The 224,368-nt window shown below is 65.1% G+C and carries 229 protein-coding genes, 1 tRNA gene and 1 pseudogene (2 of these 231 only partly in view); 148 read left to right on the forward strand and 83 right to left on the reverse strand.

Going from position 1 to position 224,368, the window contains the following annotated elements; translation table 11 throughout:
- From ccoG to KHO22_RS00775, 3 genes are all read left to right on the forward strand, one after another.
- Positions 1-1,005 carry the 3' portion of a cytochrome c oxidase accessory protein CcoG gene (gene ccoG / locus KHO22_RS00765; RefSeq protein WP_211945184.1) on the forward strand. Its footprint begins 468 nt before the window's first position, so 1,005 of the gene's 1,473 nt are visible here — the last part of the coding sequence; its start codon lies off the left edge, out of view; it ends in the stop codon at positions 1,003-1,005.
- Positions 1,006-1,088: 83 nt separating this feature from the next.
- Positions 1,089-1,304 (forward strand): FixH family protein, encoded by a 216-nt coding sequence (locus tag KHO22_RS00770; protein WP_211945185.1) that lies wholly within the window; start codon positions 1,089-1,091, stop codon positions 1,302-1,304.
- The gene (locus KHO22_RS00775; RefSeq protein ID WP_011298197.1) at positions 1,301-1,546 is read left to right on the forward strand and encodes a hypothetical protein; all 246 of its coding nucleotides are present in this window, start codon (positions 1,301-1,303) and stop codon (positions 1,544-1,546) included. The genes KHO22_RS00770 and KHO22_RS00775 overlap by 4 nt, the downstream gene beginning before the upstream one ends.
- Positions 1,547-1,592: 46 nt before the next feature.
- Here the strand turns inward: KHO22_RS00775 and fnr are convergent, their stop codons facing one another.
- Complete coding sequence (fnr, locus tag KHO22_RS00780) at positions 1,593-2,318, reverse strand: fumarate/nitrate reduction transcriptional regulator Fnr (RefSeq protein ID WP_211945186.1); 726 nt, start codon at positions 2,316-2,318, stop codon at positions 1,593-1,595.
- Between the two features lie 79 nt (positions 2,319-2,397).
- On the opposite strand from fnr, the gene KHO22_RS00785 reads away from it, so the two are divergent.
- The 8 genes from KHO22_RS00785 to truB all read left to right on the forward strand — a co-directional run bounded on the left by KHO22_RS00785 (position 2,398) and on the right by truB (position 13,079).
- On the forward strand, positions 2,398-3,153 hold the full coding sequence (locus KHO22_RS00785; RefSeq protein ID WP_211945187.1) for a sulfite exporter TauE/SafE family protein: 756 nt from the start codon (positions 2,398-2,400) through the stop codon (positions 3,151-3,153).
- Positions 3,154-3,689: 536 nt separating this feature from the next.
- Positions 3,690-4,574: an SMC-Scp complex subunit ScpB gene (scpB, locus tag KHO22_RS00790; protein WP_211945463.1), complete on the forward strand. Its 885-nt coding sequence runs from the start codon at positions 3,690-3,692 to the stop codon at positions 4,572-4,574.
- Positions 4,575-4,579: 5 nt separating this feature from the next.
- Positions 4,580-6,412 carry a 23S rRNA pseudouridine(2605) synthase RluB gene (gene rluB / locus KHO22_RS00795; RefSeq protein WP_211945188.1) on the forward strand — a complete coding sequence of 611 codons (1,833 nt, stop codon included), beginning with the start codon at positions 4,580-4,582 and terminating at the stop codon, positions 6,410-6,412.
- Positions 6,413-6,691: 279 nt separating this feature from the next.
- Complete coding sequence (gene rimP / locus KHO22_RS00800; RefSeq protein ID WP_211945189.1) at positions 6,692-7,180, forward strand: ribosome maturation factor RimP; 489 nt, start codon at positions 6,692-6,694, stop codon at positions 7,178-7,180.
- Positions 7,177-8,652 (forward strand): transcription termination factor NusA, encoded by a 1,476-nt coding sequence (gene nusA / locus KHO22_RS00805; protein WP_211945190.1) that lies wholly within the window; start codon positions 7,177-7,179, stop codon positions 8,650-8,652. The genes rimP and nusA overlap by 4 nt, the downstream gene beginning before the upstream one ends.
- Positions 8,653-8,743: 91 nt before the next feature.
- Entirely contained in the window at positions 8,744-11,632 is a 2,889-nt protein-coding gene (gene infB, locus KHO22_RS00810; protein WP_211945191.1) for a translation initiation factor IF-2, read from the forward strand.
- Positions 11,633-11,691: 59 nt separating this feature from the next.
- The gene (gene rbfA / locus KHO22_RS00815) at positions 11,692-12,060 is read left to right on the forward strand and encodes a 30S ribosome-binding factor RbfA (RefSeq protein ID WP_211945192.1); all 369 of its coding nucleotides are present in this window, start codon (positions 11,692-11,694) and stop codon (positions 12,058-12,060) included.
- A 71-nt stretch (positions 12,061-12,131) separates the two neighbouring features.
- On the forward strand, positions 12,132-13,079 hold the full coding sequence (gene truB, locus KHO22_RS00820) for a tRNA pseudouridine(55) synthase TruB (protein ID WP_211945193.1): 948 nt from the start codon (positions 12,132-12,134) through the stop codon (positions 13,077-13,079).
- Between the two features lie 263 nt (positions 13,080-13,342).
- On the opposite strand, the gene KHO22_RS00830 is transcribed toward truB, so the two are convergent.
- From KHO22_RS00830 to KHO22_RS00840, 3 genes are read right to left on the reverse strand one after another with little or no spacing between them, the layout of a single operon-like run.
- Positions 13,343-14,266: a DUF1177 domain-containing protein gene (locus tag KHO22_RS00830; protein ID WP_211945195.1), complete on the reverse strand. Its 924-nt coding sequence runs from the start codon at positions 14,264-14,266 to the stop codon at positions 13,343-13,345.
- 26 nt (positions 14,267-14,292) lie between these two features.
- Positions 14,293-14,997, reverse strand: coding sequence for a dipeptidase PepE (gene pepE, locus KHO22_RS00835; RefSeq protein ID WP_211945196.1), 705 nt, complete (start codon positions 14,995-14,997; stop codon positions 14,293-14,295).
- Positions 14,998-15,015: 18 nt separating this feature from the next.
- Positions 15,016-15,804: an IclR family transcriptional regulator gene (locus KHO22_RS00840; RefSeq protein ID WP_211945197.1), complete on the reverse strand. Its 789-nt coding sequence runs from the start codon at positions 15,802-15,804 to the stop codon at positions 15,016-15,018.
- Positions 15,805-15,976: 172 nt separating this feature from the next.
- Here KHO22_RS00840 and KHO22_RS00845 point away from each other — a divergent pair, with 172 nt between their 5' ends.
- Positions 15,977-16,171 carry a DUF3606 domain-containing protein gene (locus KHO22_RS00845; protein ID WP_211945198.1) on the forward strand — a complete coding sequence of 65 codons (195 nt, stop codon included), beginning with the start codon at positions 15,977-15,979 and terminating at the stop codon, positions 16,169-16,171.
- Between the two features lie 122 nt (positions 16,172-16,293).
- Here KHO22_RS00845 and KHO22_RS00850 read toward each other — a convergent pair whose 3' ends face one another.
- From KHO22_RS00850 to KHO22_RS00865, 4 genes are all read right to left on the reverse strand, one after another.
- Entirely contained in the window at positions 16,294-17,895 is a 1,602-nt protein-coding gene (locus KHO22_RS00850) for a DHA2 family efflux MFS transporter permease subunit (RefSeq protein ID WP_230426690.1), read from the reverse strand.
- A gap of 2 nt (positions 17,896-17,897) precedes the next feature.
- Positions 17,898-19,190: an HlyD/EmrA/EmrK family protein gene (locus KHO22_RS00855; RefSeq protein ID WP_211945199.1), complete on the reverse strand. Its 1,293-nt coding sequence runs from the start codon at positions 19,188-19,190 to the stop codon at positions 17,898-17,900.
- Between the two features lie 43 nt (positions 19,191-19,233).
- Positions 19,234-20,781 (reverse strand): efflux transporter outer membrane subunit, encoded by a 1,548-nt coding sequence (locus KHO22_RS00860; protein ID WP_211945200.1) that lies wholly within the window; start codon positions 20,779-20,781, stop codon positions 19,234-19,236.
- A gap of 105 nt (positions 20,782-20,886) precedes the next feature.
- Positions 20,887-21,372, reverse strand: a complete 486-nt coding sequence (locus tag KHO22_RS00865) for a MarR family winged helix-turn-helix transcriptional regulator (protein ID WP_211945465.1) — start codon at positions 21,370-21,372, stop codon at positions 20,887-20,889.
- Positions 21,373-21,562: 190 nt separating this feature from the next.
- Here KHO22_RS00865 and typA point away from each other — a divergent pair, with 190 nt between their 5' ends.
- Positions 21,563-23,383 (forward strand): translational GTPase TypA, encoded by a 1,821-nt coding sequence (gene typA, locus KHO22_RS00870; protein WP_211945201.1) that lies wholly within the window; start codon positions 21,563-21,565, stop codon positions 23,381-23,383.
- A gap of 66 nt (positions 23,384-23,449) precedes the next feature.
- Here the strand turns inward: typA and KHO22_RS00875 are convergent, their stop codons facing one another.
- Entirely contained in the window at positions 23,450-24,295 is an 846-nt protein-coding gene (locus KHO22_RS00875) for a sterol desaturase family protein (protein WP_211945202.1), read from the reverse strand.
- 185 nt (positions 24,296-24,480) lie between these two features.
- Here KHO22_RS00875 and KHO22_RS00880 point away from each other — a divergent pair, with 185 nt between their 5' ends.
- The 4 genes from KHO22_RS00880 to dusA all read left to right on the forward strand — a co-directional run bounded on the left by KHO22_RS00880 (position 24,481) and on the right by dusA (position 30,836).
- Positions 24,481-26,046 carry a methyl-accepting chemotaxis protein gene (locus tag KHO22_RS00880; protein ID WP_211945203.1) on the forward strand — a complete coding sequence of 522 codons (1,566 nt, stop codon included), beginning with the start codon at positions 24,481-24,483 and terminating at the stop codon, positions 26,044-26,046.
- Positions 26,047-26,164: 118 nt separating this feature from the next.
- Positions 26,165-27,247, forward strand: a complete 1,083-nt coding sequence (locus KHO22_RS00885; protein ID WP_211945204.1) for an enoyl-CoA hydratase/isomerase family protein — start codon at positions 26,165-26,167, stop codon at positions 27,245-27,247.
- 131 nt (positions 27,248-27,378) lie between these two features.
- A complete protein-coding gene (locus KHO22_RS00890; protein WP_211945205.1) occupies positions 27,379-27,942 on the forward strand; it encodes an NADPH-dependent FMN reductase in 564 nt (187 codons plus the stop codon).
- A 1,817-nt stretch (positions 27,943-29,759) separates the two neighbouring features.
- A complete protein-coding gene (gene dusA / locus KHO22_RS00895; RefSeq protein ID WP_211945206.1) occupies positions 29,760-30,836 on the forward strand; it encodes a tRNA dihydrouridine(20/20a) synthase DusA in 1,077 nt (358 codons plus the stop codon).
- A gap of 442 nt (positions 30,837-31,278) precedes the next feature.
- Here the strand turns inward: dusA and KHO22_RS00900 are convergent, their stop codons facing one another.
- On the reverse strand, positions 31,279-31,422 hold the full coding sequence (locus KHO22_RS00900) for a hypothetical protein (RefSeq protein ID WP_211945493.1): 144 nt from the start codon (positions 31,420-31,422) through the stop codon (positions 31,279-31,281).
- 291 nt (positions 31,423-31,713) lie between these two features.
- Between KHO22_RS00900 and KHO22_RS00905 the strand changes: the two genes are divergently transcribed.
- Together KHO22_RS00905 and KHO22_RS00910 are read left to right on the forward strand one after the other, a co-directional pair.
- Positions 31,714-32,037 carry a hypothetical protein gene (locus tag KHO22_RS00905; RefSeq protein ID WP_420839565.1) on the forward strand — a complete coding sequence of 108 codons (324 nt, stop codon included), beginning with the start codon at positions 31,714-31,716 and terminating at the stop codon, positions 32,035-32,037.
- A 106-nt stretch (positions 32,038-32,143) separates the two neighbouring features.
- Positions 32,144-32,219 (forward strand) — tRNA-His (locus tag KHO22_RS00910).
- Between the two features lie 119 nt (positions 32,220-32,338).
- On the opposite strand, the gene KHO22_RS00915 is transcribed toward KHO22_RS00910, so the two are convergent.
- The 3 genes from KHO22_RS00915 to KHO22_RS00925 form a co-directional block, all read right to left on the reverse strand.
- The gene (locus KHO22_RS00915; protein WP_211945207.1) at positions 32,339-33,556 is read right to left on the reverse strand and encodes a site-specific integrase; all 1,218 of its coding nucleotides are present in this window, start codon (positions 33,554-33,556) and stop codon (positions 32,339-32,341) included.
- Entirely contained in the window at positions 33,522-33,749 is a 228-nt protein-coding gene (locus tag KHO22_RS00920) for a DUF4224 domain-containing protein (RefSeq protein WP_211945208.1), read from the reverse strand. Before KHO22_RS00920 ends, KHO22_RS00915 begins: the two co-directional genes overlap by 35 nt.
- A gap of 127 nt (positions 33,750-33,876) precedes the next feature.
- Positions 33,877-34,443: a DUF1643 domain-containing protein gene (locus tag KHO22_RS00925; protein WP_211945209.1), complete on the reverse strand. Its 567-nt coding sequence runs from the start codon at positions 34,441-34,443 to the stop codon at positions 33,877-33,879.
- Positions 34,444-34,472: 29 nt separating this feature from the next.
- On the opposite strand from KHO22_RS00925, the gene KHO22_RS00930 reads away from it, so the two are divergent.
- Entirely contained in the window at positions 34,473-34,676 is a 204-nt protein-coding gene (locus KHO22_RS00930) for a hypothetical protein (protein WP_211945210.1), read from the forward strand.
- Here KHO22_RS00930 and KHO22_RS00935 read toward each other — a convergent pair.
- A complete protein-coding gene (locus tag KHO22_RS00935; protein WP_211945211.1) occupies positions 34,667-35,287 on the reverse strand; it encodes an ASCH domain-containing protein in 621 nt (206 codons plus the stop codon). The genes KHO22_RS00930 and KHO22_RS00935 overlap by 10 nt on opposite strands.
- 32 nt (positions 35,288-35,319) lie before the next feature.
- Here KHO22_RS00935 and KHO22_RS00940 point away from each other — a divergent pair, with 32 nt between their 5' ends.
- The 3 genes from KHO22_RS00940 (at position 35,320) to KHO22_RS00950 (ending at position 36,299) form a co-directional block, all read left to right on the forward strand.
- A complete protein-coding gene (locus tag KHO22_RS00940; RefSeq protein WP_211945212.1) occupies positions 35,320-35,652 on the forward strand; it encodes a hypothetical protein in 333 nt (110 codons plus the stop codon).
- 137 nt (positions 35,653-35,789) lie between these two features.
- The gene (locus tag KHO22_RS00945) at positions 35,790-36,026 is read left to right on the forward strand and encodes a hypothetical protein (RefSeq protein ID WP_211945213.1); all 237 of its coding nucleotides are present in this window, start codon (positions 35,790-35,792) and stop codon (positions 36,024-36,026) included.
- Positions 36,027-36,053: 27 nt separating this feature from the next.
- On the forward strand, positions 36,054-36,299 hold the full coding sequence (locus tag KHO22_RS00950) for a hypothetical protein (protein ID WP_211945214.1): 246 nt from the start codon (positions 36,054-36,056) through the stop codon (positions 36,297-36,299).
- Between the two features lie 167 nt (positions 36,300-36,466).
- On the opposite strand, the gene KHO22_RS00955 is transcribed toward KHO22_RS00950, so the two are convergent.
- The 15 genes and pseudogenes from KHO22_RS00955 to KHO22_RS01020 form a co-directional block, all read right to left on the reverse strand.
- A complete protein-coding gene (locus KHO22_RS00955; RefSeq protein ID WP_211945215.1) occupies positions 36,467-37,057 on the reverse strand; it encodes a hypothetical protein in 591 nt (196 codons plus the stop codon).
- A complete protein-coding gene (locus tag KHO22_RS32405) occupies positions 37,054-37,338 on the reverse strand; it encodes a DNA translocase FtsK (RefSeq protein ID WP_230426717.1) in 285 nt (94 codons plus the stop codon). Before KHO22_RS32405 ends, KHO22_RS00955 begins: the two co-directional genes overlap by 4 nt.
- Positions 37,315-38,202 (reverse strand): annotated as a pseudogene (locus KHO22_RS00960) (recombination-associated protein RdgC); the annotation flags it as partial. The gene KHO22_RS32405 and the pseudogene KHO22_RS00960, both read right to left, overlap by 24 nt.
- Positions 38,203-38,220: 18 nt before the next feature.
- Complete coding sequence (locus tag KHO22_RS00965) at positions 38,221-38,853, reverse strand: lambda exonuclease family protein (protein ID WP_230426691.1); 633 nt, start codon at positions 38,851-38,853, stop codon at positions 38,221-38,223.
- Positions 38,850-39,518 (reverse strand): hypothetical protein, encoded by a 669-nt coding sequence (locus KHO22_RS00970; protein WP_211945217.1) that lies wholly within the window; start codon positions 39,516-39,518, stop codon positions 38,850-38,852. The genes KHO22_RS00965 and KHO22_RS00970 overlap by 4 nt, the downstream gene beginning before the upstream one ends.
- On the reverse strand, positions 39,515-40,159 hold the full coding sequence (locus KHO22_RS00975) for an ERF family protein (protein WP_211945218.1): 645 nt from the start codon (positions 40,157-40,159) through the stop codon (positions 39,515-39,517). The genes KHO22_RS00970 and KHO22_RS00975 overlap by 4 nt, the downstream gene beginning before the upstream one ends.
- Positions 40,156-41,463 carry a hypothetical protein gene (locus KHO22_RS00980; protein ID WP_211945219.1) on the reverse strand — a complete coding sequence of 436 codons (1,308 nt, stop codon included), beginning with the start codon at positions 41,461-41,463 and terminating at the stop codon, positions 40,156-40,158. The genes KHO22_RS00975 and KHO22_RS00980 overlap by 4 nt, the downstream gene beginning before the upstream one ends.
- Positions 41,464-41,488: 25 nt before the next feature.
- A complete protein-coding gene (locus KHO22_RS00985; RefSeq protein WP_211945220.1) occupies positions 41,489-41,716 on the reverse strand; it encodes a hypothetical protein in 228 nt (75 codons plus the stop codon).
- Positions 41,717-41,834: 118 nt separating this feature from the next.
- Positions 41,835-42,071: a hypothetical protein gene (locus tag KHO22_RS00990; protein WP_211945221.1), complete on the reverse strand. Its 237-nt coding sequence runs from the start codon at positions 42,069-42,071 to the stop codon at positions 41,835-41,837.
- The gene (locus KHO22_RS00995) at positions 42,068-42,346 is read right to left on the reverse strand and encodes a hypothetical protein (RefSeq protein ID WP_211945222.1); all 279 of its coding nucleotides are present in this window, start codon (positions 42,344-42,346) and stop codon (positions 42,068-42,070) included. The genes KHO22_RS00990 and KHO22_RS00995 overlap by 4 nt, the downstream gene beginning before the upstream one ends.
- The gene (locus KHO22_RS01000) at positions 42,343-42,801 is read right to left on the reverse strand and encodes a hypothetical protein (protein WP_211945223.1); all 459 of its coding nucleotides are present in this window, start codon (positions 42,799-42,801) and stop codon (positions 42,343-42,345) included. The genes KHO22_RS00995 and KHO22_RS01000 overlap by 4 nt, the downstream gene beginning before the upstream one ends.
- A gap of 8 nt (positions 42,802-42,809) precedes the next feature.
- Positions 42,810-43,016 (reverse strand): hypothetical protein, encoded by a 207-nt coding sequence (locus KHO22_RS01005; protein WP_211945224.1) that lies wholly within the window; start codon positions 43,014-43,016, stop codon positions 42,810-42,812.
- Between the two features lie 466 nt (positions 43,017-43,482).
- A complete protein-coding gene (locus tag KHO22_RS01010) occupies positions 43,483-43,992 on the reverse strand; it encodes a hypothetical protein (RefSeq protein ID WP_211945225.1) in 510 nt (169 codons plus the stop codon).
- Between the two features lie 205 nt (positions 43,993-44,197).
- Positions 44,198-44,614: a PH domain-containing protein gene (locus KHO22_RS01015; RefSeq protein ID WP_211945226.1), complete on the reverse strand. Its 417-nt coding sequence runs from the start codon at positions 44,612-44,614 to the stop codon at positions 44,198-44,200.
- Positions 44,615-44,654: 40 nt separating this feature from the next.
- On the reverse strand, positions 44,655-45,701 hold the full coding sequence (locus KHO22_RS01020) for a S24 family peptidase (RefSeq protein ID WP_211945227.1): 1,047 nt from the start codon (positions 45,699-45,701) through the stop codon (positions 44,655-44,657).
- On the opposite strand from KHO22_RS01020, the gene KHO22_RS01025 reads away from it, so the two are divergent.
- From KHO22_RS01025 to KHO22_RS01040, 4 genes are all read left to right on the forward strand, one after another.
- On the forward strand, positions 45,700-46,101 hold the full coding sequence (locus KHO22_RS01025) for a transcriptional regulator (RefSeq protein WP_230426692.1): 402 nt from the start codon (positions 45,700-45,702) through the stop codon (positions 46,099-46,101). The genes KHO22_RS01020 and KHO22_RS01025 overlap by 2 nt on opposite strands.
- A 117-nt stretch (positions 46,102-46,218) precedes the next feature.
- Positions 46,219-46,584 (forward strand): hypothetical protein, encoded by a 366-nt coding sequence (locus KHO22_RS01030; RefSeq protein WP_211945228.1) that lies wholly within the window; start codon positions 46,219-46,221, stop codon positions 46,582-46,584.
- 62 nt (positions 46,585-46,646) lie between these two features.
- Positions 46,647-46,820 carry a hypothetical protein gene (locus tag KHO22_RS01035; RefSeq protein WP_211945229.1) on the forward strand — a complete coding sequence of 58 codons (174 nt, stop codon included), beginning with the start codon at positions 46,647-46,649 and terminating at the stop codon, positions 46,818-46,820.
- Positions 46,817-47,731 carry a DNA cytosine methyltransferase gene (locus KHO22_RS01040; protein WP_211945230.1) on the forward strand — a complete coding sequence of 305 codons (915 nt, stop codon included), beginning with the start codon at positions 46,817-46,819 and terminating at the stop codon, positions 47,729-47,731. The genes KHO22_RS01035 and KHO22_RS01040 overlap by 4 nt, the downstream gene beginning before the upstream one ends.
- Here the strand turns inward: KHO22_RS01040 and KHO22_RS01045 are convergent.
- Positions 47,716-48,303 carry a DUF6680 family protein gene (locus KHO22_RS01045; RefSeq protein WP_211945231.1) on the reverse strand — a complete coding sequence of 196 codons (588 nt, stop codon included), beginning with the start codon at positions 48,301-48,303 and terminating at the stop codon, positions 47,716-47,718. The genes KHO22_RS01040 and KHO22_RS01045 overlap by 16 nt on opposite strands.
- 34 nt (positions 48,304-48,337) lie before the next feature.
- Between KHO22_RS01045 and KHO22_RS01050 the strand changes: the two genes are divergently transcribed.
- The 9 genes from KHO22_RS01050 (at position 48,338) to KHO22_RS01090 (ending at position 52,838) form a co-directional block, all read left to right on the forward strand.
- Positions 48,338-48,802 (forward strand): nuclease domain-containing protein, encoded by a 465-nt coding sequence (locus KHO22_RS01050; RefSeq protein WP_230426693.1) that lies wholly within the window; start codon positions 48,338-48,340, stop codon positions 48,800-48,802.
- Entirely contained in the window at positions 48,802-49,752 is a 951-nt protein-coding gene (locus KHO22_RS01055) for a hypothetical protein (RefSeq protein ID WP_211945232.1), read from the forward strand. Before KHO22_RS01050 ends, KHO22_RS01055 begins: the two co-directional genes overlap by 1 nt.
- Positions 49,749-49,982 (forward strand): hypothetical protein, encoded by a 234-nt coding sequence (locus tag KHO22_RS01060; RefSeq protein WP_211945233.1) that lies wholly within the window; start codon positions 49,749-49,751, stop codon positions 49,980-49,982. The genes KHO22_RS01055 and KHO22_RS01060 overlap by 4 nt, the downstream gene beginning before the upstream one ends.
- Complete coding sequence (locus KHO22_RS01065) at positions 49,979-50,434, forward strand: DUF1064 domain-containing protein (RefSeq protein ID WP_230426694.1); 456 nt, start codon at positions 49,979-49,981, stop codon at positions 50,432-50,434. The genes KHO22_RS01060 and KHO22_RS01065 overlap by 4 nt, the downstream gene beginning before the upstream one ends.
- Position 50,435: 1 nt before the next feature.
- Positions 50,436-50,942: a hypothetical protein gene (locus tag KHO22_RS01070; RefSeq protein ID WP_211945234.1), complete on the forward strand. Its 507-nt coding sequence runs from the start codon at positions 50,436-50,438 to the stop codon at positions 50,940-50,942.
- Between the two features lie 118 nt (positions 50,943-51,060).
- A complete protein-coding gene (locus tag KHO22_RS01075; RefSeq protein WP_211945235.1) occupies positions 51,061-51,237 on the forward strand; it encodes a hypothetical protein in 177 nt (58 codons plus the stop codon).
- The gene (locus KHO22_RS01080) at positions 51,234-51,947 is read left to right on the forward strand and encodes a phage antirepressor KilAC domain-containing protein (protein ID WP_211945236.1); all 714 of its coding nucleotides are present in this window, start codon (positions 51,234-51,236) and stop codon (positions 51,945-51,947) included. Before KHO22_RS01075 ends, KHO22_RS01080 begins: the two co-directional genes overlap by 4 nt.
- Entirely contained in the window at positions 51,944-52,360 is a 417-nt protein-coding gene (locus tag KHO22_RS01085) for a recombinase (protein WP_211945237.1), read from the forward strand. Before KHO22_RS01080 ends, KHO22_RS01085 begins: the two co-directional genes overlap by 4 nt.
- Positions 52,361-52,367: 7 nt before the next feature.
- Positions 52,368-52,838 (forward strand): hypothetical protein, encoded by a 471-nt coding sequence (locus tag KHO22_RS01090; RefSeq protein WP_211945238.1) that lies wholly within the window; start codon positions 52,368-52,370, stop codon positions 52,836-52,838.
- Between the two features lie 171 nt (positions 52,839-53,009).
- Here KHO22_RS01090 and KHO22_RS01095 read toward each other — a convergent pair whose 3' ends face one another.
- A complete protein-coding gene (locus tag KHO22_RS01095; RefSeq protein ID WP_211945239.1) occupies positions 53,010-53,798 on the reverse strand; it encodes a class I SAM-dependent methyltransferase in 789 nt (262 codons plus the stop codon).
- A 788-nt stretch (positions 53,799-54,586) separates the two neighbouring features.
- Here KHO22_RS01095 and KHO22_RS01100 point away from each other — a divergent pair.
- The 3 genes from KHO22_RS01100 (at position 54,587) to KHO22_RS01110 (ending at position 56,767) form a co-directional block, all read left to right on the forward strand.
- Positions 54,587-55,666 carry a GNAT family N-acetyltransferase gene (locus KHO22_RS01100; protein ID WP_211945240.1) on the forward strand — a complete coding sequence of 360 codons (1,080 nt, stop codon included), beginning with the start codon at positions 54,587-54,589 and terminating at the stop codon, positions 55,664-55,666.
- Between the two features lie 88 nt (positions 55,667-55,754).
- Positions 55,755-56,210, forward strand: a complete 456-nt coding sequence (locus KHO22_RS01105; protein WP_268914521.1) for an NAD(P)-dependent oxidoreductase — start codon at positions 55,755-55,757, stop codon at positions 56,208-56,210.
- 278 nt (positions 56,211-56,488) lie between these two features.
- Positions 56,489-56,767 carry a hypothetical protein gene (locus tag KHO22_RS01110; protein ID WP_211945241.1) on the forward strand — a complete coding sequence of 93 codons (279 nt, stop codon included), beginning with the start codon at positions 56,489-56,491 and terminating at the stop codon, positions 56,765-56,767.
- 68 nt (positions 56,768-56,835) lie between these two features.
- Here KHO22_RS01110 and KHO22_RS01115 read toward each other — a convergent pair whose 3' ends face one another.
- Positions 56,836-57,555: a Crp/Fnr family transcriptional regulator gene (locus KHO22_RS01115; RefSeq protein WP_211945242.1), complete on the reverse strand. Its 720-nt coding sequence runs from the start codon at positions 57,553-57,555 to the stop codon at positions 56,836-56,838.
- Positions 57,556-58,230: 675 nt separating this feature from the next.
- On the opposite strand from KHO22_RS01115, the gene KHO22_RS01120 reads away from it, so the two are divergent.
- From KHO22_RS01120 to KHO22_RS01245, 26 genes are all read left to right on the forward strand, one after another.
- On the forward strand, positions 58,231-58,476 hold the full coding sequence (locus KHO22_RS01120) for a hypothetical protein (RefSeq protein WP_211945243.1): 246 nt from the start codon (positions 58,231-58,233) through the stop codon (positions 58,474-58,476).
- A 5-nt stretch (positions 58,477-58,481) separates the two neighbouring features.
- The gene (locus KHO22_RS01125; protein WP_211945244.1) at positions 58,482-58,874 is read left to right on the forward strand and encodes a DUF1441 family protein; all 393 of its coding nucleotides are present in this window, start codon (positions 58,482-58,484) and stop codon (positions 58,872-58,874) included.
- Positions 58,864-60,996: a terminase gpA endonuclease subunit gene (locus KHO22_RS01130; protein WP_211945245.1), complete on the forward strand. Its 2,133-nt coding sequence runs from the start codon at positions 58,864-58,866 to the stop codon at positions 60,994-60,996. Before KHO22_RS01125 ends, KHO22_RS01130 begins: the two co-directional genes overlap by 11 nt.
- Positions 60,997-61,068: 72 nt before the next feature.
- Positions 61,069-61,281 (forward strand): phage head-tail joining protein, encoded by a 213-nt coding sequence (locus KHO22_RS01135; protein WP_211945246.1) that lies wholly within the window; start codon positions 61,069-61,071, stop codon positions 61,279-61,281.
- Entirely contained in the window at positions 61,281-62,780 is a 1,500-nt protein-coding gene (locus KHO22_RS01140) for a phage portal protein (protein WP_211945247.1), read from the forward strand. Before KHO22_RS01135 ends, KHO22_RS01140 begins: the two co-directional genes overlap by 1 nt.
- Complete coding sequence (locus tag KHO22_RS01145) at positions 62,777-62,974, forward strand: hypothetical protein (RefSeq protein WP_211945248.1); 198 nt, start codon at positions 62,777-62,779, stop codon at positions 62,972-62,974. Before KHO22_RS01140 ends, KHO22_RS01145 begins: the two co-directional genes overlap by 4 nt.
- 69 nt (positions 62,975-63,043) lie before the next feature.
- On the forward strand, positions 63,044-64,108 hold the full coding sequence (locus KHO22_RS01150; protein WP_211945249.1) for a head maturation protease, ClpP-related: 1,065 nt from the start codon (positions 63,044-63,046) through the stop codon (positions 64,106-64,108).
- 12 nt (positions 64,109-64,120) lie between these two features.
- Entirely contained in the window at positions 64,121-64,471 is a 351-nt protein-coding gene (locus KHO22_RS01155) for a head decoration protein (protein WP_211945250.1), read from the forward strand.
- Between the two features lie 36 nt (positions 64,472-64,507).
- Complete coding sequence (locus KHO22_RS01160) at positions 64,508-65,503, forward strand: major capsid protein (RefSeq protein ID WP_211945251.1); 996 nt, start codon at positions 64,508-64,510, stop codon at positions 65,501-65,503.
- Positions 65,504-65,506: 3 nt separating this feature from the next.
- Positions 65,507-65,818 (forward strand): hypothetical protein, encoded by a 312-nt coding sequence (locus KHO22_RS01165; protein WP_211945252.1) that lies wholly within the window; start codon positions 65,507-65,509, stop codon positions 65,816-65,818.
- The gene (locus KHO22_RS01170; RefSeq protein ID WP_211945253.1) at positions 65,819-66,547 is read left to right on the forward strand and encodes a phage tail protein; all 729 of its coding nucleotides are present in this window, start codon (positions 65,819-65,821) and stop codon (positions 66,545-66,547) included.
- Positions 66,540-66,992 (forward strand): hypothetical protein, encoded by a 453-nt coding sequence (locus KHO22_RS01175; protein WP_211945254.1) that lies wholly within the window; start codon positions 66,540-66,542, stop codon positions 66,990-66,992. The genes KHO22_RS01170 and KHO22_RS01175 overlap by 8 nt, the downstream gene beginning before the upstream one ends.
- A gap of 82 nt (positions 66,993-67,074) precedes the next feature.
- Positions 67,075-67,842 carry a phage tail tube protein gene (locus KHO22_RS01180; protein ID WP_211945255.1) on the forward strand — a complete coding sequence of 256 codons (768 nt, stop codon included), beginning with the start codon at positions 67,075-67,077 and terminating at the stop codon, positions 67,840-67,842.
- A gap of 98 nt (positions 67,843-67,940) precedes the next feature.
- Positions 67,941-71,750, forward strand: coding sequence for a tape measure protein (locus KHO22_RS01185; RefSeq protein WP_211945256.1), 3,810 nt, complete (start codon positions 67,941-67,943; stop codon positions 71,748-71,750).
- Positions 71,747-72,145 carry a hypothetical protein gene (locus KHO22_RS01190; protein ID WP_211945257.1) on the forward strand — a complete coding sequence of 133 codons (399 nt, stop codon included), beginning with the start codon at positions 71,747-71,749 and terminating at the stop codon, positions 72,143-72,145. The genes KHO22_RS01185 and KHO22_RS01190 overlap by 4 nt, the downstream gene beginning before the upstream one ends.
- A 3-nt stretch (positions 72,146-72,148) precedes the next feature.
- Positions 72,149-75,811 carry a hypothetical protein gene (locus KHO22_RS01195; RefSeq protein ID WP_211945258.1) on the forward strand — a complete coding sequence of 1,221 codons (3,663 nt, stop codon included), beginning with the start codon at positions 72,149-72,151 and terminating at the stop codon, positions 75,809-75,811.
- 9 nt (positions 75,812-75,820) lie between these two features.
- Positions 75,821-77,044, forward strand: coding sequence for a hypothetical protein (locus KHO22_RS01200; RefSeq protein ID WP_211945259.1), 1,224 nt, complete (start codon positions 75,821-75,823; stop codon positions 77,042-77,044).
- 8 nt (positions 77,045-77,052) lie between these two features.
- A complete protein-coding gene (locus KHO22_RS01205) occupies positions 77,053-78,234 on the forward strand; it encodes a hypothetical protein (protein ID WP_211945260.1) in 1,182 nt (393 codons plus the stop codon).
- A gap of 12 nt (positions 78,235-78,246) precedes the next feature.
- Positions 78,247-80,982: a DUF2341 domain-containing protein gene (locus tag KHO22_RS01210; protein ID WP_211945261.1), complete on the forward strand. Its 2,736-nt coding sequence runs from the start codon at positions 78,247-78,249 to the stop codon at positions 80,980-80,982.
- Positions 80,979-81,401 (forward strand): hypothetical protein, encoded by a 423-nt coding sequence (locus KHO22_RS01215; RefSeq protein ID WP_211945262.1) that lies wholly within the window; start codon positions 80,979-80,981, stop codon positions 81,399-81,401. Before KHO22_RS01210 ends, KHO22_RS01215 begins: the two co-directional genes overlap by 4 nt.
- A complete protein-coding gene (locus KHO22_RS01220; protein ID WP_211945263.1) occupies positions 81,398-83,305 on the forward strand; it encodes a hypothetical protein in 1,908 nt (635 codons plus the stop codon). The genes KHO22_RS01215 and KHO22_RS01220 overlap by 4 nt, the downstream gene beginning before the upstream one ends.
- On the forward strand, positions 83,295-83,516 hold the full coding sequence (locus KHO22_RS01225) for a hypothetical protein (RefSeq protein ID WP_420839566.1): 222 nt from the start codon (positions 83,295-83,297) through the stop codon (positions 83,514-83,516). Before KHO22_RS01220 ends, KHO22_RS01225 begins: the two co-directional genes overlap by 11 nt.
- 72 nt (positions 83,517-83,588) lie before the next feature.
- A complete protein-coding gene (locus tag KHO22_RS01230; RefSeq protein ID WP_211945264.1) occupies positions 83,589-84,059 on the forward strand; it encodes a hypothetical protein in 471 nt (156 codons plus the stop codon).
- A complete protein-coding gene (locus KHO22_RS01235) occupies positions 84,056-84,619 on the forward strand; it encodes a lysozyme (protein WP_211945265.1) in 564 nt (187 codons plus the stop codon). The genes KHO22_RS01230 and KHO22_RS01235 overlap by 4 nt, the downstream gene beginning before the upstream one ends.
- 236 nt (positions 84,620-84,855) lie before the next feature.
- Positions 84,856-85,314 carry a pilin gene (locus KHO22_RS32415; protein WP_275950833.1) on the forward strand — a complete coding sequence of 153 codons (459 nt, stop codon included), beginning with the start codon at positions 84,856-84,858 and terminating at the stop codon, positions 85,312-85,314.
- 66 nt (positions 85,315-85,380) lie between these two features.
- On the forward strand, positions 85,381-85,605 hold the full coding sequence (locus tag KHO22_RS01245) for a hypothetical protein (protein ID WP_211945266.1): 225 nt from the start codon (positions 85,381-85,383) through the stop codon (positions 85,603-85,605).
- A gap of 120 nt (positions 85,606-85,725) precedes the next feature.
- Here the strand turns inward: KHO22_RS01245 and KHO22_RS01250 are convergent, their stop codons facing one another.
- The 6 genes from KHO22_RS01250 to KHO22_RS32420 all read right to left on the reverse strand — a co-directional run bounded on the left by KHO22_RS01250 (position 85,726) and on the right by KHO22_RS32420 (position 89,971).
- Positions 85,726-86,142, reverse strand: a complete 417-nt coding sequence (locus tag KHO22_RS01250) for a type II toxin-antitoxin system HicB family antitoxin (protein WP_211945267.1) — start codon at positions 86,140-86,142, stop codon at positions 85,726-85,728.
- Positions 86,143-86,203: 61 nt separating this feature from the next.
- A complete protein-coding gene (locus tag KHO22_RS01255; protein WP_211945268.1) occupies positions 86,204-86,380 on the reverse strand; it encodes a type II toxin-antitoxin system HicA family toxin in 177 nt (58 codons plus the stop codon).
- 339 nt (positions 86,381-86,719) lie between these two features.
- Positions 86,720-87,883 (reverse strand): TIR domain-containing protein, encoded by a 1,164-nt coding sequence (locus KHO22_RS01260; protein ID WP_211945269.1) that lies wholly within the window; start codon positions 87,881-87,883, stop codon positions 86,720-86,722.
- Between the two features lie 343 nt (positions 87,884-88,226).
- Positions 88,227-88,583: a hypothetical protein gene (locus KHO22_RS01265; protein WP_211945270.1), complete on the reverse strand. Its 357-nt coding sequence runs from the start codon at positions 88,581-88,583 to the stop codon at positions 88,227-88,229.
- Positions 88,584-89,426: 843 nt separating this feature from the next.
- Positions 89,427-89,669 carry a DUF2188 domain-containing protein gene (locus KHO22_RS01270; protein ID WP_211945271.1) on the reverse strand — a complete coding sequence of 81 codons (243 nt, stop codon included), beginning with the start codon at positions 89,667-89,669 and terminating at the stop codon, positions 89,427-89,429.
- Between the two features lie 62 nt (positions 89,670-89,731).
- Positions 89,732-89,971: a GDCCVxC domain-containing (seleno)protein gene (locus tag KHO22_RS32420; protein ID WP_420839567.1), complete on the reverse strand. Its 240-nt coding sequence runs from the start codon at positions 89,969-89,971 to the stop codon at positions 89,732-89,734.
- 100 nt (positions 89,972-90,071) lie between these two features.
- Between KHO22_RS32420 and KHO22_RS01275 the strand changes: the two genes are divergently transcribed.
- Positions 90,072-90,491, forward strand: a complete 420-nt coding sequence (locus KHO22_RS01275) for a MerR family transcriptional regulator (protein ID WP_211945272.1) — start codon at positions 90,072-90,074, stop codon at positions 90,489-90,491.
- A 616-nt stretch (positions 90,492-91,107) separates the two neighbouring features.
- Here KHO22_RS01275 and KHO22_RS01280 read toward each other — a convergent pair.
- The 3 genes from KHO22_RS01280 to KHO22_RS01290 all read right to left on the reverse strand — a co-directional run bounded on the left by KHO22_RS01280 (position 91,108) and on the right by KHO22_RS01290 (position 92,472).
- Entirely contained in the window at positions 91,108-91,470 is a 363-nt protein-coding gene (locus KHO22_RS01280) for a hypothetical protein (RefSeq protein WP_211945273.1), read from the reverse strand.
- Positions 91,471-91,728: 258 nt separating this feature from the next.
- Positions 91,729-91,953 (reverse strand): DUF2188 domain-containing protein, encoded by a 225-nt coding sequence (locus KHO22_RS01285; protein ID WP_211945274.1) that lies wholly within the window; start codon positions 91,951-91,953, stop codon positions 91,729-91,731.
- Between the two features lie 177 nt (positions 91,954-92,130).
- Positions 92,131-92,472 carry a hypothetical protein gene (locus KHO22_RS01290; protein ID WP_211945275.1) on the reverse strand — a complete coding sequence of 114 codons (342 nt, stop codon included), beginning with the start codon at positions 92,470-92,472 and terminating at the stop codon, positions 92,131-92,133.
- 31 nt (positions 92,473-92,503) lie between these two features.
- Here KHO22_RS01290 and KHO22_RS01295 point away from each other — a divergent pair, with 31 nt between their 5' ends.
- Positions 92,504-92,710 (forward strand): hypothetical protein, encoded by a 207-nt coding sequence (locus tag KHO22_RS01295; RefSeq protein ID WP_230426696.1) that lies wholly within the window; start codon positions 92,504-92,506, stop codon positions 92,708-92,710.
- 17 nt (positions 92,711-92,727) lie between these two features.
- Here KHO22_RS01295 and KHO22_RS01300 read toward each other — a convergent pair whose 3' ends face one another.
- From KHO22_RS01300 to lexA, 7 genes are all read right to left on the reverse strand, one after another.
- A complete protein-coding gene (locus tag KHO22_RS01300) occupies positions 92,728-94,161 on the reverse strand; it encodes a C25 family cysteine peptidase (protein ID WP_211945277.1) in 1,434 nt (477 codons plus the stop codon).
- Positions 94,158-95,504 (reverse strand): hypothetical protein, encoded by a 1,347-nt coding sequence (locus KHO22_RS01305; RefSeq protein ID WP_211945278.1) that lies wholly within the window; start codon positions 95,502-95,504, stop codon positions 94,158-94,160. Before KHO22_RS01305 ends, KHO22_RS01300 begins: the two co-directional genes overlap by 4 nt.
- Before the next feature lie 27 nt (positions 95,505-95,531).
- Complete coding sequence (locus tag KHO22_RS01310; protein WP_211945279.1) at positions 95,532-99,245, reverse strand: nSTAND1 domain-containing NTPase; 3,714 nt, start codon at positions 99,243-99,245, stop codon at positions 95,532-95,534.
- Position 99,246: 1 nt separating this feature from the next.
- A complete protein-coding gene (locus KHO22_RS01315) occupies positions 99,247-101,301 on the reverse strand; it encodes a CHAT domain-containing protein (protein WP_211945280.1) in 2,055 nt (684 codons plus the stop codon).
- A 43-nt stretch (positions 101,302-101,344) separates the two neighbouring features.
- Positions 101,345-102,157 (reverse strand): hypothetical protein, encoded by an 813-nt coding sequence (locus KHO22_RS01320; protein WP_211945281.1) that lies wholly within the window; start codon positions 102,155-102,157, stop codon positions 101,345-101,347.
- A 325-nt stretch (positions 102,158-102,482) separates the two neighbouring features.
- A complete protein-coding gene (locus KHO22_RS01325; protein ID WP_211945282.1) occupies positions 102,483-102,656 on the reverse strand; it encodes a hypothetical protein in 174 nt (57 codons plus the stop codon).
- Between the two features lie 105 nt (positions 102,657-102,761).
- The gene (gene lexA / locus KHO22_RS01330) at positions 102,762-103,418 is read right to left on the reverse strand and encodes a transcriptional repressor LexA (RefSeq protein ID WP_211945283.1); all 657 of its coding nucleotides are present in this window, start codon (positions 103,416-103,418) and stop codon (positions 102,762-102,764) included.
- A 196-nt stretch (positions 103,419-103,614) separates the two neighbouring features.
- On the opposite strand from lexA, the gene KHO22_RS01335 reads away from it, so the two are divergent.
- The 8 genes from KHO22_RS01335 to KHO22_RS01370 all read left to right on the forward strand — a co-directional run bounded on the left by KHO22_RS01335 (position 103,615) and on the right by KHO22_RS01370 (position 109,659).
- On the forward strand, positions 103,615-104,613 hold the full coding sequence (locus KHO22_RS01335) for an asparaginase (protein WP_211945284.1): 999 nt from the start codon (positions 103,615-103,617) through the stop codon (positions 104,611-104,613).
- Positions 104,614-104,715: 102 nt separating this feature from the next.
- Positions 104,716-105,090 carry a 30S ribosomal protein S6 gene (gene rpsF, locus KHO22_RS01340; protein WP_211945285.1) on the forward strand — a complete coding sequence of 125 codons (375 nt, stop codon included), beginning with the start codon at positions 104,716-104,718 and terminating at the stop codon, positions 105,088-105,090.
- A 77-nt stretch (positions 105,091-105,167) separates the two neighbouring features.
- Positions 105,168-105,467, forward strand: a complete 300-nt coding sequence (priB, locus tag KHO22_RS01345) for a primosomal replication protein N (protein ID WP_211945286.1) — start codon at positions 105,168-105,170, stop codon at positions 105,465-105,467.
- Between the two features lie 3 nt (positions 105,468-105,470).
- The gene (gene rpsR, locus KHO22_RS01350; protein WP_011298166.1) at positions 105,471-105,749 is read left to right on the forward strand and encodes a 30S ribosomal protein S18; all 279 of its coding nucleotides are present in this window, start codon (positions 105,471-105,473) and stop codon (positions 105,747-105,749) included.
- Between the two features lie 36 nt (positions 105,750-105,785).
- A complete protein-coding gene (rplI, locus tag KHO22_RS01355; protein WP_211945287.1) occupies positions 105,786-106,238 on the forward strand; it encodes a 50S ribosomal protein L9 in 453 nt (150 codons plus the stop codon).
- Between the two features lie 200 nt (positions 106,239-106,438).
- Positions 106,439-107,830: a replicative DNA helicase gene (locus KHO22_RS01360; protein WP_211945288.1), complete on the forward strand. Its 1,392-nt coding sequence runs from the start codon at positions 106,439-106,441 to the stop codon at positions 107,828-107,830.
- A 181-nt stretch (positions 107,831-108,011) separates the two neighbouring features.
- The gene (locus tag KHO22_RS01365) at positions 108,012-108,638 is read left to right on the forward strand and encodes a DUF47 domain-containing protein (protein WP_011298163.1); all 627 of its coding nucleotides are present in this window, start codon (positions 108,012-108,014) and stop codon (positions 108,636-108,638) included.
- 13 nt (positions 108,639-108,651) lie between these two features.
- The gene (locus KHO22_RS01370; RefSeq protein ID WP_211945289.1) at positions 108,652-109,659 is read left to right on the forward strand and encodes an inorganic phosphate transporter; all 1,008 of its coding nucleotides are present in this window, start codon (positions 108,652-108,654) and stop codon (positions 109,657-109,659) included.
- 69 nt (positions 109,660-109,728) lie between these two features.
- Here KHO22_RS01370 and KHO22_RS01375 read toward each other — a convergent pair whose 3' ends face one another.
- The 5 genes from KHO22_RS01375 to KHO22_RS01395 form a co-directional block, all read right to left on the reverse strand.
- Positions 109,729-110,427, reverse strand: coding sequence for a C40 family peptidase (locus tag KHO22_RS01375; RefSeq protein WP_211945290.1), 699 nt, complete (start codon positions 110,425-110,427; stop codon positions 109,729-109,731).
- Between the two features lie 41 nt (positions 110,428-110,468).
- Positions 110,469-110,948, reverse strand: coding sequence for a hypothetical protein (locus KHO22_RS01380; RefSeq protein WP_211945291.1), 480 nt, complete (start codon positions 110,946-110,948; stop codon positions 110,469-110,471).
- A gap of 114 nt (positions 110,949-111,062) precedes the next feature.
- Positions 111,063-112,760, reverse strand: coding sequence for a PhoH family protein (locus KHO22_RS01385; protein ID WP_211945292.1), 1,698 nt, complete (start codon positions 112,758-112,760; stop codon positions 111,063-111,065).
- Positions 112,761-113,149: 389 nt separating this feature from the next.
- A complete protein-coding gene (locus KHO22_RS01390) occupies positions 113,150-113,617 on the reverse strand; it encodes a peroxiredoxin (protein WP_211945293.1) in 468 nt (155 codons plus the stop codon).
- Between the two features lie 161 nt (positions 113,618-113,778).
- Positions 113,779-114,177 (reverse strand): Mth938-like domain-containing protein, encoded by a 399-nt coding sequence (locus KHO22_RS01395; RefSeq protein ID WP_211945294.1) that lies wholly within the window; start codon positions 114,175-114,177, stop codon positions 113,779-113,781.
- Positions 114,178-114,490: 313 nt separating this feature from the next.
- Here KHO22_RS01395 and KHO22_RS01400 point away from each other — a divergent pair, with 313 nt between their 5' ends.
- The 39 genes from KHO22_RS01400 (at position 114,491) to aceA (ending at position 155,034) form a co-directional block, all read left to right on the forward strand.
- Positions 114,491-115,726, forward strand: coding sequence for a pyridoxal phosphate-dependent aminotransferase (locus KHO22_RS01400; RefSeq protein ID WP_211945295.1), 1,236 nt, complete (start codon positions 114,491-114,493; stop codon positions 115,724-115,726).
- Between the two features lie 49 nt (positions 115,727-115,775).
- Positions 115,776-117,086: a homoserine dehydrogenase gene (locus tag KHO22_RS01405; RefSeq protein WP_211945296.1), complete on the forward strand. Its 1,311-nt coding sequence runs from the start codon at positions 115,776-115,778 to the stop codon at positions 117,084-117,086.
- A gap of 21 nt (positions 117,087-117,107) precedes the next feature.
- Complete coding sequence (gene thrC / locus KHO22_RS01410; RefSeq protein ID WP_211945297.1) at positions 117,108-118,556, forward strand: threonine synthase; 1,449 nt, start codon at positions 117,108-117,110, stop codon at positions 118,554-118,556.
- 169 nt (positions 118,557-118,725) lie between these two features.
- Positions 118,726-119,967, forward strand: a complete 1,242-nt coding sequence (locus KHO22_RS01415; protein ID WP_211945298.1) for a molybdopterin molybdotransferase MoeA — start codon at positions 118,726-118,728, stop codon at positions 119,965-119,967.
- A 30-nt stretch (positions 119,968-119,997) separates the two neighbouring features.
- Complete coding sequence (moaD, locus tag KHO22_RS01420) at positions 119,998-120,255, forward strand: molybdopterin converting factor subunit 1 (RefSeq protein ID WP_211945299.1); 258 nt, start codon at positions 119,998-120,000, stop codon at positions 120,253-120,255.
- A gap of 1 nt (position 120,256) precedes the next feature.
- On the forward strand, positions 120,257-120,757 hold the full coding sequence (gene moaE / locus KHO22_RS01425; RefSeq protein WP_211945300.1) for a molybdopterin synthase catalytic subunit MoaE: 501 nt from the start codon (positions 120,257-120,259) through the stop codon (positions 120,755-120,757).
- A complete protein-coding gene (gene crcB, locus KHO22_RS01430) occupies positions 120,757-121,137 on the forward strand; it encodes a fluoride efflux transporter CrcB (RefSeq protein ID WP_211945301.1) in 381 nt (126 codons plus the stop codon). Before moaE ends, crcB begins: the two co-directional genes overlap by 1 nt.
- A 252-nt stretch (positions 121,138-121,389) precedes the next feature.
- Entirely contained in the window at positions 121,390-122,010 is a 621-nt protein-coding gene (locus tag KHO22_RS01435) for a TetR/AcrR family transcriptional regulator (RefSeq protein ID WP_211945302.1), read from the forward strand.
- A gap of 103 nt (positions 122,011-122,113) precedes the next feature.
- The gene (locus tag KHO22_RS01440; protein WP_211945303.1) at positions 122,114-123,301 is read left to right on the forward strand and encodes a substrate-binding domain-containing protein; all 1,188 of its coding nucleotides are present in this window, start codon (positions 122,114-122,116) and stop codon (positions 123,299-123,301) included.
- A gap of 32 nt (positions 123,302-123,333) precedes the next feature.
- Positions 123,334-124,107 (forward strand): ABC transporter ATP-binding protein, encoded by a 774-nt coding sequence (locus KHO22_RS01445; protein WP_211945474.1) that lies wholly within the window; start codon positions 123,334-123,336, stop codon positions 124,105-124,107.
- On the forward strand, positions 124,100-124,840 hold the full coding sequence (locus KHO22_RS01450) for an ABC transporter ATP-binding protein (protein ID WP_211945304.1): 741 nt from the start codon (positions 124,100-124,102) through the stop codon (positions 124,838-124,840). The genes KHO22_RS01445 and KHO22_RS01450 overlap by 8 nt, the downstream gene beginning before the upstream one ends.
- A 102-nt stretch (positions 124,841-124,942) precedes the next feature.
- Positions 124,943-125,968 carry a branched-chain amino acid ABC transporter permease gene (locus KHO22_RS01455; protein ID WP_211945305.1) on the forward strand — a complete coding sequence of 342 codons (1,026 nt, stop codon included), beginning with the start codon at positions 124,943-124,945 and terminating at the stop codon, positions 125,966-125,968.
- Between the two features lie 15 nt (positions 125,969-125,983).
- Positions 125,984-127,060 carry a branched-chain amino acid ABC transporter permease gene (locus KHO22_RS01460; RefSeq protein WP_211945306.1) on the forward strand — a complete coding sequence of 359 codons (1,077 nt, stop codon included), beginning with the start codon at positions 125,984-125,986 and terminating at the stop codon, positions 127,058-127,060.
- 25 nt (positions 127,061-127,085) lie between these two features.
- Complete coding sequence (locus KHO22_RS01465) at positions 127,086-128,636, forward strand: acyl-CoA synthetase (protein ID WP_211945307.1); 1,551 nt, start codon at positions 127,086-127,088, stop codon at positions 128,634-128,636.
- A gap of 76 nt (positions 128,637-128,712) precedes the next feature.
- On the forward strand, positions 128,713-130,836 hold the full coding sequence (locus KHO22_RS01470; RefSeq protein WP_211945308.1) for a D-(-)-3-hydroxybutyrate oligomer hydrolase: 2,124 nt from the start codon (positions 128,713-128,715) through the stop codon (positions 130,834-130,836).
- A gap of 291 nt (positions 130,837-131,127) precedes the next feature.
- Positions 131,128-133,716, forward strand: a complete 2,589-nt coding sequence (gene clpB, locus KHO22_RS01475; protein ID WP_211945309.1) for an ATP-dependent chaperone ClpB — start codon at positions 131,128-131,130, stop codon at positions 133,714-133,716.
- 562 nt (positions 133,717-134,278) lie between these two features.
- Positions 134,279-135,283 (forward strand): sulfate ABC transporter substrate-binding protein, encoded by a 1,005-nt coding sequence (locus tag KHO22_RS01480; RefSeq protein ID WP_211945310.1) that lies wholly within the window; start codon positions 134,279-134,281, stop codon positions 135,281-135,283.
- A 70-nt stretch (positions 135,284-135,353) separates the two neighbouring features.
- Positions 135,354-135,977 carry an NADPH-dependent FMN reductase gene (gene ssuE, locus KHO22_RS01485; RefSeq protein WP_211945311.1) on the forward strand — a complete coding sequence of 208 codons (624 nt, stop codon included), beginning with the start codon at positions 135,354-135,356 and terminating at the stop codon, positions 135,975-135,977.
- Between the two features lie 183 nt (positions 135,978-136,160).
- Positions 136,161-137,219, forward strand: coding sequence for a sulfonate ABC transporter substrate-binding protein (locus KHO22_RS01490; RefSeq protein WP_230426697.1), 1,059 nt, complete (start codon positions 136,161-136,163; stop codon positions 137,217-137,219).
- Positions 137,220-137,253: 34 nt separating this feature from the next.
- Positions 137,254-138,417: an FMNH2-dependent alkanesulfonate monooxygenase gene (ssuD, locus tag KHO22_RS01495; protein WP_211945312.1), complete on the forward strand. Its 1,164-nt coding sequence runs from the start codon at positions 137,254-137,256 to the stop codon at positions 138,415-138,417.
- Between the two features lie 10 nt (positions 138,418-138,427).
- On the forward strand, positions 138,428-139,228 hold the full coding sequence (gene ssuC, locus KHO22_RS01500) for an aliphatic sulfonate ABC transporter permease SsuC (RefSeq protein WP_211945313.1): 801 nt from the start codon (positions 138,428-138,430) through the stop codon (positions 139,226-139,228).
- A 12-nt stretch (positions 139,229-139,240) separates the two neighbouring features.
- Positions 139,241-140,140, forward strand: coding sequence for an ATP-binding cassette domain-containing protein (locus tag KHO22_RS01505; RefSeq protein WP_211945314.1), 900 nt, complete (start codon positions 139,241-139,243; stop codon positions 140,138-140,140).
- A gap of 92 nt (positions 140,141-140,232) precedes the next feature.
- Entirely contained in the window at positions 140,233-140,448 is a 216-nt protein-coding gene (locus KHO22_RS01510) for a TOBE domain-containing protein (RefSeq protein WP_011298135.1), read from the forward strand.
- Positions 140,449-140,534: 86 nt separating this feature from the next.
- Positions 140,535-141,398, forward strand: a complete 864-nt coding sequence (locus KHO22_RS01515) for an EAL domain-containing protein (protein WP_211945315.1) — start codon at positions 140,535-140,537, stop codon at positions 141,396-141,398.
- Complete coding sequence (locus KHO22_RS01520) at positions 141,395-142,054, forward strand: RBBP9/YdeN family alpha/beta hydrolase (protein WP_211945316.1); 660 nt, start codon at positions 141,395-141,397, stop codon at positions 142,052-142,054. Before KHO22_RS01515 ends, KHO22_RS01520 begins: the two co-directional genes overlap by 4 nt.
- A gap of 145 nt (positions 142,055-142,199) precedes the next feature.
- Complete coding sequence (gene cysT, locus KHO22_RS01525) at positions 142,200-143,156, forward strand: sulfate ABC transporter permease subunit CysT (RefSeq protein ID WP_211945317.1); 957 nt, start codon at positions 142,200-142,202, stop codon at positions 143,154-143,156.
- Between the two features lies 1 nt (position 143,157).
- Positions 143,158-144,081 carry a sulfate ABC transporter permease subunit CysW gene (gene cysW / locus KHO22_RS01530; RefSeq protein ID WP_211945318.1) on the forward strand — a complete coding sequence of 308 codons (924 nt, stop codon included), beginning with the start codon at positions 143,158-143,160 and terminating at the stop codon, positions 144,079-144,081.
- Positions 144,078-145,214, forward strand: a complete 1,137-nt coding sequence (locus tag KHO22_RS01535) for a sulfate/molybdate ABC transporter ATP-binding protein (protein ID WP_211945319.1) — start codon at positions 144,078-144,080, stop codon at positions 145,212-145,214. The genes cysW and KHO22_RS01535 overlap by 4 nt, the downstream gene beginning before the upstream one ends.
- Positions 145,211-146,158, forward strand: coding sequence for a CysB family HTH-type transcriptional regulator (locus tag KHO22_RS01540; protein WP_211945320.1), 948 nt, complete (start codon positions 145,211-145,213; stop codon positions 146,156-146,158). The genes KHO22_RS01535 and KHO22_RS01540 overlap by 4 nt, the downstream gene beginning before the upstream one ends.
- 255 nt (positions 146,159-146,413) lie before the next feature.
- Positions 146,414-146,596 (forward strand): LiaI-LiaF-like domain-containing protein, encoded by a 183-nt coding sequence (locus KHO22_RS01545; RefSeq protein ID WP_211945321.1) that lies wholly within the window; start codon positions 146,414-146,416, stop codon positions 146,594-146,596.
- Between the two features lie 25 nt (positions 146,597-146,621).
- On the forward strand, positions 146,622-146,990 hold the full coding sequence (locus KHO22_RS01550) for a DUF962 domain-containing protein (protein ID WP_211945322.1): 369 nt from the start codon (positions 146,622-146,624) through the stop codon (positions 146,988-146,990).
- A 65-nt stretch (positions 146,991-147,055) separates the two neighbouring features.
- Positions 147,056-148,222, forward strand: a complete 1,167-nt coding sequence (locus KHO22_RS01555) for a sensor histidine kinase (protein WP_211945323.1) — start codon at positions 147,056-147,058, stop codon at positions 148,220-148,222.
- A gap of 73 nt (positions 148,223-148,295) precedes the next feature.
- Positions 148,296-149,120 (forward strand): LytR/AlgR family response regulator transcription factor, encoded by an 825-nt coding sequence (locus KHO22_RS01560; protein WP_211945324.1) that lies wholly within the window; start codon positions 148,296-148,298, stop codon positions 149,118-149,120.
- A gap of 156 nt (positions 149,121-149,276) precedes the next feature.
- Positions 149,277-150,539 carry an MFS transporter gene (locus KHO22_RS01565; RefSeq protein ID WP_211945325.1) on the forward strand — a complete coding sequence of 421 codons (1,263 nt, stop codon included), beginning with the start codon at positions 149,277-149,279 and terminating at the stop codon, positions 150,537-150,539.
- Positions 150,540-150,611: 72 nt separating this feature from the next.
- Positions 150,612-152,342 (forward strand): thiamine pyrophosphate-binding protein, encoded by a 1,731-nt coding sequence (locus KHO22_RS01570; RefSeq protein WP_211945326.1) that lies wholly within the window; start codon positions 150,612-150,614, stop codon positions 152,340-152,342.
- 48 nt (positions 152,343-152,390) lie between these two features.
- Positions 152,391-152,888 (forward strand): ribonuclease E activity regulator RraA, encoded by a 498-nt coding sequence (gene rraA / locus KHO22_RS01575; RefSeq protein WP_211945327.1) that lies wholly within the window; start codon positions 152,391-152,393, stop codon positions 152,886-152,888.
- 1 nt (position 152,889) lies between these two features.
- On the forward strand, positions 152,890-153,306 hold the full coding sequence (locus KHO22_RS01580; RefSeq protein ID WP_211945328.1) for a gamma-glutamylcyclotransferase family protein: 417 nt from the start codon (positions 152,890-152,892) through the stop codon (positions 153,304-153,306).
- Between the two features lie 31 nt (positions 153,307-153,337).
- Positions 153,338-153,547 carry a hypothetical protein gene (locus KHO22_RS01585; RefSeq protein WP_211945329.1) on the forward strand — a complete coding sequence of 70 codons (210 nt, stop codon included), beginning with the start codon at positions 153,338-153,340 and terminating at the stop codon, positions 153,545-153,547.
- A gap of 191 nt (positions 153,548-153,738) precedes the next feature.
- A complete protein-coding gene (aceA, locus tag KHO22_RS01590; RefSeq protein WP_211945330.1) occupies positions 153,739-155,034 on the forward strand; it encodes an isocitrate lyase in 1,296 nt (431 codons plus the stop codon).
- A gap of 219 nt (positions 155,035-155,253) precedes the next feature.
- Here the strand turns inward: aceA and KHO22_RS01595 are convergent, their stop codons facing one another.
- On the reverse strand, positions 155,254-155,688 hold the full coding sequence (locus KHO22_RS01595) for a universal stress protein (protein ID WP_211945331.1): 435 nt from the start codon (positions 155,686-155,688) through the stop codon (positions 155,254-155,256).
- A 186-nt stretch (positions 155,689-155,874) separates the two neighbouring features.
- The gene (locus tag KHO22_RS01600; protein WP_211945332.1) at positions 155,875-156,825 is read right to left on the reverse strand and encodes a LysR family transcriptional regulator; all 951 of its coding nucleotides are present in this window, start codon (positions 156,823-156,825) and stop codon (positions 155,875-155,877) included.
- A gap of 251 nt (positions 156,826-157,076) precedes the next feature.
- Between KHO22_RS01600 and KHO22_RS01605 the strand changes: the two genes are divergently transcribed.
- From KHO22_RS01605 to KHO22_RS01620, 4 genes are all read left to right on the forward strand, one after another.
- Positions 157,077-157,778, forward strand: a complete 702-nt coding sequence (locus KHO22_RS01605; RefSeq protein WP_211945333.1) for a haloacid dehalogenase type II — start codon at positions 157,077-157,079, stop codon at positions 157,776-157,778.
- 54 nt (positions 157,779-157,832) lie between these two features.
- The gene (gene aceB, locus KHO22_RS01610) at positions 157,833-159,419 is read left to right on the forward strand and encodes a malate synthase A (protein ID WP_211945334.1); all 1,587 of its coding nucleotides are present in this window, start codon (positions 157,833-157,835) and stop codon (positions 159,417-159,419) included.
- A 169-nt stretch (positions 159,420-159,588) separates the two neighbouring features.
- Positions 159,589-160,242, forward strand: a complete 654-nt coding sequence (locus KHO22_RS01615; RefSeq protein ID WP_211945335.1) for a DsbA family oxidoreductase — start codon at positions 159,589-159,591, stop codon at positions 160,240-160,242.
- A gap of 256 nt (positions 160,243-160,498) precedes the next feature.
- Positions 160,499-160,945 (forward strand): PaaI family thioesterase, encoded by a 447-nt coding sequence (locus tag KHO22_RS01620; protein ID WP_211945336.1) that lies wholly within the window; start codon positions 160,499-160,501, stop codon positions 160,943-160,945.
- Positions 160,946-160,972: 27 nt separating this feature from the next.
- Here KHO22_RS01620 and KHO22_RS01625 read toward each other — a convergent pair whose 3' ends face one another.
- The 4 genes from KHO22_RS01625 to KHO22_RS01640 all read right to left on the reverse strand — a co-directional run bounded on the left by KHO22_RS01625 (position 160,973) and on the right by KHO22_RS01640 (position 164,517).
- Positions 160,973-161,839: a lysophospholipid acyltransferase family protein gene (locus KHO22_RS01625; RefSeq protein WP_211945476.1), complete on the reverse strand. Its 867-nt coding sequence runs from the start codon at positions 161,837-161,839 to the stop codon at positions 160,973-160,975.
- 507 nt (positions 161,840-162,346) lie between these two features.
- Positions 162,347-163,162: a MetQ/NlpA family ABC transporter substrate-binding protein gene (locus KHO22_RS01630; RefSeq protein WP_211945337.1), complete on the reverse strand. Its 816-nt coding sequence runs from the start codon at positions 163,160-163,162 to the stop codon at positions 162,347-162,349.
- A gap of 184 nt (positions 163,163-163,346) precedes the next feature.
- Entirely contained in the window at positions 163,347-163,754 is a 408-nt protein-coding gene (locus KHO22_RS01635) for a VOC family protein (RefSeq protein ID WP_211945338.1), read from the reverse strand.
- Positions 163,755-163,833: 79 nt separating this feature from the next.
- The gene (locus KHO22_RS01640) at positions 163,834-164,517 is read right to left on the reverse strand and encodes an SGNH/GDSL hydrolase family protein (protein WP_230426698.1); all 684 of its coding nucleotides are present in this window, start codon (positions 164,515-164,517) and stop codon (positions 163,834-163,836) included.
- A 106-nt stretch (positions 164,518-164,623) separates the two neighbouring features.
- On the opposite strand from KHO22_RS01640, the gene KHO22_RS01645 reads away from it, so the two are divergent.
- On the forward strand, positions 164,624-165,100 hold the full coding sequence (locus KHO22_RS01645; RefSeq protein WP_211945339.1) for an SRPBCC family protein: 477 nt from the start codon (positions 164,624-164,626) through the stop codon (positions 165,098-165,100).
- The gene (locus KHO22_RS01650; protein WP_211945340.1) at positions 165,097-166,578 is read left to right on the forward strand and encodes a DHA2 family efflux MFS transporter permease subunit; all 1,482 of its coding nucleotides are present in this window, start codon (positions 165,097-165,099) and stop codon (positions 166,576-166,578) included. Before KHO22_RS01645 ends, KHO22_RS01650 begins: the two co-directional genes overlap by 4 nt.
- Positions 166,579-166,599: 21 nt before the next feature.
- On the opposite strand, the gene KHO22_RS01655 is transcribed toward KHO22_RS01650, so the two are convergent.
- Positions 166,600-166,869, reverse strand: coding sequence for an acyl-CoA-binding protein (locus tag KHO22_RS01655; RefSeq protein WP_211945341.1), 270 nt, complete (start codon positions 166,867-166,869; stop codon positions 166,600-166,602).
- Positions 166,870-166,990: 121 nt separating this feature from the next.
- Between KHO22_RS01655 and tsaB the strand changes: the two genes are divergently transcribed.
- The 5 genes from tsaB (at position 166,991) to KHO22_RS01680 (ending at position 171,287) form a co-directional block, all read left to right on the forward strand.
- Complete coding sequence (gene tsaB, locus KHO22_RS01660) at positions 166,991-167,755, forward strand: tRNA (adenosine(37)-N6)-threonylcarbamoyltransferase complex dimerization subunit type 1 TsaB (protein WP_211945342.1); 765 nt, start codon at positions 166,991-166,993, stop codon at positions 167,753-167,755.
- Between the two features lie 56 nt (positions 167,756-167,811).
- Positions 167,812-168,297, forward strand: a complete 486-nt coding sequence (gene rimI / locus KHO22_RS01665) for a ribosomal protein S18-alanine N-acetyltransferase (protein WP_211945478.1) — start codon at positions 167,812-167,814, stop codon at positions 168,295-168,297.
- Entirely contained in the window at positions 168,294-169,157 is an 864-nt protein-coding gene (locus tag KHO22_RS01670) for a uracil-DNA glycosylase (RefSeq protein ID WP_211945343.1), read from the forward strand. The genes rimI and KHO22_RS01670 overlap by 4 nt, the downstream gene beginning before the upstream one ends.
- A complete protein-coding gene (locus KHO22_RS01675) occupies positions 169,138-170,253 on the forward strand; it encodes a DUF1853 family protein (protein WP_211945344.1) in 1,116 nt (371 codons plus the stop codon). Before KHO22_RS01670 ends, KHO22_RS01675 begins: the two co-directional genes overlap by 20 nt.
- 356 nt (positions 170,254-170,609) lie before the next feature.
- Complete coding sequence (locus tag KHO22_RS01680; protein ID WP_230426699.1) at positions 170,610-171,287, forward strand: MarR family winged helix-turn-helix transcriptional regulator; 678 nt, start codon at positions 170,610-170,612, stop codon at positions 171,285-171,287.
- Positions 171,288-171,326: 39 nt separating this feature from the next.
- Here the strand turns inward: KHO22_RS01680 and KHO22_RS01685 are convergent, their stop codons facing one another.
- From KHO22_RS01685 to KHO22_RS01715, 7 genes are all read right to left on the reverse strand, one after another.
- Positions 171,327-172,202 (reverse strand): intradiol ring-cleavage dioxygenase, encoded by an 876-nt coding sequence (locus KHO22_RS01685; RefSeq protein WP_211945345.1) that lies wholly within the window; start codon positions 172,200-172,202, stop codon positions 171,327-171,329.
- 83 nt (positions 172,203-172,285) lie between these two features.
- Positions 172,286-174,043, reverse strand: a complete 1,758-nt coding sequence (locus KHO22_RS01690; protein ID WP_230426700.1) for an FAD-dependent oxidoreductase — start codon at positions 174,041-174,043, stop codon at positions 172,286-172,288.
- 246 nt (positions 174,044-174,289) lie between these two features.
- The gene (locus tag KHO22_RS01695) at positions 174,290-175,078 is read right to left on the reverse strand and encodes an enoyl-CoA hydratase/isomerase family protein (RefSeq protein WP_211945347.1); all 789 of its coding nucleotides are present in this window, start codon (positions 175,076-175,078) and stop codon (positions 174,290-174,292) included.
- A gap of 18 nt (positions 175,079-175,096) precedes the next feature.
- Entirely contained in the window at positions 175,097-176,857 is a 1,761-nt protein-coding gene (locus KHO22_RS01700; protein WP_211945348.1) for a CocE/NonD family hydrolase, read from the reverse strand.
- Between the two features lie 329 nt (positions 176,858-177,186).
- On the reverse strand, positions 177,187-178,344 hold the full coding sequence (locus KHO22_RS01705; RefSeq protein ID WP_211945349.1) for a porin: 1,158 nt from the start codon (positions 178,342-178,344) through the stop codon (positions 177,187-177,189).
- A 146-nt stretch (positions 178,345-178,490) separates the two neighbouring features.
- A complete protein-coding gene (locus KHO22_RS01710) occupies positions 178,491-179,414 on the reverse strand; it encodes an amidohydrolase family protein (protein ID WP_211945350.1) in 924 nt (307 codons plus the stop codon).
- A gap of 39 nt (positions 179,415-179,453) precedes the next feature.
- The gene (locus tag KHO22_RS01715; RefSeq protein WP_211945351.1) at positions 179,454-180,836 is read right to left on the reverse strand and encodes an MFS transporter; all 1,383 of its coding nucleotides are present in this window, start codon (positions 180,834-180,836) and stop codon (positions 179,454-179,456) included.
- Between the two features lie 343 nt (positions 180,837-181,179).
- Between KHO22_RS01715 and KHO22_RS01720 the strand changes: the two genes are divergently transcribed.
- The gene (locus KHO22_RS01720; RefSeq protein WP_211945352.1) at positions 181,180-181,965 is read left to right on the forward strand and encodes a TetR/AcrR family transcriptional regulator; all 786 of its coding nucleotides are present in this window, start codon (positions 181,180-181,182) and stop codon (positions 181,963-181,965) included.
- 36 nt (positions 181,966-182,001) lie between these two features.
- Here the strand turns inward: KHO22_RS01720 and KHO22_RS01725 are convergent, their stop codons facing one another.
- Entirely contained in the window at positions 182,002-182,940 is a 939-nt protein-coding gene (locus KHO22_RS01725) for an AraC family transcriptional regulator (protein WP_211945353.1), read from the reverse strand.
- 167 nt (positions 182,941-183,107) lie between these two features.
- Between KHO22_RS01725 and KHO22_RS01730 the strand changes: the two genes are divergently transcribed.
- From KHO22_RS01730 to KHO22_RS01750, 5 genes are all read left to right on the forward strand, one after another.
- The gene (locus KHO22_RS01730) at positions 183,108-183,629 is read left to right on the forward strand and encodes a Dps family protein (RefSeq protein WP_211945354.1); all 522 of its coding nucleotides are present in this window, start codon (positions 183,108-183,110) and stop codon (positions 183,627-183,629) included.
- Positions 183,630-183,782: 153 nt separating this feature from the next.
- Positions 183,783-184,559: an alpha/beta hydrolase gene (locus KHO22_RS01735; protein WP_230426701.1), complete on the forward strand. Its 777-nt coding sequence runs from the start codon at positions 183,783-183,785 to the stop codon at positions 184,557-184,559.
- Between the two features lie 313 nt (positions 184,560-184,872).
- A complete protein-coding gene (locus KHO22_RS01740) occupies positions 184,873-185,760 on the forward strand; it encodes an alpha/beta hydrolase (protein WP_211945355.1) in 888 nt (295 codons plus the stop codon).
- Positions 185,757-186,803 (forward strand): Ldh family oxidoreductase, encoded by a 1,047-nt coding sequence (locus KHO22_RS01745; protein ID WP_211945356.1) that lies wholly within the window; start codon positions 185,757-185,759, stop codon positions 186,801-186,803. The genes KHO22_RS01740 and KHO22_RS01745 overlap by 4 nt, the downstream gene beginning before the upstream one ends.
- A gap of 380 nt (positions 186,804-187,183) precedes the next feature.
- Positions 187,184-188,047, forward strand: a complete 864-nt coding sequence (locus tag KHO22_RS01750; protein WP_211945357.1) for a helix-turn-helix transcriptional regulator — start codon at positions 187,184-187,186, stop codon at positions 188,045-188,047.
- A 29-nt stretch (positions 188,048-188,076) separates the two neighbouring features.
- Here KHO22_RS01750 and KHO22_RS01755 read toward each other — a convergent pair whose 3' ends face one another.
- The 3 genes from KHO22_RS01755 to KHO22_RS01765 form a co-directional block, all read right to left on the reverse strand.
- Positions 188,077-189,213, reverse strand: a complete 1,137-nt coding sequence (locus tag KHO22_RS01755) for an acetamidase/formamidase family protein (RefSeq protein ID WP_211945358.1) — start codon at positions 189,211-189,213, stop codon at positions 188,077-188,079.
- A gap of 71 nt (positions 189,214-189,284) precedes the next feature.
- Entirely contained in the window at positions 189,285-189,950 is a 666-nt protein-coding gene (locus KHO22_RS01760; protein ID WP_230426702.1) for a c-type cytochrome, read from the reverse strand.
- 30 nt (positions 189,951-189,980) lie between these two features.
- A complete protein-coding gene (locus KHO22_RS01765; protein WP_211945359.1) occupies positions 189,981-191,024 on the reverse strand; it encodes a Bug family tripartite tricarboxylate transporter substrate binding protein in 1,044 nt (347 codons plus the stop codon).
- A 271-nt stretch (positions 191,025-191,295) separates the two neighbouring features.
- Here KHO22_RS01765 and KHO22_RS01770 point away from each other — a divergent pair, with 271 nt between their 5' ends.
- The gene (locus tag KHO22_RS01770) at positions 191,296-192,084 is read left to right on the forward strand and encodes an alpha/beta fold hydrolase (protein ID WP_211945360.1); all 789 of its coding nucleotides are present in this window, start codon (positions 191,296-191,298) and stop codon (positions 192,082-192,084) included.
- 104 nt (positions 192,085-192,188) lie between these two features.
- On the opposite strand, the gene KHO22_RS01775 is transcribed toward KHO22_RS01770, so the two are convergent.
- From KHO22_RS01775 to KHO22_RS01785, 3 genes are all read right to left on the reverse strand, one after another.
- A complete protein-coding gene (locus tag KHO22_RS01775) occupies positions 192,189-192,698 on the reverse strand; it encodes a GlcG/HbpS family heme-binding protein (protein ID WP_211945361.1) in 510 nt (169 codons plus the stop codon).
- Positions 192,699-192,779: 81 nt separating this feature from the next.
- A complete protein-coding gene (locus KHO22_RS01780) occupies positions 192,780-193,832 on the reverse strand; it encodes a porin (protein ID WP_211945362.1) in 1,053 nt (350 codons plus the stop codon).
- Positions 193,833-194,188: 356 nt separating this feature from the next.
- Complete coding sequence (locus KHO22_RS01785; protein WP_211945363.1) at positions 194,189-194,329, reverse strand: hypothetical protein; 141 nt, start codon at positions 194,327-194,329, stop codon at positions 194,189-194,191.
- A 366-nt stretch (positions 194,330-194,695) separates the two neighbouring features.
- Here KHO22_RS01785 and KHO22_RS01790 point away from each other — a divergent pair, with 366 nt between their 5' ends.
- From KHO22_RS01790 to KHO22_RS01825, 8 genes are all read left to right on the forward strand, one after another.
- Positions 194,696-197,596, forward strand: coding sequence for a winged helix-turn-helix domain-containing protein (locus tag KHO22_RS01790; protein ID WP_230426703.1), 2,901 nt, complete (start codon positions 194,696-194,698; stop codon positions 197,594-197,596).
- A gap of 194 nt (positions 197,597-197,790) precedes the next feature.
- Positions 197,791-199,443 carry a fatty acid--CoA ligase gene (locus KHO22_RS01795; RefSeq protein WP_211945364.1) on the forward strand — a complete coding sequence of 551 codons (1,653 nt, stop codon included), beginning with the start codon at positions 197,791-197,793 and terminating at the stop codon, positions 199,441-199,443.
- A gap of 85 nt (positions 199,444-199,528) precedes the next feature.
- Positions 199,529-201,181 (forward strand): alpha/beta fold hydrolase, encoded by a 1,653-nt coding sequence (locus tag KHO22_RS01800; RefSeq protein WP_230426720.1) that lies wholly within the window; start codon positions 199,529-199,531, stop codon positions 201,179-201,181.
- Between the two features lie 141 nt (positions 201,182-201,322).
- A complete protein-coding gene (gene phaZ, locus KHO22_RS01805) occupies positions 201,323-202,165 on the forward strand; it encodes a poly(3-hydroxyalkanoate) depolymerase (RefSeq protein WP_211945366.1) in 843 nt (280 codons plus the stop codon).
- Positions 202,162-203,463, forward strand: a complete 1,302-nt coding sequence (locus tag KHO22_RS01810; RefSeq protein ID WP_230426704.1) for a DUF445 domain-containing protein — start codon at positions 202,162-202,164, stop codon at positions 203,461-203,463. Before phaZ ends, KHO22_RS01810 begins: the two co-directional genes overlap by 4 nt.
- A 213-nt stretch (positions 203,464-203,676) precedes the next feature.
- Positions 203,677-204,510: a polyphosphate kinase 2 gene (gene ppk2 / locus KHO22_RS01815; protein ID WP_211945367.1), complete on the forward strand. Its 834-nt coding sequence runs from the start codon at positions 203,677-203,679 to the stop codon at positions 204,508-204,510.
- Between the two features lie 200 nt (positions 204,511-204,710).
- The gene (locus tag KHO22_RS01820; protein WP_211945368.1) at positions 204,711-206,543 is read left to right on the forward strand and encodes a SulP family inorganic anion transporter; all 1,833 of its coding nucleotides are present in this window, start codon (positions 204,711-204,713) and stop codon (positions 206,541-206,543) included.
- Positions 206,494-206,748, forward strand: coding sequence for an RNA-binding protein (locus tag KHO22_RS01825; protein WP_211945369.1), 255 nt, complete (start codon positions 206,494-206,496; stop codon positions 206,746-206,748). Before KHO22_RS01820 ends, KHO22_RS01825 begins: the two co-directional genes overlap by 50 nt.
- A 25-nt stretch (positions 206,749-206,773) precedes the next feature.
- Here KHO22_RS01825 and KHO22_RS01830 read toward each other — a convergent pair whose 3' ends face one another.
- Positions 206,774-207,748 (reverse strand): LysR family transcriptional regulator, encoded by a 975-nt coding sequence (locus tag KHO22_RS01830; RefSeq protein ID WP_211945370.1) that lies wholly within the window; start codon positions 207,746-207,748, stop codon positions 206,774-206,776.
- A 150-nt stretch (positions 207,749-207,898) separates the two neighbouring features.
- Here KHO22_RS01830 and KHO22_RS01835 point away from each other — a divergent pair, with 150 nt between their 5' ends.
- The 4 genes from KHO22_RS01835 to KHO22_RS01850 all read left to right on the forward strand — a co-directional run bounded on the left by KHO22_RS01835 (position 207,899) and on the right by KHO22_RS01850 (position 212,309).
- Positions 207,899-209,443 (forward strand): acetolactate synthase large subunit, encoded by a 1,545-nt coding sequence (locus tag KHO22_RS01835; RefSeq protein ID WP_211945371.1) that lies wholly within the window; start codon positions 207,899-207,901, stop codon positions 209,441-209,443.
- Between the two features lie 169 nt (positions 209,444-209,612).
- Positions 209,613-211,052 carry a coniferyl aldehyde dehydrogenase gene (locus KHO22_RS01840; protein WP_211945372.1) on the forward strand — a complete coding sequence of 480 codons (1,440 nt, stop codon included), beginning with the start codon at positions 209,613-209,615 and terminating at the stop codon, positions 211,050-211,052.
- A gap of 29 nt (positions 211,053-211,081) precedes the next feature.
- Positions 211,082-211,477, forward strand: coding sequence for a tautomerase family protein (locus tag KHO22_RS01845; protein ID WP_211945373.1), 396 nt, complete (start codon positions 211,082-211,084; stop codon positions 211,475-211,477).
- Between the two features lie 40 nt (positions 211,478-211,517).
- Positions 211,518-212,309, forward strand: a complete 792-nt coding sequence (locus tag KHO22_RS01850; RefSeq protein ID WP_211945374.1) for an acetoacetate decarboxylase family protein — start codon at positions 211,518-211,520, stop codon at positions 212,307-212,309.
- Positions 212,310-212,435: 126 nt separating this feature from the next.
- Here the strand turns inward: KHO22_RS01850 and KHO22_RS01855 are convergent, their stop codons facing one another.
- A complete protein-coding gene (locus KHO22_RS01855; RefSeq protein WP_211945484.1) occupies positions 212,436-213,350 on the reverse strand; it encodes a LysR family transcriptional regulator in 915 nt (304 codons plus the stop codon).
- A gap of 148 nt (positions 213,351-213,498) precedes the next feature.
- Between KHO22_RS01855 and KHO22_RS01860 the strand changes: the two genes are divergently transcribed.
- Both KHO22_RS01860 and KHO22_RS01865 read left to right on the forward strand, forming a co-directional pair.
- Positions 213,499-213,867: a nuclear transport factor 2 family protein gene (locus tag KHO22_RS01860; RefSeq protein ID WP_230426705.1), complete on the forward strand. Its 369-nt coding sequence runs from the start codon at positions 213,499-213,501 to the stop codon at positions 213,865-213,867.
- A 265-nt stretch (positions 213,868-214,132) separates the two neighbouring features.
- Entirely contained in the window at positions 214,133-214,765 is a 633-nt protein-coding gene (locus tag KHO22_RS01865; protein ID WP_211945375.1) for a malonic semialdehyde reductase, read from the forward strand.
- A gap of 261 nt (positions 214,766-215,026) precedes the next feature.
- Here the strand turns inward: KHO22_RS01865 and KHO22_RS01870 are convergent, their stop codons facing one another.
- Positions 215,027-215,491, reverse strand: a complete 465-nt coding sequence (locus KHO22_RS01870; RefSeq protein ID WP_211945376.1) for a PaaI family thioesterase — start codon at positions 215,489-215,491, stop codon at positions 215,027-215,029.
- A gap of 199 nt (positions 215,492-215,690) precedes the next feature.
- Between KHO22_RS01870 and KHO22_RS01875 the strand changes: the two genes are divergently transcribed.
- The gene (locus KHO22_RS01875; RefSeq protein ID WP_211945377.1) at positions 215,691-215,933 is read left to right on the forward strand and encodes a DUF1289 domain-containing protein; all 243 of its coding nucleotides are present in this window, start codon (positions 215,691-215,693) and stop codon (positions 215,931-215,933) included.
- Positions 215,934-215,948: 15 nt separating this feature from the next.
- Here KHO22_RS01875 and KHO22_RS01880 read toward each other — a convergent pair whose 3' ends face one another.
- The 4 genes from KHO22_RS01880 to KHO22_RS01895 all read right to left on the reverse strand — a co-directional run bounded on the left by KHO22_RS01880 (position 215,949) and on the right by KHO22_RS01895 (position 221,497).
- On the reverse strand, positions 215,949-216,674 hold the full coding sequence (locus tag KHO22_RS01880) for an MOSC domain-containing protein (RefSeq protein WP_230426706.1): 726 nt from the start codon (positions 216,672-216,674) through the stop codon (positions 215,949-215,951).
- Positions 216,671-217,390: a glutamine amidotransferase gene (locus KHO22_RS01885; RefSeq protein ID WP_211945378.1), complete on the reverse strand. Its 720-nt coding sequence runs from the start codon at positions 217,388-217,390 to the stop codon at positions 216,671-216,673. The genes KHO22_RS01880 and KHO22_RS01885 overlap by 4 nt, the downstream gene beginning before the upstream one ends.
- Positions 217,391-217,459: 69 nt before the next feature.
- Complete coding sequence (locus tag KHO22_RS01890; RefSeq protein WP_211945379.1) at positions 217,460-219,949, reverse strand: penicillin acylase family protein; 2,490 nt, start codon at positions 219,947-219,949, stop codon at positions 217,460-217,462.
- 117 nt (positions 219,950-220,066) lie between these two features.
- Positions 220,067-221,497, reverse strand: coding sequence for an aldehyde dehydrogenase family protein (locus KHO22_RS01895; RefSeq protein WP_211945380.1), 1,431 nt, complete (start codon positions 221,495-221,497; stop codon positions 220,067-220,069).
- A 188-nt stretch (positions 221,498-221,685) separates the two neighbouring features.
- On the opposite strand from KHO22_RS01895, the gene KHO22_RS01900 reads away from it, so the two are divergent.
- Positions 221,686-222,303 carry a hypothetical protein gene (locus KHO22_RS01900; protein WP_211945381.1) on the forward strand — a complete coding sequence of 206 codons (618 nt, stop codon included), beginning with the start codon at positions 221,686-221,688 and terminating at the stop codon, positions 222,301-222,303.
- A gap of 69 nt (positions 222,304-222,372) precedes the next feature.
- On the opposite strand, the gene KHO22_RS01905 is transcribed toward KHO22_RS01900, so the two are convergent.
- On the reverse strand, positions 222,373-223,995 hold the full coding sequence (locus KHO22_RS01905) for an ABC-F family ATPase (RefSeq protein WP_211945382.1): 1,623 nt from the start codon (positions 223,993-223,995) through the stop codon (positions 222,373-222,375).
- Between the two features lie 181 nt (positions 223,996-224,176).
- Positions 224,177-224,368: the 3' end of a muramoyltetrapeptide carboxypeptidase gene (ldcA, locus tag KHO22_RS01910; protein ID WP_211945383.1), read on the reverse strand. 765 nt of this gene lie beyond the right edge of the window; only the last 192 of its 957 coding nucleotides appear in the window; the start codon falls outside the window, past its right edge — the gene reads right to left on this strand; its stop codon occupies positions 224,177-224,179.

The following is a 224,368-nucleotide window of genomic DNA, read 5'->3' on the forward strand; positions in this document are numbered from 1 at the left end:
TGGAGCCTACGAAAGTTCCGCCTGAAGGCCACCAAGCACTCGCTGTGGGTATTGGTCGCGCTGTGGACGGGCTTCACATTCATTGGATACTTCGCGCCGATCCGTGAGCTTGGCGGCCAGGTGCTGAGCTTCTCGCTGGGGCCGTGGCAGGCGTTCTGGATGCTCTTCTACGCCTTCGCGACATGGGGCAATGCAGGGTTCATGCGCGAGCAGGTCTGCAAGTACATGTGCCCGTATGCGCGGTTCCAGAGCGTGATGGTCGATCGCGACACCTATGTAGTGACCTATGACATCGGGCGCGGCGAGCCGCGCGGCAGCCGGTCGCGCAAGGTGGATCATCATCAGGCCGGGCTTGGCGACTGCGTCAACTGCAGCATCTGCGTGCAGGTGTGTCCGACCGGCATTGATATCCGTGAAGGGCTGCAGTACGAGTGCATCGGTTGCGGCGCCTGCATCGATGCCTGCAACCAGGTCATGGACAAGATGGACTACCCGCGCGGGCTGATCCGCTACACGTCCGAGAACGCCATGCGCAAGGCGCTGTCGGCCGCGGTGGCGCGCAAGCGGCTGGTGCGCCCACGGACCATCATCTACTCGGTCATCTGGCTGGTGTTGGTTGCGGGTTTTGTGGCTTCACTAGCGCTGCGCACGCCGTTGAAGGTGGATATCATCCGCGACCGTGGGGCGCTTGGGCGCGAGGTGGATGGGCGCTGGATCGAGAACGTCTATCGACTGCAACTCATCAACACCACCGAGGCGCCCATGCGCATCAGCGTGCGGGCCGAAAGCGACGAACTGAAGAATCTGACGGTCGAGTACGATCCGGACGCGAAGGCCCTGGCGCCGACGTCGAACAAGCTGGTGCCGATCCGGATTCGCGTGCCGATCGACGATGCCGCGCAAGGTACCCACAAGATCAGTGTGACTGTGACCAGCGAAGGTACGGGGCAAGGTAGTGCGCAAATCAGGCAATCTACCAGTTTCATCGTGCCGCGCAATTTGTGATGCTAAGGGCGGTGCAGTGCATCGGCGCTGCGCCGTACCAACCGCGAGCGACTCGACGAGGCGCCGACGAAGGGGGCAAGACGATGCAAGAAAGCAATCCGTGGTGGAAGGAGCCGTGGCCGTGGCTGCTGATGAGCGGCCCGTTGCTGGCCATGGTGGCTTGCGGCGTAACCATCTGGCTGGCTTCCACCCATCCTGACCGGCCGGTGGTCGAAGGCGTGGCCAGGCATGGCTTGGTTGTTGAGAAGGCGGAAGGGGCTCCGGGCAGCGCCAAGGCACCGCAAGCGAGGCAGCCATGAGGCTGCGCTGGCTGATGTGGGTGCTGTGGCCGGCGTTCCTGATGGCCGGAGTTGCCACGGCAACGGTGTTTTCCGTGGTGGACCCGGGAGACCTGAATTTCTTCGGGCAGCCGATCGAGGCCTCGCGCGAGGCAGTCTATACGATCGGGTTCTTGCTGGCGTGGGTATTCTGCGCGCTGTCCAGCGGCCTGACGCTGTACACCATGCCGACGAAGCTCAGCGAAACGGACGAACTGGAGTGAAAAGGCCGCAGCTGACCGCCTTGCCTGGCAAGGCGGTCAGACGGCTTCAGCAGGAGCGGCTGTAGACTTGCTTGATGCCTGCCATGTCGACGAGCTTGACGTGGCGTTGACGGATCTGGATTAGGCCTGCCTCGGCGAATCGCGAGAACAGGCGGCTGACCGTTTCGAGCTTCAGCCCGAGATAGCTGCCGATTTCTTCCCGGCTCATGCGCATGACGAACTCGGTCGACGAATACCCGCGCGCGGACAGGCGTTCCGACAGATTGATCAGGAACGCAGCAAGGCGCTCTTCCGCACGCATGGAACCCAGCGTGACGAGCATGAGTTGGTCATGCGATATTTCCTTGCCCATCAAGCGCAGGAACTGTTGCTGCAACGATGGCAGATCGATGGACAGTGCCTGAAGATCGGCCATGCGTACTACGCATACTTCCGTGTCTTCGAGCGCGGTGGCATCCGAGGCGTGCTGCATTTCACCCAGGCCGTCGAGGCCGACCACTTCGCCTGGCAAATGGAAACCAGTGATTTGCGAGCGGCCGTCTTCCGTGGTGACATGCGTCTTCAGGGTACCGAAGCGAATGGCATAGACCGCGGTCAGGGGGTCGCCCATGCGATACAGGGTTTCGCCCTTGTGGACGCGGACGCGCTCTTGCACCAGGGTGTCCATCTTCTGCAGATCCTGCTGGCTCATGCCCACCGGCAGGCACAGTTGCCCCATGCCGCAAGTGGAGCAACGGGGCGACATCTCAGTGACGGGGATGGATGTTAACAATTGGAACCTGCAAGTAATGGGCGGCGAGGGCGCAATACATGCATTTTAACGCGCGGTGTGACGCGGTAGGGAGTTGCAATTGACATTTGGTGTGCTTCTCAGTGTTTTCATGCTTGCCTTGCTGGGGGGCTTCCACTGCGCTGCCATGTGCGGTGGCGTTGCGCTGGCAATCGAGCAACGCGCTGCTGGCGTACCCATTGCCGTGGTGCGGCGCCCACACGACTGGCTCGTGGAGTTGCTTGTCATGCATGTGGGGCGGATTTCTTCCTACATGCTGCTTGGCGCGCTGCTTGGCGCGGTGGGGGCGACGGCCTGGCGCCAGGATTACCTCCCCGTCCAGCGCTGGCTGTTCGGCGCGGGAAGCGCCATGCTGCTGGTGTCTGGCTGGCGCCTGATACGTGGCGAAGCGTTTTCCATCTTGTGGCTGGAGCGGCTAGCGGCACGTGCGGGCGGCGCTATTGCCGGCGGCCTGGCTCGTCTTGGCCGTAAGACGCCGGCGGTCATAGGACGGCGAGGAGGTCTGGCGCGTCGCTACGGGATGGGATTGGCTTGGGGGCTCGTACCCTGTGGCATGGTCTATGGTGCACTGGCCCTCGCACTTCTGGCCGGCAACGCGCCTTCGGGGGCACTCGTCATGGGAGCATTTGGTCTCGGCACCTTACCGAATTTGCTGGCGCTATCCAGCTTGCTGGGGCTGCTGCGCACTTGGTCGCGCCGCCGTTGGGTGAGGATGGGGGCCGGATTGGCTGTCATGGCGTTCGGCGGCCTGGGGATCGGTAGAGCGGTGTTGTTGCCACATTCGCTGGCAGAGCATGGGTTCTGCCTGGTGTTTTGAAGCCATCGTGGACGCGCGGCACTGTGCGGTGGTTGCAGGCGCATGCGGGAATGCCATACAATCGCCTACATTGCGGTATCGCGCGGCGTGTTTCCGAGCGGCGCCTGGCGGCCCTTCCAAAAAAGGGGCGAGTCCAGGGTTTCGGGCAATGAGCCGACATTTCGGCGCCGAACCCTTCCGCAGTCCATCCGGTTCATAATATCTGTTCAAAGTCCGGCTGGCTCTGCGACCGTGGTGCTGGCCCTGCTCCCGATATTCGTTTTTCTTGCGGCCGAGGCGGACGTTCGCCAGAAGCCATGTCCGCCCATGTGGGCGCATGCAAGAGGTTCGTGCACTGGTAGTTGCCGGTGCCGGGCAATCTCCTGCCGGAACACACCCGGCAAATCGATGCAAAAGAAGGTGCACGGCCTCGAAGCGAAGAGCTTTCGGGTTTGCTGCGCGATGAGATGGCGGTGGCAATCGCACCGCTGAATCCACAATGTCCAGGGCTCCGGGTTCGTCCGGGAGCAGGTGCAAAGACAGGCTGCACACCCAACATGAATACCCAAGAGGCGAAAATCGTCCTCGAGACTGCGCTGATCTGTGCGCAGGAGCCCTTGCGCATAGGTGACCTGCGTCGGCTGTTTGCCGACGATGTCGGCGCGGACACTGTCCGGGTCCTGCTCGATGAACTGCGCCAGGACTGGCGCCAGCGCGGGGTCGAGTTGGTGGCGCTGGCCAGTGGCTGGCGTTTCCAGAGCCGGCCGGAGATGCGGGAATACCTTGATCGCCTCAATCCTGAGAAGCCGCCCAAGTACTCCCGGGCCGTCATGGAGACGCTGGCGATTATTGCCTACCGTCAGCCGGTGACGCGTGGCGACATCGAGGAAATCCGAGGTGTGACGGTCAGCACTGAGGTGGTCAAGAAGCTGGAAGACCGCGGCTGGATCGAGGTCATCGGCCACCGCGATGTGCCAGGCCGGCCGGCGCTCTATGCGACCACCAAGGCATTCCTCGACGACCTTGGTCTGCGCACGCTCGATGAGCTGCCTCCGCTCGAGGACGCCCAGGCGCAGGCGCAGGTCACGCTGCTGGACCAGCAGGCGATTGATTTTGAAGAGATGGCAGCGGCGCAGCCGGTGGCTGGCGACGAGGAGGCCTTCCCTGAACCGAAGGCCGTTTCGCCGGCCGGCGAAGCGACCGATGTTGCCGAGGGCACCGGAGTGCCTCCGGTTGCTGGCGAGGAGCCGGCTGACGAAGCCGGGGCCGTAGAGCAGGCCAGCGCCGACGCCATGCAAGTGGCGGATCTCGCGTCGGCCGTGACCGAGGCAAATGGCTTCCATGCCGAAAGCGCGCCGGGCAACCACGACGGCGGCAATTCATCCGGCGACGATACTGCGCCGCCGCACGCGAGCGAGCACGATGAGCGCGTGCCCAACTGAACAATATGCAACATCCGATAGTGAATACTTTGTCTGATTCCGTTGAACAAGACTCCCGGGCAACCGGGACACCGGCTGCCGATGGCGCAGCAGAACCCGGGTCAGGCACCGATACGGCGCCGCGCCGGAAGGGGCTGAGGCGCGGCTTGCGCAACCTCGTGGCTTCGCGCCGGCAGGGCGGGCAGGATCGAGACGGCAATCGTGCCGAGGGAGCCGAGTCTGGCGCCCAGGGCGATGCGGGCGAGAGCAAGGCTGCCGGCGAACCCGGCGGGCGTGCCGCTCCGCGTGGCCGCGGCAAGCGCAAGCCGGCCAAGGCGGAAAATGCACCGGCCCGGGAAGCCGGTCAGGCCGGACAGGAGCGCGGCGAGAAGGCAGAGCCGGCGGGGCGCAAGCGCAAGCCGCAGGGCCAGCGTACTGCCAGGGCCACACCGGAAGGCGAGGTCCAGTCCGCAGGCCGGCAGCAGGGCCCGCGCAAGGGTGGTCAGCCGCAACGGAAGGGACCGGCCGGCGTCGACAAGGCGGCCGCGGGCAGCGAAGACCTGTTCCGCTTCGTTATCTCGGATCAGTACGACGACGAAGACACCGTCATCCCCCGCACCAAGGCCAAGCCGGTGCGCGAACTGTCGGCGGACGACGATGCGCCGAAGCTGCACAAGGTCCTGGCCGAAGGTGGCCTGGGCTCGCGCCGGGAAATGGAAGAGCTGATCCTGCAGGGCCGTGTTTCCGTCAACGGATTGCCCGCGCATATCGGCCAGCGGATCCTGCCGGCCGATCAGGTACGGGTGAACGGCAAGCTGATCCATCGCAGGATTTCTTCCAAGCCTCCGCGTGTGCTGCTGTATCACAAGCCGGCCGGAGAGATCGTCAGCCAGTCGGATCCCGAAGGCCGTCCGACCGTGTTCGACAACCTGCCGCGCATGAAGACCGGCAAGTGGGTCGCGGTAGGCCGCCTGGATTTCAATACCGAAGGCCTGCTGATCTTTACGACTTCGGGCGACATTGCCAATCGTTTCATGCATCCGCGCTATGGCGTGGAGCGCGAGTACGCGGTGCGTACGCTGGGCGAACTGGCCGAGGCCGATCGCCAGCGCCTGCTCCATGGCATCAAGCTCGATGACGGCGAGGCCAACTTCCTGCGCATTGCGGATGGCGGTGGCGAAGGCGTGAACCAGTGGTATCACGTGGCGCTGACCGAGGGGCGTAACCGTGAGGTGCGTCGCATGTTCGAGGCGGTCGGCCTGACGGTGTCGCGCCTGATCCGCACCCGTTACGGACAGTTCCTGCTGCCGCGCGGACTGAAGCGCGGCCGTTGGCAGGAGCTGGAGGCAACGGAAGTCAGGACCATGATGGCTGCCGTCGGCCTGAAGGTGCCGGGCAAGGGCGAGCAGGGTGGCAAGGGCGTGACCAAGGTCGGTGGACGCAAGGCGCGCACCGAGGCGGCGATCGCGGGCATGCCCATGCATACCGGCATGGACGGCCTGCCGCGTGTCGACAAGGGCGGCGCGGGCCGCGGCCAGCCTGATCCGATGCGGACGTCAATGGGCTACATCACCCATGGCCCGACGGTGCTGACGTCGCACGCAGCGAATCTGGGTGGCGCACGCGGACAGGGTGGCGGACGCGCCGGAGGTGCGGGACGCGGCGGTGCGGCCGCAGGTGCCGGTGGTCAAGGCCGGCCGCAACGTCGCGGTGGTGAAGTCAACGGCAATGTGATGCCGGGGGCTGGAAAGGGCGGCGGTGGTAATCGCCCGGGCCGAGGGAAGGGCGGCGGCACAGGGGGCGCTGGCGGTGGCAACCGCGGCGGGAACCGAGGCGGAAACCGAGGGGGAAACCGCTAAGCGGAAACCCCGGCGGCCACCAGTTGCCGGGGCTTAGTGAGGCGTCGATACATGCCCTTTTGCCTTTTGGACATAATCTGCGTATAATTAAAGTCTATTCAAAAAGTCATCCTCCTGGAGGGTGGGCGAATGATGGGCATTGTGCCCATTTTTTTTTGGTTCGCCCGTTTGACGCATGTGCGCCGGAGGCTGACTGGCAGGTGGCTGTGCCCATGTCGTCCCAGGCGGGGCAGGCAAGCCAGCCTGCCCTGAAGTCGATGGCCATTACTTGGGAATACAGTGCATCTGGCAGATTTGATCGAAACCACCCTTAACGGCATGGGATATGAGCTGGTTGAGCTCGAACGTGCTCCGGCCGGACTGTTGCGTGTCTATATCGATCAGCCTGAAACCGGCATCGTCATCGAGGATTGCGAGAAGGTGAGCCGGCAGTTGACGCACGTGTTGACCGTCGAAAACGTCGATTACGAACGGCTAGAAGTCTCCTCGCCGGGGTTGGACCGGCCGCTGAAGAAGCTGGCCGACTATGCCCGCTTCGCCGGGGCGGAAGCGCGCGTGACGCTGCGCCTGCCTGTCAATGGGCAAAAGAACTTCACGGGCATTCTGCGCGCACCGACTGGTGATGACGGCGCAGAGAAGGTTGGCCTGGAGTTCGAGGGCAAGGACGGTCCGGCGCTGCTGGAGTTCACTGTATCTGATGTCGACAAGGCACGTCTGGTGCCGGTGATCGACTTCAAAGGAAATCAAAGAAAAGGGAACAAGCAATGAGCCGCGAAGTTCTGTTGCTCGTCGATGCGCTTGCGCGTGAAAAGAACGTCGACAAGGATGTGGTATTCGGCGCGCTGGAGGCTGCACTGGCCTCGGCGACCAAGAAGCGTTTCGAGGAAGACGTGGATATCCGTGTCGCGATCGACCGCGAAACGGGCGAGCATGAGACATTCCGCCGCTGGCTTGTCGTCCCTGACGATCAGGGCCTGCAGGAGCCGGACAAGGAGATCCTGCTGTTCGAGGCGCGCGATGACAACCCGAGCGTCGAGCTGGACGACTACGTCGAGCAGCAGATCGAATCGGTCGAATTCGGCCGCATCGGCGCGCAGGCAGCAAAGCAGGTGATCCTGCAGCGCATCCGCGACGCCGAGCGCGAGCAGATCCTGAACGATTATCTCGATCGCGGCGAGAAGATCATGACCGGCACGGTCAAGCGTGCCGACAAGAAGGGCCTGATCGTCGAATCCGGTCGCGTGGAGGCGCTGCTGGCACGTGACCAGATCATCCCGAAGGAAAATCTGCGCACCGGCGACCGTGTCCGTGCGTATATCCTGAACGTGGATCGCGCGGCGCGTGGCCCGCAGATCGAGCTGTCGCGCACCGCGCCCGAGTTCCTGATCAAGCTCTTCGAGAACGAAGTGCCCGAAATGGAAGAAGGCCTGCTAGAGATCAAGGCGGCAGCCCGCGACCCGGGTGTGCGTGCCAAGATCGCCGTAGTGGCGCATGACAAGCGTATCGATCCGATCGGTACCTGCGTGGGCGTGCGCGGCACGCGCGTGACGGCCGTTCGCAACGAGATCGGCGGCGAAGCCGTGGACATCGTGCTGTGGTCGGAAGATCCGGCGCAGTTCGTGATCGGCGCGCTGGCGCCGGCGCAGGTGCAGTCGATCGTCGTGGATGAGGAAAAGCACAGCATGGATGTGGTCGTCGACGAGGAAAATCTCGCCGTGGCCATTGGTCGCAGTGGTCAGAACGTGCGCCTGGCGTCCGAACTGACCGGCTGGCAGATCAACATCATGACGCAGGAAGAGTCGGCGGCCAAGCAGGCTGAGGAAAGCGATGTCGTGCGCAAGCTGTTCATGGCCAAGCTGGACGTGGACGAGGAAGTGGCGGACATCCTGATTGACGAAGGATTCTCCACGCTGGAAGAAGTGGCCTACGTTCCCATCAGTGAAATGATGGAAATCGAGGCGTTTGATGAAGACACCGTCAACGAGCTGCGCAACCGCGCACGTGATGCGCTCCTGACGATGGAACTGGCCCGGGAAGAAAAGGTGGAAGAGGTGTCGCAAGACCTGCGCTCGCTCGACGGCCTCAACCCGGAACTGATCGGCAAACTGGCCGAAGGCGATATCCATACGCGTGACGACCTGGCAGAACTGGCCGTCGACGAACTGGTCGAGATGACAGGCGTCAGCGAGGAAGAAGCCAAGGCGCTGATCATGAAGGCACGGGAACATTGGTTTAACTGAGGGACACGTCCGGGCATGTGACTACATTACCGGACGCGCTTTCCACATACGATTTGTCCCGACGAAGAAACCAAGCATTGAAAGGGTTTGAATGGCAAGCACAACAGTTGCCCAACTGGCCGCAGAACTGAGTCGCAGCGCAGCTGCCCTGCTGGAACAATTGCAGGCGGCTGGGGTGGCCAAGGCGACGCCAGAAGATATTGTTACGGAATCGGATAAGACCAGCCTGCTGGACTATCTGAAGCGCTCGCACGGCCAGGCCGATGACAGCGCGCGCAAGAAGATCACGCTGACCAAGCGCGAAACTTCCGAAATCCGTCAGGCCGACTCCACCGGCAAGACGCGCACCGTCCAGGTCGAGGTGCGCAAGAAGCGCGTGCTGGTCAAGCGCGACGAAGCGGCGCCCGACCATCACGACGAGACGGAGCCGCAATCTGCGGTGGCCGACGCCGCCGAACAGGCGCGCCGCGAGGAAGAGGCGCGCCATCAGGCCGAACTTCTGGCACGCCAGGAAGCCGAAGCGAAGGCGGCCCGCGAGGCGGCCGAGCGCGAGGAAGCCGAGCGCCGTGCGAAGCAGGAGGCACTGGAAGCCGAACAGCAGCGCCAGAATGATCTGCTCGCCAAAAAGGCCGAGGAGGAAGCTGCTGCCGCGCGTGCCGTGAACGAGGCCGCCGAAGACGCTTCACGCAAGAAGGCCGAGGGCGAGCAGGCACGCGTTGCCGCCGAGCGCGCGGTCGCGCAGAAGGCTGCCGACGATGCGAAGGCTGCCGCCGACAAGGCGCGGGTGGAACAGCAGGACGCCGCACGCAAGCGCCGTGAGGCTGCTGAAGCCGAAGCCCGTGCCATCCAGCAGATGCTGAATGCACCGGCGCGTGTGCTCAAGGCACCGTCCGAGCGCAAGGCCGAGGAGAAGAAGGCCGAGCAGACCGGTACGCTGCACAAGCCGGTCAAGCCGGCGGGCGCCCCGGCCGAAGCCAAGAAGGACGACAAGAAACCAGTCACCGCTGCAGCACCCAGCACGACGGTCGACAAGAAGACCGGCAAGCCTGGTGCTCCAGGATGGAAGGATGAAGGCGCGCGCGGCAAGAAGGGCGGCCTGAAGACACGCGGCGATTCGTCGGGTGGCGTGGGCGGCTGGCGCGGTGGTCCGCGTGGCCGCGGTGGTCGTCATCAGCGTGACGATGACGGTCGCAGTAACTTCCAGGCGCCGACCGAACCCGTGGTGCGCGAAGTGCACGTGCCGGAAACCGTCTCGGTGGCGGATCTCGCCCACAAGATGGCCGTGAAGGCATCCGAGGTCATCAAGCAGATGATGAAGCTCGGCCAGATGGTGACGATCAACCAGGTGCTGGACCAGGAAACCGCCATGATCGTGGTGGAAGAAATGGGCCACAAGGCGTTCGCCGCCAAGCTGGACGATCCGGAAGCGCTGCTGGTGGTGGACGGTGAAGAACACACGGATGCCGAGCAATTGCCGCGTCCGCCGGTGGTGACCGTAATGGGTCACGTCGACCACGGCAAGACCTCGCTGCTGGATTACATCCGCCGCACCAAGGTTGCCGCGGGCGAAGCCGGCGGCATTACGCAGCACATCGGTGCCTACCATGTGGAAACCGACCGTGGCGTGATTACGTTCCTGGATACCCCGGGTCACGAGGCCTTCACGGCCATGCGTGCCCGCGGTGCCAAGGCCACCGACATCGTGATCCTGGTGGTCGCGGCCGACGACGGCGTGATGCCGCAGACCAAGGAAGCCATTGCGCATGCCAAGGCTGCCGGGGTGCCGATCGTCGTGGCGATCAACAAGATGGACAAGCCGGATGCCAACCCCGACCGTGTCAAGCAGGAGTTGGTGGCCGAGCAGGTGTTGCCAGAAGAGTACGGTGGTGATTCGCCGTTCGTGCCGGTGTCGGCCAAGACCGGTGCCGGCATCGACGACCTGCTGGAGCAGGTGTCGCTGCAGGCCGAAGTCCTGGAGCTGAAGGCACCGGTCGACGCGCCGGCCAAGGGTCTGGTGGTGGAAGCCCAGCTCGACAAGGGCAAGGGCCCGATCGCGACGATCCTGGTAAGCAGCGGCACGCTCAAGCGTGGCGATGTGGTGCTGGCCGGTAGTGCTTATGGCCGCGTGCGTGCCATGCTGGACGAAAACGGCAAGCCGACCAAGGAAGCCGGCCCGTCGATCCCGGTGGAAATCCAGGGTCTGTCGGAAGTCCCGGCTGCCGGTGAAGAAGTGCTGGTGCTGCCGGACGAGCGCAAGGCGCGCGAAATCGCGCTGTTCCGCCAGGGCAAGTTCCGCGACGTGAAGCTGGCCAAGCAGCAGGCGGCCAAGCTGGAAACGATGCTGGAGCAGATGAGCGAAGGCGACGTCCAGATGCTGCCGTTGATCGTGAAGGCCGACGTGCAGGGTTCGCAGGAAGCGCTGGTGCAGTCGCTGCTCAAGCTGTCGACCGAGGAAGTACGCGTGCAGATGGTGCATGCCGGCGTGGGTGGCATCTCGGAATCGGACGTCAACCTGGCGACTGCTTCCAAGGCTGTCATCATCGGCTTCAACGTGCGTGCCGACGCTGGTGCGCGCAAGCTGGCCGAGAACCATGGTATCGACATCCGTTACTACAACATCATTTACGATGCGGTAGACGAGATCAAGGCGGCCATGTCGGGCATGCTGGCACCGGAGAAGCGCGAGACCACGATCGGCCAGGTCGAGGTGCGCCAGGTGTTCCGCGTGCCGAAGATTGGCGCAGTGGCTGGCTGTATGGTCACCGACGGTCTGGTCAAGCGGACCTCGCTGGTGCGCGTGCTGCGCAACAACGTGGTCATCCACAGCGGCGAACTCGACTCGCTCAAGCGATTCAAGGACGACGTCAAGGAAGTCAAGCAAGGCTTCGAGTGCGGTCTGTCGATCAAGAACTTCAACGATGTTCAGGAAGGCGACCAGCTCGAAGTGTACGAAATCACCGAGGTGGCGCGCACGCTGTAAGGCGGCGCAACAGCGGCGGGCTTCGGCCCGCCGCTGTCGTCTCGATAAGACGGTATTGAATGGCCAAGAAAGGCAGTATTTCCTCCCGTAACCTGCGCATCTCCGACCAGATCCAGAAGGACCTGGCCGAGATGATCCAGCGCGAGCTGCGCGATCCGCGCCTCGGACTGATCACGCTGCAGTCCGTGACGCTCACGCCGGACTATGCGCACGCCAAGGTCTACTTCACGGTGCTCGGCGCCGATGCCGTTGAAGCGGCCGCGATCCTGAACGAGAAGGCGGGCTACCTGCACTCGTTGCTCTACAAGCGCCTGCATATCCATACCGTGCCGACGCTGCGGTTCTATCACGACACATCGGTCGAACATGCGATCGAGATGTCCAAGCTGATCAACGAAGCGAACGCCACGCGTTCCAACGACGACTGATACTGATTCCGGCCGCGCCGGAAAGCACAGTCCCGGCGCGGGCAACACGCCCGCCGCCCTGCATTGTTCCCATGACCGATTCCGCCAATAACCGTCCGCCCCGGCTGCCGCGCCGCGAGGTGCACGGCGTGCTGCTGCTCGACAAGCCGCTCGGGCTGTCCTCAAACGATGCGCTGGTGCGCGCCAAGCGGCTGCTGCGAGCGCTCAAGGCCGGCCACACCGGCACGCTCGACCCGCTCGCCACCGGCCTGCTTCCGCTTTGCTTCGGCGAGGCGACCAAGTTCTCGCAGGACCTGCTGGAGGCCGACAAGACCTACGAGGCGGTCGTCCGGCTCGGGCAGAAGACGACGACGGGCGACGCCGAAGGCGAGGTACTGGCGGAACGTCCGGTCACTTGCGACCGCGCCGCGCTCGATGCAGCGATCGCCCGCTTCATGGGCGAGATTGACCAGATTCCCCCGATGCATTCGGCGCTCAAGAAGGACGGGCGTCCGCTGTACGAATACGCGCGCGCCGGACAGACAGTGGAGCGCCCGGCCCGGCGCGTCACGATTCATGCGATCGACATCCTCGACTGCGCGTTGCCGCAGGCGCCGGCCTTCACGATGCGCGTGAAATGCAGCAAGGGCACATACATCCGTACCCTCGCCGAGGACATTGGCGAGGCACTGGGATGCGGCGCGCACCTGACCGGCCTGCGCCGCATCGCGGTCGGTGACCTGACGCTGGATGGCGCCGTGACCCTGGAACAGATCGACGCACAGCCGGACGAGGCGCGACCGACTATGCTCGCGCCCGTCGACGCCCTGCTGCAACGTTGCCCGTCCGTCACGCTTGATGCCGAAGCGAGCGCACGGTTCCTGCAGGGCCAGCGCATTGCGCAGCGGGACCTGCCGGCAGGCAGCGCGCCGCAAGAGGGCACGCTGGCCCGCGTCTATGGCGGCGAGCCGTCGCGCCTGCTGGGCGTGGCGCGCATGCGCGAAGGTGCCTTGCGGCCCGAGCGGCTGGTGCGCCTCTGAGCGCCTTGCCGCAACCTCACTCCAGTGTGATCCTGGCCGACTGGATGACGTCGGCCCACATCTTCCGGTCCTGCACGAGGAAGCTCGTGAAATGCTCGGGCGCCTCGCCGACGGGCTCCGATCCGAACTCGGCCATCTTCCTCCTTACCTCCGGATTGGCCAGCGCCCTTACCAGGGCCTGGTTATAGCGGGCCACAACCGGCTTGGGCAGGTTCCGATGGTGACGAACGCTACGCGAGGCAAAAAAAGGGCGGCCGATGTATTCATGGCGCGTGTCCCACGGTCTGCAGGTGGGCCAGCGAACCGTAGCGCCGCTGCAGTTCGGCCCATTCGGCATCGTCGTAGAAGGCGCATTGCCCGGAGCCGAACAGCTTGGCTACCTCGATGCAGAAGCGCGTGGCCACGTCGAGGTCGAAGGCATTGGTCGCACCCGTGGCACAGCCAGGCACCGTCGTCTGCGCCGTCAGGGCCACCCCGACCACCGGCGCAGAGGTGGCGATGGCGGGCTGCATGATGGAGTTGATGTGCCACAGGCCGTTTTCATACGGCGTGATGTCCTGCGTAGTCAGTGGCAGCACCAGCGGCAGTTCGCCGCTGACCCAGCCCATCAGGTCCAGCATCCGCTCGGGCAGCCGCAGCAGCCAGCCTTGCTTCGCGACCGGTGTCAACGCGACACCACGCCGGTTGACGAGACGGTTACCGCGCGTGGCGTCGACCGACAGGATCGCCGCCATGCGTGGATGCACTTCGTGCGACATCATCGTGCGCATGGCGAACGGCGATTTCATCATCGGCACCGGCTGGTGCGGCCGCGTGGCGGCGTGCGGGCAGATATGCGTGTGGATGCGCACGGGCCCGGGCAGAATATCGCCGGTGGCCGCCATGTCGGCCAGCTTCAGCGCGCAGGCCACGGCGACGATGGCGCCATCGGCATCCGACACGAGTCCGGTCACGGCCGGGCGCGCGCCCACGCCACCTAGCCGGCCCACCACGCCAAGCGCGGGCAGGTCGGGGTCGAGACCCGGCAGCGTGCACGCAAGGAAGTCGGTGTACAGGCCGTTTTCCTCGACCCGTGTCACGGTAACGTCGCCAACGCCGCGCGCGCGCAGCAGCGCGGCCACGCGCTCGCCGTCGACGTTGCCCGCCGACAGCAGTTCGATCGACTCAATCACCTGCTTGATGGACATTCGGGATTCCGTTTCCGCGAGGGGTTTCAGAGCGGCAGTGACAAGGGGCCAGGTTGCACGTCCTGGATCCGGGCGCCCAGGAACCAGCGCGACGTATGCGCTCCTCCCAGGTCCATGCGCGCGCTGCGAACGCGGATCCAGTTGCCTTCCGGCAGGCCCAGTACGGGCACCTTGGGATGCAGCGTGGTGAACTCGGCCAGCCGCTGATCGCGCGTTTCGCCGCAAAAGCCAGGTAGCACCACGTTGAAGTAGTGCGGGTTGATCTGGAATTCCACTAATCCAAGCGCATCGAGTCCGCCCGGATTGGCGACCGGCATATCGTTGGTCGTGCAGATCGTGGGGCAGGCAAGGTTGGCGCCGGCGCTCCAGCCGACATAGCGTGCACCGCCCGAGCGAATCCTTGCGGCGATAGGGGCAAGCAGGTCGCGCTCGCGCAGGCATTGCAGTAGCCGGAAGGTATTGCCGCCGCCGACAACGATCAGCTTCGCCATGTCGATGACCTGGCGCGCCGCTTCCGCATCGGCTGCGTGATGCAGTGACCGTACTTGGATGCCCATGGGTGACAAGGCATCCCTGACCAGCGCTTCATAGGTATCCCAGTCGCGCGTCACGCCGGCGAACGGCACGAAACATGCGGTCTTGCAGCCCACGGCCAGTTCGGTGATGGCATCGCGAGCGTGCGCGAGGTAGCCGGCGTCGCCGGTGGAGTTGCTCAGCAGGAGGAGGTCCATGAGTATCGATGCGGTGCGTTATCGCGAGATCGCGTTGCCGGCGGCCCGCCAGAGTGGATCGCCGATGCGCTGCCCGACCGATGCCACGGCGCGCACGAGTGTGTCGCGCAGTGTCGCGGCCTGCGCCTGGCTGACCTGCATGGCGGTGAACGACAGGCACAGGCCGCGCACGTCGCCGGAGACGGGGTCCGCCAGCGTCGTGGCCACGGCGCCAATGCCCGGCATGCCTTCGTTGATGGCCACGGCGCTGCGCTCGTGGAGCGCCGTCGCCACGCGTTCGCGCAACTCGCCGACCGTGGCGGGGCAGCCTGCGGGGGCTTGCGGCAGGCTGGTGTCGCCCGCGACACCATAGCGCGCGTGGAACTCCGCTTCCGTCAGGCGAGACAGGAGCACGCGGCCCATTGCGGTGGTGAAGGCAGGGCGGCGCGCGCCGGGCGGTGACAGTACCTGCACCGGGTTGCTCCCGTTCAGGCGCTGCAGCACCACGGTGTCCGTACCATCGAGCATCGACAGGTAGGCGGTGAACCCGGTCGAGTCGGACAGCGTGGCCAGGATCTCGCGGCATTGTTGGTCGAGCGGATGTGCTTGCGTGGCCGCCTGGGCCGCGCGAATCAGCAGCATGCCGGGCCGGTAGCGACGCGTGGCGGGATGCAGGTCCAGCAGCCGGTAGCGGACCATCTGCGCGAGCAGCCGCGAGGCCGAACTCTTGGCCAGGCCGAACTCGTCCATGACGTCGTTGAAACTGATTTCGTGGCGGCCTTCGCCGAACATGCCAAGCACGCTTTCCACGCCTTCCAGAATGCTCACTGCAGCGCTCCCAAACTTTTGGGTTCCATTTTGTGGAACCATGGTTCCACAAACGGTTCTGAAATGGTAGTCCGATGGGAGTGCGAATTCAAGCGGGCAGATTCCCGGCGGCGGGCGATCGCTCGCCTACAATGCAAGAGCCGTGTGAAGGCCAGAGGTAACAGGAGGCAGCATGAGCGAACAGATTAACCAGTTCCGGCCCCTGGATCCGGGCCGCATCAACCTGATGGACCCGATTGAGGTGCAGTACTGGTGCCGTGAGTTGGGGTGTACCGAGAGCGCCCTGGAGGAGGCCGTGGACGTGGCGGGAGAGCATATCGCCGCAGTCCGGGCCCGGCTGGAGGCCGGGCAGACCGGGGCAAGTTAGCGGCGACGAGCAGGGGCCGGCCCGAGGCGGGGCAGGCCCTGAGAAAAAAGGCCACGCGCTTCCGGGTCTGACCGGGGCACGTGGCCTTTTTGCATGGAGCGCACTGTCGGTGACCGTTTCCGTTAATGTGCGCCGGCTGCTGCATCAGCCCCGGCACCGCCCTTGGCCGGCTTGGTGAGCCAGACAAAGCCGATCAGCACGAAGAACAGGACGCCCGAGATCCAGAAGATGTCATTGGCGCCAAGCATCGCCGCCTGCTGGCTGATGTTGCGCTCCATTACGCCTACCGCCTGGGCCTGGCTCATGCCCATCTGCATCAGGTGATGAAGCTGGTCCGAGTAGGCCGGATTGTAGGGATTGACCTTCTCCACCAGTTGGGCGTGGTGCAGGGCGGTGCGATTTTCCCACACGGTGGTGGAGATCGACGCGCCGATGCCGCCAAACGTGATCCGCACGAAATTCGACAAGCCCGATGCGGCGGGGATCTTCTCCGGCGGCTGGCCGGACAGGATGATCGAGGTAAGCGGGATGAAGAACATCGCCATGGCCGCACCCTGGATCAGCGTGGGGATCATCAGCGTGCGGGTATCTACCTGCGTGGTGAAGCCCGCCCGCATCAGGCTCACGATACCGAACGTGACGAATGCGGCCGTGGCGACCCAGCGGGCATCCATCCTGGGCAGGTTGCGCCCGATCAACGGCGACAGCAGGATCGCGAAGATTCCGACCGGCGCCATCACGATGCCGGCATCCGTGGCCGTGTAGCCCACGATGGTCTGCAGCCACAGCGGCAGGATCACCAGGTTGCCGAAGAACAGCCCGTAAGCCACCGAGATCGCCACCACGCCCGAGCTGAAGTTCCGGCCCTTGAACAGCGTGATGTCGACGATCGGATGCTTCTCGTAGGTCTCCCACACCAGGAAGAACAGGAAGCCGAGCACGGCCACCAGCGCGAGCACCACGATCTCGGGCGAGTGGAACCAGTCGAGCTCCTTGCCCTTGTCGAGCATGAGCTGCATCGAGCCCACCCAGATCACCAGCAGCGACAGCCCGATGCGGTCGATCGGCAGCACCTTGGTCGGGGTTTCGCGGTCCTTGTAGATGGCCCACGTGGCGTACGCGGTGAGCAGGCCTACCGGCACGTTGATGTAGAAGATCCACGGCCATGTCATGTTGTCCGAGATCCAGCCACCGAGCAGCGGGCCCATGATGGGCGCCACCAGCGTGGTCATGCCCCACAGCGCGAGCGCCATCGTGCTCTTCTGCGGCGGGTAGCTCGACAACAGCAGGGACTGCGACAGCGGGATCATCGGTCCGGCCACCGCGCCCTGCAGGACACGCGCTGCCAGCAGCGTTTCCAGGTTGGGCGCCACGCCGCACAGCCAGGACGACAGCACGAACAGCAGGATCGACGTGATGAACAGGCGCACCGCGCCGAAGCGCGTGGTGAGCCAGCCCGTCAGCGGCACGGAAATGGCGTTGGCCACCGCGAACGACGTGATGACCCAGGTGCCCTGGTTCGGCGCTACGCCAAGGTCGCCGGAGATGGCTGGAATCGATACGTTGGCGATCGACGAATCCAGCACGTTCATGAACGTGGCCAGCGACAGCGCGATGGTGCCGACCACCAGCTTGCCGCCGCTGAGCGGCTGCGGCTGCACCGGGCGTGCCGGCGGCTTTGGTGCGGCGCCGGCGCGTTCACCCACGGCCAGTGTGTCTGCCATGGTCAGCCGCGGTTGGAGGGCCGTGCCACGGCGGCGCTGGCCGCCGCGTCGTCGGCCGGAACATTGTTGACCGGTGCACCCTTGGCCGGTACACCGATTGCCGGCGCCACCTGGCGGCCGCCGTTGTTCGCGGCGATGATGCGCGCGATCAGCTGGTCGGCGTCCTGCGCGACCTTGTCATAGACGTCCGTCTGCATCGGCTTGGCAGCAGTGGCGCTGACCAGGGCGGCGCCTTCTTCCTTGCGTACGTCGACCGTCACGTTCATCGACAGGCCGACGCGCAGCGGGTGGTCCTTGAGCTGCTGCGGGTCAAGCGCAATGCGCACCGGCAGGCGCTGCACCACCTTGATCCAGTTGCCGGTGGCGTTCTGCGCCGGCAGCAGCGAGAACGCGGAGCCGGTACCGGCCGAGAAGCCCTCTACCTTGCCGGTGTACTTGACCTTCGAGCCATAGACGTCGGCTTCAAGCGTCACGGGCTGGCCGATACGCATATGCGTGATCTGCACTTCCTTGAAGTTGGCGTCGACCCAGACCTGGTCCAGCGGCACGACGGCCATCAGCGGCGCACCGGCGGCCACGCGCTGGCCGACCTGCACCGAACGCTTGGCCACGTAACCCGTCACCGGCGCCGGCATCGTCGAGCGCACGAACGACAGGTAGGCCGAGCGCAGGTTGGCCGCGGCGCGCTGTACGCTCGGGTGCTTTTCAACGGTGGTCTGGTCGGTCAGCACCTTGTTCGAGGCGAGCTGCTCGCGTGCCGCGAGCAGGGACGACTGCGCGCCCTGGAGCGCGGCCTGAGCGTGGGAGATTTCTTCGCTCGACACCGCGCCCGAGCCCGCGATGGCCTGGCGGCGGCGCAGGTCATCGCGCGCCTTGGCGACGTCGGCCTCGCGCAGCGCCACATTGGCCGCGAGCGAACCGTTGTTGACGTAGAGCGTGCGCACTTCGCGCACCGCCTGGGCCAACTGGGCCTCGGCCTGTTCAAGTGCCACCTGCGTATCGGCGCGGTCGAGCTGGATCAGCGGCTGGCCGGCCGTGACGAGTTGCGTGTCGTCGGCGGCGATGGAGACCACCGTGCCGCCCACGAGCGGCGTCACCTGCACGACGTTGCCCGCGACATAGGCATCGTCGGTGCTTTCGAAGTGGCGCGCATAGAGGCCCCAGTACACGCCATAGCCGACGCCTGCCACCACGATGGCCGCGGTCAGGGAAAGCAGCAGGCGCTTGCGCTTGCCATTGTTGTTGACGGATGCCGCCGGAGTGCTGGGGGTGCCGGCTTGCTGGTTGTCGCTCATTTTGGTCTCTCGTGAATCTGTTCTGCGATGACAGGCGCGCGGATCAGCCGCGTGCGCCGGCCTGGCTGGTTGTCTGGTTGGTTGCTGCCGCGGCGGGGGCGTGGCCTTCGCCGCCTTCCTGCGGTTCTTCATAGCCGCCGCCGAGGGCCTTCATGAGGGCCATCTGCAGGTCCAGCCGGCGGGCCTGCAGATCGGTCGCCAGGCGGCGTTGCTGGAGCACGTTGCTCTCGGCGTTCAGCACGGTCAGCTGCGTGCCGAGGCCGGCCTTGTAGCGCATCGTGGCGAGCGAGTAGGCGTGTTCGGCCAGGTCCAGCGCTTCGCGCTGCGTGTTGATCTGGTTGTCCACGCTGTGGATGCTCGTCATCGTGTCGGCGGTTTCCTTGAGCGCGTCGACGAGGGTCTGGTTGTAGCTTGCGACGGCAATGTCATAGCGCGCGTACTGGCCCTTCAGGTTGGCGCGCAGCTTGCCGCCCTCGAAGATCGGCAGGTGCAGCGCCGGACCGAAGCCCATGGTGCGGCTGATGCCCATGAACAGGTCTTCCGGACGCAGCGACGCCAGGCCGGCAAAGCCGCTCAGCGTGATATTCGGCAGGAACTCCGCCTTGGCGACCTTGATTTCCTTGCCGCTGGCTTCCACGCGCCAGCGCGCGGCCACCAGGTCAGGGCGGCGGCCCAGCAGGCCGATGGTCAGGTCGTCCGGCAGCTTTGGCGTGGCGTGCGCGAGCAGGACCGGCTTCTGGATCGACAGGCCGCGATCCGGACCCTTGCCAAGCAGGGCGGCGATCTGGTTGCGCGACAGCGCGATGTCTTCGTCGATGCGCTGCAGGTCGGTGCGGGCGGCGGCCACTGTGCCGCGCGCCTGGGTGGTTTCCACCTGGGTGTCGAGGCCCGCGGCCAGGCGCTGCTGCGACAGCCCGGTCAGGTCCTGCCGCTGCGTAATGGCACGCTCGGCCACGTCGCGCTGCGCATAGAGCGCGGCCAGGCGGGCGTAGGCCCTGGCGACCGACGTGGTCAGGATCAGGCGCGAGGCCTGGCTTTCGGCCTCCACGGCACGGTCGTCGGACAGCGCTGCTTCGAGTGCCGAGCGGTTCTTGCCCCAGAAGTCGAACTCGTACGACAGGTTGGCCTGCAGGTGCGACTGGTTCCACCAGCGGCCAGCCAGTGGCGTGCCGGCGAACAGGTCGGTTTCCGAGAAGATCTCGCGCGTGATGTCCGCGTTGAAGCCGATGGTGGGATACAGCGCGCTGCGGGTGACGTCGGCCATGGCGCGCGACGCTTCCACGCGCGCAAACGCGACCTGCAGGTTCGGGTTGTCCTTGACCGCTTCGTCGACGAGCGCGTGCAGTTGCGGATCCTGGAATTGGTCGATCCAGTCCATGCCGGGCCATTGACCATGTTCGGCCGGCAGGGTCTGGTTGGTGGCCAGGGCGCTGGCTTCCGTCATGGTCTGCGTGCTGTGCGAATCGCCGAAGGCGGCGCAGCCGGCGAGCACGGCTGCGGCCACGACCGTCAATGCCAGTGTGCCGGCGCGGCGGCCCAGGGCGCGCATGCGCGACGGGCTATAAGGAAGGATTGAGAGCGCTTGGTTCATGGTTGATGCACTGGGCGGCGAAGGCTGTGCTTGGTATCTGGGTCGATAACGGTTCGAAATGGGTGGCGCAAGCGGGGTGGCGCAAGCGGAAAATGTGCCGGTGCGCTAGCCGGAGTTGTTGCAGATCACCCGGCGCAGCATGCCGCGCAGCGTTTCGATCTCTTCCGCGGAGAATCCGCGGAAATGCCCGGCCATAACCTTGCAGAAGGCCTCGGGCAGTTGCGCGGCGAGTGCATGGCCCGCCGGCGTAAGCGACAGGTCGAGCACGCGACGATCGTCGTCGCGCCGCGTGCGCTGGATCAGCCCGCGCTTTTCCATGCGGCTCAGCAGTCGCGTGATGGAGCCCATGTCGGTGCTCAGTTCGCGGCCCAGGTCGGTGACCGTACTGGCACGCCCGGAGGAAATCATGATCAGGCAACTCGCCTGCGCATGCGTAATGTCCAGGTTGCTCACCTCTTGCTCGATGCTGTGGGCGAGCGTGTTCTTGGCGCGGGATATCAGGTAGCCCACGCTGTCGGCCATGACGTAGCGCTGAGGGTCGAACAGTTCGTTGAGTTCGCTGGAAGAAGTGGCGGACGAGTCCGGTGACATCATTTGCCTCTGCAATCTTTGCTGTGACAAATATATGTGTGCGTTCAACTATCCGCAAGGATGGAAATTCGCCATTTCTGTTTTGGAAATAATAAAGACATAGCGTGGGCGGAATTGAAGCAAGGCATGACGCGCCGCAGCATGCTATAATATTGGGTTACCTCAGAATTCCGCACAGCGAGACGCTGCAATGACCCGCGCCATCCGTAATATCGCCATCATCGCCCACGTTGATCATGGCAAGACCACTCTGGTCGATCAGCTCCTGCGCCAGGCAGGCACCTTCCGCGACAACCAACAGGTTGCCGAGCGGGTGATGGACTCGAACGACCTGGAAAAGGAACGCGGGATCACCATTCTCGCGAAGAACTGTGCTGTTGAGTACAACGGCACGCACATCAACATCGTTGATACCCCGGGGCACGCCGACTTCGGCGGCGAAGTGGAGCGCGTACTGTCGATGGTTGACGGCGTGCTGCTGCTGGTGGACGCCGTCGAAGGCCCGATGCCGCAGACCCGCTTCGTGACCCGCAAGGCACTGGCGCTGGGCCTGAAGCCGATCGTGGTGGTCAACAAGATCGACCGCCCGGGCGCGCGCCCGGACTGGGTGATCAACCAGACCTTCGACCTGTTCGACAAGCTGGGCGCCACCGACGAGCAGCTCGACTTCCCGGTGATCTACGCCTCGGGCCTGAACGGCTTTGCCGGCCTGACCGAAGACGTGCGCGACGGCGACATGAAGCCGCTGTTTGAAACCGTGCTGGACAAGGTGCCGGTGCGTGACGACGATCGCGACGGCCCCCTGCAACTGCAGATCATCTCGCTGGACTACTCCAGCTACGTCGGCAAGATCGGCGTGGGCCGTATCTCGCGTGGCCGCGCCCGGCCGCTGCAGGACGTGGTGGTCAAGTTCGGTCCGGAAGGCAACCCGATCAAGGGCCGCATCAACCAGGTGCTGAAGTTCCAGGGCCTGGAGCGCGAGATCGTGTCCGAGGCCGAAGCCGGCGACATCGTACTGATCAACGGCATCGAAGAACTGGGTATCGGCTGCACGGTGTGCGCGCCGGAGGCCCAGGACGCGCTGCCGATGCTGAAGGTCGATGAGCCGACGCTGACCATGAACTTCTGCGTCAACACCTCGCCGCTGGCCGGCCGTGAAGGCAAGTTCGTGACCAGCCGCCAGCTGCGCGAGCGCCTGGACCGCGAACTGAAGTCCAACGTGGCGCTGCGCGTGGCCGATACCGGCGACGACACCATCTTCGAAGTGTCCGGCCGCGGCGAACTGCACCTGACCATCCTGCTGGAAAACATGCGTCGCGAAGGCTACGAGCTGGCCGTGTCGCGTCCGCGCGTGGTGTTCAAGGAAATCGACGGCGTCAAGAACGAGCCGTACGAACTGCTGACCGTGGACGTCGAAGACAGCCACCAGGGCGGCGTGATGGAAGAGCTGGGCCGCCGCAAGGGCGAACTGCTCGACATGGCGTCGGACGGCAAGGGCCGTACCCGCCTCGAGTACCGCATCCCGGCCCGCGGCCTGATCGGCTTCCAGGGCGAGTTCCTGACGCTGACGCGCGGCACCGGCCTGATCAGCCATATCTTCGACGACTACGCACCGGTGCGCGAAGGCGGCCTGGGCGAGCGCCACAACGGCGTGCTGATCTCGCAGGACGACGGCGATGCCGTGGCCTACGCGCTGTGGAAGCTGCAGGACCGCGGCCGCATGTTCGTCAAGCCGGGCGACGCGCTGTATGAAGGCATGATCATCGGCATCCACAGCCGCGACAACGATCTGGTGGTCAACCCGATCAAGGGCAAGCAGCTGACCAACGTGCGTGCTTCGGGTACCGACGAAGCCGTGCGCCTGGTGCCGCCGATCCAGATGTCGCTCGAATACGCGGTGGAATTCATCGCCGACGACGAACTGGTCGAACTCACGCCCAAGAGCATCCGCCTGCGCAAGCGCCACCTGAAGGAGCACGAGCGCAAGCGTGCCTCGCGCGAAGGCGTGTAAGGCCGAGCGTCATTGCTGCTTGAAAGAACCGCGCCTTGTGCGCGGTTTTTTCTTTGTCGGCCTTTATCAGGACCTGGCCCGTGCTCGCGGGCTGCGCCATTCGGGCGGCTTCCAAAGGTAGCGCAGGTCACGGTCGCGCCAGGTATCGGCGAACATGTCGCGCCATTCATGGAAGGTCAGCGTCAGCGGATTGTGTGTGCGCACCTGGCGCGTAATGCCAAACACCGGCGCTTCCCGCTCCGGCACGAACGTCCCGAACATCCGGTCCCAGATGGTCAGCACGCCTGCGTAATTACGATCGATGTATCCGTCGTTCTTTGCATGGTGCACGCGATGCACGGACGGCGTGTTGAGTGCGGCTTCGATCCACGGCCAGCGCCGGCCGAGCCGCGTGTGCACGAAGAACTGGAAGGCGAGGTTGAGCCCGACAGCCAGGATCACCCAGTCCGGCGTGAAGCCGATCCACGCCAGCGGTATCCAGAACAACCACATGCCCGATAGCGGATACGTGAGGCTCTGCCGGAATGCCGTGGAGAAGTTCATGCCTTCGGACGAATGGTGCGTCACGTGCGACGCCCACATCCAGCGGATGCGGTGGCTGGCCCGGTGGAACCAGTAGTAGAGAAAGTCCTGCAGCAGCAGGAGCAGTGCGAATGACCACGCCGTCTCGGGCATCGTCCTGAGGCCGTGCTGGTAGCACCAGGTATAGACGGTGCGGACCATCAGCCAGAGAAAGAAGGCATCCGATGCCTGGTGCATCAGCGCCAGCGCCGCGTTGGACGCTGTGTCGCGCAGCCCGTAGATGCCGCGGTCCCGGCGCGACCAGTACCACGCCTCGCAGCCGATAGTCAGCAGGAAAGCCGGCGCGAACGCCAGCAGGATCAATCCGGGATCAAGCGACTCGGTGTGCATGCGGCTAGTGTGCACGGGCCGCGAAAAATTGCCAGGAGGGATTCCTCCAGGTGCCGGAGCCGTGTTGCGGATGATGACAGGAAAGTCAGTTCTGTCTGTCGCGACGGGAGGGTCAAGGAACGATCTGCCACGCCGTAGACCAGCAGGACGGCCGGCTGGGCCGTCCCTTTACCCCCGGAGAGCCCATGTTTCGCAACACTACTATCGGAGCCAGGTTGTGGTTCCTGATTGTCGTCACCAATATCCTGCTGCTGCTCGTTGGCGCAGTCGGCATGATCGGCATGTCGCGCAGCAATGACGCCACGCGCGAAATCTACGAGCATCAGCTGACCGCGGCCATGCACCTGGCCGAAGCACGGTCCAACCAGTTGCTGGTACGCGTGCTGCTGGACCAGGCAACCCTTGCCAAGGATCCTGCCGACGCGCGAGCGCGTGCCGAGACCGCGCAGGGCTTTGCGAAGAGTTCGGATGCTGCGTGGCAGGCGTACCTCGCATTGCCGCGTGCGCCAGAGGAAGCGAACCTGACGCAGGACGTGTCGGCCAAGCGCGGTGCACTGTTTTCGCAGGGCGTCGCGCCGATGGTTGCGGCGCTGAACGCGGGTGACCGCGAGGCGATGATGACGGCTGTGCTCGAAACCATCCCGAAGCTCGATATCGCCTTCACCGCGGCCAGTGCCGAACTCAATCGCGCACAGGTAGCCGGCGCGCGTCGGGTCTATGAGGCATCGCAGCAGCGCTACGGCATGCTTCTGGCCTGGTCGGCCGTGGTGCTGGTTGCGGGGCTGGCGTTCAGCACGGTGGTGGCATGGCGCCTGCGACAGTCCATCGTCAGGCCGCTGGATTCTGCCATTGCGCGCTTCGAACGCATGGCCGGTGGCGACCTGAGCGGCAAGGGGAGTGACGATGGCGTCATGGCCGACGAGCGTGCACGCAGCGAAACCAGTCGCATGCTGGGCATGCTGGGACGTATGCAGTCGAGCCTCGTCGCGATGGTGGGTCAGGTGAGCGGCGGCGCGGATTCGATCGCGGCAGCCAGCCGGCAGATCGCCAGTGGCAATGCGGACCTGTCGCAGCGCACCGAGCAGCAGGCGGCGTCGCTGGAGGAAACCGCGTCGAGCATGGAAGAACTGACCGGCACGGTGCGCCAGAACGCCGACAGCGCGCGCGAGGCGGCTACCCTGGCCAACGACGCCACCACGCTTGCCGAACGTGGCAGCGAAGCGGTGGCGCGCGTCGTGCATACGATGCAGTCCATCGACGCGAGTTCGGGCAAGATCGTCGACATCATCGACGTGATCGAGAAGATCGCCTTCCAGACCAATATCCTGGCCCTGAACGCAGCGGTGGAAGCCGCGCGTGCGGGAGAACACGGGCGCGGCTTCGCGGTGGTGGCTGGCGATGTGCGAGACCTCGCGCAGCGCTGCGCGGGAGCATCCAAGGAGATCCGCGGGCTGATCGGCAAATCGGTGGCCAATGTGCGCGAGGGGACCGGCATGGTGGATGACGCGGGCCGCGCCATGCAAGACATTGTCGACGCCGTGCGGCGGGTCGGTGCGATCATCCGCGACATCAGCGCGGCGTCCGACGAGCAGTCCAATGGCATCGAGCAGGTGAACCTGGCGGTGTCCCACATGGACGGCATGACGCAGCAGAACGCAGCGCTGGTGGAGCAGGCCGCGGCGGCCGCCGCATCGCTGCAGGACCAGGCGCAACGGCTGATGGCGCTGATGTCGACGTTCAGGCTTGCATGATGGAGGGCCGCAGTGATGTCGTAGCGGCATGAAGGCGTGTGCGGATGCCGCACACGCGCGCGTGCCTGCGCGGGTGATCGGCGTAAAATCGCGGCTTGCATTCGCGTAGGAGAGCATCATGACTGACTTCGTCACTACGGAAGTCCAGGGTGGCATCGGCTACCTGACGCTGAACCGGCCGCAGGCGCTCAACGCGCTGTCGCTGGAAATGATCCGCGCCATGACCCGGGCACTGCAGGCATGGGCCAACGCACCAGAGGTCGTGGCCGTCGTGGTGGCCGGAGCCGGCGGCAAGGCCTTCTGCGCTGGCGGCGACATCCGCTATTTCCACAAGGCCTCGCATGAGGGCGATCCGCTGCTCGACCAGTTCTTTGTCGAGGAATATGCCCTCAACTTCCTGATCCACCGCTACGCCAAGCCGTATATCGCGCTGATGGATGGCGTGGTCATGGGCGGCGGCATGGGCATTTCGCAAGGCGCGCGTCTGCGCATCGTCACCGACCGCACCAAGATGGCCATGCCCGAGACCAACATCGGGCTGTTCCCGGACGTGGGTGGCGGCTGGTTCCTGGCGCGTACGCCGGGCAGCATCGGCGAATACCTGGGCCTGACCGGCACGGTGATTCACGCGGCCGACGCCCTGTATGCCGGACTGGCCGATGCCTACCTGCCGGGCAAGGTGCTCGCCGAGGTGGCGAGCGATCTGCGTGCGCGGACGTTCGACCACGGCCAGGCCGTGCTCGACCATATCGCCACGTTCACGCAGCAGCATCGCGAAGCCTGCGTGCCGGCGCAAAGCCAGCTTGCCGGCCTGTCGGCGCAGATCGATCGCATCTTTGGCGGCGACACGATGGTGGACATCCTGGCCGCGATCAGCGACGCGCCGGGCGACTGGGCCGCCCACACGGCCGCGATGCTGCGCAGCCGCTCGCCCTTGATGCTTCATGTGTCGCTGGAGCAGATCCGGCGCGCGCGCACGATGTCGCTGGACGACGAATTGCGCATGGAGCTCGACATGATGCATTACGTGTTCCGCAAGGGCGACGGCGTGGAAGGCATTCGTGCCCTGGCGATCGACAAGGACCACCGGCCGCGCTGGCAGGATGCGCGCATCGACGAGGTGAGCCGCGACAAGGTGCTGTCGTTCTTCGACAGCCCGTGGCGCGCGGAGGATCATCCTCTGGCAGGCCTCGGCAAGTAAGAAGGGGTGCGCCGCGCGGCGCTCCGGACTCGGGTAGAGTGAAGGCTGGATCAGCGCCAGGTTAGGCCATGTGATCCATGGCGGCCAGAGCTGTTCCGCTTCACTCGAACCACACAGTTGAAGGAGCCGTGATGAGCAATCCTCGAGATGTCGCTGTATTGGTGGGAAGCCTGCGCAAGGAGTCGTTCAACCGAAAGCTGGCCAAGGCGCTGATCGCGCTGGCGCCGCAGTCGCTGAAGCCGGAGATCGTCGAGATCGGCAACCTGCAGTTGTACAACCAGGACCTCGACGCCAGCCCGCCCCCCGAGTGGACCGCTTTCCGCGACCGCATCCGCCGTGCCGATGCAGTGCTCTTCATCACGCCCGAGTACAACCGTTCGGTTCCGGCGCCGATGAAAAATGCCATTGACGTCGGATCCCGCCCATATGGCAGCAGTGCGTGGGACGGCAAGCCCGGCGGCGTCATCAGCGTTTCGCCCGGGGCCATTGGCGGCTTTGGCGCCAATCATCACCTGCGGCAGTCGCTGGTGTTCCTGAACGTGCCGGTCCTGCAGCAGCCGGAAGCCTATATCGGCGGAGCGGACAAGCTGTTCGACGAGCAGGGCGGTCTCGCGAACGAATCGGTGAGCGGATTCCTCGGCAAATACCTGACGGCTTACGCCGCCTGGATCGAACGCAACGCAGCCCCTCGCTGAGGCGGCAGCCGCGTCGCGGGCACCGGTCGCAGCGCAAACGCGCTGTGGCTATGCGCTTGTCCTTTTCCGTGTAGACCCGATGCCGGTGCGTGCAGAACTGCCTGGGCCGGCACAACGCCGCATCTCGGTTGCACCGGCATGACCGAATTCCGCGAACGCTCCAGCGAGGTGGAGAAGTTGGTGAATGCGTGTTGATACCAGTGAGCCATCAAAGCAACAGTGAGACGCAAGGCTTTTTGGTGGCTTTGCCGCAGGGCGGTGCTCGCCTATATTTCCGGAACGACAGTCCTAACAGGGTCTTCAGGATCGTCGGATAAACGTCGTTAAAGCAGTCAGGCACAACACCGGTACCGCCGCAATGGCGGTGCCATGATGAGGGGCTGACATGAATCGACTTAGCGCTTATCCGTATCGCCTGGCCGCATTGGCGTTGCTGTCTGCCTGTGTGGCCCCCACGGTCTGCCATGCCGACGGCGGAACCATTTACTTCTCGGGAATGATTGTCGCGCCCCCGTACGAGATGCGCGTCGTGCCTGGCGCAGCGCGCCATGGTCCGGGTAGTCGAGTCGCCAGGGCCGACATCGGCTTTCTGAGCCAGCCAGCCAACCGGCCGAGTGCGAGCGTGCGTGTCGATGGTCTGGGCAGCGTACCTCTGGCTCTTCAATACACCGATGCACGCGGGCGCCGGTCAAGTGTCCCTTCCACAGGCTCGTATCATCTTGGGCGAGATGGCGGCACGCTTTCCATTGCGTCGTCTTCCGGCGGCCCTGTAGGTGCGACAGTGACCGTGGCTTACGACTGAGCAACACTGCCGCCGGCGTGGCAAAGACACCCCGCCGCTCAGCCTCTGACGCGGCGGGGTGAAATGCACGGCGGATACCGGGGAGGACAATTCCCGCCGTGCCCTTCCAGCGTAGAAGGCTAGTCAGGAGGGCAATGTGGGCTACCGCACACGGCAAGTGCGATTGGCGCGAATTCGAAAGAATGGCCCGCGTCCGGGGCTGGACAGGCTCCTGCCGCATTCTCGGCGGTAGAAAAAACCCCCGCCCAGCGTTCATGAGGCCCGGGCGGGGAACGGGGCCGCCCCTTCGGGGAGCCGGGGCGAGCGCTGCGCAAGGAGATTGCGTTGCCGCGCAGCGCCAAGGTATCCAAACCATCCTTTCATTTTGCTTTCGATCTCGTTACATTGCTGTCATCGCGAGGGACTTGGCTGCGTTCGATTGCCGGACTGCCTTCAGTTCGCCTGGACGCACGCGCCGGCGACACATTGATATGTGGCCCGACCCGGTGCAGTCAGCGTGCATGCCGCATCAGTGCAAGAGGTCGATGGCTGGCCGCCGAGAAGGCTATACACCTCTTCGATTGTCACGATCGCAGGTGAGGCTGTATGCGAATGGACAGTGGTGGGCAACGACAACGGAGGCGAAACGGTCGCGCATCCTGTCAGCAGCAAAGCGGGGACTAACAGGGCCATAATCGAGCGTGCCTGGTACATGCGGATCCTCGGGGGACGGGTTGTCCAAGTCTATTCGGCCTTCCCTGATGAAGTTGCCGGCTAGGTCAAACCGATACAGGCTAGGTCAGTTCGCGCTACTCCAGCCAGGAAGCGGCGGCCGGTCAGAGGTCAAACACCCTGGCCTCGGTGAACACGACGGCACCGCCTTGCTTCAGGCGGATCCGCGCCGTGTACCCTATACTTCCGACCTTTCGCACGCGTTGCGTGATCGTTCCCATGGCGGTGCTACACGAGTAGTGATGGTGCTACATCGTTGCACTTTGGTCCGAAAATGGGACGAAATAGGCAGAATCAGCAGGAAATGGAACAGACCCGTAGCACCCCGCAAACCAAGTCCACAGGCGGCAATCAAGGAAAAATAAGGCCTCGCCGGATTTCTGTGGCCCCGATGATGGACTGGACCGATCGCAATTGTCGGATGTTCCATCGCCAACTCAGCCGCCACGCCTGGCTGTACACGGAGATGGTGACGACTGGCGCGCTGCTGCACGGCGACGTGCCCAGGCATCTGGACTTCGACGCCGCGGAGCATCCCGTGGCCCTGCAGTTGGGCGGTAGCGAGCCGGCCGACCTCGCTGTGGCAGCGCGCCTTGGTCAACAGTGGGGATACGCCGAGGTCAACCTCAATTGCGGCTGCCCGTCCGAGCGCGTGCAACGGGGTGCATTCGGCGCTTGCCTGATGGCAGAGCCGCAACTCGTGGCCGACTGTGTAAAAGCCATGCGCGACGCCGTGTCTATCCCGGTGACCGTCAAGCACCGCATTGGTATCGACAAGGTCGAGCACTATGATTTTGTCCGTGATTTTGTCGGCACGGTGGCGCGGGCTGGCTGCGAGACATTCATCGTGCATGCGCGCAACGCGATCCTGAAAGGCCTGAGCCCGAAGGAGAACCGTGAAATTCCGCCGCTGCGCTATGAAGTCGCTTACCAGTTGAAAAAGGATTTCCCGCAACTGGAAATCCTGATCAACGGCGGCATCGTCGGCTATGACGAAATGGCTGCCCATCTGGAGCACGTCGACGGGGTGATGATCGGGCGGGAAGCCTATCACCAGCCCTATGTGCTCGCTGAAATGGATGGCCGTTTCTACGGCGATGCAGAGGCGCCGGTCCGGTCGCGGCTGGAGGTGGAGCTTGCCATGCAGGGCTATATCGGCGACCTCGTGGAACGCGGCGGCTATATGGGTGCGGTGACTCGTCACATGCTGGGTCTGTACCGGGGCGTCGCGGGTGGTCGTGGCTGGCGGCGCGTGCTGTCCGACGCCAAGCGGATGTCGGCAGCCCGTGCGCGTGCCGATGTGGATGCGATCTTCGAAGAGGCGCGTTCCCATCTGCATGCCACGGACCCGATCGAGCCCGCGCATCGCGTGGCCGCATAGGCGATTACCGTGGATGACGCCAGGAAAGTCGTGGAGTAAACACTCTAATTCCGAACGGAGAAATTATGCATGGGGCAATGCAGGTAACGCGTGCGGCACATACTGCAAGTCGTCGCCCGGAAGCCCACGCCAGGAAAGGGATTCCCCTAATTAGCCGAGGGCAGGCGCTTTCTTACACTGTGCCTGCCCTCGAATACAGGGCTTTCTTCAACTGATTATTCAGCCCGCCTTGCGGGCTGCTTTTTTTGAGTTGCCCCGCTGCGACGTTTCGGTTAACCCGAATGGCGCGAGGCCTGACTGCCGGTTACAGTGCAACGGCCTTCAGGGCATTTGAGATCGCAAAAGTTAAGAGTCCGCGCTGCGGGCTCTTTTTTTTTGATCCCCATCGTACCGAGCGAGCAGTTGGACGGAACTGTGACGATAGAGTTCCTCGGGGCAGCAACTACTTGCTCGTGTGGTTGATGCCGACATCGATCGTGCCATACGTGGTGATGCCTGAGCCGCTACCTTCAGCCCCGCCACTGGCGCATGCTGCGAGCATCACCGCCAGCAGGGCTGTCACCGCCATCCCGAATATCTGCTTCACTACCGCGCTCCTCAAAACTGTACGGCAGGTTTGGCAGAGGATCAGGCCCCCGGGTTCCGTGCCAGGAAGCTGATCAATCGAAAAAAATGCAGGCGCCCCTTCCAGAAACCGCCTGACGGGAAGGTCGAGGGGTCAATGTCCCTCGCGTCAAAGTATCGTTGCGCCGGATTGCCCATTGAACCCTGCATCAGTAGGGGCCGTGTAAAGCATATCTGCGCCCGGCGCTCGGGATCGGATGTCGGCCCCCGGGCGGCATGGCCGCGTCTCATTGTGCGGGGTGACCGTGATACGATGATCCGCGACACGGCGCCGCCGTGTTTTTGTCAGATCAATCGCTGGGATGAGGTGGCTGTGGTGGATGACCAGACGCCGTTCGGGGTTGTGTTCGAGGACTTCCGCTTGATATGGGTGGCCGAGCGCCTGCAGGACGGCAAATGGACGGCCCGCTACTGCTGGCACCCAGGCACGACCGAGGCAGCGGGTAGGGCGCTCCAGGAAGACGCGCTCAATGGAAAATCGCGCCGGCTTCTGGGGCAGTACGACACCGAGGCCGAGACGATCGAAGCCATCAAGCAGGCGGTGCTGCTGGAGGCCCGCTGGTCGCCTCGCAAGTGACGATGACGGGCCTGGAAAAAATTTTGTGCGTGATACTAGCCATGTCGGAAAGATGTTTGTATAATCTTGTTTTTCGTCGATCAGCGCTTCGCTGATGACCTCTACGGTGGCTGTAGCTCAGTTGGTAGAGTCCAGGATTGTGATTCCTGTCGTCGTGGGTTCGAGTCCCATCAGCCACCCCAAAATTCTCTTTCGCATCAAGCTCTTACGGTTTTCCTAACCGTTTCGTGATGCGGAATTTCCCACGGAAATGGGAATTTTCCCACGGCGCCAATGGCGCCGTTTCTGTTTTCTGCTCCCGTTATTCTGTTGCTGACGCCCGTTTGACCTTGCGCCGGTCATAGTGGCGGTGCGTTGTCGACGGGTTCGCGTGCGCCGCGAAATCGTAGGCGTCCGCTGAACGCTGCTCGAGCTTTGTCGTGATCGCAGCCGGCCGGATGTCGAGCGTGGAGAAATACGCCTCGTGCTCGGCAATCGAATATCCGGACGTCCAGCTGCCCTGGCTCCTGTCCTTCCGAGTCGCGGCGGACTGGGCACGCTCGGCGCGCAGCGCCTCTGCTGCCTCGGTGTCGAACGTCGAGATCCATTCCCACATGGCGTCCTGCCAGACCGACCCCCAGCCGCTCTTGCTGTAGGGCTGCCCTTTGCGGTTCGGGAACAGGTAGAGGCTCTGCACCACGAACTTCTTCGTGGTGGTCTCGGCGGCCGTGCGCTTCGCGCGCTCGACAACGACGCGCAGGCGAGGGGACCAGTCACGAACCTTGACGACCTCGGCCTCTCCCTTCTTGCGCTTGGCGCCGACGACGCGCACGCCGTCATCCGATAGCCCGGACAGGTGGAATGGGCGGACCTCGGCGGCGCGGAAGCCGGTCAGGTAGGTGAACATCGCGGCGCATCCCATGGTCCGGTAGGCGTGGCCTTGCCGTAAGGACCATAGGTAGAACCGCACCACCTGGCTTCGGCTGACCGTCCGGACGTCTTTGTCGGCCTTGTTCAGCATCATGCCGACGAAGGGGTTTGCCTCCATCAGGCCCCAGCGGACGCCGTAGTTGCAGATCGTCGACATCTGGGACAGTTCCTTGTTGGCCTTGATGGGTGCACCGGTCTTTGCCCGCGCATCGAGGTACTGGTAGCCGTGCACGGTCTTCAGCGCTGCCGGCGCCATCTTGCCGAAGAACTTCGTCAGGTTCTCGAATGCGCTTTCCCTGACCGCCTTGCCTTCCTTGGACTGGTCACGGTAGTGCGTATGGGCGACCTCAGTCCTGAAGCGATCAATCAGGTCCGCCACCGACCCGGCGATGATCTGGCCGGCCTGAATGTCCAAGGCCTTCCGTTTAGCGATGCGCTCCGCCTCGGCGATAGCCTTGCGATCGCCAAGCGGGGCGGAAGCCAGGGTCTCGCTCTTCCCGTCAGGGTGCTTGTAGTAGAACGAGACCTTCTTGGCACCGATGTACTTGACCAGACGATCGATGCCAGTGGCTTCTTTACGCGAACGCTGCGAGGTTCGGCGCGTCGTCATACTTCGCTGGCCCCTTGGATTCTTCGATCCCGAGTTTTCGGTTGTAGTACGCCCTGGCGACCTTGGGTAGGCCGTTCTTGTCCATGACGTAGCGCCAACGCTCCCGGTCCAGCCATTTGACCATTTCGTAACGTTGGTTCTTCTTGCAACCGACCAGGTCGGCCAGTTGCGCCGTTGATAGGAAGTCGCTCACCCCTTACTCCAATCCGCCAGGTATGGCGGGTCAATTCGATGATTCGTTCTGTTGCTTGCTGCATTGATGGTGATGCTGAATTATCGTTTCCGGATAATTGGGGATAAATCGCAATTCGACTGCTGCATTACCTGTGTAGCGCGTATTTTTGTTTTACCTGTGTGGCAGGTATCGCGGTGAATGGCTCCGGCCGCTTCGTTTTCGCGATATAGAGCGGATGCTTGGGGCTGCCGTCCTGGTTCAATCCAAGGTGGTAGAGCAGGTTGCCACGGCCACACATGCGCACGATCCGCAGCACCTCTTCCGCCTGCACTGGCGCAGCCTTGTGCGCGCCCCAAGCGCATATCACCATCGCGCAACGGTCGATCGCATCCATGATCGCGCCAGCGTTTCGGTCCGGCCGATCGCCGAGAGGCGCAGCATGCGTGAGCAAGCCGTCCGGGTCGGTCGACCGTAGCGGGAACAGGTTCACCACTTCGAGTCGGCCGTATCTACCGGCCATGGCCCGCTGCAGGCAGCGGGTGATCGTCGGGTCGTTGACTTGGTGGTCGGCGGTCGACGGATTGAGCATGATGAAGCCCAGCGCCGGTCGGCTGGCATCCCACTCGCGCCAGAGGCGATAGCGGTACTGCTCGCAGTCGGAAAGGATGGCGCCGGCCTCTCCGTCGAGTGTCTTGGTGGTCAGGTGCTTCATGCTACGATCCTCCAAAACAGGGGGCCACCATGGGCATTGAGAGCTACAAGGACTACACAGTGCGTGGCTTTGCGAAGCAACTGGCTGATGGATCGTTCGAAGCCTTTGGCACCGTGCAAAAGGACCATCTCGTTCTGGAGGCGTCTGAGCCTCTGGGGTCCTTTGCAACGTTCGAATTTGCCGTCGCGGCAGGCATCGCATGGGCGAAAGCGTGGATTGAGGATCAACGCTGAACCCTCCGGAACTCCACCACCCACACCCACGGATTTTCCTCCCACGCGCTGGCGCCGTTGATGCTGTCCCACAGCGATGCGTAGCTGGTAGTCGGAAAGGCAACGCAACTGCCGCCGGCGTAGGACTTCCAGCCGTCACCATCGCGCTCGATGCCTTCAGCGATCGCATCCGCCTCGCTGCATTCGTTCAGCCGCTCGACGCGGACGCCGGTCACTTCCAGCGCCAGGCGGCAAAGAGCGCGCGGCATGTGGATGCTCGGCTTCCAAGTAATCTCGTCGGCCTTGGGAATTCGTTCGTAGCCTGGCGGCACGCACGCAGGGTAATCAGCGCGGTAGACCGTGGGGCCCGGGTCCAGCGGGACCGGCTGTGCCCACGTCTCGCGCACCCATAGACGGTCGCCCCGCTGGCCGTAGGGGCAGTGGATCGTGATGTCCTGTAGCTTGGGCAGCAGCAGGCCGTCGAGAGGCTTGGCGAGCCAGTCGCCCATCAGGTTGCCTTGCTCGCTAACTTCTGGCTGCGGCTTCACCACTCGTCGCGTTTGAGTCTTCCGGCCGTCCAGGATGGCGCGCACCATGGCGCCGCTGAAGAGGATGGGGCGTTCTTTGGTCATGCTACGATCTTCCGAAACGATGGGAGAGGACCATGGGTCGTGCCGCAGAGTGGCTTGAGAATGCTCTTGAAGGAACGGATGTCTTTCCGAGGGGCGCAAAATTTGATGAGTCGGGAGCCGAGGGACATGTCCGGGTTAGCTGGACAATTGAGGAACGTGGGGAGCGCAGGCGGAATGCACCCATCGTTGTCTTGATCGATGCAGCACTTGTCGAGCGCTGGGAGAATGCAAGCGAACACGAGCAGGAGCGCATCTTCAATAGGGCAGTGGAGATACTCGATGCGAGGCTTGCCACTTACGATCCAAATGGACGAGTAGATGTACCCGATGCATTTCTGATCGATTTGGATGAGGGTAGCTTCTAGCCCCACGCCGCCATTCCTATCCGCATCGCTTCCTTCGCTGACCAGTGCCATCTCTGATGCATTGGCGCGCACCATGGCACCTAGGATGGGGAGTTCTTTCGTCATGCTAGGATGCATTGAAAGGGTTGGAGACCGCCATGGAACGCGTGATCGAGTACCGTGGATTCAACATCCAGGTCGATGTCCAAAAGGTGTCCAAGGACATGTTCAACGTCTGGTTCGAGATTGAAGGACCAATGAGTCCGCCTGGAGTCGCGGCCATTGGAAAGCGCATCAAGGTCTTCGGCGGGCCATACTCGGAGCGGTGGGCATACCTGGTCGCCGAACTGGCCGGCAGGGCCGCAGTGGACGTAATTCTGGGTACCGAGGAATAGCCGGCGTCCAGCATGACGGAGACAGCCATGGAAAGACGTGTCACGATCGGCGAATACGAGGTTTCGATTCAGGCCGACCAGAGCGACGACCCAAGTAGGCCAGGCTACGTAGTTCGCTACTCGATCATTCGCATCGATGGCCGACCTGTCAGAGGCGACCTTCCCAAGGTTCAGTCTTACGATCTCATCGAAGGTACCGACTACTTCTCGAGCATCGATGCCGCCCTCGACTACGGCGAGGAGAAGGCGCGCCAAGACGTTGCGACGTTCTAGCGCATCGTCGCCGCGGAAGTCGTCCTTCAGCGCTTTGTTGTTCTGTTCGGTCATTGCTTGAATTCCTTCTCAATGGTGCGGATCCATTCCGCCTGGCGGATTACCGCCTAGATGCCGACTGCAGCGAAGATCGCCCCGGCAGCGGCCACGATGATCAATGTGGTGGCTCATGGTGTGGAACCTATCCACGCGGCTGCAGGGTCGCGGCGGATCAGTTTTCCGGCCTTCTCGGCATGTTTGAGCCGGTACCTGGCGTTGCGCGTCTCGATGTAATCGGGCCGCTCTTCCTTCAGCATGCGCCAGCGCTTGCGCGCTCGCTCTGCTGAGGTCATCGGCTTTGGTCGCGGCGAATCCTTGCCTGGGCCTAGTTTCCAGAGCCTCGGTCGATAGCCATGCCCGCTGATACGCAAGCCATACCCACCGACGTGCACGCTCGCCGGATAGTGCATACGCAGTTCCGCCAGCACGTAGTTTTGGCTCAGACCAGTGAGCCGGCCGATCTCGGCGGCGTCGCGAGCAATACCATCGGACAGCACGCGCTCAATGGCACGCCAGGTCATCGAGTTGCCCGAAGTACGGCCATTCCCGCGCGCTGGTAGTCCGAGTTCGGCGCTGCCATATGTACTGATGGCTCGCTCGGTACGGTTTGGAAGCAGGTGCGCCCACGTCTTGATCGGTTGTCCGCTTTCCCATTGGAGGCGAAGGATCTCGATCTCCTCGTCGGTCCAGCCACGCGGATGCTTACGCTTCGTGGTCATGCCGACGCTCCCACCAGAACCCTGCGACTACCGTCGGACCCCATCGCTGATACGATACGACCACCCTCCATCTGCTCGAGCAGACGGGCCGCCCGGTTGTAGCCGATGCGCAGATGCCGCTGGACAAGCGAGATGCTGGCCCGCTTTCTCTTCTGGACAACCTCCACGGCCTGAGGGTAGAGCGGGTCAGCCTCGTCGCCGGCTGGCGATTCAGCATCCTCCGCGGCGGACACCAGGTCGTCGGGTGCTTCGGGCACCTGCTCGCCGCCCAGCGCGTACACGAGATCCGACAGCAGGCGGGCGAGTTCGCCGGCCATCAGTAGAAAGTCGCCGTCGAAGGCCTCGTCTGCGGTCTGCTCAACGGGGCCCGCCGATTCCTTCAGGACGTCCAGCGCTGCAACGCGCTTGAGCGTGAGCCCTTCAGTCAGCACGAACGAGACGCGGTCGTTCCACGTCATGGCCAACTGGGTGCAGCGCTTGCCGGCGGCAATATGGCGGCTTACGTCTGCAGGCTCCAGCGTGTGCTGAACGTATCGAACGGTTGCGCGGCCTTCGCCGGTGGCGCGCAGTTCGGCGTCCTGGTCGATGGTGAAGCCTGCCGGCGCCGAATCCGTGGCAAGCCATTCCGTCATGGCAGCTACGGGAGCGTCCTTCACTCGCAGGCTGACCAGTTCGAGGCCGTCGACGGACTTGAACAGGTAGCCGGTGAGGGCGTCGGCCTTCGTGCTGCTCGGCGCATCTATCGCCAGCCATCCATTGGCAGGGTCGATCCATGCGGCAATCTTGGAGCGGATGCTGAAGGCCTGCGGCAGGAGCTCGTCGGTGACGGCTTCCTTGATCTCGCGCAGTTGCTTGCGGCCGGGTTTGAAGCCTTGCTGCTCTTCGGCCTCGGCGGCGCGAGCGGCGGCGGCTTCCTTGACCACGGCGGCCGGCAACAGCTTCTTCTCGATGCACAAGGTAATGAGCATCTGGCCGTTGACGCTGTGCACCAGGTCGCCGCCGTCGCGCGGGGCGATCCAGCCTTGCGAGGACATTTCCAGATCCGTGCACGCAGTGTAGGCGTGCTTCGCCATTGCCTCGGCCAGTTCTTCGGCGCTCAGTTGGAAGTCAGCGAGGCGGTAAAGGGTGAGGTTGCGAAACCACATATTCGGTCTCCGTGTCGGTCAGGCGGCCAGCTTGCGCAGCTCGGCCACGTTGTCTTGCACCAGGCTGTCGAACTCCAGGAGGTCGGCAACCATCGCTTCGATGTATTCCTCGTCCCGCTGAATGCGCCAGCGGAAGAATTCCTTGCCGATGGCCTTCAGGGCAGGGCAGTACAAAGCGAAGTCCCACCAGCGGCGGCCGGACAGCCACAGATTCCCGTACACCTGGTCATCGAACTTCTTCAGGTCGTGCTCGATCAGCACCGTGCGCAACTCGTCCGGCGCGATGAGGCACTTGTACTCGGCGCCTCCATCGTTGCGGATCCAGCCGTCCGCACTCGCGCCGAAGTTGCCGTCGTCGGACAGGACCATGCCGACCGGCTCCACGAACTCGCCAATGTCGGCCTGGTGCGCGATGCGGGCATCGGCCTCCAACTCTTGGCCGCGGCGCATCTGCCACGTCTCGAAGCCGCCATCCAGTGGCGAGCCGCTGATACGCTCGATAGCCAGGCGGAAGGCGTAGTTGAGGGCGTCGTCAGTGCGCTCGCCGTTCTTCTTTCGCGACCGGGCGACACGGAACATGCTGGCGGTGATCACACCGCTTCTGGCGGCGTGCCACTCAGGCGAGCCTTGGGCGCAGGTGACGATCCTCACGCTGCCTCCGCTTCTGCTGGAGCCTTCGCTTCGTCGTACTGGCGGATCGCCCAGGCGATGGCGTAGCAGCACCACGTGAAGCGAAAGGTATAGTCGCTGAAGTCGTGCTCCCACAGATCTGCAAAGTGATAGTGGTGGGTGTCACAGCCGACAGACCAGGAAAAGTCGTTAGCTTTCTGGTAGACGGAATGCTCGCCTTCGTAGAGGTGGCGCAGCACGTCATCGTCCACGGCTTCCCACAACTCGCGGCGTTGGTCCTTGGTGAGGCTGTCGCGCCCCTCACGGATCCAGTTGACCCGGTACTCGTTGATGACCCGGGTAAATTTCTCTTCACAGAACTCGGTGGCGCTGCCGTTGCGGCGCGAGCCGTCTACGGCCTGCAGCTTCTCGGACCAGTAGCCGCGATTGATGTACAGCTTGCTCGGGTCTTTCCTGTGGAGCCGGTCGGTGCGGAAGAACTCGAACATATCCGTCAGGCGCGAGAACACGTAGCAGCCCATATCCCCTGAGTAGACCAGATAGCCTGGGTAGGTGATTAAGTCGAAATGCATACTCGAGGAGTCGGGCCTGCGGAAGCGGATGTGGCGGTACACGCCGTCCTCGTGGAGCACAGTCATCTTGTGCTCGTCGACGTCGCGCTCGAAGCGTTGCTGGGAGCAGGTCATGCTGCCTCCCGCAGTTCCTGCATGCGCTGGTTGAAGTAGTCGGAGTAGCGGCCCTTGTCCGCCTTATCCAGCCCGCCCATGATCTTGCTCAGCTCGCCGATGGTCGTGGCATCACGCATGCCGGTGTGCACGTCGGCGGCCACCGGCGACAGGCCGGCGCCTGCGTCCGGGTCACTGCTGTCGTCCAGATCCGCTTCCCCTGCGACGTTCAGCATGGCGGTCACGATGTAGCGGCGCAGGATGGTGATCGAGGCCCCGAAGCTCTTGATGTCGGCATCGCCGCGAACGAGACTCAGCGACGACTCGATGCGGGCGGCAGACTTGTGAGCGATGATCGTGCGGATGTGCGTGCCCCCGTTGGGCTTGTCCGAAACGATCTGAATGAGCGCGAGCGCGTGCCTCGACAGGGCTGGGGTGGTCTTGTCCCGTATTTCCTGCATGTCGGCATATTCGAAGGTGTACGGCCTCTCGCCCATATCCTTGGGAATGACGTACGCGGTGCGGTTCTTCGCTATGGGCATGAACTCGCCCTGCGCGGTGGCCAGCGCCTCGAACAGTTGCCCGAGGCTTTCCGGTGCCGGGCCGGGGATCAGGTTCACGTCGACGGTCGGCAGGTCTGCGATTCTTTCCGGCGCGTTCATTGCTGGGCTCCGGTGGTGGCTTGGGCAACGGCGGCACGTGCGGCGGAAACTTCTTCGAACTCAGCCCATGCGGCAACCTGGTCGTTGAGGTGGTAGCCCGCAACGCCGTCGCTGTCGTCCACGATGGAGAGCATGCCCGTCAGGGCGGACAGCAGCACCTGCGCGGCGGCACGGGCCCGCTCTTCAGCGGCGGCCAGTGCTTCCTGCTCGCGGCGGCGAGCCGCAGCTTCCTCGCGCTGGCGCTTTTCCTCGGCGGCACGGGCTTCTGCCTGGCGGCGCGCTTCGGCCTCGCGCTCGGCACGTTCGGCTGCTGCCTTGGCTTCCTGCTCTTCGCGCACCTTGCGGGCAGCGGCATCCCTCTCTGCCTGCTCGCGGCGGGCCTTGTCGGCGCGCAGCTGGGCCAGTTCCTCGGCGTCGCGCGCGGCTTCCAGCATGGTGTTCAGGTTGCCCAGCGCGGCTTCGATCGCGGCGCCGGCCTCGGCCTGAAATTCGGCGAAGTCGTCGGCGGCTTCGGCGGCGAGCGACGCAATGCGCTGCTGGATCTGCTTCACACCCAGACCGATGCAGGTCGACGGGGCTGTCTCGATCGCGTGGATGCGTTCCTTGATGCGGGCCACGCGCTTCCGGTCGGCCTCGGCCTTGGCTTCCTCCGCACGGCGGGCGGCGGCTTCGGCTTCCTGCCGCGCCTTCATCGCGGCCAGTTCCTCGCGGTTCTGGGCGCTCTGCAGGTACACGCGCAGGGTGGAGAGGGCGGTATCGACTGCTTCCTTGGCCTGCTCGGCGTATTCGTCCCAGCTGCGCTGGCCCAGGTATTCCGGGGATTCCAGATCGCGGATAGCAGCTGCCACGTCGGCGACGGAAGCGCTCAGGTAGTCCTTCGGCAGGGTAGCGATCGCGTTCAGGCAGGCTTGGTGTGCGCCGATCCGCGCGCTCTCAGCACGGGCCCTGGCAATGCGTTCCTCGTCCTTGCGCTTCTGCTCGGCGTCGATCTGATCTTTGACCGGCTGTTCGATCGCCTTCACTGAAGCTAGGATCTCGTCGCGCTTCTCGCGTACCCGTTTCTGCGCGGCCAGCATCGGCCGATTCCAGTTCGTGTAGGCCTCATCAGTGGCGGTACGCGCGGCAACGCAGCGCTGCACGAACTCGCGGGCAGCCTTGTTCCCGGCCGTGCTCTTCACGTCGAAGGCCTCAGCGCCGGCCGTGCGCAGTTCGGCAAGGCCTGCCTCGATGACGTCATATACCGCAATGGCGAATACCGGATCGGCCTGAGCCGGATCCAGAACTTCGATTTCGGGTGCTCCCATGGATTCCTCTTTGAATGGTGGGGAGTTAGGCGACTTTGATGTAGGCGAAGGCCTTAGCCACGGCGGCAGGCACGTGCGCGCTGCCGATGGCGACACGCGGAGTGATGCCGCGGCGTGCGTTCTCAGCCTTGCGTTGCTTGTGCTGGGCGTGGTTCGACGCAACCATGTGACGCAGCTGCGCTTCCATGCGCTCGATACGGGAGAGCTTCACGCCGGTGACGACGTGGCGGAGATCCATGTTTTTGCTGATCATGTTCAGCCTCCGAGATAGAGAGTGATTTCGTGCGCTGCGGCGACGACCGCGAACAATCCGAGCACGTAGAAGAGGAGGGCGCGGTTCCGAGCCTGGATCTCGCGCAGATTTTTCTGGTTCACATTTCGCTCCCAAAGGCCTTGGCGATGACGGCCTCGCGCTCATGGGCGCGAGTGGTGCTTTCGCTGTCGCTTCCGCTCAGGATGTTCCTGGCCGCCCACTCCGACTTCTGCTCGGGCGTCATGACTGCGAGCGCGTTGCGGATGATCCGGTGCGCTAGTTGGAGTTCGCGCAACAGTTCGCGCTGCAGGTTTTCGCGCGCGGCTTGGCGTGCGATCGCTTCGCCTTGCGTCATACGGTCACCCCGAAGGCAAAGCGACGCTCTTCGCTCTGACGGTCGGTGGCATCGCATTCTTCGTAGGCCTGAAGGTCGTGGTATGCCTCCAGTGCCAGGCCAGCGATTTCGTCCAGGTCGTGTAGGTGCATTACGTCGACGCCGCTGTCGGTGACGTTCGACAGTTCGAAGCATTCGTCTGCGCCAGGCTGCTCGAGCGTGGCGTCGTGCCCGCGGCGGTAGGTGCCGGAAACCTGCAGGGTGGTGTCGTTGTGGGTGATCGTGAACGTGGTCATGCTGCGGCCTCGCTGACGTTGGCCGCGGGCGCTGGCGCTTGCGCAGATGCTGCAGCGATCGCCTGCTCGGCTTGCTCCAGACTCTGGGCAGACATGAACACCTGGACGGTCAGCCGGCCCTTCTTGAACTGGACAACGCGGAGGTCGCCCTTGTCGCGCTCGACGATCGTGAACCCGGCAATCAGCAATGCCTTGGTCAGGGTGGGCTCGGCATAAGCGCTATAGGTGCTGATCCGCAACGTCTGCCGCTTGCCGAATACCGGTGAGACGTTGTCCGCATAGATGGTGTAGCCGGCCGCCTTGATGTTGGCGTGCTCGCCCTCGAGCAGAGCAAGCGATGCGCCCATTTGCTTGATCTCTTGTAGGCGCGCACGGTGCCGGTACTCTTCCGCGGCCATGACCTGCTTGACCAGCGGCATGGCCATGATGTCTTTGTGAGTGGGGTTCTTAACCATGGCGCGCCTCACACCCCGTAGTAGCGAACTTCGACGATGTGGTCGCCAGTGGCGCCGTCCTTGCGCGGCAAGCCGATCGAAGGGCTGCGCATCGCGTCAATCGCGCTGCAGCGCTCGCGGGCGCGTTGCTCGACAGCCTGCAGGCTCTTGCCGCGCAAGCTGTAGATACCGCCGGAGCCGTTAGGGCGGTGGCGCTCTCGTACCTCTGAAACCATGGCGATCTCCATCTGGTGAGACGCACCAGAGGTGGTGCGTTGATGGCCTAATACTAGCAACGCTAGTAAATCGATTCAATAGCACAGCTAGTCGGTTTCGATTGGAATTTTTAATAGCACGGCTAGTTGGAATAGCTGCGCCGCTGAGAAAGCCTCTCAAGGCGCTTCAAGCGCCGGGCGCTGGATGAGGACGTGATCTGGAGATCGATGACGTGATCGCCGCCTTCGAGCGCATGGCGCTTTGGGATGAGGAATTTCCCCGTGGGCGATGTGGTAGCCGGGCTGGCGGGCATCATGGCCGACGAGCGGATGCCGGAGGATGTCTGGCTAGCGCTACTGACAGTGGGAGCTACGCTCTACCGGGTGGGCTCGATGAACGGGTGAGGGCGGCGCTGCGGACGTAGAAAAGCCCACCGAGGTGGGCTGGCATTTCCGTTTGTCATCGCAGCCATTGCCGCAGACGGTCCTACGGGATTGCGATGATGGGCTTTAGTCTGGATAACCATCCAGAAACAACGGATGGCTGCGCGCCAATTGCCGCGCACGCACGCTCGTAGGATCGCTGCAGCAAGAGGGCATTGGCTGCAGGCTCGCCGGCCTCGATCTCGTTGCAACGTGCGGCCCAAGTGTTGACCTGTTCCGCGGTGAATTCCGTTGGGCCAACCGCATGAATATCGCGGTCCAGCATTGCCCACTCCGTCGCGCGCTTGGCAGCGTCGCGCGCTTTAGATCCGAATCCGAACACCAGTGATAGCGTTGTTCCGAGCACGACAACAGCTCCAGCCCATGACAAGACCATTGGATCGGCGATCCTGGCGATAGCAGCCGAGCCGGCGATCAGGGACGTTGCCTTAATCGCACCCTCGCGCCACTCCATGATTCGCTGGCGCTCTTGCTGATACAGCCGGTTCGTCAACGCCCGAACCATGACCTCATTCCGGCGTGCCCACTGGTAGGTGTGCTCGGACTCTTCCATTTTTACTGCCTCCGCGGCGGTGGCGATGGTGGGTTCGACGGCGGGGGAACATGGTCGCGTTGCTCCCTCTGCCATCCGATGTTGATGGATTCTAACGCGGGCATATCGAATTCTTGGTTATCGTCGCGGAGGTGGTGGTGCTGGCGGCCTGGATGGTGGGAGGACATGGCCGTCTACAGGAATGGTTGGGCGTACCATCTCGGTCCTAGGCTGCCTGACTCTCGACGAGTTCGTTGACGGCCCGCCGGAATTCCAGCGGCCGCGCAATGTTACGGATCGGGGCTTGAGGGTTGCCGGCGCCCGAGATAATGATCGTGCCGTAGTTGAACATGCGCCCGAACAGGGATTGCTTGACCTGGACGCTTTCAACCTTACCAAGGCGCATTTCGATCGTGTCGCGGCGGATGAAGCCCACCTTCGCAACCACCTTGCGGTTGGTGACCGCCAGCTCCGTCGACCAGATCGTAAGCCAAATGGCAATGATGATCAGGAGGCCGAGGCCAAAGACCGGTAGGGTGATGATGCCCAACACGACAGCAGGCAGGTAGGGTATCCATGAGGTCTTCGCCTCCCTGACAACCGACTCGCCTGCGCCCAGATTCTTGTTGACGTACGACCCCATTTTTCTTCTCCCCTTCCGGGTTGTTTGAAATTCTTTTGGTTTAATCCGGCCGCCAGGCCGACCGTTTGACGATGCCACCCACGAAGTGCAGGCGCTCGATCTGATCTTGTGGGATTCGCAGCATGCCGTGCTTTTCATTGACCGATGTCAGCGCCACGATGCCGTCGCGCACATACGCCAGCTCCTTGACCATGACGCGACCGTCCGACGACTTGACCAGGACCTCGTCGCCGTTCTGAACCTGCGTATTCGGCTCGACCACTACGAATTCGTTGTGCTTCACACGCGGGCGCATCGATTCGCCGTTGCATCGCAGCGCGTATGCGTCCGGATCCTTGGTGGGGAAAAACACGTAGCCGTCGCCGTGGCCCACGGGGTACTCGACGTCCACGAAGTGTCCGTTGTCGCCTAACTGCGCCATGCCTGTTACTGGAATCTTGCGGAACGCGTCCTGTGGGATCTGGACGATGTCGAACGGTAGGCTGGGCTCGTCCAGCTCGGGCTCAACTGCGCCGCTGAGTTTGGGGTCGCCCTTCCCATTGATCAGCCACTTCGGGCTGTAGCCATAGGCCTCCTGCAGCTTCACAGCATGGTGAAGGCCGAGCTTTGGGGCACCCGGCTCGAGCCATGCTCGGACAACCGGCTGCTCAACACCTAATAGCTGCGCGAAGGCGGGAACGTCCAAGTGCTGCTCCGCCATCACTAACTGCAGCCGATCGCATGGGCGAGCGCCGTTCTCGCTTCCCTGTGTCACCACAGGAACCGACTCGGTGATCGTGCTTGACGCTCGGCGTATTTCCGCTGCTAGCCGCGGGCTGAATGCGTCAACTTCGACGCCGAGGCCTCGAGCAAAGCCGCTAGCTGCCCTGATATTCAACGGCCGCCTGGCGTTCAGGTACTGCCAAACCATCGCCTGGCTCCCGATCTCGAATCGGTTGCCAAACTCTTCCTGGCTCATCTTGCCTTTGCGCTGTTCATAGAGCCCTTTCAGGCGCTCAGCGTCCTCGACTTGCCAGGTTTCGAGGGTTTTGATCGGTCGCGACATGCGCGCGAGTGTAGCAATGCTATTAAATTGAGCAACAAGCATGGCTATTGATTTTATAACTAGCTATGCTAGTATTTTGCGAATGACACTCGCTGAATACCTCATCTCCACCAAGACCAGCCAGGCGGCGTTCGCCAAGAAGTTGGGCGTATCGCAGGGCCTTGTCTATCAATGGATCTCCGGAAAGAGGCCGGTGTCGGCCGAGCAGTGTCCAGCAATTGAGCGCCTCACCAACGGCGCGGTCACCTGCGAAGAGCTGAACGACAAGGTCGATTGGGCATACGTCAGGCGTGGCACCCGAAAGGAGGGGCGAGCAATACACGCGCTTGATCCTTCGTCCTCCAGCCATGTTGCCGCCTGCGAATCCGACCATGACGCCCAACGAATGGGCAGAGCTACCGACGACACCCAGCCACCAGTCGGCACTTCGAGCAGGACATAGAAAAAGTAGGCCGTTCACCGTTTTCATAAAGGCGTCCGAAGAGGCGCCTCTATTTGACGCCAATCGGTACGTGGAACGCCACGGAGAACAAGTGGAACTTGTGTGGGAGAGAGAACGATGCAACGAGAAATGCCGTTTTTCGAAGTCGTCGGAGAGCCGGAGATGGTTGCTCAACTTCTGATCGCACGCCTGCGTCACGAGGCAGATGCAACGGTCCTCTGCTGGGCGAAACGTCGCGTCCGCTATTCGATCTCGGACGCCGCGGCGATTTTGGGCATGCCCAAGTCGCACCTCTCCAACATCCTCAGCGGCAAGAAATATCTGCCGTTCGATTTCCGTATCCGCTTCCAGGCTCTCTGCGGCAACTGGGCTATTCGCCAGTACGAAGACAGCGTTTGCGGATTCGTATCGATGCGCGAGACGGCCGAGCAGCGCCGCATCCGCGAACTGGAATCGCAAATCGAGGCGCTGAAAGCAGCCTGACGGTAGCGCCGATACAGGCGCGCCACTGCCTAACCCATTTACCGATCAGCCGGGGAAATAGATTGGAACAAGTTCGATCGCGCGAAGCCATTCGCGCTGAGGGCAAGCGTGCCGCTCGCGAAGGTAAGAAGGGCAGTCACAACCCGTATCCGCAGAACACTGAGGCTCGCAAGGAATGGAGCCAGGGTTTTGTACTGGAACGCCGTGCGCTGCAACCGAAGCAGGTGGCGGCGTGAGGGCGATCGACCTGTTCGCCGGTGCCGGCGGCTTTTCTACCGGTGCGCGCATGGCTGGCGTCAACGTCGTGTGGGCAGCAAACCACTGGCCGGTGGCCGTGGAGACGCACGCTGCCAACCATCCCGAGACGGCGCACGCGTGCCAAGACCTGCACCAAGCTGACTGGTCGCGCGTTCCTGCGCACGACATTCTGCTGGCGTCGCCTTGCTGCCAAGGCCATAGCAAGGCCCCCGGAAAGGCCGCAAATAACCCGCAGCACGACGCGTCGCGCTCGACGGCATGGGCCGTGGTCTCGGCGCTTGAGTACCACCGCCCGTCCTTTGGCGTGGTCGAGAACGTCCGCGAGTTCATGGACTGGAATTTATTCCCCGCGTGGCGGCTGGCGCTGCAGGCGCTGGGGTATCAGATCTCTCCGCACGTGGTCGACGCGGCCGACTTTGGTGTGCCACAGCACCGCGAGCGCCTGTTCATCGTATTGAGCCGCAGCGATCGCCCGCTGATGCTGAACCTGCCGCGGCGCCAATACGTGACAGCCGCCAGCGTTATCGATTTCTCTGCCGGAAACTGGACGCCGATTGAGAAGCCTGGCCGGGCCGCTGCGACTCTGTCACGCATTGCGAACGGACGGCGTGCTCACGGTGACCGGTTCCCGACTGCGTACTACGGCAACGAAGCCGGCGGCCGGTCGATTGATCGCCCCATCGGCACCATCACCACGCGCGACCGTTGGGCCGTTGTAGATGGCGATCGTATGCGCATGCTGCGCGCCGATGAGTGCCGCGCAGCGATGGGCTTCCCAGCCGAATATCAATTGCCGAAGCAGCATCGCACTGCCGTGCACTTGCTTGGCAATGCCGTCTGCCCGCCAGTGGCGCGCGACATCATCACCGCGATTCAGGGGGCGGCATGAGCTCCGCTGCCCGAGTTTGCGGCGTGATCGGCAGGGGCGAACTTCAGAGCCCTATTGCCTTGGAAGATATCCGTCGCAGCAACAACGAGGTTTTGCACCCGCTCTTCGTACTGCCCGTGGGCCATAGGCGAGTAACCGCCCTTTTTGAGCTGTACTCGATCGAACTCATAGCCCAGCGACTTACCCATCGTAAAGAGAAGGTTCACAAACAGCTCGTCGCGTTGAGCGAATACCGCTTCGGGATTGTTCGGATCGATGTGAGCTGGATCTGCCAGATGATCAAGATACTCCTTCCAGGAATCGAGGACAGCTTGATCGCGTTTCGATCGCCAAGCTCGGCCCAATCGCACCGGACCATAGAACGTCAGGTCGATCATGTTCAGTGCCCGGACATGGTCGGCATGAAGGCGGGCGCCTCTGGTGGCCATCAACGAGTGAAAGACCCAGAGTTTTCGAGCGCGAGTCTCCCTCGCGCGTTCGACCCACTTTTGGGCCTGTACGGCAAGGATTGGTCCCAGCAATGTGGCGCTGGCAATTACCCAATCCGTGACTGTCAATTTCGAAAAGTCCATGACCCGTCCTCCCGTTCTTTGGAGGAATCGTAGCATGCTGACCCACCGCACCCCAATGAAGCGTGGCGGCCCGCTCCAACGCCGCACGCCGCTGCGCGCTACCGCCTGGCTGAGACAAACGGCCGGCTTGGTGCCCAGCCCCTTCAAGAAGAAGGGGCCGAAGCGCCGACCGATGGCCCAGCGCAGGTACGCGCTGGCCTGCCGCGGCGAGCCCTGCTACCTGCTGATCCCGGGCGCGCCGTCGCATGACCGCCGCACGGTGGTGGATTGCCACTCCAACCAGCAGGCCCACGGCAAAGGCATGGGCATCAAGGCCGATGACGAGAAGACTGTACCGGGCTGCGCTTGGTGTCATCGGGAGCTTGACCAGGGCAGCCGCCTGACGAAGGAAGAGCGCCGCACCTACTGGGACGATGCATACCGCCGCTGGGCGCCTGTGCGCGCGCTCAAGCTGGCAGGGCAGGGCGACTGCGCCGTGGCGACCGAAGGGGCTGTTTGATGGCCAACCCGTGGTTCCGGATGTACTCCGAGTTCGCAACCGATGCGAAGGTGCAGAGCATGTCGGAGGCAATGCAGCGCCGCCTCATGATGCTGTTCTGTCTCCGTTGCAGCAACGCTCTTGCAACGTTGCAAGAAGATGAACTGGCGTTCGCCCTCCGTCTCAGCGACGAAGATCTGGCGGAAACCAAGGCGCTTTTCACGCGGAAAGGCTTTGTCGACGCCGAATGGAACATCCGCAACTGGGACAAGCGCCAATTCGCCTCCGACTCGAGCACAGAGCGGTCTCGCAAGCACCGGCAGGGGAAAAAGAACGCTGCGCAACAGGGATGCAACGTTGCAGCAACGGCACCAGATACAGATTCAGAGGCAGATACAGAAGCAGATAACTCAAAGGTTCACAAAGGTCAGAGCGGGTCGGCTTCGCCACCCGCCGCCAGCGGAAAGGCGACTCGCCTCCCGAAAGAGTGGGTATTGCCGAAGGGCTGGGGCGAGTGGGCGCTGAAGGAGCAGCCCAGCTGGACGGCGGAGCACACCCGCCATGTTGCTGACATGTTCCGCGACCACTGGCACGCCAAGGGCGGCGCCGACGCTCGCAAAGCCGACTGGGAAGCCACCTGGCGCAACTGGGTGCGCCGTGAAGGCCCGATGGCCGGCGGCTCGGTGGCTGGCGCCAACACTGGGGCGACGACCTGGTGGACGGGTACGGACGCGATCAAGGCCAAGGCTGCGGAGCACAACGTGGTATGGCGCGAGGACCGCGGCGAGTTGTTCCGCAACTTCCGTGTCCGCGTGTTCAAGGCGGCCGGCGAGGGTCCGTGGCGCGAGATGGCGCTGACCGAGGCGGCCCGTGAGAACCCGGAAGAGCACGCCCGCATCTTCGAATTTTTTTACGGCCAGCCGCCGGCAAATGCCGCGCAGCTCGCTGATCGCGCCAAGGAGGCTGCATGAGTACCTGCATTACCTGCCAGCACTTCACCTTAAAGCCGCGCGCAGGGGCGCAATCGCACCTGACTGCTTCTGACGTTGCACATGCACGTGTGGGTATGGGGAGGTGCCTGAAGGAAACGCTGGCGCTGCGCTGGATCGGCGCAGAGTCGTCGGCCTGCGACAAGCACGCACCAGTATCGGACAAGCAGGCGGCCCAGCGCCGCGAGTGGATCAAGGGACGGAAGGTATGACCAAGATGCTCCGCTGGTCGCCCGAGCAGTTGGCCGCGCACCAGGCGCGCCAGCCCAAGCCGGCGCCGGCCGTCCAGTCGAAAGCTGACCGCGCCGCGGCGGTGCTTAAGCGCAACCAGGCGAAGGGCCGGTTGCCGCGCGGGACCATGAACAAGACCGAGACCCGGTATTCCGTCTACCTGGACCAGCAAAAGCTGGCCGGCGGCGTGCTGTGGTGGAGCTTCGAGGGCATCAAGCTGATGCTCGCCAAGAACACCTCCATCACGATTGACTTTGCGGTGATGTCCGCTTCCGGCGTGCTCGAGATGCATGACGTGAAGGGCGCCAAGGCAATGATCGAGGATGACGCGCGGGCAAAGACAAAGATCGCTGCAGCCCTTTACCCATTCGTCTTCAAGTTCGTCTACCCGGCAGAGAAGGGCAGTGACGTATGGACTGAAGAGGAAGTCTGAGATGGCAACGACTAAGAAGAAGCGCAACAAGGCCTACCGGCCGCGCCCGACGCTGCTCGATCAGCTGCACGCGACCGAGCGCCTTTACGTAGAGAGCCTGCCGGTGCGCGCAGAAGAGGCGGACCGCTTCCGCCTTGCCGTGCTGACCTCATTGGATGGGATCACGCGCGGCACGGGTGGGGCGAGAGAGTGGAACACGATTGTCAGCGCGCTCCGTCACGCCCACACCTTGGCACATCAGGGAACGGGCGAAGAAATCATGCCGGCGCTGATCGCCGCCAATGGCGGGATGATCCGGGCCCGAGAACGCTTCGAGCGCACGGGCAGGATGGGCTTCGACGGCGATGCGCTGCGTGACATCCGCCTGGCGCTGGACCTCTGGTTTGAGCAGATCCAGCTTTGCAAGATCGGCGAAGTCGATGCGGCCACTCGCGCCGTAATAGCGGAATACGACGGGCACTCGCGACTGCCGGTGCCTGACCTGGCCGACGTGCGGGAGGCTGTCTGACTATGCGAATCAAGTTCCGCGGGTTCAACCCGCTCCGCTGGGGCTTCGGGTACTGGCGCGCGCCTCGCGGCCGCGCCGTGCTCGAGCTCGGTCCGATCGATGTCTACCTGCAGCCGAGATGAAAGCAGACCGAAATCGCGCCATCCACCAGATGCTGGTCATTGATGGCAAATCCTTGGCAGTCGCGGCCGCGGCTTACGGAATCAGCCGGATGCGGTGCCAGCAGATCGCGTGCGCCGTGGCAAAGACGCGCACGCTGACTGAGGCGCGCAACAAACAACGGGAGGTGGCATGAGCCAAGTTGCAATCCATGAGCGCGATCCGGCAGCGGCGACCCTGACCATGAGCAGCCGCGAAATCGCCGAGCTGGTCGAGTCGCGGCATGACAGCGTGAAACGCACCATCGAGCGCCTGGCCGAGAAGGGCGTCATCGGTATTCCACCAACGGTGGAATACAAAGACGGGCTGGGTCGCCCCGCCGCGGAGTACCAGGTGGGCAAGCGCGACAGCTACGTCATCGTCGCCCAGCTATCGCCTGAGTTCACGGCCCGCCTGGTGGATCGCTGGCAGGAACTGGAGTCCGCCGCAGTCACTGCTGCGCCAGCCATCCCGCCAAACTATGCCGCCGCTCTTCGTCTGGCCGCCGATATGGCCGAGCAGAAGGATAGGGCTGAGGCGGAGTTGGCCATCGCCGCACCCAAGGTCGCCGCACTGGACCGGATCGCCACGGCCGACGGCCTGCTGAACCTGACCGGCGCCGCGAAGGCGCTGCAGCAACAGCCCGTCAAGTTCTGCGAGAGCCTGCGGCGACTGGGCTGGATCTACCGCCGAGCCGGTGGCAAGAGCAACGTCGCCTATCAGGACAAGATCCAGGCTGGCTATTTGACGCACAAGACCACGACCGTCATGCGGGGCGATGGCACCGAGAAGATCTGCGAGCAGGTGCTGGTGACGACGAAAGGGCTGACGAAGTTGGCAGTGCTCTTGGTTGGGCAGGCCGCGTGACCGAGGTCTACCGAGAATTCACCCTGCGCGGCCGCGCGGACTGGGCTGAGGTGGTGTCCACCGTCCGGGCGGCAGCGCCAATCATGGCACGCGACGGCCGGCCTATGCGGGTAATCCTGGTGGACGAGGGCGCAGACCGCTCAGATGAGCAGGTTCGCTTCTACTGGGTCGCAGTCATTACGCCAATTGCCGAGCAAGCGGTAGTCGCGGGCCACCGCTTCAGCAAGGCGGCGTGGCACAAGAACATGAAGGAACGGTTTCTGCCCCCGAAGGAACTACGCCGGCCGGATGGGCAGATAGTCCTGGCCGAGCCATCGATTGCACGGGGCGAGATCACGGTAGGTGCGATGGCTGAATACACGAGGCAGGTCGAGGCGCTTGCCGCCTGCACGTACGGGGTTGTCTTTGATTGACGGGGACATGATGGACAGAACCAAGGCAAACGGAGTGCTGGAGGATGTGAGCGCTGAGATCGGCTACACGGCCACCTCGCTTCTGGTGGCCTGGTTCGGTGGGGCAAACCTATACATCCCCGCCACGGCCGACAAGAGTCACCCGGTCGCCCGTCTGATCGGGCATGCCGCCTTTCGGCACCTGGTTGCTGCATATGGTAGCGAGACGCTGTGGATTCCCCGCGGACACCTGGAAGCGATTGACCGACGCGACCGCTTGATCGCTGAACGCTTGGCACTCGGCGCCGGCACTCGGGAGATCGCTGCCGAGTTCGGTATCACGGAGCGCAGGGTGCAGCAACTGCGCACTCACGTCGAAAGAAAAGGGCTAATCCCACTGATCCTGCGAGTTCGTGCACGCAGCCAGCGGCAAACGGCCAAAGCCCAGCACCTCGACCAAGCCAGCCACCCTGTACAACTGGCTCTCCGACTTTCATAAGGGGAGGCTGATGAGCCGGCGGCCGAGTTCGGCCAGAAACGGCCGCTATAACATCGCCGATTCGACGGCTGTAATCGGTGCAATCATATGCATGAACTCGATACCGACCAGCAGGATGTTAGGCTTTAAACACGAGCATCGGTCGATGTTGTTCACGTCCTGCGGCAGCGCTCAGCGTCCCGACAATTCGTAGGCGATGGTGCGAATGACACCCCCGCTATCCGGGACTTCACAAAGTATCCGCGCGGATAGCACCTTCAGGTTGAACGGCGGCGCCGTCAGTACGAGCCCGCTGGGTACCGGCCCGAACAATCGCAGGTGCGAGCCGATCGCCTTGTCGAGATTGGGCGTGAAGTTCGTGTTCAGGGGCTGGTACTCGGTCAGGATCAGTACCTTGTACGGTGCCAGCTTCGACAGCACGGTGACAATGCGTGCGTTGTCCAGGTGATCCAGTACCTGGCGCAGGATCACGATGTCGCCCGGTGGCAGCGGGTCGGTCGTAATGTCCACGCAGCGGAAGTCGACGTTGAGATCGGCGAACCTGGTGCGGTTCGATTGGACCGCCGCGTCCACCACGTCGCAGCCGATATAGGGTCCACAGACGGGGCGGATGCGTTTGCCGACATTGAAATCGCCGCAGCCGAGGTCGACGACGGCCGGCCGCTCCGGCATTGCCCCGAGGTATGCCGTCACTGCCTTGACATAGGGGTCGACGATCTTCGGGTCATGGGAACTGCTTCCGCTGTAGAACCCCGACTCGTCCGCCGCCAGACCCCAGCCGCCGGTCTGGTACACGTGGGTGAAGACCTCCCCAAGTGATTTGCCTTCATACAGTGAGCCTTCCCTGCGTATGGCCCGGTTGCGGTGGAACTTCAGCACCCACGCGGGCATGAAGGGCTTCAGCCGTTGTTTGAATCGTTGAGCCAGTACAGAACGCGTGGATGTGGCTGCAGTAGTCATATTGCCTCCTGCCAGGGGACAGATATGGAAGATGATCTGGATCGACAAGACTGCCGTTCGAGCGTAGGAGCAATTCCGGGTCTCACTACCACCCGAACGGGTGCATTTTGTGAGGAAGGTATCGTCTATGCAGACTGTCCAACGTCTGTTTCCTCACATTCATGGGGTCTGGTATGCACTCGCGCGGCATGGTGCGCGTGCACGCCGTATTTTTAGTAATGTGGTCTATCTCTCACAACATACGTCCGGCGTCATGCAGGATCCCATAGAGTTCGACGAATCCATCCTAGTTTCTCACGTGCCCGCAATCAGGAGCCTTCTTCTCACAAGACTCGCGTTCCGGCCCTTGCCGGGGTGGCAGCGAGTCGATCGTGCACGCCCAAGCGGAAGTCAAATTTGCCGAGGCAACCGAATAGGCGACGCCGGTCGTCGCTGCCGGAGCCTTGCGCGACCAACTATTGCCGACCGCGCCGCTGTGCCTGGGGGCCTCGGCCGGACGTGGCGGCTCCTAGTCTTATTCCGGCGCCGCGCCGCCGCCTCTCGACCTTCCCCGCTGCCGCGCCTTCTGCGCGTCTGGTGGCTGCTCTGCGCGGCCATGCTCCACGCAACAGTAAGCACGTGCACGCGACGGGATGCTGGCGGCAAGTCGTGACTGGCGCCGTTTTCCGTTCCCTCAATCGAGCAACGCATTACCGCGCTGCAGTTCGAGCGCAGACAGGCCGGCGGGTCGATGCACCGCATTTCCGGGCCACCCGCTCGGCGCGGCGGCGATGTGAATGGAGGCCTCAATGTATTCGAGCCTGCTGGAACCGGCTAGTCCCGCGTGGCGCACAACGCTGGCGCGCTGTCACCATGACTGCCACCACACGCCCGGCTGGTACGCCGCTGCGGAGTGCATCGACCACGGCAGCGCCGCTGCCGTGCGCGTCACCGACGGCACCCATGTACTGCTGATTCCCTTGGTACGCCGCGCGATTTCCGGCGGCACCTGGGACGCCACCACGGCCTATGGCTACGGTGGCCCGGTGCTGAGCGCCGGGGCATCGGCGCAATTTGCCGACGAAGCACTGGCTACGGCCACCGCGCTGCTGCGCGAGCATGGCTGCATCTCCTGGTTTATCCGCCTGCATCCGCTGCTCAATGTAGGTTGGCACAGCACTCAGGGAAGCGTGGTCAACCATGGCGCGACCGTTTCGATCGACCTGTCCAAAAGCGCCGATCGACTGTGGCAGGAAACGCAGAGGCGCCACAAGGAAGGCATTATCCGCGCCCGGCGCGCGGGCGTGACTGCGCGGCTGGACCGGGACTTCGCTACGCTGCCGCGCTTCATCGAGTTGTACAACTGGACCATGACACAGCTGGGTGCCGCGCCCTACTACTTCTTCGACTCGCTGTACTATCGCATGCTGGTGCGCGCGCTCGGCGGCGATTTGGTGTTGTTCGTCGTCGAGGAAGGCAGCACAGTGATCGGCGCGGCGTTGTTCACCGTGGCGCGCGGCACCGGCATCATGCAGTACCACTTGGCCGGATGGGACCGGGCGTACCACCATTACCAGCCCACCAAGACCGTGATCCACTGCGCGCGCGAGTGGGGCCGCGGTAACGGCCTACGCTACCTGCACTTGGGCGGCGGCCTAGGCGGCTCGGTGAGCGACTCGCTGCACGAGTTCAAGCGTGGCTTTTCGCCCGACACCCATGTGTACCGGACCCAGCGCCTGGTGATCGATCCCGAGGTCTACGTGGGGTTGTGCGGCGGCGACAAATCAGTGCTGGAGGATCTCGACAGCTACTTCCCGGCCTACCGCCGCCCGGGGGCACGTCTCGGGCCACCGCACAGCACCGGTACATGTTCCGGCGGTCCAAGATGAAATTGTCGTTGGCGGACCAGGCCTACCACTGAAAAGCAGATGCCCGGCGTCGAGTCGTTTGCCGGGGACGTAGCTTCCCCGCCTGCGGGTGCAGTCGGGCATCCTGGTCTGCACTTTGCCGCTGACTCTGGATACGCCTGGCCTGCTTGACCGGGCGCGCCTGTCGCTGCTGTCCCGCAACGCCTACCTGGTCAACGTCGGCCGTGGAGAACATGTCGTCGAGCCGGACCCGCTCGATCTACTCGACGCCGGCCACTTGTCAGGCGCTACGCTCGATGTGTTTAAGGTGGAGCCTGCACCTCCCGAACACCCGCTCTGGAACCACTCGCGTGTCCTGGCAGCACCGCATATCGCCGCACGCCCATCCTTTGATGTCATCGCACACCAGTGCGTGGAAAATGTTATCAGCCAAGCAGGACATCGATCGCCTTCCCCCAGCCTTGCAGGCCACCTGAGAGATGACCGCGGCGCCCCCAGTTTTGTTGGACAAGCGTGCTGGTGGAGGGCGCTGGCCATCTACGGACGTTGCATTGCGCTGTCCTGAGTACATCCGAACGTCGGGGCTAGCCAAACAGCGGCCTTTCGCACATTGACCACAAATCAGACCTGCCAATTGTAGTTTCAGCGCTGCCTCGACCACTCCCGCCCTTCGTGGGCCCGGGGGCTGATCGGATTCTTCCGATAAGGAAAATTGGTAAAACTTGCACGATAGCGTACCGACAATTCCCAACCCATCTCCTACTGTGACTGCGGAATTCGTCCTGCGAATGTGAGTGGGTGAGCACCGACACCATGTGATGCGCAGGGAATAGGGAGTGCTACATGAAGGTCCAAGACACACGCCACAGCGTAATTCTCTTTCCGGCTTCGGCTTGCGGTTGGTGCTTTGCCGAGGTGGATGGCGCATCGGTCTATCGCTTCGGCCCCTTCGATTCTCGCCAAATCGTCGAAGAGCTCGTTTCGATCTTGTTTCCTGATGTTCCCAGAGTGGAGCTCACCGATTCGTCCGACTTGCTCGACGACAGCGCACTGATGACCCGCGGGAATGCGGAACTGATGCCAACGAGCTGCGTTAATGGGATGGACGCCCCGTCCCCGTAACGCGCGGATCGTCTGGGCGCTGCTGACACAGAGCCGGGACTTCTGTTCCTGATTTCCACCGCTTGCTCTCAGGGCGAGGCCAGGTCCGGCAACAGACGTTCGAACTCCCGCTTCACGACCGCGTAGCACTCGCACACGCGCTCTTCCAGCCCCGCCCGGTCGAGTACCGCAATATGCCCGTGGCTGTAGCGAATCAGGCCCGCGGCCTGAAGCTTTAAGGCGGCTTCCGTTACGCCCGAGCGTCGCACCCCGAGCATGTTGGCGATGAGCTCCTGCGTCATCGTCAGGTCGTTGGAGGGCAGCCGGTCGATGCTCAGTAGCAGCCATCGGCACAGTTGCTGGTCGATGGAGTGATGGCGGTTGCAGACGGCGGTCTGCGCCATCTGGGTAATGAGCGCCTGTGTATAGCGGAGCAACAGATGCTGCATCGCCCCGCCTCGCACGAACTCCTGCTTCAGGATGGCAGCGCTCAGGCGGTAACCGTACCCGGCGCTCTGCACGATGGCGCGACTCGGCGTTGTTTCTCCGCCCATGAAAATCGCGATCCCGACCATCCCCTCATTGCCTACGATGGCGATCTCGGCGGACGCGCCGTCTTCCATCACGTACAACAGTGAAATGATCGAATCGGCGGGAAAGTAGACGTAACCGAGCTGATCCCCCGACTCGTACACCACGTGGCCCAAGGGCAGTTCCACTGGCGTAAGGTGCGGCGCAAGCCGCTCCCAGTCGGCTGACGGCATCGCAGCGAGCAGGTGGTTGGATTTCGGATCATGCGTCGCGTTCATGATTGATACTCCCCAGACCCAAGCAGGACGAAATCAATAACGTGGACGTCAAATTCGAGGTTGATCCGGCGGCTGACAAAGGATTACTTCAGATCCACACCACGGGACGGTAGTGAATCCCTTACCATTTTATGTAAGGGACGGCGGATTTGCCAGGCAACGAGGATCTGGTGCGCATCTTCGTGTGGCGTGAGGGTGTAAGGTGGTTCACCCATCATTAGCCCAGCGCTTGCCTGGGCTGCTCTCCGGCCGTCGCCATCGCTTGCCCCTGCTCAGCAGGGCGCCTCTATATAGATAGGGCGGCGATGCAGTGCCTCATCCTCGAATTGACCCAAGGCGCCACCCCGCCTGCCAAGGCGCCAGCGCCGGGCCAGTACTCACACTGGACAGGCGATGGCTGGCCGCGCCGCCAGCCCATCTGTGGCTCAGACGTGTGCCAGCCAAGACGGAGCCAGCGGCAAGGTCCACGAGGGAGGAGGGGCCCCGACGGGGTCAGGCTACGTGCGGGGCCAAAGAGCCGCGGCCTTCGGGAGTTTTTCGGGTTTTCAATCTTGATTACGGCAGGCATTCCCATGGGCCAGCCGTGAAACGGACGCTCCGGCCCCGAAACGTTCTCGCCAGCCCCCGAAATTCAGCCGCAGGACGCTCCAGCACCGGAAATCGCACCATGCGGGCATGGAAATTAATCAAGTTGCGCCGTCCGCGCCGCCTGGGCTCTACCGGATCGCCGCTGCCGCCGCCGTGGTCGGCATTTCCGTCGACCTGCTGGAGGCGTCGATCAAGCGGGGAGACATTCCCATCAACCTGGTCAAGCTTGGCGAACGCGGCCTTGTCTTTGTGCGCGCGGCCGAGTTGCATGCCTGGCTGACTGGGCCGGTGGCCAACGCATCCGCGGCTGGCGGCGCCGGCGCAGGGGGTTGACGCTGATGAGCGAGACGATCCAGCCCCGCCCGACGAAGGGTAATGGCCACGGGGGCTCCCGCCCAGGCGCTGGCCGGAAGCCTAAGGATTACGAGAAGCCCGAGGCGGTCGTAGATTTCGAGGAAGCCCGTGCGCGCAATGAATCGGCGAAGGCCGACCTGAATGAGTTGGAGTTCAAGATCAAGAGCGGCGAGTATGTCGCTCGCGCGGCGGTGGTCCAGGCTACGGCGACCGCGTACGCCGCTATTGCCCAGGCGCTACGCTCGTTGCCGGACAACCTCGAGCGGCGCCTAGCGCTCGATCCCGAAGTCGCTGAAGAGATTGGTAGGCAGATCGACGAGGCTCTCGGTGAACTGGCCGGCGTCCTTGAAAAGATGAGGGGCGACCATGCTGGATGAAGCCGCCCACTACGAAATTGCGCTGGCTGATGTTCTGAGCCCCTACAGTGCATTTCGCCCGCCTAAGCGTGTGACGGTCAGCCAAGGTGCGGCCGATAACCTCATCATCAAACAGACCGGCAGCCCGGCTACCCCTTGGTCAGCGGCCGAAACGCCGTACATGGTCGAGCCGATGAACATGCTCGCCAGTCGGCGGCACGAGGCGGTGGTGTTCGTCGGCCCCGCACGCGCGGGCAAGACAGCCGCACTGCTTCTCGCGTGGGTGGCGCACATCGTGGTGAACGACCCAGGCGACATGATTGTCATCCAGATGTCGCAGGACAAGGCGCGCGAGTTCTCCAAGACGGACATCGACCGCGCGCTGCGTCACTCGCCGAATCTCGCAGCCATGAAGTCTACGGCGAGCCAAGACGATACCGTGCACGACAAGCAGTTCAAGCACGGCATGTGGCTGCGCATTGCCTGGCCGACCGTGTCCAACGTGTCGGGCTCGACGTACCGCTACGGCGCGGTGACTGATTACGACCGCATTGCCGACGACATCGGGGGCGAGGGTGCGCTGTTCCCATTCGTTGTCAAGCGAACGACGACATTCATGTCCCGCGGCATGGCGATGGCCGAGTCCTCTCCGGGCAGGGATCTTACCGACCCCAATTGGGAACCAGCTACGCCGCACGAGGCGCCCCCGACGAAGGGCCTCCTCGGCATATACAACGGCACTGACCGCCGCCGGTGGTACTGGAAGTGCCCCGACTGCCGCGAATGGTTCGAGGCCGCGCCAGGCCTGAGCTTGTTCGGTCTGCCGCCGGACGATCAACTCGGGCAGATGGTGCGCGAGGGCGACATAAACGCTCTGGCGGACCAGTACAACCGGATCATCTGCCCGCACTGCGGTGCGTTGCACGGGCCCGAGAAGAAGCCAGCTTTCAATAAGGGCGGAAGGTGGCTGTCCGAGGGGCAGCACCTCACTGCTGATGACGAACTGATAGGGGAGGGGCCGATCACCCCGGTCGTCGGCTATTGGATGGGCGGTGTAGCTGCGGCATACCAGTCGTGGAAGTCGCTTCTACTGCGCTACTTCACCGCGCTGCGCCAGTATGAGCTCAGCGGCGACGAGGAACAGATCAAGAACACGGTCAACGTCGATCAGGGCATGCCTTACATGTCTCGACTGCTGGCCGAAGCAGCTCGCAACAACGCGGATCCGTCCAAGCGCAAGGAAGATGACCTGCAGCGGTACATCATCCCCGACGAGGCGCGTTGCGTGATGACGTCGGTCGATGTGCAGGGCGGCGGAAATGCCCGATTCGTTGTGCAGTCGCACGCTATTGGCCCCCACATGGAGCAGTGGCTGATCGACCGCTACTCAATCACGGAATCGCAGCGCAAGGGCATGGGCGAGGAATTTGCGCCAATCGACCCCGCGTCCTATGCCGAAGACTGGGACATTCTCACAGAGAAGGTCGTGCGCGCGACGTACCGCACGAGCATCGAGGGCAAGGAACTACAGGTCAAGCTCGCCATCGTTGACTCCGGCGGCGAGGACGGCGTTACGGACAAGGCCTACGACTGGTACCGCCGCCTCCGAATTCAGGGATACGCCTCGCGCGTCATGCTCGTAAAGGGTGCGTCTACCAAGAAAGCGCCAATCATCCGTGAGTCGCTGGTCGGTGGCAAGAAGGGGAAAGAGGGCGATATTCCGCTCTACATGCTGAACCCGAACCTGCTGAAAGACGCGGTTTCCACTGGTTTGAAGCGGCAGAAGCCGGGGCCGGGATACATCCACTTGCCGAGCTGGCTGTCGCCGGCATTCTTCGATGAGATGTTCCGGTCTGAAGTGCGTCTGCCGAATGGGGTTTGGAAACAGATACGCAAGCGGAATGAGGCGTTCGACTTGGCCGGCTACATCCGCGCCGGCTGCCTTCGCCTGTCGCTCGACAAGCTACTGGATTGGGACAAGGCCCCGCCGTGGGCACGGCCATTGGCCGAAAACAGCGATCTTATCACCCGGGAAGTTCGTCGGGAGATGCAGGAGAACACCCCTATCGCGTCGGCCGCCGCTCCAGCGCCGACCCAGCAGCCCCGGCGTCGCCGCGTCTCACGCTCGCCGTACATGGGGTGATACGAAATCTGACCGCAGGCGCTTGGATGGCGTGCCGCCGAGAATCGGCGTGCATCCATCTAAGGGCACTCCATGCCGGTCACTCAATCCGACATTGACGCGCTGAACTCGGCCATCGCTTCGGGCGAGCGCCGGGTGACGCTAGGCAGTCAGAGCATCACTTACGCCTCGATCGCCGAGCTGATCCAGGCGCGTGATGACATGCGTCGGCAGATCACCGAGCAGTCCATCACTGCGCCGCGCCGGCGGACGCTGCTGTACTACGGCGGGCGGGGGTACCAGTGATGTTCGATCGTATCCGCAACACCTTTGCACGCGCAATCTCCAGCGCTGTCACGTCGGTCGTCGCCCAATACGATGCCGGCGGAACAGGGCGCCGCATGCGCGGTTGGCGTCCGCCATCGTCGGGTCCGAACCGCGCCACCTCGCAGGCGCCGAAGGTCCGCGACCGTGCGCGCGACGCTGCTCGCAACGACTGGGCCGCTTCTGCCGGCGGTCAGCGCTGGGTCACGAACTTGGTTGGTACCGGCATCGTGCCGCGCGCCAAGCGCATCACGAACAAGGCGCAGAAGCAGAAGGCCACGGATCTGTGGGATCGCTGGACGAAACAGTCCGACGCCGACTGCGTGCTGAATTTCTATGCGCAGGAGGCACTGGTCACGCGCTCGTGGATTGAGTCGGGCGAGGTGTTTGCGCGTCTGCGCTGGCGCCGCAAGGGCTCGATGGAGGTGCCGATTCAAGTGCAGGTCATCGAAGCGGACTACGTGCCGCAACTCGACGCCGACACGTGGCCGGGCCTGCCGGTGGGTAACAAGATTCGCCAGGGCATCGAGCTCGACCGCTTCGGCGCCCGCGTCGCCTACTGGATTTTCAAGGCGCATCCGACCGACTTTGCCTCGGGCAATATCGACAAGTCGCAGTTGATCCGTGTGCCGGCCGACGAGATCCTGCACATCTTCGAGCCAAAGCGCGCAGGCCAACTTCGCGGCGTGTCGGAATTCTCCTCCGTACTGGTCCGCCTGCGCAACGCTGAAGACGTCGACGACGCAGTACGGGAGAGGCAGAGGATCGCGAACCTATTCGCGATGTTCATCGAGAAGCAGTATCCGACGAGCCCCGACGGCATCGATCCGATGACCGGGCAGGCCATCGATTACGGATCGGACGGCACTCCTGTTGCGGCCATGCAACCCGGCATTTCGCAGGAGCTCTTGCCGGGCGAGAAGGTCGTGTTCTCGAATCCGCCCGGGGCCAGCGCGACCTACGCCGAATACATGCGTACGCAACACCTGGCGACCGCGGCAGGGCAGGGGCTGCCCTACGAGATCTTGTCGGGCGACATCGTCAACGTGTCCGACCGCACTCTGCGCGTGATCATTCAAGAGTTCCGCCGCTTCGTCGAGCAGCGCCAGTGGCACGTCGTCATCCCGATGTTCTGCCAGAAGGTGCGCGAGGCGTGGGTCGATCAAGCCGTGCTCGTCGGCGCGCTACCCATGTCGCTCGCCGATGACGCGAAAGCGGTCGAATGGGCGCCACACGGCTGGGAATACATCCATCCCGTACAAGACGTGCAGGGCAAGCAGTTGGAAGTCAACGCTGGCTTCCGCTCGCGCGACAGCGTGATCGCCGGGAAGGGGGACGACCCTGAACAGGTTGACGAAGAGCGCGCCGCCTCAAAGAAGCGCGAGGAAGAACTAGGCCTGCAGTCCGCGCCTACATCTGGTGCCGCCGGTCCCGCCGATGGCACTCGTTCGAACCCCGACTCCAATAAGCCGACGAAATGACCCTGAACGAGCTGATCACCGAATTGGGTAAAGCCGCGCCGGCCGCTGTCATCGGCGTGCTGCAGTGGATCACCGAGGCGCTGCCTACAGCGCTGCTGTGGCTCACGTTCATCTACACGTCACTCCAGTTCTACGTCTTCGTGCGCGACAAGCTGCGGCGCAAGGTGAAGGCTACCGAAGAATCCGAAGCCTGACCCGAAATCTATCCGCAGGCGCCGCCGCTTGCGGACGCAGACAATCCGCATCATCAAAAAAGGACCGCCATGAAAGACTGGTACAAGATCGTCGCAAGAACCAACGGCCAGGCCGCCCAAATCTCGGTGTTCGACGAGATCGGCGCGTGGGGTGTTTCCGCCAAGATGTTCATCGCCGACCTGAAGGCGCTCGGTGACGTGAAGAAGATCGCCATGGACATCAACTCGCCGGGCGGGTCGGTGTTCGACGCCCTGGCGATGTACAACGCGCTGCGCGCCTCCGGTGCGGAAATCACTGTGAAGGTGCTTGGCGTAGCCGCGAGCGCCGCGAGCCTGCTGGCGATGGCTGGTGACAAGATCATCATGCCCGAGAACGCCTTCATGATGGTTCACAACCCCATCAACGGCGTGTACGGCAATTCCGAAGACATGCGCGACATGGCCGACGTGCTCGACAAGATCGGCGCTTCGCTCGTGAGTACCTACGTCGCTCGCACCGGACGCACTGAAGAAGAGGTGAAGGCGCTGCTGGCCGCAGAAACGTTGATGAGCGCAGCTGATGCCGTAGCGCAGGGCTTTGCCGACGAGGTGGCGCCGGCACTGAACGTGCAGGCTGTGTTCGATTATGACCGCCTTCCTACTAACGTCCAGGCGCTGTTCAAGACCGCAGCGAACGCCGACGACGCATCTGCTGCCGCTGCTAAGGCCGCTGCTGAAGCCGCCGCCGCTAAAGCCGCTGCTGAGGCTGCCGCCGCTGCGGCTACTGCTTCCGCTGCCACCCCCCTTGCGGACCAGGTGCTCGCGCTGGCGACCGAAGCCGGCCTGGCTGACTTCGCTGCGCATTGGGCGCTGACGGTCGCTTCGATCGAGGCGGTGAAGCCGCTCATCGCTGCCGCAGGCGAGATCCGCGCGCTGTGCGTCCTCGCCAAATGTCCTGACGACGCCGCGGCGTTCATCAAGGCGAATGCCTCGATCGAGAAGGTGCGCGACGCGCTGTGCGCCCGGCTGGCGGCAAAGAGCGAATCGTCGCACATCGACACTACGTCCAAGAGTTCCAATTCGACCGCCGGTGCTGCGCAGCCCACTGCGGTTTCGACCTCCAGTATCTGGGCGGCGCGCAACAAAGCCAAATAAGGAGTCTGAGCCATGACGATTTATACCGAGGGCTTCCACACGGCGGAATTCCTGCTGTCGGAAGCCGAGGGCATGTACAGCCGCGAGCAGGTAACCCTGGCCGCTGGTAGCCCGGCCCTGCCTGCCGGCCAACTGCTCGGCAAAGTCACCGCAACGAGCAAGTACGTTGCCTATGACAACAGTGCGACCGACGGTTCGCAGACGGCCGTTGCGATTCTGTACGCACCGGCGCCCGACCTGACCGCCGACCAGAAGATCACGATCATCGCCCGTCAAGCCGAGGTCGCAGCCTACGCGCTCACCGGACTGGATACCCCGGCTCGCGCTGACATGGTGGCGGCCGGCATCGTCGTCCGCGACTAAGCAGACTCGAATTCAACATACTTAGGAGATCCGTAAATGCCGGCACTCGATATTTTCAACAATGATGCATTCGGCCTTGTGTCGCTGACCAAGGCCATCAACGATGCGCCTTACCAGCCCAATCGCATCGGCGAATTGGGTTGGTTCGCGGAGGATGGCGTCAGCACCACTAGCATGATGGTCGAGCGTCAGGGCACGACCATTAGCCTGGTGCCTGCAGGTTCCCGCGGCTCCCCGGCCTCGCCGACCGGGGCTGACAAGCGCAAGACTGTGCCGGTGCCGTCGATTCATTTGCCGCAGCGCGCAACCATCAATGCCGACGAGGTGCAGAACGTGCGCGCGTTTGGCAGCGAGACGGATGAAGAGCTGGTGCAGACCATCGTCAACAAGCGCTTGGTGAAGCTACGCCGCAACATCGACACCACGCTCGAGTATCAGCGCGTGGGCGCGGTCAGAGGCCAAGTGCTCGATTCGGATGGCTCGGTGTTGATCGACCTGTTCAACACCTTCGGTCTTACCAAGACTACGCAGGCAGTGGGACTGGACAACACGAACACCAAGGTTCGCTCGAAGGTCGTTGGCTACAAGCGTCTCATCGAACAGAAGCTTGGAGCCCTGATGTACCGCAATATTCGCGTTCTGTGCTCGGCCAGCTTTTTCGACGCCTTCGTCGAGCACCCGGCCGTTCAGCGCGCGTGGGACAACTTCCAAGACCGTGCCAAGCTGGCAGACGACTTGCGCGCCGGCTTCCCCTTCTCGCAGGTGCTATGGGAGGAGTACCGCGGCAAGGTCGGTGACGTTGACTTCATCCCCGATGGCAAGGCGCTTATGGTCCCGGAAGGTGTTCCTGAGCTGTTCAGCACTACCTTCGTGCCGGCCGATTATATGGAGACGGTCAATACGCTCGGGCTGCCGTACTACGCCAAGCAGGAGATCAAGGACTTCAGTAAGGGTGTGGACATCGAGGCTCAGTCGAACCCCATCCACCTCTGCACCCGTCCGGACGCGATCATCGAACTGTCGATCTCGTAAGCCATGGCGCTGAGCGCATTCCAGCGCCTCTCGGACCGCATCCTCGCTCGATTGGGTGAGGATGCGGTTCTGCGTAACACCGTCCCGTGCCGCGTCAATATTGAGTTCAATGTCGAGGTGGTCGGTACGGACGGGCAGATGTCGTTCGCCCGTGCCGTGGCGACCTGCCAGCGTTCCCTGCGCCCTCAACGCAACGAATCACTGGCCCTGGTCGACGCTGCCGGCGTGCCAATCCCCGACCAGGCCTACCTCATCGACTCCCCTGCTTTCGAGGACAACGGCTACACCGCTCGCTACGTACTGCGGAGGGCGTAAATGGCTGGCTCCCTATCTGCCTTCTCCGTCACGGTCGATACCGTCAAGCTGGAAGAAGTCGCCAACTCGCTCGACAAGTTGGACGACGCTGCGCTGGGACGCGCTGCGGTCACTGCGGTGAACCAGGTCGCGCAGAAGGCGTTCGCCGACGCCAAAGCGAAGATGAACACCGGCATCAACCTGCCGGATAGCTATCTCGATGAGCGCATGGCACTCGAGCTGGCCACCGACCCGGCGAAGCCGACAGCGCGGATTCTGGCGCGCGGTCGCCTGACGACGCTGACGCAGTACGGCGCGCAGCAGATGACGCGGCCGGTGAAGTACCCGAACGACTCGTTCACGCCGGGAAAGATGGGCAAGAACCCGCGCAAGCCTGGTGCGCTGCTGCCGTGGAAGCTGCGGACCGGCAACCCGGCGCTCGGCATCCCGGTCGGGATGAAGCAGGACGGGCTCTCGGTCGAGGTCACGCGGGGTGGGCGCAAGCCGATCACAAGTGTGCAGGCGTTCTTCGTGCGCGGGCGCAACGGCAACCTGCTCGTGATGACGCGCCAGTCAGGCACCAGCGGGAAGAAGCGGGGCGACCTCAAGGCGCTGTATGGCCCGTCGGTCTACCAACTGTTCCGCGCTGCCCTGGACGAAGCGTTCCTGAACGACGTGGCTGACCGCCTGGGCAAGACGGTTGTGACGCTCACTGCGGACGAACTGAAAAAGGCTCTCGGAAATGAGTAAAGCAAGCGACATCGCGCTCGAACTGAGCACCCGCGCCGCCAAGATCACCAAGGCGAACGGCTACAACACCGACATCGGCCTGCGGTTGTTCCGCGGCAAGCGCGCGTTCAGCGAGGACGATCTGCCGTGCCTGGTGCTGGTCGAGGGTAACGACACGCCGCAGGACGACGCGCTGACGGCCGTGAGCATCAGCCAGCGGTACGTGTTCGAGGCGCATACCGAATGCGACCCGGATCACCCGAATGACGCCGCGCACCTGGTCATTGCGGATCTGAAGCGCGCGATCTTCGAAGGCGAGCCGAAGCACGGCATGCGCCTGAACGGCAAGGCAAAGGGCATGACTTACAAGGGTCGTGTGATCGGTGCCCGCGAGGACGGGGCACCAACCGTATTCGCAGGCATCCACCTCGACGTGCTCTACGTCGAGGATCTGACGAGCCCCTGACGAAATTCATCCGCAGGCGCAGCACGCTGCGGATCGACATAGTTCTGACGTGCCAGTGCTGGCTTAATTCTGGAGAAAACCCATGACCGCTGCTCGCGGATTTATCGGTGCTGGCGACCTCTACATCGCCCGCTACAACCCCGCAAACGCCAACTTCGACCCGTTCAAGGGTCCGTACGAGGCCAGCAAATTCGAGATCAAGCCGTCGACCGACCTGAAGGACAACACGTCCCGCGGCCGGAACACCTACGGTCAGATCATCGAAACCGTCGCATTGCCGAAGCCGACGGAATTCACGCTAGAACTGGCCGAAGTCAACCGCGAATCGCTGGCGACTGCGCTGCTCGGTACCGACGTTGACGTGAACCGCGCCGCCGGCACGATCGTCGACCAGCCGATCACCGCCAAGCTGAACGGCTGGGCAGAACTGACGGCAAGCAACTTCGCGGCGACCGGCTTCGCCGTGAAGAACACGGCCGGCGACGTGACCTATGTGCTCGACACCGACTATGAAGTGAACTGGCGCATGGGCTGGATTCGCGCCAAGGTGGGCGGTGCCATCACCGACGGCCAGGCGCTCAAGGTGTCCGGCTCCTTCAACGCGGTGACTGGTTCGCTGATCCGCGGCGTGACGAACCCGATGGTGCGTGCGCGCTTGCGCTTGGACGGCATCAACTTCGCCGACAACCTGCCGGTGATCGTCGACGTGTACGAAGCCGTGATCGCGTCCAACAGCGCGTTCGACTTCCTGCAGAACGACTTCGCCAAGGTCACCATGCCGGGCCGTCTGAAGACCCCGGTGGGCAAGACCGAGCCGTTCACGGTCGAACTGCGCGACACCGCTTCGTAATGCGCGGCGCGCTCGCCCCGGCACCTTCTCTGCCGGGGTGATCAGGGGAGGGCGCTGACGCTCCCCTGTCACCACTCCACATCTCGCGTAGGGCTGACATGGCAGACAATAACCGCGACGTTTCCCTCCAGGTTACTGCCACAACAGTCGGTGGCGAAGCAATCCGTAAGCTGGCAAGCGACGTTCACGACCTGGCAAAGCAGGGCGGGGATGCTGCACCAGAATTCCAGCGTCTCGCGGAGGAGCTCGACAAGCTCGCCGGCCAGCAGGCCGCGATCGAGTCGTTCACGGAACTGAAGAGCGCCGTTGGCGAACTGGCGACGGATCAGCAGAGGGCGAAAGACGCCGCAGGTGCGCTCGGCAAGGAACTGTCGGACCTGGCTGGAACGACCGCCAATTTCAAGGAAGCCGAGCAGCAGGCCACGGTAGAAGTGCGTGCGGCTCAGCAGGATCTCGCTGCCAAGCGCGACGCGCTGGCCCGGCTCAAGGTTACGACCGACGACGCTGCCAAGATCGAAACCGAGTACAAGCTGGCGGTGAAGGACGCGCAACTGGCCGTGCTCGATGCACGCGCGGCGCTGAACGAGAAGCGGGATGCGCTCCAAGCAGCGAAACAGGCAACGAAGGACGCGGGGGAAGCCGAAAGCGAATTGGCTTCGCAGGCAAAGCTCGCCAACGCAGAAGTCGCCGCAGCCTCCAAGGAACTCACGCGCCGCACCGCCGCGTTGAATGAGTCGCGCGATGCGCTGCAGGCCACCGGCGTCGCCACCGAAGACATGGCGCAGGCACAGGGTGCGCTCGGGCGCGCGTTTGCAGAGACGGTAGCTGCGGTTGAGCAGCAACAGGCCGCCGTTGTCGCGTTGCGCCAGGCTGAAGCAGACGCCGCAGAGCGCAAGCGTGTCGCCCTGGCGGAAGAGGATCACCTCACCACCCTGCAGCTCAATAACCGCTACAAGCTGGAAGCTGCTGCGCGCGAGCAACTGGATGCCGAGCGGCGCCAGTACGCCGAGTCGCAAGCCCTGGCGAAGCAGGCCGCCGACGCCAAGATTGCCGCCGAGCAGCGGTACCAACAGTTTGTTCAGGGCTCCGCGCAGGCGCGCAAGGCCTTGGACGACGCTTTCGCGCAGACAGGCGTGCGTTCGGCTCAGTCGGTGCGTGTCGAGATCGACCGGATCAACGCTGCCCTGCACACGCTGGCAAACGACGCCTCAGTGAGCGGGGCGGAATTCGATCGTGCATTCGCATCGGGACAGCGCCGCATCGAGGCACTGAAGTCCTCGCTGAACGACACGGCCGAGGCCGTGGGGAAGACCTCGACGGCGAGCCAATTGGTATCCGGCGCGTTCGGGCAATTGGCCGCAGCCTACGGCGGCATCGAACTGGCGAAGAAGTTCCTGGACGCGAACATCCAGTTGGAATCGATGCGCCGCTCGCTCGCGATCACCACCGGCAGCACGGCGGAGGCGGCCCGACAGATCGAGTTTCTGCGCGAGACGGCCAACCGCTCCGGCATCGCCGTGGGCGAGATCAGCGAGTCCTACAAGCGGTTCGCTGTCTCGATGTCGCAGGCGGGCATCTCGGCGCAGACCACTGAGTCGGTGTTCGCTGCGGTCACCCGTGCAACCGGCCTGATGGGGCAAGGTAGTGAGCGCGCCTCGCAGGCCTTGGAAGCCCTATCGCAGATGGCGGGCAAGGGCATCGTGTCGATGGAGGAACTGCGGCAGCAGCTCGGCGATAGCTTGCCTGGCGCGCTGAAGGTGGTAGCCGACGGCATGGGCTTGTCGGTCAAGCAACTCACGAAGATGACCGAAGCGGGCCAGATCATGGCCGCTGACTTGCTGCCCGCCCTGGCGGACCAGCTCACCAAGACCATCGCAAAGGGTACTGAGCAGGTCGACGGTTTCCAGGCTACGTGGGCGCGGCTGAAGAACGTCATGTCGGAGGCGTCGACGACCATCGGCGATGCCGGCGCGCTGACCGCATTGACAACAGCCCTGCGCGCAGCGGGGGTGGTTGCCGGCACCGTGCTGATGGGCGTGTCGGTGACTCTCGATGGGCTATTCACGGCAGTCAAGCAAGCTGCGACTTTGACCGCGGGCGTGGTGCATGGCGACCTGAAGGGCGCCGTGGCCGAGTCAGGTGTCCTGTTCGATCAGATGATCGAGCGACAGGCGAAGCTCGGCCGATCGCTCGACGACTTCGCGCAGGGCGGCAGCAAGGCCACCGAGGCGCAGAACAGTGTCGGATCTGCCGCGCGCCGGGCCGGTGAACAGGCTGCAGGCGCCACGACGAGCGTTGCGGCCAACGCAAAGGCGCACGATGGTGCTGCTGCCGCAGCTAACGGAAACGCACAGGCGCAAGCTGCCGCGGGTGCTGCCGCTTCCGCCGCCGGGAATCAGGCTGGCGGTGCTGCCGCCGGCTGGTATGCCATCCAGGCGGCGTACATCGACGTGAACAAGCAGGCAGAGCAGAACACGCTGATTGCGGAGAAGCTGGCGCAGGCGAAGAAGCACGAAGGTGAGGCGACCGTCACCTTGGCGCACGTCGCCGGCAACGAGATCGAGATGCGCCAAGCCGCCGTGCGCGCCGCGCAAGGCGACGAACAGGCGCTGCGCACGCTCGCCCTGGCGCGCGAGCAGGAGGTGATCTACCTGAAGGCGCAAGCCGAATCACTGATCCTCGCCGCCGGCGGGTCGGAGAAGCTGCGGGACGACCAGAAGGAACAGCTCAAAACGCTGACCGACCTGATCGACAAGAAGACCGCCGAGGCTGAGCGGTCCAAGGTTGCAGCCGACCAAGCGCAGGTCGAGACGGTCGCGCGACGCGCCGCCGCGGAGACGTACAAGGACAACGCCGATCGGCTGGCCGAGTTGAGGGCGAACGCCGAGGCGGCATCTGCGGAATTGACCCGCCTGAACGCGCAGCACGCCGCAACGGCAGAGCAGCAGGCACAGGTAGCTCGCGCTCAGCAGGAGGCGGCATTCGCCGAGGGGCTGTACCGGGACGCGCTGCGGGACACCGCCGCCGCGGCCGAGCGCAAGATCGCCGTCATCCGTGAGAACGCCTTCGAGACGGACGTAGCCACGCGCGCCAGCCTCGCCTACTACAAGACGCAGGAGCAGGAGGCGCAGATGTACGGGCGCACCCTGGAGGTGCAGAGCGCGCAGATCCGTCAGAAGCAGATCCAGATCGAGGCGGTACGGAGCCATATCGCCGCGGTCGAGCAAGAGACGAAGGCTGCCATCGCTGCGGCCGAAGCCGATCGCGCTGCCCTGGAGGCGTCCGGTCAACTGAACCCGGCCAAGCAGCAAGAGATCGAGCTGCGTATCCGCAATGCGCAGGCCAAGCTGCAGGAAGCGCAGGCAGGCGAGCAGCAGGTCCGCCAGTTGCAGAACGAGATTGACGCCATCCGCATGCGCAACGACGCGTCGCAGGAGAGCGTGCGCGCCAGCCAGGCGGGGGGCACGGGAGGCGCCGCCGGCGGGGGAGGGAAGCGCGCACTCGACGCTTCGCAGAACGACGGTCTGATGTCGTTGGTCGATAAGCAGCGCCGCGGCACGCTCGGCGCCGACGACCTGAAGACTGCGCAGGCTGCGTTCGACGCTGCCAACTTCAACCGCAACGTCATGCAGCAGTACAGCGGCAAGGCCGCGTACAGCTTTGACGGCATCCGCAGCATCGAGACGGCATACCGTCAGGCTCAGAACGTCCTCGAATCCGTCCAGAAGCTGCAGGCGAAGACTGGCCCGGCCGGCAACACGCAGCCGAAAGTGGCTGGCGTCAAGACGGTCAACATCAACCTGAACGGGAAGTCGACCCCGGTCAACGTCGCGTCCGATGCTGATGCCGAGAACCTGACCGGCGTGATGCGGCAACTCGAATCCTTCTCGGGGAGGTCCAACACATGAGCATCACCCTCGCGGTCGGCACGACAGTCGTCGCACTGAGCCCCGATCTGTACTGGTCGGACGAGAACAACTGGGCGCCGGTTGAGCAGACGGCGCAGCGAACCATCACCGGGGCGCTCATCGTCAGTGCAGCGACGCGCCAGGGCGGGCGTCCGATCACCCTCGAACCGTCAGACGACGAGAGCGGCTGGATGACCCGGGCGGTTATCGACCAACTGCGAAATTGGGCCGCAGTCGCCGGACAGCAGATGGTACTTACACTTCGCGGGCAAGACCGTACGGTGATTTTCCGACACCACGACGGCGCCGGCATCGAGGCGCACCCGGTCGTGCATTACAGCGATGTGGTCGACGGGGACTTCTACCTCGCCACTGTGCGGCTCATGGAGATTTGACGAATGACCAGTTCCATCACCTCGAACAGCATCAAGCTCATGAAAGGCGAAGTGCTGCTCGACACCGACAACGGGGGCGGCAAGATCACCGCAAACGAGGTGGTCGACGGTGTTTCCAACAACCTGTTCCCCGACGTTTCGGAGCTGGATCGCACCTACGGTCGCATCGGCCTGCGCAAGAGCTTCGCGTCCGTCAACACGACGACCACGGACTCGTACCTCGGCGCTCACGCCATCGTGCTGAAGCAGCCTGACGACCCCAACGTGTCGATCACGATGTTCACCACGAAGTCCTGGACGGACCAGCGCGTCGCCGCGGCGAACAACATTCAGTCGTACCTGGCGAAGTCGGTGAAGTGGCCCGGCCAGGTGCTCGGCGTCCAGCTCGCCGGCCAGCGGTCAGTGCAGTTGCTGCTCCGCGTTGGCGACTCGCTGCCGAAGGTCGGCCAGTCGCTCGTGCTCATCCAGAACGAAGGGCTCGGTTCCGAGTTCTCGCAGTTCGTCCGCGTGCAGAACGTTGCAACGCAGACGCGCCAGTTCACGGTCCTGGTGGGCGGACAGTCGGTGACGTTCACAGGCGTCATGGTGACGCTGACGATCTCGGCGCAACTGCAGTACACGTTCACCGGCCCGGACCCGTCGCCGCTCGATCTCGGGTCGTCCGCGGGGGCTATCTGCCGCGACACGCAGGTGGCGAACGCCGCCAACTACTACGGCGTGGCCGACCTGATCGCCAATGTGGCGCCGGGCGACATCGCAGTGCAGGCCAAGAGCATCTATTCGCAGCTCGTGCCGAGCGCACAGTCGCAGACCCCGCTGACGAACCTGTCGGCCGCTGGCACGACGAACCCGGCAGTGCAGTCGGGTCAGGCGAATCAGACCCTGACCCTGGTGCTCTCCGGCCCGAGCTACGTCTACGTGCCGACATCCGTTATGCCGGGCACCTGGACCCTCGGCCCGTACTCGGACGACAAGCAGGGCAACGTGATCGTCACGTCGTCCGGCACGGTGGTGGGCACAATCAGCTACGCCACCAACACTGTCCAGTTTACGCAGACCCCGAGCACCGGCACGCTCACGATGTCATGGATGCCCGCCGGTGTCCCCATCCTGCCGCAGAACACCGCCTCCATCGACATCAATCAGACGAACCGCGTCAACGTGTTCGTGATGACGCTGATCCCGAGCCCGTCCCCGCGTCGGCTCCAGGTCAGCTATATGTCGCAGGGCAACTGGTACACGATGCAGGACCAGGGGGGCAGCAGCACGGGCTCGATCAAGGCGGCAGACCCGAGCATCGGCGCCGGCACCATCGTGTACGCCACCGGCACGGTGACGATCACGCTCGGCAGCCTGCCGGACGACGCCAGCTCGATCCTGTTCACCTGGGCGAGCCCGGCCAACGTCTTCAACCGTTCGAACACCGCGCCGCCGGCACCGTACGTCGAGTTCACTATCACTCCGCCGGCAGGCCAGCAGCTCGTGCAGTCGGGCCTGACGATCACCTGGCCGAAGCTGCCGAGTGGCACGAACACCGCCGCACTGGACCCGGCCACGCAAACGTTCTCCGGCGATGGCACGGGCTACGCGCGATGGGCAAACGGGCAATACCTGCTGCGCATGGCCCCGAACACCATCACCGCGACGGGCACGGTCTTCACGGCAAATTACAACCTTGGTACGAAGAAGACCGCGCACTTCAACGCACCGCTGCGCGATGGCTCGGGCAATCTGAGTGTGTCGCTGCCGGACACGAACGTCGTCGCCGGTACGGTGAAGGTCACCTGGAACGTCCTGATCAATGACTATTCGCTGATCTCGAATATCCCGGCGCAGATGCAGTATTTCCGCACCGATCCGTACATCACCGCGCAGGACAACGGCAGCGGAGTGCTGAAGCGTTACAACGGCGACGGCACGAGCACGACCGTCACCAATGGCGCGGTGAACTACGTCGCCGGCACCGTCACGTTTAAGCCGGACGTGATCGTGAAAATTGCGCAGCCGCTGTTCCAGTCGAACCTAATCGGCTACATGAAGAACGCCAACGGTATCGGCATTGACCGTAGCGATCCGGTGTACCAGAACACGCTGCAAGGCATCCAGTATTACGACGCCGCAGCGACCTATCCGAACGACACGACGGGTTCGGTCGACGTGGAGTACATGACCACCTCGGGCTCGGCCACGCAGCAGACGGCGACAATGAGCCAGTGGGGCATCAACCTCATGTATCAATACGCCGAGACGATGGTACCGGGCTCGACGATGTTCACCTGGGCAGGCGCGACCTATTACGACGACCTGGTGGGCAACCTGTACAGCGGCTTCAATCCGCTGACGAACGCCGGTACGCTGTCCGGCTCGATCAACTACAGCACCGGGCTGGCGACGATCACGCAGTGGACTTCCGGCGGCGCAAATTCGCTATCGCTGAAGTCGATGCTGACCACGCAGGGCAACGTGCCGGTGGACTTCGCGTCGTTCCGCATCCCGGCCGCACCGGTGGTGCCCGGCTCGCTGCAGATCCAGTTCTCCCCGGTGACGGGCGGCTCGGTGTCGGTCACGGCCAATGCTGACGGCTCGATCAGCGGCACGAACGTGCTCGGCCTGGTCAACTATCAGACGGGCGTGGTCAACCTGCGCTTCGGCAAGCTGGTGACCGCCGCGGGCAACGAGTCACAGGTGTGGTACAACGCCGCCGCGGTGACGGCTGACGGCAAAATCTTCAAGCCGTATCCGGCGTTCGCTTCGACCATTGTGTTCAACGCAGTCGCGTATAGCTACCTGCCGCTCGATGCCTCGATCCTCGGCCTGGACCCGGTGCGCCTACCGACCGACGGCCGAGTCCCCATTTTCCAGAAGGGCTACGTCGTCGTCGTCCACCACACCGCGAAGCAGGTAGTTACGCCGGCGAACGGCACCGTGGTCGACGTGGGCCGCGTGCGCGTCGCTGCGATGCGCGTTGTCGACTCGTCGAACCCGCCCGTGGTAATGGACCCGTCGATGTACACCACGAACCTGGACGCCGGCACGCTGACGTTCGGCCCAACGGTGAGCACGTCCGGCATGACGGGAACGATCTACGTCGAGAACCGAGTCGAGGACATGGCGATGGCGTCTGACGTGCAGATCACCGGCCGCATTGCACTGACGAAGCAACTGACGCACACGTATCCCGCAGGGGAGGCGAAGGTCAGCTCTGCGCTCATCATGGGCGACCTGCAGGCGCGCATGTCGCTGTCGTTCGCGCAGACGACTTGGGCGAGCGTGTTTTCCGACACGGTGTCAGGTGGCAGCCCATCGAGCAACTACAACTTCGCCAGCTACCCGCTCGTGGTGACGGATCAGTCCGCGATACAAGAGCGTTGGGCACTGGTGTTCACCAGCTCGTCGAGCTTCAATATCATCGGCGAGGCGGTCGGCAACATTGGCACCGGGACGATCAACGCCGATACCTTCCCAACCAATCCGGCGACCGGCCAGCCGTACTTCACGCTGAAGTCGAACGGGTGGGGCGGTGGGTGGGCCATCGGCAATGTGCTGCGATTCAACACGGCTGGTGCCAACTATCCGCTGTGGCTCGCGCGCACGGTACTGCAATCGACCGCGACCGGGCAGAGCGATTCGTTCCGTCTGCAGATCCGCGGCGACATCGACGCATAAGAGGACAACATGCCCGCTGTTTATCCGAAGCTGCTCACCTCGCAGGACTACGGCGCCCCGACGCTCCCGGCCACGGCCGGATCGTTGATCGGGGTGCTCGACGCGTGTCTGAAGGACGGCTACGGCAGCCGCCCGATTGGCGCCGTCACGGTGTCCGGGACGACCGCGCAGGCCAATGTCGGCACCGGCCACGGCCTGCTGGCAGGACAGGTGATCCTGATCGCCGGCGCCAACGAAAGTCAGCACAATGGCGAGTTCAAGATCGCGGCGATCGGGCAGAACACGGTGACCTACACGGTGCCCGCCGGCACGCCGTCGCCGGCCACCGGCACGATCACGTTCAAGATGGCCCCGCTCGGCTGGAACAAGGTGTTTTCCGGCACGAACAAGGCGGTGTACCGCACGGCAGCGACTAGCAACACGGTGGGTCTGTACCTGCGCGTCGACGACAACCCGACCGCGCTGGGCTTCGCCAACCGCGTCGCGCAGGTTACCGCCTACGAGCTGATGACCGACGTGGACACCGGCTTCTACGCGGTGCCACGCCCGACGCAGAACACACTCAACTGGCCCAAGTCGGACAACAACACTGGTACCAACGGGGGCGTCCGCAACTGGGCGATCTACGGCGACGACCGGTTCTTCTATTTCTGGGTCAACCCGAGCCAGCAGCAGTCCGTCTCGATGAATGGCCTCACGGTGGGATTTGGGGACCTGGACGCCCCTCAGTCGATTGACGCCTACGGCGCCATGTTGACGGGGTACAACTACGATTCGACGCAGAGCGCATCGGTTGGCGGGGGCGACCTGGCGTACTCGATTGCCTCCCCCATGACGGCGTATTGCCCTCGGCCCCCGAACGGGATTGGCACTCCGCAGGCCCTGTACCACCTCGCGCCGGGGGTGGTATCCGGTTCGGTCTCCGGGAATATCGCCGGCCTGGGTATCGCTTGGCCGGATGCGACGACCGGTGGGTTCTTCCTCAACAACGTACTTTGTACCGACGGTAAGGGGTTTCGGGGGTGGCTGCCTGGCATGCACCACATTATCCAGGCTCTACCCCTCGGCAACGCCACCACTGCGGTGATCCAGCACCTGGGTCAGATCGACGGTATGCGCAACCTACTCGGCCGGAAGTTGGGGTTCATGTCATCGGGCGCCCCGCAGGTGGCGACCTATATCGGGAGCGGCTATTTCTTCGACCTGACCGGTCCGATCCGTAACTACAACTGAGTGGCGCTATGTCCAACGTCGTTAAATTCATGCACTCCGACATGGTCAACGCCCCGACCGTGTTCGGCAATGCTGGCGGCACGATCCCGATGCTCGACGCCTGCCTCAAGGATGGATGGGGCTCGCAGACGCTGTCGTCCCTGGTAGTCGCCGGCGGCGTGGCCACGGCTACCTTCGGTACAGCTTTCCCGTATGAGATCCAAACGGTGGTGCTGATTGCCGGCGCCACGCCGTCCGGGCTGAACGGGGAGAAGAAGGTGCTGTCTCTGACCAGCAGCACGATCACCTTTGACGCGACCGGCATCTCCGACCAGACCGCGACCGGCACGATCACCGCCAGGATGGCACCACTGGGATGGGCGAAGTCGTTTTCCGGAACGAACAAGGCGGTGTACACGTCGCCGGCCGCCGCCTACTCGGGCGGTTACCTGCGCGTCGACGACACCAGCACGCTGAACGCGCGCGTGGTCGCCTACGAGGGCATGTACGACGTGGACAACGGCGTGAACCCGTACCCCACGGCGGCCCTGGTGGGTGGGGGTCTGTATTGGGGTCGGTCGAACGTGGCCGATGCCACGACGCGGAAGTGGTTCCTGGCGGGAGATGATCGCGGATTCTATCTGTGGCTGGCGCCGCAGACGGCAGTGGGTGGGGTGAATGGCATTTCCCAGTACTTCGGCGATCTGATTGCCAAGAACACGACCGACAAGTTTATGTCGACGATTGCGGGAGGCGTTGCCTCCAACGTCGCCAACGCGGCCGCCGTCCTGTCCGACCTGGGGTATTGCAACACGGTGTCGCCCACCTCGGCGAGCGGGGTTTTTCTGCCGCGCGCCACGACGGGGGCCGTCGGAGCCATCACCACGACGAAATACTGCGCGCTGGCGGCCGCCAACCAGAGTTACTCGGGGCTCAACATCAACACCGCGCTGACGTATCCGAACGGGGGCGACAACGGGCTGCTGCTGAGTCCTACCGTGGTGACCGGGGCTCAGGCGCTGCGCGGCGTGTTGCCCGGCTGGTATATGACGCCGCAAAACGTTGGTCCGTATTTCTCGCACCGAGATCCGGTGCCCGGCACCGACGATTACCCGGGTAAGAGATTCCTGGCACTGCGCCATGCCCCGCCGGGGGATAGCGGCTCGCAGTACGGCTATGCGTTTATCGACGTAAGCGGCCCCTGGCGCTAAGGAGCAGGCCGAATGGACTTGAATCAGGATAGCATTGCCGCGCTGCTGCACTTCGACGGCACCAACGGCTCCACCACGATTACCGACCTGTCCCGAGGCGGGTTGGGCGGACTCTGCATGGGCACGGCAGCGATCAGCACTGTGCAGTCGAAGTTCGGGGGCTCGTCACTGAAGACCGGTAGCGCCAACGGCAACTACCTGAAGATCGGTGCCGGCAAAGGCCTCGACTTCGGTAGTGGCGATCTCACGGTCGAATCGTGGGTATGGCCGGTGTCGCAGGGCACCGACTACGGCGCGATCTTCGGGAGATGGGACGACGCCACGCCGGCGAACCAGGACTGGCTGGTCTGGCGCGCGGCCAACGGGGCGGTCAACGTGTCGGTCAACGGTGCTCAGGTGCTGACGGGCGCGGCCGGAGATCTACCGACCGGAGCGTTCGTGCACGTCGCCCTGACGCGCGCTGGCACCGCGCTGCAGATCTGGGTCGGTGGCGTGGCTAAGGGCAGTGGCGCGATCTCCGGCGCAATCAATTGCGCGCAAGCGCAGTTCAATACGCTCGGACAATCGAACTTCACGGCCGGGTCGACCTTCCTCGAAGCCTACTATGATGACTTCCGGGCCACGGTGGGCGTGGCGCGCTACACGGCCGGGTTCACGCCGCCTGCGGCAGCCTTCCAGGACTACGTGGACGTGATTCTGCTGATGCACGCGGAGAACACACAGGATTCTTCGCGGTATCGGCGAGGCGCCACGCTTGGGGCCACGGCTTCGATTAGCGCGGTACAAAAGAAGTTTGGTTCCAGCGCGTTTCTGTTCAACGGCACCACCACGAGCAACGTGACCATCCCGCATGATTCCTCGTTGGATATGCTCACAGGGGATTTCACCGTCGAGCACTGGGTGTACCTGCTCGGCACCACCTCTGGCGGGCGCATCGTGGACAAGGACGGCCGCGCCAACACTTCCTACCCGCAATACTGCACCTACGAGGCCGGCGGCAAGCTCGGCGCGATGGTCGGCTCGGGCAATAGCACCACCTACCTGCAAAACCTCAACGCCGGGACGATCAGCATCCCCTTGAATCAGTGGGTGCACCTGGCGTTCACCAGGCAGGGCACCACGCTCCGTACGTTCGTGGGTGGGGTGCTCGACCAGACGGTGACGCAGACCGGTTCCCCGACCTCCGGCGGGCAGCCGCTGTGGCTGGGCGGGGAGTTTGGTCAGGTAGCCAGCCAGTTTCTGAACGGCTACCTCGACGAGGTTCTCATCACCAAGGGGGAGGCCAAGTACACGACCAACTTCACTCCTCCTACGTCCCCCGCGTCGGACAGCGTCTCGGCTGCTCGTACTTATAGCAGCGTATCGAAGCTGTACGGCTACACGAAGCTGCCAAGCACGCCAGTGCTCGGGCTCGGCACCACCAAGCTGCACAAGGGCGTAATGGGGCAGTCCGATCAGACTTGGGGCGGGCGGGGTCGGATTGCCGGGCAGACCACGGTGAACACCACACCGACCCCGGAGAGGGTGCGCCTGGTCGAAGAAGGGGGTGGCGTCGTGCAGACCACGTGGTCGGACGCCGGCGGCAACTACGTGTTCGACAACGTCAACGAGAATTTCAAGTACCACGTCATTGGCCGCGACTACACGAAAACTTACAACGCCGTGGTGCAGGACAACATCACCCCGGTGATCATGCCGTCGCTCGCCTATCCGAGCGAGGCCATCGGCAAGTATCGACGCAAGATCACGATCCCGAGGACGGTGGGGTTGGGCGCGAACCACGCGGTGCTGCTGCGCGTCGGAGAGAGCCTGATCACAACGAATCCGACCAATGGCTACGCGACGCAGACGGCCTTGATGGCCGACATCATGCTGCCGCTGAAGACCTTCCCGACGGCCAGCGCGGGGGCGAGCATCACCGGCAAGGGTACGTTCACCGCCGACATCAACTTCACTACCTTGTCGGGGACGATGCTGCCCTATTGGCTGGAACGCGTGACCGGCACGGCGCCGAACCGGGTCGCCCACTACTGGGTGAACCTGGGCAGTCAGAACCTCGACTCCGCCGACGCAGCGTTCTACGTGATCTACAACGGCGCGACACCGCAGACCAGCAATACCGGCAACGCGGTGTTTCCGCTGTTGTTCGACGACTTCCTGGTGACGACGGTGGATACCGCCAAATGGGTCGGCTCGCCCAACCTGACCAACGTTTCGGCGAGCAACGACGTGCTGCAGGTCGGCACGGGATCGTACCGAGAGGTGCGCAGCATCGCCACGTTCGACCAGGGTTACGAGGTGTTCGGCTTCTTCGGTAACACCTTGATGGGCGGAGGCTGGCCGTACACCAACTCGGTGGGCCAGTTCGTCGGCAACTTCGGCTTCGCCGGCGGCACGCAGGCCAGCCCACAGCCCTACGGGACCTTCGTCAACACTGGCACGAATACCGGCGCCACCTTTTTTATCGGCTACGGCGACTCTCCGCTCGGTGGGGGCCTGTTCTACACGCCGCGCCAGGCCGCCACTTCGTCGCGGGTGGTGGTGCAGCGCGGCGCAGACGGCAACATCGTGGGCTGGCTCAATGACACCCTGGTGGGGTCGCGTTCCGGCGTGCCGGCGGGGGCCGTCGCCGTCTGCGCCACGCGCGCTCCCGATGCAGCCACTGCCTATCTGGACTACATCGCAGTACGGCGCTTCGTTGCCGGCGCTCCGGCCATGATCATCGGCTATGAGGAAATCGCACCATGACGCTCGCCTTTTCCAACGGCGTGATCACCGACCGTCTCCAGGCGCTGACGCGTGCCATCGACGCGGGCTCGGGGCCGGGCAAGCTGCTGATCTACAGCGGCGCACGCCCGGCACGCGGCGCCGCACCTGGTGGCGGTAACACGTTGCTCGCCACACAACTGTTCGCAGATCCGTCGGCCGGGTCGGTGTCCGGCAGCACGCTAACGCTGCAGATCGGCTCGTCAATCCTGGCCAGCAAGACGGGCAATGCTGCGTGGGCGCGCATCACCGACAGCGACGGGAACTTTGTCGCCGACCTGGATGTGGTGGCGTCCGGCGGCAGTGGCGAACTGCAATTGGCGGCCGGCGGTAGCCCGACCACGCAACTCTATGAGGGTGGCGTGTTCTCGATCTCTCTCGCAACCCTGGTGGATTCGTGAGCAACGTCAACCTCGACTTTCACCGGGGATACACGCCGCCTGCAGGGACCGCGGTCAACCTCAACTTCACGCTGAACCCCGATGGCGTAGCAACCGTCGGCCAGCTCGTGATGGTGAAGGTTGCTCCGTCGCTGCAGATGATCGGCGACGCGCAACCAGCAACACCGGTCGCCGGTCAACTGGTTATGACGAAGGCGGCGCCGACACTTCACATCTCCGCGAATTACGACAACGCAGTGTTCCGCGGCCCGTCGTCGACGCGCGGCGCGGCCTATGAGCAGGCGGCACCGGTGGCGAAGTCGAGCGGAAGTCTGTTCGAGCAAGCTGCCTCCCTGCACCCTGTGCGCGGGGCGAGCTACGACGAAGCGGTACCGCTGCGCTCTTCCCGCGGCGCGGGGTTCAAGCAAGCGTCGAACATCCGGGTAACTGATCGCGTGTCGTTCGAGCAAGCCGCGCACGCTCGCGCGAGCCGCAGTGGTGCGTGGGGATACCCGCCGCACGTAAAGGTTTCGAGCGGTGACCGCTTCGAGCGCGCCGTGCCACAGCGTCGAAGCGTACGTGACGGGTGGGAGTACCCTGCCCACGTCAAGGTGTCGAAGGGTTCGCGCTATCAGGAGGCTGTACTGCTCGCACGCTCGACGGGGCTGCCAGCGAAGCAGGGCACGCCGACGAACCACTCGACACGCATGCCCTGGCAGGAGGCAACCGGTCGTATTCACTGGGGTGTCGACCCGAAACCGCCGGAGCCACCCAAACCGCCGTTCGCTGGTACCGGTCTGCTGAAGTTCATTTGCCCGTGGCTGGACTATGCGGGCAACGACATCCGACTCAATTTCGCCGTGAACCCGTGCCCGCCGGACGAACCGGAACCGCCGGGCGAGACGGTGATCGTCCCGGTAAAAAAGGTCTATATCGTGCTGAACTCCGTAATGCTGCGTCGGGTCGACGGCAACGTCGAACTACCCACTTTCTCGCTCTCGATGACTATCGACGCGGACTCCTGGACGTGGGGGTTTAACGCCTCGCTGCCGGCCGAGACGCTGGACGCCGTGCAGGCCGGATCTGATGGCACGCCGGTCGAACTGGAAGCGGTCATCAACGGTACCGCGTACCGCGTGCTGGCCGAGAAGATCAGCCGCGAGCGCACGTTCGGCCGCGCCGCCATCCGAGTGAGCGGAAATGGTAAGTCCGCCATCCTCGGGGCGCCATATGCACCGGTGCAGAACTTCAGCAACTCGGCCGCACGCACGGCGCAGCAACTGATGAACGATGCGCTGACCCTGAACGGTACCAGCATCGGCTGGACCGTCAACTGGGCAGCAACCGACTGGCTGGTACCGAGCGGCGCCTGGTCACACCAGGGCAGCTACATCACCGCGCTGAACGCCATCGCTGGCGCGGCCGGGGCATACATCCAGCCTCATCCGAACCAGAAGGCGCTGAACGTTCTCGCTCGCTACCCGACGGCGCCGTGGAACTGGGGCTCGGTGACGCCGGACTTCGAGCTGCCGGCGGCTGTGACCATGCGCGAGAGCATCGAGTGGTTGCAGCGCCCGGCCTACAACCGCGTGTTCGTATCGGGTGAGGGGCAGGGCGTGCTCGGCCAGGTGACCCGCACTGGCACGGCCGGCGACATCCTCGCGCCGATGGTGACCGATGCGCTCATCACGCACGCCGACGCTGCTCGCCAGCGTGGCTTGGCAATTCTCGGCGACACCGGGCGCCAGGCGCACGTCTCCCTGCGGCTGCCGGTGCTTCCCGAAACCGGGATCATCATGCCGGGCAAGTTCGTGCGCTACGTGGACGGCGACGTGTCGCGGATCGGCCTCGTGCGCAGCACCAGCGCAGACGGGAACATGCCGGAAGTCTGGCAAACCATTGGAGTCGAAACCCATGTTGCGTAACCCCTACAAGATCCTGCGCGACCTGATGCCGGACCCGCCGCTCCAGGTCGGCACCATCGTGTCGGCCGCGAACGGCGTGGCGACCGTTCAGCTTCCCGGCGGCGGGCTCCTGCAGGCGCGCGGCACGATCACGTCCGGGCGGGTATTCGTGCGTGATGGCGTGATCGAAGGCGCTGCCCCCTCTCTCCCTGTGGAACTCATCGACGTATAGGCGCAATTGGCCCGCAGGCGGCGCGATGCTGCCAGACATACGGTGTCATCTCGTCAACTACCGGAGAACACCGTGTTCAGTGCAATCCTTTCCTTCCTTGGCGGTTCCGCGTTCCGGCTGATTTGGGAGCAAATCAGCCAGATGTGGACCGCCCATCAAGAGCAGAAGCACGAGATCGAACGCATGCGACTGCAAGGCGATCTGGACGCCGCTGCGCACGAGCGCAACTTGGCGGCCATCCGTCTGCAGGCCGAGCTCGGCGTGAAGACGATCAACGTGCAAGCCGAAGCGGATCTCGCGCGCAGCGACTCAGCAGCATGGGGCCAAGCTGTCGTCGCCGCGATCAAGCCGACCGGCATCTGGTTCGTCGACCTTTGGAATGGCATTGTTCGGCCTGCGGCAGCCACCATCGCGCTCGGCCTGTGGTGCTTCGCGCTGCATGAGGCTGGCTTCAAGATGGGTGAGTGGGACCGTGAGCTGGTTGGCGTGATCCTCGGTTTCTTCTTCGCCGTACGCGTGCTGGCGAATCGGGGCAGGGCATGACGCTTGTCGCATGGTTCCTCGGGCTCATACGGCCGACAGTGCCCGAGCCCGTGGCTGCCCCGCAGGCGCTCGAATCCGAGTCGGTGGCGCCGCAACCCGCCGCACCAAAGGACTTCCACACGCTGGCGTGCGAGGTGGCGGCTGCGCTGGCCAGGCGCTTCGAGGGCCTGTACTTGGTCCCCTACCTGTGCCCGGCCGGCGTACCGTCGATCGGATACGGGGCGACCTACTACCCTGACGGCACCCGGGTCACGCTGCACGACTCTGCGATCGATCAGCGGCAGGCCGAGTACATGCTGCTGTGGATGGTACGCACCGTCTATCTGCCGGCCGTGCTGAAGCTCTGCCCGGCTGTCGACACGCCAGAACGCCTGGCCGCGCTGATCGATTGGACGTTCAACCTCGGTGCTGGCAACCTGAAGGTGAGCACGCTGCGCAAGCGCGTGAACGCTGGTCGGTGGGACGACGTGCCCGCCGAGATCCGGAAGTGGAACCGCGGCGGCGGGCGGGTGCTGCGCGGGCTGGTACTCCGGCGCGAGGCTGAGGCGGCGCTGATTTAGGTTTTACTAACTTCTGATTGAAATTGTGCTTTATGAGGTGACAATTCTTGTCACCTCCAGCCTACGCGTTGGGTGACAAAAATTGTCACCTCAATGCCCCGGGGTGGGACTTCGGGTGACAAATTTTGTCACTTTTCGTTCGCTCTACCTCATTCGAGGTACCTGGCACGCCTCATGCTCAACAGCTCCGCAGCAGCAATTCGCTGCGTAACGCTAAAAACTTTAGGGGTCATGTCATGCTGAATAAAGCGCGGATGGGAAAGCGGGTACAAAAGGGCTTCACGCTGATCGAACTGATGATCGTGGTTGCGATCATCGGTATCCTGGCGGCAGTTGCAATCCCTCAGTATCAGGACTACACGGTTAAGTCGAAGCTGTCGAAGGTTGCTGCATGCGCTGAGCCGATTAAGCTGGCAGTCGCACTTTATGCGCAGACGAACGGTTCATTCTCTACGACGGTGGACGATTGGACCGGTTACGGCCTCAAGGCGGCGCCTACGGCAACGACCGAATGCTCCGGCTACTCGATTACTGCGACGAGCGGGGCCGTAGTTATTACGATGGCCGGTATCAAGACTGGCATCGACACCAAAACGCTGACGCTGACCCCGACCGTCAATAGCACCAACGTTACTTGGGTTCCGACCACCAATAGCACCGATGCGCTGGTGCTGGGCTACTTCAAGGCGTCCTAATCTCGCTTGAAGGTTGAACCAGAAGGCGCCTTCGGGCGCCTTTTTAATTTGGAGTAGGAATTGCCTTTGCCGACCAACGAGCAGCTTGTTGAATCGCTCGACAACGAACTGATGGATCTGCTGTATGAGCGCCTGAAACTGGCAGCGTATCTGCCGGTGCCGAACACGCCGGCCGAGATCCACCAGGCGGTGCAGCGCATGCGCGGGATCGCCGCGATCTACCGTGTTCCGCCCGAGGTGGGCGAAGCGATGGCGCTGGCGATCATTGAAGCCAGCCGGGGGAGGTCGTAAGGCAGAAAAGCAAAAGGCCCGCTGGTGCAACACTAGACTCTTCGAGGGGTCAGTATTACGGCGGGCCTGCCGACGAATCGGCAACGGCAGTATCCCAGAGCGGCTAGGAACACACAAGCGCTAAGCGATGCTCAGTTCCAAACGCCGGCCGAGCGCTGCGAACGCGTCGGCCAGCGTGTCGATCTTCGTGGCGTGGTGCACGTCGACGATGCGGGTCACCTCCTGCGGCTTCAGATGCATGCGCCTCGCGAGATCGGCTTGAGTGATCCGCTGCGCCAGCATCTCATTCAAGAGCAGCACCTTGGCTGAAAGGCTGACAGGTAGCCCCACCAGATCCTCGCCAGGCTCCGCGGCAGAGGGTAGTGGCACCTGACGCTGATCCTCAAAGTAAAAATCCATCGCAGTGACCAGCGCGTCTTCGGCTAGATCGAGCGCTTCTTCGCGCGTTGGGGCGCCGGTGGCTGCCTCCGGGATGTCGCGGAAGGTGGCCAGGAACCCGTCACCATCGGGTTCGATTCGTACAGGGTATCGCAGCAATGCAGTCTCCTAGCAAGTAAGGTGAGGGCGAAGCCGGGAAAGCCCCTTGCGGGGCCGCCCTTCATTTGATGCCGAGTTGCTTGAGTATCTGCCGTCTGAGCCCTTCGCCTATTTCGTGGCTTGGGTGCCGGGGCAGGGTGGTTTGTTTGCCGTTCAGGTAGACCTTCAGGTGCTTGCTGCCGTCCTTGAAAGTCGCCCCCTGTTCAGCGAGCCACCGTTTGAACTCGCTCTGCTTCACTCGCCCTCCCGAATCCGTTGAACATGGGTTCATTATAAACAATTTTGCTTATATATCAACAAAATTGTTTAGTCGGATGGCTACCGCCGAAACCTCTTCTGCGGTACCTCCCCGGGCCGCTTGATCTTGCTCCTGTCGCGCGAGCGCTCGCTGGGCCAGTGCACGGAGTGGGGTGCTCTGTTCGAGAGTGCGCTGGCCGTGCCCATGGACGGTGCCCAGATGCCTCTGTGGCGGCAGACTGTGATGCCTGGCAGGACTGGGTGACAGGATCCCGGTTGATGGGTTTGGCGACTGCGCGGCCAAGCACTGGAATGCTGTGGCCGCCTAGCCATCGCCAAATTAGGGGAAGAGGGGGGCGCCGGGCCCTTGCTTCATTAATCCCCTCAGGTCATAGAAGGAAACGTCCACGACCCACGTTCCGAAGGAGTAAGCGGCGACGCGGTATGGAGCAAAGTAGAAGCTGAGCTTATTTCCGTCTTCTACAGTGAACGTTTCGAAGTTCTCAGTGGTTGGTGCAGTGGCATCGAGAAATTGTTGCGCCCACCATTCATCCTTTGTTATTTCTTGACCGCATTGCTCCCAGTATTCCTTGGCTATCGATTTTCTACTTTGGTCACTTATAATTTCTAGCGCGGCGTCGTGATCTGAAAATAGATCGGTCAATTTGAATGGGTAGGCTTTTCCATCCTTGATCCTGAAATTGAACGCTTCAGAAAATTGATTAGAATGCGCGGCGCCAGCACCATACCAGCTGCATGAATACGAGATGCTTAAGATATGTTCGGTTGCTAATGCAATTCGATAGCCATCCCATCTTCCGTTTGCGTGGAAGTCATTAAGCTCAGAATCGTCCACCTCTGGATGGAGGTCGGGGCGTACATCCCATGGTGCTGTACGCTTCTGCATTAGTAGCGTATGTGCTCTTCCGGAAAATAGAGCGCTTAAGGACTCAGCGACACCGGGTTCCGATGTCGACTGGAATTCTGGATAGTCAATCACCACATCATGGCCCGGCCGTCCCGCCACTTGTTCTTGGACTTGCTTTGGGAATACGATGTATGGACCATGATTGACTCCGTTTATGATCGCAATTTTCTGTTGTTCCGCGGCTTTGAATAGTGCGGAGACGACTTTTTCGCGTGCGGCTGCTGTATTTAGGTCGATATATTGTGCATGCTCGGAGATGCTCTCCGGTACTTCGCAGGGCTCAAGGAGGATGGGGATTAGGTAAATATCGTCTTGTTTCTTGTACCGAAGATTAGATACTGCAGTGTTTGCTTCCCGCGTCACGAAGGAGCGCTTGGAAACGGAATTGGGACTAATGAATACGATAACAACATTGGCCGCGTTGAGTGCCTTTTCAATTTCACGTTCCCAGCGTTGCCCGGGCAATAATTTTTCTGAATCCATCCAAGGATCCAGTCCCAACGCCTGAAGATAATCATAGAAGGGTTTGACGCTGTTGAAATCCTCTTTGGCGTAGCTGAGAAAAACCTTTAGCACCTCGAATCCTCCATGTGGATCTTGACTGGAGTCCGATGGTGGCACAGTGGTGACGTTTCCAAGCTTCGTGAACGTCTTATGAGCCTGCGCTGTAGCGAAAATGCAACTGCCTGGCATCAGTGGCAGGGGCGCCGTACTGAGTGCTGTTCTGACAAAAAGAGCCCGCACAAGGGCACGCTCTCGCGCCGGCCGTCGCTGTCGGGTCGCACGATTGGCGCGGCGTAGTCCGGCCAGGCCTCGGGTTTCCATTCTGAGGGCGGCGGGTCGACGCCGAAGACATCGCGCAGCAACTGACACCGGACGCTTGGGGCATAGCCGCTGCAGATCGTGGCTCTCCTCATGTTTAGCCATTCCGGCGCCGGCGCGCTGCTCGTCCGGCAGACCAGAAGTTTGCGACGACCTCGTGGTCGTCAAGCGGCACGGATGGGGTGTCGACCTTCACCTCGCCATGCAAGTAAGGCTCTATGCTCATCTCATTGCGTAGGTGCCATAGGATCATAGATTGCGCGTTGGCTGTGTGGTATTCGGCCTTTGGAAAGCACGACTGAAACTGCCAGGCGCGGCGCACGATGGACTGCAGGCGCGCGATTTCCCACAGCAGGGCCCGGACCTCCGGAGAACGGTTCCGGTGCCACATTTCTCGCAACTGCTCATCGGTGAGAGGCTCTTTGTAGCGGCCCTCGAAGGGATTTTTTTTCATTCGCCACGCCTCGCATTCGACCACTACTTTCCTGTGGGGCGTTTCCCAGAAGGCCTCCCAGGGACTATGCGCATGCCGTCACGCGAGACCTCGATGTGCGGCATGTGTCCGTAACCGCGGAGGCGGCGGATGTCGTCCCGAGCTTAAGCCGTCCTGTCGGCAACCGAGGGCATTGCTGGCTATGTGGAACGTGCCGCAAGCGGGGCAGGTGTAGCGGAAGCCACGTGGAGGGGCTCTCATTCGGTCAGCAGCGGCCGAGCAGAGGGGGCAGTTGGCGGGTTCGGGGAGCATGGCGTCGCCTCTAGAGTATACTGTATGTATATACAGTACCGCAGTCACGTGCCCTCCCGTGAATGCTTGAGTTTACTGTATGGATATACAGGTGTCAGCTGCGTCCCTTCAGCCAGTGTCAGGTCCGGCGCTTGATCCCGCTCCGGGCAGCTTGACTGGTCCAGGTTGGGGGGCTCTGAGGCGTGAATTTTTCCCACGGCCCCCCGCCAACCCGCATGGGAGCTAGAGGGCAGGTTGCGCAGCGTGGGAAATTTGGCAACCTAATGCCTTGATTCAGAACGGGAAAAATGACTTTCGCGGCCGGATTGTGATTCCTGTCGTCGTGGGTTCGAGTCCCATCAGCCACCCCAAGAATTTGTTTTAAAAACAGCCGCTTATCAAGCGGCTGTTTTTATTTCAGCGATCCTGTTACGGCTTTGGGAAGATGGGATTCCAATTCGGAAGATCATCAGCGAGTCCCTTTCACCTTTCTCTCGCCGGCGGTCGCAAATCTCGCCGCCATGCGCCCGTCGACATAAGCCGGTGCATCACCTTGCGATAGTCCAGAATCGCCTAGCCAGGCGGCCAGTATGGCCGCAGTGGTCCCTCTTGCTTGTCACCGCAGGGGGTGCGCAAGCGCAAATTCCCGTCGTGGCGGTGTATATGCAATTCAGCGTTTTCCCGCCTGGCCATTAGCCATCCCGCGGCGATCGCCGCTTCCATGGTCGGAAACATATCGGGCTTCATATCGAGGCCGCCGAACTCCAGTGCCCAACCCTGTCCCGCGGGCAGTACGCGAATGATTCGCGGTTGCATGATGTCTTTTTCTAAGTTTCCCACGACGCATAGCGGGCGACGCCCTGCGTGAGTGATGCGATTCAGTAAAGACTCCCGGCCGGCGGCGAACAGCCCAAGCAAGATTCCTGCTGCATGGGCGGGCACCGTTCGGTGCCATACGAACAGAAGACGCAGCAATCCCCGGCCTTTGGCCTCAGCACCATGTGGCAGTGCTCGCACTCATAGCGCCAGAGGCAGGCGTCCAGCGGCATGGTTTCTTCCTTGGCATGCGCGCACTTGGGGCAGGTGATGATTGACTGCAGCTTGACGGCGCTCACCATGGTTCCTGGCCCCCAAGTTGCACTCCGAAATGCAATCGGCCCTTTCCCAATGTGGGGTTTATGCATAGCCTAGTTCCGTACCAAGGTACGGAGTCAAGCGATGGAGCAGACGCTAACGATCGGCAAGCTGGCCAAGGCGGCTGGTGTTGGCGTGGAGACGGTGCGCTACTACCAGCGGTGCGGGCTGCTACCGGTGCCGGAGCGTGCCTATGGGGCCATTCGGCATTATTCGCAACAGAGCTTGCAGCGCCTTCATTTCATTCGCCGGGCTCAGTCGCTCGGGTTCACCCTGGATGAAGTCCGGGTACTGCTGCGACAGAACGATGGTGGCTCGTGCAGCACGGCCCGCGCACTGGCCGAACAAAAGCTTGGTCTTGTGGAGCAGCGACTGAAGGATTTGCGGCGGTTGCAGGCGGAACTGGAACATCTCATCGGGCAATGCCACACCCATGGCAATGAGGCTTCTTGCCCCTTGATTGATGCTTTGTCCGTCAGTATGAAATTCGAGAATGAAGCTTGACCTGGTGTGCTGCGTGGCGATGACCTTGCTGTGCATGCAACGTCGCGGAGGTCAGCGGTAACCGGTAACCGCGAAAGGACACTTCGCACCCTCGCAAATCAATGAAGAAGGGTGCCCGAAGAACTCGACACCCAGGATCGTGCGCCGTCCGACAAAAAAAGCCCGCACGAGGCGGGCGGCAGGGATTTGCCGAGAGGGGCCACCTCACGACCGCTTCATTTTCTCCGGCATGTGCGTTTAATGACACCCCCATTTGGGAGTTTCAATGAATCGCGTGTGCACCGCTGTAGGAAAGCGCCTCACCGCTGCAGAACACCTGTCCTACATCCTCCCGAAAATCCACTGCATATGCTGGAAAGAGGACGAGGATCAGACAGGAGCGTCTTATGAAAACCATTCTTGTGCTGCTTACCGCTTTCACAGCATTGCTCAGTGGCTGCGTTGTAGCTCCCGACCGGGATGGGCACCGAGACGGCGGATACTATAGTGGCGATGGTCGATACCACGATCACGATCACGGAAATCGGGACGACCATCGGGACTACGGTGACAGGGACCGGTGGCAGGGCGGACCTAGGTATTAGCGCAGCAGCGTATCGCCTGACAATCGCACCACCTAGCGCCCGCGGGCAGGCATTGCCTTGATGGTCATCGTGCCGTCCTTCTGGACATCCGCGCGGGCGAGTGCATCGAGAGGAATCGTCCTGGTTGGCATTTTCGGCACGACGATCACCGCATCGCCGCGGAGATTCCTCACCCAGCAACCCGTGTCCCAGGCACCGTGGTATGCCGCGTAGAAGCGCATATGGTCGGCGCCGACCAAAGGCAGGTCGCACTTCTTGTGCAGGTATAGCACCGTGGGGAACGGGGTCCGGACCGTTTCCCCGACCCTCATATCATCGAACGGATACACATAGGCGTCCTCGGCGCCTGCGGATGTGGCCGCGGCGAGTGCCGCGATCCAAACCAGCTTTTTCATAGCGATCACCATCGACTGACGAAGGCGGGTAGATGACCCCGGCGCGGCGCTTCGCGAGATATTCGACGGCCTGCGCGCTCCCCGCGGTGGGTGCCGGTGCCATAACGTCGATATCGAGGCCCGTACGGCGGGACCCGTCTGGCGGAAATTGTACGTCGCCCTGGCGCGCAGGGTCCGGCGACAGGCGCCGGTTATGTTCGCCAGCCGCCATACCGGGCGTCGTCCTGTCCTTACAGCTTCCCTGAAGCGGCCCAGCCGTCACCCTTGGACGTCGGGCGTGTCCTGGCCAAACGAATTCCTCTCATGGATCTGTCCATCCCGGCCGTGGATCAGGAGCTCGACCTTTGCCCGTTTTGCCTTTTCCGTGCCGGTTGCGATGGCGTGTTGCTGACAGGTGAAACGCTGCTCGTTTCCGGATCCGCCTTCGAGCTGGACAGCCCAGCCATTGTAGGTAGGCACGACGTGGATGTTCTTGCTGGCCATGGCTGTCTCCTTTAGTCCGTGGAGATAGTGTCGGCCCTGGAACACCGCGCTGGTATCGGTCGCCGTCCGACAAGCGGACGCGGGGGCTAAAGCCACGTGAGCGACTCACCAACGTGCATGGGGCGCAAATGGGGTTTATCGGGTTTATCCCGACTGTCCCGAACCGCAAAGCGGATGTCACCTGGGATCAAATGGGTTTGCGCCGGTTTTCCATACTGACGTGGTAACAAACTCGCTCCCATCACCATCATGCTTGCCGTTGCTATCTGGCTGCTTTGTTCTTTCGCGATTGGCCTGCTCGCCCACATTCTGGGTCGCTCCGTTGCGGTCTGGCTGGCCTTTTCGATGGTCTTCACGCCGTCCCTCGGGCTGATCGCAATGGCCGTCCTGGGGAAGAAAGTCAAGGCACAGCAGCTGTCGATCTGAAGCACGCAGGCGCCGGCTCGCCGCGGTCCCTTTCCGCAGTCGGAGCAGGATGCCGGAGTCGCCTTCAGCGCCCCCGGTGGTCAGGATCTTCATGCTACGATGCCTCGGACACCGGGAGGCCGCCATGGAATTTCGATACAAGAGCCGGGAAATCTCGATTCAGCCGATCAAGGCACCCGACGGGCAATGGGACTGGTCGTTTGTCATCCGTGGACACGGGCATCGACATAACGCCGGGGCGCTCGCGGCATCGGAAGACGGCGCGATCGAAGCCGCCTACACAGCCGCGAAGCACGAGATCGACCACATCTCCGGCGACGCCAACGACTAGCCGCCAGCTCCGCGGCACTACCTCTTCATTTCACTCACGCGCAAGCGCACCGCCGGGTCTCCGAGCACCACGTAGTTGCGTGCATCGTCCCGCGCGATCCATCGCAGCGCCAGTTCCGTTTCCGCGACCTCCGCGCCTGCGCTGCGATCGCGCAGCAAGTCGGCCAGTTCGGTGCTGAGCGCTGCCCAGCGGATATTGAAGCGGTCGGTGGCCTGGCCCACGCGTTGGCCGCGCAACAGGCTGCCCATTACGTCGCGAAAGCCCTGGGTTTGCGGATCGGCGCGCTCGGACTGGAAGCTGTAGGCCCACGCCCGGTCGACATGGCCGAGGACGGCCAGCGCGCCGCCATTCGGGTGGGCGAGCAGGCGCTGCGGCAGGCGGGCCGTGAACGGGCAGGGGGCGATACGGTTGCTGTTTCCGCCGGGCGCGCTGAAATTGTCCAGCTCGGGCGCACCCGCGCCGAAGCACGCAAAGCAGAAATGGATCAGTCCGTGGCATCGCGCGTCGGCGGGGATGTCGCTGGCGGCAAACCAGTGGCTGTCATCGATGGCGCCATAGCCAGGCCAGTCCTGGCAGACCAGCGCGCCTTGCAGATCGGCAATCCGGTTGTCGTCGGCGCGCAGGCACATGCCGTGTGATCCGGTCAGCAAGACGGCAGGTGGGCCGTCGGGTCCGTCGCCGCGCAACAGGCCGGACAGCGCAGCCTTGGTCGCCGCATCGCCCAGCAAGGCCTGCATGGCAAAGCCTTGCCGTTCGCCAAGCGGCCTGATCTGCCCGGCGCCCATGGCGAGCGGCGTGGCAAGCTGGCGCGTCAGCATCTGCGTGGCACGGTCGAAGTCGTGGCAGGTGGCGAAGAGCGCGACGTTGCGGCGAGACGGCACGGCCGGGACACTTTCGTAGGCGACGACGCTGTCGGCATAGCGCCGGTAGTCTTCCAGCTCGGCGAAATCCAGCCTCCCGACTGCCCAGTAGAGGTCCAGCGTGTACTGGAACGCGAACGGGATCTTGCCGGGCGGGCCGATCAGGGCCAGGTAATACGGCACGCCAAGGGCCGGGTCGACGACGTTCAGCGATACCTTGTGCCGCGCCAGCCAGGTCGCGGCGGTGTCGCCGGGCAGGCACCCATCCTGGCCCTGGAAGATCTTGATCTCGCCTGCTTCGGCGCGCCTTCGTTCGATCAGTGGAGACAATGCTTCCAGGTAAGGCGCCGGATCCGTGTCCGCGGCAAACAGCAGACCCCAGCCCGCTTCCGCGAGATTGTCGGCATCCACGTCGCCCATGACCGCATATGTATCGACCTGGCGTGCCTTTTCCGCGGCGCGCTCGGGGGCGCGGCGGCCGGCTTGTTCGCGCGTGCAGAAGGCGTTGATGCCGGCTTCGTCGAGATCCGGCAGCGGCTGTCCGGTGTCGGCATGCACGCCCAGCGCAATAGGCAGGGAAGCGTCGCTCATGGCGCCTCCGCGGCGCTTGCCTGCGCGGCCTGCCAGATCAGGTGCGCGACCTGCGGCCCGCTGATGTCGTTGTGCGCGCCGGAGACTCCGGACTTGTGGCAGATATAGGCGCTGGCCTCGACGTTCAGCACGCGTGCGCCGGGCATGGTGTAGCCCCCGTCGATATCGAGCATGGCGATGTCGGCCGCGGTGTCCACGCCCTGGATGCCGAAAGCGCCGATCGCGCCGAACGTGGGATAGGTCGTTGCCGCGTCGAATGCCACCTGTCCCGCCACGCCAGCGGCCCACGGATAAAGCTCGCACACGGCGGTGTCGTGCCGGGAGCGGGTCACGACCAGCGGCCCGTGGAGCTTGCCGTCCGGCAGCAGGCGATGGCAATAACCCGCCGAGTCCGGCCGTACCGGAATCGAAGGCGCATAGGCCCACAGTGACATGGCGCCCTGCACGAGCACGCACGAATCCACCGGCCGGCGCAGCGCGGCGGTGCCGCCGGGCCCGCCCAGGGCGGCCGACATGACGATGCAGCCGAAGCTGTGGCCCATCAGGTGCACGCGGGCATCGGGCAGGGTGTCGAGCAGGCGGTTGATTAGGGCGTGGACGTCTTGTTCGCCTACCGCCTGCGCGCGTTTCTTCATGGTCCAGAAGGAGAGCTGGCGCAGCGGCGCGAGGATGCCGCCCAGCGAAGGCGCGCCGAAGGCGGCGCCGAGCTGGCTCGCCTCGGCGAATGACGCGTCGGGGTCGAACGGCAGGCGGTCGGCGCCGGCATCGCCATCCGTGCCGCCCGCGCCCAGTGCCAGCGCCTGATCGAGTTGCACATAGGCCTGCCGGACCTCGGGCGGCAGCCTTGTCGCATCGGCCCCGGTGCGCGCGGCTTCGACGATGACAGCGAGCGCGTCGCGCACTTGCGGCGTGTCGCCGAGCCGCTGCGCGTAGGCATCGATCATTGCGTCTTTGCCGGCGTGCGCGGGGGGCGCGAAGCTCGCGGTATCGCCCATTTCTTCATCGCCCCAGGGCAGGCTTGGCCAGTGCACGCCGATATGGGCCGGCGCAAAGCCGGGCCGCAGCGTGCGCATTTCCTGCTCATCCACGGCGCAGGCGCTGAACGCCCCGATCCAGCGGTCGTACTGGCTGCGCGCGGCCGGGATGTCGCCTTGCCAGCCGTGGCTCCACAGGAAGATGTCGGTTGGCGCGGGCCCGTCGCGCCATTGGGCCAGCAGGCGGTCGGACAGGCGGCCGGGCTGCCCGCCGGCGGCATCGGGGTCGTCGTTGCGCTCTTTGCCGTCGGCGTCCAGCGCGATCAGCGCGTACGTGGTGCCGGTGGCGGCGATGGTCTGGAACGGCATGGCGGGCCTCCTCTTGATTGCACGGGATCAGCGTGTCTCGCAGGCATCCGGCTGCGGCGTGTCGGCCTTGAAATAATCGGCCTTCTGCCGCGCCGTGAAGCCGCCGCCGACGATCGCGCAGGCCTGCCGGCGCCACGCGTCAAGATCGAGATCCCAGACCGCGGCGACTTCAGTGCCGGCGGCATAGAGCCAGCGACCGTCGTCGCTGACGGAAAGCTGGGCGACGGGCTGGCGCGGGTCGTGGTACAGCGCCTGGGGAAACGGCAGCGGACGGTCGGCCTGGCTGTCGAGCAGGAACAGGTTGCCGTGGTCGTCGCCGGCCACGACGAACGGTGCATCGGGCACGGCAAGCGAGGTAATGACCCCGGATGCGTCCTGCTTGAGGAGGACGGGTGCACCCGCTGTCCTGGCGGGGGCCGACGGCGCCTCGCCCAGCGCCAGCCGGAAGACTTTGCCGAGGTAGTTGCCCGCGACCAGCGTATCGCCCTGGCGGTTGAAGGCCAGGCTCGTGATCTGGCCGCGGGGCAGGTCACGGAACTGGAGCACCTGCGTGGCCCGTGCGCTGGCGCAATCGGGGCCGGAGGTCTCGATGCGCCACAGGCTGAGCCGGTCGTCGTCGGAAACGGCCAGTTCGCTGCTGCCCGGGCGGAACACGGCATTGGTGGCGCGGGCGAGATCGTCGGGCAGCGCCACCTGGCAAGGCGCTGGCGCTGTTGCGCCGGCCTTGCCTGCCGGGGGGACGCGCCACATCTGCAGGCGACGGCCGTTGCCGGCGTCGCCGGAGCGGATCGCGAGCAGGTCGGCGCCCGTGCTGAGCGCAAGGCGGGCCTGGCTGCCAGCCTTCGCATCGGGCAGGGCGATGCCGTTGCCGTCGGTGCCCATGATCCATACATTGCCGCCTGCATCGGCCAGCGCCAGGCGCTGCGCGCCGCGCGCCCATGCCAGTGCGATGACGGGTGCCTCGAACTGCCCGGGCAGGCGGTGCACGGCGGGTTGTGCGCCTTCGGGCTGAAGCATCGTCAGGCCCTGGCCGTCACTGGCCGCGGCTTGCGCAGGGGAGCTGCCGCCCAGGGCGAGCAGTTGCGGGGGAACGTTGTCCTGCTTGCGCGCCACAATGCGCGCGACGGGGTTGCGCGGGGTGTCCACGCGCATCTGCAGCAGCTCGCCCTGTTCAGTGGATACCAGCAGTTGCTGGTGTCCACCCGGCGCCAGGCCGGTGATCTGGGTGGGCAGGTCGATCAGCTCGTTGCGCACGACCTGCATGCCCTCGGGGTCGAGCTGCCATTTGATGACGCGCCCATCCCAACCGCCGGAAAGCAGTTGCCGCGCATCCGTAAAGACCAGCCGCACGACGGCATCGTCATGGCCGGACAGCGGGCGCGGCCAGCGCCCCCCGTCCGCTGCGCGCCAGACATCGATACGGCCGCCGCGCGTGCCGGCCACGACCAGGCTGCCGTCAGGGCTGACCGCCACGCCGTGGTAACCGGAGAACCAGTCGGTGTTTCCCGGCGGGGAAGGCAGTTCCTGCGCCGGCCCGGCGAGCAGCGCCGGGCCGGTCGCCGAATTCTCCGGCAGGTGCCAGAGCCGCGCCTTGCCATCGCGCGATACCGTGGCGAGCTGGCGGCCGTTGTCGAACAGTGCCAGCCCTGTGACGCGCATGGCGTGCGCGCGGCCGGTTGCCACCGGCTGCTGCCAGTTGCCGCCCGCGCGGGCCAGGTCCCATATGACCACACGCCCGCCTTCGAAGCCGGCCACCAGCCGGCGGCCGTCGCTGGCCAGCGCGGAAACCGGACCCCAGCCGCTCTCGGGACGCGCGCCGGGCGGCAGTGCGAGCCGCGTGGCCCGGCCCGGCTGCGCAATGCTCCACAGGGCTACGCTGCCGTCCTGCCCGCCCGTGGCAAGCGTGCCCGCGCCCGCCAGTGCGAAAGCACGCACGCCCTGCGGATGCTGGTTGCGCAGTTGCGTTTCGTCGAGGCTGGCGCGGCGCGCGCCCGGCGCCAGTTCCGATATCTCGATGGCCCAGTGCCCGGCGTCCAGGCGCGCCGTGACGCGGTGCGTGGCATCGGCCTGGACTTCGGTCATGCGGCCGTCGGCGCGGGCCAGGTAGGCCTCGATGTGGCGTGCGCGGTGCAGCGTGCCAAGCAGCGGGCGACGGAAGTCGAAGGCATTGTCGGGGCGTTCGTGCCCGTGCTGGCCGCGCGTGCCTTCCACCGCGGCCACCAATGCCGCGTCCGGTGCCGGGCGGGAGTTAAGCAGGGAAAACAGCGCGTTCTGGCGCGCAAGATCCTGCTTGGTCGCGCGCAACTGCCAGGCGGACAGCACGAAGCCGATCAGGAACAGCAGCGTGACCAGGCCCAGCGCATAGCCCAATATGCGCCATCTGCGCGCGCGGGCGCGCGACTCGCGGTGGCGCCGGTATGCGGCCAGGAAGCGGTTCTCGGCTTCGCTGTGCATGTCTTCCGGTTCGAGCAGGGTATCGTCCAGTTCTTCGGTGGAAGTGAGCTTGCCGAATACGCCGGGGTTCTCGCCCGATAGCGCCCATGCGCGCGCAAGCTGCTTCCAGTGCGGCAGGTACTGCGCCCGCCATTTGGCATTGCTGGCGCGCAGCGGCTCGGTCAGCCGGTCGTGCGTGAGTTCATACCATTGCGCATCCTGCCGGCTCTGCGCACGCACGAGGTGGTATTGCTGCAGCACGCCAAGTTCCGCCGCGGTTGGCGCTGCGCGCACGCCGGCGTCGAGGGTGGCCTGCGCGCGCATATTGGCGGCCGTGATCAGGCGGCTCTCGATCCATTCGCGCACCACGCGCTGCCGCGCACGGGTCGGCGCTGCGGCGTCCAGGGCCAGGTTGCAGTACGACGCCAGCGCGGCGCCGGTGTCGAGCCGCAGTACCTGGTCGAGCGTGATGGTGGCACCCGCGGGCGGCGTGCCGGCGTCGCCGAAGCATTGCCGCCACAGGCTCAGGCCCACCACCTGCAACTGGACCGGTTCGACAAAGCGCCCCTCGCGCATGACCGCCTGCCCGTTCGCGTCGCGTGTACGGATCTGCGCGAGGTCATGCACCAGCCGTTGCGCCGCGTCTTCGCGGAAATCCACGCCCACGGCCGCGGCGGGGCCGGTCAGGGCTTGCAGCGCCTGCTCGCTCGTCAGCAGGTCGATGCGCATGGTGTTGGTGAGCCGTGTCGGTACCAGGTCCCGGTAGGCGTCGAGCCACGAGAAATATTCCTCGCGCATCGATACCAGTGCCCACACCGGGCTGGGGCCGAGGTCGAGCACATCGCCCAGCTGGGTGAAGAACTGGCGCTTCTGCGCGATGTCGTCGCTGTCCAGCGTGAAGATCTCCTCGAACTGGTCCAGCACGATCATCAGCCGCCGTGGCTTCGCGTCCGTGGGCTGGTCCAGCATGCGGGACAGGCACGACAGCAACGTGTCGTTCTCGCGCGGCTTGATGCCGGTACGCGCGGCCCAGCAATGCAGCACGCTCGAGACGTAGCGATTGGCGCCGCCGTAGGGCGCGCTGACGCGCGCGGTGGGCAACACGTCGAAGCGGTCGGCCACGCGCGGGCGCAATCCGGCTTCGATCAACGAAGTCTTTCCCGCGCCCGAAGGCGAGTACAGCAGCACGATGCGGTCGGCAATCAGCCGGTCGCGCAGTTCTTGGATCTCGGCATCGCGGCCGAAGATCGGGTCGGTTTCGTCAAGCGGCGTCGGGCCGATGTACGGGCCGGGGCTGGCGTGCGCCATGTCATGGCTCCATGCGCTGCAGCAGCTCTGCGGTGAACATGCCGACGTCCCCCCAGTACAGCTTGAGCCTGGCCTTGTCCTGGAAATAGCGTTCCAGGTAGCGGCGCGCGCTGACGGGGTCGACGATGCTGTTGGGGTCGAGCTGCGCCGACAGGTGCTGGTATTCCTGGCGCAGGTCGGCGCCTTCGAGGTTGAGGATGCTGCGGAACAGGATGCGGAACTCCCAGGACTGCACGTCGAAGCCGACAAAGAGCAGGGCACTGTCGTTCAGGCGCGCCCGCACCGCGAGCGGGATCGCATTGCGGTTGACCGACACGCTGGTGAGATAGTCAAAGTACTGGTCTTCGGTGAGCACGAGCGAGCCCGGTTCACGCAGGTCGCCGAACAGCTTGAGCACCATTGGCGCCTGTGCGGTCGGCGCGGCGCGCTTGCGGCCTTCGGCCAGCGCATCGTCGCAGGCTTCGGCCTGGCGGTTCCAGCGGCACAGGCGCACGCTCGGGTCGGCGCCGTTCTCGCGCAGCGCATCGGCCAGCAGGTCGCTCGGATCGGTGCTCAGGTAGACCGGCAGTTTCAGCCGCGCCATGGCGCGGTAGGGGCTCTGCGGCTCGCGGTCGCGCTGCGCGCGGCCGACGGCGCTCACCACGTTGCCCAGCTCAGCGATGATGTCCTCGTTCTTCAGCGCCAGCAGTTCGGGTGTCAGCAGGTCGCGGTACTGCTGGACGATATGCTGGTACGCGAACTTGTAAAACAGGCGGCGCGGGAACACACCCTGCTGCGAGACCGCCAGGTACTGGGCGACCTGCGGCAGCTCGTCGCGCTCGTGCGGGGCCATCGGGAAGTGGTAGGCCTCGGCCCATATCTGCGCCAGCTGCAGGCGCGAGCCGAACATGGCCTCGCTCATCGCGGGGCCGAGGATCGGCGTGGTTTCGCCGTGGCGGATGTTCTCGATGACGGCGCGCCAGGCATCGCCGCCATCGCCCTCATCGGGCGCGAAGCCGGGCGGATAGAAGATGCGTCCGCTGTCCAGCCGCGTGAACACCGCGGGCATCCACCAGTCCGGATACTCGCTGACCGCCGCGCGGGCCACGCCGGCGGCACGGTCGACTTCGCCGTGTTCGCGCAGCTCGGCAAAGAACAGCGGCAGGAAGGCGTTCATGGTGGCCATGCCGACATTGCCCTGCATGGCCAGGACCGCCGGCACGCCGGCCTGCGCAAGCAGCGGCCCCAGTGCCATCAGCGTGCTGGCGCTGCGCGCTGCACCGGCCCCGGCGCTCTGGCAGGAGCACAGCACCACCAGGCTCGGCGGGCGTTCGAGCGTGCCGATGCGGTTCACCAGCACGCTGCCGCCCACCAGGTCGCGGCTGCCGTCGGCCTGTTCGAGCCACAGCATGGGCTGATCGTCCACCAGCGCGCCATGGCACACCAGGCACAACACGTCGATGCCCTCCTGCAGCGCCGCGAAGATGCGGTCGATCGTGGCATGGCCGGGCTCTGCCAGAGCCTTGGCTGGCATCGGCGCGAGCGCGGCGATGGCGCGCGCGGCTTCCGCGGCGGCATCGATCGGCTTCATTTCGGGACCGAGTCCGCTCGGGTTCGCCACCACCACGAGCGCGCTCACGTCGCTTCGGGCGCGCAGGCGCGGCAGGCGCATTTCCCGCGCGAACAGGTAGCGCGAAAAGAAGCAGCGCTGCGTGATGAACAGCGCGTGCTCGCCAGCGGGATCGTAGAGCGTTTCCCAGGGCAGCGCGTGCAGCTCGCGCGCGTCGACGCCGATGCGCAGCCGCACGCGCAAGTCCAGGTGGCGCTCGTTGGCCGACGCCTGCGCGAGCACGAAGGCATCGCGCAGCGGCGGCGCGGCGAACAGGCTGGCGGCCAGCGCGCGGCCGCACACCTGCGGATCCGCGTCGCGCACGGCGGGGTCGTCGGGTACGAGCGGCAGCGGCACGCGCGGGGTGATCACATCGCCTTCGGGCACGCGGTGCCTGGCCTCGGCCTCATACCCGCCCGCGGCATCCGTGCCGATCACGATCTCCAGTTCGGAATAGTTGCGTGGCATGGGCGGTCAGGGCTCTGGCGGCGTTATGCGGAGTTGTGCGGCGCTATGCGGCACTGCGCGGGTCGCCGGGCAGGAAATGTCCGGTGACGGCGCGGTAGGCCGCGGAGGTGCGCTTGCCCGGATAGCCGTCCAGCCTGACGAACACGCCGGGGTAGGTATTCAGCCAGCGCTGCAAGGCATCCGCCCGGGCGATGATAGTGGGATCGCCCGGCTTGCGCGCGGCGTAGCGCACGACCAGCGGCGCGTCGGGAGACGCTTGCGCGGGCTGGTCGGCAAATCGGATCAAGCCGGTTTCAGCCAGTCGCCGCAGCAGCACCGCGGCACCGCACTGCCGTGACACCGCCGTGTCGGACCAGGTGCCATCGGCCACGTACTTGCCGCGGACGTAGTGGTTGGAGAAGCTCCACAGGTAGGGCGTGGGCACGTGGGGGTGATAGGACCGGTAGCCGAAGCCGTTGTACCGCTCGACCTGGTAGAGCATGCCCGGCAGGCTCCAGTCGGTGGCCGCGCCGAGTCCCTTGAGCGCCAGCGCGTCGGCGGCGCTGTCCTCCCAGCTGAACGGTGGCGCGCTGGTGCGCGGGCGCCCGGCCGGCACATGCGTGGTGCGGGACCCCAGCGGGTCGCCGTTGTGGAGGTGGCAATCGAACCGCTGTCCGCATTCCATGTTGTGGATCACGGCTATGAAGTGCCAGGGCGCGCCGGAGAGGTTGCCAGCGGCCTCATAGCGGGGCTGATTGCGCTCCAGCGACCTGACCAGCCCGTCGACCTCCGCCGCGCGGGCAGCGTTGATGACGCAGCTGTTGAACAGCGACGCGTAGTCCTGGCGCAAGGCGTCCGTTAGCGCGATGGTGGCCATGATGCCTCCCATGCGGATTCGCTGACGGCGCCGGCGGCGCCGCGGGCGTTCGCAAATACCCCGGCAACGCAAGGCTGGCGGCCGGCGGCAATGCGCGCGAGCCGGCCCGGTTCAACGGCGCGCCATGCTGCGGTCGGGCCGTTCTCCGACGGCGCCGAGGGCACGCTGTGCCTGCTAACTGAAGGCTAGAAGCTGGCACCCTCGATGGAAAGATGCCGCGGACAAAACAAATGAAGATGAGATCTGCAGAATATGCAATTCTCGATGAATCTGTCATCCATGGGGCCGGATGACGACGCCTGCCGGTTCTTGCCGGCGGCGGGGCTCAGGCCAGGAGCTTGGTCGGCTCGGCCAGTTCCAGCATCCGGCAGATGTCCGCCATGCTGCCAACCATGGTGCGGCGCTGCGCGCCCTGGTAGATGCGGACGCCCTTCGACTGCCGGAACGGCACCGGCTTGACGGGCTGACGGGCGGCGGCAATGTGGTTGATTTGCGGCATGGCTACACCTCTCGATTGGCAAAAGCGGGGTCAACACCCGTCAGGCGGGCGACATCGGCACAGCAAGGAGGAGGGCGGCGACCAGCGCGCGGCTGGCCGCGCTGGTCAGAAGCCCGAGGAGCGGATCAGCCCGACGGCGATGCCTTCGAGCGAGAACTCTTCGCGTCCGGGCGCGACCATGATGTTCGGGAAGTCCGGGTTTTCCGCGATCAGTTCGATCGCGCCGTCACGTCGCTGCAGGCGCTTGACAGTCACGTCGTCGCCCAGGCGGGCCACGACGATCTTGCCGTTGGGTGCCTCGCTGGCCTTGCGCACGGCCAGCAGGTCGCCGTCGAGGATGCCGGCGTCGCGCATGCTCAGGCCGCGCACGCGCAGCAGATAGTCAGGGCGCTCGTCGAAGACGGAGGCGTCGACCTGGTACTGGCGGTCGATATGCTCGGCGGCGAGGATCGGGCTGCCGGCGGCCACGCGGCCCACCAGCGGCAGCGTCAGTTGCATGACGCCGGACATCGGCAGCGAAAACTGGTCGGGCATTTCGGAATCGCTGCGCGCCACCTTCAGGCGGATACCGCGCGACGCGCCCGGCGTCAGTTCGATCACGCCCTTGCGCGCCAGCGCTCGCAGGTGTTCTTCCGCTGCATTGGGCGATGAAAAGCCGAACTCCGCGGCGATCTCGGCGCGCGTGGGCGGGAAGCCCGTGCCGCGGATCGTGTTGCGGATCAGGTCGAAAATCTGCTGCTGCCGGGGTGTCAGGGTCGCCATGGAAGCGTTCCGTGATAAGTGCCCCGGTGCGATACGGCTGCCAGCCAGGCGGGCACTGTATGTTTAAACAGTATGCTGTGATTTTATACAGTATCGGCACAAGCGCAAGCAGAATTTCAGAGGCGTCTGCTTGACTTCCGGCTTGCCCGCATGCCGCGGGTACAATCGCCGGACCTCAGCTCCCCGCATCCCGACCATGTCCCAGCTTCCCCGCATCGTGGTCCTGGCCACCGGCGGTACCATTGCCGGCGCCTCGACCAACCCGGCCAGCAGCGCGCGCTACCAGGCTGCGACGGTGCCCGTGTCAACGCTGCTCGCGGCCGTGCCGGCGTTGCAGTCGGTGGCCAGGGTCGAGGCCGAGCAGGTGGCGCAGGTCGATAGCAAGGACATGGTGTTTTCGCTCTGGTCGACGCTGGCGGCGCGCGTGCAGCACTGGTCGGCCGAGCCGGACGTGGCAGGCATCGTCATTACACACGGCACGGACACGCTCGAAGAGACCGCGATGTTCCTGCACCTGACGCAGGCCTGTCCGGTGCCCGTGGTACTGACCGCCGCGATGCGGCCGTCGACGTCGCTGTCGGCTGACGGGCCGCTCAATCTGCTCGACGCGGTGCGTGTCGCCGGGCATCCGGATGCGCGCGGCAAGGGCGTGCTGGTGGTGCTGAACCAGCAGATTCATGCGGCGCGCGACGTGACCAAGGCGCATACCTCGGCGGTGGATGCATTTGTGTCGCCACAGGGCGGTCCACTGGGCTTCGTGCAGGACGAACTGGTGCGGTTGGCGCGCACGCCCGCGCATGCGGTTGCGGCGGTCTTGCCCGTACCGGCCCGGTGGCCCGATGTCGAGATCATCGCAAGCTATGCGCAACCCGGCCGCATTGCGGTAGACGCGATGGTGGCAGCCGGCGTGAAGGGGCTGGTCGTGGCGGCGGCAGGCAACGGTTCGGTGCACGAGGTGCTGATCGCAGCGCTCAAGGATGCCGCTGCGGCCGGTGTCGCCGTGGTGCGGAGTTCGCGCACCGGGGCGGGCCATGTGGCGATTCCGCCGGTTGTGGATCCTGATGCTGGCGTTTTCCTTTCCGCCGCAGACCTGAATCCCTATAAGGCAAGGCTGCTGCTGCTGGTGGCGCTGGCACAGGAACCAGGCCTGGCTGCCGCGCCGGACCGGCTCCAGGCGCTGTTTGCCTCTGTGTGATTGCGGTTGCGTGATTGTCAATATCCGGGCTATACTTTAAGGCTATTCAACCTTGCCGCACCGGACTGTGACGCCCGGGTGGCTTATCCAAAAGGAGCGTCAATGCGTCATTACGAAATCGTATTTATCGTCCATCCGGACCAGAGTGAGCAAGTGCCGGCCATGATCGAGCGTTACAAGTCGCTCGTGACGTCGCAAGGCGGCCAGATTCACCGCGTGGAAGACTGGGGCCGTCGCCAGATGGCTTACATGATCCAGAAGCTGGCCAAGGCGCACTACGTTTGCGTCAACATCGAGTGCGGCAAGGAAACCCTGGCCGAGCTGGAACATGCCTTCAAGTTCAATGACGCCGTGCTGCGCCATCTGATCGTGCAGACCAAGAAGGCCGAAACCGCTCCTTCGCCGATGATGAAGGAAGTGCAGCGCGAAGAGGCCCGCAAGGCCGCGCAAACGACCACCGAAGGCCAGGCCGCCTGAATGCGGACTGCGGTGCCTGTCGTGGCTGGCAAGCCTGATCACGACAGCATGGGAAACACACTGCAAGGGGCCACGCGTTGAACCAGCTTCGGCTAGCCGCCACCTTGGCGGAACGCGATGCGCTCAGGTATACCCCGGCCGGCGTGCCCGTCGTGAACTGCATCTTGCAGTACAGCGGCGCGGCGATCGAGGCGGATACGCCGAGGCAGGTCGAGTTTGCCATTGCAGCGATGGGGATCGGGCCGGTTGGCCAGCGTCTGGAGCGGTTGCCGCTCGGCACGCTGCTCGACTGCGAAGGATTCCTGACCCGCAAGCACCGCAACAGCAAGGCCCTCGTCTTTCACATCACCGGATGCAAAGCATTCGCAAAGGATTGAATCATGGCATTCATCAAACGTGACAACAAGAACAAGAAGCGCTTCCAGCAACAGAACCCGCTGTTCAAGCGCAAGCGCTTCTGCCGCTTCACCGTGGCTGGCGTGGAACAGATCGACTACAAGGATCTGGACACCCTGAAGGACTTCATCGGCGACAACGGCAAGATCACGCCGGCTCGCCTGACCGGTACCAAGGCTCACTATCAGCGTCAGCTGGATACGGCCATCAAGCGCGCGCGTTTCCTGGCGCTGATGCCGTACACCGACCTGCACAAGAACTGATAGTCCAGGCCATAGGTCCGTAAAGGAGAGAACACGATGCAAGTTATTCTGCTGGAAAAAGTGATCAACCTGGGTAGCCTGGGTGACATCGTCAAGGTGAAGGATGGTTACGCCCGTAACTTCCTGATCCCGAGCAAGAAGGCCCGCCGCGCCACGCAAACCGCGATCAAGGAATTCGAAGTGAAGCGCGCCGAGCTGGAAAAGGCCGCTGCCGAGAAGCTGGCCGCCGCGCAAGCCGAAGGTGAGAAGCTGAACGGCCAGACCGTCCAGATCTCGCAGAAGTCGGGTGTGGATGGCCGCCTGTTTGGTTCCGTGACCAACGCCGACATCGCTGTTGCCCTGGGTGCCCAAGGCTTCAAGCTGGAGAAGGCCCAGATTCGCCTGCCGAACGGTCCGCTGAAGACGGTGGGTGACCACCCGGTCAGCGTTGCGCTGCACACCGACGTGGTGGTCGACGTGACCGTCGCCGTGGTTGGCGAGCAAGTCTAAGCAAGACCTTGCCGTGCCGGTCCGTCCGGCACATGCAAGCGAAAAGGCAGGAGCGTGGCTCCTGCCTTTTTCTTTGTCCGCAGCCTCCGCTGCATGGCGGCCATCTTGCTGCACACCCGGGCCTGTCAAGGCCCGATGTCAAAGTGTTGCAGCTCAAATGTCAGTCGGGCAGCGTCCGCCCGCCGGTATAATCCCACCCCATGAACGCGCCCGTCGCTGACCCCCAACTTGAAAGTCTCAAGGTACCGCCGCATTCGATCGAGGCCGAGCAATCGGTGCTCGGTGGCCTGCTGCTGGATAATTCCGCCTGGGACCGCATTGCCGATTTCATCTCCGAAGCGGATTTCTACCGCTTTGACCACCGGCTGATCTTCCAGAACATCGCGAAGCTGATCTCGGCCACCAAGCCCGCCGACGTCATCACCGTCTTCGAAATGCTGCAGGTGGCTGGCAAGGCCGAGGAGGTGGGCGGACTGGCCTACCTGAATTCGCTCGCGCAGAACACGCCCAGCGCTGCCAACATCCGCCGCTACGCGGAGATCGTGCGCGAGCGCGCGGTGCTGCGCAAGCTGGTGACCGTGGCGGACGACATCGCTTCGTCGGCCTTCGCGCCGCAGGGGCGTGAAGTCCGCGAGCTGCTCGATGCGGCCGAATCCAAGGTCTTCGCCATTGCCGAAGAGGGTTCGCGCGGGCAGAAGGGCTTCCAGGAAATCCAGCCGCTGCTGACGCAGGTGGTGGAGCGTATTGACGAACTGTACCACCGCGACTCGACCACCGACGTGACCGGCGTGCCGACCGGCTTCATCGATCTCGACAAGATGACCAGCGGCATGCAGGCCGGCGACCTGGTCATCGTGGCGGGTCGTCCGTCGATGGGCAAGACGGCGTTTTCGCTGAACATCGGCGAACACGTGGCCGTGGAGCAGGGGCTGCCGGTGGCGGTGTTCTCCATGGAAATGGCGGGCACCCAGCTGGCCATGCGTATGCTGGGTTCGGTCGGCCGCCTGGATCAGCACCGCCTGCGTACCGGCCGGCTGCTGGACGAAGACTGGCCGCGCCTCACCCATGCCATCCAGCGCATGAACGACGCCCAGCTCTTCATCGACGAGACGCCGGCGCTGAATCCGATGGAGCTGCGTGCACGCTCGCGCCGGCTGGCGCGCCAGTGCGGGCAACTCGGCCTGATCATCATCGACTACCTGCAGCTGATGTCCGGCTCCGGCGGCGGTGAAAATCGGGCGACCGAAATCTCGGAAATCTCCCGTTCGCTCAAGGGCCTGGCCAAGGAGCTGAATTGCCCGGTGATTGCGCTGTCGCAGCTGAACCGAAGCCTGGAACAGCGTCCGAACAAGCGCCCGGTGATGTCCGACCTTCGTGAATCGGGCGCTATCGAACAGGATGCCGACGTGATCCTGTTCATCTACCGCGACGAAGTCTACAACCCTGATTCCCAGGACAAGGGCACGGCCGAAATCATCATCGGCAAGCAGCGTAACGGCCCGATCGGCACGGTGCGCCTGACCTTCCTGGGGCAGTTCACGAAGTTCGATAACTTCAGCGGCGGCCCGGCCTTCTTCGACAACGACAACTGAAGTCAAGCCTGCCGGCAATCGAGCGTCTCGTTTGCGACATATTGGCAGGCATTGCCGCTACAACCCTGTAAAATATTGCGCTTTGATGACAGCGGCCGGAAATGCCGCTGTCGCGCGATGCATTGCGCAACCTCCAGCAACAAACCAAGCGGCGTCACTGCGCTGCGACAAGGAACATTCCATGTTCGGCCGATTCATGCCCACCGAGGGCAAGTTCTTCGAATACTTCAACCAGCATGCCGACTGCGCGGTGACCGCCGCCCACGAACTGCAGACACTGGTCAACGACTTGCCCAATGCCGAGGCGCATGCCCGCCGTGTCCAGGCGACCGAAAAGAAGGCCGACCGGATCACGCACGACACCATCGACCTGCTGCACAAGACCTTCATCACGCCGCTGGACCGCGACGAGATCCACAAGCTCATCACGACCATGGACGACATCCTGGACCTGATGGAAGACGTGGCTGAAACCATCTCGCTGTACGACGTGACCAGCCTGACCGATGAGGCGCTGCGCCTGGCGGCCATCTGCGTGCAATGCTGCGACCAGGTCAAGATCGCGGTCGGCCTGCTCGAAGACATGGGCAATGCCAGCACCATCCTGAAGACCGCCCAGCAGATCGACCAGCTCGAATCGGAAGCCGACCGCGTGATGCGCTCGGCCATGTCCAAGCTGTTCCGCGACGAGACCGACGTCAAGCGCCTGATCAAGCTGAAGGCCATCTACGAACAGCTCGAAACGATTACCGACAAGTGCGAGGACGTGGCCAACATCATTGAAGGTATCGTCCTGGAAAACGCCTGAGGCGGAATCGGCAATGCAAACCATTCAAATGAGCCTGTGGGTGATCGGGCTGCTGGTCGCGCTCGCGCTGCTGTTCGACTTCATGAACGGCTTCCACGACGCGGCAAACTCGATCGCCACAGTGGTCTCCACGGGCGTGCTCAAGCCTCACCATGCGGTGGCGATGGCGGCTATGTGCAACGTGATCGCGATCTTCATCTTCCACCTGAAGGTGGCAGCCACCGTGGGTACCGGCACCGTAGACATCAATATCGTCGACCACTACGTGATATTCGGTGCGCTGGTCGGGGCCATCGCGTGGAATGCGATCACGTGGTACTACGGCATTCCGTCGTCGTCCTCGCATGCGCTGATCGGCGGCCTGGTGGGCGCAGCGGTGGCCAAGGCGGGTACCGGCGCGCTGGTGGGCAACGGGCTGCTGAAAACGGTGGCGTTCATCGTGATCTCGCCGCTGCTGGGCCTCATCCTGGGGTCGCTGATGATGGTGATCGTGGGCTGGACCTTCTTCCGCACGCCGCCGTCGCGCGTGGACCGCTGGTTCCGCCGGCTGCAGCTGGCGTCGGCCTCGCTCTACAGCCTGGGCCACGGCGGCAATGATGCGCAGAAGACCATCGGCATCATCTGGATGCTGCTGATCGCCAGCGGCCATGTTGCCGCCGGTGGCGAGCCGCCGGTCTGGGTGATCGTGTGCTGCTACGTGGCCATCGGCATGGGTACGCTGTTCGGCGGCTGGCGGATCGTGCGGACCATGGGCCAGAAGATCACGAAGCTCAAGCCGGTCGGCGGCTTCTGCGCCGAAACCGGCGGGGCGCTGACCTTGTTCCTCGCCTCGGCGCTGGGCGTGCCCGTGTCGACCACGCACACGATTACCGGCGCGATCGTCGGCGTGGGCTCCGCGCAGAAGATGTCGGCGGTTCGCTGGGGCGTGGCCGGCAATATCGTCTGGGCCTGGGTGCTGACGATTCCCGCTTCCGCGTTCATGTCCGCGATTGCGTGGTGGATCGGCCGCCATATCCTGTAAGGCAGGGCGGACCCTCCGGGCATGACAAAGAGCCAGGCAAGTGCCTGGCTCTTTGTCGTTCATGGCGTCCTACTGGTTGGCGAAGGCGGCGATCGGGTCGTCGTCGACAGGAGGCGCGGACTCGGGCCGGACCGCCGGCGGCGGTACGGGAGCCGGGGCCGGGTTCGCAGCTGGGGCCGGGGTCGGGGCCGGCAGCGGCTGGTTGATCGCCGCCACCACGCGTCGCGCACCGTTGTACCGCGATGCCCAGTAAGACTTGCCCATGTCTTCCAGGCGCACGGTGCCGCCGCTGGACGGCGCGTGCACGAAGCGGTTCTGGCCGACGTAGATGCCGACATGGGAGTTGGCGCGGCCCGTGGTGTTGAAGAAGACCAGGTCGCCTGATGCCACCTCGCTGCGGTCCAGTGCCGACCCGCGCGTACCCATGGCTTCGGTGGTGCGCGGCAAGCTGACGTTGGCGGCGCGTGCGACCACGTACCGCACCAGTCCGCTGCAATCGAAGCCGCTGTCGGGGGTATTGCCGCCGTAGCGGTACGGGGTGCCGACCAGCGACATGGCCTGGATGGAGATTTCTTCCAGCCCGGCGCTCGGGTCGTTCATCGGCTTGCCCGGCGTACGGGACAGATTGCCATGGCGGGAGGTGGGTGTGCCGGCGCATGCCGCCAGCAGCAGGGCGGCCGCACAAAGCAGCGGCAGCCGCGCCGCGGCAGGAACCGCGGGCAGGCGCAGCCGGATGGCGCAAAGGGCAAGGGAACGGCGCGAAGGCATCCTGTCTGGGTCGGTCGCCAGCCCTGACCCGGATCTTTCCGCTACCAGCGCAACTGAGCGTCGCGGCTTCCGGTGCCGATCTTGATGGTCTTGGTCTGGCCCTTGTAACTGGCCTCGATATTGTAGCTGCCTTCTGGCGCACGTATGAGGCAGCGTGGACCGGTGGCACGGAAGGCGGCGACCTCCTGCTCGTCGCGCAACAGCCGTACGGCGACGTCCGAGAGGAATTCGCCGTTGCTGCCCTGCGTGAACAGGATGCCCATGTTGAAGTTCTTTTCCAGGCCCGCCATCTCGGTACGCTCGTCTTCGGCAACGCCGCCGCAGACATAGCTCACCGGGCCCATGGTACGGATCACCATCTGGTCGCCCGCGCGCGCGGGCCGCCAGGCGGCGGTCAGCGCCATGCCCGCGGCGGTCAGCGCGGCGAGCGCCAGCATGCGCTTGCGGCCCCATGGGTGAAGCGCGGCGCGCGCGCGCTGCGCGCTGGGATGGTGCTGGCCTGGCGGTTGCTGACGACTCATCGACACCTCCTGTCGAGCGATCCCATCGCGAACACAAAACGGTGCCCGCGGCGCGCAGGCCGGGGTCCGAATTCTGTCCGCCGGCCTTGCCGCAGGGCAGGCCAGCGGCACGCCCTACAGTACGTCGCCGGCGTGATCGGCCAGGCGCGAGCGCTCGCCGCGTGCCAGCGTGATATGACCGCTGTGGCTCCAGCCCTTGAAACGGTCCACCACGTAGGTCAGGCCCGACGAACCTTCGGTCAGGTACGGCGTATCGATCTGCGCGATATTGCCCAGGCAGATGATCTTGGTGCCCGGGCCCGCGCGCGTGACCAGCGTCTTCATCTGCTTCGGCGTCAGGTTCTGCGCCTCGTCGATGATGACGAACTTGTTGACGAAGGTACGGCCGCGCATGAAGTTCATGCTCTTGACCTTGATGCGCGAGCGGATCAGCTCCTGGGTTGCCGCGCGGCCCCATTCGCCCGCGCTGTCATCGCTCTTCTGCAGGACTTCGAGGTTGTCGTCGAACGCGCCCATCCACGGCTGCATCTTTTCTTCCTCGGTGCCCGGCAGGAAGCCGATATCCTCGCCGACCGGCACGGTCGCGCGGGTGACGATGATCTCGTTGTACAGCTTCTGGTCCAGCACCTGCTCCAGGCCCGCCGCCAGCGCCAGCAGCGTCTTGCCGGTGCCGGCCTGGCCGAGCAGCGTGACGAAGTCGATGTCCGGGTTCATCAGCAGGTTGAGCGCGAAGTTCTGCTCGCGGTTGCGGGCCGTCACGCTCCACACATTGTTCTTGTGGTGCGTGTAGTCCTTGAGCGTCTGCAGCAGCGCGGTCTTGCCGTTGATCTCCTTGACCTGCGCGTAGAGCGGCAGGCTGCCATCCACCGGCTCCAGGTAGACGAACTGGTTGACCAGGAAGGAGGGCACCAGCGGACCGGTCAGGCGATAGAACATCGCGCCGGTCTTCGGGTCCTGCCAGCTCTCGACGCCCTTGCCATGCCGGGTCCAGAAGTCGCCGGGCAGCTGCATCACGCCCGCGTAGAGCAAGTCCTTGTCTTCCAGGACCTGGTCGTTGTAGTAGTCCTCGGCAGGCAGACCCAGCGCACGCGCCTTGATGCGCATATTGATGTCTTTCGACACCAGCACGACCTCGCGCTCGGGGTACTGCTGCTGCAGCGCGCTGACCACGCCCAGGATCTGGTTATCGGCCTTGCCCTGCGGCAGGCCCTCGGGCAGCTTGATGTCGTTGAGCCGGGTCTGGAAGAACAGCTTGCCCTGCGCGTCGCGGTTGCCGAGCTTGGCCAGCGGCAGGCCTTCGTCGAGCGCGCCACCGGTGTCGCTCACCAGCGAATCGAGCGTGCGGCTGACGGTGCGCGCGTTGCGCGCGACTTCGCTCATGCCCTTCTTGTGGTTGTCGAGCTCTTCGAGCGTCATCATCGGCAGATAGACGTCGTGCTCCTCGAAGCGGAACAGCGAACTCGGGTCGTGCATCAGCACGTTGGTGTCGAGTACGAACAGCTTGCTCGGGCCTTCTGCCTTGCGTGCGCGGCGCGTCGGACCCGCCGCGGGTTTGACCAGGCTGACCGGTGCCGTGGCGACGGGCGTTTGCGGCACGGTTGGAGTGGGGGTCGAGCGGGCGCGGGTACCGGTGGCGGCGCGCGCGGCAGGCGCCCCGGTTTCACCGGTTTCCAGCAATGCCACGCGCTCGAGTGCCGGCACAGGTTTCTTTCCCTGTGCGACGGCTTTGGCCTTGGGCACCGCGGAGACCGGAGCGAACTCGCTCGGATCCAGCAATTGGGCAGGCTTGGCGGGCATGGTAGGCAGCGGCATGCTTGGCTTTCCTTTCAGGGGGACAAGATGGGGGCGGAACTATCCGTGCGGCATCTCGCAAGGAGAATGCCAGCGGCCACCGGAGCATGCACGCGCGAGGCACCCGGGGCATCGGATAAACAAAAAAGCCGCCATCCCTGCAATACAGGTTTGGCGGCTTGCATGCGGACCTGCGACACGGCAGATCCGCTACCGGCCTGCGGCGCGAACCGCCTGGGCCAGGAAGTCGAATCAGCGTGGCGTCCGGAATCTGAACTCATTACGAGCCAATGTATCCGAAGGTTTTCGGTTTGGCAATTGCCAGTCACGCGAGGCAGGCGCGGTGTCGCGGCGATGCCAAATCGGCTCGTCTCGCCACCTCGTTGGCCGGCGCCCATGCGCAAGGCGTGTCAGAGGCCGCGAACGATCTCCAGCACCTCGTCGACGTGGTTGGGCACCTTGATGCCGCGCAGCTCGTGGCGCAGGATGCCCTTGCTGTCGACGATGAAAGTACTGCGCTCGACGCCGCGATGCTCCTTGCCATAGAGCTTTTTCATCTTCATGACATCGAAGAGAGTGCAGACCGTCTCGTCCGGGTCCGAGATCAGTTCGAACGGCAGCTCGAGCTTCGCCTTGAAATTCTCGTGCGAGCGCAGGCTGTCGCGCGAGATGCCGAACACGGCCACGCCGGCCTTGACGAAGTCGTCGTGCTGGTCGCGGAAGTTCATGGCCTCGGTGGTGCAGCCGGGGGTGTTGTCCTTCGGGTAGAAGTACAGCACCAGGGTCTTGCCGCGCTGTTCGGACAGGCGGAAGGTGCTGCCGTCGCCGGTGACCGGCGCACTGAAGTCGGGTACGGCCTTGTTGAGACTGACTGTCATTGTTTTGGCTCCAGGGGAGGGGCAGGATCGGAGAGGCTGCGAGGGTCCGGACCAAGGCTGCACGGGCAGCGCGCCTGGGTCGCGAGGGGAGCAGATTGGGGCGCGCGCCCGGACTTCAAGCGTGGCGCCTCCTTAACTTTTCCTGTCCGGCCAATGACGGCTCAGCTGCCTGCGGCTTTCGGCTTCAGCGGCTCCAGCAGCAGCACGGCGGCCACCTTGCGGCCTTCTGCCATGAGGATATTGTAGGTGCGGCATGCGGCCTGCATGTCCATGGCGTCCACCCCGACATGCTTGCGGGCCAAGGAGGCGGTCAGCCGTGGGTGCGGGAAGCGCAGGCGCGAACCCGTGCCCAGCAGCACGACTTCGGGCCCCAGCGCCGCCAGCGCCTCGAAGTGCGCGGGTTCGAGGTCTTCGAAGCGGTCCACTGGCCACGGACGGATCTCGCCCTCGGGGAGAACCAGGATGGATTGCGTGTGACGTATCAGGTTGATTTCAATGTAGTCCGGCCCATAGGCGGTGACTGTATTGAGCGCCTGTGGCTGGTCGGCGTGAAGTTTCAATTGGGGGCCCCGGAGGCTGTCTGGCGGGCAATGCGGCCTTCTCCGCGTGGCGGATGGCCGGCAGCGCGGGCAGGCAGCGGGTTGGCGGCAGGATGCAGGTGCCGGTGGCGGGTTTCGCCGGGGCACGCTGCAATGCAAGAATTGCTGCCGAAGTCTGTCATAATCCGATAAATTATAGCTTTTGCCTCCGTGTCTGCCACATTCGCGGCGAGACTGCGTTGCATCGCAACGGACGGCGCCCACGAGACACTCCATCCGGATTCCCATTTTCGCTGCCGCCGACGCGGCAGTTTTCGCCTCCGCCGACATCGCCGTGAAACCCATCCAGAAATCCAACAAACTCAATAACGTTTGCTACGACATCCGTGGCCCGGTGCTGGAAAAGGCCAAGCAGATGGAGGAAGAGGGACACAAGATCATCAAGCTGAATATCGGCAACCTGGCCGTATTCGGTTTCGATGCTCCGGAGGAAATCCAGCAGGACATGATGCGCAACCTGCCGAATTCGGCGGGGTACTCGGATTCGAAGGGCATTTTCGCCGCGCGCAAGGCGATCATGCACTACACCCAGCAGAAGAATATCCAGGGCGTCGGCCTGGAAGACATCTACGTGGGCAACGGCGCCTCGGAACTGATCGTGATGGCGGTCAACGCGCTGCTCAACAGCGGCGACGAGGTCCTGGTGCCGGCACCGGACTACCCGCTGTGGACTGCGGCGGTGAGCCTGTCGGGCGGCACGCCGGTCCACTATATCTGTGACGAGTCCAACGAGTGGATGCCTGACCCGGACGATATCCGCGCCCGCATCACGCCCCACACCAAGGGCATCGTCATCATCAACCCGAACAACCCGACCGGCGCGCTGTACTCGGACGAACTGCTGCTGGAGATCGTCGCGATCGCGCGCGAGCATGGGCTGATCATCTTTGCCGACGAGATCTACGACAAGGTCCTGTACGACGGCAACACCCATACCTCGATCGCCTCGCTCTCGACCGACGTGCTGACGGTGACGTTCAACGGCCTGTCGAAGAACTACCGCTCGTGCGGCTACCGGGCCGGCTGGATGGTGGTGTCGGGCGACAAGCGCCCGGCGCTGGACTATATCGAGGGCCTGAACATGCTGTCCTCGATGCGCCTGTGTGCCAACGTGCCGGGGCAGTGGGCCATCCAGACCGCGCTGGGCGGCTACCAGAGCATCAACGACCTGGTGGCCGAAGGCGGCCGCCTGCGCCGCCAGCGAGACCTGGCGTACGAGCTGATCACCGCGATTCCCGGCGTCAGCTGCGTCAAGCCCAAGGCCGCGCTGTACCTGTTCCCGAAGCTGGACCTGTCGATGTACCCGGTGCAGGATGACCAGGAGTTCATCTATGAACTGCTGCAGGAGTCCAAGGTGCTGCTGGTGCAGGGCTCCGGCTTCAACTGGGACAAGCCGGACCATTTCCGGATCGTATTCCTGCCGCACGAGGAAGACCTGCGCGAGGCGATCAACCGCATCGCGCGCTTCCTGGAGGCGTACCGAAAACGCCACGGCAAGGTGGCTGCCTGATCGGGCAGCCGCTGCATCTCATCCTTAGCAACCTAGAGTCAGATTGTCCATGAACCCCATCAAAGTTGGCCTGCTCGGCATCGGTACCGTCGGTAGCGGCACGTTCAACGTGCTCAAGCGCAACCAGGAAGAAATTCGCCGCCGCGCTGGCCGCGGCATCGAGATCGCCGTGGTGGCCGATCTCAACACCGAGCGCGCACGCGAGCTGACCAACGGCGAAGTCGAGATCGTCAGCGACGCCAACGTGGTGGTGACCCGCCCGGACATCGACATCGTGATCGAACTGATCGGCGGCTACGGCATTGCACGCGAGCTGGTGCTCAAGGCCATCGAGAACGGCAAGCACGTGGTCACCGCCAATAAGGCGCTGCTGGCCGTGCACGGCAACGAGATCTTCGAAGCCGCGCGCCGCAAGGGCGTGATCGTCGCATTCGAAGCGGCGGTGGCGGGCGGCATCCCCATCATCAAGGCGCTGCGCGAAGGCCTGACCGCCAACCGCATCCAGTGGATCGCCGGCATCATCAACGGCACCACCAACTTCATCCTGTCCGAGATGCGCGACAAGGGCCTGGATTTCGACACGGTCCTGAAGGAAGCGCAGCAGCTCGGCTACGCCGAGGCCGATCCGACCTTCGACATCGAGGGCGTCGACGCCGCGCACAAGGTCACGCTGATGAGCGCCATCGCCTTCGGCATGCCGGTGCAGTTCGACAAGGCCCACGTGGAAGGCATCACCAAGCTGGCCGCGACTGATATCAAGTACGCCGAGGAACTGGGCTACCGCATCAAGCTGCTGGGCATCACGCGCCGCCGCGATGACGGCGTGGAGCTGCGCGTGCACCCGACGCTGGTGCCGGCCTCGCGCCTGATCGCCAACGTGGAAGGCGCGATGAACGCCGTGCTGGTGCAGGGCGACGCCGTCGGCGCCACGCTGTACTACGGCAAGGGCGCCGGCGCCGAGCCGACCGCTTCGGCCGTGATCGCCGACCTGGTCGACGTGACCCGCCTGCATACCGCCGACCCGGGCCATCGCGTGCCGCACCTGGCGTTCCAGCCCGACGAGCTGTCGAACGTGCCGGTGCTGCCGATCGAGGAAATCAACAGCGCCTACTACCTGCGCATGCGCGTGGCCGACGAGACCGGCGTGCTGGCCGAGATCACGCGCATCCTGGCCGAAGGGGGCATCTCCATCGACGCGATGCTGCAGAAGGAATCGCGCGAGGGCGAGCCGCAGACCGACATCATCATCCTGACCCACGTGACCCGCGAGAAGCAGGTCAATACCGCCATCGCGAAGATCGAGTCGCTGCCGACCGTGCTGTCCGCGGTCACGCGCCTGCGCATGGAAGAACTGAACTGAGCGGCAGGATATTCCGGACCCATGAAATACCAGTCGACCCGCGGCCATGAAGTGCCGCAAACGTTCTCCGAGATCCTGCTGGGCGGCCTGGCGCCGGATGGCGGCCTGTACCTGCCGGTGAAGTATCCGCAGGTCACCGCCGACGAGCTGGAAGCGTGGCGCAAGCTCTCGTACGCCGACCTGGCGTTCGAGATCCTGAGCAAGTTCTGCGACGACATCCCGGCCGCGGACCTGCGCGCACTGACGCGCAAGACCTACACCGCCGAGGTGTACTGCAACGCCCGCGCCGGCGACAACACCGCCGACATCACGCCGCTGCGCACGCTCGGCGAAGAGGGTGGCACCAAGCTGCAACTGCTGGGCCTGTCCAACGGCCCGACGCTGGCCTTCAAGGACATGGCCATGCAGTTGCTGGGCAATATGTTCGAGTACGCGCTGGGCCGTGCCGGGCTGGAGCTCAATATCCTGGGCGCCACCTCGGGTGACACGGGCAGCGCCGCCGAATACGCGATGCGCGGCAAGCGCGGCATCCGCGTGTTCATGCTGAGCCCGCACCGCAAGATGAGCGCGTTCCAGACCGCGCAGATGTTCAGCCTGCAGGACCCGAACATCTTCAACCTGGCGGTGGAAGGCGTGTTCGATGACTGCCAGGACATCGTCAAGGCGGTTTCGAACGACCTCGAGTACAAGGCCCGCCAGCGCATCGGCACGGTCAACTCGATCAACTGGGCGCGTGTGGTGGCCCAGGTGGTGTACTACTTCAAGGGCTGGCTGCTGGCGACGTCGGGCCCGGGCCAGAAGGTGTCGTTCTGCGTGCCGTCGGGCAATTTCGGCAACGTCTGCGCCGGCCATATCGCGCGCATGATGGGCCTGCCGATCGACAAGCTGGTGGTGGCCACCAACGAGAACGACGTGCTCGACGAGTTTTTCCGCACCGGCGCCTACCGCGTGCGCAAGTCGGCCGAGACCTACCATACGTCGAGCCCGAGCATGGATATCTCGAAGGCGTCGAACTTCGAGCGCTTCATCTTCGACCTGCTCGGCCAGGACGCCGGCAAGCTGGCTGCGCTGTTCCGCGACGTGGAAGAGAAGGGTGGCTTCGACCTGTCCGGTACGCCGGAATTCGAACGCATCCGCGGCGAATTCGGCTTTGCCTCGGGCCGCAGCACGCACGAGGACCGCGTGGCGACCATTCGCGACCTGTCGGCGCGCTATGGCATCACCATCGATACCCATACTGCCGATGGCATCAAGGTGGCGCGCGAGCATCTCAGCGCAGGCGTGCCGATGGTGGTGCTGGAAACCGCGCTGCCGGCCAAGTTCGCCGACACCATCCGCGAAGCCCTGGGCCATGAGCCGGAGCGTCCGGCGGCCTTCGAAGGCATCGAAAAGCTGCCGCAGCGCTTCGAGGTGATGGCCAACGACGTCAGCCAGATCAAGGCCTTCATCGCCGGCCACACCGGCCTGTAAGCGCGGGCGCCTGCGGCGCCGCCGCATGCCTTGGCGGCGCCAACTCGCTACAATCAGGCTAGCCGTGGCCCAGACCCGGCCCCCGGATTGCCCGCACCAGTCGAAGTACGCCGTGCGGCGCAATGCGCGGGCCGTTTTTCATGGGCGCTCCGAACCCACACATCCCACCATGACCCAAGCTGCAGCGTCTTCCCGCCCCCCGATGCTGACCATGGCCCAGGCGCTTGACGCCCTGCTGGCCGCCGCCCGTCCGCTGGCCCAGGTCGAACACGTCGACACGCTGGCCGCCAACGGCCGCGTGCTGGCCGCTCCGGTCACCAGTTCCCTGCAGGTGCCGCCCGCCGACAATACGTCGATGGACGGCTACGTGATGCGCGCCGCCGATGTGCCGGCCGCGGGCACGCGCCTGCCGGTGTCGCAGCGCATACCGGCCGGCCATGTTGGCACCGAACTGGCGCCGGGCACCGCCGCGCGCATCTTCACCGGTGGCCTGATCCCGCCCGGCGCCGATGCTGTGGTGATGCAAGAGCAGTGCGTGGCGGATGGCGGCGACGTCATCGTCAACCACGTGCCGCAGTCCGGCGAATGGATCCGCCGCGCTGGCGAGGACATCGAGGCGGGCAGTGTCATCCTGCCCGCCGGCACGCGGCTTACGCCGCAGGCGCTGGGCCTTGCCGCCTCGGTCGGCCAGGCGCGGCTGGACGTGGTGCGGCGCGTGCGCGTCGCGGTGTTCTTCACCGGCGACGAACTGGCCATGCCTGGCGAGCCGCTCAAGCCGGGCGCCATCTATAACTCCAACCGCTTCACGCTGCGCGGCCTGCTCGAAAACCTGGGCTGCGAAGTCAACGACCTGGGCATCGTGCCCGATACCCTGGCCGCTACCCGCGAGACGCTGCGCAAGGCCGCGCAGGGCCATGACCTGATCATTACGTCGGGCGGCGTCTCGGTCGGCGAGGAAGACCACATCAAGCCCGCGGTGGAAGCCGAGGGCCGCCTGGACATGTGGCAGATCGCCATCAAGCCGGGCAAGCCGCTGGCGTTCGGTCAGGTCAGCAACGGCGCGAGCGATCCGGCGTTTTTCCTGGGCTTGCCAGGCAACCCGGTATCGAGCTTCGTTACCTTCCTGCTGTTCGTGCGGCCCTTTATCCTGCGCCTGCAGGGCGTGGCCGACGTGACGCCGCGGCGCCTGCCGCTGCGCGCGGACTTCGAGCTGAAGAAGGGCGACCGCCGCAACGAGTTCCTGCGCGCGCGCATCAATGCCAATGGCGGCCTGGACCTGTTCCCAAACCAGAGTTCGGGGGTGCTGACGTCCACGGTGTGGGGCGACGGCCTGATCGACAATCCGCCCGACCGGGCGATCGCGCACGGCGATACCGTGCAGTTCATTCCGTTTGACGGCCTGCTGGCATAGCGGGCGGTGTGGACGGTGCAAGAAGTCGTGATGAACATCGAACTACGTTTTTTTGCCAGCGTGCGCGAACAACTCGGCGTTGCCGGGGAGCGCGCGGAAATTCCCGGCGACGTGCGCACGGTGGGCGAGTTGCGCCAGTGGCTGCGCACGCGCGGCGGGGCCTGGGCCGAGACCCTGGCCGAAGGCCGCGCGCTGCGCATGGCCGTCGACCACGCCGTGGCCCGCCCCGATACGGCGATTGCCGAGGGCTGCGAAGTGGCCTTCTTCCCGCCGGTAACCGGAGGCTGAGATGAGCGTCAGGGTACAGCGCGAAGATTTTGACCTCGGCGCCGAAGTGGCGGCGCTGCGGGCCGGCCGGCCCGGCGTGGGCGCGGTCGCAAGCTTCATCGGCACCGTGCGCGATGTGAGCGAGGGCAGCGCGGTCAGCGCGATGGAGCTTGAGCACTATCCGGGCATGACGGAGAAGGCGCTGGCGCAGATCGAGGCCGCCGCTTGCGCGCGTTGGGAACTGCTGGGCGTGACCATCATCCACCGCGTCGGGCCCCTGCTGCCGCTCGACCAGATCGTGATGGTGGCCGTGGCATCCGCGCACCGCGGCAATGCGTTCGCGGCATGCGAATTCATCATGGACTACCTCAAGTCCGAGGCACCGTTCTGGAAAAAGGAAGAGACGCCGGAAGGGGCGCGCTGGGTCGACGCCCGCGTGACCGACGAGGCGGCCCTGAAGCGCTGGGGGATTCCGTCCTTCAACGCCAGCGGGGCTGACGCCGGCAGCGACGGCGGCAACTGATGGGCCCGCTGGGGTTCGTGGCGGTCGGCGTTGGCGCGGCGCTCGGCGCATGGCTGCGCTGGGGGTTCTCGGTCATCTGGAACGCCCTGAATCCGGCCTTGCCCTACGGCACCCTGGCCGCGAACCTGCTGGGCGGCTACCTGATCGGCCTGGCCGTCGGCTTCTTTGATTCCCATCCCGGCCTGCCGCCCGAATGGCGGCTGCTGGCCATCACGGGCTTCCTTGGCGGCCTGACCACGTTCTCCACCTTTTCCAGCGAGGCGCTGGCCAACCTGATGTCCGGCGACTACGGCTGGGCGCTGCTGCACGTGGCCAGCCACCTGGGCGGCTCGCTGCTGCTCGCCGCGCTGGGTTTGTGGACCTACCGCTTCCTGGCCTGAACGCACGGACGGGCGCGCAGCAGCGTGGCCAACTGCGGCGCGCGGGTGCCGCGTGATACGGGAAAGCCATGAATTGACATCCGCCGCCGGCCCTCTATACGATGAAACATGAATCAGCCATCATGTTTCGCGGTGCCGCCCCGGGCAGAGGAGGCAGGGCGGCGGGCAGGTCGCGGGACGCGGCTATCAGACGCTGGTTTGACGTGCTGGTTTCACACACAGAGGGCGCCCGAGCGCCACAGTGGAGACACGATGTCCCAGACCGAATCCGGCAGGACTGACTCCGGCATCTGCCCGCCCAAGACCGCGCGCGGGCAGAAGACCCGCGAATCGCTGCTGCGTGCCGCCGAGAAGGTGTTTGGCGAGAAGGGCTACTACGTCGCATCGATTTCCGAGATCACGCAGGAAGCCAAGGTGGCCATGGGGACCTTCTACCTGTACTTCAGGGACAAGGAAGATGTCTTCCGCGCGCTGGTCCAGCACATGCTGGAGTTGCTGCGCACCCACCTGCGCAAGCACGTGGCAGCGGCCACCAGCCAGATGGACGCCGAACGGCTCGGCCTGAAGGCGTTCCTGTCCTTTGTTTCCCGACACAAGAATCTCTACCGGATCGTGCTCGACTCGTATTCGGTGGACGAGACCATCTATAGCGGCTACTTCCAGGTCTTTGCGGACCTGTACAGCCGGCGCCTCAGCCGCGCCGCCGAACAGGGCGAGGTCCGCCCCGGCGATGCCGAAGTGCGCGCCTGGTGCCTGATCGGCATCAGCAATTTCCTTGGCATGCGCTACGCACTGTGGAAGCGGCCGGCCTCGATGGACAAGGTGGTCGATGCCGCCTTCGACATGATCACGCACGGCCTCCAGGCGCGGTGATGGCCGTCTTCGGCCGAGCGGCCGGGCGAGTTTTCAGGCAAGAACAGAAACAAGAAGCTGGAAAGACCGACGAGACCGAGAGACCGCAGAAGAGGAGACCACCATGCAACGCCGCACCATTGCCGTACACGCCGTGGCGCTGGCCGCCAGCCTGCTCGCCAGTGGCGGCGTGCTTGCCAGGGACATCCGGATTGCCCACGTCTACGACAAGACCGGGGCGCTCGAGGCCTACGCCAGACAGACCCAGACTGGCCTGATGATGGGCCTGGAGTACGCTACCAACGGCACCATGACCGTCAACGGCAACAAGCTCGTGGTGATCGAAAAGGATACCCAGGGCAAGCCCGACGTGGCCAAGGCCCAGCTTGCCGCGGCCTACAGCGATGACCGCGCGGACATCGCGCTGGGGCCGACGTCTTCCGGCACGGCGCTGGCCATGCTGCCGGTGGCGGAGGAGTACAGGAAGATCCTGCTGGTCGAACCCGCCGTGGCCGACTCCATTACCGGCGACAAGTGGAACCGCTATATCTTCCGCACCGGCCGCAATTCCTCGCAGGATGCCATTTCCAATGCCGTGGCGCTGGACAAGCCCGGCGTGCAGATTGCCACGCTGGCGCAGGACTATGCCTTCGGCCGCGATGGCGTGAAGGCGTTCAGGGGCGCGCTGAAGAACGCGAAGATCGTCCATGAGGAATACCTGCCGACCAACACCACCGACTTCACCGCCGGTGCGCAACGCCTGTTCGATGCGCTCAAGGACAAGCCGGGCCGCAAGGTGATCTTCATCATCTGGGCCGGCGCGGGCAATCCGTTCAAGATCGCGGACCTCGACCCGAAACGCTACGGCATCGAGATCGCCACCGGTGGCAACATCCTGCCGGCCATGGCCAGCTACAAGAACTTCCCGGGCATGGAGGGCGCCACGTACTACTACTTCGGCATTCCCAAGAACAAGGCCAACGAGTGGCTGGTATCGAACCACTACAGCAAGTTCAAGTCGCCGCCTGATTTCTTCACGGCCGGCGGCATGTCGGCCGGCATCGCGCTGGTGGAGGCGCTCAGGAAGACCGGCGGCGACACCAGCTCGGAAAAGCTGATCACGGCGATGGAAGGCATGGCGTTTGAAACGCCCAAGGGCCGGATGGTCTTCCGCAAGGAAGACCACCAGGCGATGCAGTCGATGTACCACTTCAGGATCAAGGTGGACCCGGCCTTCGCCTGGGGCGTGCCCGAACTGGTCCGCGAGATCAGGCCTGAAGAGATGAATGTGCCGATCCGCAACCATCGCTGATGGTCGTGGCAGCCAACCGGGCGCGGCCGCCGATGCTGGAAACGCGCGGGCTCACGATCCGTTTCGGCGGGCACGTGGCCGTCAACGCGGTGTCGTGCGCGTTCCGGCCCGGCGAGCTGACATGCATCGTCGGCCCCAACGGCGCGGGCAAGACGACCTATTTCAACCTGATTTCGGGGCAATTGCCGGCCAGTGACGGGCAGATCCTGCTCGATGGCCAGGACGTGACGCGACTGCCGGTTTCGCAAAGGGCACGCCGCGGCATCGGACGCGCCTTCCAGCTGACCAGCCTGTTCCCGAACCTGCCGGTGCTGGAAAACGTGCGGCTGGCGGTGCAGGCGCGCCAGCAGCGCGGCATCGACCTGCTGTCGATGTGGACCAGTCACCGCGGCGTGCGCGCGCAGGCCGAGGCCTGCCTGGATCGAGTGGCGCTCGCCGGCAAGCGACACCTGCCGGTGGCCGCGCTGCCGCATGGCGACCAACGCAAGCTGGAGGTCGGCATCTTGCTGGCGCTGCAGCCGCGCATCTTCATGTTCGACGAGCCGACGGCCGGGATGAGCGTGGACGAGGTCCCGGTGATCCTCGACCTGATCCGCGAAATCCGGCAGGACCGGAGCAGGACCGTGCTGCTGGTGGAACACAAGATGGACGTGGTGCGCTCGCTGGCCGACCGCATCATCGTGCTGCACAACGGCACGCTGATGGCCGACGGCAACCCGGCGGAGGTCATTGCCTCGCCGATCGTGCAGCAGGCGTACCTGGGCGTGGCGGAAGCCGGCGCGAGCGCGGAAGCAGGCCATGCATGAACACGCAAACGCCGAGCCGATCCTGCGGCTGCGCGACGTGCAGACCCATATCGGCCCGTACCACATCCTGCACGGCGTGAGCTTCGAGGTGCCGCGCGGCGGCGTGACGATGCTGCTGGGGCGCAATGGCGCGGGCAAGACCACCACGCTGCGCACCATCATGGGCCTGTGGCGGGCCAGTGCGGGCACCGTGGCGTTCGATGGGGCAGACATCACGGGGCACGGCACGCCCGCCATCGCGCAGGCAGGCATCGCTTACGTGCCCGAGAACATGAGTGTGTTTTCCGACCTGACGGTGGCTGAAAACATGTGGCTGGCCGCGCGCAGCGGTGCCATCGACGCGCAGCGCCTGGAGTGGGTGTTCCGTATGTTTCCCGCGCTGAAGACGTTCTGGCAGCAGCGTGCCGGCGTGCTGTCGGGCGGGCAGAAGCAGATGCTGTCGGTGGCGCGCGCCATCATCGAGCCGCGCAAGCTGCTGATCGTGGATGAACCGACCAAGGGGCTGGCGCCGGCCATCATCCAGAACATGATCGCCGTGTTCCGCGAACTGAAGCAGACCGACGTGTCGATCCTGCTGGTGGAGCAGAACTTCCATATGGCGAAGTCGGTGGGCGATACGGTGGTGGTGATGGATGACGGGCGCATCGTGCATGCCGGCGACATGGCGGCACTGGCGCAGGATGACACGTTGCAGCAGCGGCTGCTGGGGTTGTCGCTGGCGGCGCATCAGTGACGACGCAGGTAATGACGCAGATAGAGACGTAGGTAAGCGCGACGTTTTGCCCTGCTCTCCCGCCAGCGGGAGAGGGCGCAAACCGGCAGCATGACGAGACACATGACAACTACAGCAACCTTACCGACGTCAGGGGCCGCGGACCTGCCCAAGGCCCGCCTCGACTGGACGCCCCTGGCCCTTGCACCCTTGCTCATGCTGCTGGCGTTTCCGCTGATCGGCAGCGGTTCCACGTGGCTCACGCTGACCGTTGCGGGGCTGGCCATGGGCATGATCATCTTCGTGGTGTCGTCGGGCCTGACGCTGGTGTTCGGGCTGATGGACGTGCTCAACTTTGGTCACGGCGCCTTTATCGCGCTGGGCGCGTATGTGGCGGCGTCGGTACTGCTGCCCCTGTCGGGCTGGGTGCAGGCCGACAGCCTGGCGTTGAACCTCGCGGTGTTCGCGCTGGCGATCCTGGCGGCCATGGCGGCGGCCGGAGCGGTCGGGCTGTTCTTCGAGCGCGTGGTGGTGCGCCCGGTCTACGGCCAGCACCTCAAGCAGATCCTGATCACCATGGGCGGCATGATCGTCGCGGAGCAACTGATCAAGGCCATCTGGGGGGCGGAGACGATCGCGCTGGAGGTGCCGGCGGCGTTCCGCGGGGCGGTGCTGCTGGGCGATGCCGCCATCGAAAAGTACCGGCTGGTGGCCATGGTGCTCGGGCTGGTGGTATTCACCGGCATGCTCCTGCTGCTCAACCGCACGCGCATCGGCCTGCTGATCCGGGCCGGCGTCGAGAATCGCGAGATGGTGGAGGCGCTCGGCTATCGCGTGCGGCGCCTTTTCATCGGCGTGTTCGTGGCGGGCGCCGCGCTGGCCGGCATGGGCGGCGTGCTGTGGGGCCTGTACCAGCAGAACATCACGGCGGCGATCGGCGCGCAGGTCAATGTGCTGATCTTCATCGTCATCATCATCGGCGGGCTCGGCTCGACCACCGGCTGCTTTGTCGGCGCGCTGCTGGTGGGGCTGATGGCCAACTACACGGGCTTCCTGTTGCCGAAGGTGGCGCTGTTCTCCAACATCCTGCTGATGATGCTGATCCTGCTGTGGCGGCCGCAAGGGCTGTTTCCGGTGGCCAGGCGCTGACAAGGGGCACGCGACATGACCCGACTGCTTTCCGGCGACCTGCCGCGCAGCCGCGCACTGACCGCGCTGTTGCTGCTGATCGTGCTGGCGCTGGCCTGCGCGCCGTTCGTGTTCCCGGGCGCCCGCGCGCTGAACATGGCGGCCAAGATCTGCATCTTCGTGGTGCTGGTGGCAAGCTACGACCTGCTGCTCGGCTATACCGGCATCGTGTCGTTTGCGCACACCATGTTCTTCGGCATCGGCGGCTATGGCGTTGCCATCGCCATGTCGCGCATGGAGCCGGGGTGGGGCGCGCTGCTGGCGGGCACGGTGGCGGCGCTGGCGGTGTCGGCGTTGCTGGCATTCCTGGTCGGCCTGTTTTCGCTGCGCGTGCGGGCGATCTTCTTCGCCATGATCACGCTGGCCGTGGCCACGGCCTTCGCCACGCTGGTCTCGCAATTGTCGGAGTGGACCGGCGGCGAGGATGGCCTGACCTTCAAGGTGCCCGAGGCGCTGCGTCCGGGCTTCTCGCCGGGCGATGCCGACTGGTTCGGCGTCCCGCTCAATGGCAGGCTGTTGAGCTACTACCTGGTGTTCGCCGGGGCGGTGGTGCTGTTCCTGTTGCTGCTGCGCATCGTCAACTCGCCGTTCGGCCGGGTGCTGCAGGCCATTCGCGAAAACGACTTCCGCGCCGAGGCCATCGGCTACCGGACCGTGGTCTTCCGCACAGTCTCCACCGTGCTGTCAGCCATATTCGCTACCATGGCCGGCGTTTTGATGGCAGTCTGGCTGCGCTACAACGGGCCGGACACTTCGCTGTCGTTCGAGATCATGGTCGATATCCTGCTGATTGTCGTGATCGGGGGCATGGGCACGCTCTATGGCGCGGTCATCGGCACGACGCTGTTCCTGCTCGCGCAGACTTACCTGCAGGACGTGATGAAGCTGGCCAGCGATGCCACGGCGTCCGTGCCGCTGCTTTCCGGACTGCTCCATCCGGACCGCTGGCTGCTGTGGCTGGGGCTGCTGTTCATCCTCAGCGTCTACTATTTCCCGCAGGGCGTGGTGGGACGGCTGCGCGGCGCCGGTGCGGCGCAAGACGCGGCACCCTGAACCGCGCCACCGGAGACCGTATGCCATGTATGTGATCGACTGGCTGCACAAGAACGCACAGCATTCCCCCGGCAAGGTCGCGCTGGTCGACGTGGAGAGCGGCCGGCGCGTGACCTACCGCCAGTTTGACGAACGCGCGAGCCGGTTTGCTGAGTACCTTTCGGATCACCTCGGCCTGGCGGCCGGCACGCGCGTGGCGGTGCTCGCGCACAACGGCTCCGACTATTTCGAGATGCTTTACGGCTGTGCCAAGGCCGGCATGGTCATGGTGTGCCTGAACTGGCGGCTGCCTGCTGCCGAGTTGCTGCCGATCCTGCAGGACTGCGCGCCGCAGGTGCTGGTGGCCGGCGACGGCTTCCTGGGCGTTGCCGCCGAACTGAGCCGCGCCATGCCGATGCGCGCGGTACTGCATCTTGCCGATGACGAGGCCGCCGACGTGCCGGCGGGCTGGACCGAGTACGAGTCGGTGCTGGCCGCGGCCTCGGGCCGCATCGTCGAGATGCCGGCGCGCGACGAGCACGAGGTGTGGCACCTGCTCTACACCTCCGGCACCACGGGCCAGCCCAAGGGCGTGATCCAGACCTACGGCATGGTGTTCTTCAATGCCGTCAACGCCATGCTGGCCAACAAGATCACGCGCGACGACGTGTTCCTCGGCGTGCTGCCGTTTTTCCACACGGGCGGGCTGAACCTTTATGCGAATCCGGTGCTGCACGCCGGCGACACCGTGCACATCATGCGGCAGTTCGATCCGCAGGTCGTGCTGGACACGCTCGACCGCCGCTCGGGCGAGGGCATCACGATGTTCTTCGCGGTGCCCGCGGTGTACCTGTTCCTGAGCCAGCATGCGTGCTTCGCGCAGGTGGATTTCTCGGCGGTGCGCACCATGTCGGCCGGCGGCGCGCCGGTGCCGCGGCCGCTGCTGGAGGCCTACCTGGCCAAGGGCGTGACCCTTTGCTGCGGCTTTGGCATGACCGAGACCGGGCCCACGGTCTTCGCCTGCGACGAGGCCACCGCGCGCCGCAAGACCGGCACCATTGGCAAGCCGGTGGGATCGATGGTGACGCGCATCGTCGATGCGGCAGGCGCGGACGTAGCGCCCGGCGAGCGCGGCGAACTGCTGATCAAGGGCCCCGGTGTGACGCCGGGCTACTGGAACCTGCCGCAGGCCACGGCCGCGGCGATCCGCGACGGCTGGCTCTGCTCGGGCGACATCGCCTGGATGGATGAAGACGGCGACTACTACATCGTCGATCGCGCCCGGGACATGTTCGTCTGCGGCGGCGAGAACGTCTATCCGGCCGAGGTGGAGAACGTGCTGTTCCAGCTTGCCGGCGTGGCGGAGGCGGCGGTGATCGGCACGCCGGACCCGCAGTGGGGCGAGGTCGGCATGGCGCTGGTCGTGCTGCGCGCCGGTGCCGCGCTGGATGCCGACGCCGTGATTGCGCATTGCCGGGCCAGCCTGGCCGGCTACAAGGTTCCGCGTCATGTGCGGTTCCTCGAAGCATTGCCGCGCACGCCGTCGGGCAAGGTCGAAAAACACAAGCTGCGCGCACGCTTCCCGGGCCCCGGGTAGGCGGCGGGCGGCCCGGCAGTCTGCAGTTGGAAGTCTTCTCGGCATGAGCGGTTAGTCAGCAAACCAGGAGGGTCCCATGCAGCATGACAACTTTCAGCGCCGCGGCCGGATGGCCTGCGCGGCCGCCGCGGCACTGCTGGCCGCGGCCTGCGGCGGCGGCGACAACGGCGACGGCAACACCAACCCCAATATCAAGCCGGCCAACATCGGCACGGTGACGATCAAGGCCTACGACGGCAACACGGACGACTTGCTGACAGCGGGCCTTGGCAAGGACGGGCTGGCGAGCGCCACGGCGCCGGTGCCGGCCAGTCCGACCGCGCCGACCGCGGCCGAGCTGCGCCGCTTCGCCATCTACACCAACTACCGCGCGATTGTGGACACCACTGCCGGTGGCGGCTTCGGTACCTTCTACGGGCCGAATGTCGATGCGCAGGGCAATGTCACGACCGGGCAGGGCAAGATCGCCGGCGTCGAGTACCTGGCCTTCTCCGACGACGGCAGCGGGCAGGAGAACGTGACGATGCTGGTGCAGATTCCGGACTCGTTCAATCGCAGCAAGCCTTGCATGATTACCGCCACCTCGTCGGGCTCGCGCGGCGTGTATGGCGCCATCGCCGTGGGCGAGTGGGGCCTGAAGCGCGGCTGCGCGGTGGCCTATACCGACAAGGGTACCGGTGCCGCACCGCACGACCTGGACACCGACACCGTGCCGCTGATCGACGGCACGCGCGCCGCACGGAGCGCCGCCGGCAGCAACGCCCAGTTCGCCGCGCGACCGGGCATCCTGTCATTGGCGGATTTCACGACGCAGGCGCCGCATCGCCTGGCGTTCAAGCATGCGCATTCACAGCGTAATCCGGAAAAGGACTGGGGCAAGTTCACGTTGCAGGCCATCGATTTCGGCATCTGGGCGATCAATGACCGCTTTGGCTCGGTCGCCGGAAACGGCGTGCGCCAGCGGACCCTTGGCAAGAGCGGGATCGTCGTGATCGCCTCCAGTGTCTCCAACGGAGGCGGCGCGGCGATCGCGGCGGCGGAGCAGGACACCAACGGAATGATCGACGGCGTGGCCGTGGCCGAGCCCAACCTGAACCTGCCGCCGAATGCCAACATCCTGGTCAAGCGTGGCGCCAGGCAGGTCAATGCATCGGGCCGCCTGCTGTACGACTACATCACCACGGCCAACCTGCTGCAGCTCTGCGCGTCGCAGGCGACCTCGCTGGTCAACGCGCCGGCGTTTGCCACCAACCCGTTCTACATCGCCCGGTGCCAGACGCTGGTCGACAACAACCTGATTTCCGGCACCACCGTGAGCGACCAGGCGGCAAGCGCGCTCCAGACGCTGCACGATTCCGGCTGGGAGCCGGAATCGGATGCGCTGCATCCGTCGCTCGCCTTCTTCGACACGGCGGCCTCGATTTCCGTGACCTACGCCAACTCGTACGCCAGGGCCAGCGTGACGGACCGGCTGTGCGGCTACAGCTTCGCCACCACGCTGGCCGACTTCAAGCCGGCGGCGATCGCGCCGTCGGTGCTGGCGTCGATGTTCTCGACCGGCAACGGCGTGCCGCCGACCAGTACGGTGCAGTTGATCAATGACCGCGACCTGCAGCATGGTCCGTTCCTGAATGGCCAGTCGGTGTCGGCCTCCAGCAACCGGGCCGATGCCAATTTCGACGGTGCCAAGTGCTTGCGGGACTTGCTGACCGGCACCGGTTCCCAGGCGCTGGCGCTGCAGTCGGGCCTGTCCGAGATACAGCGCTCGGGCAACCTGCGAGGCAAGCCGGCCCTGATCGTGCACGGCCGCAGCGATGGCCTGCTGCCCGTCAATCACACGTCGCGGCCGTATCTGGGATTCAACCGGCAGCAGGAAGGCGCGGCCAGCAAGCTCTCGTATATCGAGGTCGAGAACGCCCAGCATTTCGATGCATTCATCGGGGCCGTGTCGGGGTACAGCAACCGTTACGTGCCGCTGCACCTGTACCTGATCCGCGCGCTCGATGCCGTCTTTGACAACCTCACCACCGGCAAGGCGCTGCCGCCGTCGCAGGTGGTGCGCACGATCCCCCGCGGTGGCGCCACCAATACCACCACCGCGCCGACGCTGCTGCCGGCCAACGTGCCGCCGATCTCGCCAAGTCCGGACGCCGGCAACCAGATCGCCGCCAGTACCGGCTCCGTGCAGGTTCCGGATTGAATCCGTCCTCCGGGCGGGCTCGCCGATGACTCGGCGAGCCGCTCACGGCCCAGGGGCGTATCCGTCGCCTGGGCCTGACCAGGCCTGCTCGGCCTGCGGTCCGCCGGGTGATGGAGGGGGCGCGGCGCCAGTCCCCGCCCCGCATATCGCATCCTGCACTTTCGATCACGTCAAGATCGCGTCGGCGTGGTCTTGAAATGTCAAGCCAAAGCCTTATCTTTCCGGAAGACATACAGTGTCCGGCCAGGCGAGCTCCCTAGCATCAGGACACTCACTGAGAGAGGGAATCCTATGCGTCTTGACAAACTGACTACCCGGTTCCAGGAAGCGCTTGCCGATGCGCAAAGCCTGGCGCTGGCCAATGACAACCAATACATCGAACCGCAGCACCTGCTGCGCGCGCTGATTGCGCAGAACGACGGCGCCGCCAAGGCGCTGCTGCAACGCGCCGGCGTGAACGCGAGCGGCCTGCAGAGCGCGCTGGACGCTGCCATCAAGCGCCTGCCGCAGGTGCAGGGCACGAGCGAGGTCCAGGTGGGCCGCGACCTCGTCAACCTGCTCAACGCCGCCGAGAAGGAAGCCATCAAGCGTGGCGACCAGTTCATCGCCAGCGAACTGTTCCTGCTCGCCGTGTCGGAAGACAAGGGCGAGGCGGGCCGCCTTGCGCGCGAGAACGGGCTGAACCGCAAGCCGCTGGAAGCGGCCATCCAGGCGGTGCGTGGCGGCGATGCCGTCAACAGCGCCGACGCCGAAACGCAGCGCGAGGCACTCAAGAAGTACACCATCGACCTGACCGAGCGCGCCCGCATGGGCAAGCTCGATCCGGTGATCGGCCGTGACGACGAGATCCGCCGCGCGATCCAGATCCTGCAGCGCCGCACCAAGAACAATCCGGTGCTGATCGGCGAGCCGGGCGTGGGCAAGACCGCGATCGTCGAAGGCCTGGCGCAGCGCATCGTCAACGGCGAAGTGCCCGAGAGCCTGAAGAGCAAGCGTGTGCTCGTGCTCGACATGGCCGGCCTGCTGGCTGGCGCCAAGTACCGCGGCGAGTTCGAGGAACGCCTGAAGGCCGTGCTGAGCGACGTCGCCAAGGACGAAGGCCAGACCATCGTCTTCATCGACGAGATCCACACCATGGTCGGCGCCGGCAAGGCCGAAGGCGCGATCGACGCGGGCAATATGCTCAAGCCTGCGCTGGCGCGCGGCGAACTGCACTGCATCGGCGCGACCACGCTGGACGAGTACCGCAAGTACATCGAGAAGGACGCCGCGCTCGAGCGCCGCTTCCAGAAGGTGCTGGTGGACGAGCCCTCCGTGGAAGCGACCATCGCCATCCTGCGCGGGCTGCAGGAGAAGTATGAGCTGCACCACGGCGTGGAGATCACCGACCCGGCCATCGTCGCCGCGGCGGAGCTGTCGCACCGCTATATCACCGACCGCTTCCTGCCCGACAAGGCGATCGACCTGATCGACGAGGCGGCCGCGCGCATCAAGATGGAAATCGATTCCAAGCCGGAGTCGATGGACAAGCTCGAGCGCCGCACCATCCAGCTCAAGATCGAGCGCGAAGCGGTCAAGAAGGAGACCGACGAAGCCTCGCTCAAGCGCCTGGACCTGATCGAGCAGGAGATCACGCGCCTGGAGAAGGAGTACGCGGACCTCGACGAGATCTGGAAGGCCGAGAAGGGCGCCGCGCAGGGCACGGCCGCGCTGAAGGAAGAGATCGAGAAGGTCAAGCTCGAGATCGCCAAGCTGCAGCGCGAGGGCAAGCTCGACAAGGTGGCCGAGCTGCAGTACGGCAGGCTGCCGGGCCTGGAAGGCAAGCTCAAGGCCGCGACCGACGCCGAAGCGAGCGAGCAGAAGCAGCCCAACAAGCTGCTGCGCACGCAGGTCGGCGCCGAGGAAATTGCCGAAGTGGTGAGCCGCGCGACCGGTATCCCGGTGTCGAAGATGATGCAGGGCGAGCGCGAGAAGCTGCTGAAGATGGAAGACCGCCTGCACAAGCGCGTGGTGGGGCAGGACGAGGCGGTGCGGCTGGTGTCCGATGCCATCCGCCGTTCGCGCGCGGGCCTGGCGGACGAGAACAAGCCCTATGGCTCGTTCCTGTTCCTGGGGCCGACCGGTGTCGGCAAGACCGAGCTGTGCAAGGCCCTGGCCGAGTTCCTGTTCGATTCGGAAGAGCACCTGATCCGCATCGACATGAGCGAATTCATGGAGAAGCACAGCGTCAGCCGCCTGATCGGCGCGCCGCCGGGATACGTGGGCTACGAAGAGGGCGGCTACCTGACCGAGGCCGTGCGCCGCAAGCCGTACAGCGTGGTGCTGCTCGATGAAGTGGAGAAGGCTCACCCGGACGTCTTCAACGTGCTGCTGCAGGTGCTGGACGACGGCCGCCTGACCGACGGCCAGGGACGCACGGTGGACTTCAAGAACACGGTGATCGTGATGACGTCCAACCTGGGTTCGCAGATCATCCAGGCGATGGTGGGCGAGCCGCAGGAGGCGGTGAAGGGGGCCGTCTGGCAGGAAGTGCGCACGCATTTCCGGCCGGAGTTCCTGAACCGGATCGACGAAGTCGTGGTGTTCCACGCGCTCGACCAGAAGAACATCGAGTCGATCGCGCGCATCCAGCTGCAACGCCTGCAGGCCCGCCTGGCCCGCATGGACATGGCGCTGGAGGTCAGCGAGGTGGCGCTGGAGAAGATCGCCAGCGCGGGGTACGACCCGGTGTTCGGGGCGCGTCCGCTCAAGCGGGCGATCCAGCAGCAGATCGAGAACCCGGTGGCACGCGCCATCCTGGAAGGCAAGTTTGCCGCCAAGGATGTGGTCCCGGTGGACTACGAAGACGGCGAGTTCACCTTCGGCCGCGCGTTGCAATGATGCATGCGTGATGGAGCGGGGCGTCCTTCGGGACGCCCTTTCTTTTGTGTCGGATGCTGCCCCGGGCACTGGCGGGCAGGCGTCCTGCACAACCCCTTGCCCACTTGACTTTCGTCAAGCCGGATCGCGGCGCCTGTCGCTATGATTGGTTCTGTCATGGAGATGCGGGGGCGCTCTTCATGACTTGTCTACCCGTTTCCAAATGGAAACTTAGCCCGCACCGCTAACCCGGTGCGGGCGTTTTCTTTTGGGCGCCCGGTTTTCGGCTCAGGCCGCCATGTTACCGGCTGGCGCATGTTCATTGCGCCATGAGCGCCTCGCATCCTCAGCCCTGCATTTCCTTGCGCCTGGTGCCGCACCACGGCCCGGAGCGAGCCGTGCGCAGGCATGTGCATATTTCCACCCGATCTTATGCGGAAACCACGCAAGGTTCGGCGAAACCATTCGTTCCGTTCAGATAGGCCCCTCGGTAGTCTTGCTCCTGACACAAGCCCGGCCACCCAAGGCGGGCAGCCAATGAGGCGCTCCAGCGCCATTCACGACACCTGACGGGAGCAACAAGATGATTCGCAAGCTGGCCATCGGCCTGGCCGCAGTGGCCGCCATCGGGGCCGCGCAGACGGCGACGGCAACCACTCTGCTGAACGTTTCCTACGATCCGACGCGCGAGTTGTATGTGGACGTGAATGCCGCGTTCGCCAAGGCCTGGAAGGCACAGGGCGGCGACGCCGTGACCGTGCGCCAGTCGCATGGCGGCTCGGGCAAGCAGGCCCGGTCGGTGATCGATGGGCTGGATGCCGACGTGGTCACGCTGGCGCTGGGGTACGACATCGACGCCATTGCCGAGAAGGGCCTGCTCAAGCCGGACTGGCAGAAGCGCCTGCCGCACAACGCGTCGCCTTACACCTCCACCATCGTGTTCCTGGTGCGCAAGGGCAATCCCAAGGGCATCAAGGACTGGAACGACCTGGTCAAGCCGGGCGTGCAGGTCATCACGCCGAATCCGAAGACGTCGGGCGGTGCGCGCTGGAACTACCTGGCCGCGTGGGGCTATGCGCTGCGCCAGCCGGGCGGCAATGACGCCAAGGCGCGCGACTTCGTCGGCGAGCTGCTCAAGCACGTGCCGGTGCTCGATTCGGGCGCACGCGGCGCCACCACCACCTTCGTGGAGCGCGGCCTCGGCGATGTGCTGATCGCGTGGGAGAACGAAGCGATCCTGGCGATCAAGGAACTGGGTCCGGACAAGTTCGACATCGTCGCACCGTCGGTTTCCATCCTGGCCGAGCCGCCCGTTGCCGTGGTCGACAAGGTGGTCGACAAGAAGGGCACCCGCAAGGCGGCCGAGGCCTACCTGCAGTTCCTGTACACCGACGAAGGCCAGGAGATCGCGGCCAAGAACTACTACCGGCCGATCTCCGCGAAGATTGCCGCCAAGTACGCGGCGAACTTCCCGAAGGTGAAGCTGTTCACGATCGATGAAGTGTTCGGTGGCTGGCAGAAGGCGCAGAAGGCCCACTTTGCCGATGGCGGTTCGTTCGACCAGATCTACCAGCCCGGCAAGAAGTAATCCACGAGACGGACGGGCCGGGGCCAGTGTCCTCCGGCACCGTCCCGCCAACCCGAAGAAGGAAGCCCCGATGTCCATCCTCACCCTGTCCGGCAGTCCCTCGGTGCAATCGCGCTCCGCTCACCTGCTGGCCCATCTGCGCGGCGAGCTGGAGGCCGCCGGCGAGCGCACCAGCCATATCGACCTGCGCGCACTGCCCGCCGGGCCGCTGCTGGCGGCCCGCGCGGATGACCCCGCCATTGCCGCCGCCGCGCGCGCCATCGCCGAGGCGCAGGTGGTGGTGCTGGCCACGCCGGTCTACAAGGCGGCGTACAGCGGCCTGCTCAAGGCCTTCCTGGACCTGTTGCCGCAGACTGGCCTGCGCGACAAGGTCGTGCTGCCCATTGCCACCGGCGGCAGCCTGGCGCATGCGCTGGCGATCGACTATGCCTTGCGTCCGGTGCTGTCCGCACTCGGTTCGCGCCACATCCTGCCCGGCATCTTTGCCGTGGACCAGCAGATCGAGATCGATGGAAGCGGTCCCGCGCGCTTCGATGCCGCGCTGGCGCTGCGCCTGGAAGAAGGCGTGCTGCGCGTGCGCGAGGCACTGGCCCGCTCGCGCATCGATGTCCCGCTTGAATTCGTGCCGGTTCCGCTGGCCCAGCGTGCCGCACATGCCGCGCACGCCGCGGTGGCGCAGCGATGTCCTGCCTGAGCTGATTCGTAGTCCCGCCGGCCACTAGCGCGACAGCGCTGGCCGGCCCCACCGGCAATCCCGTTGTCATGCCGCCTGTGCAGCAGGCCGGCAGGGCGGGTTGCTGCCCGCATCGGCCGACGTTCCGGCCAGGACCATCCAAGCAGACAGATTGCCGGACGCGTGCCGGCTCAGGAAAACATCATGACATCGTCCACCTTGTCGCCGGTTGCCGGCGAATCCGCAAGCCCTTCGCGCCAGCCGCAGATCGCGGGTCAGCGCCGCCGCCGTGTCCTGGTCGCGGCGCTCGTGCTGGCGACCGGCCTGGCCTATGGCCTGTTGCCGGGCCGCGCCGAAGCCCAGTCGAAGACCGTCGATGCCAAGGTGCTGCGCATCGGTTACCAGAAGTACGGCACGCTGACGCTGCTGAAGGCGCGCGGCACGCTGGAGAAGCGCCTTGCGCCCCAGGGCATTACCGTGAAGTGGACGGAGTTCCCGGCAGGCCCGCAGCTGCTGGAAGGCCTCAACGTCGGCGCGATCGATTTCGGCACCGTCGGCGAAGCCCCGCCGATTTTCGCGCAGGCCGCCGGCGCGCAGCTCGCGTATATCGGCAACGAGCCGCCCGCACCGACCGCGGAAGCGATCGTCGTGCCCAGGGGTTCGGCCATCAGGAGCGTGGCCGACCTGCGCGGCAAGCGCGTGGCGTTGAACAAGGGCTCGAACGTCCATTACCTGCTGGTGCGCCAGCTTGAGAAGGCGGGCATCCCCTACAACGAGATCCAGCCGGTCTACTTGCCGCCGGCCGACGCGCGCGCCGCCTTCGAGCGCGGCGCGGTCGATGCGTGGGTAATCTGGGACCCGTTCCTGGCCGCCGCCGAAAAGCAGCTCGGCGCGCGCGTGCTGGCCGACGGCCGCGGCGCGGATGGCAGGAACCTGGTCAGCAACCACCAGTTCTACCTGGCGTCGCGCCCGTACGCGCAGGCCAAGCCCGAGATCGTGAAGCTGCTGCTCGACGAACTGGCGTCGCTTGGCGCGTGGGCCGAGAAGAACCCGAAAGACGCTTCGGCCGTGCTGATCCGCGAAGTCGGCCTGGAGCCTGCCGTGCTGGAACTGGCCGTATCGCGCTTCTCGTATGGTGCGCGGCCGGTCAACGCCGATGTGCTGGCCGAGCAGCAACGCATTGCCGACGTCTTCCATTCGCTCAAGCTGATCCCGAAGCCGATCAGGGTTTCGGACGCGAGCTGGCAGCAGGCGCAGCGCTGAAGCGCACGGCCATCACAAATAACGAGGTTCCGACATGCAAGTTTTCTGGTTTATCCCGACCCATGGCGACAGTCGCTACCTGGGTACGTCCGAGGGCGCGCGCGAGGTTGGCATCGACTACCTGAAGCAGGTGGCCGTCGCCGCCGATACGCTCGGCTATGAAGGCGTGCTGATTCCTACCGGCCGCTCTTGCGAAGACCCCTGGGTGGTGGCCTCGGCGCTGGCTGCCGTGACACAACGCCTGCGTTTCCTCGTGGCCGTGCGCCCGGGACTGATGACGCCGACGCTCGCCGCGCGCATGGCCGCCACGTTCGACCGGATCTCGAATGGCCGGCTGCTGGTCAACCTGGTGACGGGCGGCGATGTGGCCGAGCTGGAGGGCGATGGCCTGTTCCTCGATCACGCTGCGCGCTATGAGGCCTCGGCCGAGTTCATCCGCATCTGGCGCGACGTGCTCGCGGCCAGCCATGACAGCGGCGAGATCAGCTTTGAAGGGCGCCACCTGAAGGTGAAGGGCGCTCGCGTGCTGTACCCGCCGTTGCAACGCCCGCATCCGCCGGTGTACTTCGGCGGCTCGTCCGCCGCGGCACACGAACTCGCGGGCGAACAGGTCGATACCTACCTGACCTGGGGCGAGCCGCCGGCAGATGTCGCGCAGAAACTAGCCGACGTGCGCCGCCATGCCGAGCGCCACGGCCGCAGGGTGAAGTTCGGCATCCGCCTGCACGTGATCGTCCGCGAGACCGAGGCCGCCGCATGGGCCGCGGCCGACGACCTCATCAGCCGCCTCGACGACGACACCGTGGCGCGTGCGCAGGCGGTGTTCGCAAAGATGGATTCAGAGGGCCAGCGCCGCATGGCCGCCTTGCATGCCGGCGGCGTCAAGCGCACGCGCGAGTCACTGGAAATCAGCCCCAACCTGTGGGCTGGCGTGGGCCTGGTGCGTGGTGGCGCAGGCACCGCGCTCGTCGGTGATCCGCAGCAGGTGGCCGAGCGCATCCGCGAATACGCGGAACTGGGCATCGACACCTTCGTGCTGTCCGGCTATCCGCACCTGGAAGAGGCTTACCGCTTCGCGGAACTGGTGTTCCCGCTGCTGCCACGTTCGGTGCGCGGCAAGTTGCCGGGCCAGGTGCTGTCGGGACCGTTCGGTGAAGTCATGGCGACCGGCATCGTGCCGCGCGCTTCGCAAAGCTGAGGAGATCGCCATGTCTGCTTCCCTGATCGCGTCGCGCCGTGAATGGCGCTCCGTGGCGCGCACGCTCGCGCCGTGGGTGGTGCCCGCGCTGCTGATCGTCGCCTGGCAGGCCGCATCGCAGTCCGGCTGGCTGTCCACGCGCGTGCTGCCCGCGCCGTTGGCCGTGGTGCAGGCCGCGTGGCAACTGGCGCGCTCCGGCGAACTGTGGACCCATGTCTGGGTCAGCACGTGGCGCGCCGCGGCGGGCCTTGCCGTGGGCGGCGGCCTGGGCCTGCTGCTCGGACTGCTGACCGGCACGTTCCGCAGCGCCGCCACGCTGCTCGACAGCACGCTGCAGATGGTCCGCAATATCCCGACGCTGGCGCTGATCCCGCTCGTGATCCTGTGGTTCGGCATCGACGAGACCGCCAAGCTGTTCCTGGTCGCGCTGGGCGTGTTCTTCCCGGTGTACCTGAATACATTCCACGGCATCCGCACCGTCGATCCGGGCCTGGTCGAGATGGCGCGCAGCTACGGGCTGTCGGGCTGGCGCCTGTACCGTGAGGTGATCCTGCCCGGCGCGCTGCCGAGCATCCTCGTTGGCGTGCGTTTCTCGCTGGGGCTGATGTGGGTGATCCTGATCGTGGCGGAGACCATCTCCGCGCAGTCGGGCATCGGCTACATGACCATGAATGCGCGCGAGTTCCTGCAGACCGATGTGGTGCTGGTGGGCATCCTGCTCTATGCGCTGCTCGGCAAGCTGGCCGATGTGCTGTCGCGCGGGCTGGAGCGGTTCTGGCTGCGCTGGCATCCGGGTTATCAGGCAGCCTGAAGGAGAACCGACATGCAAAGCAATCCGGTAGAACAGGCCGCGCTCGCGTATGCCGATGCGCACCTGAAACAGGCGCGCGCGCCGCGCCAGCCTGACGCCCCGGCCGGCGGTGTGGCGCTGCACGTGCAGCAGGTGATCAAGCGCTATGACGGCCGCGAGGTGCTGCACCGTATCGAACTGAGCGCGGCACAGGGCGAGTTCGTCGCCATCGTCGGGCGCAGCGGCTGCGGCAAGAGCACCTTGCTGCGGCTGGTGGCGGGGCTGGAAGCGTCGGACGAAGGCGCCATCACGCTCGATGCGCAACCGGCCCGCACGCTGCAGCAGGACATCCGCGTGATGTTCCAGGACTCGCGCCTGCTGCCGTGGAAGCGCGTGCTGGAAAACGTGGCGCTGGGCCTGCCGCGCGAGCGCCGCGAAGAAGCGGCGGCCGTGCTTGCGCAGGTGGGCCTTGCGGACCGTGCGCACGCATGGCCGGCACGGCTTTCCGGCGGGCAGCGCCAGCGTGTTGCCCTGGCGCGTGCGCTCGTGCATCACCCGCGCCTGCTGCTGCTCGACGAACCGCTCGGCGCGCTGGACGCCCTGACGCGTATCGAGATGCAGGGGCTGATCGAATCGCTGTGGGGCCGGCTGGGTTTTACCGCGCTGCTGGTGACCCACGATGTGTCCGAGGCCGTGGCACTGGCCGACCGCATCGTACTGATCGAGGACGGGCGCGTTGCGATGGATGAACCCGTCGCGCTCGCCAGGCCGCGGCAGCATGGCTCGCCAGCGTTCGCGCAGCTGGAGGAGCGCGTGCTGCGGCGGGTCATGCAGCACACGCCGCCTGCTGGCTCCGCGCCGCAGACGGAGCTGGAACCCACCGCGGACTGGTCGCTGGTGCGCACCGTGGAGTCGGTGCGCTTCGCGGTGTAGGGGCAGGGCAACAGGCGGTGGTGTAACGCATCCGAAACCTGCACATCGTCATTACACAATCTTCATACGCCTTCACGAAAGGAGCTTCTATCATGAGCATTCAGGCCATCAACGTACGCAACCAGTTCCGCGGCAAGGTCGCCGCCATTATCGAAGGCCCGGTGGTTTCCGAAGTGGACGTGGAAACGCCGGCCGGCATCGTCACCTCGGTCATCACCACGCGCTCCATCCGCGACCTCGGCCTCACGCTGGGCAGTGAAGTCGTTGCGCTGGTCAAGGCGACCGAGGTGTCCATCGCCAAGCTGTAAGGTGCCGCGGGCCGTGTGCGCACGGCCCGCTGCGTGAACGTCATATGGAAATACCGGCGCCGGGAGGCGCCAAAGGAAACAGAGGCATGGCCATCGCAGGCGCGAATGCACCCGAAGCCAGGTTGAGCGCCCTGGAGCGCTACCTTGACACGCTGCCGCGGCAGCCGCTGGCGGATCGCCAGCTGTGGCGCGACACGCGCGGCCAGGTGCAGGGCCAGTTCTTCAACTGTTCGCTGACCAGCGCGTTCGAGCCGCTGGTGACGCTGGCCGGGCGCGAGGTCGTGGCGCACGAAGGTGCCATCCATACCTATGCGCAGGACGGCGTTGGCCTGGCCGCGTGGAAGCTGTTCGCGATGGCGGCCGATGACGCCACGCTGGTATCGCTGGACCGGCTGTCGCGCCTGCTGCACGCCATCAATTACTTTGCCGCCGACGGCGCGCACAGGCTCGTGCTCAACGTGCACAACCGCCTGCTGGCCGCGGTGGCGGACGACCACGGCTCCGCGTTCCGGCGCGCGCTGCAGTCGCTGGGTCTGCCGCTGGAGCGTTTCGTGATCCAGGTGCCGGCCAGTGCCAATGACGACCTGCCGCTGCTGCTGCACGTGGTGGGCAACTATCGCCGCAACGGCTTTGCCGTCAGCCTGCAGGCCTCCGACCCGGCCGAGGCCGGCGCGCTGATGGCGCACGCGGTGCCGGACTGGCTCAAGCTCGACATGCGCCGCACCTGGACCGATCGCCAGCTCGCCGGACTGCGCGCCAGCGCCGCCAGTGCGGGCGTGACGCTGATCGGCCGGCGACTGCAGGACGCACTGAGCGTGGAGCGCCTGCAGGCGGCCGGTATCGGGCTGGGGCAGGGGGTATTCGCCGGCGGACTCGTGACGCCCGCGGACCTGCGCGATAGGCGGACAGATAGGACAGATAGGCGGACATTGAGCGAGGAGGTCGCATGACGGATCGCAGCAAGCCGATTCCCCGCCTGGAGATCCCCAGGCATCTGCAGGTGCTGACCGTGCCGGGCCTGCATGGCAGCGGCCCCGGCCACTGGCAGAGCCGCTGGGAGCAGCGCTTTCCTGACTGGCAGCGCGTGGAACAGCACGACTGGTCGCGCCCGAGCCTGACGTTGTGGGCCGAACGCGTGTCAGAAGGCGTGATGCGCGCGCAGCGCGTGGCGGCGCGCGGCGCCGTGCTGGTCGCGCACAGCTTCGGCTGTATGGCCACGCTGAGGCAGGCGGCGCTGGATCCGGCCGGCATTGCCGGCGCGCTGCTGGTGGCGCCGGCCGACCCGGACAAGTTCGGCGTCGCCCACCTGCTGCCGACCTACCGGCTGCCGTTCCCGACCATCCTGGTCGCGAGCCGCAATGACCCATGGATGCCACAGCGCACTGCCTTCAGCTGGGGCACGCTGTGGGGTAGCGAGCTGGTCGATGCGGGCTGCCTGGGTCACATCAATGCGGATTCCGGCCTCGGCGAGTGGGGCGAAGGACTGGCCTTGCTCGGCACTTTGGTCCAGCGCATCGCGTTCGAAGGTAGCGCCGAAGCCACTGGAGACCAGGCTGGGCCCTGGGAAGCGGGCGTGGAAGTGGCTTCTGCGGTCCCTTATATCTAATTCGTCTAAGAAAATTCGTAAAGATTCGTTCTGTTTATAAGGGCGCATCTGCAGAATTTGTCTCGTAGGCCGGCGCCTTATGCGCCGGTTTCATAAGTGAGGCCCGTTTGACCCGTTTTACGGACCTCGCCACAGACGAGACGACATGCCACCCTCCATTTCCCTGGCGGACACGCCGCCACCGGCCGCGCCTGAATCGCGCGCCACCCGCAGTGCGCCGGGACGCAACGGCCGCCAGCGCTTCACGGTGCTGCCGGGCTTTGGCCTGTCGCTGGGCTTCACGATCTTCTACCTGACGCTGATCGTCCTGATCCCGCTGTCGGCCGTGTTCCTGAAGACGTTCACGATGACGTGGGACGACTTCTGGACCACCGTGACCGCGCCGCGCGTGGTGGCTTCCTACCAGTTGAGCTTTGGCGCTTCGCTGATCGCGGCGGTCATCAATACGGTCTTCGGGCTGGCGGTGGCCTGGGTGCTGGTGCGCTACCGCTTTCCCGGCAAGCGCCTGATCGATGCGCTGGTGGACCTGCCGTTCGCACTGCCCACCGCCGTGGCCGGTATCGCGCTGACGGCGCTGTTCGCCGGCAATGGCTGGATCGGCCGCTACCTGGAGCCGCTCGGCATCAAGGTCGCCTTCACCCCGCTGGGCGTAGTCGTGGCGCTGACTTTCATCGGCCTGCCGTTCGTCGTGCGCACGGTGCAGCCGGTCTTGGAAGACGTTGAGCAGGAGCTGGAAGAGGCCGCGGCCAGCCTCGGCGCCACGCGCCTGCAGACCTTCGGGCGCGTGATCCTGCCGGCCATCCTGCCGGCGCTGCTGACGGGCTTTGCGCTGTCGTTCGCGCGGGCCACCGGCGAGTACGGCTCGGTGGTGTTTATCTCCGGCAATATGCCGATGGTGTCGGAAATCGCGCCGCTGATGATCTATTCCAAGCTCGAGCAATACGACTACGCGGGCGCTACCGCGGTGGCCGTGGTGATGCTGGTGATTTCCTTCGCGCTGCTGCTGCTGATCAACCTGCTGCAGGCCTGGACCCGCCGCCACCAGTCTGGCGCGCGCGATGGCCTGTCACTGGAAGCGCCCGCCACGGGCAAGGAGCACTGACATGGCCGGCGCGGTTTCGGGCCGCCTCGGGCGGCTGGGCACGGCCCACCACAAGTACGACGCCACCGGCGAAGCGCCATGGGTGCGCTACACGCTGATCACCGTGGCGGTGCTGTTCCTCACACTGTTCCTGTTCGTGCCGCTGGCCTCGGTCTTCTACGAGGCGCTGCGCAAGGGCGTGCAGACCTACTGGGAAGCGCTGGTCGAGCCGGATGCGTGGTCCGCGATCCAGCTCACCCTGACGGTGGCCGCCATCGCGGTGCCGCTGAACCTCGTCTTTGGCGTGGCGGCGGCGTGGGCCATCGCCAAGTTCGAGTTTCCCGGCAAGAACCTGCTGATCACGCTGATCGACCTGCCGTTCTCGGTCTCGCCGGTGATCTCGGGCCTGGTCTATGTGCTGCTGTTCGGCGCGCAGGGCTGGCTCGGCCCGTGGCTGCAGACGCATGACATCAAGATCATGTTCGCGGTGCCGGGCATCGTGCTGGCCACCATCTTCGTCACCTTCCCGTTCGTGGCGCGCGAGCTGATTCCGCTGATGCAGGCGCAGGGCAGCGAAGAGGAAGAAGCAGCCATCGTCCTGGGCGCGTCGGGCTGGCAGACCTTCCGGCATATCACGCTGCCCAATATCCGCTGGGGCCTGCTGTACGGCGTGATCCTGTGCAATGCGCGGGCGATGGGCGAGTTCGGCGCGGTGTCGGTGGTGTCGGGCCATATCCGCGGGCTGACCAACACCATGCCGCTGCACGTGGAGATCCTTTACAACGAGTACAACTTCGCGGCGGCATTCGCGGTGGCATCGCTGCTGACGCTGCTGGCCCTGGTTACGCTGGGCATCAAGACGCTGGTGGAACTCCGCGCCCGCAAGGAAAACGAAGACGCCGCCGTGGAAGCCCCGCTGGCCGCATTGCAAGGACAGGCATCATGAGCATTCAGGTCAAGAACGTAGAGAAGCGCTTTGGCGAGTTCGTCGCGCTGGACAATGTTTCGCTGGACTTCGAAGAGGGCGAGCTGACCGCGCTGCTCGGGCCGTCCGGCTGCGGCAAGACCACGCTGCTGCGCATCATCGCGGGCCTGGAGCGCGCCGATGCGGGCCAGATCGTGCTGGCCGGGCGCGATGCCTCGCAGCAGCACGTGCGCCAGCGCCAGGTGGGCTTCGTGTTCCAGCACTATGCGTTGTTCAAGCATATGAGCGTGTTCGAGAACGTGGCCTTCGGCCTGCGCGTGAAACCGCGCGCCGAACGCCCGGGCGAAGCGCAGATCCGCGAGAAGGTGAAGTCGCTGCTGGAACTGGTGCAGCTCGACTGGCTGGCCGACCGCTATCCCGCGCAACTTTCAGGTGGACAACGCCAGCGTATCGCGCTGGCCCGCGCGCTGGCGGTGGAGCCGCGCGTGCTGCTGCTCGACGAGCCGTTCGGCGCGCTCGACGCCAAGGTGCGCAAGGAACTGCGCCGCTGGCTGCGGCGCCTGCACGACGAGCTTCACGTGACCAGCGTGTTCGTCACGCACGACCAGGAAGAAGCGCTGGAAGTGGCCGACCAGGTCGTGCTGATGAACCGCGGCCACGTTGAGCAGTCCGGCTCGCCGGAGGCGGTCTACAACCATCCGGCCACGCCGTTCGTGTTCGGCTTCCTTGGCAACGTCAACCTGTTCCACGGGCGCCTGGAAGTGGGCGAGAGCGGCGGCCTGCTGCACACCGGCGAGGCGGTGCTGCCGGTGGTGGGCAGCGGCCACGAGACCGCCGGCGACGCGGTGGCCTATGTGCGTCCGCACGACCTGGACCTGGAGCGCTACGCACCGGGCACCGACGGCATCGCCGTCACCCTGCGCCGCGCGCTGACGCTGGGCCCGGTGGCCCAGCTCGAACTCGAGCGCGAGGACAACCAGGACGTGATCGAGGTGGCCCTGCCGCTGGAGCGCTTCCGCCACGCGGGCTTCCGTGAAGGCGAGCTGCTGGCGGTGCGTCCGCGCCAGCTCCGTGTCTTCACCCAGCACACACAACAACAATCAAACGTACGCGCCAACGGCGCGGCGACAAGCCGACAAGGGGCAGTGCGATGAATTTCCAGCAACTCCGATCCATCCGCGAGGCGGTGCGCCGCCAGTTCAACCTGACCGAGGTCGCCAACGCGCTCTACACCTCGCAGCCGGGCGTGTCGCGCCAGATCCGCGAGCTGGAGGAAGAGCTCGGCGTGGAGATCTTCGAGCGCTACGGCAAGCGCCTGACCGGGCTGACCGAGCCGGGCCGCGAGATCGTGCGCATCGTCGAGCGTCTGCTGCTCGAAGCGGAGAACCTGCGCCAGGCCGGCGACGACTTTGCCGGCAGGCACACCGGCCGCCTGACCGTCGCCACGACGCACACGCAGGCGCGTTACGCGCTGCCCAAGGTGGTGCAGTCGTTCCGCCGCGCCTATCCGCACGTGACGCTGGCGCTGCAGGAAGCGTCGCCCACGCATATCGTCGAATTGCTGCTGACGGGGCAGGCCGACATCGGCATTGCGACCGAGGCGCTGGCCACCGAGGCCGGCCTGACCTCGTTCGAGGCCTACACCTGGCAGCACGTGCTGGTGGTGTCGCCGGACCATCCGCTGACGCGCCTGCCCGAGCCAACGCTGGAGGACGTGGCCGGCTTCCCGCTGATCACGTACGACGCCGGCTTTACCGGACGGCGCAAGATCGACGGCGCCTTCGCCGAGGCCGGCCTGCAGCCGGAGATCGTGCTGACCGCGCTCGACGCGGACGTGATCAAGACCTATGCGGAGCTGGACCTGGGCGTGGGCATCATCGCGTCGATGGCCTATGACGAGCGCAAGGACTCCGGCCTGGTACGGATTTCTGCCGACCACCTGTTCGACTCCAACACGACCAGTGTGGCCGTGCGACGCGGCGCCTATCTGCGTGGCTACGCGCATGACTTCATCAATATGTTCGCGCCGCACCTGTCGCGCGACACCGTCACCATTGCGCTGAGCGAGAGCGAGGCGCAGCAGGCGCTGGCGGCCTGACGCGCCGGGTCCGCGCTGCGGTAATCGCCACTTGGGCCACCGTCGTGGTCCGCTGTTGTGCGGACTGCGGCGCACGCCACTGCCCATCCGGCCCCCGCGCGGTTCGCGCCGCGCGCGGGCCGTTCGTCGCAAGACTCTTTTCTCCGGACCCCAGGCGTCGTAAAGTGCCTGCACGTACCGGGGAAGCCATCTCTCCGGTCTATGCCGCAGCGCAACAGATATTGCGCGCGATGCCATCGACGAAGGAGAGAGACCATGAGAACTGGCCGCACGGGCCGGGGCCTGTTTGTCCCCTTGATTCTGATCCTGGTGGGAGGCGTACTCCTGCTGCAGCACCGCGGCATGCTGCCCGCGCAGTTCACCCATGACTGGTGGCCCGTGCTGCTGGTGGTGGCGGGCGTGGTCCTGCTGGCCCGCCGTTTCGCGCTGCGGCGCTGAACCGGCCGACTGCCCGGAGACCGCCATGCGCGACGAACCGCTGCTGAGCTGGCAATGGCGCGGCTATGCCCGCAACCACCAGCATCCCCGCAACCTGCTGCTCCATATCGTGGCCGTGCCGATGTTCATGGCCGGCACCGTGCTGCTTGCGTATGGCCTGCTTAACCTGAGCCTGCCGGCGCTGGTGCTGGGGCTGGTGTGCATGGGCATGTCGATGGCGCTGCAAGCGCGCGGGCACCGGCTGGAGGCCGAGGCGCCCGAGCCGTTTGCCGGTCCCGCCGACATTGCCAGGCGGATCCTGGCCGAGCAATGGATCACCTTTCCGCGCTATGTGCTGTCCGGCCAGTGGTGGGTGGCCCTGACGCGGCGCGGGGCACCCGACCCGGGCGCCTGAGCGGCGCGCGGTCACTGCAGGCATCCGGAACCATCCGCATTGCACCACGCACAGGCCAAGCTAAGATGAACGCCATGAACCGTTGTCTTTCCACCGCCATCCCATCCCGGCTGACGATTCTCGGGCGCGACCTGCTGTTCGTGCTGTGCATGAATACGGTGATTGCCGTCAGCCTGAACTATGGCTTCCAGACCGGCGGCACGCTCTGGCACAACTTCGTCTACAGCCAGCTGATCGGCTTGTCGATCTGGCTGCTGATCGACATCCCGCGCGTGCTGATCTGGTGGAATGAGCGGCCGCGCCTCTGGCCATTCATGTTCCTGGCCGCCGCCGCGGTGCCCATGGGCGTGGTACTGGGCAGCTGGGCCACGCGGGAGGTGCTGAATCTGCCGCCCAAGCTCTCGGCCGAGACCGGCGACATGCTGCGCATGTGCCTGGTGGTGGGCATGCTGGCGTCGGCGAGCATGATCTATTTCTACTGGTCGCGCGAAAAGCTCGCTTACCTGGAGCGCCAGGCCGCGCTGGACGCCCTGCAGCGCGAGGAGGCCGAAAAGCAGCTCGTGCGCGCCCAGCTGATGGCATTGCAGGCGCAGATCGAGCCGCATTTCCTGTTCAATTCGCTGGCCAACCTCGACGGGCTGATTGCCACCGACCCGCGCGCCGCGCGCAGGCTGCTGCAGCGGCTGATCGGGTTCCTGCGTACTTCGCTGTCGCATACGCGCGCGGAACAATGCACGCTGCGCCAGGAGTTCGAGCTGCTGCGCAGCTACCTGGACATCCAGGGCATGCGCTTTGGCACGCGGCTGGGCTTTGATATCGACCTGCCGCCTGCGCTGGACGGCGTGGAGATTCCGCCCATGCTGATCCAGCCGCTGGTGGAGAACGCGGTGACGCATGGCATCGAGCCCTGCATGCGCGGCGGCCATATCACGCTGTCGGCGCGCGCGGCCGGCGACGACGCGGTGCAGGTCATCATTGCCGATACCGGCGTGGGGTTCGGCCATGGCTCGGGCAAGGGCTCGGGACTGGGGTTGACCCATGTGCGCGAACGGCTGGCGCGCATTTTCGGCGCGGCGGCAAGCATGCAGATGGAAGAGAACACGCCGCGCGGCGTGGTGGTGCGCCTGACGCTGCCGCTGACCCGCCACACCGAGGTGCCGGCGCCGGTGCAGGTGGCCGCGCCGGTGCCAGCCAGGCCTGCCGGCGCTACGCCGGCCATGCCGCGCCCTTGACGATTCGAGCCGGGCGGCGCCAGGCCAAGGTCTGCCCGCCCACTGACGCTGGTCACGCCCCCCGATCTTCGCCATGACCCCAACCCTGCTGATTGCCGACGACGAACCCCTGCTGGCCCGCGTGCTGGAATCCGAGCTGACGGCGCTGTGGCCGGAAGCCAGGATTGTCGGCGTGGTGCATGACGGCGTGTCGGCGCTGGATGCGGCGCGCCAGCACCAGCCGACGGTCGTGTTCCTCGACATCCGCATGCCCGGCATGAGCGGCATGGACGTGGCGCGGGAGCTGGTCGACTTCGACGTGCCGCCGCTGGTGGTATTCGTGACCGCCTACGACCAGTTCGCGCTGGAGGCGTTCGAGCGGGCCGCGGTCGACTACGTGCTCAAGCCCGTGCAGCACGAGCGGCTGGAGGCGACCGTGTCGCGCCTGAAAGCCCGCCTGGCAGCGGCTCTGGCCGATGCCGAGCCGAGTACCGCCCAGATCGACAACGGCCAGCTGGCGCAGCTGCTCCATCGCCTGGAAGCGCTGGAGCACCCGGCAAGCGGGGCGCGCGGCGCGCCGGAGCAGCAGGGCAACTACCTGCGCTTCATCAAGGCGCTGGTGGGACAGGAGGTGCGCATCATCCCGGTCGACGAGGTGATCTACCTGGAAGCCACCGACAAGTATGTCAACGTGGTCTCCGTCGGCGGAGAGGCACTGATCCGCACCAGCCTGCGCGAACTGACCCAGCAGCTGGATCCGGAGCGCTTCTGGCAGATCCACCGCGGCACGGTGGTGAATATCGCGTGCGTGGCCAGCGCGGTCACCCAGTCGCTGGGCCGCGTGTCGCTGCGCTTGCGCGACCGGCCGGAATCGCTGCCCGTGGCAAGGCAGTACGCCTACCTGTTCAAGCAGATGTAGTGGTCCCGGGCATTGCGGCGCGCGCTGCACATCTATGCAGCCGGTTGCGGTTTTCCTCTATGATGCGAGCTTCGGTACGCGCTTTTGCATGCCCTTGTGCGCAGGCATGTGGCGCGGTTGCCATCCCAGCTGCCTTCAGCCCGCGAATCCGCCGCCATGACTACCGCTGCTCTCGATCCCAGCCGCAATCCGCTTCGCCATGATGCCCAGGTGATTGGCCTGGTCGGGCTGGCGCATGGGGTCTCCCACTTCTATCACCTGCTGCTGGCGCCGCTGTTCCCGTGGATCAAGGCGGAGTTCGGCCTGAGCTATGCCGAGCTCGGGCTGCTGATGACGGTCTTCTTCGCGGTGTCGGCGGTGGTGCAGACCGCTTCGGGCTTCGTGGTGGACCGCGTCGGCGCCCGACCGGTACTGTTTGCCGGGCTGGCGTTTCTGGGCTCGGCGGCATTGCTGCTGTCGGCAAGCTCGGGCTACGCCGCGCTGCTGCTTGGCGCCGGCGTGGCGGGGCTTGGCAACGGGGTATTCCACCCGGCCGACTTCACGCTGCTGAACAAGCATGTGTCGCAGCCCCGCCTGGGCCACGCGTTCTCGGTGCACGGCATCTCGGGCAACCTCGGCTGGGCGGCCGCCCCGGTGTTCCTGGTGACCATCGCCAACCTGGCGACGTGGCGCGTGGCGCTGGCCGCTGCCTCGGTGGTGGCGTTCGGCGTGCTGGCGGTGCTTCTGGTCCTGCGGCACGTGCTTGACCCGCGCGAGCTTGGCAGCGCGGTGGGTCGCCCCAAGGCCGCGCCCGCCAGTGCCGGCGGCAGCCTGCTTGGCTTCCTGAAGCTGCCGCAGGTGTGGGTGTGCTGGGCCTTCTTCCTGCTGACCACGTTCTCGGCGGCCGGCATCCAGAGCTTCGCGCCGACCGCGCTCACGCAGCTCTATGGCATTCCGTTCACGCTGGCTACCGCGTCCTACACCGTCTACATGCTCTGCAGCGCCGGCGGCATGCTGGTCGGAGGGTTTGCCGCCAGCCGCACCAGCAACCATGACCGCCTGATCGCGCTGAGCTTCACCGTGTCGGGCCTGATGGCCGTGCTGGTGGGCCTGAACGTCGCGCCGGGCCTGCTGGTGCCGGTGCTGCTCGGCGTGATCGGCTTCGGCGCGGGGACGGCCGGGCCTTCGCGGGACCTGCTCGTGCGCGCGGCGTCCCCGGCGGGCGCCACGGGCCGCGTCTACGGCGTGGTCTATTCGGGCCTGGACATCGGCCTGGCCAGCGGACCGCTGTTCTTCGGCGCGCTGATGGATGCGCACCTGCCCAACTGGGTGTTCTTCATGATCGGCGGCTTCCAGCTGCTGTCGATCTTCACCGCGGTGACGGTAGGCAACGGCAATCGTTCGCGCCGCGGCGCCACGGCGCAGGCGCCGGCCGCCTAGGCCGGGCTGCCGCCGTGTCGCATTCCCGTGCGCCGGCCACCCGGCGCTCCCGAGTTTTTCCGAGGACCCTTCATGTCATCCAAGCCTGTTTCCGCCGGCGCCGCGCAGCCTGAATCCTTGTGCGGCGGCCATATCCTGGTCGACGCGCTGCTTGCGCATGGTGCCGAGCTGGCCTTCGGCGTGCCCGGGGAAAGTTACCTGGCGGTGCTCGACGGTTTTCACCGCCGGCGCGACCAGATGCGCTTTGTCATCTGCCGCCAGGAAGGCGGCGCGGCGGTCATGGCCGAGGCCTATGGCAAGCTCACGGGCCGCCCGGGGCTGGCGTTCTGCACGCGCGGGCCTGGCGCCACCAATGCCAGCATCGGCGTGCACACGGCATTCCAGGATTCGACGCCGATGATCCTGTTCATCGGCCAGGTCGGCCTGGACTTCGCGGACCGCGAGGCTTTCCAGGAGATCGACTACCGCCGCATGTTCGGCCAGATGGCCAAATGGGTCGCGCAGATCGATCGTGTCGAACGGATTCCGGAGTACATCGCGCGTGCCTACCAGACCGCCACGTCGGGGCGGCCGGGCCCGGTGGTGCTGGCCTTGCCCGAAGACATGCTGATGCAGGAGGTGGCCGTGCCGCAGCTTGCGGCCTACCAGCGCGTGCTGAGCTGGCCCGGCGATGACGACATGCAGCGCCTGTCGGACCGGCTCGCGGCCGCCGAGCGCCCGTTCGTGCTGCTCGGCGGCAGTGGCTGGACGCCCGAGTCCTGTGCGCAGATCCAGCAGTTCGCCGAACGCTTTTCACTGCCGGTTGGCTGCGCGTTCCGCGGCCAGGACCTGTTCGACAACCGGCATCCGAACTATGCCGGCGATGTCGGCATCGGCATCAACCCGGCATTGGCCGAACGCATCCACGGCGCGGACCTCGTGCTGGCGATCGGCCCGCGCCTTGGCGAGATGACCACGGGCGGTTATGCGCTGATCCGCGCGCCGCGGCCGGCGCAGCAACTCATCCATGTCCACGCTGGCGCGGAGGAACTGGGCAGCGTCTACCAGGCGGACCTGATGATCCACGCCTCGATGCCGGCCATTGCCGCGCGCCTGGCGGCATTGCCGTCGCCGGCCACGCCGCCGCGCTGGCAGGGCTGGTCGCGGGACGCGCACGCCGACTACGAACGCTACCTGACCCCGCCCGCCTACATGGGGCAGGGCGTCGACATGGCCGACGTGATCCGCACCCTCGACCGCCTGCTGCCTGCGGATGCCGTCGTGACCAACGGCGCGGGCAATTACGCCGGCTGGCTGCACCGCTATTTCCGCTATCGCCCGTTCGCGGCCGGCGGGCGCGGTCAGCTCGCACCGACCAGTGGCGCCATGGGCTACGGCGTGCCGGCCGCAGTGGGCGCCAAGATTGCATTCCCGCAGCGCACGGTCGTGGCGCTGGCGGGCGATGGCTGTTTCCTGATGAACGGGCAGGAACTGGCCACCGCCATGCAATATCATGCGCCGGTGATCATCATCGTCGTCAATAACGGCATGTATGGCACCATCCGCATGCACCAGGAGCGCGAGTACCCGGCCCACGAGTCGGGCACGGCGCTGCAAAACCCGGACTTTGCCGCACTGGCGCGTGCCTATGGCGCGCGCGGCGCGACCGTGACCACGACCGAAGCGTTCGAACCCGCGCTGCGCGAAGCGCTGGCCGCGCCGGTGTCCACGCTGATCGAGATTCACGTGGACCCGGACGTGATCACGCCTCGCACCACGCTCAGCGCCATTCGTGCGCAGGCGCTGGCCAGCGGCAAGCCGTGAGGCCCGACGGCCCGGCGGTACAGATTTTCTTCCTTGCAGGAGTTTTCGATGAAACATGCCACCACCGATCTGTGCGATGCCAACGAACCGCGCCTGGCCGACGGCACGCTGCGCGTCATGGCGCCGGGGTTCCGCGCGTTCGGCAAGCAACTGGCCTTTGCCGGGCAGGCTGCCACGCTGAAGATCTTTGAAGACAACTCGCTGGTGCGCGAGGCGCTGGAATCGCCAGGGCAGGGCCGCGTGCTGGTGGTGGATGGCGGCGGCTCGATGCGCTGCGCGCTGGTGGGTGGCAACCTGGGGCTGCTGGCAGAGAAGAACGGCTGGGTCGGCATTATCGTCAACGGCTGCGTGCGCGATACGGCCGAGCTGGACGTCTGCGACATCGGCATCCGCGCTCTCGCCACGCATCCGCAGAAGAGCCAGAAGCGCGGCGCCGGCGAGCGTGATGTCGCGGTGCAGATGCCGGGTGCCGTGGTCCGCCCGGGCAACTGGATCTACGCGGATGCGGACGGCGTGCTGGTGTCGGAAGAAAAGCTGGGTGCCTGATATGACCAGGGTCTTTGTCTATGGCACCCTGCGCGCCGGCGAGGTCAACGACCTGAACGCCGCGGCGCGCGAACACGGCATTGCCGCGCCCACGCTGCTGGGCACGGCGACCATTGCCGGCCGGCTCTATGACTTCGGCGCGTATCCGGGCCTGGTGCTGGATCCCCAGGCCGGTCCGGTGGTCGGCGACATCTATGAGGTGCCCGACGCCCTCGTGCCGGTGCTCGACGAAATCGAGGAGATCTATCCCGGTCAGTCCTCGCTGTTCGTCAGCGAACAGCACACCGTGCTGCACGACGGCCAGCGCGTGAACTGCCTGCTGTATCCCGTGGCCGATGCGGCGGTGCCGGGCCTGCCGCGTATCGAGAGCGGCGACTGGGTGGCTTACCGCAAGTCACGCGATACAGCTGCGGCCTGATATCTCTCCGAGTCGGAAACGGCGCCCATCCGTGGCGCCGTTTTCTTTTGGGGGCGAGCGTTCGGCCACGCCGGGTTCGCCACTCGCCAGCAGTGCGGGCGCGTCAGCCTTTTTCTGCGCAAATTTCACGATGTGGGAAATTGTTTTGGCCGGCAAAATTGTTGGTTTGCAGGGCACAACACAATTTCTCATGATGAAAGATTCTGTTCCGCATCATGAAATGAAATCTGTAATCTATTGATTTTGTTGAATAAAAAAGCGTAGTGCAAACTGCGTTCAACGCTTGTTGCGACGCGGGACGATTCCCTAAACTCTTATATAAGACACAGGATCTGAGACGCAAAAAACGCGTCACCGGCCGAGAAGAACGAAACAGGCCGGACGTCACCAAGCTTTCTTTGCCATCCCCCAATTTGTCGCTAGGAGAGTGAAATGAACCGCGAACAACAGATCCAGGCTCTGCAGAAGGATTGGGACAGCAACCCCCGCTGGAAGGGCATCAAGCGCAACTTCACCGCCGAAGACGTGGTGCGCCTGCGCGGTTCCGTCCAGATCGAGCACACGCTGGCCCGCCGCGGTTCCGAAAAGCTGTGGAACCTGCTGCACACCGAGCCGTTCGTCAACTCGCTGGGCGCGCTGACCGGCAACCAGGCCATGCAGCAAGTGAAGGCCGGCCTGAAGGCCATCTACCTGTCGGGCTGGCAAGTTGCCGGCGACGCCAACCTGGCCGGTGAAATGTACCCCGACCAGTCGCTGTATCCGGCCAACTCGGTGCCGCAAGTGGTCAAGCGCATCAACAACACGTTCCAGCGTGCCGACCAGATCCAGTGGAGCGAAGGCAAGGGCGACACCGACTTCTTCGCGCCGATCGTGGCTGACGCTGAAGCCGGTTTCGGCGGCGTGCTGAACGCGTTCGAACTGATGAAGTCCATGATCGAAGCGGGTGCCGCCGGCGTTCACTTCGAAGACCAGCTGGCTTCGGTGAAGAAGTGCGGCCACATGGGCGGCAAGGTTCTGGTCCCGACCCGCGAAGCCGTTGCCAAGCTGACCGCTGCCCGTCTGGCTGCCGACGTGTCCGGCGTGCCGACCCTGGTGATCGCCCGTACCGACGCCGAAGCCGCCGACTTGCTGACCTCGGACGTGGACGAAAACGACAAGCCGTTCTGCACCGGCGAGCGCACCGTGGAAGGCTTCTACCGCGTGCGCAACGGCCTGGAGCAGTCGATCTCGCGCGCCCTGGCCTACGCTGAAGTGGCTGACCTGGTGTGGTGCGAAACCGGCAAGCCGGATCTCGAGTTCGCCAAGAAATTCGCCGACGCCGTGCATGCCAGGTTCCCGGGCAAGATGCTTGCCTACAACTGCTCGCCGTCGTTCAACTGGAAGAAGAACCTCGACGATGCCACCATCGCCAAGTTCCAGAGGGAGCTGGGCGCGATGGGCTACAAGTTCCAGTTCATCACGCTGGCCGGCTTCCACTCGCTGAACTACTCGATGTTCAACCTGGCCTACGGCTACGCCCGCAACCAGATGAGCGCATTCGTGGAACTGCAGGAAGCCGAGTTCAAGGCGGCCGAGAAGGGCTTCACCGCCGTCAAGCACCAGCGCGAGGTCGGCACCGGCTACTTCGACGCCGTGACCCAGACCATCGAAGGCGGCCAGTCGTCGACGACCGCCCTGAAGGGTTCGACCGAAGACGAGCAGTTCTTCGAAGACAAGAAAGTGGCCTGACTCTCCTGGCCACCGTTTGCTGAAACATAGATCGGGGGGAACCGAGCAGTCTCTAGGTTCAGCAGACCAGGGAAGCGCGTGCGACCATCACGCGCTTCTTTTTCAGGCACCGCGCCGTTTCTCTCAGGGACGGCGCGGTTTTTTTCGTCTGGTGCCAGCGTAACGAAGCTGCCCGCACCAGCTTAGCCGGTCCGGGCCTTTCATTGAGGATTGAAGCCGTCAGCGATAGACGATCACCGGAATGTCGGTGTGCGTCAGCACCTTCTGGGTTTCGGAGCCCAGCAGCAGCCCGGACAAGCCGCGCCGGCCGTGCGAAGCCATGAAGATCACGTCGCAGCCATGGCGCTCCGCGGCGTCGATGATGCCCAGATAGGGCACCGCGAACGTCGACATATCGGCATCGAAGGTCACGCCCGCAGCCGTGGCGAGGCTCTCCACTTCCTTGAGGTACAGCTTGGCCTGGTTTTCGATACGGTCTTTGAAGGCCTGCGGCGCCTCGACCACGATCTCGCTGAACGGGGTGTACGGATACTCTTCGAGGCAGACATAGGCGGTGATGCGCGCGCCAATGGCCTTGGCCAGTTCCAGTCCGCCGTTGATCGCCTTCTTGGAGAGCTCGGAACCGTCGGTGGGTAGCAGGATGTGTTGGAACATGCAGGACTCCTTTCACGCGGGGGATGAGGGGAGGGCAGGCCCGGTTGCGACCTTCACGCGACCTTTGCTTGCGACCGGAAAGCGCCTGTCTGAAATGCATTGTAGACAGTGTGCCGAGTAGGGCATTGCGCTATATCAATTGCTTCAGAGTACGACAGCGCACGTTCGCCGACGCGCGCACCGGTTCTAGCCCGCCACGGCGGCAATCGCGGGCCGCGCGGGTGCCTGCTCGGTCCGGCGCCAGTAGGCGGGGTTGCCATAGGTGTTCTTCAGGTGGTCGATGAACAGCCGCACCCGCAGCGGCAGGTGCTTGCGCTGCGGAAACACCGCGTGGATGCCGATGGGGGGCGCCTGGAACTCGTCGAGCACCGTCACCAGCCGGCCGCTGGCGATTTCATTGCCGACCTCCCACCAGGAGCGCCAGGCCAGCCCGTGGCCCTGCAGGCACCATTCATGCAGCACGGCGCCGTCCGTGCATTCCATGGTTCCGCCGACCTTGACCGTGACCGCACGGCCTTCCTGCTGGAATACCCAGCCACGCTGCACGTTGGCACTGGCGCCGAATGCCAGGCAGTTATGGCGCTGCAGGTCCTCCGGCAGTGCGGGCGTGCCAGCGCGCGCCAGATAGTCGGGCGATGCCACCACCACACGGCGTGTTTCTGCCAGGCGGATCGAAACCAGGCTGGAATCGGGCAGGTCGCCCAGGCGAATGGCGCAGTCGAAGCCTTCGTTGACGAGATCCACCACACGGTCGGACAGATCCAGCGTAATCGTCACATCGGGGTGCGACTCGATGAACAGCGGCACCAGCGGCGCCACATGTTTGCGTCCATAGCCCGCCGGGGCCGTGACGCGCAGGTGCCCGCTGGCCTTAACGCCGCCCGCGGAGACGCTGGCCTCGGCGTTGTGCAGGTCATTCAGGATGCGCTGGCAGTCTTCCAGGAAGGCGGAGCCTTCGAAAGTCAGGCTGATCTTGCGCGTGGTGCGGATCAGCAGCTTGACGCCCAGCCGCTCCTCCAGCGCGTCGATACGCCGCCCGATGATGGCAGGGGCTACGCCTTCAGCCGCCGCCGCGGCGGACAGGCTGCCGCGCGAGGCAACGGATACAAAAGTCTCCAGTTGTTTGAAATGGTCCACGAATGTTTGTCTGCGATGCCTGCGCGATCACCCGCGCGAGCCGGCGGACGGGGATTTTGCGCAAATGGGAGGGAATTGGTGTTTATTGTCGAACAAGTCAGCCAAGATTAGATGTCGAAAAGTAAAAGATCAAGTGACCCGGGCCGACTTTGCCGCACTGCAGCGACTGCCTACAATGCCATGCATCCAGTGGTGTACAGCCCCACGCAACCGCCTACGGCAAGACCTGAACCAGGGAACCAGAGCGCCTCATGAACAAGATCCGCGCAGTCGTCTTCGACGCCTACGGCACGCTGTTCGACGTGTATTCCGTCACGGCGCGCGCGGAGCAACTGTTCCCGGGCAAGGGCGAAGCGCTGGCGCTGCTTTGGCGCGAACGACAGATCGACTACACGCGCATCCGCAGCATGGCCGGGGCTGACGGCAAGTACTACAAGCCGTTCTGGGCCCTGACGGTGGATGCGCTGCGCTATGCCGCGGAGCGGCTGCGAATGACGCTGGACGACGCGACCGAGGCGCAGCTGCTCAAGGAGTACACGTGCCTGTCGGCCTTTCCGGAGAACCTGGGCGCGCTCAAGCGGCTGCGCCGCGCCGGCCTGCCGCTGGGCATCCTGTCCAACGGCAATGCCGAGATGCTGGATATCTCGGTCAAGAGCGCGGGCATGCATGGGCTGTTCGACCACGTGCTGTCGGTCGACGCCGTGCGCCAGTACAAGACCGCCCCGGAGGCCTATGCGCTCGGGCCGAAGGCATTCAAGCTGCCGGCTGAAGAGATCCTTTTCGTCTCTTCGAACGGCTGGGATGCCTGCGGCGCCACCTGGTTCGGCTACACCACGTTCTGGATCAATCGTGCCGGCCATCCGGCGGAGCGGCTCGACGTAGCGCCCTCCGGCACCGGGCACGACATGAATGACCTGCTCGAATTCGTCCGCGCCAAAGGCGTGGACGTCTGAACGACAACGAGCGGCCGACCCTCTAACCAGCTATCGACTAACAGGAGAAGACTGATGGCTATCACGCTGCCCGCGGGCATGAAGATTACCGGCGAGATCCTGCCGGCCTACGAAGATATCCTCACGCCGGAAGCCCTGGCCCTGGTAGACAAGCTCCACCGCGCCTTCGAATCGCGCCGCCAGGAATTGCTGGCCGCCCGCGTGGAGCGCGCCAAGCGCCTGGACGCCGGCGAAGTCCCCGACTTCCTGCCCGAGACCAAGCACATCCGCGAAGGCGACTGGAAGGTTGCCCCGATCCCCAAGGCCCTGGAATGCCGCCGCGTGGAGATCACCGGCCCGGTCGAGGCCAAGATGGTCATCAACGCCTTCAACTCGGGCGCTGACAGCTACATGACCGACTTCGAGGATTCCAACACCCCGAACTGGCACAACCAGATGCAGGGTCAGGTGAACCTCAAGGCCGCCGTGCGCCGCACGCTGACCCTGGAGTCGAAGGGCAAGCAGTACAAGCTGAACGACAAGATCGCCACGCTGCAGGTGCGTCCGCGCGGCTGGCACCTGGACGAAAAGCACGTCACCATCGACGGCAAGCGCGTCTCGGGCGGCATCTTCGACTTTGCGCTCTTCCTGGTCCATAACGCCAAGGAGCAGATCGCCCGCGGCGACGGCCCGTTCTTCTACCTGCCGAAGATGGAAAGCCATCTGGAAGCACGCCTGTGGAACGACATCTTCGTGATGGCCCAGAACGAAATCGGCCTGCCGCAAGGCACCGTCAAGGCCACCGTGCTGATCGAGACCATCCTCGCCGCGTTCGAAATGGATGAAATCCTGTACGAACTGCGCGAGCACAGCGCTGGCCTGAACGCCGGCCGCTGGGACTACATCTTCTCGTGCATCAAGAAGTTCAAGAACGACAAGGACTTCTGCCTGGCCGACCGCGCCAAGGTCACCATGACTGCGCCGTTCATGCGTGCCTATGCACTGCTGCTGCTGAAGACCTGCCACTACCGCGGCGCGCCCGCCATGGGCGGCATGAGCGCACTGATTCCGATCAAGAACGATCCGGAGAAGAATGCCATCGCCATGCAGGGCATCATCAGCGACAAGAAGCGCGATGCCACCGACGGCTACGACGGCGGCTGGGTGGCCCACCCGGGCCTGGTCGAGCCCGCCATGAAGGAATTCGTGGCCGTGCTGGGCGACAAGCCCAACCAGTTCGAGAAGCAGCGCCCGGACGTGCACGTGAAGGGTTCCGACCTGCTGGACTTCCAGCCGGAGACCCCGATCACCGAAGCCGGCCTGCGCATGAACATCAACGTCGGCATCCACTACCTGGGCGCCTGGCTGGCCGGCAACGGCTGCGTGCCGATCCACAACCTGATGGAAGATGCGGCCACCGCCGAAATCTCGCGTTCGCAGGTGTGGCAGTGGATCCGCTCGCCGAAGGGCAAGCTGGAAGACGGCACCAAGGTCACAGCCGAACTGGTGCGCAAGCTGATCCCGGAAGAGCTGGCCAAGGTGAAGGCCGAGGTTGGCGGCGAGACGAAGACGTATGACCGCGCCGCCGAGATCTTCGAGCAGATGTCGACGTCGGAAGATTTCGCCGAGTTCCTGACGCTGCCGCTGTACGAGGAAGTCTGAGTCGTCCAAGGCTTGATGAAGTGAAAAACCCGCGGTATTCGCCGCGGGTTTTTTGCGTTTTGGGAACGCGCGCAGTGCTCTCACCCGCCCATGCTGCTTCTGCAAGCCACGGCAATTCGCGTTACCCTGTTCGCCGCTACATTTCCAGGCCATTCACGCCACAGACACCATGACTCAACCGCTTCGCATCGACTTTGTTTCCGATATCTCATGCCCTTGGTGCGCCATCGGCTTGTCCTCGCTGCAGCTGGCGCTGTCGCGCCTTGGCGATGAAGTGGACGCCGAGATCGCCGTGCATCCGTTCGAGCTGAACCCGGACATGGCGCCGGGTGGCGAGGCCATCGTGGAGTACCTCGGGAAGAAGTACGGACGCACGCCGGAACAGATTGCGCAGACGCAGGCCATGATCCGCGAGCGCGGTGCGTCGGTCGGCTTCACGTTCGGGGCGCGCACGCGCGTCTACAACACCTTCGATGCGCATCGCCTGCTGCATTGGGCCGGGCTTGAAGGCCGCCAGCTGCCGCTCAAGCTGGCGCTGCTGGAGGCCTACCATACCGAGGGCAGGGACCCGAGCAACCACGATGTGCTGGTCGAGGTCGCAGAGTCGGCAGGGCTGGACGCCACGCGAGCGCGCCAGGTGCTGCAGGGCAGCGAGTATGCCGACGAGGTGCGCGAGGCGGAGCGGGAGAACCAGTCCATGGGTCTGACTTCAGTGCCGGCGATCATCTTCAATCGACGCTATCTGGTGAGCGGCGGGCAACCGGTGGAAGCCTTCGAGCAGGCGATCCGGGACATCCTGGCGGAAGCAGCGACGGTGCCTTGATTCCGGCGCAAATCGCCCGATGCCGGCACCAGCATTTACAGCGGCAAAAGGCACGGTTCGCGAAATCGAGCTTTACGTGGAGGGGCAAATTGCCGGAAGTTACGGTCTTGCTGTTGCTCGATAGAAAACGGTCCGCGCTTCCTGATGACTGCCGCACATGGTGTCCGGCCATCCATGCGAAAGTGGCGGGAGCGCCAACCACCCCCTTATTGCCTGCCAGGCGCGTGCCTCCGCCAGGAGCGCGCCGATCTGTGAAATGAAAGACCATTCTCCCGAGACCGCCATCGCCGCGGACGTCGTCACCCGTGAAGAGAGCAGCGGATTCTGCCTCGATAATCCCGCACTGGAAAGCGCCGGTGTCAGGATCACCCAGTGGCGCCGCGATTACGTCGAGCTGGAACTGGACGTTGCGCCCCACATGCTGAACCGCAGCCGCGTGATCCACGGCGGCACCCTCTGCACCCTGCTTGATGCCGCTACCGGTTACTCGGGCCTTTACGCGCCCGCGGGCGAGGCGCCGCTGCACGCCGTCACGCTTTCACTGACCTCGAACTTCCTGAGTAACGGGACCGGCAAGCTGCTGACCGCGAAAGGGATGGTCGACCGGCGCGGGCGTTCGATTTTCTTTTCCCGCGCGGAGGTCTGGCTGGACGAAGCGTTGCTGGTCGCGACCGGCGTCGCGACAATGAAGTACCTGAAATAGGCGCGATGCCTGGCAGGCTGTCGGCAGTTACGTCGGACTGACGGCGCCGGCGCCATCCGCGTCGGGTGCCACGGCGCCCGACGGAACCTTGTAGCGGTTGTACCCCCACAGATACTGCTCGGGGAAGCGCCGGACCATCTCTTCCACCTCGGCATTGATCCACGCCGCCTGCTCTTCAGCCGTCGGCGGCATGGGCCCGGTCAGGCGCTTTACGTGCATTTTCCAGCCGCGCCCGCCAGGCAGGCGCTCGCCAGCCGCAATGATGAGCGGCGCGCCGGTTTGCGAGGCGAGCTTGCACGGCAACGTGATCGTATAGGCCTTGCGGCCAAAGAACGGTACCCAGACGCCATCGCCCTTGGGCGCCTGGTCGGGCAACAGGCCGACCGCCTCGCCTTGCCGCAAGGCGCGCACGAAAGCGCGCACGCCTTGCGCGGTGGCGGGAACCGCCTTCAGTTTCGACGCGCCGCGCACGGTGTCGAGCAGGTCCCGGAACAATGCCTTGCGATGGGGCCGGAACATGATCGTCAGCGGGATCCGTTCCGCGGCGTAGCGGGCCGCCAGCTCGAAGCATCCCAGATGCGGCGTCAGCATGACGAGTCCGCGGCCTTCCGCCAGGGTGTTCTCGATCACCTCCCAGTCTTCGCAGATGACCTTGTCGAAGCAGTCGTCGAGGCGAAACCAGACATGGGCCAGCTCGGTCATCATGGCGCCGGTCTCACCCGCGGCCTTGCGCGCAAAAGACGGCGCGGCGAAGCCGGCCTGGATGGCGTTCTGCTGCAGGTGCCGACGGTATCCGCCGGGCAGGGCATAGACGAGCCGCCCCAGCATGCGCCCGGCCGCATGCGCAACGGGCAACGGCAGTGCGGCAACCAGCCGGACCACCGCGGAGAGCATGCGACTTGGGAAAGGCAGACGTTGAGACATGGTCACGTATTGAAAGGTGGAAGACTGGCGCGATCCCGCAGGCCCTTTGTAGCCGGCCCAGCAGCGGCGCACGGATGAGACTGGCGTGCCAGTTCATTCCGCGGTGCTTGCCGGCCGTTTCAATTGCCGGGCCGCATGCCGGTCTCGGGAGTGGCTTCCCAATGCGTCGAAGTGACGCCGGCTTGCATCCCGAACGGGCCAGCAAATCAGGCTACAAGGGGTGTTTATCGCTTGGGCGTGCCGGCTCACGCGGGGTGTCCACGATGCACCGCGTGTGACGGGCAGGGGGCCTGTCAGGTGTCAGCGTGAAATCGTTGGCGCGGCGCGGCATGCGTGAGCTCTTGCGTTGAAGAACGCTCACTTTAGCATGCATCGATTGGCGGCCCGCCGGTTTCCCCGCCGAAGCGGGGTCGGTATGGGTGCCAGCCCGGATGGAAGGGCAGGCGGATGCGGGACAAGCCCGCATCTATCCATCCATCAGAACGACGGAACCATCGCGCCCTTGAACTGGGTCTTCATGAACTGCTTCACGTCTTCCGACTGGTAAGCCGCCACCAGCTTCTTCACCCACGGCTTGTCCTTGTCCTGGGTGCGGACCACGATGATATTGGCGTACGGGCTGTGGATGTCTTCCAGGCCAATCGCGTCCCGGGTCGGCTGCAGGCCGGCGGCCAGCGCGTAGTTGGTGTTGATGACCGCGGCGCCGACGTCCGGCAGGGCGCGCGCCAGCTGGGCGGCGTCGAGTTCGACGATCTTCAGCTTCCTGGGGTTCTCGGCCACGTCCAGCGGGGTCGCATTGTTGCCGTTGGTGCCCGCGCCGGCCTTGAGCTTGATCACGCCCTGGGACTGCAGCAGCAGCAGTGCGCGATTCTCGTTCGACGGATCATTGGGCACTGCCACCTTGGCGCCCTGCGGCAGGTCCTTGGGCGACTTCAGGTTCTTCGCGTAGATGCCCAGCGGCGAAATGTAGGTGTAACCCACGCTCGCCATCTTGTAGCCGCGCTGCTTGATCTGGCTGTCCAGATAGGGCTGGTGCTGGAAGCTGTTGGCGTCCAGGTCGCCGGCGTCGAGCGCGGCGTTGGGCTGCACGTAGTCGTTGAATTCCACGACTTTCACGTTCAGGCCGTTCTTCTTGGCCACTTTCTGCACGACTTGCCAGACTTCGGAGTCCGGACCACTGACAGTGCCCACGCGGATGGTCTGCTCCTGGGCCGACACGCTGCCCGCGGCGGCGATGAGGCCAACGGCGGACACGGCAACCGCCAGACGCTTGTAAAGGGAGATGCTGCGCATTGGAGAGTTTGGATGTTGTTGGAAGCTTGTGGCTTGAAAGGCGCCTCACCCCGGTCCGGGTGCGGTCGGGCGGGCGAGGCCAAAGATTAACGCAATTGCGTCCAAACGGGGCAGCGCAGGGGATTTGGGCGTCTATTTCTTTCTCATATGCTTATGAAGTCGGTTGGGGTCAAAAAACTGGCATTTAATGGCGCCGGCCTCCATACCCCTGGCCCCGCCACTCAATAAAACAAAGCCCATGCCCGAACGGGTCCGACAGCGTGGCCTGCCGGCCCCAGTCGAACTCCTGCGGCCAGTCCTCGATCTCCGCGCCGGCCTCCAGCGCGCGTTCGATGGCGGTTTCGAGGTTGTCGACGACAAAATCGAGATGCACCGGCGTCCAGTGCCGGCGGTAGTCGCGCCGGGTGTCTGCGCGCGTGGTCGGGCGCGAGCCGGGCGGCTTGGCGAGCAGATAGATGGGGGTGGCGCCGCCGGTCATCTCGGCCACGGTATCGTCGAACAGCTTGCGGCTCAGGCGCAGGCCCAGCCCTTCCTGGTAGAAGCCGATGCCTCGCGGCAGGTCATCGACATCGATATTGATCAGCAACTCCATCACGGTCTCCTGACGGCTTTGGGGGAAATGCCCGCGCATTGTGCGCCCGCGCTCCTGACAACTCCTGTCAGGAGGGATGTCACCGGGCGAGAAGTTCGCGCACCACGGGCCGCAGCGCGACGCCGAGCGCCTGGTGCGCATCGGCATCGAGGTGGACACCGTCGACGGCGCTGCTCTGGATGACCGTGCCGGCATCGAACAGCGGGCATGCGAGCGCGTCGCATACCTCGCGCACCGCGTCCGGCAAGCCCGCCCACTTGTGCTCGCCACCGGCGAACTTGGGCGCGAGCGGGCCGCGCGGCGTGCGGATCGGCGGCGGCACGACGACCAGCACCGGCGGCACCGGCATGCCGGGCTCGATCGGCGCCGTGCGGATGGCGTTGACCAGGGCGCCGATGCCCTGCGCGGCATGCCAGGCGTTGTGCGGGTGCATCGACTGGAAATCGTTGTTGCCCAGCATCAAGACCACGAGCGCGAGCGGGGAATTGATCTCGATGCGCTGCGCGAGCCCTTGCAGGCCGTTGCGCCCCGGCTTGAACGGGTCGTCCCAGACCGTGCGGCGGCCGTTCAGGCAGTCCTCGATGATGCGGACCGGCGCGCCGCCATCGGCGTTCAGCCCGAGTTCAAGCCGGCCCGGCCAGCGTATCGGGAACGGAAGGCGCCGGCGCGTGCCAGGCACGATGCCCCATGAGAGGGAATCGGCATACACCAGGACTTGCATGGGATCGGCTTGATCGGCTTCAGGACGCGTGGTGAGGGACATGCAGTGGCTCCGGACAGGCGTGGCGCGGATGCTGCGCTGCGCAGTGAAATGGTGCTGACGAACAGTCAAGACACTTCATAATATCGACTACACCAAAACACGGAGAATGAAGTTGCGTTTCGAGCACTTGGTAGAGATCAACGATCCAGGCAATCCTCAACTGGATCCGCTCACGCCCGACCAGCTCTGGCAAGGCCTGGTCCTGCGCGCCGAGTCGCCCGAACTGTTCGTCCTGGGCCTGGACCGGGCTGAAGTCGTCGGCCGCGGCGACGGCTGGATCGATCGCGTGCTGCATTTCGGCGCGGCGACCATCCATGACCACGTGGTGTTCGAACCCCGCCGCCAGGTTCGCTACGAGACCGCCGCGACGGCAGATCATGCCGGCGGCACCTTGACGATGGCGATCGAGACCCCCGCGCCCGGCGCGCTGCTGCTGCGCTTTGTCTACCACACGACCATGCCGGCGGTGGACGCCAGCGGCGACGACCGTTATGCCGAGATCGTCAAGTCCGCCTACCACGAGGCCGACATCGACACCGTCCGCAATATCCGCGAGATCGCCGCTACGGGGCGCCTGGGGTGAGCCGGGCCCCGCACGCGCCGGAGAGTTCCGGCGGCGGGTCGGGAGAGCCGACCCGGGCGGCGCTGCGCGCGCGTTATGGCGACCGGCTGCGCTGGCTGGTGCTGGTCACGCTGATGCTGGGGACGATGTCGTCCATTGTCTCGTCCACCATCATCAACGTTGCCATTCCGGACCTGAGCCGGCATTTCGGGCTCGGCCAGGAGCGCGCCCAGTGGGTGGCGGCCAGCTTCATGATCGCGATGACGCTGGCGATGCTGCTGACGCCCTGGCTGCTCAACCGCTACGGCCTGCGGCGCACCTTCCTGGGCGCGCTGGCGCTGCTGGGCGTGGGCGGATTGGTGGGCGGGCTGTCGCCGACCTACGGCGTGATGATCGCCATGCGCGTGGCCGAAGGCGTCGCGGCGGGCATCATGCAGCCGCTGCCCAGCATCCTGGTGCTGCGCGTGTTCGATGAGCGCGAGCAGGGCAAGGCCATGACCCTGTTCGGATTTGGCGTGGTGCTTGCGCCGGCGCTCGGGCCAAGCCTCGGTGGTTTCCTCGTGGAAGCCTTCGGCTGGCGTTCCATCTTCTTCGTCGTGGTGCCGCTGACCCTGCTGGGCGCCCTCATGGCGCGGCGCTTCATGGCGGTCGATTCGGCCATGATGGGCGAGCGCAAGCCGCTGGACTGGCGCGGGCTGGCGCTGGCCGGCATCGCGACGGTCTGCCTGCTGAACGGGCTGGTGGAAATGCGCGAAAGCGTGGCCGCGGGCATGCTGCTGGCCGGCCTTGGCGTCGTGCTGACCGTGGTGTTCGTGATGTGGCAGCTGCGCGCGGCCGATCCGCTGATGGACATGCGGCTGTACAGCTACCGGCAGTTCTCGGCAGGCGCGGTGGTGGCGCTTATCTACGGCGCGGGCCTGTTCGGGTCGACCTACCTGCTGCCCGTGTACATGCAGATGGCGCTGAACTACACACCGTCGCGCGCGGGCCTGGTGTTGCTGCCGGCCGGCGTCGCGCTGGCCCTGACGATTGCAGTGGCGGGTCGCTTGACGCAGCGGGTGTCGCCGCATTACCAGGTGTCATTCGGGCTGGCCCTGCTGGCGCTGTCGTTCCTGCTGATGGCGACGGGCTCTCCGTCCACGCCATATCTGCTGCTGGTGGCGCTGGCGGTGCTCGGGCGCATTGGCCTCGGCTGCATCCTGCCGTCGCTGACGCTCGGGTCGATGCGCGGCGTGGATTTTTCGCTGATCGCGCAGGGATCGAGCTGCATCAATTTCGTGCGGCAGCTTGGCGGGGCGATCGGTGTCAGCCTGGCCGGCGTCGGCCTGCAGTGGCGGCTGAACCAGCATGGCACGGTGCTGGGGCAGGGCGCGGATGCGCTGGAGCAAGCCGCGCGCATCCGCGCCTTCGATGAAACCTTCCTGGCCGTGGGCGTGGTGATCGCCACGGCCATCCTGGCGTCCTGGCGCATCCGGCCGAAGCCGGTGCCGCTCGACTGAGGCGGGCGGCGCCGGCGGACCTCAGTTCGTGGCGCCGCTGCGCAACTCTTCCACGAGGGCGATGTAGCTTTCCATCGCGGCGTCCCGGGTGGTGCCCTTGAGGGCTTCCCACGCTTCGAACTTGTAGCGGCCGACGAAATCGGTCATGCCCGGCTTGTCGCCGTGGGCGTCGCCTTCGCTGCCTTGCTTGAACAGGGCGTACAGGCGCAGCAGCGTCATGTTGCTGGGGCGCTCGCTGAGTTGCTTGACGTCGGTCTGGGCCTGGTCGAAGCGGGCTTGCAGGTCACTCATGGGGTCTCCTGGAGAGTCCGGGGAAAAGAATGGCCCGATGATAGTCCCCAATCCGGCACGCAGGTCCGCCAAAAAACCGAGGAAGGATTCGGTTTGGGGCGCCACCGGCTACAATCGCGCCATGTCCTGGATTCTTGCTGTCGAAACTTCCACCGAGTGGTGTTCTGTTGCACTGGGCCGTGCCACGGCGGATGGCGCGGTCGAGTCATGGTCTCGCCATGACCATACCGGCGCGCGGTCGTCCGCACGCGTGCTGCCCGCGGCCGGCGAACTGCTGGCCGAAGCCGGCATTGCGCTGGCCGATTGCTCGGCCATTGCCTTCGGCGCCGGCCCGGGTTCGTTCACGGGCCTGCGTACCGCCTGCGGCGTGGCCCAGGGCCTGGCCTTCGGTGCCGGGCTGCCGGTCATTCCGGTCAATACGCTGATGGCGTGCGCGGAAAGCGCCCGCGGCGCCACGCCCGCCCTGCCGCCTGAAGTATCCGTGCTGGTCGCGCTGGACGCGCGCATGGATGAAGCCTATTCCGCCGCCTTCCGCTGGGACGCAGCCGCGCACGAATGGACGACTGAAACGCGGATGCAGGTTGGTCCGCCGGAAACCGTGGCCTTGCCAGCCGGCGAATTCTGGGTGGCCGGCAACGCCGCCACGGTGTTTGGCGAACGGTTGGCCGGCCTGGCGCGCGCCGCGCGCGTGCTGCCCGAGGCCATGCCCCACGCGCAGCCGCTGGTGGCCATCGCGCTGCGGGCCCTGGCGCGCGGCGAGGCCATCGATGCCGCCCTGGCCATGCCGATCTACCTGCGCGACAAGGTCGCCCAGACCATCGAGGAGCGCGAAGCGGCCGCCGCCGCCAAGGCCGCCGCGCAAGGGGCCGCGAGGAGTACATCGTGAGCGTGAGCTACCGCGCGGATACTGCCGAGTCGTCGGACTGGCCGGAGGTTCCGGTCATGCCCGCCCTGGCCCATGGCTGGGTGCTCGCACGCATGAGTGCGCTGGACCTGCAGGCGGTGGCGGAGATCGAATCGCGCGCCTACAGCCATCCCTGGACGCGCGGCAATTTCGAGAACTCCATCAAGGCCGGCCATATGGGCCTGACCCTGCGCGATCCGTCCGGTACGCTCGTGGCGTACGTCGTGCTGATGCCCGTGGTCGACGAGATGCACCTGCTCAACATCACCGTGGAGCCGCGCCGGCAGCGGCAGGGGGTGGGCCGCCTGATGCTGGCGGTGACGCTGGCGACATCGCACACGCACCACCTGCATACGATGCTGCTGGAAGTGCGGCCTTCCAATACCGGAGCGCTGGCGCTTTATCTCGAGGCAGGTTTTGTCGAGATCGGCCGGCGCAAGGGCTACTACCCGGCGGCCGGCAACGCTCGCGAAGACGCGCTGGTGTTGCGCCGGGCCTGGCCCGGCAGCGAGGACGCAGCATGAGCCGCCGCGCACAGTTCCTTGAGGTGCTGGGCATTCCCACGGAGTGGGTGCCGCGCAAGCCGGTGGGCGCGCCGCAGGATGCCGCTGCGGAGCCCCACCGCGAGGCCGCCATGCTGGCCGGGCCCGAGGCGCAAACCGAACCCCTGCTGGCGCCGGAGTCCATCGAAGCACGGCTTGTGGAGGTCATGGACCTGGAGCCGGACCTTGAAGAGCCGGCGCCACCTTTCGTCGCCGAGCCCGAGCCTGAGCCCGAGCGCCCCGCTGCCGTCCCCGATCGCGAAGCTGCCATCGCCGCGATGGAGTGGCCCGCACTGGATGCCGCTGTGGCGTCCTGCACGGCCTGCGGCCTGTGCCAGACGCGAACCAACACCGTGTTCGGCGTGGGCGATCGCCAGGCGGAATGGATGCTGGTCGGCGAGGCGCCCGGCGAGAACGAAGACCTGCAAGGCGAACCGTTCGTCGGCCAGGCTGGCAAGCTGCTGGACAATATGCTGGGATCGCTGGGACTCGCGCGTGGCCGCAACGTCTTCATCGCCAATGTGCTCAAATGCCGTCCGCCGGGCAACCGCAACCCGGAACCGGCCGAGGTCGAGCAGTGCGAGCCGTTCCTGAAGCGGCAGATCGCGCTGGTGCGGCCCAAGGTCATCGTCGTGCTGGGCCGCTTTGCCGCGCAGTCCCTGCTGCGCACCACCACCCCGATCGGCAAGCTGCGCGGCACTGTCCATCGCTACGAGGGGATTCCCGTGGTGGTCACCTACCATCCCGCCTATCTGCTGCGCACGCTGACCGACAAGGCTCGCGCCTGGGAGGACCTGTGCCTGGCCCGCGAGATACACGATCGTGCGGGAGCTCAGGCCTGACCTTTCGCTGAGCCACGGCGGCAACGGCGTGCACGCGCCGGCGCCGCCGCTGTGGCAACAGGCGCTGTCGCCACGCACGCGCGACCTGGCCTGGTGCACCTTGTCACCGGCCCTGCTCGCGGGCCTGCCGGCCGCCGGTGACAGCGTCGCGCGCCTGGCCCGCTGGCCCGCCGGCGCCCAGTCTGCCTGGGAGCACTGGCTTGGCCAGGCCGATCCCGCAGGCTTGCCCGCCACCATTACCGAACTCGCCAGCGGCATTGCCGATGCGTTGCCCGAAGAGCCCGGCCGCGCCCGCAGCCTGCGCCTGGGGCGCCATGCCGAACGCCTGCTGCAGTTCGCGCTGCGCCATGCGCAGGGGCTGGAATTGCTGGCGGCAAACGTACCGGTCAGACGCGCGCACGGGCGCGGTATCCAGACGCTCGGCGAACTCGACTTCGTCTGGCGGGACCAGGGCAGCGGCGAGGTGGTGCATTGGGAAATGGCCGCCAAGTTCTACCTGATGGTCGATGCCGGCGACAGGCAAGCGCTGGGGCTGCGCGGGTTTGTCGGGCCGAACCTCGTCGACCGGCTCGGCGACAAGCTCGACCATATCGTGCACCGGCAGCTGCCGCTGGCTCGCACGGCGGAGGCGCTGGGATTGCTGGGCAGCGCGGTCGATCGCAGTGAAGTCTATCTGCTGGGGTGGCTGTTCTATCGCGACGGCCTGGTGCCGCAAGGATTGGACCGTCTGGGCATTGCCGGCAACCACTTGCACGGCTGGTGGTCCACGCTTGACGACTGGTTTGCGCGCGCCGGCCAAGCAGCCGGCACGCGCTGGTGCCGGTTGTCGCGCTCGGGCTGGTTGTCCGGCGCGCTGCTGGAAGAGGGCGACACCGAAGCGGCGGACTCCCTGCGCGAGGCGCTGGCCGAGCGCTTTGCCGATCCCCACCCCGACCACGGCTGGCGCCGTGAATCACCGATCATGCTGTGCGAGATGGAACCGGCCGGCGCGCAGGCGCCGGGCTGGTGGCGCGAGCGCTCGCGCGGGTTCGTGGTGCCGACCGGCTGGCCTGAGCGGGCCCTGGCGCGTGCGGCAATTGCTGCCACCGCCGGCTAAGAACCCATTTCAGAATGAGGAAGGGGCGCGAAGGCTGTTGCCGGGCCGCAGGGCTAGGCGTGGCCGACGCCGCGTGGTCATTCCACGCAAGGAGGCCACAACGACGCCATGCGGCCCGGCAACAGCCTTCCCTTCGGGTTCCATCCAGGCGTGGCGCATGCGTTGTTGCGGGCCTTGACCTTGGAACGACCAAGGCCGGCGGCCCACGCCTAGCCTGCGCCACGTGGATGGAACGCGTCCCCTTCCTCATTCTGAAATGGGTTCTTAGTGGCCTATGCGCTTCGTCGAGCGTTGGAACTTACGTACAATTGAGCGCGGCAGCGCAAAAACATTGTCCTTCCAGGGAAGCAAAACCGATGAGCCCCACCGCCGCAAAGCAGACTCCGCCCGCACGATCGCGCAAGAAGCCGGCTCCAGCCGCCCAGGCCGATGCAACCCGAAAGCCGCGCTTGCCCGGCAGCAGCCACATCGACCTCATCACGCTGCAGTGGCAGCATGAGCGCAGTGACCTCGACCTTTCGAACTTCCTGCTCGCGACCTATTTCATGCGGCTCGGCACGCTCATCGAACGCGCCTTTGACCGGCTGTGCCTGCGGGAATGGGGCATCAGCGGGTCCGACATGCGGGTCCTGCTCGCCCTGCGCCGGGGCGGTCCGCCGTATGCAAAGCGGCCGACGGATCTGTATCGGGCCCTGATCGTGACCTCGGGGGCGATCACGAAGAAGATCGACCGGCTTGCCGGCCACGGCATGGTGGAGCGCGCGATCGATCCCGGCCATGCCGGTGGCTTCATCGTGCATCTTACGAAGAAGGGAATCGAGACCGTTGAACAGGCGGTGGAAACGCTCGCCAACGAGTCGTCCATCGCACCGGCCATGTCGCAGTTCCCGGAGCATGAGCGTGCCGCGGGTCAGGCGTTCTGCCTCCGGACACTCTCCCTGATGGAAGAACTGGTGCTTCCGGACCTTGAAGACGATGCCGGGGCCGAGCCAGCGCCGGCCCGATCCAGGACGACCGGCCGGCAACGGAAATGACTGGCGCCCTGCCTTGCCGGGCTGGCGCCTGCGCCCGGGTTACTGGCCCTGCCCCGCCGGATTGAGCACGAATTCGTAGTCGAGCGTGTGGAACGCCGATGGCATCGCGGTGCCGTCCGGCGCCATGCCGGCAGGATGCTCGACCCAGTCCACGACCAGCGACGAGCGCACGCCGAACACGGCATCCGAGTCGAGGTACTGGTCTTCGTTGCGGAACAGGTGCGTGATCAATGGCTCATACCCCGGTGCCTTGATCCAGAAATGCAGGTGCGCGGGGCGCCACGGGTGCCGGCCGAGTGCGTCGAGCATGCGTCCTACCGGACCGTCATGCGGGATCGGGTACGCCTCCGGCAGGATCGACCGGAAATGAAAGCGTCCGTCCGGCAGGGTATGCAGGCGACCCCGCGCCTGATGCGCCGGGTCCGCATCGGTGTACTGCACGTCGTAGAAGCCGTCTTCATCGGATTGCCAGACTTCGATCTCCGCATCCGCCACCGGTTCGCCGTGCAGGCCGCGCACGCGCCCCGAGACAAAGCACGGCCGTCCCCTGGCGCCGTTGGACAGGTCGTCGCCATTCTCGTACCCGGGTGATCCGTTGACGAAGAATGGCCCCAGTACCGTGGCTTCCGTACATGCCGCCGGCTTGCGGTTGTTCTGCGTCGTCACGAGCATCGACAGCCCGAGAACGTCGGACAGCAGCACGAACTCCTGCCGCCGGTCGTCGGTGATATGGCCGACATCGGTAAGGAAGCCGATCGCCTGGTGCCATTCCTCTTCCGTCAGCCTGACGTCCCTGGCAAAGGCGTGCAGATGCCGGACCAGGCTGCTCATCACGGTCAGCAGCCGCTCGTTCCCGCACTTCGCCATCGCGGCCAGTACCGCCGGCGTAATGGTGTCTTCGTCGATGTTTCGCATCGTTCCTGCCTTCAGTTCCAGCGAACGATGAGCCCATGCCGCGGCCCATCGTCGCATGACGTCGCAATGTCTTCGGTCTTCTGTTACTGCCGGGAAAGCACGCCCGACAGGATCTGCAGCAGTTCCGCGGCCGGGTCCGCCGGCAGGGCAAAGCTGCGCCACGCGACGTGATGGTCCGGCCGCGTCAGCACGCACCCGGTGTCGCCGACCTCGCGGGCGCGCGCCCAGTCGCCGGTGTGGTCCGCATACTGCTGGCGCGGCCCGATGATGCGGACATCGATCTGCAGGCCGAGCTTCTTGCCGACCTTCTCTGCGGCTTCGCGCCAGGCCTCTCCGCCCACTCCGGTCAGGACGGTGAAACGGCCGTGCCCCGTCAGGTCCAGCGTGGAATGTTGCCGCCCGCGGGCATCGAAGACCCAGGCATGTGGCAGGCGCGCGCCGGGATAGGTGGTCGCCTGGTAATAGAGTTCCGGATCGCGCTCGAAGGCCGGCTCGGCGCTGCCATCGGTGGCTACGGCGCTGGACTTGTAGCGCTGGTTCATCTCCACCCCATGCGCATCCAGCTCATAGCGCTTGAACGCCAGCGCTTCGCGTATGGCTTCGCGCTGCGTCTCCGCGGCTTTAGTTGCCTGGCTGCGGGCATGCATATTGGCCTGCATGACTTCGGCATCCGTCGTTTCCGCGATGCCCAGTGCCTCGTAGAGCGGCGCGAACTCCGCGATCGACTGGTTGGCACGAGTCACGATCTGCTTCGCGATCGGCGCGCGTTCCGTCGTGTACGTCTGCAGCAGGTCCTCGCCGGCCTGGCCCTTGATGACTGCCGCAAGTTTCCAGGCCAGATTGAAGGCATCCTGGATCGACGTATTGGACCCGAGTCCGCCGGAGGGCGGGTGCCGGTGGGTCGCATCGCCCATGCAGAACACGCGTCCGTCCTGCATGCGCGTGGCGTACATATTGTTCACGGTCCAGGTATTCGCGCCGAGCAGCTCGATCTCCAGGTCCGGCTTGCCGACCAGCTGGCGCGCGATCGCGGTGGCCCGCTCCTGGTCGACCACGGGGGTCGGCTCATTGATGTCGTAGCCCCAGACAATCAGCCACTCGTTCCAGGGCCGGACCATGCGGATCAGGCCCATCCCGATGCCACCGACTTCGGCGCCCGGCTGCATGATCGGGTACAGCACGGCGGGGCGATGCGCGACCAGTTCGGAGAGATCCGCCCGGAACCAGATATTCATGGAACCCCGCACGCCCATCTGCCCTTCGAACGGCAGGCCCGCGTTCTTTGCGACGCGCGAGTTGCCGCCGTCCGCGCCGACCAGGTATCTGGAGCGGACGGTGAATTCTTCGCCGGTCAGCTTGTCGCGGCATTGCGTGACCACGCCATCCCCGGTCTGCGTATGCGACAGGTACTCGGTGCTCATCCGGGCCTGCGTCCCGCGCACGCACGCCGTCTTGAACAGGAGCGGCTCCATGAACGTCTGCGGAAGATCATTCATCCTGGCGGGGCTCGACAGCCTGCGCTCGGCCCGCGAGCGCGGATGCGAGCCCCAGCTCGGCACGCGCCCGATCTCCTCTCCGACCAGACTTTCGCAGAAGACGGTGCCACCCATCAGGTCCTCGTTGGTCGCGTGGAGATAAGCCTCATCCTCGACTTCCCTGCCCAGGTCGCGCAACACCTCCATCGTGCGCAGATTCGTGATGTGCGCGCGCGGCGTATTCGCCAGCCAGCGATAGTTGTTGACCACCACGTTATCGATCCCATAGGTCGAAAGCAGCGCGGCGCACGCCGAGCCGGCGGGACCCGTTCCAACAATCAGTACATCTGTCTTGATTTCCGGCATCACTCGTCTCCTGCCATTCAAGTGCCGTCACGCGTGGATCGACGGACGGCGAAATTCGTCATTCACCATCGGAGACTGGGTCTCCGTGGCCTCAAAGGAAAAAGAAGGCAGCACATGCAAAGGAGCCCGAATCGTCATGTGCTGCATCCTGCAAAAGCTGCGGTGCTACATGGGCCGGATTTGGCCCGGACTTGGCCCGGACTTGGCCCGGACTTGGCCCGGACTGGGCCCGGACTTGGCCCGGATTCACCTGCCGTAGAACACCATGTCCGGCGGCACCTCGTCGGCATCGAATGCCCTGGCGGTGCTGGCGAACCCCCGGTTCGCGTCCTCGGTCTCGTACAGGCCCATCGTCACGTCCAGCATGACCACATCGGCGGCGGCGACACCGCCGCCTGACCACGCCTTCAGCAGCGTGCGGGTCGCGGCGTAGGAGAGCGTCGGCCCGTCGGCAAGCCGCGCGATCAGTTCGTTCGCCACGCGATCGAGCGAATCGGGGTCCGCCACGTGGGTCGCGATCCCGAGTTCCGCGGCCGCACTCCCGGCAATGGGTTCCCCGAGCATGGCAAAGCGGGATGCGCGGCTGCGTCCCACGCGCTCGGCGAGCCTTTGCAGCGCGCCCGCGATCGGCAGCATGGCCGTCGTCACCTCGACGCACTGGAAGCGCGCGTCGCTCGCCGCCACGATGAAGTCGCAGCTCAGCGCCAGTTCGAATCCGCCACCGAATGCGGCGCCCTGCACCACGGCCACCGTGGGCACGCGCAGCCCCTCGATCGTGCGATAGGAGCGGTTCACGTGTGCGACGAACGTGCGGAACCAGTTCAGGTCCTTGCCCGGCCATTCGCGCACCTCACCGCCCAGGCTGAAGTTCGGCCCTTCGGCGCGGACCACCAGCACACGGATATCGGACTGGCTCGCTTCGCGGACCGCCTCCTCGAGGCATTCGGCAAAGCGCGTGTCGAGACGGTTGTAAGGCGGGTTCGCCAGCACGATGTTGCCGACGGGCCCCTTGCGTTCAAATCGAATGCTTTTCATGATCTTGTCCTTGGCCTTTCAGGTGTTCGCCGTCAGCGGAATCAACGGCAGCAGCAAGTGGGACGGATGGTCCGCGTCCCGGTAGACCTTGTGGGTGACGGTGTTGCTGTTGCAGACGTGATAGGGGATGTACTCGACATCCGTCATAGCGCCGGTCCCGGTCGGCACATCAAGGCTGCAGATTTCGATGCAGATGCGATGGCCCGCCTTGAACTGGTTGGCCGTTGCCAGCACCTGGATCTCGTATTTGACGATCTCGCCGGGCGTCACCGGCTTGATCGCGTCCTTCGTCAGCTTGTGGAACGGCTCCCCTGGCGTGGACCGGTCAGGATCGGTTTCGCGATAGGACGCCTTCAGCCAGCCGCGTGTCAGCTCGCGCTCCGGCAGCGTATCGGGCACGCTGCGTTCGCCAACGCGGGCGGTGACGACCGATACATCGGGCCCGACGTCTTTCAGCACCACGATCCAGTTCGTGTCGCTCTGGTCGATTTCCGCATGGAGCGTGAGGGAAATCGGGCCGGCAACGAGGACGTCGTGGGGCAGCGGGTCCGTCATGTAGCGCAACCGCTCGACCTTCGTGGTCATCTTGAGCGGCATTTGCGTGAACACATCGGGCTCGCGCTGTGCATTGCCGACTTCGGCCCTTGTACGGGGTGCTTCCGTGCTCAGCTTTTCCCAGCTCGACAGGTAGTACTTGGTCCATTGCGTTTCAGGCAGCGGCCAGTCACTGCCGGTGCGCCATTCGTTGGCGCCCATCGCCCAGTACCGCACCGGCGGCTCGTCCATGATGCCGGTGTCTTTGCCCTTCAACCAGTAGTCGTACCAGCGGATCACCTCGTCGTGATACTGGTGGAACGGACGCTCCAGGTGGGCGGGGCCGGTGAAGATCAGCTTGCGCGGCTGGTCGACATTCTTGAAATAGTGCTGCGCGCCGAGCCAGTGCAGCTTGTAGGTATATGCGTAAGCGCCCGATCCCGTGTAGAAGGGAATCTTGATCGACCGGAAGATTTCCTCGGCGCGGTCGACCGTACCCTCGGCCTCCCAGGGGTTGGTCATGATGTGGTACATCACCCGGGTACGCTGGCCTTTCTGGGTCAGGATGTTGTACAGGTTGATGTACATCTTGTAGTCGGGATTCGTCATGGCCGCACGCCATAGCGCTTCCTGTTCCTCCGGCAGCGTGCCCGGCACGCTGCGCGATTCATGCACGGTGCTGAAGACGTCCAGCAGGTACGGGAACGTGTGGATCACGCCACCGGGATTGAAATCCCGAAACCCGAACATGCCGCCGTAGGCGCTGCAGGCGTCGTAGGGAAAGATGGCCTTCAGGGCCGGATGCCCCTGGGCGGCGGCGCGCCATTGCTCTCCGGCAAACCCTGAGATACCCACCATCCCGACATTCCCGTCCGACCACGGCTGCTGCGTGATCCACTCGATCATGTCGTAGTGGTCGGTGTTCTCTTCGCCGTAGTGCCCTTCCGACTTGGCGGAGCCGCGCGGCTGGGCGATGACGTGCACGTAGCCGTTGGCGATGAACCGGCGCGTGTCGCCGGCCTCGATCGGCCCGAACCAGAGCGGTGCGTGGGCCGGCTGCGGGGGCAGCACGTCGGCAATATCGGGCCCCTGGAGGTCCTTGTTGTGCAGCGCCGAGGCGTACAGCACCGGAAACCTGCCATCGCCCTGGGGCCGATAGATATCGACCGCCAGGCGAGTGCCGTCACGCATCGTTACCGTGACGTCGCGCTCTTCAACCATGTCTCGCTCCATATTCGTTTGCATGTCTGCCTTCCACTGTCAGCGAAGCCGCGCCTTGCATTCGGCGTTCCTTGCATTCGGCGTCGCGCCGAAGTCCGTCGCTGTTGAAACCACTATATTTCCCGATCGTAAAGTTTTCAAGGTAAACTTCGCACCGTTTTCAAGCGGCTTGCATCGTGACGATGACTTCGGTTCGCCGGACCTTCAGAGATGTGTCCAGCGTGGGGAGCCCGCGACGCCCGCCAGGGATGCGCGAGTCACCCGTTGCGAGCATTGCAACAGGCAGTCGGCGGGCGCGGCGGAGGAAATGGGGCTGGTTGTGTCCAGCCCGGTGAAGGAAGCCCTGCCGGGCTTCAGAACTTGTGCCGGATACCCAGCGCGACGCCAAGCATGTTCGTCTTTGCCGGCGCCAGCGGATAGCCGTTGGAGAACCCGATCGACGCTGTGTCCAGCGCGAGGCCGGCGTTCTTTGCGTACGCCGTGGTCAGGTATACGTCGGTACGCTTCGAAAAGTTGTAGTCGGCGATGAACATGAGCTGCCAAGGATTGCCGGGCGGCCGCAGCGCCGGCAACGTCGACGAGTGAAAGTCCTGGTAGTAGTACTCCAGCGTCAGTGCAAGCGCGGAGGTGGCCTGGTAGGCAACGCCGGCCCAGTAGATGTCGTCACGCACCAGTGTCTGCTGCGGCCCGGTCGAACGTCCCCAGCGATAGCCGGCCTCGATCTTTGCCGGCCCGATAGCGTAGCCCATGGCCGCTGTGGCCTTCCTGACCGTGCCCGTCCCGAGGAAGGCGGTGCCATTGGTGACGCCCGGATTGACCTGGTCATAGGCGACCGTGGCGCTGAGCGCCTCGCCAAAGTAGGAAACCTGGGCACCGTATCCGGAATCGCGACGGAACTGGCCAGGAACTTCGCCGGCGCCGCCGATGGTGGCACCCCCGACGGTTCCAAAGCCGGCACCCGTTCCGAAGGACCAATGGGCGCCCACCGTGACGGGGCCGAAGGTGCCGACATACTTGACCGTGTTGTCTTCGCGGAATGCCGGGCCGACCACGGCAATCACCGGCTCATAGGTATTGGCGTAATAGGCTGGCGAGAAGTTGGAGAGTGCCTCGTCAAGCGACGTATACTGCCGTCCAAACGTGATCTGCCCGTAGGTGGCGCTCTTCAGGCCGACGAACGCCTGGCGGCCGAACAGGCGACCGCCCTGCTGCAAGGAGCCGGTGTCCACCCCAATGCCGCTTTCCAGTACGAACAAGCCGGTCAGCCCTCTGCCAAGATCCTCGGTGCCGCGGAAACCCCAGCGCGACCCCGACAGGCCACCGCCATTCACTGCGAACCGGCTGTCCGACCCGCCGCTCGCGTTCTTGACGTTCGTGGCAAATTCCACGTTCGAATCCACCACGCCATACACCGTCACGGCCGTCTGGGCCTGGGCAATGCCAACCGAGCCAACCGTGCCAACCGTGCCAATCGTGCCAAGCATGGCAAGCGGCAATAGTGATTTTTTCATTTTCGTCTCCCCTCTCCTTGTGCCGGAACCGTTCGCCGTGAAGGCGAGCGACGGCGAGGGCTGCTGCCGCCTTGCGGCGCGCCCTGTCGCACGGTCCCTCCTCCTGCCGAAGTGATCAGCCCCTGCGGGCCGCGCACGCCCGCCGCCTAACGTCTCAGCAGCCTGGCGGCGTTCTGTCCGTACACCTGCGTCATGTCGACGCCGGGGACGTCAATGGCATCCAGTACCGATCCGAAGTTCCGGATGGCGAATGTCGGGGCGAACGGGAAATCCGTCCCGAAGAGGATGCGGTCGGGGGCCGCAACCTGTGCCAGCGAAGCCAGCGCCGGGGCGCCGGCCGAAAGCGCCGTATCGAAGTAGAAGGACCGGATCGCCGCGTGCGTATCGCCGACGCGCTCGGCCACTTCGGGCATCATGGAAATGGACAGCGCGAGCCGCGGCACGAGGAAGGGCAAGGTACCGCCCGCATGCGACAGAATGAACCGGACGTTCCTGTAGCGGCTCATCGCTCCCGACATGACCAGGCTCGTGGCGGTGCGGGTCGTTTCGAACGGGTACTCGAGCACGGACGCCGGAGCGACGGACGGGACGTCATGCGGCGGCTGGTTCGGGTGGACGAACACCACCGTGCCGCGCCGGTCGAGTTCATCCAGCAACGGGACGAAGTGCTCGTCGCCCAGGTACTTGCCATCGTAGTTGGTGAACAGAATGAAGCCATCGACCTTCAACTGGTCCAGGCAGTAGCTGACTTCCTTCAAGGCCGCGTCGACATCCGGGAGCGGCAGGCTCGCGAAGGAACCGAACCGCCCCTGATACCGGCTGCGGAGTTCCGCGGCGTGGTCGTTGCACCGTCTCAGCAGCGTGGCGGCGTCCGGAATCGCCGGCCCCGAGGAGATGGACAGGATGCCTTCGTCGATGCCGTTTTCGTCCATCATGGCAAGGGCAGCCTCGGCGGACCAGCCTGGGGCGACGCCGCCCGGCATCGCCGCGCGCAAGACATCGAGTCCCACCGCGTCGACATACAGTTTCGGCAGAAAATGCTGGTGCGTGTCTATCTTCTTCGTTGACATGACGATTTCCTTGGAATATCGCGAAATGGAATCAGGGTTTCACTGGGCCGCAATGGACGATTTCGCCCGCATACTCTCGATCGGTTCGGCCGCAGCACCGTGCCTTCCCGCCAGCACCCGCACCATGGCTATCATGCTGGCGCAAGCCAGCATCAACGGCACCGACAGGACGACACATACGGCGAGATAGGGCAGGTTCGACACGACGATCCAGCCGATCAGCGCCGACCCGATGATCGAGCCCAGCCTGCCGATGGAAACGGTCCAGCCGCCTCCCGCCGCGCGAAACGCGGTCGGATAGAAGATCCCCGGTATGGTGTTGACACAGATGAGCGGACCGCCGATGGTCAGCCCCGCGAGGAACACCACGGCCGCATACCACGGCGCGGTTTCCGACATTCCCAGGGCGACGATGAGCAACGACCCCGCCCCGAACGCACCCGCTATCACGGCGGCGACGTTAAAGCGGCGAACCAGGATGGCAAAGAGGATGGCTCCGCCGAGCGCGCCGAACTGGAACATCGAGGACAGCTGCGAGGCTTCCTGCATCGAGAGCCCGGTCAGTTTCAGATGCGTCGGCAACCAGCTGCCGATCAGGAAGAAGACGAGATACCCGGCGAACTCGGCGAACCACGTCAACAGGGTGCCGAATCGATAGTCCTTCCCCAGCAGCGCACGGAGGCCGGACTGCTTCTCGGCCGGTGTCGAGAGCACGAACTCGGTGGCGGACAATTCGGCCGTGGGAAAGAGCCTTGCCATCACCCGCTTCACCGCGGCATCGGCCTTGTTGCTTGCCACCAGGTAAAGCGGGGACTCCGGCACCTGCCATGCCAGCAGGATGACCACGCCGAGCGGCAAGACGCCGCTCAACAGGAGCATGCCTCTCCAGCCCAGCGGCCCGAGGGCGACCGACGTGATGAAGCCGGCCGCGGCGGCGCCGAACAGGAATCCGCAGTACATCGAGGCCAGCATGGCGGCGCGCGAACGTGCCGGGGTGAATTCCGCGACGAGCGCGGATGTGGCCGGCATCGCGGCCCCGATCCCCAGGCCGGTCACGAAGCGCCAGGCGATGAGCTGGGTAATCGATTGCGACTCGCAGGACGCGATCGCGGCAACGCCGAACCATGCGATCGCCACCAGGCTCACCGCCTTGCGCCCCACGCGGTCAGCCAGCGTGCCGCCGACGATCGAACCGATCAGCAAGCCGAACAGTCCCAGCGCCACCAGCGGCGAGACCGCGGCGCTCGACAGCTTCCAGCTCTGGCTGATCGCCGGCGCAATGAAGCCGATCACAATCGTGTCGAAGCCCTCGATTGCGGTCGCCGCGAAGCAAACGAGAAAGACTGCCCATTGCTGCTTCCCCATCGGCATCTGGTTGAGGAATTCCCGCATATCGACGCGGACGTTTTCTGTACTTCCCATTGCCTCTCCTTGCGACCGGATTGATGAAACCTGTGAACAGAGTAGTTTTAATTTTTCCGATCGTAAAGGTTTATGGAGATGGGACTATCCCTACAGGCGCTCTCTGCACTTGGGGTTGATGTGCGGCTTGGGAAATCTTGTCTGTAAGCGCTTAAGGAAGGACAGCGCTGGCTGCCCGAGAGTGGAAAGCGGGAAATCACCACCCTTGAGGAGGAAAGGCCGGAAGGAATGCACGCGCTACCGCGTCGTCTTTATATAATACGGACGTAAAGTAGCCACGCCAGGGGTGTGCAGACGGCCAGGGACTGGCGGCCCCACGGCTTAACGTTTCACGGGAGGACGGATGGTGAAGAGCACGGATTCCAGGCAGACCCAGACCAGACAAGGCCGACGGCCACCGGAACTCCAGCGCGCGGAACAGCAGCGCGCCCAGGAAACCCGGACGGCAATCCTGAATGCGGCGTTTGCCGAGTTCGCTTCGAAGGGATTCGAGGCGGCGAGCATCCGCAGCATTGCCGAGCGGATCGGCTTGCAGCATCCGTTGATTACTTACCACTACCGGACCAAGGACATCCTGTGGGAAGCGGTTGCCCAACATGTGTTCGAGCGCATCGGCCACGAGTGGGAGGGCTATCTGAGCGTCGAGCCGCCATCCAGTGCCGTGGAAGGGGTCAGACTGCTGTACCGTGCCCTGTTCAAGTTCACGATGAACTTCCCGGAATTCCACCGGTTCATGCTTCAGGAGATCCTCGAGTACAGTCCGCGCCTTCAATGGCTGGCGGATACCGTACTCCGGCCGATGATCGAACGGCTGCTGCCGCTGCTCCGGCAAGCCCAGGACGAAGGCGCCCTGCCTCGCATCGAGCCTGCCCTCCTTCACTATCTGATGATCAGCCTGACATCGACCCTGTCGACCTTCGGCGCGGAAATGATGGCAACGAGCAAGCTCTCCGCATCCGATCCCAAGGTGATGGACGCCTACTGGAATACTGTCGAAGAACTGATCTTTGGAGCGCGGCCCGGCGCGCTGCACGTGGTTCAGCCCGTACCGGCGGAGGCGAAGCCGGCACGTGCCCGGCAGCCGTCCCCGCAAGCTGCCAAGGCGCCCCGGCGCGCAGCGCGCGGCTGACCGCGATACCGCGGTCAGCATGGCTGGCGGCCGATCCTATTGGTCGTCCTCCAGACCCGAGGCGGCAGTGCCGCCAAAGCGCTGGCGCCGCCAGGCGCCCGGCGTCACGCCCAGCGATGCGCGGAACACACGCGTGAAGTGACTTTGATCGGCAAACCCACATGCCAGTGCGATATCGAGCAAGGACAATGGGCTGCGCTCCAGCAGATCCTTCGCGCGATCGACTCTCCTCTTGAGCAAGTACCGATGGGGCGGCACGCCTAACGACTGCTGAAAGGCTCTCGCAAAATGCCTGGCCGATAAGCCGCATTCCTCGGCCAGGCGGCTCAGAGAGATATCGCCATCGATGGCTGCGTCAAGAAATTCCCTCGCCTTGCGTTCCTGCCAGGCCGCGAGGCCGCCGCGCGGTGGCTTCGTCCGGTCGCGAAGGCCCCCGTATCGGTGGGCAATGTGCGCGGTCAGCGCGAGCGTCACGTGGCTGATGAACAGGGGGCTCACCTCTTGCGGCGTATTCAGCACAGGCCGAAGGGCGAGAAACAGACTCCGCAGAACGGGATCGCGAACGCACTGGCTGGGACTTAGCTGCAACGCGTCAACCGGCGGCGCGTTCATGTCGTCCGCAACGGCACGCATGGCGCGCAGCGGAATACGAATATGCATGACATGGAACGGTTCCGTCAGGACTGCCACGGGATCCCGTCGAAGGTCGTGAAATTGTATGATCCCCGCGCTTCGATCCATGCCATCCAGATGCTTCCCCTCGCAGAAGTACTCGACGCCCTGGCATGCCATCAACCGCAGCTGAACGAGAAAGGCCTCGTCGTAGGGAATCGCGGTCGTCAGCCCGAGTTGAGCGGGCGACCGCACCTCTGTGAGCGCCATGGAAGCCTGCTGAAAATCCTTGAGCACAAGGCGCGGAGCCTCGGGTAGTTCAAACGCCTTCAGCGAGCTTCCGTAGTCGGAACCACCTCCCATAACTCCCTCCAGAGTGAGGCCTCAAGGATCATGGGCACGCGTCCCGGTCGTCAACCCTTGCCGCAAGGCGATGGCGCAGACATGCCAAACTTATCCGAAATCTGCCATACGGCGCTTACGAAGAATAGGACACTGGACTTCCCAGGCAAGTCCCAAGGTCGAGAGCCATGGCCGCCATCTCCCGAAAAGGGTCCGCCCCCGCGGGCCAGTACGCGAATCCGGACTTCAGTGCGCTGGCGATCAGCGAGCTGACCGGAGCCCTGAACGTATTGCTCGCGGACTATTTCGCGCTCTTCGTCAAGACAAAGGGGTTTCACTGGCACGTGCCGGGCCCGAATTTCCGCGAGCGCCACGCCTTGCTCGACGAACACGCCGCTGCGATCTCGGCGGTCTTCAACCCGCTCGCGGAGCGCATCCGCAAACTTGGCGGCACGACAATCACCTCCGTGGGCGACATCGCACGCAGACGGCGCATTGCCGATTGCAATGACGCGGGGCTGCAGGCCGTGCAGATTTTCAAGATCCTCCACGACGACAACCAGCAGCTGCTGTCATGTCTGCGTGAATCGCATGGCCTGTGCGATGCGTACGGCGATACCGCGACCAGCGGCCTGCTGGACATCTGGATCGACCAGGCCGAGGAACGTGTCTGGCACCTCTATGAAGCCTGCCGTCCGGAGCCGCCCTGACGACCGGGACTCGTGCCGCCGCGCGGCATCCCCATGACCGCTGGCGTGGCTGCCGCGCCTTGCGAACCTGGCGGTTGCTACGCGTACTTCCATACCCCCAATGGTCTGCCGAAGCATGACCTCTACCTCGTACTTCCAACCACAGCCAGGAGAATGCTGATGAGCCCCAGATATCTCGCCCTTGCCACTGCCGCCGCGATTGCACTGATCCCCGTCGCGAAGGCCGCCAATGCCAACCCGGCCCTCGCGACCAAGAATGTCGTGCTCGTGCACGGCGGCTTTGTCGATGGTTCCGGCTGGCAGAAGGTCTACAACATCCTCAAAAGGGACGGCTACAACGTCACCATCGTGCAGAACCCGACCACCTCGCTTGCCGATGACGTCGCCTTCACCAAGCGTGCCATTGCACAACAGGACGGCCCGGTCATTCTTGTCGGCCATTCCTATGGCGGCGCGGTGATCTCCGAAGCCGGCACCGACCCCAAGGTCAAAGGCCTGGTCTACATTGCGGCATTCGCCCTGGACAAGGGCGAGTCGGTGCAATCGCTGATCTCCCACCCGGCCCCCGGCGCCCCGGTACCGCCAATTCTCCCGGCGCAGGACGGCTATCTGCTCCTGGACCGGACGAAGTTCGCAGCCTCGTTTGCAGGCGATGTCCCGCGCGACGAAGCGGAATTCATGGCCGCGTCACAAGTACCGTGGGGTGTCAACGCATTGGGCGGTGCGGTGACGGAGCCGGCGTGGAAGACCAAGCCCAGCTGGTACATGGTGACCACCGACGACCGCATGATCCCGCCCCCGGCGCAGCAGATGATGGCCAAACGCGCGAGCGCGACCGTCATCGAGGTTCCCGGGAGCCACGCCATCTATGTCTCTCAGCCGAAAGCTGTGGCCAGGCTGATCGAGCAGGCCGCCCTCGGCGAAAAGTGAGTACCGGAGAGGTGAGTACCGGAGAGGGCGGCGCGCCGCGAAACGTCGCTGCGCGCCGCCCTTCCCTATTCGCCCTCCCTCATTTGAAGCCGCCATGTCCCGGCCGCATCCGGGCCGGGATGGCCAGGCCCGGATCAGGCGCAGGCCGCCAGTGGCTATCCGGCACAATTTCCGCCCCACACCGCAGGGCGTCTCATCGCCGCGCCGGAAATCCAAGTATGCGGACGATCCGGTAAGTCAGTGGATGGTTGGGCAGCCATCGACCGTCCGATTTCGTACAACATCGTGTGCCACGAAACTTGGAGAAACCAGCGTGCACACGGATGTGATTTTCGACTCCGACGGGCTCCGCCTGTCCGGCGCCCTGCATTTGCCCTCTGACCTCGCCAATGGCGGGCAACGTCCCGCCATCGCGGTGCTGCACGGGTTCGGCAGCAACAAGGACGACGGCATGGTGCGGCTTGCGACGCGCCTGTTCTCGTCGCTCGGCTACGTGGTCCTGCGCTTTGACATGCGCGGCTGCGGCGACAGCGAAGGCGAACTCGGGAAGGTGCTGTGCGAGGACCAGGTGAGCGACACCCTGAACGCAGTCAGCTACCTGCAGAGCCTGCCCGAAGTGGATCCCGGGAAGATTGCCGTGATGGGCCACAGCTTCGGCGCGGCCGTGGCGGTCTATGCGGCTGGCGTGGACCCCCGCATCGTGGCCTGCATCTCGTCGGCGGGATGGGGGGATGGCGAGATCAAGCTGCGTCAGCAGCATGCCGCTCCCGGCGCGTGGGCGCGATTCGAAGCCATGGTGGAAGACGGCCGCGCTCGCTTGGCGAAGGGCCAGTCCGTGCAGGTCTCGCGCTTCGATATCGTGCCGATTCCCCCCGCAATGCGCGGCAATCTGCCTGCGGGCAGCTTCATGGAGTTCCCGTTCGAGGTGGTCGAAAGCATGCTGCGCTTCCGGCCGAACGCGGTGGTCGGCAACATTGCGCCGCGTCCGCTGCTGCTGCTGCATCCGGCCGATGACTCGGTCACGCCGACGGAGCAGTCGATCGAACTGTTCCGCCATGCCAGGATGCCTGCCGAACTGCACCTGTTCGCGGAGATCGATCATTTCATCTTCTCCGATGACAGCCGGGCTGCCCTGAACCTGGTCACGGAGTGGCTGCACAAGTTCTTCCCGGCCCGCCCCGCCGCGTCGGGGGCGGCATGACGGCCAGCCGTTCCAGCACGATCGGCGCAGGCAAGCTGCAGGCCTTCGCGCAGGCCCTGCTTGCCTCGGCCGGGCTGGGCGAACCCGGCGCGACCGTCGTGGCCGAGAGCCTCGTCTGGGCTGACCTGCGGGGCTCGCCCGGACATGGGGTTGCGCGGATCCCGCAGTACGCCGCGTGGCTGGCATCCGGCGAGATCAACGGACGGGCGCAGCCCCGCCCGGGACTGAGCCTGCCCGCCCTGACCGTGATCGAGGGAGATCGCTGCGCGGGTGCGCTGGGCATGCAGCTTGCCGCCCGGCACGCGATCGCGGGAGCACGCAAGGCCGGCGCGAGCCTCGTGCTCTTGCGGGAGACGACGCATACGGGCGCGCTCGGATTCCACACCGCCCACGTGGCGCGCGAGGGCATGTTCGCCATGGCGATGGCTGCTTCGGGGCCGCTGATGGCCTACCACGGCGCCTCGGTCGCGGGCGTGTCGACAGCGCCTTTGTCGATGGCCTGTCCCGGACCCTGCGAGCCGATCGTGTTCGACATGGCTTCGGGAGCCGTTGCCTTCGGCAAGCTCATGCAGGCCCGCGCCACGGGGAGACCGCTTGAGCCGGGGTGGGCCATCGATGCCATGGGCAACCCGACCACGGACGCGCGCCTGGCCACCACGCCGCTGCCGCTAGGCGGCCCGAAGGGCTCGGGCCTCGCGCTCATGGCCGAGATCGCCTGCAGCCTGCTCGGCAACCACCCCATCCTCGCGCCCGCGCTGCTGGCCCCCGCTGCCATGCAGCGCCACACGCAGAACGCGTGGATGCTGGTGATCGATATCGCCCAGGTGCTGGACCCTTCCCGGTTTCAGGAACACCTGGCCGAACTGGCGGCGGCCATCCACGACTTGCCCGCCTCGGCCGAAGGTCCTCCGCGGCTGCCTGGCGAACGCGGCTACGCCGAAGCCTGCGTGCGAAACGCCAGCGGCATCGCACTCGCGCCTGCGACCGCCGACGCGCTGGAAGCGCTGGGCCGCCAGGCCGGCATTGGCGCCCCCTGGGCCTGAGAGCCCATTCCGGAATGAGGAAGGGGCTCTAAAGCAAGGCCGGACCGACGCGGTGCCGCCGCGCGGTCCGGCAGTCGTCGCCCTCTGCTGTGGCTACTGCATGCGTGGCTGACCTGGCGGCGCGATGCAAGCGGATGCCGGCTCAACCGGGTGGTGCGCCCGTCACAGTCCGTGTGCGTCTTTTCCCACGTGCGGCCGAATTGAGACACCGCGTCTCGCCCGTCCCTTGACGACTGCCGCACAGATGGCGTAATTTCCTCACTTTGCAAACGTTTGCAACATGGAGTGGACGGGCTGCGAGTCAAAGCATGAGCGGGTCGAATGCCGCCATCTTCCCCGTGAAAACGCTCCTATTCCCTTGCTTTAAGGAGATTTCTTGAATGGCAAAGGACCGCCAGATACGCATTGTCCACGGCAGCTTCGGCCGGGCCACCCTCCACCGGATATCGGGCCCCCTGGTCGCGCATGCCCATGCGGAATTCCATCTGATCTTCAAGATCGGCGGTACGGACGCGACATTCCGGATCGACGGAGAACCGGTCACACTGACCGATGATTGCGCGCTGCTGGTCAATCCATGGTCCACGCACGCCAAGACGGCCCAGGATGGCTCGCCTTCACTGCTGCTCGCCTTGCTGCTGGAGCCCGAATGGCTCGGGCGCACGCTCGGCATCGACAACCCGGCCAGCGGCCTGCGCTTCGCCGAGACGCTGGTGCGCATGGAAGCGGATACCATCGCATCCCTGTCGGCGCTGGGTGCCTGCCTGGCGCGGGATCTGGCGGACGACTCGGCCATTGGCTCGCCCGATTGCGAGGCTGCCGTCGCGGAAGTGGCCCGCAAGGTGTCGGCCAGCCACCTTCAGCGGCGCTCGATGACCGAAGTCCTGGCCAGCACCCGGCCGCTGGACTACCGGATCAAGCGCGCCACCGAGTACATCCGCAGCCATGCCGGGGAAAATCCCAACGTCGAGACGGTCGCCAGCGCGGTGGGCATGTCGCGCAGCCGGCTGTTCCACCAGTTCAAGGCCTGCATGGGCATTTCGCCCCAGCAATACCTGGACTGGATCCGCATCGGCATCGCCACGCGCCTGCTGGCCGAGCGGCACGCCAGCATCGGCGACGTGGCCCACCAGCTTGGCTTCAGTGCGCAGGGACACTTCACGCGCTTCTTCGTCCAGCACCTGGGGCTCAGTCCTTCGGAGTTTCGCCGGACCGGCATGCCGGGCGGTGCGCAAGCCGACTGAGATGCGTGCGCCGCCCCTGGGCCTGACGGCTAGCCGCGCAGCGAGCGCGACAGCTGGTTCTGGATGGATGCGTCGAACACCGATTTGGGCAGCATGCCGTGCACGGTCTTGGCCGGAATCGACGTGTAGTTGCTACCCGTCTGGTTGGAGTACTGCGTGATGCGGAAGTCCGTCGTGATGCTGGCGAGCGAGTACACATCCTGCGGATCCATGCCGGTCGCGGTACTCACCCAGTTGAGCATCTGACGCAGGCAGGCAACGAGCGCCTCATCGAGGTTCTTGCCGAAACCGAGAACGATCCAGTGGCTGGGCGTCTCCGCCATCGGCAGGTCCAGCGGCCGCTGCCTGTGCAGGATGTACTGGATCCGCATGTCTTCCATCGCGGTTTCAATGGCCGTCTGGTTGACCACGCCGTCGCCCTGCGCGGCATGCGAGTCCCCGGTCCAGATCATCGCACCCGGCCGCTGGACCGGCAGGAACAGCGACGTGCCCTCGACCAGTTCGCGCAACACGAGGTTGCCACCATACGGACCGCTGAGGATGCCGCTGACCGCTTCGTCGCCGGCAGGCTGCACCGCCATCACGCCCTGGAACGGCGCCAGCTTCACGCGAATGCCCGGCGCGAACTCGGTGTACTGGCGGTTCTCGTCGAACTTGAAATAGCGCAGGTACGGCTTGGCAAAATCGCCCGGCAATGCACCGACCCCTTTGGGCGCGGAGTTCCATCCCCAGCCAATCGGGCGCAGCCGGACCATCCGGCACTCCACCACATCACCGGGCATCGCCCCGCGCAGCTCCACCGGCCCGATATTCGAGTAAGGTCCCTGCGGAAACCGCTTGCGCACCGGCTCGCGATCTTCAAAGCTCATGCCGTACGCGGCGCCGTTGGCCCAGTTGACCCAGGTATTGGGATACATCACGAGATCGCCCGACTCGATGCTGGCCACCGGCGCCGCTTTCGGGTCGAGAATGCCCACGCGCACGGTTTCGCTGGCGGACTCGATCCGGTGGGTCCTGCCCGGCCGTACCACGGGTAGCGGGGCAACCCCGGGCACGGCAGATGCCGCATTGCGTCCCGCCTTGCCCTGTGCCCCCGCATGCAGCGACGCGGCACCCAGGCCGAGAGCGCCGGCGGCTTTCAGCCAGTGTCTCCTGTCAATCATCATCGTTCCGGTTCCTTTCTGTTGAGCCGTCCGCGGGTGTTTCCCCGCTGGACGGCGGGATGCGTCACATCGGATCAATGCAGTTGCGCCACATACTGGGCAACTGCAGCGATCTCCTCGTCTGTCATCAACGGCACCAGCAGGCTCATCAGCTTGCCGGGACCGCCACGCGTACCGGACTTCCACGCGTGGAGCTGCCTGGCCACGTATTCCGGCTGCTGGCCGCCAATGCGCGGAAAATCCGGCGCGATGCCCTCACCGTTCGGCCGATGGCATGAAACACAGGCCGGCAGCCGGCTGGACGGATTGCCCTTCCAGTAGATGGCCTTGCCCGCCTCGACCAGATGCGGCTGGTCGGCCTGCCCCCGCGCAGGCGCCTGGCGACTGAAGTAGTGCGCGAGCTCGCGCATTTCCGTTTCGCCCAGGCCCTCGACCACGGCGGCCATCGTGGCGTCCTGGCGCAGTGCGACCCCGCTCGCACTGGCCTGGAACTGCCGCATTTGCTTGAACAGGTAGTCTTCGTTCTGGCCTGCCAGGCTCGGATAGGCCTTCTGCACGCTCTGGCCGGTGTTGCCGTGGCATGCCGCGCAGACCTGCGCCACCTTCTGCGGCGCGCGCAGCGACGCATCGGCTGCCGGTGCTGCCGGTGCTGGCTGTCCCAGCGACGGCAGCGCCGGCATCAGCGCGAGCAACGCAGACAGACAGGCCGGCAGCCGCAGGCGCTCGACAGGAAGTTTCACGTCCGGATCCTCGCGATCAGCATTGGCGGCCTAGTTGAGATACCCGCCGGTTTTGGCAACGATCTTGTGCGCGCGCTGGGTTTCGCTGCTCAGGCGCGTGGTCAGGCCGTTGACACCGGTCTGGCTGAAGGCGGTGTCAACGCTCAGTGCGGTCATCTTGTCGCGGATCGCGGCGTCGCTCATGATGGCGCGGATCTCGCTCCGCAGCCGCTCGACGACGGGGGCCGGCGTGCCCCTGGGGGCAAAGACGCCATACCAGACGGTGATGTCATAGCCGGGAATGCTCTCGGCGACGGTGGGCACGCTGGGCAGGGTCTTGAGCCGGTTCGCGTTGCCAACTGCCAGCAGTTTCAGTTTGCCGGCATTCACGTGCGGCATGTACTCGAGCAGCGGCCCCGTCGCCAGGTCGATGTGCCCGGCGATCATGTCGTTGATGGTCGGGCCGCTCCCCTTGTAGGGAATATTGGTGATATTGACACCGGCCATCGTATTGATCATCTCGAGCGGATAGCTGGTCGGGCCGCCGTAGTTGACCTTGCCCGGATTGGCCTTGGCATACGCAATCAGCTCGGCAACGGTCTTGTAGGGCGTGTGCGGGTTCGTGACCAGCACCAGCGGCGACTCGCCCAGCGGCGCCACGGGCAGCAGATCGCGCGTCACGTCGTAGGGCAGTTTGCGGTAGAAGGCGGCATTGACGGCATGGATGCTGTTCAGGATGCCGATCGTATGGCCGTCCGGTGCCGCGCGCACGAGCGCCTCCGCGCCGATGTTGCCGCTGGCGCCTGGCCGGTTCTCCACCACGACGGGTTGCCCCAGTGCGGCAGACAGGCGCTGCGCCACGGTCCTGGCCAGCACGTCGTTGATGCCCGCCGGCGGAAACGGCACGATGAACGTAATGGGCCTGGACGGCTTCCAGCCCCCCTGTGCGTTGGTGTCCTGTGCGGCGTTGGCGCTGCCCGGCCGCAGGCCCGCGACAGCCACGGCAACCGTGGCAGTGATGGCCGCCACGACGGCGGCAAGCGTGGCCGCCCGGCGCGGGGCAGTCAGGCGTGACGGAGCATTCCGGCTTTGCATTGACTCTGGTCTCCTTGTGAATCGCGATGCACGGGCGACAGGGTCGGCCCGGGCTCGTACTCTCGCTGATCCGGACACAAGGCGCTTCCCCATTTGGGGAGCGGTTTACCAAAACGTCCTCCGTTCTGCGCTATCGGTACGCTCAGCGGCCAGCGCCGGCGGTCGCATGGCCCGCACTTACCGGAATGTCCAAGAACTTGATGCGCGCTTCGCTCGTGCCGCGGTGGCTCATGCAACATGGAACGCCAGACCAACGACCGGAGCAAACGCAATGCATCAAAGCCAGAACGGCACCGTCGCCACGATTGGCAACGGCCCCATCCATGTCATCGGCTTGCATGGCTGGTTCGGCCATGCAGGCGGATGGGGGCCGCTTGTCGACGTGCTCGACGGCGATCGCTTCACCTACGCCTTTATCGACTATCGGGGCTACGGGTCCCGGCGCAGGATGCCGGGCGGATTCGACCTGCAGGAAATCGCCGCCGATGTGCTGTCCCTGGCCGATGAACTGGGATGGCAACGCTTCTCGCTGATGGGACACTCCATGGGCGGCAAGGCCATGCAGGCGGTCGCGATGCTTGCCCCGGCACGCGTCAACGCCATGGTCGGCATCACGCCGGTGCCCCCGACTCCCGTGCCGTTCGACGTGCCGACACGCTCGCTGTTCGAGCGCGCCGCCTGCGAGTTCGCGGCAAGAGTCGCCGTGGTCGACCATTCGACCGGCGCCCGCCTGAGCCGCCGTTGGGTGGAAAGGATTGTCCGGGCCTCGGTCGAGCATGCCGACCCCGATGCGTTTGCCGCCTACTTCCGGGCATGGGCCGACACCGATTTCTCTGCCGACATTGCCGGCACCACGATTCCCACGCTGCTGCTGGTGGGTGAGCACGACCCCTCGCTGACCGTCGACGTCATGCAGCAAACGTACGGCCGGGCATTCGCCGACCTGGCCATCGACGAGATTCCCAATGCGGGCCACTATCCGATGGACGAGACACCCGTGGACCTGGCCACGCGGATCGAGCGTTTCCTGACGGCCGCTGATCACCGCGGCCGTACCTGACGCCCCCGGCGATCCGGAACGGCTGCCGAACTTGCGCAACGGCAGGCGTTCCACGGATGCGGCACCAAGGATGCGCCAATGGGCACGTCAGGCACATCCGCTGTTCAAGGCGTCTCTGTCGCGCCGATCGCGGCCAGGCCGCGGCGGCCGATCTCCTCGTCCACCTCCGACGGTCCCCCGCTCACGCCGACAGCCCCGACCAACCGGCCATCAACGAAGACACCAAGGGACCCCTGCGACGGAAAGACGGGGCCGCCATAAACGAGCGAACTCATCTGTCCGAAGACGATGGGATTGGCCTGATACCGCTTCACGAGGTCCGCACCGGAGGCACCGCCGGTCGCCGCCGACGCAATGGCCTTGCCGCGGGCGACATCGAAGGTCGCAAACGGGGCACCGTCCATTCTCACCCCGCTGAGAAAGTGGCCGGACACATCAACCACGACGATGCTGACCGGGACCTTGCGGTCCGCGGCGAAGCGTCTGGCGGCCTCGGCAAGGCGGATCGCCGCGTCCGCGCCCAGGGTCTGCATCGGTATCACGCTTGCCGCGGATGCGACCGACGCGCAGGACAGGTGCAGCCCGATGGCCACGGCTAAGGCAGAGCGTTTCATGGAATCTCCTATGCTTGACGCGATCGCGGGCGCCGGCACCGTGCTGGCACGGCGACCGGTCAACGTACCGCCGGGCGAGGATCAGAACAGATGGCGAATACCCATCATCACACCGCGCGGATCGGAAACGCTGTTCGCCGTCACCTCATTGGGAATATTGGAGAACGTGTAGTTGGCCTTGTTCGTATTCCAGATCTTGCTGGCGTTGGCATAGAGCGTCGTGCGCTTGGACATCGAATACTGGTAGCCGATCGACGCCTGCTGGCCCCGGTTGGACGTGCCGACCGATTGCTGCATGCCGTACGCAAGCAGCACCAGTCCGGCGCCCCCGACGGGAATGGTCGTACCAACGTGGAAGCCACGGTCCTTCAGCGTCGCCTGCCCCGGCACCCACCGCGTGGCCTGCCGTACGTTGGCGAACAACTTCAGCCAGGGGAATTCGTAGGTAGCACCGATCGCGCGCTCGTCGCGGTCGGCATCGGCCACCGCGTTGATGCTGTAGGTGCGCTCATAGGCCAGGCCAAGCCACAGCGGACCGTTGGCATAGGTCAGCCCGATGCCCCCCAACCGGTCTGCGTCGAGCGGAGCCGAGGTCCGCTCGGCTCCGAACGAATAGATCACGCTGCCTTGCAGCCCGCCAAATTCGGGGCTTTCGTAGCGCACGGAGTTGTCGGCGCGCGCGGTCAGGCTGCTGCCTGCGGGGCCGCTGTTCTGCAGTCGACCGAGCGGGCCATACGGCGAGAAGCCGAAGGCCGATGCCTGCCCTTCGATGTAGTAGATCGGCGTGTTCTGCCGGCCAAACGTCAGCGCACCCCAGTTCTTGTTGCTCAGGCCGACGTAAGCCTGACGGCCAAACAGCCGCCCGCCTTGCTGGGCCGTGCCACTGTCGAGCGCCAGCCCCGACTCCAGGGTAAATACGGCGGACGTCCCTTGCCCCAGTTCCTCTATGCCACGCAAGCCCCAGCGCGACTGATACAGCCCCCCGTCCTCGACCCGGGCGACATGGTTCCCCCCGGACTTGACATACTCGGTGTAGAGATCGGCCACGCCATAAAGGGTCACCCCCGACTGTGCCGCTGCCATGCCCGGCACCGTTGCCATCGCCGCCACCAAGAATGCTCCCCTTCTCTTCATGCCTTTCTCCTCGCTGTTCCGTCCTGTCTGACGATATGGTTCTTGCGCGGTCATTGACCGGCGCAGCAAGGGTATGGGCTGCCGCCGGGAACGCATTAACCCAATCGTCCCGCCAATTGGAAAGGTGTCCGGACATGCGGGCAGCGTGCGGATCAGCAGCGAAGGTTCACAGGGGAAAAGGGCCGGAGGGCTGGAGGACTGGCGCCTGGGTACGCAGGCAGAATCGACCGGGCGCTACCCCGTCGACGCGGCGCGCCGGAACCGCACACAAGAAAGGCCGGGTCGAACCCGGCCTTGCATGAACGCCTACCGTCAGCGGCGTCGAACGATCGCGCCCCGGGTCACACCCGGTTTCGCTACAGGTTCCGGCTGAACTCGTAGTTGTAGGGATCGCTGTTGAAGCGATGCGAATTGTCGGCACCCATCTGCGGGGCAGCGCAGCCGAGCATGCTCAGTGTCATCCCGCAGAGTACCGCGGCGGCCAGGAAACGGATCATGATGCACCTCACTTCTGGAACGCGCGCCGGGGATACGGCGCAAGCGTGAATGAAGTCTAGGCTCAACGCCGCCGCCCGCGGGGTCACGCGTCCATTCCCGGAAACCGGCGAGGCGTCCGGAAGATTCCATGCGAGACAGGGCGGGAGCGAATCTCGTCAAAAATTGTCATTCGCCAGTGGCAAATGGCCCCCACCCTGTGAATCCAGCGTACGACGGGCACATCAAATTATGATGACAACCGTGCTTTTCCGTCACTTCGCGGCAGGTTGAGTGATCCACACCGGGCTGGCAAGGACGGCATGGCAAAGCGCGGCCAAGTGCTTCGGACGCTTGAATCGTCGGGTTGGCTCGCTAGAATCAATGGCATGCACAAAGGCTCCCACCCCGCATCGGTGCCGACCGGAACGGGGGCAACGGGGCAAAGGCGTCCTCGCCGCCAGCGCGCTGTCGACGAGATGCGGCCGGTCGAGGCTCCCGCGCCCCCGCCCCCGCCCCTGCCCTCATCCCCTTTCCTGCTGGCCACCAAGATCGTTCCCCCACGGATGCCACAGGGCCTGATCGAGCGCCCGCGCCTGCTGGCGTGTCTGGCGCAAGGCAGCGAGAGACGCCTCACCGTGATCAAGGCCCCCGCCGGCTTCGGCAAGACCTCTCTGGCCGTTGCCTGGCTTGCGCAACTCCAAGCCGAAGGCGCGCGCACCGCGTGGCTTTCGGTGGATGAGGACGATGACGAGCCCGCACGGTTCGTCAACCACCTGACGGAATCACTGCGCCTGGCCTGCGGCGACATCGGAGCGTCCGCGCTCAGCCTGACCATCGACGCTTCGCTGGTGCCGCCGCGCACCGTGGTCGCGATGCTGATCAACGAGCTGGCACAGGTCGACCGGCATCTCTACCTGTTCCTGGACGACTATCACCTGATCAGCGTCGCCGACATCCACGATGCGGTGGCCCTGCTGCTCCAGCATGGCCCGCCGAATCTTCATATCGTCCTCGGCACGCGCGAAGACCCCCCGCTGCCGCTGGCCCGGCTGCGTGCGCGCAATGAGCTGCTCGAAGTCGACGCGTCGATGCTGCGCTTCAGTTTCGACGAGACCCAGCGCTTTCTGGAGCGGGAGTGCGAGGCCGGCCTGCCCTACGCTTCGGTCAACCAGCTGCACTCGGCCACTGAAGGCTGGGCGGCCGCGCTGCGCCTGTCGGCCACGATGCTGACGCGCGGCGATCCGCGCGCTGGCCGGTCCATGGAGGCGCCATCGGGAACATCGCGGCCAATCGCGGCTTACCTTGAAGACATGCTCGCCTGCGAGCCGGCGGAACTGGTCGGGTTCATGCTGCGCACGTCCATCCTGGACCGGCTGTGCGCGCCGCTCTGCCTCGCGGTTACCGGTGCAGGGAACAGCCAGGCGCTGCTGGACACCCTTGCGGCCCGCCAGCTTCTGCTCGAACCACTGGACCTCGAAGGCCGCTGGTTCCGCTATCACCAGTTGCTGCGCGATTACCTGCACCAGAGGCTGGCCGCGCACGCCGGTAGCGATGTCGCCGAACTGCACCGGCGCGCGTACCGGTGGTACGCGTCGGAGGCGCTCTGGACCGATGCCGTCCGGCATGCCCTCGCCGCGGGCGACAAGGCCGCCGCAGTCGCCATGATCGGCGAATGCGCCATGGCACTGGTACGCAAGGGGGACCTGCTCACCCTGCTCGGATGGCAACGCCAGCTGCCCGCGGAGATCCTGCGCGGCCAGGCGGAGGTGCGCCTCGCGCTGGCCAGGGGCATGGCCCTGGCGCTGCGTTTCCAGGAGGCGCTTGCCATGCTGGATACGCTCGAACACGACGCCGCGGACGGCGCGCTGCCGGACCCGGACCACTGCCTGTGGGAATGCAAGGCGATCCGGGCGGTAATGACCGCGCTGCAGGACGACCCGCCGGGCGCACTGCGGCAAGCCGAAGCCTGCCTGGCCCATCCAGTCGGCGCCGTCGGTGTCGATACGTGGACCCTCAACGCGCTGACCAATATCGTGCGATTCGGCCACTGGAAAGCGGGCCGGCTTGCGGAACTGTATGCAACACCGTGGATTCCCTATCCGGTGGAAGACGACCCGCGGAACCTGTTCACCACGGTTTACAGGTCGTGCCTGCTGGGTCTTGCCGAACTCCAGCAAATGCATTTCACGCTGGCCGAACGCCACTTTGTCCAGGCGATGCGGATGGCCGAGCAGAATGCGGGGCCGCAGTCCCCGGCTGCCGCGCTCTGCGCGCCGCTGCTGGCCCAACTGCGCTACGAGCACGATGAAATCGATGCCGCGGAGGCGCTCCTGCTCGAGCGCGCGCCGGTCATCAATGCCGTGGTACTGCTCGACAGCGTCCTGGTGGCGCACACCCTGCTGGTACGCATCGCCGCGGCGCGCGGCCAGATCGAGCAGGGTCATTACTGGGTCGACGTGGCCCTGAGCATCGGCCACCAGCGTGCCTGGCACCGGCTGATTGCGGCGGCCCTGCTGGAGCGCATCCGCCTGCTGCTGGCCGAAGCGCGGACGAAGGAAGCGGCGGCGTGCGTTGCACAGCTCGACGAACTCGCCCATGCCAGCGCCACCTCCGGACGCGCCAGCGCGTCCGAGATCGATCGTTATCGGGTGCTGGGCACCGCCGGCCTGGCCATGGCGCAGCAGCGCGCCGCGGACGCGATACCTCTGCTGGACAGCCTGCTCGTGCGGTTCCCGCAAGGGCGTCCGGACTATCTGGCGCTGCGCGCCCGCACCATGGTCGCGCTGGCCTGCCTCGCGGCGGGTGATCCGGCGCGGGCCACCATGGAATGCCGCGAAGTGCTGGCGGCAGTGGAATCCTCGGGGGCGTACCGGACCATCCTCGACCAGGGACCCGGCATCGGCGCCCTGCTCCGGACAGTCCGCGAGAGCACGCCTGCCAGCGAGGAGAACCGCGGCAGGCTGGCATGCATCGACCAGCTCCTGGAACGCTGCAATGCCCGCTACTCCCTGCGCGAGAAGCCACCCTCGCCACCCTCGCCGCCCCCGACGCCGCAGCAGGAAGCGCTGAGCGTCCGCGAGCGCGGCATCCTTGACCTGATCGCGGCGGGCCAGTCGAACAAGGAGATTGCGCGCACGCTCGGCATCGGGCCGGAAACGGTCAAGACCCACGTCAAGAGCATCTTCGTCAAGCTGTCGGTCGACAAGCGCGCCCAGGCCGTTGCACGCGCGCAGACGCTCGGCCTCGTTGCCGGTCACGGAAGCAGCATGGCTGTAGCGGGCAAGTGATTCACGGGGCCCAGGCCCCGAGCAGCCGCTCACAGGCGCCCGCGCTGCTCCCCCGCAGCGCTCCCCTCTTCGGGGGATAACGCCCGCTTTCCTTCCCCGCCAACATGTCTCCAACACAAAGCGCCGCCTGAATCCCGCCAGGGATGACGGGCCCGGCGCACCGGGAAATCCCCCCTTTCCGTCTGGAGACTCTCATGCTGGATCAGGTGACCGACACCACACCCGAGGCCTACGCCTACCCGCTGCTCATCAAGCATCTGCTGCATACGCCCCTTGCGCAGTCGCCCGACCAGGAGATCGTCTACCGCGGCGACCACCGCCAGACCTACCGGACACTGGGTGAGCGCATCCGCCGGCTGGCCAATGGACTGGGCTCGCTCGGCGTCACGCGCGGCACCACGGTCGCGGTGATGGACTGGGACAGCCATCGCTACCTGGAGTGCTACTTCGCCGTGCCGATGATGGGCGCCGTGCTCCAGACCGTGAATATCCGCCTTTCGCCCGCCGAGATCGCGTACACCATCAACCACTCCGGCGCCGAAGTCCTGCTCGTGCATACGGACTTCCTGCCCGTCGTCGAATCGATCAGGGACCAGCTCGACACCGTGCGCGTCTTCGTTCATATCGAAGAGGACGGCAGCACCGCCGCGCCGCACACGATCCCGTTCTGGGGTGAGTACGAGCCCATGCTGGCCTCCAGCGCGAGCGAATACGATTTCCCGGACTTCGACGAGAACACCCGCGCCACCACGTTCTATACCACCGGCACCACCGGGCTGCCGAAGGGGGTGTACTTCTCGCACCGCCAGCTCGTGCTGCACACCATTACCGCAATGGCGGCGCTGGCAAGCCCGCAGTCCGGGCAGCGCTTCCATCGCGGCGACGTCTACATGCCGGTCACGCCGATGTTCCACGTCCACGCCTGGGGCATGCCGTATGTCGCCACCATGCTTGGCGTGAAGCAGGTCTATCCGGGACGCTACGTGCCGGACCAGCTCATCCGCCTGGTGCGCGACGAAGGCGTGACCTTCTCGCACTGCGTCGCAACCATCCTGCACATGCTGCTGAACTGCGAGGCGGCAAAGACCGCGGACTTCAGCAACTGGAAGATCATCATCGGCGGGGGTGCCCTGCCGCATGGCCTGGCACGCGCCGCCCTGGAGCGCGGCATCGACATCTTCACGGGCTACGGCATGTCCGAGACCTGCCCGCTGCTGAGCCTGGCCCAGCTTCGTCCGGGCGAGAAGCCCGTGGACATCGACGACGAAGTCCGCCTGCGCTGCAAGACCGGCCTGCCGGTGCCGCTGGTGGACCTTCGCATCGTCGACGACGAGATGGCGGACCTGCCCCGCGATGGCAAGGCAGCCGGTGAAATCGTGGTCCGCGCGCCGTGGCTGACCCAGGGCTACCGCAACAACCCCGAAGCGTCCGAAGCGTTGTGGGAAGGCGGCTACCTGCATACGCAGGACATCGCCAACATCGATGAGGCCGGGTACATCCAGATCACCGACCGGATCAAGGACGTGATCAAGTCCGGCGGCGAGTGGGTGTCTTCGCTGGAGATCGAAAGCCTGATCTCGCAGCACCCCCGCGTGTCGGAAGTCGCCGTCATCGGCGTCAAGGACGAAAAGTGGGGCGAGCGTCCGGTGGCGCTGGTCGTGCTCAAGCCGGACGCGCCCGTCACGGCCATCGAGGAGGACATCCGCCAGCACGTCATGGGCTTCAGCGCGAAGGGGCAGATCTCGAAGTACGCCGTGCCCCAGATCATCCGCATCGTCCCGTCGCTGGAAAAGACCAGCATCGGCAAGCTGAACAAGAAGCTGATGCGCGAACGGTTCACCGCGTAAGCGCATGGGAGGAGACAACATCATGAGCAGCCCCCGAGACAGCAAGCAAAGCATCGGCAGCGTGGCCGCCAACGAAACGGAAGCCATGGCCCGCCACAGCGATAGCCCCAGGCTCAATCCGTTCATCGGCCTGCGCGGCTGCGATGTCGTGGACACCGTGCGGCAGGTCGGCGCGCAAGTCGTGCGCCAGCCCACGCTGCTGCTGGAGCAGAAGGCCGCTCTGCTGCGCGAACTGATGGCCGCACTGTCCGGCAACGGCGCGGCCGAGCCGCAGAAGGGCGACAAGCGCTTTGTCGATCCCACCTGGCAGAGCAACCCCTTCTACCGCGCCGCCATGCAGAGCTACCTGTCCTGGTGCAACGCGCTGAACGGCTTTGTCGAGCGTTCCGTGCTGGACGACCGCAGCAAGGAGCGCGCGCAGTTCCTGCTGCAGCTGATGACCGATGCGCTGGCGCCGACCAACACGCTGCTCGGCAATCCGGCCGCGCTGCGCAAGATCATCGAATCCGGCGGCACGAGCCTGGTCTCGGGCCTGAAGAACGCCATGACCGACCTGCTCAGGAACCAGGGAATGCCGTCCCAGGTGGACATGTCCGCCTTCGAGGTGGGCAAGAACCTGGGCACCTCCCCGGGCGCGGTGGTGTTCCGCAACGAGGTGCTGGAGCTGATCCAGTACACCCCCGCGACCGGCGAAGTCTATGGCCGCCCGCAGCTGATCGTGCCGCCGCAGATCAACAAGTTCTACGTGTTCGACCTGTCCAAAGGCAAGAGCATCGTCGACTACCTGCTCGGGAATGAGTTCCAGGTGTTCATGGTGAGCTGGCGCAACCCGACCATCGAGCATCGCGACTGGGACATGGATACCTATGTCGCCGCGCTGATCGAGGCGGTTCACGCGGTGCGCGAAATCACCGGCAGTGAAGACGTCAACCTGCACGGCGCCTGTTCCGGCGCGATGACCATGTCCGCGCTGATGGGTCACCTGGAAGCACGCGGCGAGCGCCTGGTCAATGCCGCCACGCTGATGGTGGCGGTGCTCGACAGCACCGCCGACTCGCAGATCGGACTGTTCGCGACGCCCGAGAGCATCGCGGCGGCCAAGCAGAACAGCATTCTCAAGGGCGTGCTCGGCGGCGACGAAATGGGCCGCGTGTTCGCGTGGATGCGGCCCAACGACCTGGTCTGGAACTACTGGGTCAACAACTACCTGCTGGGCAATGCGCCGCCGGTGTTCGACATCCTCTACTGGAACAACGACACCACGCGCCTGCCCGGCAAGTTCCACGCCCAGTTGCTCGACATCTTCACCGGCAACCTGTTCGCCAGGCCGCGCGCGCTGAACGTGCTGGGTACGCCGATCGACCTGTCGGCGGTGAACTGCGACATGTACGTGGTAGGCGGCATCACCGACCACATTACACCGTGGAAAGGCGTGTACAACACGGCCCGTGCGTTCGGCGGCAAGATCCGCTTCGTGCTGAGTTCGAGCGGTCATATCCAGAGCCTGATCAACCCGCCGGGCAACCCGAAGGCGAAGTTCTTCCTCAATCCCGAACTGCCCGCGCAGCCCGAAGCCTGGCTTGCCGGCGCCGTCACGGAAAGCGACTCGTGGTGGGACAACTGGAAGCAGTGGCTGGCCGAGCGCTCGGGCGAGCGGCGCGCGGCGCCGGCATCGGTCGGCAGCACGCGCCACCCGGCACTGGCCGACGCGCCCGGCACCTATGTCACCGGTGCCTGAACCGGCACAGCCGCCCGCCCAGCTCTTGACGCTTTGACGGCGAGGAACTGACGTCGCTCGTCAAGCCCGCGCAATCATTGCGCGTTACCATGCGTACATGCCGGCGCTCGATCACAGGCCGCCGGCGTCGACGAAAACCGGATGTCTCAAGCTGAACGCCACACCAGGACCGGCAGCACCATGGAAATCCGCACCATCGATCTGGAAGGCAGGACCCTGCGCATCGGCATCCGCCGCGGTAGCAACGCGGGCCCGCCCCTGCTGCTTTTCAACGGCATCGGCGCCAACCTCGAACTGGTCGAGCCCTTCATCGCGGCGCTCGACGACTTCGAGATCATCGTCTTCGATATTCCCGGCGTGGGCGGATCGCCTGCGCCGGTCGTGCCCTATCGCTTCTCCACGCTGAGCGCGATGGCGGACAAGCTGCTGACACGGCTCGGCTACAGCGGCCCGGTCGACGTGCTCGGCGTCTCGTGGGGCGGCGCGCTGGCGCAGCAATTCGCGCACCTGTACCCCGAACGCTGCCGGCGGCTGATGCTGGCGGCGACGTCGCCGGGCGTGATCATGGTGCCTGCCAGGCTTTCCGTGCTGGCCAAGCTCCTCGGGCCCCGGCGCTACACCGACCCGGCCTACCTTGAGCGCGTCGGCGGCGACCTCTACGGCGGCACCTACCGGCACGATCCGGCCTTGCTGCGCGAACATAGCCGGCATATCCATCCACCCCGCGGCCGGGGCTATGTCTACCAGCTGCTCGCCGCCTGGGGCTGGAGCAGCCTGCCCTGGCTTGGCGCGTTGCGCCAGCCCACGCTCGTCATGCATGGGAGCGACGATCCGATCGTACCGCTGGCCAATGCCAAGATCCTGGCCGCACGCATCCCGAAAGCCAGGCTCCATGTGATCGACGACGGCCACCTGTTCCTGATCGCGCGCGCTGCGGAGGTCGCACCGGTCATCCGCAGGTTCCTGCAACAGGAGTCGCATTGAGTTTCCTTGCGGATGACGACACCGGCCCGCCGCGCACCGCGCCCGACCTGACCGCCAGCCCGGGGCAGACCGGGCTGCGGCGCATGCGCCGTGCGGCCACCGCCATCCTTGCCGGCATGCTGGGGCTGCTGGTGCTCAGCGCGCTGGGGCAGGCCCGCTATCCATCACTCGCCCCCTGGCTCGGCTGGGTGCGCGCCTTTGCCGAAGCGGGCACCGTCGGCGCCGTGGCCGACTGGTATGCGGTGGTGGCCTTGTTCCGCCACCCCTTCGGCCTGCCGGTCCCGCATACGGCCATTATTCCGCGCAACCAGATGCGCATCGCCGAGAGCCTGGGCAGTTTTGTCGAGCGGAACTTCCTGTCACCCGAACTGATTGTCGACCGGCTCCGTACGCACAACACGGCACAAGTCGCGGCCGGCTGGCTGGCCAGTCCCGCCAACAGCCGCGCGCTGGCGGACCCGCTGGTGGATTCCTTGCCCGCCCTGCTGAAGGTACTGGACGACGACAACGTTGCCCGCCTGTTCGAGCGCAGCGCCCTGCCCTGGCTTCGCACGCTGGACGTGTCCGCGCTGGCCGGCAACCTGCTGCAGGTACTGACCGAAAGACAGCGGCACCAGCCGCTGCTCGATCGCGGCCTGCGCGGCGCGGAACAATGGCTCACGGCGAATGCCGGCCTGCTGCAGGCCAAGTTCAGCGAGGCGTCGCGCTACACGCCGGTCCGGCTCGATGCCTATATCGTCAACAAGTTCATCCAGGGCGTGATCGCGCTCCTGCATGAAGTGCGCTCCGCCCCCGACCACCCGCTGCGTCGGCAGCTCGACGACGCCATGCAGGAACTGATCGTCCGGCTGCGCACGTCCGAGCGCTACCGCCGCACGGGCCGGACGTGGATGCGCGACTGCATCCGCCACCTGAAGCGCGAGGACAGCTATCGCGTGCTGTGGCAGCGCCTGCGCAGCTGGCTCAATGCCGAGGCCGTGCGCGAGGACTCCTGGATGCGCGCCATGGTCGCCGACATGCTGGCCTCGCTGGGCGCGAGCGTGCGCGACGATCCGGCCCAGCAGGACAGGCTCAATGCATGGTGGCTGCAGCTTGTCCGTGCGGCCGTCATCCGCTATCGCCACCAGGTGCCTGCGCTGATCACCGAAGTGGTGAAGAGCTGGGACCCCGACGAAATCACCGGGAAGATCGAGGCGGAAATCGGCCGCGACCTGCAGTTCATCCGTATCAACGGCACGATCGTCGGCGGCACGGTCGGTGTGCTGCTCCACGCCGCCTTGCTGTGGCTTGCGCCCTGAACTGAGCCGAAGCGCGGAAACTCCACCCGCGTCCGCAACGTCATGCCGGCCTCCGGGAAGCGCAACAGCCGCAACAGGCGGCCGGATAGCGACGCCATGTCGACCCGGCATCACAAGGCGCGACGAGGTGTGACAGCCATTTGACTCTCCGAATCCCGGCGACCACACTGCAAACGCGCCTTCACAAGTCACCATGTCTCAGGGGGGACCGCCATGCCCAAGGGAAAGGAAAAGACCGGCCACGACGCGCAGCATGATCCCGGCGATCACAAGGCCCCGATGTCTTTCAAGGAATACAGCAAGGAATTGCTTCCGTTGCATGTGGAACTGGTCAGGCTGCAGGAGTGGGTGGTGCAAACCGGCGCCAAGGTCTGCATCGTGTTTGAAGGCCGCGATGGCGCGGGCAAAGGCGGCGTCATCAAGGCGCTCACCGAACGCGTGAGCCCGCGGGTGTTCCGGGTCGTCGCACTGCCGGCCCCCACCGAGCGCGAGAAGAGCCAGATGTACGTGCAACGCTACCTGCCCCACCTTCCGGCCGCCGGCGAAATCGTGATCTTCGACCGCAGCTGGTACAACCGGGCCGGCGTCGAGCGGGTCATGGGCTTCTGCACGGAAGAGCAGGTCGAGTCCTTCCTGAGAGCCGTGCCACTGGTCGAGCAGGCGATCATCCATTCCGGCATCGTGCTCATCAAGTATTGGCTGGAAGTCAGCCAGGCGGAGCAGACGCGCCGGCTGGAAGGACGTGTCCACGATGGCCGCAAGCTGTGGAAGCTCTCCGATATGGACCTGAAGTCCTACAGCCGATGGTACGACTACTCGCGCGCCCGCGATGCCATGTTCCGGGCCACCGACACCGAGTACGCGCCCTGGCACGTGGTCGATTCGAACGACAAGCAAAGGGCGCGGCTCAACGTCATTGCCGACCTGCTCAACCGTATTCCTTACGAATCGCTGCCGCGCAAGGAGGTGAAGCTGCCCAAGCGGCAAAAGCCCGAGGGCTATGAGGAGCCGGCCTACCCCTACCGGCGCGTAGCGCAGCGGTACTAGTGTCCTGAATTACAAGTTCGTTGCATAAGTCCGCCGATAAGGCGCACGATCCGTCGTCGCGAATGCTCGCAAGGCTCCAGCCTTGCTGCGCTTCACTCCTGGGCTCGCACGCCTTCTCGACAGACATATTTCTGCAACGAACTTACAACCCAGGACACTAACGCCACATCCCGAATTTCCGGACAGGAAGGCCTTCAGCCATGCCGCACAACGCGCGACACCACCCGCAGAACCGCTCGCACGGACGGCTTCATGCGCGCCGCCAGGCGCGCGGCGCCGCGAGCCTGGCCATGGTCCTGCCGGGCTGGCTGCCCGGCTACCGCAAGGAATGGGCGGCGCCGGACGTGATCGCGGGCCTGACCGTCGCCGCCGTGGTCATTCCCAAGGCCCTGGCCTATGCCACGATCGCCGGACTGCCCGTCCAGGTCGGTCTCTACACGGCTTTCGCCCCGATGCTGGTCTACGCCTTGCTCGGCAGGTCGCGCACACTCAGCGTCAGCACGACCACCACGCTGGCGATCCTGGTCGCGGCATCCTTCGCCAGCCTGGGCCCAAGCCCCGACGCGTCGACACTGGTGACGGCATCGGCAACGATGACGTTCCTGGTCGGTGCCATCCTGATCGCCGCGCGGCTGCTTCGGCTTGGCTTTGTCGCCGACTTCATCTCCGAGCCGGTGCTGATCGGCTTCAAGGCGGGGATCGGCGTTGTCATCGTGATCGACCAGATCCCGAAGCTGCTCGGCATCCATTTCCAGAAAGGATCGTTCATCCATAATCTGCTGGGCATTGTCCAGGGCATTCCGCATGCCTCGCTGACGACCGCTGCCGTGGGCATTGCGATGGTCGCCATCCTGCTGGCCATGGAACACTGGCTCCCGCGCGCGCCTGCCCCGTTGATCGCGGTGGCCGTGGGTATCGCCGGGGTGGCGCTCCTCGACCTTCCCACCCTGGGCGTGGAGATCGTCGGCAAGGTGCCGACCGGACTGCCGCCGCTGACGCTGCCAGATGTGGACATGATGCAGCGGCTATGGCCCGGCGCGCTTGGCGTGGCGCTGATGAGCTTTACCGAGAGCATCGCCGCCGGGCGCGCGTTCGCGCAAAGCGGGGAGTTGCCTCCCCCGGCGAACCGGGAGCTGATGGCGACAGGGCTGGCGAATCTCGCGGGCGCCTTCGCCGGGGCGATGGCAGCCGGTGGCGGGACCACGCAGACCGCGGTCAACCAGATGGCCGGCGCGCGAACGCAGCTCGCCGGCCTGGTCACCGCGCTGGCTTCACTGGGCACGATGCTGGTGCTCGCGCCCCTGGTGGGATTGATGCCGGAAGCGACCCTGGCCGCCGTGGTCATCGTCTATTCGGTCACGCTGATCAAGCCGGCTGATTTCCGCACGGTCTTGCGCGTGCGGCGCACCGAATTCAGCTGGGCGCTGATCGCCATGGCTGGCGTCGTCGTGCTCGGCACGCTGCAGGGCATCGTCGTGGCCATCCTCGCGTCCATGCTGGCCCTGGCCTACCAGACCTCCGACCCGCCGGTGTATGTACTGGCCCGCAAGCCCGGGACCAATGTGTTCCGTCCGCGTTCGGACGAGCACCCCGATGACGAGACGCTTCCGGGCCTGCTCATGCTGCGCCCCGAGGGACGGGTCTACTTCGCGAATGCACGGCGCGTCGGTCACAAGCTGCGCGTCCTGGTCGCCGAATCCGGTCCACGCGTACTGGCCCTGGACCTGGCGGGCGTCTCGGACCTCGAGTACACCGCCCTGCATATGCTCATCGACGCGGAAAGACGCTTGCGCGAGGAAGCTGGTGTCATGCTATGGCTGGTCGGCCTGAACCCGGATGTGCTGGAAATGGTCCAGCGCTCCCGGCTCGGCGAGACGCTTACGCACGAGAGGATGTTCTTCACGCTTGACCTTGCGGTCGCCAGATACGAGGCAGGCGGCATCCATCCGCCCGCGGGTCCCACAACCGATGCAAGAGGCAACCATGTCACGACTGCTACTGACGAATATCGAACCCGAAACGACGGACGATGAGGTCCGCGCCTTCCTGCACAAGTACGGCCTTCCGCCGAGCGATGCCATCGAACAGGTGCCCGGCGACGGCACGCGTCCGTCGGTCATCCTCGATTTCCCTGAACTGGACGCGGAGACGCTGCATAAGTACGCGGAGCGCATCAACCACATGTTCTGGAAGAGCCGCGAGCTCTCCGCGCAGGTGCTGACCGAGCGCTTCTCCTGAGCGCTGTCCGGCCGCGGTCCACGGATTACACGGGCCGCGCTTTGCGCCGCGCAGGGCTTGCTTTGCCGCCGGAGCTGCTGGCGTCTCTCTCCAGCGCGGCCGGCAATTCCGACTTCAGGAGTTCGATCCACGTCCGTACCTTCGCTTCGAGGAACTTTCGGGACGGCATGAGCAGGTAAACGCCAATCGCCGGCGAACGCCACTGTGGCAATACGATCGCGAGCTCGCCATTGCGAACGCGGTCCACGGCCGAGAACAGCGGCAGCATCGCGATGCCGAGTCCGCTGCACGCGGCGTGGAGCACGACTTCCGGGTTGTCGCCGACCAGCGGCCCGGTTGGATCCAGCATGACAGTGCGCTTGCCATTGGTCATCGCCCATTGAGGCGTCGTGGACGGGTTGGCGATGCGCAGGCACGCGTGATCCGCCAGTTCCTCGACGGACCTCGGGATCCCACGTTGATCGAGATAGCCCGGTGCGGCGCAAAGCACACCATGGGTCTCCCCAAGCCGCTGCGCCACCAGGTTCGAATCGGGCAGGCGCTGCGCCAGGTAAACGCTGACGTCCACGCCTTCCGCGATCAGGTCCGGCGCGTGCTGTGACGTGCTGTACTCCACCATCACCTTCGGATACATCGCGCAGTACTTCGATACGAGCGGCACCACGTAACGATCACCGAATGCCGCCATGCAGCGCACCCTGAGCCGTCCGCTCGGCTCGACGTGGGCGCCCCCCACCCCACTTTCGGCCTCCGTCACAAGATCCAGGATGCTCCGGCACTGGTTGGCATACCGCTCGCCGACGCTGGTCAGCATCAGGCGCCGGGTCGTCCGTTGCAGCAGCTTGGCCTGCAGCCGCTTTTCCAGCTCGGAAACGAGCCGGGAGACCTGCGCCGTGGTCAGCGCCATCTGGGAAGCCGCCGCCGTGAAGCTGCCCGCATCGACGACGCGCAGAAACGCCGTCATCGCATGGAGCAATCCGTAGTCGAGATTTTTACGCATCACGTAACAGTGTTTCTGAACCGATTGTATTTTTACATCGAATAGGAATTTCTACTATCAACCCGTGCTCGGTTGCACGACCTCATCGCCCCAAGTCAAAGCGCGGCGCGGGAGGGTCCGGAAGATGGTTTCGCTTTCGAGGTATCAAACATGAACGGTGCGGAAAGTCTGTTGCGTTCGCTGGTCGCCAGCGGCGTGGAAGTGTGTTTTGGCAATCCCGGTACGTCCGAGATGCATTTTGTGGCGGCGCTCGATGCGGTGGACGGCATGCGCCCCGTCCTTGGCCTGTTCGAAGGCGTCGTCACCGGCGCGGCCGACGGCTACGGACGCATGGCGGGCAAGCCTGCTGCCACCCTGCTCCACCTCGGCCCCGGACTGGCCAATGGCCTGGCCAACCTGCACAACGCGCGACGCGCGTCGAGTCCGGTCGTCAACATCGTCGGAGACCATGCGGCCTCCCATTCGCGCTATGAAAGTCCGCTGACCTCGGACATCAAGGGATTCGCGCGTCCGGTATCGCAATGGATTCATTCGTCCGCGAGTGCGCTGACGGTTGGCGCCGATGCGGCACGCGCCGTGCAGGCATCGCTGGAAGGGCCTGGCCAGATCGCCACGCTGATCTTGCCGGCGGATACAGCATGGAGCCAGGCCGATAGCGTGGCAGCACCGCTGCCCCGGCCGAGCCTCGCACCGGTCAACGAAGACACTATCGCGCATGTCGCCTCGCTCGTACAAGGCGGCGTCAGGACAGCGATCCTGCTGCGCGGCGACGCCTTGCACGAACGGGGCCTGCGGGCAGCGGGCAAGATCGCGGCGAAGACCGGGGCGCGCCTGCTTTCCGATACCTTTGCCCCGCGGCTGCAGCGCGGCGCCGGACGCGTGCCGGTGGAACGCCTGCCGTACTTCGCCGAGCAGGTGGTCGACTTTCTGGCCGGCACCGAGCTGATCGTCATGGTCGGCGCGCAAGCGCCGGTCAGCTTCTTTGCCTACCCCGACAAGCCGAGCTGGCTGACGCCCGAAGGCTGCCGGCTGGCGGTCCTGTCCCATCCGCACGAGGACGGTACGGGCGCACTGGAAGCCCTGGCCGAAGCGCTCGGCGCGCAGGATGCCATCGCCGGGCTCAGCGTGCGCAAATCGTTCGAGCGCCCTGCGATCGGCCCGCTGACCGCCGAGTCGATCATGCGCAGCGTTGCCAGACACCTGCCCGAGCACGCCATCATCACGGAGGAATCGGGCCTGGCCATGGCGTACTACGGCCTGACCGAATCGGCCGCGCCGCACGATTTCCTGACACTTTCGGGCGGCGCCATCGGCAGCGCGATGGCCGTGTCGATTGGCGCCGGCATCGCATGTCCGGATCGCAAGGTCGTGAACCTGCTTGGCGATGGCGGCGCCATGTACACGGTGCAGTCACTGTGGACGCAAGCGCGCGAGAACATCGACGTCGTCAATGTCATCTACGCGAACCGTGGCTACAAGATCCTCAACAACGAGCTGAAACGCGTCGGCGCCTCGCAGGATGGTGCGCGTGCCGCGTCGATGTTCGACCTGCAGGACCCATCGCTGGATTGGGTGGCACTGGCCAGGGGCATGGGCGTGGAAGCGGTCAGCGTGGCATCGGGCGAAGACTTTGATGCCGCTTTCGCCTCCGCGATGCAGCGCCGCGGGCCCATGCTCATCGAGGCACTGATCTGAGGGCGCGGCCCGGCGATCAGCCACCCTCAACCGACATACAGGGCGCCACTGCCATTCGGCTGCCCCCGATAACCCTTGGCACAGCGAGTCGCACCCTATCGGGCTGCCTGGCTTTGACGCAACGCGATGTCATGGGCATCGCGGCCAAGGAGACAGCTAAGGACACATCATGACAAGGCATTTTCGTTTGCCGGCGGAGCCGTCCGCCGATCAGATCCGTGCGCATCTCGCCGCGATGAAGCAAGCCCAGCTTGACGCCGGCCCGCCCGCCGCGGAACTGCGCAAGGACCGTCTCTCTCGCGCGATCGACCTGCTGCGCACCCACCAGGACGCACTCGTCGACGCACTCGACGCCGACTACAGCTGCCGCAGCCGTCAGCAGACCCTGCTCGCCGACATTCTCGCGCCGATAGAAAGCCTGCGGTTCAACCGCGACCACCTCGACGAATGGATGCGGGCCACCGATGCGCTGGAGCCCTACCCGGGCGCCACGGCGCGCGTCCGGTATCAGCCGCTCGGCGTGGTTGGCGTCATCAGCCCATGGAACTTCCCGATCGTGCTGGCGTTCGGCCCGATCGCCAGCGCCTTCGCCGCAGGCAACCGCGCGATCTTGAAGCCGTCCGAACTGACGCCACTGACGTCGGAACTCATGGCGGACCTGATTGCCCGCTACTTCGATGCGGACGAACTGACCACCGTGCTGGGTGGCGCCGGGACCGGCGCGGTATTCAGCGCACTGCCGTTCGATCATCTGGTCTTCACGGGCAGCACGCAGGTCGCCCATCACGTCATGCGCGCCGCCTCCGGCAACCTGGTGCCGGTCACGCTGGAACTGGGGGGCAAGTCCCCGGTGCTCATCGGCACGGGGGCCGACCTGCAGCGCGCCGCGGAGCGCGTCTTGACGGTCAAGACCTTCAATGCCGGGCAGATCTGCCTGTCCCCGGACTATGTGCTCGTGCACGAGCAGCACGCGGATGCCTTCGTGGCACAGGCAAAGGCCGCGGTTTCGCGGATGTATCCCACCATGCGCGGCAATCGCGACTACACGGCCATGGTCAATGCCAGGGGCTTCGAACGGCAGCTTGCGCTGGTCGATGACGCGCTCGCCAAAGGGGCGACCATCACCAGCCTGGCGCCGAGCGGCGAAGACCTGACCGATCCGGCAGCGCGCAAGATGGCACCAACCATCATCACGGGCGCTACCGATGCCATGCGCGTCATGCAGGAGGAGATCTTCGGCCCCGTGCTGCCAGTGGTCAGCTACCGGACCGTCGACGAGGCGATGGCCTACATCAATGCGCGCCCTCGCCCGCTTGCCACGTATTACTTTGGCGACGACTCGCAGGAGCAGGAACGGGTGGCCGCAGGGACGACCTCCGGCGCGCTCGTCATCAACGATGCCATGACCCACGTCTTCGTCGACGCCCTGCCCTTCGGCGGCGTGGGCGCCTCCGGCATGGGGCACTACCACGGCGTCTATGGCTTCCGGACGCTCAGCCATGCCAAGCCCGTCGTCTGCCAGAGCCCCGGTGGTGAATCGAACCTGCTGATGCGCGCGCCCTACCAGCCGGCATCGGAAGCGGTGATCAGCAGCCTGATTGCCGGCTGACCATTTGCCTCCACAGAAGAGAACCGATCATGCCCATGACCCACGTTTCCATGCGCAAAGGCCAGCCCGCGACATACCGTGCCGCGGTACTGGAAGGCATTCACGAGACCTTGCACAAATCGCTCGGCGTGCACCCCGACGCGTTCTTCATGACCGTCAGCGAGCATGAGGATGCGAACTTCCACGCCAATACGACGTATCCGTTCGCGCGCTCTGCTGACCTGCTGCTGATCCAGATCACGCTGACGGCCGGCAGGTCCGCCGAGGACAAGCAGCGTTTCTACCACGACCTCATCACCCGGCTTGAAGCCGAACCTGGCGTCAAGCCGGCCGACGTGTTCATCAACCTCATCGAAGTGCCCGGCGAGAACTGGTCGCCCGGAAACGGGCTTGCCGGCCGCAATCCTGCAACCGCCAGCGCCTGAGGCTGCGTCCATATCCGTTTTCCAGATCAAGGAGATCATCATGTCCCAACCCTATGCCGTTCCCCTCTCTCCCCGCGGCCTGTCGAGCATCGCGCCACCGCCTCCCTGGCACTATTCCGGCGATTTCCTGATCGTCGAGTTCTGGGCCGATCCCGCCGCCGCGGCTGCCGTGCTCCCCGCCGGCCTGACGCCGGACCCGCAATCCCCCGGCCACGCTACGGCCATCTTCGTCGACTGGCAATTCACGGGCGAGAATGACGAACTGCTGGACCCGGCGCGCTACCAGTACCGTGAATTCTTCATCCTGGTCGATGCGTTGCACGAAGGCCAAGCCGTGGCGTTCTGCCCGTACATTTTCGTCGACAACGATTCGGCGATGATGCGCGGACTGATCCAGGGCTTTCCGAAGCGACTCGGCGCCGTGCACCAGACCCGCACGTTTGCGGCGCCGAGCCTTGCCGCCGCGCCCGTGGCACCGGGTACGCGGTTTGCGGCCACGGCCTCCACCGCGGGCCAGCGCATCGCCCGCGCCGAAGTCAAGCTGACAGGCAAGGTCGACGACCCGTCCCGCGCCGGCCTCGGCGGACGTCCGATCGTCAATCTGCGCCATTTCCCACGGCTCGCCGCCGGCCAGCATGACAATCCGGCCGTCCACGAACTGGTGGTGTCGATCATGGACAATCCCAGGATCGCCGATGTATGGACCGGCGACGGCCAGCTCACTTTGCCGCTCGCCGAGGGCGAAGAGATTGCGGATCTGGCACCAGTACGTGTCGGTGCCGGCTTCCGGCTATCGATGTCCTATACGGTGACCGACCTCAAGACCCTGTAGGACACGCTGCGCCATCGGCAGGGATGCGGCTCATCGGTGTCCCTCCACTTAGAACCCATTTCAGAATGAGGAAGGGGACGCAAGGCGTTCAATGCAAGCGCGTTGGCCGCACCCTGCCGAATGCCATCAATTCGCGGCCCATTCTGCCGCTGTCAGCCGGTCGACAAGAAAGTCAGCCAGCACGCTCACCTTTGCCGGTCGCGCGCGCGCAGTCGGCGTAACGAAGTACAGGCCGCCTTCGGGGAGGCGCCAGTCGGTCAGGATCGGTTCAAGCAGGCCGTCGCGAAAGTGCTGCGCTGCCACGAATTCGGGCAGCTCGGTGATGGCGAGTCCGGCGATGACCGTCGGCAGCAATGCCTCCACGCTCGTACCCCGCAACGGGCCGGTGGGTGTCACCGCGCATTCCTCGCCGTTCCCGTGGGTAAAGCGCCAGGTATCGCGCTGGTTTCGGTTTGCGTAGGTCAGGCACTGGTGCGCGCCAAGTTCCCGGGGGTGCCGCGGACGGCCGCAGCGCGCCAGGTAGCCGGGCGACGCCACGACAAACCGGCGCACGTGCACGATGTGGCGCGCCACCAGTGACGAGTCTTCCATGACAGCGATGCGGAGCGCGGCGTCGAAGCCCGCGCCGATCAGGTCGGCATGGACATCCGCGAGATGGAGGTCCACGGAAACTTCCGGATAAGCCCGGAAAAACTCGGGCAACAGCGGTGCCACCCAGCGCGCGCCAAACGTGAGTGGCGCGGCGAGCTTGACGAGGCCGCGCGGCCGGCTCGAGGTCTCGCGGGCGAAATCCTCGACCTCCTCGGCATCGGCATAGATCCTCGCGGCCCGTTCGGCCAGCGCGTGGCCATAGTCCGTCAGTGCCAGGCGGCGTGAGGTCCGGTTGAACAGCCGACCGCCCAGCCGCTCTTCCAGGCGGGTCACGGCCCGGGACACCGTCGCCACCGAAACCCCCATGGCCGTGGCCGCCGCGGCGAACGAGCCTTCCTCGGCGACTTTCGCGAACATCGCCAGCCCTTCGAAATCCGGAAGCCTTGACATCATCAATTCTGCAACGATGGTTTTCAGTCATTTCTATTTCGCAAAGTAGCACTACGCCATAGATTTGTCTCATCCAACCTTTGTGATGCGTCGACTGGTGTGCGGCGGGCGCCGCTCCAGTTTGGCCACCCTGATTCAGGAGACAGCAATGACCATGACCCACAGCATTTCGACACTGCTGCAACGTAATCTGGACGTCTTCGGCGAGAACGATCCTGCCCGCCGGCGCGCCATGATCGATGAGTTCTATACCGAGGATTGCGTGTTCCACGACCCCAACAGCGGCATCCATCGTGGCCGCGACGAGATCGATCGGATCGCGGGCGCGATCAGGGCAACGCACCCCGACTTCCAGTACCAGCCAATTGCCGAACCCGAAGTGTCAGAGGATGGCGGGCGAATTCGGTGGGTATCGGGCCGCCCTGGCGAGGCACCAGCCTACGCCGGCACTGACTTTCTCATTGCCCGCGAAGGCCGTATCGCCGCTGTCTATTTGTTCTTCGACAAGCTGCCATAAGCGCGATACGCATCCCCCGCCAGTGGCGTGACAGGCGCCGCGCGCGAGCATTGCGAGCCACGCATTCTGATCTGACCTCTACCGAAACGCGTGCCCGTCGCCCCCCAGTACCGTGTTCGGCCAGTGGATTGCGCTCCCGGCACTTCCACGCCAACCCGATGCACGGCAATTCCCTCTGCGCGGCCATCGCCGCTGGCTATGCTAGACAGACGCGGCGAGCCATCCGGGCAGCCGCGTGGTCCCATTCCGTTACAAGGAGACAAGCATGAACAAGCGCTTGAGTGAGGAAGGCATGGATCTGCTCTTTCGCGAGGCACGCACGCACAACGCATGGCTGAACCAGCCCGTGAGCGACGAGACCCTGAGGCAGCTCTATGACCTGATGAAATGGGGCCCGACCAGCGCCAACTGCTCTCCCGCGCGGATACTGTTTCTGCGTACCCCCGAGGCCAAGCAGCGCCTGTTGCCCGCGCTGGCGCCGGGCAATGTGGAGAAGACCATGGCCGCGCCGGTCACCGCCATCATTGCCTTTGACATCAAGTTCTACGAACTTCTGCCCAAGCTGTTTCCACATGCGGATGCACGCTCGTGGTTCACCGACACGCCGGAGCTCGCGCTCACCACGGCGCGGCGGAACAGTTCCTTGCAGGGCGCGTACTTCATCATCGCCGCCCGTTCGCTGGGGCTCGACTGCGGGCCGATGTCGGGCTTCGACAATTCCAAGGTCGACCACGAGTTCTTTCCCGCGGACCCGAAGGCGAATACCTTTCAGCTCGAGTATTTCCCGGACAGCCATGTGAAAACAAACTTCCTCTGCAATCTCGGCTATGGCGACCCGGCAAAGCTGTTTCCGCGCAGCCCTCGCCTGGATTTCGACGAGGCATGCAAACTGCTTTGAATGCGCCCGTACCGATGTTCAATTCTTCGGTGACCGAGGCGGCCGATTTGCAGCAGTACCGGCATTTCACCGCACGCGCGGCTCGATCAGGTGCACGCCGCGCCGCGACAGCTCCACGGGGGCGGCCACGATCAGCGGCGTGCAGTAGCCGGGCGCGCGGTGAGCAAGCGAATCGAAGATGCGGCTGCGGCACTAAGACGCAGGGGCGCCTATGCGCTCATGAACGCTGGATGGCACAAGTTCACTGGCACTGGCTCCATGTCACCCGAACAGCGTGCTGCTCATCAGCGCCTTCGCCACCAGGGTGACGGCATCCGATGCTTCGGCGTACACCTCGACGTCGCTGATCACTTGCCGGCGGCCACGGCGCACCACGCTTGCCACTGCGCGCAGGCTGGCGCCATTTGCCGGGGCCAGGTACTGGATGCTCAGCGAGCCCGTCGCCCCTCCCTTCACCTGCTCCGGATCGGCGCCGGACGACGCAGCGGCGGCGCCCGCAATGTCGATCAGCGTGGCGATCACGCCGCCATGGACGGTATTGCCCAGGGTGACGTTCTCCGCGCTGTACGGCAAGACCAGCTCGACATGTTCCGGCTTCAGCACATCGAGCTGCACGCCCAGCGCACGCGCGACGGGAGATCCGATCAGGATCTCCTCCACCATCTGCCGCATGCGCGGGTGCGTCACGGCGGGGACTGGAACGGCTCGGGCGATGGCTTCACGCATCTCTGGCTCCTTCGGATCGATGGTCAACGCAATGCAGCGTACCGGGCATGGTGCAGCGGCTCAACGACCTCCGAGGTAATCGGAATGATTCGATGCCCCAAGGCTGGCGGCCATCTGCGCAAGTCTGGCCGCCCATGAACCCCGGGACATCCTGGCAGCCCGTTTATAATGCGTGACTGCGAGTCCTTTCCACTTCTGCATGTCGTCTTCCCCCTCAGATTCCGCCCTGTCCGCCGTACAGTCCGACGCCACCGGACTGGCTGACCGCCCTGACAGCCCCTGCGTCGGCATCTGCTCGACGCTGTTCGACGAAATCTGCCAGGGTTGCGGACGCACCGCCGCGGAAGTCAGCAACTGGGTGTTCCTGAGCGACGAGGAAAAGCAGGTGGTCTGGGAACGCATCACGCGCGAGGGCACAGCCCGGCGCTTCCGCCAGGGCTGAGCGCAGCCGCCCGCTTCAACCGCCGGCCAGACGCTTCTCCATGTCTTCGACTTCGTGCTTTGCCACGCGCTGGCGGGCCAGCTTGCGCCAGCTCTCGGCCAGCGGCGGCAATTCGGCCATCTCGGCCAGCGCCGCATAGTCCAGGCGATCCACATAAAGCACGCGCAGCAGGCGCGCCAGGCTCCAGTCCGGATACGGACGGCTGACCAGCGCCAGCCCGTCGCCCACGCGCAGTTCGCCCTCTTCCAGCACGCGGTAGTACCAGCCCGTGCGCAGGCTCTGCTGCACGGCGCGCGACATGCCCGCGTGCCCGAAGCGATGGTTCAGCTTCCAGCATGGCTGGCGCGCCTGCGACACTTCCACCAGTGCGGTGCCAAGGCGGAAGCAGTCCCCGATGCAGACCTCCGCTTCGGTCAGCCCGGTCGTGCTCAGGTTCTCGCCAAAGGCGCCCGGCGCCGACAAAACCGGGCCCGCCTGCACGGAAAGTTCCGCAAGCTCGGCCCGCCACGCGGGGTAATGGTCATACGCATAGTGATGCAGCGCCTTTTCCCGGCCGCCATGATGCTTCGGGTCGCCCTGGCCATCGCCCGACAGCCCGAGCGCTGTCACCGGCACGGGACCAGCCAGCGGCCGTTTGTCGATGCCGCTCGGCACGCCCTTCGGGCCGAACGGGCGAACCTGGCCGACCAGGACCGCATCGACCGGGACGCCACGCAATGCGGGCGGGTCCGTGCGGTTCACAGGCCGGCCGCGTCCAGCCAGCGCGCGAACATGCGGCGGCCCGCCGCCGCGACGGCCTCGCCGACTTCCGCGGTACGCGCGCGGATGGTGCGCGGATCGATGCCAGCCTTGCCCAGTTCAACCGTGTGGCCGATCAGCCAGGCCTCGATATCGCGCGGCATCACTTCAGGATGGAATTGCAGCGCCAGGACCTGCCTGCCGATGGCGTACGCCTGATTGGGCACTGCGGCGGTCGACGCCAGCAGCTCCGCACCCTCGGGCAGATCGAACGTGTCGCCGTGCCAGTGCAGGACTTCCCAGTTGGCCGCGGCCAGTTCAGCCAGCGCCGATTCACGGCCGCGCGCTGTCGGCACGATCGGCGCCCAGCCGATTTCGCGGGTTCCCGGGTAGACGCGCGCGCCGCAGGCCCGTGCAATCAGCTGCGCCCCGAGGCAAACCCCGATCACCCTGCCCCTGGCGGCAAGGCGCGCGCGAATGAGCGCGATTTCCTGCTTCAGCCACGGATAGGCCTCGGTCTCATAGACCCCGATCGGTCCGCCGAGCACCAGCAGCAGGTCGGCCGGATGGTCCGCAATGGACCGGAGGTCATCCACGCCCGCCTGGAACACCTGCAGGGCGTGGCCGCGTGCGCGCAGCGCTTCGGCAATCACGCCGCCGTGTTCAAAGGCGACGTGCTGGATGATGTGAGTGGTGCGCGAAGGGGCGGACGTTGCCATGCACGGCTCCTGCCGATGAGATGGCCCGAAATAGTACCGCCATTCGCTTGAGGACGTCCGGCACCGCGGCTATTTGCCGCGACTGGCTCCATCCTTTGCCGCGGCGGGCTGGAGCACCAGCGTGTCGAACGGTTCGCGCGCGGGCTCCCGTCGTCGCGCCAGCGTGATGTACTCCACGGCCGCCCACTTGCCGGTCCAGTCGCGGTAGTTCGGCGACACCGGGTTGCCCGACTGCCCGGTCGAGTCCATGAAATGCGAGGCGTCCAGGTCGGCCAGGTCATAGAGCGCGCGCAGGCTGGCGGCGTGCGTGCTCTCGAATGGCGCCTGCTCGTCGCGCGGGTTGTTGCGCCCGACATTGACCGTGTAGGTGTCGCCCCCGGTCGGTACGCGCAGGTTGAACAAACCCGACAGGTACGGCTGCTTGCCGAACGGCTTGTGTTCGGAGCGGGCCGCATGCGCCTTGCCCCAGCGCCATTTGCCGGGGTTGTCGCCATAGCGTCGCGACAGGTCGGCCAGCGCGAGCGTCCACGCGTCCGCGACGGCATCGGCGCAGGACTCGTGCTCGGTCGTACCCGACTTGTCGCACCAGAAGCTGCCGAGCGAGCCGGGGCCGGCGGCATTGCGCAGGATGTTCAGCATCGGCTGCTGCACGTTGCGCTGCTCCCACATGCGCATGAACAGCGCCTCGCCGACCTTGTCCTCGAACAGCCGGCGCGACAGCTCGCGCAGCCAGGCGGAGACCACGAGCGGCTCCGGCGCCGCGGGATCCATGGTGCCGTCCCATTTGCGCAGTGCGTCGAACAGGTCGCGCTCGCGCTGTGGCCGCGTGGCGTCATTCGCCACGGGCGATGCCAGCAGCAGCGGCAGGAAATCGCGCATGGCCAGCGAGACCACGTCCTTCTGGATCGTGCCGAATGACTCGAACGTATGACGCGGCACGGTATCGAGCAGCGCGCGGATGCGCTGGTAGCGATACGGCACGGTCCATTCGCTCGTGATGAAGTAGGGATAGTCGGGCCCCACGATACGCTGGTTCGCCGTCACGATGATCCCGTTGGGCGGGTTGTAGGCACGCGGCAGGTGCTCGAACGGGATGAAGCCGTTCCAGTCGTAGCGCGCGTCCCAGCCCGGGGCCGGCGCCAGGCCCTTGAGATCGTTGTCGGCACGGCGCAGCGGAATGCGCCCCGGTGCGATGAAGCCGATATTGCCGTCCACGTCGGCATAGACCATGTTCTGCTGCGGCGCGTGGAAATCGCGCAACGCTTGCGTGAAGCTCGCCCAGTCGGTGGCCAGGTTCATCTTCAGCCCGGCCTGGAAGGTGCGGTCGTCGGGGCGCAGCGCCGTCCACTGGAACGCGACGACGTAACGCGCGCCCAGCGGCGCCGCGGCATTGGCGACGGGTTCGGACACCTCGGAAATGACCGGGCCGTGGCGCGTTTCACGCACCGTCAGGGTGACATCGGCCGCGCCTTTGACATGGAGCGTCTCGGTACGCGTCACGAACGCCGCCCAGCCATCCGGCGTCTGGTATTTCTCGGTACTGCCCGGTTGCAGGCGTTCGAGGAACAGGTCCTGCACGTCCGGCGCGGTATTGGTGAAACCCCAGGCAATGCGCGCGTTATGGCCCAGCACGATCAGTGGCGAGCCGGGCAGCGTCGCGCCGGCCACGTCCAGTCCCGGCGCCTGCAGACGGGCCAGGTACCAGAGGGCGGGCGCCTGCAAACCGAGGTGCGGATCATTGGCCAGCATGGGCTTGCCCGACTTCGTATGCGCGCCGGACACGACCCAGTTGTTCGATCCCATCCCTTCCACGTAGCTGGGCGGCGCCATGTCGCCGACGCGGGCCAGCGCCGAGGCCAGCGGGGCCAGATGGCGGTACAGGTTGCCGTAATCGAGCGTCCGGACCGGCCGCTCGCCCGGATACGGTGCCAGCAGCTCGCTGATGCGCGCAGTAGGCAATACCTGCGACAGCGCCATACGCAGCGTTTCCTGGGTCCAGTTGCCGCCAAGGTCCCATGCCATCATGGTCTGCCAGCCAAGCGTGTCGGCAGGTTCCCAATGCTCGGGACGCGTCTGCAGGATCACGAACTCCGGCGGCAGCGGCTCCTTACGCTGGTCGATATAGGCATTCACGCCGGCCGCATAAGCCTGCAATGCGGCGCGCGTGTCGGGTTCGAGCTGCGCGAAGATGGCCTCGGCGTTGCGGCGCACACCCAGCGTGCGCAGGAAGCGGTCGGTTTCGAGCGCCTTGGGGCCGAGGATCTCGGCGAGCCGGCCGGCAACGATGCGCTTGTTCATCTGCATCTGCCACAGCCGGTCCTGCGCATGCACGAAGCCCAGCGCGTAGTACGCGTCCAGGCGGGAAGCGGCCTGGATATGCGGCACGGCGTTGCGGTCGCGCACGACGGTGACGCGACCGTGCAGCCCCGGCAGCGCCAGGGTGCCCGCGGACTGCGGCTGCGACGCCTGCCGATACCAGATATAGCTGCCTGCCAGCGCTGCCGCGGAAACCAGCAACAGCACCGCCACCAGCCAGGCCAGCCTTCGGAACCAGCGCATCTGTCATCTCCCCCAGAGAATTCTTGTTTGGCGGCAATTATCGCCACGAATGCGCGCAAATAAAAAGCCCCGCATGCTGCCATGCGGGGCCTTGGACCCAAATGCCCGGGCGGGCAATCAGGCCGGCTTCCTGAGTTGCAGGGCCTTGTACTCGAGGAACTCCTCGAGCCCGTACTTGCCGGCCTCGCGTCCGTTGCCGGACTGCTTGTAGCCGCCGAATGGCGCCTGCATATTGAACGGGCCACCGTTGATGTCCACCTGGCCGGTACGGATGCGTCGCGCCACGCGGATCGCACGGGCTTCGTCGCCGGCCCACACACCGCCGCCGAGGCCATAGATGCTGTCATTGGCGATACGTACGGCGTCTTCCTCCGTGTCGTAGCAGATGATCGACAGGACCGGCCCGAAGATCTCTTCCTGCGCCACGGTGGCGCGCGGCTCGACATTGCCGAGCACGGTCGGCTTGACGAAGAAGCCCTTTTCCAGGCCCGCCGGCGCGTCGGGGCCGCCTGCAACCAGCTCTGCCCCCTCTTCCAGGCCGCGGCGGATATAGCCCGTCACACGTTCCTTCTGCACCGCGGAAATCAGCGGTCCGAGCCTGGTGGTTTCCTGCAGCGGGTCGCCGACGGTAAAGCTTTCGACCACCTTCGCGGCCAGCGCCTTCACTTCGTCATAACGGCCGCGCGGCACCAGCATGCGGGTATGCGCCGAGCAGGTCTGTCCGGAATTCAGGAAGCACGCATTGATGGTGCCCTTCACCGCCGCCGGCAGGTCGGCATCGTCCAGTACCACCGAGGCGGACTTGCCGCCCAGTTCCAGCGCCACGCGCTTGACGGTCTGCGACGCCAGTTCGGATACGCGCTTGCCGGCACGGGTGGAGCCCGTGAACGACACCATGTCGACCTCGGGATGGCTGGCCAGCACCTCGCCAACCACCGGACCATAGCCAGTCACCAGGTTGAACACACCCGGCGGCAGGCCGGCCGCTTCGATCACCTCGGCCAGGACGAAGGCATTCAGAGGCGCCACTTCCGACGGCTTGAGCACCACCGTGCAGCCCGCCGCGAGCGCGGGTGCCACCTTCAGCGTGATCTGGTTGAGCGGATAGTTCCATGGCGTGATCGCCGCCACCACGCCGACCGGCTCGCGCACGACCAGCGAATTGCCGACCTCTTCCTCGAAATCGAAGCCTTCCAGCAGCTTCGCGGCCTGGCCCCAGTTGTAGACCGGGCCGCCGACCTGGATGGCTCGTGCCAGCTTGATCGGCATGCCGACCTCGCCCGCGATCAGCTGGGCCAGTTCCTCGGTCCGGGCCTTCAGGCCCTCGGCGATCTTGCGGATATAGTCGGCGCGTACCGCCGGCGGCGTGCCGGACCAGCCGTCAAACGCGGCCCGGGCAGCCTGGATCGCGTCTTCCGCGTCGCGTGTGCTGCCCTCGGGGATACGCCCCATGACCGCTTCGGTGGTGGAGTGGATGACATCGATCAGCCCGGCGCCGTGCGGGCTGACCCATTTGCCGTTGATAAAGAGTTTGTCTCGTTGTTGCATGGCCACAGTTGTCAGTTTGGTCAATAGCGGTTGCAATTATTTTGTTACTTTTATGGTGCACGCACATTGTAGAGCGGATTGCGGCGGGCGTTTTTTTGCGCCGCGCCATCCCCGACGCAACAGATGGCGATAATCGGCCGCGCCCTGGGATCTCGCCAGCGCGGCGGATACATAACAGGGAGCGAGACGTGGTTAACCCGATTTACCGCAAGACCGAAGCCGGCCTTGACGAGATCAAGACGCGCGCGCGCAAGCTGGATCACAAGCTGCGCGCCCTGCTGCTGATCGTCAATGGCGAACGGCGCGAGCAGGAACTGCTGTCGCAGCTGGACGGCATGGGGGTGGGGTCCGAGTCGCTCGACCAGCTGGCGCAGATGGCCCTGGTCGAGGCCGTGCCGGAAGCCGCCCGGACGCAGCCGGCCACGTCGAAGGCAGCACCGGACGCGGAGGACAGCAACCTCTTCTCGCTGTATGCCATGCGCCGCGTGGAAGCGCCGGGGTCCGCCCAGGCGCCGGTTGCGGCGCTGGCCCCCGCATCCGCCGACACGCCTCACTCCGAGGCGGATATCCGGGCCTACCAGCGCCTGTACCACTTCTTTACCGATGTCGTCAGCCAGCACCTGGGCCTGCGCGGCTACGTCATGCAGGTCAAGGTGGAAAAGGCCACGGATCTCCCGTCGCTGATCGCCCTGCGTGACCCGCTGCACGCGGCGCTGCTCAAGGCCAAGGGCGAGATCACCGCGCAAGCCATCACCGGGCAGCTCGACGAGCTCGTCAAGCTGATCGGGATGGACGAAGGCGGCTGAGGAAACGGCACCACAAGAAGCACAAAGGCCGCCCGAAGGCGGCCTTTGCGTTGTCACGGTTCCGGGCGCTCAGACGTCGATACCCTGCGACTGCAGATACTCGTCGTACGTGCCAAGGTAGTCAATCAGCGTCCCATCGGTGCGTACTTCAATGACGCGCGTGGCCAGCCCGTTGATTAACTCGCGGTCGTGCGAAACGAAGACCAGCGTGCCCGAGAACTTGTCCAGCGCGATCTGCAGCGATTCGATGGATTCCATGTCCATGTGGTTGGTCGGCTCGTCCAGCGCCAGCACGTTGTGGCGGCCCAGCATCAGCTTGCCCCAGATCATGCGGCCCTTCTCGCCACCGGACAGCACCTTGACGTTCTTCCTGATGTCGTCCGCCGAGAACAGCAGGCGACCCAGCGTGCCGCGCAGCGAGGTTTCGTCGTCGCCGGCCTGCGTCCACTGGCTCATCCAGTCCATCACGTCGCGGTCGGCGGGGAATTCCTCGTAGGTGTCCTGCGGCATGTAGCCGACGTTGGCGTTCTCGGCCCACTTGACCGAGCCGCGATCGACCTCGACACCGCGCTGCACGCCGGTCTGCACCGCGCCGCTCAACAGGCTGCGCAGCAGCGTGGTCTTGCCCGCGCCGTTCTCGCCGATGATCGCCACGCGCTCGCCGGCCTGGATCGCCAGCGAAAGGTTGTTGATGATCTTGCGGTCGTAGGTCTTGGTGACGCCTTCCACTTCGACGGCCAGGTTGTGCAGCTTCTTCTCGAACTCGAAGCGGATGAACGGGTTCTGGCGCGACGACGGCTTGATGTCGTCGACCTTGATCTTTTCGATCTGCTTGGCGCGCGAGGTGGCCTGGCGTGCCTTGGACTTGTTGGCCGAGAAGCGGCGCACGAAGTCCTGCAGTTCGCTGATGCGCTCCTTGGCGCGCGCGTTGGCAGCCATCTGGCGCTCGCGGGCCTGCATCGACGCTTCCATGTAGTCGTCGTAGTTGCCCGGGTAGACCTTGAGCGTGCCGTAGTCCATGTCGGCCATGTGCGTGCACACGGAGTTCAGGAAGTGGCGATCGTGGGAGATGATGATCATGGTGGAGTTGCGCTCGTTGAGCACGGTCTCCAGCCAGCGGATGGTGTTGATGTCCAGGTTGTTGGTCGGCTCGTCCAGCAGCAGCACGTCCGGGTTCGAGAACAGTGCCTGCGCCAGCAGCACGCGCAGCTTCCAGCCCGGAGCGACATCGCTCATCGGTCCCTGGTGCTGGGTGGTGGGGATGCCTACGCCCAGCAGCAGTTCACCGGCACGCGCTTCGGCGGTGTAGCCGTCGTACTCCGCATACTTGGCCTCCAGTTCGGCGGCCTTCATGTAGTCTTCGTCGGTCGCTTCCGGATTGGCGTAGATCGCATCGCGCTCCTGCGCGGCGCCCCACATCTCGGTGTGCCCCATCATCACGACGTCCAGCACGCGCATGTCTTCATAGGCGAACTGGTCCTGGCGCAGCTTGCCCAGGCGGATGCCCGGCTCCAGCATGACGTTGCCCGCCGACGACTCCAGGTCGCCACCCAGGATCTTCATGAAGGTGGACTTGCCGCAGCCGTTCGCGCCGATCAGGCCGTAGCGGTTGCCCTCGCCGAACTTGACCGAGATATTCTCGAACAACGGCTTGGGGCCGAACTGCATGGTGATGTTTGCGGTAGAAAGCACGTCTGGAACCTTGTCTGGAAACGGGTATGGCGCCAATGCGCCAGGCTTGCCGAACGGGGCGGCGCCGCCGAATGCGATGCGCCCCGGTTCATGGGAGAACCCGGCAGGAAATGGGGGAAATAACCGATTATTTTACCATCCGCACGCCTTTCCGGCACGGATGGTGTGGGCCGGAACCTCGTCAGGCCAGCGCCGGCAGCAGCGGATAACCCGACAGGCCCAGCGTGAAGCCGTCCGCACGTGCGCTGAGCTGCGCCTGGGCGCCAACCGGCAAGGTCAGCTTGCGCGCGCAGTGGCCAAAAGGCAGGCCGGTCACCACCGGCACCTGCATCTGGTCGCGCAGGTAGGCGACCACGGCGTCCATGTCGTAGCC

The organism is Cupriavidus yeoncheonensis (genome assembly GCF_905397275.1).
Taxonomy (GTDB): Bacteria; Pseudomonadota; Gammaproteobacteria; order Burkholderiales; family Burkholderiaceae; genus Cupriavidus; species Cupriavidus yeoncheonensis.

Excerpts from the sequence above, each read along its gene's own strand:
- KHO22_RS00770 (WP_211945185.1), top strand. The coding sequence starts at position 1,089 with ATGCAAGAAAGCAATCCGTGGTGGAAGGAGCCGTGGCCGTGGCTGCTG.
- KHO22_RS00775 (WP_011298197.1), top strand. The coding sequence starts at position 1,301 with ATGAGGCTGCGCTGGCTGATGTGGGTGCTGTGGCCGGCGTTCCTGATG.
- scpB (WP_211945463.1), top strand. The coding sequence starts at position 3,690 with ATGAATACCCAAGAGGCGAAAATCGTCCTCGAGACTGCGCTGATCTGT.
- rluB (WP_211945188.1), top strand. The coding sequence starts at position 4,580 with ATGCAACATCCGATAGTGAATACTTTGTCTGATTCCGTTGAACAAGAC.
- nusA (WP_211945190.1), top strand. The coding sequence starts at position 7,177 with ATGAGCCGCGAAGTTCTGTTGCTCGTCGATGCGCTTGCGCGTGAAAAG.
- infB (WP_211945191.1), top strand. The coding sequence starts at position 8,744 with ATGGCAAGCACAACAGTTGCCCAACTGGCCGCAGAACTGAGTCGCAGC.
- rbfA (WP_211945192.1), top strand. The coding sequence starts at position 11,692 with ATGGCCAAGAAAGGCAGTATTTCCTCCCGTAACCTGCGCATCTCCGAC.
- truB (WP_211945193.1), top strand. The coding sequence starts at position 12,132 with ATGACCGATTCCGCCAATAACCGTCCGCCCCGGCTGCCGCGCCGCGAG.
- KHO22_RS00830 (WP_211945195.1), bottom strand. The coding sequence starts at position 14,266 with ATGTCCATCAAGCAGGTGATTGAGTCGATCGAACTGCTGTCGGCGGGC.
- pepE (WP_211945196.1), bottom strand. The coding sequence starts at position 14,997 with ATGGACCTCCTCCTGCTGAGCAACTCCACCGGCGACGCCGGCTACCTC.
- KHO22_RS00845 (WP_211945198.1), top strand. The coding sequence starts at position 15,977 with ATGAGCGAACAGATTAACCAGTTCCGGCCCCTGGATCCGGGCCGCATC.
- KHO22_RS00850 (WP_230426690.1), bottom strand. The coding sequence starts at position 17,895 with ATGGCAGACACACTGGCCGTGGGTGAACGCGCCGGCGCCGCACCAAAG.
- KHO22_RS00855 (WP_211945199.1), bottom strand. The coding sequence starts at position 19,190 with ATGAGCGACAACCAGCAAGCCGGCACCCCCAGCACTCCGGCGGCATCC.
- KHO22_RS00860 (WP_211945200.1), bottom strand. The coding sequence starts at position 20,781 with ATGAACCAAGCGCTCTCAATCCTTCCTTATAGCCCGTCGCGCATGCGC.
- KHO22_RS00865 (WP_211945465.1), bottom strand. The coding sequence starts at position 21,372 with ATGTCACCGGACTCGTCCGCCACTTCTTCCAGCGAACTCAACGAACTG.
- typA (WP_211945201.1), top strand. The coding sequence starts at position 21,563 with ATGACCCGCGCCATCCGTAATATCGCCATCATCGCCCACGTTGATCAT.
- KHO22_RS00875 (WP_211945202.1), bottom strand. The coding sequence starts at position 24,295 with ATGCACACCGAGTCGCTTGATCCCGGATTGATCCTGCTGGCGTTCGCG.
- KHO22_RS00880 (WP_211945203.1), top strand. The coding sequence starts at position 24,481 with ATGTTTCGCAACACTACTATCGGAGCCAGGTTGTGGTTCCTGATTGTC.
- KHO22_RS00885 (WP_211945204.1), top strand. The coding sequence starts at position 26,165 with ATGACTGACTTCGTCACTACGGAAGTCCAGGGTGGCATCGGCTACCTG.
- KHO22_RS00890 (WP_211945205.1), top strand. The coding sequence starts at position 27,379 with ATGAGCAATCCTCGAGATGTCGCTGTATTGGTGGGAAGCCTGCGCAAG.
- dusA (WP_211945206.1), top strand. The coding sequence starts at position 29,760 with ATGGAACAGACCCGTAGCACCCCGCAAACCAAGTCCACAGGCGGCAAT.
- KHO22_RS00905 (WP_420839565.1), top strand. The coding sequence starts at position 31,714 with ATGATCCGCGACACGGCGCCGCCGTGTTTTTGTCAGATCAATCGCTGG.
- KHO22_RS00915 (WP_211945207.1), bottom strand. The coding sequence starts at position 33,556 with ATGACGACGCGCCGAACCTCGCAGCGTTCGCGTAAAGAAGCCACTGGC.
- KHO22_RS00925 (WP_211945209.1), bottom strand. The coding sequence starts at position 34,443 with ATGAAGCACCTGACCACCAAGACACTCGACGGAGAGGCCGGCGCCATC.
- KHO22_RS00930 (WP_211945210.1), top strand. The coding sequence starts at position 34,473 with ATGGGCATTGAGAGCTACAAGGACTACACAGTGCGTGGCTTTGCGAAG.
- KHO22_RS00935 (WP_211945211.1), bottom strand. The coding sequence starts at position 35,287 with ATGACCAAAGAACGCCCCATCCTCTTCAGCGGCGCCATGGTGCGCGCC.
- KHO22_RS00940 (WP_211945212.1), top strand. The coding sequence starts at position 35,320 with ATGGGTCGTGCCGCAGAGTGGCTTGAGAATGCTCTTGAAGGAACGGAT.
- KHO22_RS00945 (WP_211945213.1), top strand. The coding sequence starts at position 35,790 with ATGGAACGCGTGATCGAGTACCGTGGATTCAACATCCAGGTCGATGTC.
- KHO22_RS00950 (WP_211945214.1), top strand. The coding sequence starts at position 36,054 with ATGGAAAGACGTGTCACGATCGGCGAATACGAGGTTTCGATTCAGGCC.
- KHO22_RS00955 (WP_211945215.1), bottom strand. The coding sequence starts at position 37,057 with ATGACCACGAAGCGTAAGCATCCGCGTGGCTGGACCGACGAGGAGATC.
- KHO22_RS00970 (WP_211945217.1), bottom strand. The coding sequence starts at position 39,518 with ATGACCTGCTCCCAGCAACGCTTCGAGCGCGACGTCGACGAGCACAAG.
- KHO22_RS00975 (WP_211945218.1), bottom strand. The coding sequence starts at position 40,159 with ATGAACGCGCCGGAAAGAATCGCAGACCTGCCGACCGTCGACGTGAAC.
- KHO22_RS00980 (WP_211945219.1), bottom strand. The coding sequence starts at position 41,463 with ATGGGAGCACCCGAAATCGAAGTTCTGGATCCGGCTCAGGCCGATCCG.
- KHO22_RS00985 (WP_211945220.1), bottom strand. The coding sequence starts at position 41,716 with ATGATCAGCAAAAACATGGATCTCCGCCACGTCGTCACCGGCGTGAAG.
- KHO22_RS00990 (WP_211945221.1), bottom strand. The coding sequence starts at position 42,071 with ATGACGCAAGGCGAAGCGATCGCACGCCAAGCCGCGCGCGAAAACCTG.
- KHO22_RS00995 (WP_211945222.1), bottom strand. The coding sequence starts at position 42,346 with ATGACCACGTTCACGATCACCCACAACGACACCACCCTGCAGGTTTCC.
- KHO22_RS01000 (WP_211945223.1), bottom strand. The coding sequence starts at position 42,801 with ATGGTTAAGAACCCCACTCACAAAGACATCATGGCCATGCCGCTGGTC.
- KHO22_RS01005 (WP_211945224.1), bottom strand. The coding sequence starts at position 43,016 with ATGGTTTCAGAGGTACGAGAGCGCCACCGCCCTAACGGCTCCGGCGGT.
- KHO22_RS01010 (WP_211945225.1), bottom strand. The coding sequence starts at position 43,992 with ATGGAAGAGTCCGAGCACACCTACCAGTGGGCACGCCGGAATGAGGTC.
- KHO22_RS01015 (WP_211945226.1), bottom strand. The coding sequence starts at position 44,614 with ATGGGGTCGTACGTCAACAAGAATCTGGGCGCAGGCGAGTCGGTTGTC.
- KHO22_RS01025 (WP_230426692.1), top strand. The coding sequence starts at position 45,700 with ATGGCTATTGATTTTATAACTAGCTATGCTAGTATTTTGCGAATGACA.
- KHO22_RS01020 (WP_211945227.1), bottom strand. The coding sequence starts at position 45,701 with ATGCTTGTTGCTCAATTTAATAGCATTGCTACACTCGCGCGCATGTCG.
- KHO22_RS01030 (WP_211945228.1), top strand. The coding sequence starts at position 46,219 with ATGCAACGAGAAATGCCGTTTTTCGAAGTCGTCGGAGAGCCGGAGATG.
- KHO22_RS01045 (WP_211945231.1), bottom strand. The coding sequence starts at position 48,303 with ATGGACTTTTCGAAATTGACAGTCACGGATTGGGTAATTGCCAGCGCC.
- KHO22_RS01050 (WP_230426693.1), top strand. The coding sequence starts at position 48,338 with ATGCTGACCCACCGCACCCCAATGAAGCGTGGCGGCCCGCTCCAACGC.
- KHO22_RS01055 (WP_211945232.1), top strand. The coding sequence starts at position 48,802 with ATGGCCAACCCGTGGTTCCGGATGTACTCCGAGTTCGCAACCGATGCG.
- KHO22_RS01060 (WP_211945233.1), top strand. The coding sequence starts at position 49,749 with ATGAGTACCTGCATTACCTGCCAGCACTTCACCTTAAAGCCGCGCGCA.
- KHO22_RS01065 (WP_230426694.1), top strand. The coding sequence starts at position 49,979 with ATGACCAAGATGCTCCGCTGGTCGCCCGAGCAGTTGGCCGCGCACCAG.
- KHO22_RS01070 (WP_211945234.1), top strand. The coding sequence starts at position 50,436 with ATGGCAACGACTAAGAAGAAGCGCAACAAGGCCTACCGGCCGCGCCCG.
- KHO22_RS01075 (WP_211945235.1), top strand. The coding sequence starts at position 51,061 with ATGAAAGCAGACCGAAATCGCGCCATCCACCAGATGCTGGTCATTGAT.
- KHO22_RS01080 (WP_211945236.1), top strand. The coding sequence starts at position 51,234 with ATGAGCCAAGTTGCAATCCATGAGCGCGATCCGGCAGCGGCGACCCTG.
- KHO22_RS01090 (WP_211945238.1), top strand. The coding sequence starts at position 52,368 with ATGATGGACAGAACCAAGGCAAACGGAGTGCTGGAGGATGTGAGCGCT.
- KHO22_RS01095 (WP_211945239.1), bottom strand. The coding sequence starts at position 53,798 with ATGACTACTGCAGCCACATCCACGCGTTCTGTACTGGCTCAACGATTC.
- KHO22_RS01100 (WP_211945240.1), top strand. The coding sequence starts at position 54,587 with ATGTATTCGAGCCTGCTGGAACCGGCTAGTCCCGCGTGGCGCACAACG.
- KHO22_RS01110 (WP_211945241.1), top strand. The coding sequence starts at position 56,489 with ATGAAGGTCCAAGACACACGCCACAGCGTAATTCTCTTTCCGGCTTCG.
- KHO22_RS01115 (WP_211945242.1), bottom strand. The coding sequence starts at position 57,555 with ATGAACGCGACGCATGATCCGAAATCCAACCACCTGCTCGCTGCGATG.
- KHO22_RS01120 (WP_211945243.1), top strand. The coding sequence starts at position 58,231 with ATGGAAATTAATCAAGTTGCGCCGTCCGCGCCGCCTGGGCTCTACCGG.
- KHO22_RS01125 (WP_211945244.1), top strand. The coding sequence starts at position 58,482 with ATGAGCGAGACGATCCAGCCCCGCCCGACGAAGGGTAATGGCCACGGG.
- KHO22_RS01130 (WP_211945245.1), top strand. The coding sequence starts at position 58,864 with ATGCTGGATGAAGCCGCCCACTACGAAATTGCGCTGGCTGATGTTCTG.
- KHO22_RS01135 (WP_211945246.1), top strand. The coding sequence starts at position 61,069 with ATGCCGGTCACTCAATCCGACATTGACGCGCTGAACTCGGCCATCGCT.
- KHO22_RS01140 (WP_211945247.1), top strand. The coding sequence starts at position 61,281 with ATGTTCGATCGTATCCGCAACACCTTTGCACGCGCAATCTCCAGCGCT.
- KHO22_RS01145 (WP_211945248.1), top strand. The coding sequence starts at position 62,777 with ATGACCCTGAACGAGCTGATCACCGAATTGGGTAAAGCCGCGCCGGCC.
- KHO22_RS01150 (WP_211945249.1), top strand. The coding sequence starts at position 63,044 with ATGAAAGACTGGTACAAGATCGTCGCAAGAACCAACGGCCAGGCCGCC.
- KHO22_RS01155 (WP_211945250.1), top strand. The coding sequence starts at position 64,121 with ATGACGATTTATACCGAGGGCTTCCACACGGCGGAATTCCTGCTGTCG.
- KHO22_RS01160 (WP_211945251.1), top strand. The coding sequence starts at position 64,508 with ATGCCGGCACTCGATATTTTCAACAATGATGCATTCGGCCTTGTGTCG.
- KHO22_RS01165 (WP_211945252.1), top strand. The coding sequence starts at position 65,507 with ATGGCGCTGAGCGCATTCCAGCGCCTCTCGGACCGCATCCTCGCTCGA.
- KHO22_RS01170 (WP_211945253.1), top strand. The coding sequence starts at position 65,819 with ATGGCTGGCTCCCTATCTGCCTTCTCCGTCACGGTCGATACCGTCAAG.
- KHO22_RS01175 (WP_211945254.1), top strand. The coding sequence starts at position 66,540 with ATGAGTAAAGCAAGCGACATCGCGCTCGAACTGAGCACCCGCGCCGCC.
- KHO22_RS01180 (WP_211945255.1), top strand. The coding sequence starts at position 67,075 with ATGACCGCTGCTCGCGGATTTATCGGTGCTGGCGACCTCTACATCGCC.
- KHO22_RS01185 (WP_211945256.1), top strand. The coding sequence starts at position 67,941 with ATGGCAGACAATAACCGCGACGTTTCCCTCCAGGTTACTGCCACAACA.
- KHO22_RS01190 (WP_211945257.1), top strand. The coding sequence starts at position 71,747 with ATGAGCATCACCCTCGCGGTCGGCACGACAGTCGTCGCACTGAGCCCC.
- KHO22_RS01195 (WP_211945258.1), top strand. The coding sequence starts at position 72,149 with ATGACCAGTTCCATCACCTCGAACAGCATCAAGCTCATGAAAGGCGAA.
- KHO22_RS01200 (WP_211945259.1), top strand. The coding sequence starts at position 75,821 with ATGCCCGCTGTTTATCCGAAGCTGCTCACCTCGCAGGACTACGGCGCC.
- KHO22_RS01205 (WP_211945260.1), top strand. The coding sequence starts at position 77,053 with ATGTCCAACGTCGTTAAATTCATGCACTCCGACATGGTCAACGCCCCG.
- KHO22_RS01210 (WP_211945261.1), top strand. The coding sequence starts at position 78,247 with ATGGACTTGAATCAGGATAGCATTGCCGCGCTGCTGCACTTCGACGGC.
- KHO22_RS01215 (WP_211945262.1), top strand. The coding sequence starts at position 80,979 with ATGACGCTCGCCTTTTCCAACGGCGTGATCACCGACCGTCTCCAGGCG.
- KHO22_RS01225 (WP_420839566.1), top strand. The coding sequence starts at position 83,295 with ATGTTGCGTAACCCCTACAAGATCCTGCGCGACCTGATGCCGGACCCG.
- KHO22_RS01235 (WP_211945265.1), top strand. The coding sequence starts at position 84,056 with ATGACGCTTGTCGCATGGTTCCTCGGGCTCATACGGCCGACAGTGCCC.
- KHO22_RS32415 (WP_275950833.1), top strand. The coding sequence starts at position 84,856 with ATGCTGAATAAAGCGCGGATGGGAAAGCGGGTACAAAAGGGCTTCACG.
- KHO22_RS01265 (WP_211945270.1), bottom strand. The coding sequence starts at position 88,583 with ATGAAAAAAAATCCCTTCGAGGGCCGCTACAAAGAGCCTCTCACCGAT.
- KHO22_RS01270 (WP_211945271.1), bottom strand. The coding sequence starts at position 89,669 with ATGCAACCGCGAATCATTCGCGTACTGCCCGCGGGACAGGGTTGGGCA.
- KHO22_RS32420 (WP_420839567.1), bottom strand. The coding sequence starts at position 89,971 with ATGGTGAGCGCCGTCAAGCTGCAGTCAATCATCACCTGCCCCAAGTGC.
- KHO22_RS01275 (WP_211945272.1), top strand. The coding sequence starts at position 90,072 with ATGGAGCAGACGCTAACGATCGGCAAGCTGGCCAAGGCGGCTGGTGTT.
- KHO22_RS01280 (WP_211945273.1), bottom strand. The coding sequence starts at position 91,470 with ATGAAAAAGCTGGTTTGGATCGCGGCACTCGCCGCGGCCACATCCGCA.
- KHO22_RS01285 (WP_211945274.1), bottom strand. The coding sequence starts at position 91,953 with ATGGCCAGCAAGAACATCCACGTCGTGCCTACCTACAATGGCTGGGCT.
- KHO22_RS01290 (WP_211945275.1), bottom strand. The coding sequence starts at position 92,472 with ATGAAGATCCTGACCACCGGGGGCGCTGAAGGCGACTCCGGCATCCTG.
- KHO22_RS01295 (WP_230426696.1), top strand. The coding sequence starts at position 92,504 with ATGGAATTTCGATACAAGAGCCGGGAAATCTCGATTCAGCCGATCAAG.
- KHO22_RS01300 (WP_211945277.1), bottom strand. The coding sequence starts at position 94,161 with ATGAGCGACGCTTCCCTGCCTATTGCGCTGGGCGTGCATGCCGACACC.
- KHO22_RS01305 (WP_211945278.1), bottom strand. The coding sequence starts at position 95,504 with ATGCCGTTCCAGACCATCGCCGCCACCGGCACCACGTACGCGCTGATC.
- KHO22_RS01310 (WP_211945279.1), bottom strand. The coding sequence starts at position 99,245 with ATGGCGCACGCCAGCCCCGGCCCGTACATCGGCCCGACGCCGCTTGAC.
- KHO22_RS01315 (WP_211945280.1), bottom strand. The coding sequence starts at position 101,301 with ATGCCACGCAACTATTCCGAACTGGAGATCGTGATCGGCACGGATGCC.
- KHO22_RS01320 (WP_211945281.1), bottom strand. The coding sequence starts at position 102,157 with ATGGCCACCATCGCGCTAACGGACGCCTTGCGCCAGGACTACGCGTCG.
- KHO22_RS01325 (WP_211945282.1), bottom strand. The coding sequence starts at position 102,656 with ATGCCGCAAATCAACCACATTGCCGCCGCCCGTCAGCCCGTCAAGCCG.
- lexA (WP_211945283.1), bottom strand. The coding sequence starts at position 103,418 with ATGGCGACCCTGACACCCCGGCAGCAGCAGATTTTCGACCTGATCCGC.
- KHO22_RS01335 (WP_211945284.1), top strand. The coding sequence starts at position 103,615 with ATGTCCCAGCTTCCCCGCATCGTGGTCCTGGCCACCGGCGGTACCATT.
- rpsF (WP_211945285.1), top strand. The coding sequence starts at position 104,716 with ATGCGTCATTACGAAATCGTATTTATCGTCCATCCGGACCAGAGTGAG.
- rpsR (WP_011298166.1), top strand. The coding sequence starts at position 105,471 with ATGGCATTCATCAAACGTGACAACAAGAACAAGAAGCGCTTCCAGCAA.
- rplI (WP_211945287.1), top strand. The coding sequence starts at position 105,786 with ATGCAAGTTATTCTGCTGGAAAAAGTGATCAACCTGGGTAGCCTGGGT.
- KHO22_RS01360 (WP_211945288.1), top strand. The coding sequence starts at position 106,439 with ATGAACGCGCCCGTCGCTGACCCCCAACTTGAAAGTCTCAAGGTACCG.
- KHO22_RS01365 (WP_011298163.1), top strand. The coding sequence starts at position 108,012 with ATGTTCGGCCGATTCATGCCCACCGAGGGCAAGTTCTTCGAATACTTC.
- KHO22_RS01370 (WP_211945289.1), top strand. The coding sequence starts at position 108,652 with ATGCAAACCATTCAAATGAGCCTGTGGGTGATCGGGCTGCTGGTCGCG.
- KHO22_RS01375 (WP_211945290.1), bottom strand. The coding sequence starts at position 110,427 with ATGCCTTCGCGCCGTTCCCTTGCCCTTTGCGCCATCCGGCTGCGCCTG.
- KHO22_RS01380 (WP_211945291.1), bottom strand. The coding sequence starts at position 110,948 with ATGAGTCGTCAGCAACCGCCAGGCCAGCACCATCCCAGCGCGCAGCGC.
- KHO22_RS01385 (WP_211945292.1), bottom strand. The coding sequence starts at position 112,760 with ATGCCGCTGCCTACCATGCCCGCCAAGCCTGCCCAATTGCTGGATCCG.
- KHO22_RS01390 (WP_211945293.1), bottom strand. The coding sequence starts at position 113,617 with ATGACAGTCAGTCTCAACAAGGCCGTACCCGACTTCAGTGCGCCGGTC.
- KHO22_RS01405 (WP_211945296.1), top strand. The coding sequence starts at position 115,776 with ATGAACCCCATCAAAGTTGGCCTGCTCGGCATCGGTACCGTCGGTAGC.
- thrC (WP_211945297.1), top strand. The coding sequence starts at position 117,108 with ATGAAATACCAGTCGACCCGCGGCCATGAAGTGCCGCAAACGTTCTCC.
- KHO22_RS01415 (WP_211945298.1), top strand. The coding sequence starts at position 118,726 with ATGACCCAAGCTGCAGCGTCTTCCCGCCCCCCGATGCTGACCATGGCC.
- moaD (WP_211945299.1), top strand. The coding sequence starts at position 119,998 with ATGAACATCGAACTACGTTTTTTTGCCAGCGTGCGCGAACAACTCGGC.
- moaE (WP_211945300.1), top strand. The coding sequence starts at position 120,257 with ATGAGCGTCAGGGTACAGCGCGAAGATTTTGACCTCGGCGCCGAAGTG.
- crcB (WP_211945301.1), top strand. The coding sequence starts at position 120,757 with ATGGGCCCGCTGGGGTTCGTGGCGGTCGGCGTTGGCGCGGCGCTCGGC.
- KHO22_RS01435 (WP_211945302.1), top strand. The coding sequence starts at position 121,390 with ATGTCCCAGACCGAATCCGGCAGGACTGACTCCGGCATCTGCCCGCCC.
- KHO22_RS01440 (WP_211945303.1), top strand. The coding sequence starts at position 122,114 with ATGCAACGCCGCACCATTGCCGTACACGCCGTGGCGCTGGCCGCCAGC.
- KHO22_RS01445 (WP_211945474.1), top strand. The coding sequence starts at position 123,334 with ATGCTGGAAACGCGCGGGCTCACGATCCGTTTCGGCGGGCACGTGGCC.
- KHO22_RS01450 (WP_211945304.1), top strand. The coding sequence starts at position 124,100 with ATGCATGAACACGCAAACGCCGAGCCGATCCTGCGGCTGCGCGACGTG.
- KHO22_RS01455 (WP_211945305.1), top strand. The coding sequence starts at position 124,943 with ATGACAACTACAGCAACCTTACCGACGTCAGGGGCCGCGGACCTGCCC.
- KHO22_RS01460 (WP_211945306.1), top strand. The coding sequence starts at position 125,984 with ATGACCCGACTGCTTTCCGGCGACCTGCCGCGCAGCCGCGCACTGACC.
- KHO22_RS01465 (WP_211945307.1), top strand. The coding sequence starts at position 127,086 with ATGTATGTGATCGACTGGCTGCACAAGAACGCACAGCATTCCCCCGGC.
- KHO22_RS01470 (WP_211945308.1), top strand. The coding sequence starts at position 128,713 with ATGCAGCATGACAACTTTCAGCGCCGCGGCCGGATGGCCTGCGCGGCC.
- clpB (WP_211945309.1), top strand. The coding sequence starts at position 131,128 with ATGCGTCTTGACAAACTGACTACCCGGTTCCAGGAAGCGCTTGCCGAT.
- KHO22_RS01480 (WP_211945310.1), top strand. The coding sequence starts at position 134,279 with ATGATTCGCAAGCTGGCCATCGGCCTGGCCGCAGTGGCCGCCATCGGG.
- ssuE (WP_211945311.1), top strand. The coding sequence starts at position 135,354 with ATGTCCATCCTCACCCTGTCCGGCAGTCCCTCGGTGCAATCGCGCTCC.
- KHO22_RS01490 (WP_230426697.1), top strand. The coding sequence starts at position 136,161 with ATGACATCGTCCACCTTGTCGCCGGTTGCCGGCGAATCCGCAAGCCCT.
- ssuD (WP_211945312.1), top strand. The coding sequence starts at position 137,254 with ATGCAAGTTTTCTGGTTTATCCCGACCCATGGCGACAGTCGCTACCTG.
- ssuC (WP_211945313.1), top strand. The coding sequence starts at position 138,428 with ATGTCTGCTTCCCTGATCGCGTCGCGCCGTGAATGGCGCTCCGTGGCG.
- KHO22_RS01505 (WP_211945314.1), top strand. The coding sequence starts at position 139,241 with ATGCAAAGCAATCCGGTAGAACAGGCCGCGCTCGCGTATGCCGATGCG.
- KHO22_RS01510 (WP_011298135.1), top strand. The coding sequence starts at position 140,233 with ATGAGCATTCAGGCCATCAACGTACGCAACCAGTTCCGCGGCAAGGTC.
- KHO22_RS01515 (WP_211945315.1), top strand. The coding sequence starts at position 140,535 with ATGGCCATCGCAGGCGCGAATGCACCCGAAGCCAGGTTGAGCGCCCTG.
- KHO22_RS01520 (WP_211945316.1), top strand. The coding sequence starts at position 141,395 with ATGACGGATCGCAGCAAGCCGATTCCCCGCCTGGAGATCCCCAGGCAT.
- cysT (WP_211945317.1), top strand. The coding sequence starts at position 142,200 with ATGCCACCCTCCATTTCCCTGGCGGACACGCCGCCACCGGCCGCGCCT.
- cysW (WP_211945318.1), top strand. The coding sequence starts at position 143,158 with ATGGCCGGCGCGGTTTCGGGCCGCCTCGGGCGGCTGGGCACGGCCCAC.
- KHO22_RS01535 (WP_211945319.1), top strand. The coding sequence starts at position 144,078 with ATGAGCATTCAGGTCAAGAACGTAGAGAAGCGCTTTGGCGAGTTCGTC.
- KHO22_RS01540 (WP_211945320.1), top strand. The coding sequence starts at position 145,211 with ATGAATTTCCAGCAACTCCGATCCATCCGCGAGGCGGTGCGCCGCCAG.
- KHO22_RS01545 (WP_211945321.1), top strand. The coding sequence starts at position 146,414 with ATGAGAACTGGCCGCACGGGCCGGGGCCTGTTTGTCCCCTTGATTCTG.
- KHO22_RS01550 (WP_211945322.1), top strand. The coding sequence starts at position 146,622 with ATGCGCGACGAACCGCTGCTGAGCTGGCAATGGCGCGGCTATGCCCGC.
- KHO22_RS01555 (WP_211945323.1), top strand. The coding sequence starts at position 147,056 with ATGAACGCCATGAACCGTTGTCTTTCCACCGCCATCCCATCCCGGCTG.
- KHO22_RS01560 (WP_211945324.1), top strand. The coding sequence starts at position 148,296 with ATGACCCCAACCCTGCTGATTGCCGACGACGAACCCCTGCTGGCCCGC.
- KHO22_RS01565 (WP_211945325.1), top strand. The coding sequence starts at position 149,277 with ATGACTACCGCTGCTCTCGATCCCAGCCGCAATCCGCTTCGCCATGAT.
- KHO22_RS01570 (WP_211945326.1), top strand. The coding sequence starts at position 150,612 with ATGTCATCCAAGCCTGTTTCCGCCGGCGCCGCGCAGCCTGAATCCTTG.
- rraA (WP_211945327.1), top strand. The coding sequence starts at position 152,391 with ATGAAACATGCCACCACCGATCTGTGCGATGCCAACGAACCGCGCCTG.
- KHO22_RS01580 (WP_211945328.1), top strand. The coding sequence starts at position 152,890 with ATGACCAGGGTCTTTGTCTATGGCACCCTGCGCGCCGGCGAGGTCAAC.
- aceA (WP_211945330.1), top strand. The coding sequence starts at position 153,739 with ATGAACCGCGAACAACAGATCCAGGCTCTGCAGAAGGATTGGGACAGC.
- KHO22_RS01595 (WP_211945331.1), bottom strand. The coding sequence starts at position 155,688 with ATGTTCCAACACATCCTGCTACCCACCGACGGTTCCGAGCTCTCCAAG.
- KHO22_RS01605 (WP_211945333.1), top strand. The coding sequence starts at position 157,077 with ATGAACAAGATCCGCGCAGTCGTCTTCGACGCCTACGGCACGCTGTTC.
- aceB (WP_211945334.1), top strand. The coding sequence starts at position 157,833 with ATGGCTATCACGCTGCCCGCGGGCATGAAGATTACCGGCGAGATCCTG.
- KHO22_RS01615 (WP_211945335.1), top strand. The coding sequence starts at position 159,589 with ATGACTCAACCGCTTCGCATCGACTTTGTTTCCGATATCTCATGCCCT.
- KHO22_RS01620 (WP_211945336.1), top strand. The coding sequence starts at position 160,499 with ATGAAAGACCATTCTCCCGAGACCGCCATCGCCGCGGACGTCGTCACC.
- KHO22_RS01625 (WP_211945476.1), bottom strand. The coding sequence starts at position 161,839 with ATGCTCTCCGCGGTGGTCCGGCTGGTTGCCGCACTGCCGTTGCCCGTT.
- KHO22_RS01630 (WP_211945337.1), bottom strand. The coding sequence starts at position 163,162 with ATGCGCAGCATCTCCCTTTACAAGCGTCTGGCGGTTGCCGTGTCCGCC.
- KHO22_RS01635 (WP_211945338.1), bottom strand. The coding sequence starts at position 163,754 with ATGGAGTTGCTGATCAATATCGATGTCGATGACCTGCCGCGAGGCATC.
- KHO22_RS01640 (WP_230426698.1), bottom strand. The coding sequence starts at position 164,517 with ATGTCCCTCACCACGCGTCCTGAAGCCGATCAAGCCGATCCCATGCAA.
- KHO22_RS01645 (WP_211945339.1), top strand. The coding sequence starts at position 164,624 with ATGAAGTTGCGTTTCGAGCACTTGGTAGAGATCAACGATCCAGGCAAT.
- KHO22_RS01655 (WP_211945341.1), bottom strand. The coding sequence starts at position 166,869 with ATGAGTGACCTGCAAGCCCGCTTCGACCAGGCCCAGACCGACGTCAAG.
- tsaB (WP_211945342.1), top strand. The coding sequence starts at position 166,991 with ATGTCCTGGATTCTTGCTGTCGAAACTTCCACCGAGTGGTGTTCTGTT.
- rimI (WP_211945478.1), top strand. The coding sequence starts at position 167,812 with ATGCCCGCCCTGGCCCATGGCTGGGTGCTCGCACGCATGAGTGCGCTG.
- KHO22_RS01670 (WP_211945343.1), top strand. The coding sequence starts at position 168,294 with ATGAGCCGCCGCGCACAGTTCCTTGAGGTGCTGGGCATTCCCACGGAG.
- KHO22_RS01680 (WP_230426699.1), top strand. The coding sequence starts at position 170,610 with ATGAGCCCCACCGCCGCAAAGCAGACTCCGCCCGCACGATCGCGCAAG.
- KHO22_RS01685 (WP_211945345.1), bottom strand. The coding sequence starts at position 172,202 with ATGCGAAACATCGACGAAGACACCATTACGCCGGCGGTACTGGCCGCG.
- KHO22_RS01690 (WP_230426700.1), bottom strand. The coding sequence starts at position 174,043 with ATGCCGGAAATCAAGACAGATGTACTGATTGTTGGAACGGGTCCCGCC.
- KHO22_RS01695 (WP_211945347.1), bottom strand. The coding sequence starts at position 175,078 with ATGAAAAGCATTCGATTTGAACGCAAGGGGCCCGTCGGCAACATCGTG.
- KHO22_RS01700 (WP_211945348.1), bottom strand. The coding sequence starts at position 176,857 with ATGCAAACGAATATGGAGCGAGACATGGTTGAAGAGCGCGACGTCACG.
- KHO22_RS01705 (WP_211945349.1), bottom strand. The coding sequence starts at position 178,344 with ATGAAAAAATCACTATTGCCGCTTGCCATGCTTGGCACGATTGGCACG.
- KHO22_RS01710 (WP_211945350.1), bottom strand. The coding sequence starts at position 179,414 with ATGTCAACGAAGAAGATAGACACGCACCAGCATTTTCTGCCGAAACTG.
- KHO22_RS01715 (WP_211945351.1), bottom strand. The coding sequence starts at position 180,836 with ATGGGAAGTACAGAAAACGTCCGCGTCGATATGCGGGAATTCCTCAAC.
- KHO22_RS01720 (WP_211945352.1), top strand. The coding sequence starts at position 181,180 with ATGGTGAAGAGCACGGATTCCAGGCAGACCCAGACCAGACAAGGCCGA.
- KHO22_RS01725 (WP_211945353.1), bottom strand. The coding sequence starts at position 182,940 with ATGGGAGGTGGTTCCGACTACGGAAGCTCGCTGAAGGCGTTTGAACTA.
- KHO22_RS01730 (WP_211945354.1), top strand. The coding sequence starts at position 183,108 with ATGGCCGCCATCTCCCGAAAAGGGTCCGCCCCCGCGGGCCAGTACGCG.
- KHO22_RS01735 (WP_230426701.1), top strand. The coding sequence starts at position 183,783 with ATGCTGATGAGCCCCAGATATCTCGCCCTTGCCACTGCCGCCGCGATT.
- KHO22_RS01745 (WP_211945356.1), top strand. The coding sequence starts at position 185,757 with ATGACGGCCAGCCGTTCCAGCACGATCGGCGCAGGCAAGCTGCAGGCC.
- KHO22_RS01750 (WP_211945357.1), top strand. The coding sequence starts at position 187,184 with ATGGCAAAGGACCGCCAGATACGCATTGTCCACGGCAGCTTCGGCCGG.
- KHO22_RS01755 (WP_211945358.1), bottom strand. The coding sequence starts at position 189,213 with ATGATGATTGACAGGAGACACTGGCTGAAAGCCGCCGGCGCTCTCGGC.
- KHO22_RS01765 (WP_211945359.1), bottom strand. The coding sequence starts at position 191,024 with ATGCAAAGCCGGAATGCTCCGTCACGCCTGACTGCCCCGCGCCGGGCG.
- KHO22_RS01770 (WP_211945360.1), top strand. The coding sequence starts at position 191,296 with ATGCATCAAAGCCAGAACGGCACCGTCGCCACGATTGGCAACGGCCCC.
- KHO22_RS01775 (WP_211945361.1), bottom strand. The coding sequence starts at position 192,698 with ATGAAACGCTCTGCCTTAGCCGTGGCCATCGGGCTGCACCTGTCCTGC.
- KHO22_RS01780 (WP_211945362.1), bottom strand. The coding sequence starts at position 193,832 with ATGAAGAGAAGGGGAGCATTCTTGGTGGCGGCGATGGCAACGGTGCCG.
- KHO22_RS01785 (WP_211945363.1), bottom strand. The coding sequence starts at position 194,329 with ATGATCCGTTTCCTGGCCGCCGCGGTACTCTGCGGGATGACACTGAGC.
- KHO22_RS01790 (WP_230426703.1), top strand. The coding sequence starts at position 194,696 with ATGCACAAAGGCTCCCACCCCGCATCGGTGCCGACCGGAACGGGGGCA.
- KHO22_RS01795 (WP_211945364.1), top strand. The coding sequence starts at position 197,791 with ATGCTGGATCAGGTGACCGACACCACACCCGAGGCCTACGCCTACCCG.
- KHO22_RS01800 (WP_230426720.1), top strand. The coding sequence starts at position 199,529 with ATGGCCCGCCACAGCGATAGCCCCAGGCTCAATCCGTTCATCGGCCTG.
- phaZ (WP_211945366.1), top strand. The coding sequence starts at position 201,323 with ATGTCTCAAGCTGAACGCCACACCAGGACCGGCAGCACCATGGAAATC.
- ppk2 (WP_211945367.1), top strand. The coding sequence starts at position 203,677 with ATGCCCAAGGGAAAGGAAAAGACCGGCCACGACGCGCAGCATGATCCC.
- KHO22_RS01820 (WP_211945368.1), top strand. The coding sequence starts at position 204,711 with ATGCCGCACAACGCGCGACACCACCCGCAGAACCGCTCGCACGGACGG.
- KHO22_RS01825 (WP_211945369.1), top strand. The coding sequence starts at position 206,494 with ATGTCACGACTGCTACTGACGAATATCGAACCCGAAACGACGGACGAT.
- KHO22_RS01830 (WP_211945370.1), bottom strand. The coding sequence starts at position 207,748 with ATGCGTAAAAATCTCGACTACGGATTGCTCCATGCGATGACGGCGTTT.
- KHO22_RS01835 (WP_211945371.1), top strand. The coding sequence starts at position 207,899 with ATGAACGGTGCGGAAAGTCTGTTGCGTTCGCTGGTCGCCAGCGGCGTG.
- KHO22_RS01840 (WP_211945372.1), top strand. The coding sequence starts at position 209,613 with ATGACAAGGCATTTTCGTTTGCCGGCGGAGCCGTCCGCCGATCAGATC.
- KHO22_RS01845 (WP_211945373.1), top strand. The coding sequence starts at position 211,082 with ATGCCCATGACCCACGTTTCCATGCGCAAAGGCCAGCCCGCGACATAC.
- KHO22_RS01850 (WP_211945374.1), top strand. The coding sequence starts at position 211,518 with ATGTCCCAACCCTATGCCGTTCCCCTCTCTCCCCGCGGCCTGTCGAGC.
- KHO22_RS01855 (WP_211945484.1), bottom strand. The coding sequence starts at position 213,350 with ATGTCAAGGCTTCCGGATTTCGAAGGGCTGGCGATGTTCGCGAAAGTC.
- KHO22_RS01860 (WP_230426705.1), top strand. The coding sequence starts at position 213,499 with ATGACCATGACCCACAGCATTTCGACACTGCTGCAACGTAATCTGGAC.
- KHO22_RS01865 (WP_211945375.1), top strand. The coding sequence starts at position 214,133 with ATGAACAAGCGCTTGAGTGAGGAAGGCATGGATCTGCTCTTTCGCGAG.
- KHO22_RS01870 (WP_211945376.1), bottom strand. The coding sequence starts at position 215,491 with ATGCGTGAAGCCATCGCCCGAGCCGTTCCAGTCCCCGCCGTGACGCAC.
- KHO22_RS01875 (WP_211945377.1), top strand. The coding sequence starts at position 215,691 with ATGTCGTCTTCCCCCTCAGATTCCGCCCTGTCCGCCGTACAGTCCGAC.
- KHO22_RS01885 (WP_211945378.1), bottom strand. The coding sequence starts at position 217,390 with ATGGCAACGTCCGCCCCTTCGCGCACCACTCACATCATCCAGCACGTC.
- KHO22_RS01890 (WP_211945379.1), bottom strand. The coding sequence starts at position 219,949 with ATGCGCTGGTTCCGAAGGCTGGCCTGGCTGGTGGCGGTGCTGTTGCTG.
- KHO22_RS01895 (WP_211945380.1), bottom strand. The coding sequence starts at position 221,497 with ATGCAACAACGAGACAAACTCTTTATCAACGGCAAATGGGTCAGCCCG.